Genomic DNA, 189,620 nt, shown 5'->3' with positions numbered 1-189,620 from the left:
GATGGGGCCAGTACGAGCAGTGAAGAAATCAGGCCGGGGACATTTCCTGAGCCAACCCCAGAAACGCCGCCGGCAACCGCGCACCCTTGCGCTCCTTGAGGCAATAGAGGTACTCGGGAATCTGCGGCGCATTCTCGATGGTCAGCACGCGCAACTGCGGATCATGCGGCACTTCCTGGCGGGCGATGATGCTGATGCCGATATTGCGCAGCACCGCCTCGCGGATCGACTCACGGCTGCCGATCTCCAGCAACGGGCCAAAACTGACCCCGGCGCTTTCAAGCAACTCTTCGGTCAGGCGCCGGGTGGTCGAACCGGACTCGCGCATCAGCAAGGTATGACCGGCCAAAGCACTCAACGCTACATGCTCCTGCGCCGCCAGCGGATGGTTGCGATGCACCGCCAGCACCAGCGGATCGCTACCCAATACCCGGCGAATCAACCGCGCATCCTCGAGCAACTGCGACGACGCCGCGACATCCACCCGGTAATCCTCCAGCGCTTCGAGCACCTGCTGCGAGTTGCCGATTTCCACCGACACTTCCACCTGCGGCAGGCGCTCGCGGAAGGTCTTCACCAGATCGAGGATGTAATACGGCGCAGTGGCAGCGATGCGCAACGTGCCCTGCACCTGACCGCTGTTGCGCAGGAAGAACTCGATGTCGGCCTCCTGCTGCAACAGCGCCTTGACCATCGGCAGCAGTCGCGCGCCTTCGTCACTGACACTCAGGCGGCGACCGCCACGGTAGAACAGCTCCACCGAATACTGGCTTTCCAGATTGCGGATCTGCGTGGTCACGGTGGGTTGGCTGAGGCCGAGCTTTTTCGCCGCCAGCGTAATGCTGCCCAGGCGGGCGACCATGTAAAACGCTTTCAGCTCGGCACTCAGCACAACCATCCCTCATCGTTTATTTGCGCAGCAGGCGCAAACCGTTGAACACCACCAGCAGGCTCACGCCCATGTCGGCAAACACCGCCATCCACATGGTGGCGAGTCCGGCGAAGGTTACCCCAAGAAAGATAGCCTTGATCACCAAGGCCAAGGCGATGTTCTGTTTCAGTATGCTCGCGGTGTCGCGCGACAGGCCGATGAACGCGGGTATCTTGCGCAGATCGTCGTCCATCAGGGCGACATCAGCGGTTTCAATCGCGGTGTCGGTACCAGCCGCCGCCATGGCGAAACCAATCTCGGCCCGCGCCAGTGCCGGGGCGTCGTTGATGCCGTCGCCAACCATACCCACCCGATGACCCTGTGCATAAAGCGCTTCGATGGCTTGCAGCTTGTCGGTTGGCAGCAAGTCGCCTTTGGCCTGATCGATACCCACCTGCGCGGCGATCGCCTGCGCGGTGTGTACGTTGTCGCCAGTGAGCATCAACGTTTTCACGCCCAGGGCATGCAACTGACGGATCGCTTCGCGGCTGGATTCCTTGACCGTGTCGGCCACGGCGAACAGCGCCAGCGGACCAGAACTGTCGAGCAGCAACACCACGGACTTGCCCTGTTTCTCCAGCGCAAACAGCTTCTCTTCCAGTTGCGGCGAGCACAGGCCCAGCTCTTCAACCAGACGGTGGTTGCCCAAGTGATAGGTCTGGCCGTTGACTTGGCCCTTCACACCACGCCCGGCCAGCGCTTCGAAGTTATCCACAGTCAGCACGGCGAGGTTTTTATCCACAGCCGCATTGGCGATGGCCAGCGACACCGGATGATCGGAACGCCCCGCCAGTGCGGCAGCGATTGCCGGAGCAGTGGCGTCGGCGGTCGGATCGAGCGACAGGTAATCGGTCTGCACCGGTTTGCCGTGGGTGATGGTGCCGGTCTTGTCCAGCGCCAGATAATCGAGCTTGAAACCGCCCTCCAGATAAACGCCGCCCTTGACCAGAATCCCTTTGCGCGCCGCCGCCGCGAGGCCGCTGACGATGGTCACCGGGGTGGAGATCACCAGTGCGCACGGGCAGGCCACCACCAGCAACACCAGCGCGCGGTAGATCCAGTCGAACCACACCGCGCCCATGAACAGCGGCGCAATGATCGCCACGGCCAGCGCCAGCACGAACACCACCGGGGTGTAGATTTTCGAGAATTGATCGACGAAGCGTTGGGTCGGAGCGCGCGCCCCCTGAGCCTGCTCGACGGCGTGGATGATCCGCGCCAGGGTCGAGTTGTTCGCCGCCGCAGTCACCGTGTATTCCAGCGAACCGGCTTGGTTGATGGTGCCGGCGAAGACTTTGTCGCCCACGGTTTTCTCCACCGGCAGGCTTTCACCGGTGATCGGCGCCTGATCGATGGTCGAACTGCCGCTGACGACCTCGCCGTCCAGCGCAATGCGCTCGCCGGGTTTTACCCGCACCCGGGCGCCGAGTTCGACGCTTTTAACCTCTTGTTCGACCCAATTGCCGTCGGCCTGCTGCACCGTGGCCTGTTCCGGGGTCATCTGCATCAGGCCGCTGATGGCGTTGCGCGCGCGATCCAGCGAGCGCGCCTCAATCAGTTCGGCCACGGTAAACAGGAACATCACCATCGCCGCTTCCGGCCACTGCCCGATCAACACCGCACCGGTCACCGCGATGCTCATCAGCGCATTGATGTTGAGGTTACGGTTCTTCAGGGCGATCCAGCCCTTTTTATAGGTGGTCAGGCCGCCGCTGAGGATCGACACCAGCGCAATGATCGCCACCACCCAGGTCGGCGCGGCGTTGGTGAAGTGGATCACTTCGGCGGCGAGCGCACCGACACCGGACAGCGCCAACGGCCACCAGTGTTTTTTTACTGGTGCCGGGGCCGGGGTTTCGACGCCCGCCTCCAAAGGCTCGGCGTGCATGCCCAGCGAGGTGATCGCCTCGGTAATCGGCGCGGTGTCGGGCAGATTGTGGGTCACGCCGAGCACGCGGTTGATCAGGTTGAATTCCAGTTGCTGCACGCCGGCCAGTTTGCCGAGTTTGTTCTGGATCAGTGTCTGCTCGGTCGGGCAGTCCATCGCTTCGATGCGGAAGCTGCTCAGTCGGGCGTCAGCGCTGGTCTTTTCGCTCAGTTGCACCAACGCAGGCGCAGCCGCTGTCGACGAGCAGCAAGAATCTTCGTGCGAATGAACCGGTGCCGGTGCTGCGGCTTTCGACCCGCAGCAGGAATCGCCGCCATGTTCGTGCTTATGCACAGGCTGCAATTTATGGCTGTGGCTATGATCGTGCCCGTCGCCGGGCTTGTGAGTGTGCTGGGAATCGCTCATTGGTCGCGTCCATGAAGGTGCCTGTTGCCAAGTAAAGACCCTGTAGCCACTATAGGGTCAAGCACCCATTTGGAGATGGCCGTCATGAAGATCGGAGAACTGGCGAAACTCACCGACTGCGCCGTGGAAACCATCCGCTATTACGAGCGCGAAAACCTGCTGCCGGAACCGGCGCGCAGCGATGGCAACTACCGCGTCTACACCCAGGCCCACGCCGAACGCCTGACGTTCATCCGCAACTGTCGCACCCTCGACATGACCCTCGAAGAAATCCGCAGCCTGCTGGCCATGCGTGACAGCCCGCAGGATCAGTGTGCAAGCGTCAATACGCTGATCGACGAGCACATCCAGCATGTGAAAGCGCGGATTGATGGCTTGCTGGCGTTGCAGACACAACTGCTCGACCTGCGCCAACGCTGTGGCGAAGGGCCGGGGGCGGATCAGTGCGGGATTTTGCAGCGGCTGGAGGTGAGTGGTGGCGTCGTCGCAACCGAAGTCGAACATTCCCACGTAGGCCGCAGTCACGGCCACTGACAACACCACAAAATATTGTGGGAGCTGGCTTGCCAGCGATAGCGGTTTTACAGACACATCAATGTTGAATGTGCTGCCGTCATCGCTGGCAAGCCAGCTCCCACAGGTTTAATGGCAGTCTGTCAGACCGCCATCGGCGCGGTCATCGGCGCATGGTGCTCATAACCTTCCAGCGAGAAGTCGCTCGGCTCCACCAACTCCAGCCACTCCGGCTGGTACACACCGGTTTTGGCAAACTCCGGTACGCGGTCGGAGATTTTCAGTTTCGGCATGGCGAACGGCTCGCGCTTGAGCTGTTCGTTGAGCATGTCCAGATGGTTCTCGTAGACGTGCGCATCACCGATGAAATAGGTGAACCAGCGCGGCGTGTAACCGGTCAGGCGCCCGATCAGGCTCAGCAGCGCAGCGCCTTCGGTGAGGTTGAACGGCGTGCCCAGACCCAGGTCATTGGAGCGGATGTACAGGGTCAGGGAGATCTCTCTGGTCTCGACGTTCGGGTGGAACTGGTACAGCAGATGGCACGGCGGCAGGGCCATTTCATCGAGCTGGGCGCAGTTCCAGCCGTGGAACAGGATGCGGCGGCTGCCTGGATCGTTGATGATCGTGTCGACGCACTGGCGCACCTGATCGATGGCTTTGTACAGCACCACGTAGGCCTGACCATCCTCTTCGCCTTGGGCGATCTGCTTGTAGCCGTTGTTCAGGGTTTGTTCGATGGCGGCGGTGTTGCTCAGCGGGATCTGCTTGTACGCCGGCCACTTGCGCCACTGCACGCCGTAGATTTCGCCGAGGTCGTCTTCGCCCTGACGGAACGGGTTGGCCAGCCACTGCGCGTTTTCGTTGGCGTTCTGGTCCCAGACCTTGCAGCCCAGCGCTCGGAATTCAGCGGCATTGTTCACGCCACGCAGAAAACCGCACATCTCGCCGATGGCCGATTTGAAAGCCATCTTGCGGGTGGTGATCGCCGGGAAACCTTCCTGCAGATCGAAACGCAGCATCGCACCCGGGAAACTGATGGTGTTGATGCCGGTGCGGTTGGCCTGTTTGGTGCCGTTCTGGATAACGTGCGAGACCAGTTCGAGATATTGCTTCATGAGTTACCTGTGTCCTTTGAGCCCCGGCGTCGCGCGCCGGGGTTCGTAGTTTAAGCGGTCGGCGCGAGCGGCGCTGCCGGCGCACGACGATAGGCCAGCCAGATCAGGAACAGCCCGCCGACGATCATCGGTACGCACAGCACCTGACCCATGGTCAGCCAGTTCCAGGCCAGGTAGCCCAGTTGCGCGTCCGGTACGCGGACGAACTCGACGATGAAACGGAAGATGCCGTAGAACAGCGCAAACATGCCCGATACCGCCATGGTCGGACGCGGTTTACGCGAGAACAGCCACAGGATCAGGAACAGCGCGACGCCTTCGAGCGCGAACTGATACAACTGCGAGGGGTGACGCGGCAGCTGCGCCGGATCGCTGAACGGCGGGAAGATCATCGCCCACGGCACGTCGGTCGGCTTGCCCCACAGCTCGGCGTTGATGAAGTTGCCGATACGCCCGGCGCCCAGACCGATCGGCACCATCGGCGCAACGAAGTCCATCAGCTGGAAGAAGGTCTTGCCGTTACGCTTGCCGAACCACAGCGCGGCGAGCATCACCCCGATGAAGCCGCCGTGGAACGACATGCCCCCCTTCCACACTTCGAAAATCAGCATCGGGTTGGCGATGTAGGCACTCAGGTCATAGAACAGCACGTAACCCAGACGTCCACCGACAATCACCCCCATCGACAGCCAGAACACCAGATCGGAGAGCTTCTCCTTGGTCCAGGTCGGGTCGAAACGGTTGAGCCGGCTCGACGCCAGCAGCCATGCGCCGCCGATGCCGACGAGGTACATCAGGCCGTACCAGTGGATTTTCAGCGGACCGATGGCCAGGGCCACCGGGTCGATCTGCGGGTAAGGCAGCATTGCGACTCCTCGTTAGAGTTGAAACCAAAATTCCCGGGCGACGCTGCCACCTCAGGATTAAGCCAGGATTGCGGCCTGTTCTGAACCAGAGGCTCAGAGCAGGAAATTCAGACCCACGCAGAACAGCAAAGCGGCGAACAGCCGTTTCAGCAAGCGCGGCGACAACTTGTGCGCCAGACGCGCGCCGAGACGGGCGAACACCATGCTGGTCAGGGCAATGCCCAGCAGCGCCGGCAAATAAACAAAACCGAGACTATGCGGCGGCAACAACGGATCATGCCAGCCCAGAATCATGAAACTTAAGGCACTGGCCAGCGCAATCGGCAGGCCACATGCCGAGGACGTCGCTACGGCTTGCTGCATCGGCACGCTGCGCCAGGTCAGGAACGGCACGGTCAGCGAACCGCCGCCGATTCCGAAAATCGCCGAGGCCCAGCCAATCACACTGCCGGCCACGGTCAGACCGAATTTGCCCGGCACCGTTCGACTGGCCTTGGGTTTGACCTCCAGCGCCAGTTGCACGGCAATCACCAAGGCGAACACGCCGATGATCTTCTGCAGGTTCGGCCCGGAAATCGCCTCGGCGGTCAGCGCCCCAAAACCGGCGCCGAGCAGAATGCCCACGGTCATCCACATGAAGATCGGCCAGCGCACCGCACCACGTCGATGGTGTTCACGCACGGCATTGACCGAAGTGAAGATGATGGTCGCCAGCGATGTCCCTACCGCCAGATGCGTGAGGATCGACTGATCGAATCCCTGCAAGGTAAAACTGAACACCAGCACCGGGACAATAATGATCCCGCCGCCCACCCCGAACAGCCCGGCCAGCACGCCCGCACAGGCGCCCAACGCCAGATAGAGCAGAAATTCCATGACCGTCTCCCAGACGCATCCCCAAAACCGGAGCGGCATGGTAACGGATGCATGCCCTCCGGCTCCACTTGCGATGGATGCACGGACGCCGACTGCGTAGAGTGAGCAAAAAACACACAAGGACCACCTTATGTGCCTGATCGTTTTCGCCTGGCGTCCGGGCCATGCCCAGCCGCTGATCGTCGCGGCCAACCGTGACGAGTTCTACGCCCGCCCGAGCCTGCCGCTGGCGCCATGGACCGACGCGCCGCACGTACATGCCGGGCGCGATCTTGAGGCGGGCGGCACCTGGCTGGGGATCGGCGCCAGCGGGCGCTTTGCCGCGCTGACCAATATCCGCGATCCACACCAGCCTCCGGCGCGTAAATCGAGGGGCGAGCTGGTGGCGCGGTTTCTCGCGGGCGATGCGTCGATTGATGATTATTTAAGCGATGTGGTCGCGCGCTCGCCGGAGTACGCCGGGTTCAACCTGCTGCTGGGCAATGCCCACGAGCTGTGGCACTTCAATGCGCGAACGTCCGAGCCGGTGATGCTCCAACCCGGGGTTTACGGGCTGTCGAATGCCGGGCTGGATACGCCGTGGCCGAAACTGCTCAAGGCCAAGGCTGCCCTGAGCGCGGTGCTGGACGATCCACAACCTGCGCGGTTGCTGGAGTTGCTGGGCGATGCGCAAACCGCACCGTTTGCCGAACTGCCGGACACCGGAGTCGGGCTGGCGACCGAATCACTGCTGTCGAGCGTGTTCATTGCCAGCCAGAGTTACGGGACGCGGGCGAGTACGGCGTTGATTGTGCAGGCGGACGGCACGCGGCGGATGATCGAGCGCAGTTTCGGGCCGTATGGCGGGCATTTGGGGGAGGTGGAGATCAATACCTGAAAGTGAGCAACCATTGTGGCGAGGGAGCTTGCTCCCGCTCGGGTGCGAAGCAGCCGCAACCCAGCCAATGCGATCTCTCAGAAGAATCTCATTGACCGAATTGGGAGCGCTCCGCACTCCAGCGGGAGCAAGCTCCCTCGCCACAGGGCCATCAGCCTTTTAAAGGGCCTTGTTGACCGCCGGCGGATTCATCTTCGACAAGCCGAGATTCTTCAGCGCCAGTTGCAGCGAGCTGTGGATAACCTGCGGATTGTCGATGGTCATCAGCTCGGCCAGCAGGTCCTTGGCCTTGCTCAGGTTGATTTGACGCAGCATCCACTTCACTTTCGGCAGGTTGGTGGCGTTCATCGACAGGCTGTCGAAGCCCATCGCCATCAACAGCACCGCCGCTGCCGGATCACCGGCCATTTCGCCGCAGATGCTCACCGGCTTGCCTTCGGCATGCGCGTCGCGCACCACAGTCTGCAGGGCTTGCAGCACCGCCGGGTGCAGGTAGTCGTAGAGATCGGCTACTCGCGGGTTGTTGCGGTCAACCGCCAGCAGGTACTGAGTCAGGTCGTTGGAGCCGACCGACAGGAAGTCCACCTGGCGCGCCAGTTCCCTGGTCTGATACACCGCCGCCGGAATCTCGATCATCACCCCGATCGGCGGCATCGGCACGTCGGTGCCTTCGTCGCGCACTTCGCCCCAGGCCCGGTGGATCAGGTGCAGGGCTTCTTCGAGTTCGTGGGTGCCGGAGATCATCGGCAGCAGGATCCGCAGGTTGTTGAGGCCTTCGCTGGCCTTGAGCATCGCACGGGTCTGCACCAGGAAGATTTCCGGGTGGTCGAGGGTCACGCGAATCCCGCGCCAGCCGAGGAACGGGTTGTCTTCCTTGATCGGGAAGTACGACAGCGATTTGTCACCGCCGATGTCCAGACTGCGCATGGTCACCGGTTGCGGATGAAACGCGGCGAGCTGCTCGCGATAGATCGCCAGTTGTTCCTTCTCGCTCGGGAAGCGCTGGTTGATCATGAACGGCACTTCGGTGCGGTACAGGCCGACACCCTCGGCGCCGCGCTTCTGCGCCCGCGCCACATCGGCCAGCAGACCGGTGTTGACCCACAACGGCATGCGGTGCCCGTCGAGGGTCACGCACGGCAGGTCACGCAGGGTATCGAGGCCCAGCGCCAGTTGTTTCTCTTCTTCGACCACCTCGGCGAACTGCTTGCGCAGCACGTCGCCAGGGTTGGTGTAGACCTCGCCGCGGGTGCCATCGACGATCACTTCGATACCGTCGACCTTGGCGTACGGCAGATCGACCAGGCCCATCACCGTCGGAATGCCCATGGCCCGGGCCAGGATCGCGACGTGGGAGTTGCCCGAACCGAGGACCGACACCAGACCGACCAGCGTGCCTTCCGGCACCTCGCCGAGCATCGCCGGCGTCAGTTCTTCGCTGACCAGAATGGTTTTTTCCGGGTAGACCAGGTTCTGCTGACGCTCTTCCTGCAGGTAAGCCAGCAGGCGCCGGCCGAGGTCTTTGACGTCCGACGCACGCTCGCGCAGGTAGGCGTCGTCCATCAGTTCGAAACGGTTGACGTGCTCAGTGACCACCTGGCGCAGCGCGCCCTGGGCCCACTGGCCGGTCTTGATCACGGTGGTGATTTCGCTGCCCAGCGAGGCATCGTCGAGCATCATCAGGTAGACGTCGAACAGCGCGCGCTCTTCCGGACGCAACTGGGTCGCCAGTTTGGCGGACAAGGCGCGCATGTCGGCGCGCACGCCTTCGATGGCGGTCTTGAACAGCGCCAGTTCGGCGTCGATGTCGGTGATGTGCTTGTCCGGCACCACGTCCAGATCCGCTGGCGGCAGCATCACCACCGCAGTACCGACGGCAGCACCCGGCGAACCCGGTACGCCGACGAACTTGGCTTCCTGAATACCCTTGCCCTGACGGCCCAGGCCACGGATCGAACCGGTGGCCTCGGCGTGGGCGATCACGCCGGCGAGCTGCGCGCTCATGGTCACGAGGAAGGCTTCTTCACCTTCATCGAACTGGCGGCGTTCTTTCTGCTGGATGACCAACACGCCGACGACGCGGCGGTGGTGAATGATCGGCGCCCCGAGGAAGGAGGCGTAGCGCTCCTCGCCGGTCTCGGCGAAGTAGCGGTAGCGCGGGTGATCCGCGGCGTTTTCGAGGTTCAGGGGTTCTTCACGCGTGCCGACCAGACCCACCAGACCTTCGTTGGGTGCCATGCTGACCTTGCCGATCGAGCGCTTGTTCAAGCCCTCGGTGGCCATCAGGACGAAGCGGTTGGTCTCGGGATCAAGCAGGTAGACCGAGCAGACCTGGCTGCCCATGGCCTCTTTGACGCGCAACACAATAATCCCCAACGCCGCCTTGAGATCCTTGGCGGAGTTAACTTCCTGGACGATCTTGCGCAGCGTATTGAGCATGGCTCGGGGTCGAACTCCGTCGTCAGTCGCGCGCTAAAAGGCGCGGGGCAAGCTCTTTGAGGGCGCGTCGATACACCTCGCGCTTGAATGTCACCACCTGGCCCAACGGATACCAATAACTGACCCAGCGCCAGCCATCGAACTCCGGTTTACCGGTCAAATCCATCCGCACCCGCTGCTCGTTGGAGATCAGGCGCAGGAGAAACCATTTCTGTTTCTGGCCGATGCACAGCGGTTGGCTGTGGGTACGCACCAGACGTTGCGGCAAACGATAGCGCAACCAGCCCCGGGTACAGGCCAGTATTTCAACATCTTCACGTTCCAGGCCAACTTCTTCGTTCAGCTCGCGGTACAAGGCGTCTTCCGGCGTCTCCTCGGGGTTGATTCCCCCTTGCGGAAACTGCCAGGCATCTTGATTGATACGGCGAGCCCATAGCACCTGGCCGGCGTCATTCGTCAGAATGATCCCGACATTGGGGCGGAAACCATCGGGGTCGATCACGGCAACAACCTCGCAAACGCATGTCGCCGCATTGTTCCACAAAGCTTGATAAGGCGGCAACGAAGGTTCCTACCTTATGTGCACTCTTGTGAAAAGACCGTATTCTTGTCGCCTTTTTACTGACTTTTCAGCGGGTAACTGCAATGCGCCTGGCTCTATTCGATTTGGACAACACCCTTCTGGGCGGCGACAGCGATCACGCTTGGGGCGACTATCTGTGCGAGCGCGGCTTCCTCGATCCGGTGGCGTACAAGCAGCGTAACGACGAGTTCTACCAGGATTACCTGGCCGGCCAGCTGGATAACGCCGCGTACCTGAACTTCTGCCTGGAAATCCTCGGTCGCACCGAAATGGCCGTGCTTGAGCAGTGGCATAACGATTACATGCGCGACTGCATTGAGCCGATCATGCTGCCCAAGGCGCTGGAGTTGCTGAAACAGCACCGTGACGCCGGTGACAAACTGGTGATCATCACCGCCACCAACCGCTTCGTCACCGCGCCGATTGCCGTGCGCCTGGGCGTTGAAACCCTGATCGCCACCGAGTGCGAGATGGTCGATGGCCGCTACACCGGGCGCAGCACCGACATTCCGTGCTTCCGCGAAGGCAAGGTGACGCGCCTGAATCGCTGGCTGGAGGAAACCGGGCATTCGCTGGATGACAGCTATTTCTACAGCGACTCGATGAATGACCTGCCGCTGCTGGAGCAGGTGGCGAACCCGGTGGCCGTGGATCCGGATCCGAATCTGCGGGCCGAGGCCGAGAAGCGCGGATGGCCAGTCATTAGTCTGCGCGGCTGATATAGCTATCGCTGGCAAGCCAGCTCCCACAGGTTTTTCAGGTGGTCACACCATTTGTGTTCGCTACAGATCCTGTGGGAGCTGGCTTGCCAGCGATTGAAGCAACGCGGTCTCAAGCCTTAAACAGGCTTGGCGCCCATCAACCCGGCAATCGCGATAAAGCAGACAACACTGAACAACGCCAAGGCAAAAGTGAACCTGCCAACCCCGCCAGGCGCCTTGCGCAAGCGATTCAACCGCACCAGCAACCAGAACCACGCCAGCGCCGCCACGGTATACAGCACGCTGGAGGCCAGCAGCCAGGTCTGCCCCAGCGGCCAGCCGACCAGATGCACCATGCCCCAGCCGGTGAACGGCATGCTCAACAACGCCAGGCCCATCAACAGCCAGATGAACACCCGAGGCCGTTGCAAGGTGCGGCTGCCCGCCGTTGCATCACCTTTGCGTTTTGCCAGAAAAACCCAGACTCCCAACCCCAGCGCACCGGCCAGCAACACTACAGTGGCGACCATGTGCGCGGCTTTCAGGGCAGTTAACGTTTCCATTGTTCGATTTCCTCAGGGCCTGCCCATCAGCGTAGCCGCTCAGCCAAGAAACAACTGATAGGCCGGGTTTTCGCTTTCATCCCAGTACGGATAACCGATTTCCTCAAGCGCCGCCGGCACCAGATGGCGCTCGTCATGCGGTACTTGCAGGCCCGCGACCACCCGGCCGTCAGCTGCGCCGTGGTTGCGGTAGTGGAACATCGAAATGTTCCAGCGCCCGCCGAGCTTGTTGAGGAAGTTGAACAGCGCGCCCGGACGTTCCGGGAATTCGAAGCGGAACACCACTTCGTCGATCACGTGCGCCGCATGGCCGCCCACCATGTGACGAATGTGCAACTTGGCCAGTTCGTTGTCGGTCAGGTCGAGTACCGGGAAACCCTGCTCGGTCAGGCTCGCCAGCAGCGCGCTGCGCGGGTCGTTTTCCGGGTGCGTCTGCACGCCGACGAAGATGTGTGCTTCGCTGCCGGTGTTGTAGCGATAGTTGAATTCGGTGATCTGGCGCTTGCCAATCGCTTCGCAGAAGGCTTTGAAACTGCCGGCCTTCTCAGGAATGGTCACGGCGATGATCGCCTCGCGACCCTCGCCCAGCTCGGCGCGCTCGGCGACGTGGCGCAGGCGGTCGAAATTGACGTTGGCTCCGGAGTCGATGGCGACGAAGGTCTGGCCACTGACGCCGCGCAGTTCGACGTACTTCTTGATCCCGGCCACGCCCAAGGCGCCGGCAGGTTCGGTGATCGAGCGGGTATCGTCGTAGATATCCTTGATTGCCGCGCAGATCTCGTCGGTGCTGACAGTTATTACTTCGTCGACGTAGTCTTTGCAGATGTCGAAGGTGTGCTGGCCGATCTGTGCCACCGCCACGCCGTCGGCGAAGATGCCCACGGTCGGCAGTACCACGCGCTCACCGGCGGCCATGGCCGCTTGCAGGCAGTTGGAGTCGTCCGGCTCGACGCCGATGACCTTGATGTCCGGACGCAGGTATTTCACGTACGCCGCGATACCGGCAATCAGACCGCCGCCGCCGACCGGCACGAAGATCGCGTCCAGCGGTTGCGGGTGCTGGCGCAGAATTTCCATCGCCACGGTGCCCTGCCCGGCAATGGTGTGCGGATCGTCGTACGGGTGGATGTAGACGTAGCCCTTTTCATCGACCAGTTTCAGCGAGTAGGCCAGCGCTTCCGGGAACGAATCGCCGTGCAGCACGACTTTGCCGCCGCGCGAGCGCACGCCTTCGACCTTGATCTCCGGAGTAGTCTTGGGCATGACGATGGTCGCTTTCACGCCCAGCACTTTCGCCGCCAGCGCCAGACCCTGCGCATGGTTGCCCGCCGACGCGGTGACCACGCCACGGGCACGTTCTTCGTCAGTCAGCTGGGTCAACTTGTTGTAGGCGCCGCGAATCTTGAACGAGAACACCGGCTGCAAGTCTTCACGCTTGAGCCAAATGTCATTGCCCAGCCGCTCGGAGAGCTGGCGAGCGTTCTGCAGCGGGGTTTCTACGGCAACGTCATAAACGCGCGAGGTGAGGATCTTTTTGACGTACTGTTCGAGCATCGGAAAGCATCACTGAGCGGTTGGGCAGGGCCAAGGAGTCTAACCCGGCTTTTGCCCGTGCGACCACACTGAACAGGGGGTTTTAGGGTGTGGAGACCTATTGTGGCGAGGGAGCTTGCTCCCGCTCGGCTGCGCAGCAGTCGTAAATCAGAACATACGATTTTTCTGAAAGAATGCAAAAGGACCGCTTCGCGCTCCAGCGGGAGCAAGCTCCCTCGCCACAGGAGTGTTTCCCCCTGCCTTGTCGCGAGGCCTATAATGCCGGCCTTTCCGAACTCACCTTGCCCGCTTCCGGAGCCCGCATGACCCAGGATCAACTCAAACAGGCAGTGGCTCAGGCCGCCGTCGACTTCATCCTCCCGAAACTCGATGACAAGAGCATCGTCGGGGTCGGCACCGGCTCCACCGCCAACTGCTTCATCGATGCGCTGGCCCAGCACAAGGGCGCGTTCGATGGCGCGGTCGCCAGTTCCGAAGCCACTGCCGCACGCCTCAAGGGCCACGGCATTCCGGTGTATGAGCTGAACACTGTCAGCGACCTGGAGTTCTACGTCGACGGCGCCGACGAGAGCGACGCGCACCTGAACCTGATCAAGGGCGGCGGCGCCGCCCTGACCCGCGAGAAGATCGTCGCGGCCGTGGCCAAGACCTTCATCTGCATCGCCGACGCCAGCAAACTGGTGCCAGTGCTGGGCGAATTCCCGCTACCGGTGGAAGTGATCCCGATGGCCCGCAGCCACGTCGCCCGCCAACTGGTGAAACTGGGCGGCGACCCGGTGTACCGCGAAGGCGTGCTGACCGACAACGGCAACATCATCCTCGACGTGCATAACCTGCAGATCACCAACCCGGTGGAGCTGGAAGCGCAGATCAACGCGATCGTCGGCGTGGTCACCAACGGCCTGTTCGCGGCGCGCCCGGCGGATCTGCTGTTGCTGGGCACCAGCGAAGGTGTAAAAACCCTGAAGGCTGAGTAAGTCAGCCGCCCACCAGTTATGGGCAGGCGAGTAAACCTGTGGGAGCTGGCTTGCCAGCGATGAGGCCGTCAGATTCAACAACAATGTTGACTGACAGGCCGCCATCGCTGGCAAGCCAGCTCCCACAGTGTTTTGTGGTGTTAGTCAAGGCTGTGCAGGTTTCCTGAAGACGTAAAACAGGTTCGGCTCACTCACCAGATACAACGTTCCGTCATCATCCATCGCCATGCCTTCGGCTTGCGGCACGCTCTTGTGCAAACCCTGCCGGCCCTTGTTCAGCGACAAGGTGCTCAGCGGACGTCCATCAACATCCAGTTCAAGAATCAGCCCCGACTCGTCGGACAGCGCCAACAAATGGCCGCTGCGCTCGTCGTATTGCAGGCTCGACAGATCGCGCACGAACATCCCCGCATCGCGCTTGGGATTATTGATCACGTGCACCGCGTAGGATTTTTCCGGATTGAAGTGCGGAAATCCGTGCACTTCATAAATCAGCATCGGGTCGCGCTCCTTGGCCACGAACAGGCGTTTGCCCACCGAGTCATACGCCAGGCCCTCGAAGCCCTTGTTGCCGCTCATGTGCACGCCAAGTGTCATCTGTTCGGCATCCGCCGCATCGAGGAAGGTCGTGTCCTGCTCAAGATGCACCTTGATCAGCCGTTGCTCTCGCTCGTCGGTGATCACATAGGTGTCGGCACTGATGAACTCCACCGCTTCGGCATCGCCAAAGCCGATCAGTGCGATGCGCCGCAGGATCTTGCCGTCGAGCGACAACTCGACCAATTCGGCGTGCTTATTGGTCACGGTGAACAGGCTTTTGCGCAGCGGATCGTAGGTCAACGCCGACACATCGTCGTTCAACCCGTCGATGACCCTGGCCTCCACCTCGACCCGGTACTGATCCAGACCGATGGCCTGGCTGCTTAACGGTTGCCACACACTGTGCAGGTTGAACCAGGCGCGCTCGAACAGGCGCAGGTATTGGCCGATCGCGATCAACGCGATCAGGGCAATCACTGACAGGATGGCAAACAGGGGCTTGGGACGGGCAAGTCGACGCATTCAGGCAGGCTCGGGATCAAAACAGGCGGATGAAATATCACGCCTGTCTGAACTGAAGCTTAATGGCCACTTGCCTGCGACCACAAGCCGACCGCGATGGGCTTACTTCTGCTTTTCGAAGCGATAGAACAGGTTCGGCTCACTGACCATGTACAGCGTACCCGCGTCGTCCATGGTCACGCCTTCGGCGCGGGGAATGGTGCTCTTCAAACCGTTGAAGCCGCCCAGCAGGGTCATGAAGCTGACCTGCTCGCCCTTCTCGTCCAGCTCCAGCAGCAGGTGCGAGTCGGCGGACAGCACCAGGGTGTGGCCGGTACGCGGGTCGATGGCCAGTGCCGAGAGGTTGCGGATATCCAGTTCATCATTGGCCAGCTTCTGCTTGTCGCCCTTGAGGATCTGGCTGCCGTCGCTTTTCCAGGTGAACAGCGCTGGCGGCCGCTCTTCGCCCAGCAGCAACTGCTGGTTGCGCGGATCCCAGGTGATTGCCTCAAATGCCTTGTTCTGGTTTTTCGACGGACCGAGGTCGTATTTCGGGAAATCGGCGATATTCAGCTCGCGGGTGCTGGCATCGACCTTGACGATGGTCAGCAGATGCTCGCGCTCATCGACGATCGCCATCAGGCCGTTTTCCAACACGGTCACACCTTCCGGATTGCTCCAGCCCACCAGCGGCATCTTGCGTAGCACATCACCCTGCAGGGTCAGTTCGACCAAAAACGGGTTCTTGCCCATCACTGAAAACAGGGTTTTGGTCTGCGGGTTGTAGGACAGGTCAGAGGCCTCGTCCTTTTCCATGCCCGGCAGCAGTTTGCCGTCGATGACCACACGATAGTCCGGCAACCAGATGCTCGCTTTTTGCTCGGCCTGGCTTTCGAAACGCTCGCGCAACCAGAGCAGGCCACGGTCGTCCCAATGCATGGCAAACGCCAGGCCATACGCGGCGGCAAGCACCAGCAACAGCCAGACATACCAGCGCAGGGCAAAACGTGAGCGACGAGGAGGATTGAGCTGTGTTTGAGCTGACATCAGGGACGCGTTCCGAAAATTCAGGCTATGGGTAATAGCACAAAGAGGCCGGCTCAGACGCCAGAATGAGAGGAATTATCCGGACAGAATGTGAAAAAAACGGCAAATGACGGGATTGCCCCTGCCTTATAAAGCCGGATCAAAAGATCGCAGCCTGCGGCAGCTCTACAGAGACAGGTGTAGGAGCTGCCGAAGGCTGCGATCTTTTGCCCTTAGCGCACGCTGCTGCTGAAGCGGCTCGCGCCAACCAGTTCCAGCACGATGTCGTCGCCGACGTTCAGCGGGCCGACGCCCACTGGCGTGCCGGTGAGGATCACGTCGCCGGCCTGCAGCGAAAAGCAGCCGGCCATGTGCTGGATCATCGGCACGATCGGGTTGAGCATCGCGCTGCTGTTGCCGTCCTGACGCACTTCACCGTTGATGGTCAGGCGAATGCCGATGTCGGTCAGGTCTGGGAACGTGCTGCCGACCACGAACGGCGCGATCACCGCCGCGCCGTCGAACGACTTGGCGATTTCCCATGGCAGGCCCTTGGACTTGAGCTCGGCCTGCTTGTCGCGCAGGGTCAGATCCAGCGCCGGGGCGAAACCGGAGATCGCATCCAGTACTTCTTCGCGGCTCGGTTTGGTCGACAGCGGCTTGCCGATCAACACGGCGATTTCCGCTTCGTAGTGCACCGAACCGCGCTCGGTCGGAATGCTGAACCCACCTTCCAGCGGCACCACGCAACTGCCCGGCTTGATGAACAGCAACGGTTCGGTAGGCACCGGATTGTCCAGTTCCTTGGCGTGCTCGGCGTAATTACGGCCAATGCACACCACTTTCCCGATCGGGAAGTGAATGCGCGTGCCGTCGACGTACTGGTGCTGATAGCTCATTTACCGACTCCTGCCTTCATTGATTCAGGGGATTGCCAATCAAACCGCGAAGATCTTGCCCGGGTTCATGATGCCGTTCGGGTCGAACACCGCTTTGACCGCCTTCATGTACTCGATTTCGACCGGCGAACGGCTGTACGTCAAGTAGTCGCGCTTGGTCATGCCCACGCCATGTTCGGCGGAGATCGAACCGTTGTATTTCTCGACGGTTTCGAACACCCACTTGTTGACGGTCGCACACTTGGCGAAGAACTCGTCCTTGCTCAGGGTATCCGGCTTGAGGATGTTCAGGTGCAGGTTGCCGTCACCGATATGGCCGAACCAGACAATTTCGAAATCCGGGTAATGTTCACCGACGATCGCGTCGATTTCCTGCAGGAATGCCGGCACTTTCGACACAGTGACCGAGATGTCGTTCTTGTACGGTGTCCAGTGCGAGATGGTTTCGGAAATGTACTCGCGCAGCTTCCACAGGTTCTGCAGCTGGGTTTCGCTCTGGCTCATCACGCCGTCCAGCACCCAGCCCTGCTCGACGCAGTGCTCGAAGGTTTCCAGCGCGGTGTTGGCCACTTCTTCGCTGGTGGCCTCGAATTCCAGCAACGCATAGAACGGGCACTCGGTGTCGAACGGCGCCGGTACGTCGCCACGGCCCAGCACTTTGGCCAGGGCCTTGTCGGAGAAGAATTCGAATGCGGTCAGGTCAAGCTTGCCCTGAAAGGCGTGCAGCACCGGCATGATCGAGTCGAAATCAGCGGTGCCGAGGACCATCGCCGTAAGGTTTTTCGGCGCGCGATCCAGACGCATGGTCGCTTCGACCACAAAACCCAAAGTGCCCTCGGCACCAATGAATAACTGGCGCAGGTCGTAACCGGTGGCGTTCTTGATCAGGTCTTTGTTCAGCTCCAGCACATCGCCCTTGCCGGTGACCACTTTCAGGCCGGCGACCCAGTTACGGGTCATGCCGTAGCGAATCACCTTGATCCCGCCGGCATTGGTGCCGATGTTGCCGCCAATCTGACTGGAACCGGCCGACGCGAAGTCCACCGGGTAGTACAGGCCGTTTTCTTCGGCGACGTTTTGCAGGTGTTCGGTGACCACGCCGGGCTGGCACACGGCGGTGCGATCGGTGAGGTTCACGTCGAGAATCTGGTTCATGTAGTCGAACGACACCACCACTTCGCCATTGGCGGCGACGGCGGCGGCGGACAGCCCGGTGCGCCCGCCGGATGGCACCAGCGCCACTTTGTGGGTATTGGCCCAGCGGACGACGGCCTGCACCTGCTCGATAGTCTTGGGAAACACGATGGCGCTTGGCGCGGGAGCAAAGTGCTTGGTCCAATCCTTGCCGTACGCATTCAGGGAGTCGGCGTCGGTCAGGACCTTGCCAGGCTCGACCAGGGTCTTCAGTTCATCAATCAGGGCAGGATTGGTCATCGACAGAACTCTCGAACAATTCATGGTCATCCTGAAGACGCTTCACGTCGCAGGAATGAGTGTTTCGCGGGGTGGCTATGCTAGCATACCGACCCCGCAGGCCAGTGCCCAAGGCCAGTTCTGCGGTGACGGCTTTCTTGCCGTGCGGGTCAGCTCCAGGCTGCTCCCCTCCCTGCCATTTTTCTCCGGGATACAGGTTTACGCAGATGAGCAAGACTTCTCTCGATAAGAGCAAGATCAAGTTCCTTCTTCTCGAAGGCGTCCACCAATCGGCTGTCGACGTCCTCAAGGCGGCGGGCTACACCAGCATCGAATACCTGACAGGCTCCTTGCCGGAAGCCGAGCTCAAGGAAAAGATCGCTGATGCTCACTTCATCGGCATTCGTTCGCGCACCCAACTGACCGAAGAGATCTTCGATCACGCGAAGAAGCTGGTCGCGGTCGGCTGTTTCTGCATCGGCACCAACCAGGTTGACCTGAGTGCTGCCCGCGAGCGCGGTATCGCCGTGTTCAACGCGCCGTACTCCAACACCCGCTCCGTCGCGGAACTGGTGCTGGCCGAAGCGATCCTGCTGCTGCGCGGCATCCCTGAGAAAAACGCTTCCTGCCACCGTGGCGGCTGGATCAAGTCCGCAGCCAACTCCTTCGAGATCCGTGGCAAGAAACTCGGCATCGTCGGCTACGGCTCGATCGGTACGCAGCTGTCGGTTCTGGCGGAAGGCTTAGGGATGCAGGTGTTCTTCTACGACACCGTGACCAAGCTGCCGCTGGGCAACGCCACTCAAGTCGGCAACCTGCACGAGCTGCTGGGCATGTCCGACATCGTCACCCTGCACGTTCCGGAAACCGCTGCGACCCAGTGGATGATCGGCGAGAAGGAAATCCGCGCCATCAAGAAGGGCGGCATCCTGATCAACGCCGCGCGCGGCACCGTGGTCGAGCTGGACGCCCTGGCGGACGCGATCAAGGACAAGCACCTGATCGGCGCGGCCATCGACGTGTTCCCGGTAGAGCCACGCTCCAACGACGAAGAGTTCGAAAGCCCGCTGCGTGGCCTGGACAACGTGATCCTGACCCCGCACATCGGTGGCTCGACTGCCGAAGCCCAGGCCAACATCGGTCTGGAAGTGGCGGAGAAACTGGTCAAGTACAGCGACAACGGTACTTCGGTGTCGTCGGTGAACTTCCCGGAAGTGGCCCTGCCGGCTCACCCTGGCAAGCACCGTCTGCTGCACATCCACGAGAACATTCCGGGTGTAATGAGCGAGATCAACAAGGTCTTCGCCGAAAACGGCATCAACATCTCCGGTCAGTTCCTGCAGACCAACGAGAAAGTCGGTTACGTGGTGATCGACGTCGACGCCGAGTACTCGGAGCTGGCGCAAGAGAAGCTGCAACACGTCAACGGCACCATCCGTAGCCGCGTACTGTTCTGATCGAACGCCGAGCAATGAAAAAGGGAGCCTTCGGGCTCCCTTTTTCATGCACCACCGGAAACTTATTTGACGTTGACGGTGATTTTCTTCGACACGATTGGCGGATCGAACGGCATGTGGCCGCTGTCGCCCAGTTCCAGCTGCAAGGTGTGCTTGCCCGGGGCCAGTTTGATCGTGGCCTCGGTCTGCGCCTTGCCGAAGTGCATGTGATTGGCGTCATTCGGAATCGGTGCGCCCGCCGCCGGCATTTGGTCGACGTCGATCAGCAGGTGATGGTGACCGGTGTTCTTGGTAACGTCACCGGCCGGTGCCAGCGCAACGTCCTTGACCCCGAACTTGACCTTGAACTCCTGAGAAACCGTGGCCCCGTCTTCGGGAGAAACGATGAACACTTCGGCACCTTTAGGCGCCGGGGTCGCTGCACTGGCCAGCACTGAAACACCCATCAACAGGCCAGCCAAGGCTGCTCGTGACATAAACGTTTTCATTCTCTTCTCCAGTTTTTCCGTAAAATCCGCGCGGTCATGACAACTTCATGACCATTCGTTGTCGAAGGCACTCGACAACCATAGCAAAGCGAGCCTGACTCAGAGCATCGCAATAATGATTTCAAAGGAGTGACCATGCGCCTTCTGCCTGGCCTGATCTGCCTGCTACCCCTTCTGAGCCCCTTGGCTCACGCCGAACTGATTGATGACGTCAACGACCGTGGCGAGTTGCGCATTGCCCTTGAGGCTAATACACCGCCCTTCAATTTCAAGGATGGCGACACACTCACGGGGTTCGAGGTCGAGCTTGGGCAACTGCTGGCCAACGAGCTGGATGTACGCGCCGACTTCATCGTCACCGACGAAGCCGACCTGCTCCAGGGCGTTGAAAGCGGCAAGTACGACGTCGCGCTCAACCACATAGCACTGACACCTGAACTCAAGGATCGTTTCGACTTCAGCGAGCCTTACGGCAAGGTCGACTCGCAGCTATGGGCGAAGAAAGATGAGCAGCCACGGCCAATGGTGCTGGTGCAGGCGCTGACCGAAGAGAAGCCGAAAGCGACCCCGGTGGAGCTGGCGATTCCGTTTCAGAAGGGTAATCCGGCATTTCACGCCAGCCTGGAAGGTGCGTTGCAGCGGATCAAGGCCGATGGGCGGTTGGCGGCGCTGTCCGCGAAGTGGTTCACCGAACCATAGGAGCTGCCGCAGGCTGCGAGCTCTTGATCTTGATCTTGTAGATCAAAAGATCGCAGCCTCGTTTCACTCGACAGCTCCTGCAGACGGTCTTTGGTGGGCTTTTAGTCGAGGTGGGCCAGGGCCATGGAGGCTTGAGAAAGTTCGAGTTCACTGAAGACTTGAACCCCATGGCGTTTGAGCAGCGCAGCCGTCACGCCTTCTCCCGAGACCTTCACCCCACTGAACGTCCCGTCATAAGTCAGCAGATTCCCGCAGGAAGGGCTGTTGGCCTTGAGCACCGCGACGCGGATGCCATGCTTTTGCACCAGTGCCAGCGCCTGCCGCGCGCCGTCGAGAAACTGCGCGCTGACGTCCTCGCCCTCGCTGGTGATCACCGCCGCCTGGCCATCGAGCACGTCGGTGCCCTGCCCGCCCGGGATTTCCGCCGCGGCACGCGGGGTCGGCAAACCACCGGCCACTTCCGGACACAGCGGCACCACACGGCCTTCGGCGATCCACTGTTCGAGCACGTCGAACGGCCCGCTGGCCCCGCCGTCGTAACGCACGCGGTGGCCCAACAGGCAACGGCTGACCAGAATCTTCTGCATCTCAGAACGGCTCGTTGCCACGGCGACGAAACCAGCCGGTCAGCGACAGGCGTTCGCGCTGCGCCGGCAACACTTCATGCGGTACTTCGCCAGAGAGGAACACCACCAGGCAGCCGCCGGTGGGTTGCACGTCATGCACCCGGTCTTCGCTCAGGTACATGCGCAACTGACCGCCGTCTTCCGGCAGCCAGGCGTCATTGAGATAGACCACCGCCGAGACCATGCGCCGGTCATCGTCGCGAAAACGGTCGACGTGCTTGCGGTAGAACGCGCCCGGCGGATACAGGGCGAAGTGGCACTCGAAATCCTCAAGCCCGAGGAACAACCCGCGATTGAGCGCCTCGCGCAGACTCTCCATCAGATTCAGATAACGGTCGCTGGCCTCGGCCTGGCCCGGGTCGATCCACTGGATGTGGTCGCCACGAATGCCCTCGCGAATCTCCGAAAACGGCCCACGGCCTACCGCTGCCGGCGCCAGTTCGCCCTCGGCCTCACGTTTGCGGCACTCGGCCGCCAGCTCACGGGTCAAACCCGCGGGCAGGAAAATGTTCTGCTGCGACCAGCCATGCTCGGCCAGGTCGTCGACGATGCGTAACAGCAGCGGGTGTTCAGAGGATATTTGCATGGCGCGCATAGTATGCCGGCGGCAGGAAATCCGACAGAGCCACGCGGCGGCTTGATACGAATTCTCGACAAGTACCGGCACCGCACGGAGAATAGTCCGCTGCTGACAGGAGTCCCTATGCGCCGTTTGCTTTTTTCACTGTTGATGTTCTGCGTTTTGCCCGCCTGGGCGGACGGCCACGATCAGCTGTACAAGATCGCCGGCTGGCCAGATCAACGTGCGCATTTCAACGATGCCCTGAGCGCCGCGCAGCAGCGCTACCAGAACAACCTGCCGCCGGCGGTGTTTCAAGCCCTGGTCAACAACAGCAACCAGCGCTTCGCCCCCCAAGCCATGGATCAGCGTGCCGAAGCGCAGCTGCGCCAGCACCTTGCCGATCCACAACCGGCGCTGACCTTTTTTCAATCGCCGCTGGGCAAGAAAATCGTCGCCGCTGAATTGCTCGCCACCCGTAGCGATCAGCTGGCGAAGAACGCCAAAGGCTTGCCGAAGATGCAGGTCAGCGACAGCCGTCTGCTGGTCATCGGCCATCTGGCGCAAGCGCTGCCGGCGCGCGAGGCCGGCGCCGAAGTCAGCCTGGCGATAGCCGGCGTGGCGGCGGACAGCTTGAGTTCGATGATTCCCGGCCTGCTCGGCGGCGGTCAGGCGCAAGGCATGCTGAACGGCCAGCGCCAGCGCCTGATGGAGCAGATCGGTGCCGATTTGAACAACACGCTGCTCTACGTTTATCGCGATCTGTCGGACGACGAACTGGAGCAGTTCGCGACCTTTGCCGAGTCTGCCGAGGGCAAGGCGTATTACCAGGCGGCGCTCGCAGCGATCCGGGCCGGGTTGGCGGTGGGGCAAAGCTCTTCGAACCTTGGCCAGTAAGCTTTATCACCTTTCAGACCGCCATCGCTGGCAAGCCAGCTCCCACAAGGATTTTCATCGAATACAGAATTTGTGAACGCCGGAAAACCTGTGGGAGCTGGCTTGTCAGCGATGAGGCTAGCAACTCCCCTAGAGATTCCGCCCCCTGATCCGCTTGTTCAGAAACTCGAAATACTCCTCGCGCATCTCCAGCGTCTCGTTCGCCAGATGATGCCGCGCCTGCGGCAGCAACAGAATCTGCGGCCGGTCGAATTTCCACTTCAGCACCTGCAAGTTGTGCTGCCAGTCCACGGTCATGTCCGCCTGCCCCTGAATGATCAGCGGCCGTCGCGGACTTTTTTTCGCGTGCTCGACGCGGATAATCCAGCGCGACAGCGCACCGACCCACGCGGTCGGCAAGCGCTTTGGCTGCAACGGATCGGCCTGCAGAAATGGCAGGAAATCCGGGTCGTTGGAGTTCTCGCTGAAGCGCCGGGCGATGCCTCGCACGAAAGGTCTGAGCAGGTAATAACTGAGCTGCGACCAGCCCCAGGCACGCGGACGTACCAGCGGCGCCAACAGAATCAAATGGCCTTGCGCCGGGCTGCCCTCGCCATGATTGAGTACATGGTCGACGACGATCGCGCCGCCGGTGCTTTGCCCGCACAGGTGCCAGGGTTGCGGCAGGGCAATCGAACCGGCTTCGGCGAACAACGCCTGCAAGGCGTCCTGATATTCAGAGAAATCACGGATGCTCGCCCGCGGCCCACTCGACAAACCATGCCCCGGCAAGTCGCAGGCGATAACAGCAAAATCCTGATCCAGCGCCCACTCGATGACATGCCGATACAGCCCGGTGTGATCGTAAAAACCGTGCAGCAGAAACAGCGTGCCCTTGACCTTCTCCGGCCACCAGCAATGGCTGACCAGCTCATATCCGTCCACTTCGAACCGGCCCATGCCGCGCCAGACATCGCGCTCGGGGAAATCGGTTTTATAAAACCGCTGATACGCCTTCGCCTCGTCCGACAACGGCTGCCACTGGGCCAAAGGCTTGAGGCTGGCGCGTAAATGATCGGCATCGAAAGTGTCAGGCATGCGGGTATTCCAAAGCGGTAAACAGACTTTATCGGCCTGCGATATTCATCTGTTGCGGCAAGCATGGCAAGCTAGCCCCCCTTCGAGGATCGAAAAACCATGCGCTCGCCCTACCGCACCGCACTGTTTGCCAGCCTGCTCGCGCTTGTGTGTGCCGGGGTACTGTGGGCGGCGTACGACTGGTTTCAGGGGCGTTATCTGCGTGCGTTCAGTCAGCACACCGCGGTGTTTTCCGGTGATTCGCTGCGTCTGCCGGATGAACTGGCCGGGCCCGGCAAAATCCGTCTCGTGCACTTCTGGGACCCGGCCTGCCCATGCAACGTCGGCAATCAACAGCACCTGACGGAAATGGTCGAACAGTTCGGCCCGCGCGGCGTGGAATTCTTCGCCGTGCAAAAAGCTGGCAGCCACGGCCAGTTGCCCGCGACCCTGAGCAATCTGAAAAACATCACGGTGTTGCCCGGTTCCGAGCAGGTACCGGCCAGCCCCGCCGTGGCGATCTGGGACCGCAGCGGCAAACTGGCGTACTTCGGCCCCTACAGTGAAGGCCTGACCTGCAACTCCAGCAACAGCTTTATTGAACCGATCCTCAACGCGCTGATGGATGATCGACCGGTCAACGCCACCCACACCCTGGCGGTCGGGTGTTACTGCCCTTGGCCGGTGGTGGTGCAGTAAGGCATTCCGGACTTTTCGAGGACAGCGATGCACGGCACGGAAGGTCTGTGCTAATTGTTTGCAGCCCGACGGGCGGCAATCCCGCATGCACAAGGAGTCACCATGAAACGCGTCTTCACCGTTCTTGCCTTGCTCATCGTTGTCCTGCTCGCCAGCGTCGGCGCCTACCTCTACAGCAAGCAACCGACGCGTCAGGGCCAGGTGGAGCTGCGCAACCTGCAGGGTTCGGTGACCGTGCGTTACGACGAACGCGGGGTACCGCATATTCGTGCCGAGAACGAAATCGATCTGTATCGCGCCCTCGGCTACGTGCACGCTCAAGATCGCCTGTTCCAGATGGAAGCCATGCGCCGCCTCGCGCGTGGCGAACTGGCCGAAGTGCTAGGGCCGAAGCTGCTCGACACCGACAAACTGTTCCGCAGCCTGCGCATCCGCGAACGCGCCGCCCGTTATGTCGCCAGTCTCGATAAGCAGTCACCGGCGTGGAAGGCCCTGCAAGCCTATCTGGACGGCATCAACCAGTATCAGGACAGCCACGCCGCGCCGATCGAGTTCGACGTGCTGGGCATCCCCAAGCGGCCGTTCACCGCCGAAGACAGCATCAGCGTCGCCGGTTACATGGCCTACAGCTTTGCCGCCGCGTTTCGCACCGAGCCGCTGCTGACTTACGTGCGCGATCAACTCGGCACCGATTACCTCAACGTCTTCGACCTCGACTGGCAGCCCAAAGGCGTGCTTGCCAAAGGTCACGCCAACAAGACGCCGGCCCTCGCCGCCAGCGACTGGCAAGACCTCAACGCCCTCGCCCGCCTCAGCGAGCAGGCGCTGATTGAAAACGGCCTGCCGCAATTCGAAGGCAGCAATGCCTGGGTGATTGCCGGCAGTCGCAGCCAGAGCGGCAAACCGCTGCTGGCCGGCGACCCGCACATTCGTTTCTCGGTGCCTTCGGTGTGGTACGAAGCACAACTGTCGGCGCCGGGGTTTGAGCTTTACGGCCATCATCAGGCGCTGGTGCCGTTCGCGTTCCTGGGGCACAACCTGGATTTCGGCTGGAGCCTGACCATGTTCCAGAACGACGATCTGGATCTGATCGCCGAGAAGGTCAACCCGGACAACCCGAATCAAGTCTGGTACCACGGCCAGTGGACCGATCTGCTCAGCTCCGAGCAGCAGATCGCGGTGAAGGGCCAGGCGCCGGTGACGCTGACCCTGCGCCAGTCGCCCCATGGCCCGATCGTCAACGACGCCCTCGGCACTGCCGCCGGCAAGACACCGATCGCCATGTGGTGGGCGTTTCTCGAAACACCGAACCCGATTCTCGAAGGCTTCTACCAGCTCAACCGCGCCGACACCCTGGCCAAGGCCCGCACTGCGGCGGCGAAGGTGCAGGCGCCGGGGCTGAACATCGTTTACGCCAACGCCAAGGGTGACATCGCCTGGTGGGCTTCGGCGCTGTTGCCCAAACGCCCGGCCGGGGTCAAACCGGAGTTCATTCTCGACGGCAGCGGCAATCAGGCGGACAAGGATGGTTACTACCCGTTCAGCGCCAACCCGCAGGAGGAAAATCCGGCGCGCGGCTACATCGTCTCGGCCAACTTTCAGCCGCTGTCGCCGACCGGGATGGAGATTCCCGGTTACTACAACCTCGCCGATCGCGGCCAGCAGCTCAATCGCCAGCTCAGTGACAAGAACGTGAAATGGAGCAACGAGGCCAACCAGCAGCTGCAACTGGGCACCACCACCGGTTACGGCCCGCGCACTCTGGCGCCGCTGCTGCCAGTGCTACGTGAGGTCGTGAGTGATCCGGCGCAACTGAAACTGGTCGAGCAACTGGCGCAGTGGCCGGGCGACTATCCGCTGGATTCGGTGAGCGCCACCGTGTTCAACCAGTTCCTCTACGACCTCGCCGATGCGGCGATGCGCGATGAGTTGGGCAACGACTTCTTCGAAACACTGCTCTCGACCCGGGTGATCGACGCCGCCCTGCCGCGCCTGGCGGCGAACGCCGATTCACCGTGGTGGGACAACCGCACCACGCCGAACAAGGAGACTCGCGCCGACATCGTCAAAGCGGCGTGGCAGGCGAGCATCGCACACCTGAAACAGACCCTCGGCGACAATCCGTCGGGCTGGCAATGGGGCACGGCGCACACCCTGACCCATGGCCATCCGTTGGGTCAGCAGAAGCCGCTGGACCGGATCGTCAATGTCGGGCCGTTCGCTGCGCCGGGCAGCCACGAAGTGCCGAACAACCTCTCGGCCAAGCTTGGCCCGGCGCCATGGCCAGTGACTTACGGGCCTTCGACGCGGCGGCTGGTGGACTTCGCCGACCCGGCACACAGCCTGACCATCAACCCGGTCGGCCAGAGCGGTGTGCCGTTCGACAGCCACTATGACGATCAGGCCGAAGAGTACGTCGAGGGAATGTACGTGCAGGCGCACTTCAGCGAGGAAGAGGTGACGGCCAATACCCGCAGTACGTTGAAGCTGTTGCCGGCGCGGGCTGCGCAATAGATTTGTGCTGGCTGGTCTGGCCCCATCGCTGGCAAGCCAGCTCCCACAGGATTTTCAGTGAAGACAGATTATGTGAACACCCGAGAAACCTGTGGGAGCTGGCTTGCCAGCGATGGGGCCCTTAAGAACACAAGAGACCTTCAGAGCATCAACGCAAAATTCAGCCGAAACTGCTGCGGCGTCACCCCCAACCGGCGATTGAACACACTGCGCATGTGCTGCGCATCGCGAAACCCGCACTGATAGGCCACGGTCTTCAGTGGCGCCGTGGTGCTTTCGAGCAGCACCCGTGCCGCATCCACTCGCGCACTTTCGACGAACTCTGCCGGGGTGACCCGGGCCTCGCGGGCAAACACCCGGGAAAAATTGCGCGCGCTCATGTTCGCCGCATTCGCCAGATCGGCAATCGTCAGGTCGCCGGTGAGATTGGCCAGCACATACAGCTGCACCATCGCCACCGCCGAGGTCGGCTCCGCATGCGGCGTGAGAAACGGACTGAACTGCGACTGTCCGCCCGAGCGCTGGGTGAACACCACCAGCCGTTTGGCCACGCTCAGCGCCACGTCAGCGCCGTGATCGCGGGCCAACAGGTACAGCGACAGATCGATCCCCGCCGTAACCCCGGCCGAGGTATAGAGCGCACCGTCCTCGACATACAGGCGATCGGCTTCGACCCGCGCCGATGGACACAATTGCGCCAGCGCTTGGGCATCGTTCCAGTGAGTGGTCACCGTTCGCCCGTCCAGCAGCCCCGCCCGCGCCAGCATGAACGCGCCGTTGCAGATCGAGCCAAAACGCCGCGCACGGGCACTGGCCTCGCGCAGCCAGGTGTCGAAGCCTTTGCCGAAATCCAGAAACGGTAACTGCGGGCCGCCGGCGACCAGCAGCAAGTCCCAGGCGTCGAGCGCCTCGCTGAAGTGCCGGTGAGCGCTGAGGTTCAGGCCATTGGAGCAAGCCATCGGCCCGCGTTCGACGCCGATCACCTCCAGCCGATAGTGATCCTCGGGGGGCAGAAAACGATTGGCCTCGGCAAACACATCCATCGGCCCGCTGACATCCAGCGCCTGCACGCCGGGGAACACCACGATGGCGATGGTTCTGTTCATAAGCCTCCTTGGGGATCTTTGTGGCGAGGGGATTCATCCCCGATCGGCTGCGCAGCAGTCGTAGATCCTCACTGCGCGGTTTACCTGATTCGCCGAAATAGCAGGTTTTGGAACTGCTGCGCAGTCCATCGGGGATGAATCCCCTCGCCACAGGTTCGGTGTCTGCTGTTTTAAGTGAGTTGGCACGATTTGCAGGTCGATTGGCAAGGATCGCAGCCATGGGTTGATTGTCCGTGCAGTGCCTCGGGGAACAGACTTTGTCCATCAGCGCCACAACGGCGTTTTCGACGAGGAAACACCTTATGAGCACGACCATTGCCGGCATCAAAATCCCCGACAGCGCCCTCGCCCGGGCCACCACCGAGTACATTCGCGACATCGAATCCGACCTGCTCTACCACCACTCGCGCCGGGTGTTTCTGTTCGGTGCGCTGAGCGGCGAACGCCAACAACTGACCTACAACCCGGAGCTGCTGTATGTCGGCGCGATGTTCCACGACCTTGGGCTGGTCGAGGGCTATCGCAGTGCCGACGAGCGTTTCGAAGTGGATGGCGCCAACGCGGCAGCGGCGTTTCTCAAACCGTACGGGCTGAGTGATGACGACATCGAGCAGGTCTGGCTGTCGATTGCCCTGCACACCACGCCGGGCGTGCCCAAACATCTGCGGTCGACCGTGGCACTGGTGACGGCGGGTGTCGAGATGGACGTATTGGGGATGGATTACGCGGCGTTCAGCAGCACCCAGCGCGAGGCGGTGGTGCATGCGCATCCACGCGGGGAAGGTTTCAAGGAGTGCATCATCTGCGCGTTTGCCGACGGCTTGCGCCATCGTCCGCAGACCACGTTCGGCAACGTGAAGACCGATGTGCTGGTGGATCAGGAGCCGGGGTTCAGGCCGATGAACTTTGTCGAGGTCATCCGTACATCCCCTTGGATTTCCTGAGCTCCAAAAGCAAAAGATCGCAGCCTGCGGCAGCTCCTACAGAGATTGCATCCACTGTAGGAGCTGCCGCAGGCTGCGATCTTTTTGCCCGTCAGGCCGCTTCCGGTGCAGGCGCGCGGCGCACGTCCGGTTGTTTCCACGAATCGGCGGCGCCTTCTTCGATGGCTTGCTGGATGGCTTTCTTGCGCGCTTCTTCGGCGCGGCGGCTGAAGAACCACACCAGGAAGGTCACCAGCGATACCGCCAGCAGAATCAGGCTGGCCACGGCATTGATCTCCGGCTTCACGCCCAGACGCACCGCCGAGAACACTTCCATCGGCAGGGTCGTCGAACCCGGGCCGGAGACGAAGCTCGCCAGTACCAGATCGTCCAGCGACAGCGCGAACGACATCATGCCGCCCGCTGCCAACGAAGGCGCGATCATCGGGATGGTGATCAGGAAAAACACCTTCCACGGCCGCGCACCCAGATCCATTGCTGCCTCTTCGATCGACAGGTCCAGCTCACGCAGACGCGCCGACACCACCACCGCCACATACGCCGCACAGAACGTCGTGTGGGCGATCCAGATGGTGACGATGCCACGTTCCTGCGGCCAGCCGATCATCTGCGCCATGGCCACGAACAGCAGCAACAGCGATAGACCGGTGATCACTTCGGGCATCACCAAAGGCGCCGTCACCAGGCCACCGAACAGCGTGCGGCCCTTGAAGTGGGTGATGCGGGTCAGGACGAACGCGGCGAGGGTGCCCAGCGCCACAGCGGCAACCGCGGTGTAGCAGGCGATTTCCAGGGAGCGCACTACCGAGCCCATCAGTTGCGTGTTGTCGAGCAGGCCGACGTACCACTTGATCGACCAGCCGCCCCATACCGTCACCAGTTTCGAGGCGTTGAACGAGTAGATCACCAGGATCAGCATCGGCAGGTAGATGAACAACAGACCCAGAACCAGCATCAGGCTGGAGAAACGGAAGCGCTTCATTCTTTACCCTCCATTTCCTTGGCCTGACTGCGGTTGAACAGGATGATCGGCACAATCAGGATCGCCAGCATCACCACCGCCAGGGCGGACGCCACCGGCCAGTCACGGTTGTTGAAGAACTCTTGCCAGAGCACTTTACCGATCATCAGGGTTTCCGGACCGCCAAGCAGTTCCGGGATCACGAACTCGCCGACCACCGGGATGAACACCAGCATGCAGCCGGCAATGATCCCGTTCTTGGACAGTGGAATGGTGATTTTCCAGAAGCTGTTGAAGGTGCTCGAACCCAGGTCGGCAGCGGCCTCCAGCAAGCTGTGATCGTGCTTCACCAGGTTGGCGTACAGCGGCAGAATCATGAACGGCAGGTACGAGTAGACAACACCGATGTACACCGCGAGGTTGGTGTTGAGGATCTGCAGCGGCTCGTCGATCCAGCCCATGCTCATCAGGAACCCGTTGAGCAGGCCGTTGTTGCTGAGAATGCCCATCCACGCATACACACGGATCAGGATCGCGGTCCAGGTCGGCATCATGATCAGCAGCACCAGCACCGTCTGCAGCTCTTTACGGGCGCTGGCGATGGCGTAGGCCATCGGGTAGCCGATCAGCAGGCACAACAGCGTGCTGAAGAACGCCATCTTCAGCGAGCCAAGGTACGCGGCGATGTACAACTCGTCGTCGCCGAGCATTGCGTAGTTGCCAAGGTTCAGCAGCAGTTGCAGCTTCTGCTCGGCGAAGGTGTAGATCTCGGTGTACGGCGGGATGGCCACATCGGCTTCGGCAAAGCTGATCTTCAGGACGATGAAGAACGGCAGCATGAAGAACAGGAACAGCCAGATGAAGGGAACCCCGATGACCAACTGGCGGCCACCGGGAATTATTCGATTGAGCCGGCGTTTGAATTTGCGCATGTTCATGAGCGAAGTACCACGCCGCTGTCGTCTTCCCACCACACGTAAACCTGATCACCCCAGGTCGGACGCTGGCCGCGACGCTCGGCGTTGGCGACGAACGACTGCACCAGCTTGCCACTCGGCAATTCGACGTAGAACACCGAGTGCCCACCGAGGTAGGCGATGTCATGCACCTTGCCGCTCGACCAGTTGTATTCGCAGGTCGGCATCTCGGCGGTGACCAGCAGCTTCTCCGGACGAATCGCGTAGGTCACGGATTTGTCCTGCACCGAAGTGCTGATGCCGTGGCCGACATAGATCTGCCGGTCGAGGTCCTTGCAGGTGATGGTCGCGTGGCCTTCAGCGTCGTCGATCACTTCGCCTTCGAAGATGTTCACGTTGCCGATGAATTCGCAGACCAGACGGCTGGTCGGGGTTTCGTAGATGTCGATCGGGCTGCCGATCTGGGCGATCCAGCCCAGGTGCATGATCGCGATGCGCTCGGCCATGGTCATGGCCTCTTCCTGGTCGTGGGTCACCATCACGCAGGTCACGCCCACACGCTCGATGATTTCCACCAGCTCCAGCTGCATCTGCGAACGCAGTTTCTTGTCCAGTGCGCCCATGGGTTCGTCGAGCAGCAGCAGTTTCGGCCGCTTGGCCAGCGAACGCGCCAGGGCCACACGCTGCCGCTGACCGCCGGACAGTTGATGCGGCTTGCGCTTGGCGTACTGGCTCATCTGCACCAGTTTGAGCATCTCGGCCACACGCGCATCGATCTCGGCGTTGGGGATCTTGTCCTGCTTGAGGCCGAAGGCGATGTTCTGCGCCACGGTCATGTGCGGGAACAAGGCGTACGACTGGAACATCATGTTGATCGGTCGCTCGTACGGCGGCATGTCGGTGATGTCGACGCCGTCGAGGAAAATGCGCCCCTCCGTGGGCCGTTCGAACCCTGCCAGCATCCGCAGCAGTGTGGATTTGCCCGATCCCGAACCGCCGAGCAGGGCGAAAATTTCGCCCTTCTTGATTTCCAAGGACACATCGTCCACGGCAATCGTCTCGTCGAACTTCTTCGTGACCCGGTCGATTTTGACCAACACCTGCTTAGGTGTCTGGTCGCCCTCGAGGGCTTTCTTATAGGCGCCGGAGGCAACTGCCATTTACGAAACTCCCAGAAAAAAACAGTGCAGTTCGCCCCATGCGGACGAACCCAGGATAGTTTGTGCCTTACTTGCCCGACTTGACCTTGGTCCAGCTACGGGTCATCAAACGCTGAATATTGGGTGGCAACTCGACCGACACGTAAGTCTTGTCGAGGACTGCTTGCGGTGGATAAACCGCTTCATCGGTGCGGATGGACTGCTCCATCAGCTTGTCCGACCCCGGGTTGGGGTTGGCGTAACCGACGTAATCACTGACCTGGGCGATCACCTCAGGTTTCAGCAAATAGTTGATGAAGGCGTGGGCCTCTTTGACGTTGGACGAATCCTTCGGAATCGCCAGCATGTCGAACCACAGCGCGCCGCCCTCTTTCGGAATCGAGTAGGCGATGTTCACGCCCTTCTTGGCTTCCTCGGCACGGTGCTTGGCCTGGAAGATGTCACCGGAGAAACCGATGGCCACGCAGATGTCGCCGTTGGCCAGATCACCGATGTATTTCGAGGAGTGGAAGTAGGTGACGTAAGGACGCACGGCCAGCAGTTTGTCGGTGGCCTTGGCGTAATCCTTCGGATTGGTGCTGTTGGCGTTCAGGCCCATGTAGTTGAGCACGGTCGGCATCATTTCATCGGCCGAGTCGAGGAACGCGACGCCACAGCTGTGCAGCTTCTTGATGTTCTCCGGTTCGAACAGCACGCTCCAGGAGTCGATCTTGTCGATACCGAGCACGGCCTTGACCTTGTCGACGTTGTAGCCGATGCCGTTGGTGCCCCACAGGTACGGCACCGCGTACTGGTTGCCCGGATCGTTCTGCTCCAGGCGCTTGAGCAGCACCGGATCGAGATTCGCATAGTTCGGCAGCTGCGACTTGTCGAGCTTCTGGAACGCGCCTGCCTTGATCTGCTTGCCAAGGAAGTGGTTCGACGGCACGACCACGTCGTAACCGGTACGCCCGGCCAGCAGCTTGCCTTCCAGGGTCTCGTTGGAATCGAACACGTCGTACACCGGTTTGATCCCGGTTTCTTTCTGGAAGTCGGCCAGGGTGGTCTCGCCGATGTAATCCGACCAGTTATAAATATGCACCGTACCGGCGGCCTGGGCTCCGACAGCGATCGTCAGGCCGGCAGTGGCCAGCAGGGCTTTGCGCAAAGAAGAAAAAATAGGCAAGTGGAGGTCCTCTAATTTAGTTGGGCCCAAGTTGCCCCGTGCTGCATGACAGTCACGGTTGCCCGGCAACAAAACCGGCGCGCAACTTACCTTCGAAAAACCGATCCAGCAAAACTTTCTGTCATTTAATTGATCCGCTGACCGCCGTCATGGCGACGACAGCCAGCGGTTGCTGCTTCAAACCGGCTTATTTACCGGATTTGATCTTGGTCCAGCTGCGGGTCATTTCGCGCTGGGTAGCGGCCGGCAAGTCGGCGATCGCATACAGCTTGGCCTGCACGTCGGCTGGCGGGTAAATGCCTGGATCGCTGGTGATGTCTTTTGCCACCAGAGCGGTCGCAGCAGCGTTACCGTTCGGGAAGCGTACAGCGTTGGTGATGCCGGCCATGACTTCAGGCTTCTGCAGGAAGGTCATGAACTTGTAGGCGCCTTCGACGTTTTCGGCATCTTTAGGGATGGCGACCATGTCGAAGAAGCTGCCAGCGCCTTCTTTCGGAATGGCGTAGCTGACTTTCACCTTGTCACCGGCCTCGGCGGCACGGGACTTGGCCTGCTGCACGTCACCCGAGTAACCGACCGCTACGCAGATGTTGCCGTTGGCCAGGTCCGAGATGTACTTGGAGGAGTGGAAGTAGGTGATCGAAGGACGAATCTTGAGGAACAGGTCCTCGGCTTTCTTGATGTCTTCTTTCTTCTGGGTGTCGGTAGGCAGGCCCAGGTAGTGCAGCGCGACCGGGAGCATTTCGGTCGGCGAATCGAGGAAGCTCACACCGCAGCCCTTGAGCTTGGCAATGTTTTCCGGCTTGAGCAGCACGTCCCAAGAGTCGATGGTGTCGACGCCCAGCGCAGCCTTGACCTTCTCCGGGTTGTAACCGATACCGATCGAACCCCACATGTACGGGAAGGCGTGCTTGTTGCCCGGATCGCTCACCGACACGGCCTTGAGCAGGTCCTGGTTCAGGTTTTTCCAGTTTGGCAGCTTGGACTGGTCCAGCTCCTGATAAACACCGGCCTTGATCTGCTTGGCCAGGAAGTTGTTCGACGGCACAACGACGTCGTAACCGGATTTGCCCGCCAGCAGTTTGGCTTCCAGGGTTTCGTTACTGTCGAATACGTCGTAAACGACTTTGATCCCGGACTCTTTCTCGAAGTTGGCAATGGTGTCCGGAGCGATGTAGTCGGACCAGTTGTAAACGTGCAGTACCTTGTCGTCCGCGTGAACCGCACCCGCCATCATGCCCGCGACGGACAGCGCGAGAAGAGTCTTGCCAGCAAGCTTTTTACCTAATGCCTTCATGCGTCATGCTCCAAATTTTTCTTTTTTGAACCACTTTGTTCAGCGGCCGAACCCCGACAACTGGAACTGCGGCTAGTCTGGCAAGATCGGAGGCGGTCTTTCAAGAAAAGGCCCACCTTTCTGACACCTTCGAGCGAGAGCGCCGCAGCTCCCCCGCTCGAAGCCTAGCACTTAGGCTTGCAACGCACTGAGGGTCAGGTCCAGGCACTTGCGTGCCTTGGTCACCAGCTCATCGATCTCCGCCTTGCTGATCACCAGCGGCGGCGCAATGATCATGGTGTCGCCCACGGCGCGCATGATCAGGCCGTTATCGAAGCAGAACTGCCGGCAGATCATGCCCACGCCCCGGCCTTCGTAACGCTTGCGAGTGGCCTTGTCCTGCACCAGCTCGATCGCCCCCAGCAAACCGACGCCGCGCACTTCGCCCACCAACGGGTGGTCGTTGAGTTCGCGCAGACGTTTCTGCAAATACGGTGCCGTTTCGTTGTGCGCGTTCTCGATAATTTTCTCGTCGCGCAGAATCCGGATGTTTTCCAGACCCACCGCTGCCGCCACCGGGTGCCCGGAGTAGGTGAAGCCGTGGTTGAAGTCGCCACCTTCGTTGAGCACCTTCACCACATCGTCACGGACGATCAGGCCACCCATCGGGATGTAACCGGAGGTCAGGCCTTTGGCGATGGTCATCATGTCCGGTTTAAGGTCGTAGAAATCCGAACCGAACCACTCGCCGGTACGGCCGAAACCGCAGATCACCTCATCAGCGACGAACAGAATGTCGTACTTGGCGAGGATTTCCTTGATGCGCGGCCAGTAGGTATCAGGCGGAATGATCACGCCGCCGGCGCCCTGGATCGGCTCGGCAATGAACGCACCGACGTTGTCCACGCCGACTTCAAGAATCTTCTCTTCCAGCTGATTGGCGGCCCAGATGCCGAACTCTTCCGGCGACCTGTCGCCGCCCTCGGCGAACCAGTACGGTTGGGCGATGTGGACGATGCCCGGAATCGGCAAGTCGCCCTGTTCGTGCATATAAGTCATGCCGCCCAGGCTCGCGCCGGCCACGGTGGAACCGTGGTAACCGTTCTTGCGGCTGATGATGACTTTCTTGTTCGGCTGGCCCTTGATCGCCCAGTAGTGGCGAACCATGCGCAGCATGGTGTCGTTGCCTTCGGAGCCGGAGCCGGTGAAGAACACATGGTTCATGCCTTCAGGCGCCACGTCGGCGATGGCCTTGGCCAGTTCCAGCGCCGGCGGGTGCGCGGTCTGGAAGAACAGGTTGTAGTAAGGCAGTTCGCGCATCTGCTTCGCGGCTGCGTCAGCCAGCTCATCGCGGCCATAACCGATCGCCACGCACCACAGACCCGCCATGCCATCGAGGATCTTGTTGCCCTCGCTGTCCCACAGGTACACGCCCTTGGCGTTGGTGATGATCCGTGGGCCCTTCTCTTTCAGTTGCTTGAAGTCGCTGAACGGGGCCAGGTGGTGATCGCTGCTCAGGGCTTGCCACTCACGGGTTTGCGGGTTGTTGCTGGTCATGCCAATTCTCCTTGTTATCGGTGAAGGCGCGGCTGCTGCCAGCCGCGCCCGGCGTATCAGACGGCGAAGAGCAGGTACTCACGCTCCCAGGAACTGATCACGCGCTTGAAGTTTTCATGCTCGGCCCGCTTGACCGCGACGTAGCCGGTGATGAAGGTCTTGCCCAGGTATTTCTCGATGGTTGCGCTGTTTTCCATACGCTCCAGCGCGTCTTCGATGGTCAGCGGCAGGCGCAGGTTGCGGCGTTCATAGCCGCGACCGACCACCGGCGCGCTTGGATTGAGGCCTTCGACCATACCGATGTAACCGCAGAGCAGGCTCGCGGCAATCGCCAGGTACGGGTTGGCGTCGGCGCCCGGCAGGCGGTTTTCCACGCGGCGGTTCTGCGGGCCGGCATCCGGGACGCGCAGGCCCACGGTGCGGTTCTCTTCGCCCCACTCCACGTTCACCGGCGCCGAAGTGTCCGGCAGGAAGCGGCGGAACGAGTTGACGTTCGGCGCGAATAGCGGGAGCAATTCCGGGATCAGTTTCTGCAGGCCACCGATGTGGTGCAGGAACAGCTGGCTCATGGTCCCGTCTTCATTGGAGAACACGTTCTTGCCGGTCTCGATGTCGATGATGCTTTGGTGCAGGTGCATCGCACTGCCCGGCTCGCCGGTCATCGGCTTGGCCATGAAGGTGGCGGCCACGTCGTGCTTGAGCGCGGCTTCGCGCATGGTGCGTTTGAACACCAGGATCTGGTCGGCCAGCGACAGTGCATCGCCGTGACGGAAGTTGATTTCCATCTGTGCCGTGCCGTCTTCGTGGATCAGCGTGTCGAGGTCCAGCTCCTGCAGTTCGCACCAGTCGTAGACGTCTTCGAACAGCGGGTCGAATTCGTTCGCCGCTTCGATGGAGAACGACTGACGCCCGATTTCCGGACGGCCCGAGCGGCCGATAGGCGGCTGCAGCGGATAGTCGGGGTCGTCACTGCGCTTGGTCAGGTAGAACTCCATCTCCGGCGCCACGATCGGCTGCCAGCCCTTGTCGGCGTAGAGTTTCAGGACTTTCTTGAGCACGTTGCGCGGCGACAGCTCGATCGGGTTGCCTTGCTTGTCGTAGGTGTCGTGGATCACCTGAGCGGTCGGCTCTATGGCCCACGGCACCAGGTATACGGCGTTCTGATCGGGGCGGCAGATCATGTCGATGTCGGCCGGGTCGAGCAGTTCGTAATAGATGTCGTCTTCGACGTAGTCGCCGGTCACGGTCTGCAACAGCACGCTTTCCGGCAGGCGCATGCCCTTTTCGGCGATGAACTTGTTGGTCGGCGAGATCTTGCCCCGGGTGATACCGGTCAAGTCGCCGATCATGCATTCGACTTCTGTGATCTTGTGGTCTTTCAACCAATCGGTGAGCTGGTCGAGGTTGTTACTCATAAATGCCTCTGGGCTGAGTCTCCTGACATCGTGTCAGGCAAAGTTTGACGCCGTGGCGTCGCGTTAAAGGGGGTTTGCTTGCGCGCAGTGCCGGCTTACGCCTGGCACCGCGCATCGACAATGAAAGAGGAGCTTACCTGCCCTTTACGCTGGCGTTGCATTTCCTGTGCACATTCAAGGCGTGCAGAATCATGAGCACGGCTGGGGAAGCGGCACAGGCTTTGGGACTCAAAGGGATCTATATTGAAGGAAGGCGCCATAAACAGAATGCTTTGCCGTACGTCCAGAATAACGGACGCTGCCGTTTGGCCTGATGCGGACGAGGACATCGTCGACAGCCCGCGAGCCTTGCGGGCTGCACTCCGGACGGATTTGTCGCCACTGATGTGTTGAGCATGCAGACCGGACTGTTGCGAGCAGTCGGTGATGCCGATTAACGGCAGGCGAGACATGAAGCACCCCGGTATTATTGCTGTTATGGGTTTGATCGGAGCTTAGCCTTGTTCATTTTTTTACACAACACCCCCGTAAAAAATACAACACGGCCTGCTCAAGCCCGCGGGTGCCAAGCGTCCCAAGGACAAAAAACTGCCCCAAAGTGCCCCATAAATGCCCTTGCAGCGCTTTTTTAGGGCAAAAAAGGCCTCGCTTGACTTCGGCATGCCGTTCGGGTTGACTGAAACCAGAAAAGATCAATGATTGATATTTTTAACAACAAAGGTGTTGCATCATGTCGGTACCCCCGCGTGCCGTTCAGCTTAACGAAGCGAACGCGTTCCTTAAGGAACATCCTGAGGTTCTGTACGTTGACCTTCTGATTGCGGATATGAATGGTGTGGTGCGCGGCAAGCGCATCGAACGCACCAGCCTCCACAAGGTTTACGAGAAAGGCATCAACCTGCCGGCCTCTCTATTTGCTCTGGATATCAATGGTTCTACGGTGGAAAGCACCGGCCTGGGTCTGGACATCGGCGACGCCGACCGGATCTGCTATCCAATCCCGGATACCCTGTGCAACGAGCCATGGCAGAAGCGCCCGACCGCGCAACTGTTGATGACCATGCACGAACTCGAAGGCGACCCGTTCTTCGCCGATCCGCGCGAAGTGCTCCGTCAAGTTGTTGCAAAGTTTGACGAGCTCGGCTTGACCATCTGCGCAGCCTTCGAGCTGGAGTTCTACCTGATTGACCAGGAAAACGTGAACGGCCGCCCTCAGCCGCCACGCTCGCCGATTTCCGGCAAACGCCCGCACTCGACTCAGGTCTACCTGATCGACGACCTCGACGAATACGTCGACTGCCTCCAGGACATTCTGGAAGGCGCCAAAGAGCAAGGCATCCCGGCCGACGCCATCGTCAAGGAAAGTGCCCCGGCGCAGTTCGAAGTGAACCTGCACCACGTCGCCGACCCGATCAAGGCGTGCGACTACGCGGTACTGCTCAAGCGTCTGATCAAGAACATCGCCTACGACCATGAAATGGACACCACCTTCATGGCCAAGCCGTACCCGGGCCAGGCCGGTAACGGTCTGCATGTCCACATCTCGGTGCTCGACAAAGATGGCAAGAACATCTTTGCAAGCGAGGATCCCGAGCAGAACGCCGCGCTGCGTCACGCGATCGGCGGTGTGCTCGAGACCCTGCCGGCGCAGATGGCTTTCCTCTGCCCGAACGTCAACTCGTACCGTCGCTTCGGCGCGCAGTTCTATGTACCGAACTCGCCGTGCTGGGGCCTGGACAACCGCACCGTGGCGATCCGCGTACCGACCGGCTCTGCCGATGCCGTGCGTATCGAACATCGCGTGGCCGGCGCCGACGCCAACCCGTACCTGCTGATGGCTTCGGTTCTGGCCGGTGTGCATCACGGTCTGGTGAACAAGATCGAACCGGGCGCTCCGGTCGAAGGCAACAGCTACGAGCAGAACGAACAAAGCCTGCCGAACAACTTGCGCGATGCCCTGCGTGAGCTGGACGACAGCGAGGTGATGGCCAAGTACATCGATCCGAAATACATCGATATCTTCGTCGCCTGCAAGGAAAGCGAGCTGGAGGAGTTCGAACACTCCATCTCCGACCTTGAGTACAACTGGTATCTGCATACCGTTTAAGCGGTTTGCAGGAATAAAAAACGCTGCCGGCCATTACAGCCCGCAGCGTTTTTTTATGGCAGAACACAAACCCCTGTGTTTGGTGTGAAGGGCCGCCTGCGGCGGATCGCTGGCAAGCCAGCTCCCACATGCTCTTCGTCGAGCATAGATTCCAAGTACAAAAACATTGCTTGTGGGAGCTGGCTTGCCAGCGATGGCGTCCGGGCAGACAACATCGAACCCGGCTCGTACAATGCCCGCTGCCCCGCAGGAGACTTTCATGACGCGTCCCGCCCCCGTCCGCAAACCCCGTGCCCGCAGCCAGGCGCGCATCGACTCGATACTCGACGCCGCGCGCACGCTGCTGGCTGCCGAGGGTGTGGCCAGCCTGTCGATCTACAGCGTCGCCGAACGCGCGCAGATTCCGCCCTCCTCGGTCTACCACTTCTTCGCCAGCGTCCCGGCGCTGCTCGAAGCCTTGACCGCCGACGTGCACGCGGCGTTTCGCGCCTGCCTGCAAGCGCCGATCGACCACGACGCCCTGCGCGACTGGCGTGACCTGTCACGGCTGGTCGAGGAGCGGATGCTGGAGATCTACGACGAAGACGCTGCGGCCCGCCAGTTGATCCTCGCCCAACATGGCCTGACCGAAGTGACCCAGGCCGACCGGCAACACGACATCGAACTCGGCGACCTGATGCACAAGTTGTTCGACCATCACTTCGAATTGCCGCGACTGCCGAACGATGTCGACGTGTTTGCGCTGGCGATGGAACTGGGCGACCGCGTGTATGCGCGCTCGGTGCAGCAGCACGGACAGATCACGCCGCGCATGGCCGAGGAAGGGATGCGGGTGTTTGATGCCTATCTCGGGTTGTATCTGCCGCCTTATCTGCCCAAGAGACATCTGGTGAGCTGAATGGCCTCATCGCTGGCAAGCCAGCTCCCACAAGGAACTTCTGTGTATGCAGATTTGCTGACCGACAGATAACCTGTGGGAGCTGGCTTGCCAGCGATGGCCACGACACCATCCTCAGCGGATGCAGATAACAAAAAACCCCGAAGGGCTCACGCCTTTCGGGGTTATTTTTTACTCACAGGCTTACAACTTGGCGATCGACACCTCGGTGGATTTCACGAAGGCGATCACTTCGCTGCCTACCGCCAGTTCCAGCTCCTTGACCGAGCGGGTGGTGATCACCGAAGTGACGATGCCGGAGGCGGTCTGCACGTCGATTTCCGACAGCACGTCGCCGAGAACGATCTCCTTGATCGAGCCTTTGAACTGGTTGCGCACGTTGATGGCTTTGATAGTCATGGCTTTGATTCCTGTCGTTGGAGGTAACTTGAGTTATTGAGCCCAGCGCAATTGCGTAGGCAGTGGTGAAACAGGTTCCGGCTCCGGCGGCTCGCCGGGCAGGGACAGAACACGGTTGAGCACTTCGGTTTCCAGCGCCGCCAGTCGATGCGATCCGCGCACTCGCGGACGAGGCAACTCCACTTGCAGGTCGAGGCCAACTTCGCCGTCCTCGATCAGAATCACCCGGTCGGCAATCGCCACCGCTTCGCTGACGTCGTGGGTCACCAACAGCACCGTGAAGCCATGCTGTTGCCAGAGGCGTTCGATCAGTTGCTGCATCTCGATCCGGGTCAGCGCATCCAGCGCACCCAGCGGCTCGTCGAGCAGCAGCAGGCGCGGCTGGTGAATCAGCGCCCGGGCCAGCGCCACACGCTGCTTCTGCCCGCCGGACAAGGCGGCCGGCCATTCGTTGGCACGATCGGCCAGACCCACCGCTTCCAGCGCCTCCAGCGCTTGCGGGCGCCAGTTGCCGTTAAGGCCGAGGCCAACGTTGTCGATGATCTTTTTCCACGGAAGCAACCGTGCTTCCTGAAACATCAGCCGGGTGTCTTCGCGCGCATCGCTCAGCGGTGCGGCACCGGCCAACAGGTCGCCTCCAGTCGGTTGATCGAGGCCGGCGAGCAGACGCAGGAAGGTGCTCTTGCCGCACCCGCTGCGCCCGACCACGGCGACGAATTGCCCCGCTGGAATGTGCAGGTCGATGTCGCGCAGCACCTGCCGCGCACCAAAGGTTTTCTGCAGGTTGCGCACCACCAGCGGAATCCCGCGCAGCAGGCGTGGAGGTTGTTGAGCGGTCATGCCGCACCTCCCTTGGCAACCTGATAAGCCGGGTGCCAGCGCAACCACACACGTTCAAGTCCACGGGCCGCGAGGTCGGCGAGTTTGCCGAGCACCGCGTAAAGCAGGATCGCCAGCACCACCACATCGGTCTGCAAAAACTCCCGGGCATTCATCGCCAGATAGCCGATGCCGGAGCTGGCGGAGATGGTTTCGGCAACGATCAGCGTCAGCCACATGAAGCCCAGCGCAAAGCGCACGCCGACCAGAATCGAAGGCAGCGCGCCCGGCAAAATCACCTGCCAGAACAGGCTGAAACCGCTCAAGCCATAACTGCGCGCCATCTCTACCAACGCCGGATCGACGTTGCGGATGCCGTGATAGGTGTTGAGGTAGATCGGGAACAACGTGCCCAACGCCACCAGGAAAATCTTTGCCGACTCGTCGATGCCGAACCACAGGATCACCAGCGGAATCAGCGCCAGGTGCGGCACGTTGCGAATCATCTGCACCGAGCTGTCGAGCAGGCGTTCGCCCCACTTCGACAGGCCGGTGATGAAGCCCAGCACCAGGCCGATGCTGCCGCCGATGGTGAAACCCAGCGCCGCGCGCCAGCCGCTGATTGCCAGGTGAGTCCAGATTTCGCCGCTGCGCACCAGGCTGACACCGGCCTCGATCACCGCCACCGGTGCCGGCAGAATCCGCGTCGACAACCAACCGGCCGACACCGACAACTGCCACACCGCCAGCAGGAGCACCGGCAACGCCCAGGGCGCGAGGCTGTGGATAAATTTGTTCATGGCGCGCCTCAGCTCTGCGACGCGGCTTTGGGAAGAATGTCGTTGGCCACCATCTCGCCGAACGGGCTGACGTAACCGGCGCTTTTCGGCAGCTCCGGACGCTCGATGTCGAGGTGCGGGAACAGCAGTTCAGCGACGCGATACGACTCTTCGAGGTGTGGATAACCGGAGAAGATGAACGTATCGATGCCCAGATCCGCGTATTCCTTCACACGGGCGGCCACGGTCGGGCCATCGCCGACCAGCGCCGTACCCGCACCGCCCCGCACCAGACCGACGCCGGCCCACAGGTTCGGGCTGACTTCGAGGTTGTCGCGACTGCCGCCGTGCAGCGCGGCCATGCGTTGCTGACCAACCGAATCAAAGCGCGCCAGTGACGCCTGCGCACGCTTGATGGTGTCGTCGTCCAGATGCGAGATCAGCCGGTCGGCTGCTTGCCAGGCTTCGGCGTTGGTTTCGCGCACAATCACATGCAGACGAATGCCGAAGCGCACGGTACGTCCGAGCCTGGCGGCTTTGGCGCGCACCTGCTCGATTTTCTCGGCCACCGCCGCTGGCGGCTCGCCCCAGGTCAGGACCATCTCGACCTGTTCGGCAGCGAGATCCTGCGCCGCCTCCGAAGAGCCACCGAAGTACAGCGGCGGACGCGGTTGCTGGATCGGCGGATAGAGCAGTTTGGCGCCCTTCACGCTGATGTGCTCGCCGTCGTAATCGACGGTTTCGCCTTCCAGCACGCGACGCCAGATGCGGGTGAATTCCACCGAAGCCTGATAACGCGCTTCGTGATCGAGGAACAGACCATCACCGGCCAACTCTTCCGGATCGCCACCGGTCACCAGGTTGAACAGCGCACGGCCGCCGGACAGACGATCCAGGGTCGCTGCCTGCCGCGCCGCGACCGTCGGGGAAATGATCCCGGGGCGCAGGGCGACAAGGAATTTCAGACGCTGAGTTACCGGGATCAGCGACGCGGCCACCAGCCACGAGTCTTCGCACGAACGGCCGGTGGGAATCAGCACGCCGCCAAAACCCAGACGATCCGCCGCTTGCGCGACCTGTTGCAGATAACCGTGGTCAACGGCGCGGGCGCCTTCGGCGGTGCCAAGGTAATGGCCGTCGCCGTGGGTAGGCAGGAACCAGAAGATATTAAGGCTCATGGAGTGGTCTCCTTGGGGATTCGATTTACTGGGCTTGGCTGACCGAGCTTTGGGCCACAGCGGCCGGTGGCGTCCAGATCACGTCCTTGATGCTCAACGGCTTGGGAATCAGCTTGAGCTGGTAGAAGGTGTCGGCGATTTTCTGTTGCGCGGCGACCACGTCCGGGGTCAGGAACAGCGCACCGTAGCCTTGGCGCTTCACCGAGGTCAGGGTGATGTCCGCCGGCAGGCCGAGCAGTGGCGCGACCTGTTGGGTCACGTCTTCAGGATTGGCTTTGGACCACTCGCCCACGGCGCGCACTTCTTCGACGAGGGTCTTGATCACCTCGGGATTTTTCTGCGCGTAGGGTTTGGTCGCGAGGTAGAACTGATGGTTGTCGACGATGCCTTTGCCGTCACGCAGGGTGTGCGCTTGCAGCTGTTGCTCGGCAGCGGCCTGGTACGGGTCCCAGATCACCCAGGCGTCGACGCTGCCGCGTTCGAACGCGGCGCGGGCATCGGCCGGCGGCAGGAATACGGTCTGGATATCGGCGTATTTTAGGCCGGCATCTTCAAGGGCGCGCACCAGCAGGTAGTGCACGTTGGAGCCTTTGTTCAGCGCGACTTTCTTGCCCTTCAGATCGGCGACCGATTTGATCGGCGAGTCTTTCGGTACGAGGATCGCTTCGCTGTTCGGCGCTGGCGGCTCGTAGGCGACATAGAGCAGGTCAGCACCGGCAGCCTGAGCGAATACCGGTGGGGTCTCGCCGGTAACACCGAAGTCGATCGAGCCGACGTTCAGGCCTTCGAGCAGTTGCGGGCCGCCGGGGAATTCAGTCCATTGCACGTCCACGCCTTGCGCGGCCAGACGCTTTTCCAGAGTGCCTTTGGCTTTGAGCAGCACCAGCGTGCCGTATTTTTGATAACCGATCCGTAGAGTCTCGGCCTGAGCTTGAGTAATGGCGCCGAAGGACACAGCCGCAGCAAACAGAGCGACCAGACCACGACGCAAAAATACAGTGCGCATAGCGCTCTCCTTTTTGCTGTTGGGTTTTGGCTGCACCTGCTTGGCCGTTAGCGGCTGAGTAAGGTGAGTGGAGCAAATTCGGGTAAGGCTTAAATGCTCCAGCGAGCACTCAATAAACGTTCATTCAACAGGCCCGGCTCCAGCGGTTTCGGCCGGCGAGCCATGGCACTGACAAACTGCTCCAGTGCTTCGTGCAGACGCTGCTCCAGCGCCGGCGCCAGTTGCGCCTGGGCACTGCCTTCGCCGTAAGCAATCTGGCTGTCCTCGGCAAAAATCCCTTGCAGCATTTCCTGGGCTTTCAATGCCGACAGCACGGGCTTGAGGGCGTAATCGACCACCAGCATGTGGGCGATGCTGCCGCCCGTGGCCATCGGCAGCACAATCTTGTGGTTCAGGGCGCGTTCCGGGAGCAGATCGAGCACGGTCTTCAGTGCGCCGGAAAACGACGCCTTGTACACCGGCGTGGCGATCAGCAGACCGTCGGCGTTTTCAATCTGCGCCAGCAGGTCGAGCACCTTCGGGCTGTCGAAGCGGGCGTGAAGCAAGTCTTCGGCCGGGAAGTCCCGCACCTGATAACTCACCACTTCCACCCCCTGCTCCTGCAACCAGCGTTGCGAGCGCTCCAGCAACACCCCGGAACGGGAGCGCTGGCTGGGACTGCCACCGAGTGAGACGACCAGCATTCAGACAATTCCTTGCGCGTTACAGGCGATTCGCGGGTTGCGATCTCGCTTCAATGGAGTGACCTTACCAGCTGATTTATATATCCATAAATCATATTTATTCATTTGGTTATGCATTTAAGAGATATGAGGTTTGCTTTGTTCCGGGCAAAAAAACAGGCCGTGAAAACGGCCTGAAATCCCCTGCTTTGTGGTTCTGAATTCTGTACTGCCCGGACTGACGCCTTCGCGAGCAGGCTCGCTCCCACAGGGAGACTGCATTTCAAATGTGGGAGCGAGCCTGCTCCGGGCGGCGTTCCGACGAAAGCGCCGGTAGTTACAAGAAATATCTCACTGGATTCACTTATTCGGCTGCGGCGTCAGGCGCAGGTATGGTTTCACCGCACGATAGCCTTTGGGGAAGCGCCGCTTGATCTCTTCCTCATCCTTGAGCGACGGCACGATCACCACCTCCTCACCGTCCTGCCAGTTGGCCGGGGTGGCCACCTTGTAGTTGTCGGTAAGCTGCAGCGAATCGATCACCCGCAGGATCTCGTGGAAGTTGCGTCCGGTGCTCGCCGGGTAGGTGATGGTCAGGCGGATCTTCTTGTTCGGATCGATGACGAACAGCGAACGCACGGTCAGCGTGTCGTTGGCGTTCGGGTGGATCAGATCATAGAGATCGGACACCTTGCGGTCGGCATCGGCCAGGATCGGGAAGTTGACGATGGTGTTCTGGGTTTCGTTGATGTCTTCGATCCACTTGTGGTGCGAGTCCACCGGGTCCACCGACAGCGCAATGGCTTTGACGCCGCGCTTGCTGAACTCATCCTTGAGCTTGGCGGTGAAGCCCAGCTCGGTGGTGCACACCGGGGTGAAGTCGGCCGGGTGGGAGAACAGCACACCCCAGCTATCGCCCAGCCACTCGTGAAAACGAATCTTGCCGGCGCTGGAATCCTGTTCGAAATCGGGGGCGATGTCGCCGAGTCTGAGGCTCATGGTGCTGCTCCTGATGAGTTGTTGGAGAACTCAACTGTAGCTTGGGATTTGCCATCATGAAAAAGAATAAATAACTAGATATCTAGCACCTAAAGGAATATTAAACATCGTTCACTGGACGCTCGCCGCCATCGCGACGAACATCGACCCCAAGGTTCGAGAAGGCCTTGAGTAGCTGCAAAAGAGGGGAATTTCGGGAAGGGCTTACGGGGGTGAGCCTGACCCGAAAATGCAAAAGCCCCGTCCGGCGCGATGCCGGACGGGGCTTTTTTACATCAGCCGCTTGAGCGCGCTATTACAGCAGCGGGATCGAGTAGCTGACGATCAGGCGGTTTTCGTCCTGGGAACGGGTGTTCGCCAGGTCGGTACGCCACATCGCGTTTTTCCAGGCAACGCCGAGGTTCTTCAGCGGACCTTCCGGAATCACGTAACCGATGGTCAGGTCACGTTCCCACTCGGTTTTTTCGCCCAGCGGAGTGTCGATGTTGTTGCCACGCAGGTAGATCACGTTGGCGGTCAGGCCAGGAACGCCGATCTTGGCGAAATCGTAGCCGTAGCGAGCCTGCCAGGTACGCTCGCCAGCACGGGCGAACTTCTGGATCTGCATGTCGGTGATGGTGCTGTTCGACGAGCCGTCACCCTGGTTCAGCCAAGGGAAGTCGCTGTCGCCTTTGGTGTACTGGTAACCGGCACCGAAGGTGTGACCTTCAACCGAGTACAGGGCCAGGTAGCTGTACAGATCGTTGTCGACTTTGCCCTTGACGGTTTTGCCACCGTAGTAGCCGCTGGTGTAGTAGGCAGCGGTATCGCCGTTGGCACCGTTGTCGCGGCTGCGGTAGTAACGCAGGTCGCTTTTCAGTACGCCCGGGCCGATTGCCCAGTTGTGTACCAGACCCAGGAAGTTCTGCGAGTAGAAGTCTTTCAGCTCACCGTAGTAGTACGAAGCGGTCAGGTCTTTGGTGACCTTGTAGTCCGCACCACCGTAGTAGAACTTGTTGCTGAACACGCCTTTGTCATAGTTCGAACCAGCGTTCGCACCGGCAATCGACATGTTCTCGTTGTTGCTGGAGTTACGACCTTTCACGGCCTCGACCTGACCGGCAGTCAGGGTCAGATCCTTGAACTCGTTCGAGGTGATCGCTTCACCCTGGAAAGTTTGCGGCAGCAGACGGCCGTCGTTGTACTTGATGACCGGGTTGTTCGGCATCAGGGTACCGACTTTCAGTTCGGTCTGAGAGATCTTGACCTTGCCGGTCACGCCCAGGCTGGCGAAGTCATGCACGGCACGGTTGCCATCGCTTGGGAACACGGTGCCGCCCGACGCGGTACCGGCGGAGTTGCCACTGGTGGCCGGGCTGGAATCCAGACGCACGCCGTACAGGCCGATCGCGTCAACACCGAACTGCACGGTGCCTTGGGTGTAGCCGGAGATGAAACGCAGATCGAAGCCTTGGCCCCACTCTTCGTTCTTGTTCGCACCAGCGCCATCACGGTTGTCGGTGTTGATGTAGAAGTTACGCAGCCCCAAGGTGGCCTTGCTGTCTTCGATGAAACCGGCGGCGCCTGCCTGCTGCGCCAAAACCCCTACGGCCACAGCCAGGGCCAAGGTGGACTTGTTCATGTAAAGCTCCTCTCGTTTCTAATTCTTGTGTTCCTGGCCCGGGGTCTGATGCCCTGGATCCTAAGATGCGCGATTAGCGCCAGACCGTGACTGACAAGTCAATCGTAACCTTGTGTGTCTACGACCAAGGTCTAATCGCAGTGATTTGGTCCGTGCAGAGTAAAGATTTCCTGATAAACCCAAAAAGAATTTATTCATTCTTTTTCATATCATTTCGAAATATGGCCAGTATCGGCCACCTCCGCCGGGAAACAGCGTATCGGCGACTAAGCTCATTCCTAAATGGTATTTGTTAGCCTTTTTTTATATCGATTAGCTTTGGCGCAACCCCGATTCGTCAAACCCTATCGAAAAGGCGACGCCATGATGGCCAAACGCGCACTATCTAGTCAATTTGTTACAGTTTGTGTATCAGCGCTGATTTCTTTTTCCGTCCATGCCGCCAACCTCACCGTTGGCTATCAAACCGGTATCGACCCGAGCAAAGTCCCTCAGGCCGACGGCGTCTACGAGAAGACCATCGGCGAGAAAATCGACTGGCGTCGCTTCAATAGCGGCCCGGAAGTTGTGACAGCCCTTGCATCGGGCGACGTACAGATCGGCAACCTTGGCTCCAGCCCTTTGGCAGCGGCCGCTTCTCGCAATCTGCCGATCGTCGCTTTCATTGTTTCAGCGCAGATCAACGCCGCCGAGGCGCTGGTGGTGCGCAATGGCAGCGGGATCAATACCCCGCAGGACCTGGTCGGCAAGACCATCGCCACGCCTTTCGTTTCCACCTCCCACTACAGCTTGCTCGGCGCACTCAAGCACTGGGGCCTGGACACCTCGAAAGTCAAAGTGGTGAACCTGCAGCCCGCAGAAATCGCAGCGGCGTGGAAGCGTGGGGACATCGACGGCGCGTTTGTCTGGTCGCCGGCGCTGGGGGAAATCCGCAAGACCGGCAAGACCCTGACCGATGCCGCACAAGTCGGCCAATGGGGCGCACCGACCTTCGAAGTCTGGGTCGCGCGCAAGGACTACGCCGAGAAGCATCCTGAGGTGGTGGCCAAGTTTGCCAAGGTCACTCTAGACGCATTTGCCGATTACGCCAGCCATAAAGACAGCTGGACGGCGGACTCGGCGCCGGTGCAGAAAATCGCCAAATTGACCGGTGCCAATGCCGCCGACGTGCCGGAGCTGCTGGCTGGTTCGGCCTTCCCGGATGCCAAGGCGCAGCAAACCACCGCACTGCTGGATGGCGGCACGGCCAAAGCGATAGGTGAGACGGCGAAGTTTTTGAAGGAACAGGGCAAGGTCGAGACGGTGCTGCCGGATTATTCGCCGTACGTGAGCGCGAAGTTTGTAACCGAATAAAGATACATAGGTGGCGAGGGAGCTTGCTCCCGCTGGAGGCCGAAGGACTCCCAATTCCGGCAAACACCGGTTTGGGGCCGCTTCGCAGCCCAGCGGGAGCAAGCTCCCTCACCACAAGAATCACCCGCTAATCTTCAGAGAGTCTTTTCGAAGATCTTCGAATTGCGCTGATAGTTGTACAGCGACGCCCGCGCCGCCGGCAGGCGCTCGACGCTGCTAGGCTCGAAGCCACGTTCGCGGAACCAGTGCGCGGTGCGGGTGGTGAGGACGAACAGGGTTTTCAACCCTTGCGCCCGGGCACGGGTCTCGATGCGCTCCAACAGTTCATCGCCGCGACCGCCATGACGGTACTCCGGATTCACCGCCAGGCACGCCAGCTCTCCGGCATCCGAATCGGCAATCTGGTACAACGCCGCACAGGCGATGATCATGCCTTCACGCTCGACCACGCTGAACTGCTCGATCTCGCGCTCCAGCACTTCGCGCGAACGACGCACCAGAATCCCCTGCTCTTCCAGCGGGCTGATCAAATCGAGCAAACCACCGACGTCTTCAATCGCCGCCTCGCGCACCAGTTCGAATTGCTCCTGAGCGACCAGCGTACCGCCACCGTCGCGGGTGAACAGTTCGGTCAGCAGCGCGCCGTCTTCGGCGTAGCTAACGATATGGCTGCGCGCGACACCGCCACGGCAAGCCTCGGCGGCGGCATCCAGCAGTTCGGCCTGATAGTTGTTGCCCAGACGCGCCAGATGCGCAGGCACCTGTTGTGGCCGCAGTTCGCGCACCAGTTTGCCGTTTTCGTCGATCAGACCGAGGTCAGCGCCGAACAGCAACAGTTTGTCGGCACCGAGGTCGATGGCGGCGCGGGTGGCGACGTCTTCGCAGGCGAGGTTGAAGATTTCCCCGGTCGGCGAGTAGCCCAGCGGCGACAGCAGCACGATCGAGCGCTCGTCGAGCAGGCGATTAATGCCTTTACGGTCGACCCGGCGCACTTCGCCGGTGTGGTGATAGTCGACGCCTTCGAGCACGCCGATCGGCCGCGCCGTGACCAGGTTGCCGCTGGCCACCCGCAGACGCGAGCCTTGCATCGGCGACGAGGCCATGTCCATCGACAGCCGCGCTTCAATGGCGATGCGCAACTGACCGACTGCATCGATCACGCATTCCAGGGTCGCTGCATCGGTGATGCGCATGCCGTGGTGGTAGTGGGGGGTCAGGCCGCGAGCGGCGAGGCGGGTTTCAATCTGCGGACGCGAACCGTGGACCAGCACCAGACGCACGCCGAGGCTGTGCAACAGCACCAGGTCGTGGACGATGTTGCCGAAGTTCGGATGCTCCACGCCGTCGCCGGGCAGCATGACGACGAACGTGCAGTCGCGGTGGGCATTGATGTAAGGGGACGCGTGACGAAGCCAATTGACGTATTCGGGCATGAACCTGGGCCTGTAATAAATAGCAGCCGAAAAAAGGGCGAAACGGAAAATGCACAGCGGGCTGATGGTTATCGTCGGAACAGGCTTGGCGACACGCGCGCTCTCCTCATGAATACGGGTTCGATTCCCACTAATTTAACGACTTTCCCTGTAGGAGCTGCCGCAGGCTGCGATCTTTTGACTTTGTTTTTAAAAGACAAGATCAAAAGATCGTCCGAACGCGGCCCGAGCCTTCGGCAGCTCCTACAAGGGATGTGTTCAATTCTTCAGGCAGTAATGTTCAATCAACTGCCGCAATAGGTGCACGGTAGGCTGCAAACGTGACATTTCGAGGTATTCGCCGGGCTGGTGGGCACAGGCGATGTCGCCGGGGCCGAGCACGATGGTTTCGCAGCCAAGGCGCTGAAGATAAGGCGCTTCGGTGCCAAACGCCACTGCTTCAGCACGATGGCCGGTGAGCTTTTCGGCGATGCGCACCAATTCGGCGTCTTCGGCCTGTTCGAACGGCGGCACTTCCGGGAACAACGGTTTGTAATCGATCTTCACCTGATGCCGCTCAGCCACCGGGTTGAGCTTGCGCAGGATTTCCGCGCGCAGGACTTTCGGGTCCATGCCCGGCAGCGGGCGCAGGTCGAACTCCAGCGAACACTGGCCGCAGATGCGGTTGGGGTTATCGCCGCCATGAATACAGCCGAAGTTCATGGTCGGCTGCGGCACGCTGAACTGCGGATTGTTGAATTCACGCTGCCACAGCAGGCGCAAACCGCGCAGCTCGCCGATGGCATCGTGCATCGCCTCGAGGGCGCTGTGGCCCAGACGCGGATCCGACGAATGGCCGCTCTGCCCGAGGATATCGATGCGCTCCATCATGATGCCCTTGTGCATGCGGATCGGCTTGAGCCCGGTCGGCTCGCCGATCACCGCCGCACGGCCCAGCGGCTTGCCGGCCTCGGCCAGCGCACGAGCACCGGACATCGAACTTTCTTCATCACAGGTGGCGAGAATCAGCAGCGGTTGCTTGAACGGTTGGTCGAGCAGCGGCTGCACGGCCTCGATGATCAGCGCGAAAAAGCCCTTCATGTCGCAACTGCCCAGCCCGACCCAGCGGCCGTCAACTTCGGTAAGCTTCAGCGGATCGGTCTGCCACAGCGCATCGTCATAAGGCACGGTATCGCTGTGCCCGGCCAGCACCAGACCGCCGGGGCCGCTGCCGTAACTGGCGAGCAGGTTGAATTTGCCGGGGCTGACCTGCTGGATATCGCAGCTGAAGCCCAGATCACCCAGCCATCCGGCGAGCAAATCGATCACCGCCCGGTTGGACTGATCCAGGCCCGGTTGGGTGCAACTGACCGACGGTGCGGCGATCAGTGCAGCGAACTGGTCTTGCATGGACGGCAAAGGCATCGCTGACTCCAACTCCGATTTGAAGTCCATCATAGAGCCATCCGGCGCCAGGAATAAACCGCCGCAGGGCGTAGGAAGTTTGAGTCCTGTACACTGCACGGCCTTGGCAGCCACACATTCCCCCGGCTGCGCTCCCGATCCTGGATTTTCCGGCCATGCAGAAAGAAACCGAAATCAAACTCCGCGTCAGCCGCGAAACCCTCGCTGCCCTGCGCGAGCACCCGCTACTGAAAAAACGCAACAAAAATGGCTGGGAACGCCGTGAGTTGATGAACCAGTACTTCGACACCCCCGAGCGCGACCTGGCCCAAGCCAAAGTCGCCCTGCGCCTGCGCAAGGACGGTGACGAAGTGATTCAGACCCTCAAGACCCGCGGCCAGAGCGTTGCCGGTCTGTCCGAGCGTAACGAGTACGACTGGAAGTTGCCCAAAGCCAAGCTCGACGTGAAGAAACTCGACGGCGAATGCTGGCCCGAGTCGCTGGCCGAGCTGGACAAGAAAACCCTGAAACCGATCTTCACCACCGATTTCGTCCGCGAGCGTGCGGAAATCGCCTGGGGCCGCGGCAAGGCCAAAGTGGTCATCGAAGCTGCGCTGGACCTCGGTCACGTGGTGGTCGGCAAACAGAAAGAAGAAATCTGCGAGCTGGAACTGGAGCTGCGCGAAGGCGAGCCGGCCGCACTGCTGGAACTGGCCGCCGAACTGGCCGAAACCCTGGCCCTGATGCCGTGCGACATCAGCAAGGCCGAGCGCGGCTACCGTCTGTACGACGTCAACAGCTACTCGCTGAGCCTGCCGGCGCCGCAACTGACCCCGGAAACCCAACTCGATGACGCCTTTGCCGCTCTAGCCTGGCACTTGCTCGGCAGCAGCCAGCGTCTGGCCGAACAATATCGCTTCAATGGCCACTGGCGCCTACTTCAGGACTGGGTCGAGAACCTCGCGGAAATGCGCGCCCTGCTCAGCAGCCTCGGCCAGGCGGCACCGCGTCCGGCCACTCACGACCTGCGCGTGGCGCTGGACGCATTGCTCGAAGACTGGCGCCCGCTGGTTCAGGTCGGCATCGAAGACGAAGACGTGCGCAAGGCGGCGCCGGAGCAATTCCTCGAAGAACTGGAAGACCCGCGCTGGGGCCTGTTCTCGCTGACCGCATCACGCTGGCTGCTGGCCCGCGCCTGGACCGCCGAGCGCAACACCCGCGGCAACCGCCAGGGCGCCGCGCAACTGCACAGCTGGCTGCCGCGCCTGCTGGGCGAGGAAGCCACGTCCCTGCAATTGCAGCGCTATCAGCAGCAACCGGAAGATCTGGCCGAGCAACTGCCGCGCATCGAGCGCATCCAGGTCTGGCTGCACCACGCGCGCAACGTGCTGGAGATTGCGGAAATGGATCGCCTGTACGGCGAGCTGAACAAACTGGCGCAACTGGCCAACGAACCGACCATCACTGACGAACTGCTCGATGCGCGCAAGCAGCAGGCGATTGCGGTTTATCAGAATCGTGCGTGGAAAATGCTGCTGCGCATGTGATGCTCAGCAATACCTGAAAACTGTGGCGAGGGAGCTTGCTCCCGCTGGAGGCCGATGGACTCCCAATTCCTGCAATTGCGGATTTTGGGGCCGCTTCGCAGCCCAGCGGGAGCAAGCTCCCTCGCCACAAAGGCCATCCGCGCTAGACCGGCAGGCTGGTGGTGGACTTGATCTCCGACAGCGCCACAATCGAATTCACTTCCTGAATCCCCGGCACCAGCGACAGCTTTTCGAAGAAGAATCGCTCATACGCCTCGATGTCCGCCGCGACAATGCGCAACAGAAAGTCCACCGCGCCCATCAACACATAACACTCCAGCACTTCCGGAAAACCGCGAATCGCCTCGGTGAATTCGGTGAAGTTCGAACGCCCGTGGGCGTTGAGTTTGATCTCGGCGAAGATCTGCGTGTTCAGGCCGATCTTCTTGCGATCAAGCAAGGTCACCTGACCGCGAATGATCCCCTCCTCCTTCATCCGCTGAATGCGCCGCCAGCACGGTGACTGCGACAGGCCCACCTGCTCGGCGATCTGTGCGCTGGACAAGGAAGCGTCCTCTTGCAGCAGGGCGAGAATCCTGCGGTCGTAGCTGTCCAGCTCGCTGTGCATAGAAAAACCTCAAATATGAATTCATGCGAATCAAACCGGTCGATCATTCGCCAATAACATCGATCTTAGCCAAGAAATGCCCGGCACCGAATGTAAAAATTTCTCCAGTGTTTTTTGGAGACTCGCCATGCCGCACCTCGAAGCCGTGAATACCGCTCCAACCCGGGCCGATGTCTGGAACGTCAACAACAGCCATTGCCTGGCGCAGTATCAGATCCTCGCCGAAGCCGAGCCGGATCTGTTGGTGCGGGTGCTGAATTTGTTTGCGCTGCAATTCCTCACGCCGCAACAGGTCCACGTCGAGCGGCTCGACGATCTGCTGTCGATCGATATCGTCATTGATGGTCTGAGCTGGCATCGCGCCCAGGTGATTGCGGAAAAACTTCGTAACCTGATCAGCGTCTGCTCGGTCAACCTGCAAAACGCCGACGCGGCGTGGGATACGCCCGCGCAAGCGGTTGGCTGAAAAATCCGGCAACGGCTTTGTCGGGTAGTGGCCCAACGGTCTGCGGGGCCACGACTATCCTTTGCGCACAGTCGTTCAAAAGGAGCCCGCATGTCCGTTCAACTCGCCACTCAGGACCGCTGGCTGGATCTCAACGATGTGTTGCGTGAGCTGGTCGCCCAAGGCTTTATCAGCCAGGACTCGGCGGAGCAGGCGCTCAACGCCCGGCGCCGCCATGCGACCCACGGCCAGCAACATCCGCTGGAGTTCATCGCCAGCCAGCAACTGGATGACCTCAGCCGTCCGGGTAAACATCTGGATCTGGAAAGCCTGACCCTGTGGCTGGCGCAGCAGGCCGGCCAACCGTACATGCGCATCGACCCGTTGAAGATCAACGTCGCCGCCATCACCCCGCTGATGTCCTACGCCTTTGCCCAGCGGCACAGGATTCTTGCGGTGGCGGTCGACCGCGACGCCGTGGTCGTGGCCAGTGCCCAGCCCTACGTCACCGCTTGGGAAGCCGACCTGACTCACGTGCTGAAGCTGCCGATCAAACGGGTGGTCGCCAACCCGGTGGACATCCAGCGCTTCAGCGTCGAGTTCTTCCGCCTGGCCAAATCGGTCAGCGGCGCCAGCAATGCCGATCAGCAAAGCGGCAACCTCGGCAACTTCGAACAACTGCTCAACCTCGGCGCCAGCGATCAGGAACCGGACGCCAACGATGCGCATATCGTCAACATCGTCGACTGGCTGTTCCAGTACGCCTTCCAGCAACGCGCCAGCGATATCCACATCGAACCGCGCCGCGAACAAGGCACCGTGCGCTTTCGTATCGACGGCGTGTTGCACAACGTCTATCAATTCCCGCCGCAGGTGACCATGGCGATCGTCAGCCGCCTGAAAAGCCTCGGGCGGATGAACGTCGCCGAGAAGCGCAAACCCCAGGACGGCCGGGTCAAAACCAAAACCCCGGACGGCGGCGAGGTGGAGCTGCGGCTCTCGACGCTGCCCACCGCGTTTGGCGAAAAAATGGTCATGCGGATTTTTGACCCGGAAGTGCTGCTCAAGGACTTCGATCAGTTGGGCTTTTCCGCCGATGACCTGCGCCGCTGGCAGGACATGACCCGCCAGCCCAACGGCATCATCCTGGTCACCGGGCCAACCGGTTCGGGCAAGACCACCACGCTCTACACCACGCTGAAGAAACTGGCGACGCCGGAGATCAACCTCTGCACCATCGAAGACCCGATCGAAATGGTCGAGCCGGCGTTCAATCAGATGCAGGTGCAGCACAACATCGAGCTGAGTTTCGCCGCTGGGGTGCGTGCGTTGATGCGACAGGACCCGGACATCATCATGATCGGCGAGATTCGCGACCTGGAAACCGCGGAAATGGCGATTCAGGCGGCGCTCACCGGCCACCTGGTGCTGTCGACCCTGCACACCAACGATGCCCCCAGTGCTATCAGCCGGTTACTCGAACTCGGCGTGCCGCACTACCTGATCAAGGCCACGGTGCTCGGGGTCATGGCCCAGCGTCTGGTGCGTACCTTGTGCCCGCACTGCAAGGCGCCGCTGACGCTGGAAGAGGAGGACTGGCAGACACTAACCCGCCCCTGGCAGGCGCCGCTGCCGGGCAATGCGCAACGGGCGATCGGCTGCCTGGAGTGCCGCGACACCGGTTATCGCGGGCGCGCCGGGGTTTACGAAATCATGCAACTGAGCGACAGCCTCAAAACCCTCATCACCCCGGACACCGACCTTACCGCCATCCGACGGCAAGCCTTCAAGGAAGGCATGCGCAGCCTGCGCCTGTCGGGTGCGCAGAAGGTCGCGGCGGGGCTGACCACCCTCGAAGAAGTGCTGCGGGTGACGCCGCAAAGCGAGCAGAAATAGGCCACTACGGAACCGGATTGGCGAATCGTTATCCAACGCCGTAGTTAACCCCCAGGAGTCACTCAATCATGCGTCTCAAACTTGCTGTCGCCACCCTTGCCTTGCTGTCCCTTCCCGTTGGTTCAGCGATGGCCGACAGCTTTTGGCGTAACGTCATTTCGTCCGGCGCCACCACCGGTTCGACCTACCTGACCTTCAAGGATCACAAGCTGATCGTTGCCGCACAGGACGATGCCGGCAGCTTCGTTGCCAGCGATGGCGGCATCCGTGGGCCGTACCTGGAAGCAGCGATGCAGAAAGTCCGCGCCGACAATCCGGGCCTGCAGGCCACGGACATGGAACTGGCGAATGCGATTCTGGCGAAGAACGCAGTGGCCTCCGAGTAAGCCAGGCGCCAACAAAAATGCCGCTCGATCGAGCGGCATTTTTTAAGCAAAAAGCAAAAGATCGCAGCCTTCGGCAGCTCCTACAGGGATCAGTGTAGGAGCTGCCGAAGGCTGCGATCTTTTGCTCTTCAGCGGTAATCGTCCACCGGGACGCAAGCACAAAACAGATTGCGATCCCCATAAACGTTATCCACCCGATTCACCGCCGGCCAATACTTGTGCGCCTTGGTGTGCGCATCCGGGGTGATGCCCTGCTCGATGCTGTAAGGCCGCTCCCAGACTCCGGTGACATCCGCCAGGGTATGTGGAGCACGCTTGAGCGGGTTGTCTTCCGCCGGCCAGTTGCCGTTCTGCACTTCGGTGATTTCCGCACGGATGCTCAGCATGGCGCCGATAAACCGGTCCAGTTCGGCCTTGGATTCGCTCTCGGTCGGCTCGACCATCAACGTCCCCGGCACCGGAAAAGACATGGTTGGCGCATGGAAACCGTAGTCCATCAGGCGCTTGGCGACGTCTTCTTCGCTGATCCCGGTCTGCGCCTTCAACGGCCGCAGATCGAGAATGCATTCATGGGCCACCCGCCCGTTGCGCCCGGTATACAGCACCGGAAATGCGCCGGATAAATGCTGCGCCAGATAGTTCGCGGCGAGGATCGCCACCTCACTGGCATCCGCCAGTTGCGGCCCCATCATCGCGATGTACATCCAGCTGATCGGCAAAATGCTCGCACTGCCCCACGGCGCCGCGCTGACCGCGCCGTTCTGCGGCAGCGGGCCGTCAATCGGCACGACCGGATGATTGGCGACGAACGGCGCCAGGTGCGCGCGTATGCCGATCGGCCCCATGCCCGGCCCGCCGCCGCCGTGGGGAATGCAGAACGTCTTGTGCAGGTTCATGTGCGACACGTCGGCGCCGATGTCCGCCGGCCGCGCCAGCCCGACCTGCGCATTCAGATTGGCGCCGTCCATGTACACCTGCCCGCCGTGCTGGTGGATAACTTCGCAGATTTCGCTGATGCCCTCCTCGTAAACACCATGGGTCGACGGATAGGTCGCCATCAGGCACGACAATTTGTCCCCCGCCTCGGCCGCCCTGGTTTTCAGGTCGTCCAGATCGACGTTGCCGGCCTCGTCGCATTCGACGATCACCACGCGCATCCCGGCCATCTGCGCCGAGGCCGGGTTGGTGCCGTGGGCCGAGGACGGGATCAGGCAGATATCCCGCGCGCCCTGATGCCGGCTCTCGTGATATTTGCGAATCGCCAGCAGCCCGGCGTACTCGCCCTGAGCCCCGGAGTTGGGCTGCATGCAGATCGCATCGAACCCGGTGATCGCGCACAGCCAGCGCTCCAGTTCTTCAATCATCAAGGTGTAACCGACTGCCTGCTCCCGAGGCGCGAACGGGTGCAGGTTGGCGAACTGCGGCCAGGTGATGGGGATCATCTCGCTGGTGGCGTTGAGCTTCATGGTGCAGGAACCCAACGGGATCATCGACTGGTTGAGCGCCAGATCCTTGTTCTCCAGTTGCTTGAGGTAGCGCAGCATCTCGGTTTCGCTGTGATGCGCGTTGAACACCGGATGGCGCAAGTAAGGCGTCTTGCGCTGGAGGCTGTCGGGGATGCCTGAAACCAACGTTTCTGTATCGAGTTGCTCGACGTTCAAACCATGATCGGCACCGAGCAGCACGTCGAACAGTTTGGCCACCGTGCTTTCATCGCACGTCTCGTCAAGACTCAACCCGACTCGACCACGGCCGAGAATCCGCAGGTTGATCTGCGCAGCCTTGGCGCTGTCGATGATCGCGCTCTGCGCGCCGCCAACCTCCAGCGTGAGGGTGTCGAAAAACTGCCCGTTAACCCGCGCAATACCATGGCGCTCAAGGCCCGCCGCCAGGATGCAGGTCAAGCGGTGCACGCGCTGGGCGATGCGTTTCAAGCCTTGCGGCCCGTGATACACCGCGTAGCAACTGGCGATGTTGGCCAGCAGCACCTGCGCGGTGCAGATGTTCGAATTGGCCTTCTCGCGGCGAATATGTTGCTCGCGGGTTTGCAGGGCCATGCGCAACGCGACATTGCCACGAGCGTCTTTCGACACGCCGATGATCCGCCCCGGAATCGCTCGTTTGTACTCTTCGCGGCTGGCAAAAAACGCCGCATGCGGGCCACCGTAGCCCATCGGTACGCCAAAGCGCTGGGACGAACCGAACACCACATCCGCGCCCAGTTCACCCGGTGGCGTCAGCAGCAACAGGCTCAGCAGATCCGTGGCCACGCAGGCCAGCGCCTGCTGCGCGTGCAGTTGATCGATGACCGGACGCAAATCACGAATCTCGCCGTGGGTGTCGGGATACTGCAGCAATGCGCCGAATACCTGATGCTGGCCGAGGTTATCCACAGCGTCGATGATCAGCTCAAAGCCGAAGCCTTCGGCGCGGGTCTGCACCACGGAAAGAGTCTGTGGATGACAGTTCTCATCGACGAAAAACAGATTGCTCTTCGACTTCGCCACACGTTTGGCCAGCGCCATGGCCTCCGCCGCAGCCGTTGCCTCGTCGAGCAACGAAGCATTGGCCAGCTCCAGTCCGGTGAGGTCGATGGTCAGTTGCTGAAAATTCAGCAGCGCTTCGAGACGGCCCTGAGCGATCTCCGGTTGATACGGGGTGTAGGCGGTGTACCAGCCGGGATTTTCCAGCACATTGCGCAAGATGACCGTGGGCGTCAGCGTGCCGTGGTAACCCATGCCGATCAGGCTGGTCCACACTTGGTTCTGCTCGGCATAACCGCGCAGCTTGGCCAGCGCCGCTTGCTCATCAAGGGCCGGCGGCAAATCCAGCGCCCGGTTCAACCGAATGCCCGGCGGCACCGTCTGCTCGATCAGTTCGACCCGGCTGCCGAGACCGAGGCTGTCGAGCATCGCCTGTTGCTCGGCAGCGTCGGGCCCCAAATGGCGGCGCAGGAAGGCTTCGGGGTCACGTAACTGGCTCAAGGATGGCAACTGGGACATGACGGGCTCTCTCTTGGCTGCTCGGCGTCAATGCAACACGGTCAAACCAGCATAGCAGCCGATACCGACGCGCACGGCTTGGCGGCAGCGGGGTTCCGGGGCATGCTGTAGCACCTGCATCAGGCGTCCCACTTTCGGATGATCGAACCCTCATGAGCCAACTGCCGTTCCTGCCGTTTTCCAAACCTGTCATTGATGAAGCCACGATTGCCGCCGTCGGCGATGTGCTGCGCTCCGGCTGGATCACCAGCGGGCCGAAGGTCCAGGCCTTTGAAGCGCAGTTGTCGGAATATTTCGGCGGGCGCCCGGTGCGCACCTTCAACTCCGGCACCTGCACCATGGAAATCGCCCTGCGCATCGCCGGTATCGGCCCGGGTGACGAAGTGATCACCACGCCGATTTCCTGGGTCGCCACCGCCAACGTGATCCTCGAAGTCGGCGCCACCCCGGTGTTCGCCGACATCGACCCGGTGACCCGCAACATTGATCTGGACAAGCTCGAGGCAGCGATCACCCCACGCACCAAAGCGCTGATTCCGGTGTACCTCGCCGGCCTGCCGGTGGACATGGATCGGCTATATGCCATCGCGCACAAACACAATCTGCGCATCGTCGAAGACGCCGCGCAGGCGTTGGGTTCGAGCTGGAATGGCCAGCGCATCGGCGCCACTGGCGACTTCGTGTCGTTCAGTTTCCAGGCCAACAAGAACGTGACCTGTTCCGAGGGCGGCTGTCTGGTGCTGAATACTGCGGAAGAAGCGCGGCTGGCGGAGAAATATCGCCTGCAAGGCGTGACCCGCAACGGCTTCGACGGTCTCGACGTTGATGTGCTCGGCGGCAAGTTCAACATGACCGACGTCGCCGCGACCATCGGTCTGGGTCAATTCGCCCATATCGAGGCGCTGACCGCCCATCGTCAGGAACTGGCCCGTCATTACTTCAAATGTTTTGGCGATGACTTCGAAGCGATCTATGGCGCGCAATTGCCGCCCGCGGATTTCACTCACAGCAACTGGCACCTGTTTCAGCTGGTCCTGCCGGAGCGCAAGGACGGCTTGCCGGCCCGCGCTACGTTCATGGAACAGATGCAGGCACACGGCATCGGCATCGGCTATCACTACCCGCCGATTCATTTGCTGAGTCTGTACCGCGAGCGCGGTTTCAAGGAAGGGATGTTGCCGGTGGCCGAGCGCGTCGGGCGACTGATTGTGTCGTTGCCGATGTTCAACACCATGACCAAGGAAGATGTCGAGCGGTCGGTGGCGGCGGTGAAAGCGGTATTGAAGCCCTGAAGCGCTCTTAATGTAGGAGCTGCCGCAGGCTGCGATCTTTTGATTTTGTCTTTAAGAACAAAGTCAAAAGATCGCAGCCTGCGGCAGCTCCTACAGGGGCGAAGATTATTCGCCGATTGCAGCCTTGTAGCCGGCGGCGTCCAGCAGCTTGTCCAGATCAGCAGCGTTGGCTGGCTTGAGCTTGAAGATCCACGCCCCGTACGGATCGGAGTTCAGCAGTTCCGGCGAGCCGCTCAGCTCTTCGTTGACGGCGATGACTTCGCCGGCAATCGGCGAGTAGATATCGGAGGCCGCTTTCACCGACTCAACCACGCCAGCTTGATCCTCAGCAGCAAACACCTTGCCCACTTCAGTCAACTCGACAAACACCACATCGCCCAGCGCTTCCTGCGCGTGATCGCTGATGCCCACGGTAACGGTGCCGTCGGCTTCCAGACGCGCCCACTCATGACTTTCGGCAAAACGCAGTTCAGCGGGGATATTGCTCATGCTCGGTGTCCTCAAGAAAATTGTCAGCGGTCAGGCCCGCCGGAAAAGGTCAGATCAAGGTTTTGCCATGGCGCACGAAGGTCGGTTTGACCACTCGTACCGGATACCACTTGCCACGGATTTCCACTTCGGCGCGGTCGGCGGTGGCCATCGGTACACGCGCCAGGGCAATCGATTTGCTTAGCGTAGGAGAGAAACTACCACTGGTGATCTCTCCTTCGCCAACATCGGCGATACGAACCACCTGATGGGCACGTAAAACACCGCGCTCCTCAAGCACCAGCCCCACCAGTTTGTGCGCAACGCCGGCGGCTTTTTCCGCTTCCAGCGCAGCACGCCCGATGAACTGCCGCGAGGTCGGTTCCCAGGCAATGCTCCAGGCCATATTGGATGCCAGCGGCGAGACATCCTGATGAATGTCCTGGCCGTAGAGGTTCATCCCGGCCTCGACCCGCAACGTATCGCGGGCGCCGAGGCCGATCGGCGAAATGCCGGCACCGACCAGATCGTTGAAAAATCCCGGCGCCTGCTCGGCCGGCAAAGCGATTTCCAGACCATCCTCACCGGTGTAGCCGGTGCGCGCAATGAACCAGTCGCCATCGACGTGAGCTTCGAACGGTTTGAGATGTTTGATCAGTTCGGCGCGGGACTGGGTCACCAGTTCGGCAATTTTCTGCCGGGCCTGCGGGCCTTGAATGGCGAGCATCGCCAGATCCTGACGCTCATGCAATTGCACGTCGTAACCGGCGATCTGCGTCTGCATCCACGCCAGATCCTGGTCGCGGGTGGAGGCGTTGAATACCAGACGATAACGGTCTTCGAGGCGATAGACGATCATGTCGTCGACGATGCCGCCACGCTCGTTGAGCATCGTGCTGTAGAGCGCGCGGCCGGGGCGGTGCAGGCGCTCGACGTCATTGGCCAGCAAATGCTGCAGCCAGCCCTTGGCCTGTGGGCCATCGACGTCGATAACGGTCATATGGGAAACATCGAACACCCCGCAATCGCGGCGCACCTCATGGTGTTCCTCGACCTGCGAGCCGTAATGCAGTGGCATGTCCCAACCGCCAAAATCGACCATCTTCGCGCCGAGGGCGAGATGCAGGTCATACAGAGGCGTACGCTGTCCCATGGGTTTCTCCTTCCGGGCGTGGCGAAGGTGCGGACAGCCGCTGCACGGGGTGAAAGCCGCTAAATAGAAGGCTTTCAGCCGATTTCAGCGAACGGGTCTGTCAGACGAACCGCACCGAATGCCGCGCATTGTAGCCGCATGATTCAGCTCTCACTACTAAGTGTTTCGGTGCGCCGAGCGGCGGATCAGGCCGATGACCGGCAACAGACCGACCAATACCAGGGTCAGCGCCGGCAGCGACGCCCGCGCCCACTCGCCCTCACTGGTCATTTCGAAGATCCGCACCGCCAGCGTGTCCCAGCCAAACGGGCGCATCAGCAGGGTCGCGGGCATTTCCTTGAGCACATCGACGAACACCAGCAGCGCCGCACTCAGCGTGCCGGGCAGCAACAGCGGCAGATACACTTTGAAAAACAGTCGCGGCCCACTGACACCGAGGCTACGTGCCGCTTCGGGCAATGAAGGCCGTATACGCGCCAGACTGTTTTCCAGCGGCCCGTAGGCCACCGCGATGAAGCGCACCAGATAGGCCATCAGCAATGCCGCCAGACTGCCCAGCAGCAGCGGCTTGCCGGCGCCGCCGAGCCAGCCTGAGAGCGGAATCACCAGTTCGCGGTCGAGATAACTGAACGCCAGCATGATCGCCACTGCCAGCACCGAGCCCGGCAGTGCATAACCAAGATTGGCCAGACTGACCCCGGAACGGATCGCCGGGGTCGGCGCCAGTCGTCGGGCGAAGGCCAGCAGCAATGCGACGCTGACGGTGATCAACGCCGCCATGCCACCCAGATACAGGGTGTGCAGAATCAGCCCGGCGTAACGTTCATCGAGATCGAAGCGCCCGCGCTGCCAGAACCAGACAATCAGTTGCAGGACTGGAATCACGAATGCGCAAGCAAACACCAGAGCGCACCAGCCGGTCGCCGCGAACGCCTTGATCCCGCGCAGGTGATACAACGCCTTGACCCGTGGCCGCTCGTTACTCGCCCGGTTGGCGCCGCGCGCGCGCCGCTCGCCGTACAGCACCAGCATCACCACCAGCAGCAACAGACTGGCCAGTTGCGCCGCGCTGGGCAGGCTGAAGAAGCCGTACCAGGTCTTGTAGATGGCGGTGGTGAAGGTGTCGAAATTGAACACCGACACCGCGCCGAAATCCGCCAATGTCTCCATCAGCGCCAGCGCCACACCGGCACCAATCGCCGGCCGCGCCATCGGCAACGCCACCCGCCAGAATGCCTGCCAGGGCGATTGCCCGAGTACCCGCGCCGCTTCCATCAGGCCTTTGCCCTGCGCCAGAAACGCGGTGCGCGCCAACAGATAAACGTAGGGATAAAACACCAGCACCAGCACCACGATCACCCCGCCGGTAGAGCGCACACGCGGCAGGCGCAGGCCGCTGCCGAACCACTCACGCAACAGGGTTTGCACCGGGCCGGCGAAGTCCAGCAGACCGACGAAGACGAACGCCAGCACGTAGGCCGGGATGGCGAACGGCAGCATCAGCGCCCAGTCGAGCCAGCGCCGCCCGGGGAATTCGCAGAGGCTGGTGAGCCACGCCAGGCTGACACCGAGCAGTGTCACGCCGACGCCGACGCCCAGCACCAGCGTCAGGGTGTTGCCGAGCAGGCGCGGCATCTGGGTTTGCCACAGGTGCGACCAGATCTGCTGATCAATGGTCTGCCACGACAGCAGCAGGACACTCAGGGGCAACAGCACCAGCGCGGCAATGGCGAGGACGATGGGGTACCAGCGGCGTTGGGCGGGGTGGGCCAAGGGGGTTCTCTGGAAGTGGGCCAACGCCCATTCGACGTCGAGCACATTTTGTGGCGAGGGAGCTTGCTCCCGCTCGGCTGCGAAGCAGTCGCAGGAGGTTACCAGATCAATTCATGCCAGACACAAGGGCGCCATGGGGCCGCTTCGCGCCCCAGCGGGAGCAAGCTCCCTCGCCACTATGGCCTGGAAAATTACAGACTCAGTTCCAGCCCGCCCGATCCATCATGCGGATCGCTTCAGCCTGTCGCTTGCCCGCCACTTCCACCGGCAAGGTGTCAGCGACGAACTTGCCCCACGCTGCCACTTCTTCCGAAGGTGCCACCGCCGGGTTGGCCGGGAACTCCTGGTTCACGTCGGCGAAGATTTTCTGTGCTTCAGGTGTGGTCATCCATTCGACCAGCGCCTTGGCTGCCTCCGGGTGCGGTGCATGTTGGGTCAGGCCGATACCGGACAGGTTGACATGCACGCCGCGATCGGCCTGATTCGGCCAGAACAGTTTCACTGGCAGGTCCGGTTTCTGCTTGTGCAGGCGACCGTAGTAGTAGGTGTTGACGATGCCGACGTCGCACTGCCCGGCGTTGATCGCTTCCAGCACCGCGACGTCGTCGGAGAACACATCGGTGGACAGGTTGTTGACCCAGCCCTTGAGGATCTTCTCGGTCTTCTCGGCGCCGTGCACTTCGATCATGGTCGCGGTCAGCGACTGGTTGTAGACCTTCTTCGCCGTGCGCAGACACAGGCGTCCTTCCCAGTTCTTGTCGGCCAGCGCTTCGTAGGTGGTCAACTCGCCCGGTTTAACCCTTTCGGTGGAATAGGCGATGGTCCGCGCGCGCAGGCTCAGGCCGGTCCAGGCGTGGGTCGAGGAGCGATATTGCGCAGGAATGTTGGCGTCGATGGTCTTCGAGGTGAACGGCTGCAGAATGCCCATCTGCTCGGCCTGCCAGAGGTTGCCGGCATCGACGGTCAGCAGCAGGTCGGCGGTGGCGTTTTCGCCTTCGGCCTTGATCCGCTGCATCAGCGGCGCTTCCTTGTCGGTGATGAACTTGATCTTCACCCCGGTTTTCGCGGTGTAGGCGTCGAACACCGGTTTGATCAGCTCGTCGATACGCGATGAGTAGACCACCACCTCGTCGGCGGCCTGGGCGGTGGTGCTGCCGATCAGGGTCAGGGCCAGTGCGGTCAGAAGACGCTTGGGTGCCAACATGGGAGTGATCTCTTCGGTCGGAAAATGTGGGCCAAATGATAAGGACTCACATTTACCACCTCAATCGAACTCTTTTCCAAGGAGTTACCAGATGTTGCACGACCTCTAAATTGCTGGCATCTGTGGCGAGGGAGCTTGCTCCCGCTGGAGGCCGAAGGACTCCCAATGCTGCCAAAATGGCTTTTGGGGCCGCTTCGCAGCCCAGCGGGAGCAAGCTCCCTCGCCACAAAGAAATAATTGCCTTCAGGGTTTGGCCAAGGCCGGGAGGTCGCCCGTCAGGCCTAGGGCCTCACGCACAAACAATGCCTTGGCCTCCGGCATCTGCTCCACCAGCTTCAACCCAGCGTTACGCAACCAGCGTACCGGCAACGGGTCGGCCTGGAACAAGCGTTCGAAGCCCTCCATCGCCGCCATCAACGCGAGGTTGTGCGGCATGCGTCGACGCTCGTAACGGCTCAGCACCTTCACGTCCGCCAGGCGCTCGCCGCGTTCCGCGGCTTGCAGCAGCACTTCAGCCAGCACCGCCGCATCAAGGAAACCCAGGTTGACGCCCTGCCCGGCCAACGGGTGAATGGTGTGCGCCGCATCGCCAATCAGCGCCAGCCCTTCGGCGACATAGCGCTTGGCGTGACGTTGACGCAGCGGCACGCACAGCCGTGGGTCAGCGCTGAGCACTTCGCCCAGGCAACCTTCAAAGGCTCGCTCCAGCTCACGGCAGAAAGCCGCTTCATCCAGCGCCATCAAGCGTTCGGCTTCACTCGGCGTGGTCGACCAGACGATCGAGCACCAGTCTTGCTGCCCGTCACGCTCCAGCGGCAGAAACGCCAGCGGCCCGTGATCGGTAAAACGCTGCCACGCGGTCATCCGGTGCGGCTTGCTGCTGCGCACACTGGTGACGATGGCATGGTGCAAGTAATCCCACTCGCGGGTGGCAACGCCGGTCAGACGGCGCACCGCCGAATGGGCGCCGTCCGCCGCAATCACCAGCGGCGCACGCAACTGGCGACCGTCGGCCAGGGTCAGCAGCCAGTCGTCACCGGAGCGGCGCATCTGTTCCAGCCGTGCGTTGGCCAGCATGCCCAGATCGCAATCGTGCAAACGATCGAGCAAGGCATCCTGCACCACGCGGTTTTCGACGATATGTCCCAGCACATCGGCGTGCACACTGCTCGCCGAAAAATGAATCTGCCCGGTGCCGCTGCCGTCCCACACATGCATGTCGGTGTAGGGGCTGCTGCGGCGTTTGGCGATGCCGTCCCACACGCCAAGGCGTTCGAGAATTCGCTGGCTGGCCGCCGACAAGGCGCTCACTCGCGGCTCGAACGGCGCGGCGGCATCGAACGGTTTGACGCTCAGCGGGCTGCCATCGAGCAGCAACACTTCCAGGCCACTGTCCTGCAACGCCAGCGCGAGGGCGCTGCCGACCATTCCGGCTCCGACAATCAGCAGATCTGCGCGCATTTCCATGCTTTAAGCCTGTCTCGCTGGCGGCATGCGCCGCCCGTAAAGGGTTTTACCGAACGCGCCAGTGGGCGGCGCGCTGCTGAAAGTGAAGGTGACGATCCGCCGCTCAAGCATCCGGCCGCGTCCCCAGCCCCATGGCCTGACGGGCGAACCAGCGCTTGGCCGGTGGCAGCAGATCGAGACCGAGCAAGCCAATGTTGCGCCCCAGCGACACCAGCGGCTGGGTGCTGCCGAACAGGCGGGTGACCTGATCGGAGAAGCCTACTGTAAGGTCCTGATCCAGCCGCTGGCGCTCGCGATAGGCCTGCAACGTGGCGAAGTCGCCCAGCGGCTGGTCGCTGGCGAGCAGTGCGGCGGCCAAAGCATCGGCATCACGCAGGGACAGGTTGAAACCCTGCCCGGCAATCGGGTGCAGGCTGTGTGCAGCGTTGCCGAGCACCGCCAGATGCGAGCGCACTTGCTCCTCGGCCTCGACCAGCGACAGCGGGTACAGATGCCGCGCACCGACCTGTTTCAAGGTGCCGAGGCGGTAGCCGAACACGCCCTGCAGTTCGCTGAGGAAATCGCGCTCGCTCAAGTCTGCCAAACGCTGCGCGTCCATGCCCAGGCGGGTCCAGACCAGCGCACAGCGGTTGTCCGGAAGCGGCAGCAAGGCCATCGGCCCTTCGTCGGTGAAACGCTCGAAGGCCATGCCGTTGTGCGCTTCGCTCGGGGTGATGTTGGCGATCAGCGCGCTCTGGTTGTACGGACGCTTGCGCACGTTGATGCCCAGTTGTTCGCGCAAACCGGAACGGCCACCATCGGCGAGCACGGCCAGATCGCACTCGATGCTGGTTTCATCGTTGAGGGTCAGGCGATAACCGTCGGGCAGCGGCTCCATGCGCGTAACCTCCGCCGGGCAACGCCAACTGATCACGTCTTTATCCAGATGCTGCCACAGGCACTGGCCGAGCCAGGCGTTCTCCACCACATAACCGAGCGCCGGCACGCCCTCTTCCATCGCCGACAGACGGGCGGTGGAGAAGCGACCCCGATCGGAGACGTGAATCTGTTTGATCGGCTCGGCGCGGCGGGAAATCTCCTGCCACACGCCCAGCCGCTGATAGATCTGCCGTGAACCGAAGGACAGCGCCGATGAACGGGCGTCGTAGCTAGGCTGCCAACTGTCGCCGGGGGCGAACGGTTCGATCAGGACGATTTTCCAGCCGCGCGCCTTGGCCCCGACCTGCAAGGCCAACGCCAGACTGGCGCCGACCAGACCGCCGCCGATGATTGCCAGATTGACTCGACTCATGCCGCGTGGGTCCGTGCTTGCGCCATCAGCGCTTCGATCTCGGCGACGGTTTTCGGTACGCCGCTGGTCAATATTTCACAACCGGTCTTGGTCACTACCACGTCATCCTCGATGCGCACGCCAATGCCGCGCCATTTCTTTGCTACGTTCTGGTTGTCCGGGGCGATGTAGATCCCCGGCTCCACGGTCAGCGCCATGCCGACCTCCAGCACCCGCCATTCGCCGCCGACCTTGTATTCGCCGACGTCGTGTACATCCATGCCCAGCCAGTGCCCGGCACGGTGCATGTAAAACGCTTTGTAAGCTTCGGTCGCGATCAATTCGTCGACCTCGCCTTGCAGCAATCCAAGTTTTACCAGCCCCGTGGTAATCACCCGAACCGTGGCTTCGTGCGCCTGATTCCAGTTTTTGTTCGGGGCGATTTCAGCGAATGCGGCTTCCTGCGAGGCCAGCACCAACTCGTAAATCGCTTTTTGCTCTGGCGAGAACTTGCCGTTGACCGGCCAGGTGCGAGTGATGTCGCTGGCGTAGCAGTCGATTTCGCAACCGGCGTCGATCAATACCAGATCGCCGTCCTTGAGCAGCGCGTCATTCTGCTGGTAATGCAGGATGCAGCTGTTGCGTCCGGCGGCGACAATCGAGCCGTAAGCCGGCATCTTCGCCCCGCCCTTGCGGAATTCGTAATCGAGTTCGGCTTCAAGGCTGTACTCGTACAAACCCGGCCGGCTGGCCTGCATCGCCCGGATGTGGGCCTGAGCGGAGATCCGTGCGGCTTCGCGCATCACCTTCACTTCTGCCGCCGATTTATACAGGCGCATGTCGTGCAGCAGGTGATCCAGGGCAACGAATTCGTTCGGCGGCTGAGCGCCGAGGTGCGCCTTGGAGCGGATCACGTTGATCCAGTCCATCAGGTGCCGGTCGAACTCCGGGTTGCTGCCCATCGCCGAATACACCCGATCGCGGCCTTCGATCAGGCCCGGCAGGATGTCGTCGATGTCGGTAATCGGGAACGCGTCGTCCGCGCCGTAATCACGGATCGCGCCTTCCTGCCCGGCGCGCAGACCGTCCCACAACTCGCGTTCGGCGTTGCGCTCGCGGCAGAACAGCACGTACTCGCCGTGCTCGCGGCCGGGCATCAGGACGATGACCGCCTGCGGTTCGGGGAAACCGCTGAGGTACTGAAAGTCGCTGTCCTGACGATAGACATGCTCGACGTCGCGGTTGCGGATCGCCACCGCGGCGGCGGGCAGGATCGCGATGCTGTTGGGTTCCATCTGCGCCATCAGGGCCTTGCGGCGACGGCTGTATTCCGCTTTGGGGATATGGGTCATGGGCAGATGGCTTTCCCTGGCACGCGATTAATGCAGCGACGGCTTGGCGGCTGGCGGCACGTCGGCTTTTTTGGTTTCCGAGAACAGCAGCAGCGGCGCGACGCGCAGGTACTCCATGACTTCCATGTAGTCGGTTTCGCCGTCTTCGGACTCTTCCAGGGCATCTTGCACCTGGGAAATCGCCGCCAGATCCTGCAGCACTTCGGTAGCTTCGGTGCTGAGCATGCTGCTGTCGCGGCAGTTCAGGCCGAAACCGCTGAGGAAGCCCTGGCACCATTGGCCCAGTGCAGCAGCGCGGTCGGCCAGCGGCGCGTCATCGGTCGGCAGCAGCAGGACGACGGTCACGTCGCTGCCGGTCAACTCACCCTTGACCATTTCTTGCAGGCCGATCAGGGCGTTGCGGACGTTGTCCTGGATATCGCCTTCGAGCAGTTCGGCGGCGTCGATCAACCAGCCTTCGTTATCGAAGCCGGCGCCGGCGCAGCTGCGGCCGAGCAGCAGGCCATGCAGTTCGGCAGGCGAGACGTTGTGGCCGCTGGCAGTCAGCAGGGTGGCAAAGGCTTGGTACGGGGAATTCGCAATGGTCATGGGCAGCTAGGCGCCAGACGGCGCTATGTCTAGAATGAAGGCCTTGTATCCTACATCGACAGACTCGCCAAGACTATTAAAGGCTGTCCGCCAGCTATCCCATCAGACAGACTCCGACTCAGTGGACACAATGGAAGACACCGACCTGCAAGCGCTGATGGCCAGACTCGAACTGCTGATTAGTCGAGTGGAGCAACTTAAGAGTCAAAACGCACTCTTACTAGCTCAGGAAAAGACCTGGCGCGAGGAACGCGCTCACCTCATTGAAAAAAACGAAATCGCCCGGCGTAAGGTCGAATCGATGATTTCGCGCCTCAAGGCCCTGGAGCAAGACTCATGAGTTCAAGCAATAGCGTTACCGTGCAGATCCTCGATAAAGAATATTCGATCATCTGCCCCCAGGAAGAACGCAGCAATCTGGTCAGCGCCGCCCGCTACCTGGACGGCAAGATGCGCGAGATCCGCAGCAGCGGCAAAGTCATCGGCGCCGACCGTATCGCCGTGATGGCCGCGCTGAATATCACCCACGACCTCTTGCACAAAGAAGAGCGCCCGGACATCCAGGCCAGCGGCTCGACCCGTGAACAGGTGCGCGACTTGCTCGATCGTGTCGATCTGGTGCTGGCGACCGATCCGGACGTCACCAAGGGCTGATTCGCCGGGCCGCTTGAGGTATACTCGCGGCACTCCCTGGGGTGCTTGCCAGTTGACGATGTCCCTGAGCCGATTTGCACTACCCTGGAGGTTGCACGTTGGGCTGGTGTGCATGTCCGCCAGACGGAAAGCCTTAAAGTCTACTGCATCCTCCACCTTGAACTTTCGGGTTCAAGGGCTAAGTTGACAGCGGTTCATCCGGGGAGCCTGATTCGAATCCGATGCCGGTTTTTGCCGGCATCGGATTTTTTATGCGTGCGTTTTCGCCCTCACCTGCCGAAGCCGAACCATGACCGAACCTGCGCTGCTGCCCCGCCCGCAACTCCGTCGCCTGCTGCGCAAGGCGCGCCGCGCATTGACCCCGGGCGAACAACGCCAGGCCGCCAAAGGCCTGTTCCGCCAACTGGCGCAAGACCCGCACTTTCGCCGGGCCAGACACATTTCCCTGTACTTGCCCACCGACGGTGAAATCGACCCGCGTTTGCTGCTGCGTGAAGCCCAGCGGCGCGGCAAGGCCACCTACCTGCCGGTGCTCAGTGCCTGGCCGCGAACCAAAATGGTGTTCCAGCGGATTCGCCCCGGAGAAAAGCTCAATCCCAATCGCTTCCGCATTCTCGAACCACGGGCCAATCTGGCTCAGCAACGCAGGATCTGGACCCTGGATCTGGTGCTGTTGCCACTGGTTGGGTTTGACGATGTCGGCGGACGGCTGGGGATGGGCGGCGGATTCTACGACCGCAGTCTGGCCTACCTGGCCCGGCGCAAAAACTGGCGCAAGCCGACGTTGCTGGGGCTGGCCCATGAATGTCAGAAGGTCGAACGCCTGGCACAGGCCAGCTGGGATGTACCGTTGCAGGGCACGGTCACCGATAAGGCGTGGTATTTCGCAGGATAGACGCCGCGCAGGTCAGCGGCGTCGGGAAGGCTGTTTCAGCGCTTGAACGCGGTCGACTGTTGGACCTGTTGCGCGACTTCAATCGGTGCATCGGTCTTGCTCGTCCACAGACTTTGCGCATAACCGGTGGTTACGACGCCGAGGCCGAACAAAATAACCAAAGTCCATAGCAAATCCGGTTTGCGTTTCATCGATTGCCCCCCTCAAGGCACATCATCACGATGACAGCAGCGGTTTCCGTTCGTAGGCCGTGCAGCAGCGTCAAGCTTTAAAGGCCGGCATTTTGCGACAACGTGAACCCGGGCGCAAATGCTGACGTCAACCGACCGTCGGTTTGTCATAAAATTGCCCGACAACCTGTCCAATCACCGCTTGAGGAGCAAAAGACATGGCCTATTGGCTGATGAAATCCGAGCCGGACGAACTCTCGATCAAAGGCCTGGAGACACTCGGAAAAGCGCGCTGGGACGGGGTTCGCAACTATCAGGCGCGCAATTTCCTGCGGGCGATGGCGGTCGGGGATGAGTTCTTTTTCTACCACTCCAGTTGCCCGGAGCCGGGGATTGCCGGGATCGGCAGGATTATTCAGGCAGCGTACCCGGATCCCACCGCACTGGACCCCGAAAGCCATTACTTCGACCCGAAAGCCACGCCCGAGAAAAACGCCTGGAGTGCAATCGATGTGGCACACGTCGAGACCTTTGTCCGGGTGCTGAAACTGGATTATCTGAAGCAGCAGACCGCATTGGCCGAGATGCCGCTGGTGCAAAAAGGCAGCCGTCTTTCGGTCATGCCGGTAACCGCCGAACAGTGGGCCGTCGTGCTCGGTTTGCGCTGAGAACTCTCCGGTCACGGTTTTTTATCCGAAAAAAGGGCTAGGCTTGGCGCTCATTTGACTGACATCAAGCGAGTGAAACGCTTGAACAGTCAGACTGGACGCCACAGCCGCAGGATGCCCCCATGTCGACGCACAGCCGTTCTTCACTTCTATATGCCGGTTCGCTCCTGGTGTTACTCGCCGCCGCGGGTGGCCTCGGTTACTGGATGTCGATCAGCAGCCGGCTGGTCGAGGGGCTGTCGATGGGCAACGGGCGCCTGGAAGCCACCGAAGTGCAGATCGCCAGCAAGACGCCCGGGCGCCTGGCCGAGGTGCTGGTGGATGAAGGCGACAAGGTCAGCAAAGGACAACTGCTGGCGCGCATGGACACCCGCACCCTCGAAGCCCAGCGCAACCAGGCCGAAGCCGAAGTCCTGCGCGCCCGGGAAAATCTCAACGCCGCCCAGGCCAATGTGCAGTTGCGTCAGAGTGAGCTGCTGCTGGCCCAGCAAGAGCTCGGCCGCTCGCAATCACTGTTCAAGCACGGTTACGTCAGCGCGCAGATCATCGATCAACTGCAGTCGCGAATTGGCACCGGCAACGCTGCGGTGACCGCAGCCCGCGCCCAGGTATCTGCCGTCAGCGCAACAATCGGCGCAGCGCAGGCGCAGGTGGCGCAGCTGACCAGCGAAATCGACGACAGCCTTCTGCGCGCGCCGATTGATGGCGTGATCCAGCTACGCATGGCCGAACCCGGCGAAGTGCTGGGTGCCGGCGGCCGGGTCTTGTTGCTGATCGATCCCAACGACCAGTACATGAACCTCTATCTGTCAGCTGCGGTGGCCGGGCGCCTGGCCGTGGGCGACGAGGCGCGCGTGTTGCTTGATGCCTTGCCCGATAAACCGCTGCCGGCAAAAATCAGTTTCGTCGCGGCCAAATCGCAATTCACCCCCAAAGAAGTCGAGACCCGCGACGAGCGACAAAAACTGGTGTTCCGCGTCAAGTTGCGCCTGACCCAGCCCAGCGCCGTGCCACAGGCCAAGCCCGGCATGCCCGGCGCCGGCTATGTGCGGATCGCACCTGTCGAATGGCCGGCCAATCTGCAATGAGCAGCCTTGCGGTTCAAGCGAACGGTATCGCCCACCGCTACGGCAAACAGCAAGCGCTGAAGGAGATCGCCTTCAGCCTGCCCGCCGGAACCCGCTGCGGGTTGATCGGCCCCGATGGCGCGGGCAAGTCCAGCCTGCTGGGGTTGATCGCCGGCGTGAAAACCCTGCAACAAGGGCAACTGCAAGTGCTCGGAGGCGCGATCCAGGATCGCCGGCATCGCGACACACTCTATGCACGCATCGCCTTCATGCCGCAGGGCCTGGGCGGCAACCTGTACCCCGAGCTGTCGATCCGCGAGAACATCCAGTTCTTCTCGACGCTGTTCGGCCTGTCCAGGGCTGAAAGCGAGCAACGCATGCACAGCCTGCTGCTCGCCACGGATCTGCTGAAATTTGCCGAGCGCCCCGCCGGCAAGTTGTCCGGCGGCATGAAGCAGAAACTCGGGCTGTGCTGCGCGCTGATCCATGAGCCCGACCTGTTGATCCTCGATGAGCCGACTACTGGCGTCGACCCGCTCTCGCGCCGGCGTTTCTGGGAGCTGGTCGACGATGTGCGCAGCCAGCGCCCGCAACTGACGCTGCTGGTCGCCACGGCGTATATGGAAGAAGCCGAGCAATTCGAGCATTGCCTGATGCTCGACGCCGGCCAGTTGATCGCCACCGGCCTGAGCCGCGAGCTGGCGGCCGTCACCCCCAGCGGCAAACTCGATGACGCCTTTACCCATTTCCAGGGTGACAGCCAGCACGACGCTCAACCGCTGGTGATTCCACCGCGCACCGGCAACAGCAACGACATCGCCATCCAAGCCCACGACCTGACGCTGCGCTTCGGCGATTTCACCGCCGTGGATCACGTCAGCTTTGCCATCGGCCGTGGCGAGATTTTCGGCTTTCTTGGCTCCAACGGCTGCGGCAAGACCACCACCATGAAAGTCCTGACCGGGCTGATGCCGGCCAGTGAAGGCAGTGCGACGCTGCTCGGTAACCCGGTAAACGCCAAGGATCTGGCCACGCGCAAGCGGGTCGGGTTCATGTCGCAGAGCTTTTCGCTGTATGGCGAACTCAGTGTGCGACAGAACCTCGAACTGCACGCGCGGCTGTTCGACCTGCCCAAAACCGAGAGCGCACAGCGCATCGAGGCATTGATTCAGCGCTTCAATCTGCTCGCGGTCGCCGACCAGCCATCCGGGGCATTGCCATTGGGCCTGCGCCAGCGTCTGTCGCTGGCGGTGGCAGTGCTGCACCGCCCGGAAGTGCTGATCCTCGACGAGCCGACCTCCGGCGTCGATCCGGCAGCCCGCGATGACTTCTGGCGACTGTTGATCGAGTTGTCCCGTGAACAAGGCGTGACGATCTTCCTCTCCACGCACTTCATGAACGAAGCGCAGCGCTGCGACCGCATCTCACTGATGCACGCCGGCAAGGTTCTCGCGTGCGATACCCCGGCGGCACTGCAACGCCAGTTCGCTGGAGAGACGCTGGAAGCGGCCTTCGTCACCTGCCTGGAACAGGCTCAGGGCGCTCAGGCATCGGCGCCTTTAACCGAGCCGCAGATGGCGCCGCCGACCGCAGCGACAACCCCGCTGCCCCGCCACGGTTTCAGCCTCGGTCGCCTGCTGGCGGTGGCCCGTCGCGAAGGCAAGGAACTGCTGCGCGACAAGGTGCGCATGGCGTTCGCACTGGCGGGGGCGATTTTCATGATGGTGATTTTCGGCTACGGGATTTCCCTGGACGTGGAAAACCTCGCGTTCGCCGTGTACGACCAGGATCAGACGCCGCAGAGCCGGGCTTATCTTGAGGCGTTTCGCGGCTCCCGCTACTTCGACGAACAGCCGGCCATTCACGATCCACAGGAGCTGCACCGGCGCCTGCAACGCTCGGAAATCAAACTGGCACTGGAAATCCCCCCCGGATTCGGCCGCGATTTGTACGCCGGGCGCCAACCCGCTGTGGCGGCGTGGCTGGATGGCGGCATGCCGTTTCGCGCCGAAACCAGCCGCAACTATGTTGAAGCCGTGCACCTGGCCAATCTGCAACAACTGGCCGAGCAAAGCAGCCCCGCACTGGCCCACCCGGCGGCCGCCAGTCTGCAAACCCGCTTTCGCTACAACCAGGACGTGGTCAGCGTCAACGCCATCGGCCCCGGGGTCATGGCGCTGATCCTCGCCTTCATTCCAGCGATGCTGACGGCGTTGGGCATCGTGCGCGAAAAGGAGTTGGGCTCGATCACCAATTTCTACGCCACGCCCCTGACCCGTTTGGAGTTTCTGCTGGGCAAGCAGGCGCCGTACCTGCTGGTCAGTCTGGTCAACCTCGCGGTGCTGGTGGCGATGAATCGCTGGTTGTTCGGCGTGCCGTTCAAGGGCAGCCTGCTGACGCTGGCATTCGGCGGCCTGCTGTACGTGCTGGCGACCACCAGCATGGGCCTGCTGATTTCGGCGTTCACCCGCACACAAATCGCCGCGATCCTCGGCACCATGATCATCACCAGCTTGCCGACCATCCAGTTCTCCGGGCTGATCGTGCCGCGCTCGTCGCTGGAGGGTGCGGCTGCGGTGATGGGTATGCTGTTTCCCGCGGGGCACTTCCTCGACATCGCGGTGGGCACGTTCACCAAAGCGCTGGACGTGCGTCAGCTGTGGCCGCAGTGCCTGGCGCTGTTCGGGTTCTTTGTCGGGTTCACCGGGCTGAGCCTGATCATGCTGAAAAAGCAGGAGGCCTGATGCACAAGTTCGCGCACATCCTGCGCCTGGGCCTCAAGGAACTGACCAGCCTGCGCCATGACAGCGTGTTGCTGCTGTTCCTGTTCTACGCCTTCACCGTGGCGATTTACATGCCCGCCGCCGGCTCGGTGATCGGCGTGCACAACGCCAGCGTGGCGATCGTTGACGAAGACCACAGCGCCCTCTCGCGCCAGTTGGCCCAAGCCCTGCAGCCGCCGGAGTTCCAGACGCCGGTGCTGTTGCCTTACCCTCAGCTGGACCAGGTGATGGACAGCGGTCAATACACCTTCGTCATCAACATCCCGGCGGGCTTTCAAACCGATCTGCTGGCGGCGCGGCAACCGGCGATTCAGGTCAATGTCGACGCCACGGCCATGAGCCAGGCATTCATGGGCGCTGGCTACATTGGCCGGATCTTTCAACGCGAGTTACTCGACTATGCAGGTCAGGGTGAAGCAGCGACCAAGGCGCCGCTGCTACTGACTACTCGCGCGCTGTTCAACACCAATCTGGAGGGTGGCTGGTTTCTGGCGGTGATTCAGATCGTCAACAACATCACCATTCTGGCGATCATCCTCACCGGCACGGCGCTGCTGCGCGAACGCGAACACGGCACGCTCGACCATTTGCTGGTGCTGCCGCTGACGGCGCTGGAAATCATGCTGGCGAAAATCTGGAGCAACCTGCTGGTGGTGGTGCTGTGCACCTGGTTGTCGCTGGAAGTGGTGGTCAAAGGCCTGCTGGATGTGCCGTTGGCTGGCTCGATGAGCCTGTTTTTGCTGGTGACCGCGGTTTATCTGTTTGCCAGCACCGCGCTGGGCATCTTTCTGGCGACGCTGGCGCGTTCGACGCCGCAGTTCGGCCTGCTGGCGATTCCAGTGATCATCCCGATGTTGCTGCTGTCGGGCGGCAGCACACCGCTGGACAGCATGCCGCAATGGTTGCAGTGGGTGATGCAGGGCTCGCCGTCCACGCATTTTGTCAGCCTCAGCGCCGCGATTCTGTTTCGCGACGCCGGGCTGAGCGTGGTCTGGCCGGACTTGCTGGCGCTGACGGCCATCGGCCTGCTGTTCTTCCTCATTGCGCTGGCACGCTTTCGCAAGAGCCTGGCGTCCTGAACAGCCGCCAGCGTGGTTACTGAATGATCAGGTTGTTGAACAGCAGATCTTCAACCACCGGCTTGCCGGTCTCGTCATTCATCACTTGCTGGGTCTGCTTCAGGGCTTCCTGACGCAGCTTTTCCTTGCCTTCGATGCTGCCCATCGCCTCGGTGGTCTGCTGAGTGAACAGCGCCACCAGTTGATTGCGGATCAGCGGCTCGTTGGCCTTGACCAGTTTGGTCGCCTCTTCACCGGTCACACGCAGCGCCACGTCGGCCTTGTAGACCTTCAGCTTCGGCGTGCCGTCCAGCCCGTAATTGCCCACGAACGGCGGGCTCAGGGTGATGTAATTGACTTTCGGCGCCTCGCCTTCTTTGGCTTCTTCGGCCAGCGCTGCCACAGGCAGAGACAGGGCCAGCAACAACATGATCCACGCTTTCACAATTCGCTCCTTATCCGGTTTGCGGCCTAGCATAACGACCCGCCGCGCAAGCACAAGCTTATGGCTGACTATCAGGGCCGGGCATGCTCGTTGACCCGTTGACTGACATACCTACACTTATCGGCCATCACTCCCAAAGGAATAGCCCTGATGAAAGCCGTGCTGTGCAAAGCCTTCGGCCCTGCCGAATCGCTGGTGCAGGAAGACGTCGCCAGTCCTGTCGCGAAGAAGAACGAAATCTTGCTGGAGGTGCACGCCGCCGGGGTCAACTTCCCGGACACGCTGATCATCGAGGGCAAGTACCAGTTCAAGCCGCCGTTCCCGTTTTCCCCCGGGGGCGAAGCGGCTGGGGTGGTCAGTGCTGTCGGTGAAAAGGTCAGCCATCTGAAAGTGGGCGACCGGGTCATGGCCCTGACCGGCTGGGGCAGTTTCGCCGAACAGGTCGCGGTGCCGGGCTACAACGTGCTGCCGATCCCGCCGTCGATGGATTTCAACACCGCCGCCGCGTTCAGCATGACCTACGGCACTTCGATGCACGCCCTCAAGCAACGGGGGAACCTGCAACCGGGCGAGACCTTGCTGGTACTCGGCGCTTCGGGCGGCGTCGGCCTGGCGGCAGTGGAGATCGGCAAAGCCATGGGCGCCCGGGTCATTGCCGCCGCCAGCAGCGCGGAAAAACTCGCCGTGGCCAAGGCCGCCGGTGCCGATGAACTGATCAACTACAGCGAAACCAGCCTCAAGGACGAAATCAAACGCCTCACCGACGGCCAGGGCGCCGACGTGATCTACGACCCGGTCGGCGGCGACCTGTTTGACCAGGCCATTCGCGCCATCGCCTGGAACGGCCGCCTGCTGGTGGTCGGCTTCGCCAGCGGACGCATCCCCGAACTGCCGGTCAACCTCGCGCTGCTCAAAGGTGCAGCCGTGCTCGGCGTGTTCTGGGGCTCCTTCGCCCAGCGCCAGCCACAGGACAACGCAGCGAACTTCCAGCAACTGTTCGGCTGGTTCGCCGAAGGCAAGCTGAAACCGCTGGTGTCGCAGGTGTACCCGCTGAGCAACGCGGCACAGGCGATCAACGATCTGGGGCAGCGCAAGGCGGTGGGCAAGGTGGTGGTGCAGGTGCGCTGAGTTTTTCCCGGCCGGCGCCCCTTGGAGCCGGCCCGATTCGCGCCAGGCAGCAACACAGCTTCACTCTCAGCGGCGCTGGTTATCAAAGCAACTCACGAACCTCTCCCGGCAGAAAACTCATGTATCTCCGCATGGGGGCCTCCCGGCAGCCTCTGACGATCATCGGTACGCGCCGATTCATCTTGGCGATGATTGCCAGACGTTGTTCATCGGCCAACTGACTCTTGAGAATCACGTTGGAAACGTAAGCACGGGTGTAATTAAACACTTCTGCGTCGACCCAGGCGTGCTCAGGCATGTTCCTGAAACCGTCATTGATGACGCGACACTTTACTGACCTCAGCCACTGGTTGATGTCGATCGGCTGGTCCCTGGCCAATCGAAAGAGCATCGGCGCCACGACGGGCTGTTCCGCAGGCCGACCGTCTTCAATCGTCCAGGGCCTGAAGCTCCACTGTGTTATAGCGTCTTTGACCGCCTCAGCCAGATCAGGGTGATCACTTTGCACAATGCTGATCGCGCTGACCGAACCATCCGCCTTGACGACAAAACTGACCCTGACTTCGCCTTCGACCCCGGCCCTGTGCAACAGCTTCGGGTAAATCGGCTTGGGATTGTTTTCCGGTATGAGTAACCCTTCCGCTGCCAGCGCAAGACTGAAGATCGTCAATAAAAGCCCAGCAAAGAACCACCGCATGATCTCGCCCCTTCCCGATTGAGATGCCTGTCCGGCAACAACAGAAAGGTTACGGAGCACTGCCTGTTAACTGAATGGCGCAGCTTCGCTATTGAATGCAGGACATTTCCTGATCCTGACAAGAAAACAGGCGAACGCCCTGCGCAACGGGCTTCAGGTACATTTTCTGACGGATGTTTAGCCGCCGCTGGTCGCTGCCGCGTCCCCCGGCAACAGATGTTCCTGAACCTTCAGGCTGCGAGACGGAATCAGCCGTCCCTTGTCATCGAAGCGCAAAACGATCAGCCAGTCGAAGACTTCATCCGGCCATCTTTCCTGGCCCATCAGCGCTGTGGGATCGCCACCAAAGGCCTTGAGCAGTTTATTGATGTGGCCGTGGTGCCAGGCGATCAGCACCGTTTGCGCCTGATTGCTCTTGCGCAACAGTTTGACCAATTGATGCAGATCGCCATTGACGTAGGGCTGCTCGATCGCGAGGTTCAGGCGTTGGGCCAGCGGGGTCAGGGTCAGGCGCGAGCGCGAACTCTCCGGGGTGTCGCCGGCAGCGATCAAACGCTGGGGCGTGAGTGTCTGGCCGTCGAGTTTCAGCGGATTGAAATAGTCGACGTAGGCGGCCGCGCGTTGCTCGCCTCGGGCATTGAGCACCGATCCTGTATCCGGTTTTTCCGCATGACGGATGATCAGCACCGTAGCGTTGCGCAGGCCGGAATGAGAAGGATGATCGGTGACGATCAATGTCAGCAGCACAACGGCGAGCCCCGCCGCCACCAAGAACCTCGGCACCAACATGCGAACCTTCAGGGCCATTTCCTATCTCTGCTGATCAATTGGCTGAACGGGCCGCGAGTCTATGCCACACCCTGTTGATAAGTGGTGAAAACGTCCTGTTTTTACAGCTGAGCGACAGGTTCGTAAAAGAACATGCGACTTCCAACATTTTCCGCTGTTTTGCCGATGCGAACCGGTGCTATTTTCGGTAACGAAACTGTAACATTCGCATCCGCAGTCAAAACAAGAAATCTGGAGCTCTTGAATGTTTGCTTTCTTTCGTCCTGCCGCACATCAGGCTCCATTGCCTGAAGAAAAAATAGACAGTACTTACCGACGCCTGCGCTGGCAGATCTTCGCCGGTATCTTCTTTGGCTACGCGGGTTACTACCTGCTGCGCAAAAACTTCTCGCTGGCCATGCCGTACCTGATCGACGAGGGCTACAGCCGTGGCGATCTGGGTCTGGCGATGTCGGCCATTGCCATCGCCTACGGTCTGTCCAAGTTCCTGATGGGCCTGGTCTCCGACCGTTCCAACCCGCGTTATTTCCTGCCGTTCGGCTTGCTGGTGTCGGCCGGGGTGATGTTCATTTTCGGTTTCGCGCCGTGGGCGACGTCCAGCGTGACCATGATGTTCATCCTGCTGTTCATCAACGGCTGGGCCCAGGGCATGGGCTGGCCGCCGAGCGGGCGCACCATGGTGCACTGGTGGTCGCAGAAGGAACGGGGCGGCGTGGTCTCGGTGTGGAACGTGGCGCATAACGTCGGCGGCGGTCTGATCGGCCCGCTGTTCCTGATCGGCATGGGCCTGTTCAATGACTGGCACGCAGCGTTCTACGTCCCGGCAGCGGTAGCGCTGGGCGTAGCGGTGTTTGCCTTCATCACCATGCGCGACACCCCGCAATCGGTCGGCCTGCCGCCGATCGAGAAGTACAAGAACGATTACCCGGAAGGCTACGACGCCAGCCACGAAGACGAATTCAGCGCCAAGGAAATCTTCGTCAAATACGTGCTGCGCAACAAAATGCTCTGGTACATCGCCATGGCCAACGTTTTCGTCTACCTGCTGCGCTACGGCGTACTGGACTGGGCGCCGACCTACCTGAAAGAAGCCAAGCACTTCGACGTCGACAAGACTTCGTGGGCTTACTTCTTCTACGAGTGGGCGGGCATTCCGGGCACGCTGCTGTGCGGCTGGATGTCGGACAAGATCTTCCGTGGCAACCGTGGCCTGACCGGCATGGTGTTCATGGCACTCGTGACCGTGGCGACGCTGGTGTACTGGCTGAACCCGGCCGGCAACCCGACCGTGGACATGATCGCGCTGTTCTCGATCGGTTTTCTGATCTACGGCCCGGTGATGCTGATCGGTCTGCAGGCGCTGGAGCTGGCACCGAAGAAAGCCGCCGGCACGGCAGCAGGCTTCACCGGTCTGTTCGGCTATCTGGGCGGTTCGGTCGCGGCGAGTGCGGCAATGGGCTATACCGTTGACCACTTCGGCTGGGACGGTGGTTTTGTCCTGCTGGTGGGCGCTTGCCTGCTGTCGATGGCCTTCCTGGCCCCGACGCTATGGCACAAGCAAGTCGCCAGTCAGAGCCGCGAAGCCGTCGCCTGATCGGCTTTTGCCTGACAGCGCTTGAGCCGCGCCTCCAGATTTCGATCCGGCATGGCGTGGCTGCGCAGGGCGTGGGCGGTCTGCTCGACATAATCGCGAGTGGTGCCGTAGCGCCCGCAAGCGCTTTCGAACACCTGACTCAGCACATGATCCGGCAAGTTGCCGGCATAGCTGGGCAGGTGTCGCTCCAGAACAAACCCCAACGCCTGAACCTGACTGCCATCTTCGAGCCGGCAGTTCAGCCAGTGCGGGCGATAGGACGGGAACGGCATCTCGCGTTTCCACAGCGCGTACAGCGCAGCGTCGAGATTCTCTTCCGGCAGCCGATAGGCGAAGCCGCTGCATGAACCGCCACGATCCAGACCGAACACCAGCCCGGGCATTTCCGGCGTTCCACGATGCTCATGCGACCACAGGTACAAGCCGCGATGGTAACCGTGGACTCGCCCGCGCACCCGCTCTACCGCCGTGCACTCCGGGCGCCAGATCAGCGAGCCGTAAGCAAACAGCCACACCGGCCCACCCTTGTGGCGCGCCATGGTCGATTGCATCGAGACGAGAAGTTGTTCGTGGGTCAGCTGCGGCCCCAGATCGAGCCGCGGAGGGTAAGCCAGATTCACAAAAGCAGATTCAATGGCTGTCATGACGGAAGTGTTCGGCCCCGCAAGTATTACAAGATGTAAGCACAATTCGCTTGATAGAACATATAGCAGTAACTGTAAAACGAAAAGTGCTAAAGGATGTATGACCCGCCTGACAACGATAATGCGGGATCATCTGCCCGGTTATCCGGTTTTATATAGCCTAATACCCTTGCAGCAATATCTTAAATACCCGAATGAAATATGCATAAGCCTTCGCTTGTTCAGGTTTCGTTCATGAAGGCGCGGGAAACTTCCTACTAGAATGTCGGACTTTCTTTCTTCTCCGTCGCTGAACGCCTACGTATAACGGCCTTCCTCTGGCGCAAGCCATCCCGTTTAACCGAGGCTGCACAATGAACATCCCAAGACTTCTGACCGTATTGCTGATGACTCAGACCGGCCATGCTTTGGCCGCGGACGATGCGCAGGACACGGGCTTCTGGTATGCCCAGACCAGCGTCTACACCCGACATTATTCGCCTGACCCCGAGCACAATAATCATCAGGACTTGATCGGCATCGAACGCAATCAGGCTTCGGGCTGGGTCTTTGGCGGGGCAACTTTCCGTAACTCGTTCCGCCAGCGCTCGAACTACGCCTATGCCGGCAAGCGCTATGACAGCCCTGAGTATCCGGTGTATTTGAAAGTCACGGGCGGGCTGTTGCAGGGTTATCGCGGTGATTACAAGGACAAGATCCCGTTGAACCGCTATGGCGTTGCGCCAGTGATCATTCCGTCCGTCGGGACTCACTACGGCCCATTGGCTGCCGAGCTGGTGTTTCTCGGCGCCAATGCGGCGATGGTGACTAGCGGTGTACGTTTCTAGGGACGGGGCTCAAGATCGCGGCGCGTAGGCAAATACGTCCGCGCGCATCTGGTGCGCATCCATGCCCGCTTCCACCAGCGCATCCAGCGTGCCGTAGACCATCGCCGGCGAGCCGCTGGCGTAGACGTGCAGGGCCTTCAGATCGGCGAAGTCCTCGCACACGGCCTGGTGCAACATCCCGCAGCGCCCTTCCCAACCGCACTGGTCGCTGACCACTTTGTGCAGGAACAGATTGGGCAGCTTCAGCCATTCGTCCCAATGCTCGATGTCGTAGAAATCTTCCGGGCGGCGCACACCCCAGTACAGATGCACCGGGTGCTTGAAGCCGTTGGCGCGGCAGTGTTCGATCAGGCTGTGAATCTGGCCCATGCCGGTGCCGGCGGCGATCAGCACCAGCGGCCCGTCAGGCAATTCGGCGAGGTGGGTGTCGCCGAACGGCAGTTCGACGCGCACCAGCGGGTTGCGCTGCAGTTGCTCGATCAGGCTCAGCGCACTGGCCTCACGGGCCAGCACGTGGATTTCCAGATCCCGTCCGCCGTGCGGTGCCGAGGCCATGGAGAACGCTGACTTTTCACCGTTCTCGCGCTCGATCATCAGGTACTGCCCGGCGTGATAACGCGGTGGCTTGCCGGCCGGCGCACGCAGGCGCACGCGCCAGGTGTCGCCGCCGACGTCCCGGCATTCGATGACCTGACACGACAGGCTGCGCACCGGCAGTTCTCCCAGCGCGAGCACGCCATCCCACAGCAGGACGCAGTCTTCCAGCGGCTCGGCTATGCAAGTGTAGAACTCGCCGTGGTCCTGCACCTTGCCGGCCTGTTCGACCCGGCCTTCCACCAGCAGCGCCGCACACACGTGGCAATTGCCGTTGCGGCAGCTTTGCGGGCAGTCGTAGCCCAGGCGCCGCGCACCATCGAGAATCCGCTCACCGGGCCGTATCTCAAGCACCGCTCCGGAGGGCTGCAGGGTTACACGCATCAATCTATTCCTAACTGATTCCAGATGGCATCGATCCGCTGGGTGACGGCGTCGTCCTTGACGATTACGCGGCCCCACTCGCGAGTGGTTTCGCCCGGCCACTTGTGGGTGGCATCCAGGCCCATTTTCGAGCCCAGGCCCGAGACCGGCGAGGCGAAGTCGAGGTAGTCGATCGGCGTGTTGTCGATCATCACCGTGTCGCGCTTGGGGTCCATGCGCGTGGTGATGGCCCAGATCACGTCGTTCCAGTCGCGGGCATTGATATCGTCGTCAGTGACGATAACGAACTTGGTGTACATGAACTGTCGCAAAAACGACCAGACACCGAGCATCACGCGCTTGGCATGCCCCGGATACGACTTCTTCATCGTCACCACGGCCATGCGGTACGAGCAGCCTTCCGGCGGCAGGTAGAAGTCGGTGATCTCCGGGAATTGCTTTTGCAGGATCGGCACGAACACTTCATTCAGCGCCACGCCGAGAATTGCCGGTTCATCCGGTGGACGGCCGGTGTAGGTGCTGTGGTAGATCGGTTTGATCCGGTGGGTGATGCGCTCGACGGTGAACACCGGGAAGCTGTCGACTTCGTTGTAGTAACCGGTGTGGTCGCCGTACGGGCCTTCATCGGCCATTTCGCCCGGATGGATCACGCCTTCGAGGATGATTTCGGCAGTGGCCGGCACTTGCAGGTCGTTGCCACGGCACTTGACCAGCTCGGTGCGATTGCCGCGCAACAGGCCGGCGAAAGCGTATTCGGAGAGACTGTCCGGCACCGGCGTCACGGCGCCGAGAATGGTCGCAGGGTCGGCGCCCAGCGCCACGGAGACCGGGAACGGCTGGCCCGGATGCTTCTCGCACCACTCACGGAAGTCCAGCGCACCGCCACGGTGGCTGAGCCAGCGCATGATCACCTTGTTGCGGCCGATCACTTGCTGACGGTAAATACCGAGGTTCTGGCGCTCCTTGTTCGGGCCCTTGGTGACGGTCAGGCCCCAGGTGATCAGCGGACCGACGTCGCCGGGCCAGCAGGTCTGCACCGGCAGCATCGCCAGGTCGACGTCGTCACCTTCGATAACCACTTCCTGGCACACCGCGTCCTTGACGACTTTCGGTGCCATCGAAATGATCTTGCGGAAGATCGGCAGCTTCGACCACGCGTCCTTCAAGCCCTTCGGCGGCTCCGGCTCCTTGAGGAAGGCCAGCAGCTTGCCGATTTCGCGCAGTTCGCTGACCGACTCGGCACCCATGCCCATCGCCACCCGCTCAGGGGTGCCGAACAGGTTGCCGAGCACCGGAATGTCGTAGCCGGTGGGTTTCTCGAACAGCAGGGCCGGGCCCTTGGCCCGCAGTGTGCGGTCGCACACTTCAGTCATTTCCAGCACCGGCGAGACGGGAATCTGGATGCGTTTCAACTCTCCGCGCTGCTCAAGCTGCTGCACGAAATCCCGAAGATCCTTGAATTTCATTGACGATGGCACCCTCAAAATAGGCGTACATCCTACCTGCTATGCAGCCCTGTGGCAGCCTGTCGCTGCTTACTTGGCTGCATTCGTCTGCGCTTTGCCAAGGTTTTCCCGGGCTTGCAGGCCGATAAACAGCGGCTCAAGGATCGGCGCCACAAACCGCGCACCGACTTCGGACAGGTGATTGTCATCGGTGTACAGCGAGTAGCCGCCGAGTTCGGCGTGGCACAGGCCGTTTTCATCACACAGTCGCGGCGCCGGATCGACCACGCGCACCGCCGGATCCTCCTGCGCCAACTGCGCGAACAACTGACTGATGAACACCTGACGCTTGTGGTGCGCCTCGACGGCCAGTCCGACGTCATCCACCGGACGATCGAGCATCGCCAGCCGCGTCAGCCGATACGGCGGGCTGAACGCCTGCAACGGCGCCTCTTTCACCAGCCATACGCGATGCCCGGCCGCCCGCAATTGTGTGACCCGCGCATGCAGCCCCTCGGCAAAGCGCCGCTCGGCATCGGCACGATCATAGCGGCCATCGGGCGTTCGCAGCACATGGCCCAGATCGCCCTTGGCGTCACCGTACAAATACAGACTCCAACGCGCGACCAGCACTACATCGCTGATCGCCTGGGTTTTCAGCCCCTGCTCGACCCGCTTGTTGAAGCGTGCACAAACCCCGTCATGCTCCAGCCCATCGACCGGAATGCAACCCGGAGAACTGGCCAGAATCACGCTGACACCGTGAGCTTTGGCACCGTCATCGAACACCGGGATCAGCGCCGTGGCGTGACTGTCGCCCCAGACCATGGCGCGGCTCGGCAGGTCCGTCATGCCGTAATGGCAGAACAGCTTGTCGTCCGGGGTCTTGTCATCCGCCAGACACGCCATCAGCTCCGGCCGCCACTCGCGCCCCTTGGCGTATTGCAGCGCCTGCTCGGACAGGCGCCATGGCAGGCCATCGGTCCAGCGCAGCGATTGCCCGGCCAGACCGAGCACCAGGATGCCGCAGAAACCGGCGAGCAGAATCTGCCGACGACCGGCGAGCAAACGCCGTTCGCGGAACGGCGTTTCGACGAATTTCCACGACAGATAACCCAGCACCAGGGTCAGCAGGATCAACCCGGCCGTATCGAGCGCGCCCGGCTCATCGACGCTGGCGTAGCTGGAAAACACGAACACCGGCCAGTGCCACAAGTACCAGGAATAGGAAATCAGGCCGAGGCCGACCATCACCCGACTGCTCAACAATTGACCAACCAGCGTTTCGCGATGACCGTTGGCCAGAATCAGCAGCACCACGCCCAGCACCGGCAGCAGCGCGGTCGCTCCCGGGAACGGCGTCGACTTGTCGTAGACGAACACTGCCAGCAGGATCAACCCCATGCCCAGCAGGCTCAAGGCCTGGGCGGCCAGCGGTTTCAAACGCCAGGCGTGTTTCGGCGCAATCGCCAGCATCGCCCCGGCGAGCAACTCCCAGGCACGCATCGGCAACAGGAAGAAAGCCTTTTCCGGATGATGCTGGATCGCCCACACACTCAGCCCGAACGACACCAGCAGCACGCCGAACAGCGCCAGCCGCCAGTGTTTCAACCGGCTCGAGAGCAACGTCAGCAGCAGCGGGAAGAAGATGTAGAACTGCTCTTCCACCGCCAGTGACCAGGTATGGAGCAGCGGTTTCAGGTCAGAGGCGACGTCGAAGTAGCCGTCCTGGCGCATGAACAGGATGTTCGAGACAAACGTCACCTGATAGCGCACCGAACGCCCCAGCTCTTCGTAGTCCTTGGGCGCCAGCAGGAACCAGCCCACCGCCAGCACCGCAATGATCATCGCGAACAGCGCCGGCAGAATCCGCCGCGCACGCCGCGCCCAGAACTCGACGAAACTGAAACGCCCGGCCTGACGCTGGTTCCAGATGATCGAGGTGATGAGGTAACCGGAGATCACGAAGAACACGTCCACGCCGACAAAACCGCCGGTAAACCCCGGAACACCAAAGTGGAACAGCACCACGGCGATCACTGCGACTGCGCGCAGGCCGTCGATATCCCTTCGATAAGCGAGTGTGCTCATAAATCTTTAATGCCAATCAGGTGGTTGTTTTTTGTACAGCGCGAGTTTGAATAAAGAGGCTCGAGAGCGCTGCTGGTTGTATTGCCCGATCACAGACCTTAACAGATCAGGAATCGCTCATTGCCGGGACAAATTTCATGCAAAAAAAAGGCGCCCCCGCGAGGGCGCCTTTTTCCGCTTCAACAGGCGATGTTACTTGCGTTTCATCGACAGGAAGAACTCGTCGTTGGTCTTGGTCGTTTTCAGCTTGTCGACCAGGAACTCGATGGCCGCCACTTCGTCCATCGGGTGCAGCAGCTTGCGCAGGATCCACATGCGCTGCAGTTCGTCATCGGCGGTCAGCAACTCTTCGCGGCGGGTGCCGGAGCGGTTGATGTTGATAGCCGGGAACACACGCTTCTCGGCGATCTTGCGATCCAGAGGCAGCTCCATGTTGCCGGTACCCTTGAACTCTTCGTAGATCACTTCGTCCATCTTCGAACCGGTTTCAACCAGCGCGGTGGCGATAATGGTCAGCGAGCCGCCTTCTTCGATGTTGCGCGCAGCACCGAAGAAACGTTTCGGTTTCTCCAGGGCGTGAGCATCGACACCACCGGTCAGCACCTTGCCGGAGCTCGGGATCACGGTGTTGTAGGCACGGGCCAGACGGGTGATGGAGTCGAGCAGGATCACCACGTCCTTCTTGTGTTCGACCAGGCGCTTGGCCTTCTCGATCACCATTTCGGCAACCTGCACGTGACGGGTCGGCGGTTCGTCGAAGGTCGAGGCAACCACTTCGCCGCGCACGGTGCGCTGCATTTCGGTCACTTCTTCCGGACGCTCGTCGATCAACAGCACGATCAGGTGAACTTCAGGATTGTTACGCGCGATGTTCGCGGCAATGTTCTGCAGCATGATCGTTTTACCGGCCTTCGGCGGTGCAACGATCAGACCACGCTGGCCTTTGCCGATCGGGGCGCACAGGTCGATCACACGACCGGTCAAGTCTTCGGTGGAACCGTTACCGGCCTCCATCTTCATGCGCACGGTCGGGAACAGCGGGGTCAGGTTCTCGAAGAGAATCTTGTTCTTCGCGTTCTCCGGACGATCGAAGTTGATCGTGTCGACCTTGAGCAGAGCGAAGTAACGCTCGCCTTCCTTTGGAGGGCGGATCTTGCCAACGATGGTGTCACCGGTGCGCAAGTTGAAACGACGGATCTGGCTCGGCGAGACGTAGATATCGTCCGGGCCGGCGAGGTAGGAAGCGTCAGCGGAGCGCAGGAAGCCGAAGCCGTCCTGGAGAATCTCCAGCACGCCATCACCGGAGATTTCCTCGCCGCTTTTCGCGTGCTTTTTCAGCAGGGAGAAAATCACGTCCTGCTTGCGCGAACGGGCCATATTTTCTATGCCCATCTGTTCGGCCAATTCGAGCAGTTCGGTAATCGGCTTTTGCTTGAGTTCAGTCAGATTCATATAGGAATGACGTAATCATTTATGGAGGGGGGGAAATTAAGCTTTTGGCTTAATGAGGCCGCGCCGCGGAGAAGGCGACAGGATCGCGAACTTGTTCGAAAAGGAGTGCGTCGGCGACGGCTAGCAGGGGGCAGTGGAGAAACCAGTGCGGGGCCGAATGTACCACCTGAGTTTCGGAGCGTCTAGCCCTGAATACGCAAAAAGCCCCGCAAATTGCGAGGCTTTTTTTCGGCGATTTACAGCGACGCTTAGATGTTGGCGTCGAGGAAAGCAGCCAGTTGCGACTTCGACAGGGCGCCAACTTTGGTCGCTTCAACGTTGCCGTTCTTGAACAGCATCAGCGTCGGGATACCACGCACGCCGTGCTTGGCCGGGGTTTCCTGGTTTTCGTCGATGTTCAGTTTGGCAACGGTCAGCTTGCCTTTGTAGGTCTCGGCAATCTCGTCCAGAACCGGAGCGATCATTTTGCAAGGGCCGCACCATTCAGCCCAGTAGTCGACCAGTACAGCGCCTTCGGCCTTGAGTACGTCGGCTTCGAAGCTGGCGTCGCTAACGTGTTTGATCAGATCGCTGCTCATGGAATTCTCCAGGTTGTAAGCAAAAAAACGTGGCCCATCATATCCGCCCTTCCCTTGTTCAGGAAGCCGCAGTTGATTGAGTCTTGCTATGGCGCCCCATGAGTCTGGGTATAGCCCAAGTCACGCGGCGGCGGGGGCGATGAAGGCGATCCCGGTGCGCAGCGCCGCGTTGCGCACGTGCTCCTGCATGGCTTTCTGGGCTGCTGCGGATGCCCGGCGGGCCAGTGCGCGGAGGATCTTGCGGTGTTCCTGCCAGGTTTCCATCGCCCGTTCGGCGCGGATGAACGGTAGCTTCTGGCTCTCCAGAAAGATCTCGGCGCTGGCGGTGAGGATGCTCAGCATCGCCTGATTGCCGCTGGCCAACAGAATGCGCCGGTGGAATTCGAAGTCGAGTTTCGCCGCAGCCTCGAAGTCCCCCGCCTTCAATTGCTCGCGCATCGCCGCAACGTTGTCCTCCAGCGCATCCAGATCGATCGTGCTCAAGGTCACCGCCGCCAGCCCGGCGGCAAAACCCTCCAGCGCATAGCGCAACTGAAAGATGTCCAGCGGCGAAGCCTGCGCCGCGAACGGCCAGCCCGGCGCATGGTCACCCGGCGCAATGTCCACCGGTGCCTGCACGAACACGCCTTTGCCCGGCTGGATGCTGACCACGCCCAGCGCACTGAGCGATGACAACGCCTCACGCAATGACGCCCGGCTGACCCCCAGTTGCACCGCCAGATCCCGCTGCGACGGCAACGCATCGCCCGCACCGAAACCCTGCTCGGTGATCAGTTTGCGAATGGCTTGTAGCGCCACTTCAGGTACGGCGCGGGAGATCGAGTTCATGGTTTTTTCAGACGAGCCAGACCAAGGTGCGGCTAGTTGTAAAGCTATTCGCCGGATCCGGCAAGTCGTGCCCCAGCGGGGTTCGGCGCCCGCTGCCGGTGCGCCATCGGGGTGCGAAAAACAACCTGACTGTTCAGACCAGTAAGACCGAATAAACCCGGCAAACCCGCGGCCTGCCGGGGATAAATCCGGGTATTGGCACGGCCCGTGCTCTGTCCGATCGCAGAAATCACTTCCCGTCGATCCGGAGATTTGCCATGACCCTGCGTTACCGAGCCCTCCTCGCCGCTCTGTTTTCCAGCCTGATGCTGAGCCAGATCCCCGCCCACGCCGATGGCCTGGAAGACGTGGTCAAACGCGGCACACTGAAAGTCGCCGTGCCTCAGGACTTCCCGCCATTCGGCTCGGTCGGCCCGGACATGAAACCCCGTGGCCTGGATATCGACACGGCGAAGCTGCTGGCTGATCAACTTAAGGTCAAACTCGAACTGACCCCGGTCAACAGCACCAACCGCATCCCGTTCCTCACCACCGGCAAGGTCGATCTGGTGATCTCCAGCCTCGGCAAGAACCCGGAGCGCGAGAAAGTCATCGACTTCTCCCACGCCTACGCGCCGTTCTACCTCGCGGTGTTTGGCCCGCCTGATGCCACCGTCAACACGCTCGACGACCTCAAGGGCAAGACCATCAGTGTCACCCGTGGCGCCATCGAAGACATCGAGCTGACCAAGGTCGCCCCCGAAGGCGTGACCATCAAGCGCTTCGAGGACAACAACTCGACCATCGCCGCTTACCTCGCAGGGCAAGTCGACCTGATCGCCAGCGGCAACGTGGTGATGGTGGCGATCAGCGAGAAGAACCCGAAACGCGTTCCGGCGCTGAAAGTGAAGCTCAAGGATTCGCCGGTCTACGTCGGCGTAAACAAGAACGAGCCCGCGCTGCTGGGCAAGGTCAACGAGATCCTCGCCACCGCCAAGGCCGACGGCGCGCTGGAGAAAAACTCGCAGACCTGGCTCAAAGAGCCGCTGCCGGCCGACCTCTGATCGATCGCGCGGGAGACAATTGATGGCTTATCAGTTCGATTTCATGCCGGTGGTGCAAAACACCGACCTGCTGCTGCGCGGCGCTCTGTTCACCCTGGAACTGACGGCGATTGGCGCAGTGCTCGGCGTCGGCGTGGGCATCGTCGGCGCGCTGGTGCGGGCGTGGAACATTCGCCCGTTCTCGGCACTCTTCGGCGTCTACGTCGAGTTGATCCGCAACACGCCATTTCTGGTGCAGTTATTCTTCATCTTTTTCGGCCTGCCGTCGCTTGGGGTGCAGATTTCCGAGTGGCAGGCAGCGGTGCTGGCGATGGTGATCAACCTCGGCGCGTACTCGACCGAGATCATCCGCGCGGGCATTCAGGCGATTCCGCGCGGGCAACTGGAAGCCGCCGCCGCACTGGCGATGAGCCGTTTCGAAGCGTTCCGCCACGTGGTCCTGCTGCCGGCGCTGGGCAAGGTCTGGCCGGCACTGAGTAGCCAGATCATCATCGTCATGCTCGGCTCGGCGGTGTGTTCGCAGATCGCCACTGAGGAGCTGAGTTTCGCTGCCAACTTCATTCAGTCGCGCAACTTCCGCGCCTTTGAAACCTACGCGCTGACCACGCTGATTTACCTGTGCATGGCGCTGCTGATCCGCCAGTTGCTGAACTGGGTCGGCCGCCGCTATATCGCGAGGAGCAGCCGATGAGCGACTTCACCTTCTGGGACATCCTGCGCAACCTGCTCACCGGCCTGCAGTGGACGCTGGCGCTGTCGCTGGTGGCGTTCATCGGTGGCGGGATCGTCGGGTTGCTGATTCTGGTCATGCGCATCTCGAAAAACCCGTTGCCGAGCAACATTGCCCGCACCTGGATCGAACTGTTCCAGGGCACTCCGCTGCTGATGCAGCTGTTCCTGGTGTTCTTCGGCGTGGCGCTGGCCGGGATCGAAATTTCGCCGTGGATGGCCGCGGCGATTGCCCTGACGCTGTTTACCAGCGCCTATCTGGCGGAGATCTGGCGCGGTTGCGTCGAAGCGATCCCTCACGGTCAGTGGGAAGCGTCATCGAGCCTGGCGCTGAATCCGCTGGAGCAACTGCGCTACGTGATCCTGCCGCAGGCGTTGCGCATCGCGGTGGCGCCGACCGTGGGCTTCTCGGTGCAAGTGGTCAAAGGCACGGCGGTGACCTCGATCATCGGTTTCACCGAGCTGACCAAGACCGGCGGCATGCTCGCCAACGCCACGTTCGAACCGTTCATGGTCTACGGCCTCGTCGCCCTCGGCTACTTCCTGCTCTGCTACCCCTTGTCGCTCAGTGCGCGCTACCTGGAAAGGAGACTGCATGCCTCTGCTTAGAATTTCCGCCCTGCATAAATACTACGGCGATCACCACGTGCTCAAAGGCATCGACCTGAGCGTCGAGGAAGGCCAGGTGGTGGCGATCATCGGCCGCAGCGGCTCGGGCAAATCGACCCTGCTGCGCACCCTCAACGGCCTGGAGTCGATCAATGACGGGGTAATCGAGGTCGACGGCGAGTACCTCGACGCCGCCCGCGCCGACCTGCGCAGCCTGCGGCAGAAAGTCGGCATGGTGTTCCAGCAGTTCAACCTGTTCCCGCACCTGACCGTCGGCGAAAACGTGATGCTCGCCCCGCAAGTGGTGCAGAAAGTACCGAAGGCCAGGGCGGCCGAACTGGCGCGCAAGATGCTCGAACGCGTCGGCCTGGGGGAGAAGTTCGACGCCTTCCCGGATCGGTTGTCTGGCGGGCAGCAACAGCGCGTGGCAATTGCCCGGGCGCTGGCAATGTCGCCGAAAGTGCTGCTGTGCGACGAGATCACCTCGGCGCTGGACCCGGAACTGGTCAATGAAGTGCTGGCCGTGGTGCGCCAACTGGCGAAAGAAGGCATGACGCTGATCATGGTCACCCACGAAATGCGTTTCGCCCGGGAGGTCGGCGACAAACTGGTGTTCATGCACCATGGCAAGGTGCATGAAGTGGGGGATCCGAAGGTGTTGTTTGCCAACCCGCAGACGGCGGAGCTGGCGAATTTCATTGGCACCGTTGAAGCCGCCAACTGAGCCGGCACGCTCCTGTGGCGAGGGAGCTTGCTCCCGCTCGGCTGCGCAGCAGTCGTGAAAGCCGCCGACCGCGATTTACCTGAATCTCGAGGTGAATGGCTTGAGGGCCGCTTCGCAGCCCAGCGGGAGCAAGCTCCCTCGCCACAGAAGCTGTGTTGGATCAAGGGTTTGAACCATGCGCGTTGGCGCCAGCGTTTGATCGTGGCACGATGGCGGGGTTATCGACCGAGACCCCCTGACCATGCCGCAATCCAAAGCCAAGAATCTGTCCCTGATCGCCGCAATCGACCTGGGCTCCAACAGCTTCCACATGGTCGTGGCCAAGGCCCAGAACGGTGAAATCCGCATTCTGGAGCGCCTCGGAGAGAAAGTGCAGCTTGCCGCCGGTATCGACGATGAGCGCCATCTCAACGAAGAATCGATGCAGCGCGGGCTCGATTGCCTCAAGCGTTTTGCCCAACTGATCAACGGCATGCCGCTGGGCGCCGTGCGAATCGTCGGCACCAACGCCCTGCGCGAAGCGCGCAATCGTCTGGAATTCATCCACCGCGCCGAAGAAATCCTCGGTCACCCGGTGGAAGTCATCTCCGGCCGTGAAGAAGCGCGGCTGATTTATCTGGGCGTGTCACACACCCTCGCCGACACCCCGGGCAAGCGTCTGGTGGCCGACATCGGCGGCGGCAGTACCGAATTCATCATCGGGCAGCGGTTTGAACCGCTGCTGCGCGAAAGCCTGCAAATGGGCTGCGTCAGCTTCACCCAGCGCTACTTCAAGGACGGCAAGATCACCCCGGCTCGTTACGCTCAGGCGTACACGGCGGCGCGGCTGGAGATCATGAGCATCGAACACGCCCTGCACCGCCTGACCTGGGATGAAGCCATCGGCTCCTCGGGCACCATCCGCGCCATCGGCCTGGCGCTGAAGGCCGGCGGGCATGGCACCGGCGAAGTGAATGCCGAAGGCCTGGCCTGGCTCAAGCGTCGCCTGTTCAAACTGGGTGACGTCGACAAGATCGATTTCGAAGGCATCAAACCTGACCGCCGGGCGATCTTCCCCGCAGGTCTGGCGATTCTCGAAGCGATCTTCGACGCCCTCGAACTGCAACGCATGGATCACTGCGAAGGCGCACTGCGTGAAGGCGTGCTCTACGACCTGCTCGGCCGCCATCACCACGAAGACGTGCGCGAACGCACCCTGACCTCGTTGATGGAGCGTTATCACGTCGATCTGGAACAAGCGGCACGCGTCGAACGCAAAGCGCTGCACGCCTTTGATCAGGTCGCTGCAGACTGGGAGCTGGATGACGGCATCTGGCGCGAACTGCTCGGTTGGGCGGCGAAAGTCCACGAAGTCGGCCTCGACATCGCGCACTACCACTACCACAAGCACGGAGCCTACCTGATCGAACACTCGGACCTTGCCGGGTTCTCCCGCGAAGACCAGCAAATGCTCGCCCTGCTGGTGCGCGGCCACCGCCGCAACATTCCCAAGGACAAGTTCGCCGAATTCGGAGACGACGGCGACAAGCTGATCCGCCTGTGCGTGCTGCTGCGCTTCGCGATCCTGTTCCACCACATCCGTGGCACCCAGGCGATGCCGCAAGTGGTGCTGCACGCCAAGGGCAACACCCTCGACGTGGAATTCCCGGAGCACTGGCTGGATGAGAATCAGCTGACTCAGGCTGACTTTGGTCTCGAAGCCGAGTGGCTGACCCGGGTGGGCATCGTGCTAACAGTCCACTGATAACCTTGTGGCGAGGGAGCTTGCTCCCGCTGGGGCGCGAAGCGGCCCTTTCTTTAAAAGCATGGGCCTGCTGCGCAGTCCAGCGGGAGCAAGCTCCCTCGCCACAGGTGGGTGAATGACAGGTACAAAAAAGGCGATCCCGAGGGATCGCCTTTTTTATTGCGCTTGCGGCTTAGCTGCTCACCGGCAAAATCGGGCTGCCCAGGCGTTCCAGCAACGTCGCCTGCGCGCTGCGCGGGTTCTGGTTGCCGGTTGGCGTGTTGCGGATGTAACGGCCATCCGACTGCAGGCTCCAGCTGTGGGTGTTGTCGGTCAGGTACAGCTCCAGCTCTTTCTTGACGCGGGTCAGCAGCTTCTTGCCTTCCACCGGGAAGCAAGTCTCGACGCGCTTGTCGAGGTTGCGCTCCATCCAGTCGGCGCTGGAGAGGAACATCTGCTCCTCGCCGCCGTTGAGGAAGTAGAACACTCGGGTGTGTTCAAGGAAGCGACCGATGATCGAGCGCACATGGATGTTGTGCGAAACCCCGGCAATGCCCGGACGCAGACAGCACATGCCACGCACCACCAGATCGATGCGCACGCCGGACTGGCTGGCCTTGTACAGCGCGCGGATGATCTTCGGATCGGTCAGCGAGTTGAACTTGGCGATGATGTGCGCCGGCTTGCCTTCAACGGCGAACTGGGTTTCCCGGGCAATCATGTCGAGCATGCCCTTTTTCAGGGTGAACGGCGCATGCAGCAGCTTCTTCATGCGCAGCGTCTTGCCCATGCCGATCAACTGGCTGAACAGTTTGCCGACATCTTCGCACAGGGCATCGTCGGAGGTCAGCAGGCTGTAGTCGGTGTACAGACGGGCGTTGCCGGCGTGGTAGTTACCGGTGCCGAGGTGCGCGTAACGCACGATCTCGCCGGCCTCACGACGCAGGATCAGCATCATCTTGGCGTGGGTCTTGAAGCCGACTACGCCGTAAATCACCACCGCACCGGCCGCTTGCAGACGGCTGGCCAGTTGCAGGTTGGACTCTTCGTCGAAGCGCGCACGCAGTTCGATGACCGCCGTCACTTCCTTGCCGTTGCGCGCGGCGTCCACCAGCGCATCGACGATTTCCGAGTTGGCGCCGGAGCGGTACAGGGTCTGGCGCACAGCCAATACATGTGGGTCTTTCGCCGCCTGGCGCAGCAGGTCGACCACCGGGGTAAACGACTCGAACGGGTGCAGCAACAGGATGTCCTGCTTGCTGACGACACTGAAAATGTTCTCGCTGTTCTGCAGCAGTTTCGGGATCTGCGGGGTGAACGGCGTGTATTGCAGCTCCGGGTGGCTGTCCAGACCGGTGATGCTGAACAGGCGGGTCAGGTTGACCGGGCCGTTGACCTGATACAGCTCGGTTTCGCTCAGGTTGAACTGCTTGAGCAGGTAGTCCGAGAGGTGTTTCGGGCAGGTGTCGGCGACTTCCAGACGCACCGCATCACCGTAGCGCCGCGAGAACAGCTCACCACGCAGGGCGCGCGCAAGGTCTTCGACATCTTCGGAGTCGAGCGCCAGGTCGGCGTTTCGGGTCAGGCGGAACTGGTAGCAGCCCTTCACCTTCATGCCCTGGAACAGGTCATCGGCGTGGGCGTGGATCATCGACGACAGGAACACATAGTTGTCGCCCGGGCCGCCGACTTCTTCCGGAACCTTGATGATCCGAGGCAGCAGGCGCGGTGCCGGAATGATCGCCAGACCGGAATCGCGACCGAAGGCGTCGATGCCTTCCAGTTCGACGATGAAGTTCAGGCTCTTGTTTACCAGCAACGGGAATGGATGCGTCGGGTCGAGGCCGATCGGGGTGATGATCGGCGCGATCTCGTCGCGGAAGTAGCGGCGCACCCAGGTTTTGATCTTGGTCGTCCAGTGACGGCGACGGATGAAGCGCACCTGATGCTTTTCCAGCTCCGGCAGCAGGATGTCGTTGAGGATTGCGTACTGGCGATCAACATGACCGTGCACCAGCTCGCTGATTCGAGCCAGCGCCTGATGCGGTTGCAGACCATCGGCACCGGCCTGTTCCCGGGCGAAGGTGATCTGCTTCTTCAGCCCGGCGACGCGGATTTCGAAGAACTCGTCGAGGTTGCTGGAGAAAATCAGCAGGAACTTCAGCCGCTCCAGCAACGGATAGGACTCATCCAGCGCCTGTTCCAGCACGCGGATGTTGAACTGCAGTTGCGAAAGCTCGCGGTGGATGTACAGGCTGCTGTCATCCAGCCCCGGGATCGCAATCACTGGCGCCGCCGCAACGGCTTCGGTGACCGGCGCGGGCGGCGCAGGTTCGAGTTCCGGCGGGGTTTCGGTGATTTGCTCCACCACCGGTTGAGCTTCTTTTACTGCAACTTCAGTGAGTCCTTCGGTATTCATCGAATGTTCCTGGGAGGGCTATTTCTGCTCTCGTAACAATTGAGCGGCGCGGACAGCAAAGTAAGTCAGGATGCCATCAGCGCCGGCACGTTTAAAGGCGGTCAGTGACTCGAGAATCACCGCCTCGCTCAACCAGCCATTCTGGATCGCCGCCATGTGCATGGCGTATTCGCCGCTAACCTGATAGACGAAGGTCGGCACTTTGAAGGCATCTTTTACCCGGAAAAGAATGTCCAGGTACGGCATGCCGGGTTTGACCATGACCATGTCCGCGCCTTCAGACAAGTCCGCGCCGACTTCGTGCAACGCTTCATCGCTGTTGGCCGGGTCCATCTGATACGAGGCTTTGTTGGCCTTGCCCAGATTCGCTGCCGAACCCACGGCATCGCGGAACGGCCCGTAATAGGCGCTGGCGTACTTGGCCGAGTAGGCCATGATCCGCACATTGACGTGGCCGGCGATCTCCAGCGCTTCGCGGATCGCCTGAATCCGACCGTCCATCATGTCCGACGGTGCCACGACCTGAGCGCCGGCTTCGGCGTGGGACAGCGCCTGCTTGACCAGCGCGTCGACGGTGATGTCGTTCTGCACGTAGCCTTCTTCGTCGAGAATGCCGTCCTGCCCATGGGTGGTGAACGGATCGAGGGCGACGTCAGTGATCACTCCCAGCTCGGGAAACCGCTCACGCAATGCACGAGTGGCGCGCTGGGCAATGCCCTGCGGGTTCCAGGCTTCGGCGGCGTCGAGGGATTTCAATTCGACAGGCGTAACCGGGAACAGCGCCAGCGCCGGAATGCCCAGTTCGACCCATTTCGCCGCTTCTTCAAGCAGCAGATCGATGGTCAGGCGCTCGACGCCGGGCATCGAGGCCACGGCTTCGCGACGGTTCTCACCGTCAAGCACGAACACCGGCAGGATCAGGTCATCGACCGTCAGCACGTTTTCCCGTACCAGCCGACGCGAAAAATCATCGCGACGGTTGCGGCGCAAACGGGTAGCGGGGAACAAACGGTTGGCAGGGGTAAAGCTCACGGCAGACTCCTGAGCCCGCGCAAACGGGCGAGCGTGACAGTTATAAGCGGCCATTATGACCAACAGATTACAGTTGTGCGTACCCCGTGACATGTAGCCGCATTCCATTGTTAGCGTAGGAATTGTTCACGTCGAGACACATTTCGACACTTTCCTGAATGTGTCCGAAGGGTTAGGCTGCGCGTTCATTTCGCCAGCACCCAGACAATGCTCCAACAATTTCTGCATGACTTCGGCTACTTTGCCCTGTTTCTCGGCACGTTCTTCGAAGGCGAAACCATCCTGGTGCTCGCGGGCTTCCTCGCGTTCCGTGGATACATGGACATCAACCTGGTGGTGGTCGTGGCGTTCTTCGGCAGCTATGCCGGCGATCAGCTGTGGTACTTCCTGGGGCGCAAGCACGGGCGCAAATTGCTCGCGCGCAAACCGCGCTGGCAGATGATGGGCGACCGCGCGCTGGAACACATCCGCAAGCATCCGGACATCTGGGTCCTGAGCTTCCGCTTCGTTTACGGCCTGCGCACGGTGATGCCGGTGGCGATCGGCCTGTCGGGTTATCCGCCGGGACGCTACCTGCTGCTCAACGGCATCGGCGCAGCGATCTGGGCCACCGCTCTGGCGGCCGCCGCCTACCACTTCGGCGCGGTGCTCGAAGGCATGCTCGGCAGCATCAAGAAGTACGAACTGTGGGTGCTCGGCGCCCTGTTGGTACTGGGTGTCGGCCTGTGGCTGCGTCGCCGCTTCAAGAATGCGCGCCTGGCCAAGCAGGTTTACGCCGATGAACAAGCCGCAAAAGCCGCGCGCCTGCTTCAGGCAGAACACACCAAACCCGCCGAGCCTAAGACGCCAGCCGAGTAACACGCTGGCGACAGCCATACAGCCCGATGCCACTGAGCAGGCTGTAACCGAGCAGACCAGCCCAGGCCAACGGGCTGGCTGTCCATAGCCCGAGCAGCGGCGCCAGCCATACCAGGGGCACATTCGACCCCAGCCGCAGCAGCTCGACCTTCAGTGCCCACGGGCGATTCTCCAGCATCACCCCCAGCGCGAACAAACCCCACGCCACTGCGCCCCACCCCAGCAACAGCGCTGTGATCGACAGATGTTGCGCCTGCCCCATCAGGTCACTGCCCAGCGCGATATAGACGCAGAACTGTAGCGCCACATACCACTGGCGACGGCTGTCGAGCGGCACCTCGTACTTGCGGAAGCGGCTCAAGTCGGGTTTGGTCAGCGGGTACTTCGCCGCCACGTCCGCCGGACGCCAGCCGGTGCGCATGAACCAGATCCGCAGCTTGTCCCACTTGCTCTCGGCACGGCGTGCGTCGCCCCACAACTGCACATAGAACTGCACATTGGCCCACAGCGGATTCCAGCTCGCCAGCGGCGTGGTCACACCGAAAATCACCGGCTCGTTGTCGTCCTCTTCCTGAAATGTACCGAACAACCGATCCCAAAGAATGAACACCCCGCCGTAGTTGCGATCCATGTAGAGAGCGTTCTGTGCATGGTGGGCCCGATGATTGGATGGCGTGACGAAGAACCACTCGAACCAGCCGAGCTTGGGAATGTGCCGGGTGTGAACCCAGAACTGATACAGCAGATTCATCGCCGCGACACTGACGAACACCAGCAGCGGCACGCCAAACACGGCCATCGGCAGGTAGAAGATCCAGCCCAGCAGAAATCCGGTACTGGTCTGGCGCAACGCCGTGGAGAGGTTGTATTCCTCGCTCTGGTGATGCACCGAATGCGCGGCCCAAAGAATGTTGCGCTCGTGGCCCAGACGATGCAGCCAGTAATAGCAGAAGTCATAGAAGACAAAGGCCAGCACCCAGACCCAGAGACTGTCTGCCGGCAACCTGAGCAGCGCCAGGTGTTCCAGGGCAAACGCATAGGTCACCAGCCCCAGGCCTTTGGTCAGCAGGCCGGTGGTGGTCGACAACACCCCGGCGCTGAGGCTGTTGACCGAGTCGGCGAGGCGATAGTGTCGGGTCCCGCGCCAGCGATCGGCAAGCAGTTCGGCGGCAATCAGCACGAAGAAAAATGGCACTGCATACAGAATGAAGTCCATGGCGCGCCCCGGTCGGATTCTATGGACAGATCCTAGGTCTAGCCGCCCTTTTCCCCTATGGCAACGTACGACAATTTAGTGGACATTTAGCGCCATGAATCTGGAGAGAAACCCATGAGCAAAAAAGTTGCAGTGATCCTGTCCGGCAGCGGCGTGTACGACGGCGCCGAAATCCATGAAAGCGTCATCACCCTGCTGCGCCTGGATCAACGCGGCGCACAGGTGCAATGCTTCGCGCCGAACATCGCGCAATTGCATGTGATCAATCACCTGACCGGTGAAGAAATGCCCGAAACGCGCAACGTGCTGGTGGAGTCGGCGCGCATTGCCCGCGGCAACATCAAGGACATCCGCGAGGCCGACGTCGATGACTTCGACGCGCTGATCGTACCTGGCGGTTTTGGCGCCGCGAAAAACCTCTCGAACTTTGCCGTCGAAGGTGCCGGCTGCGCAGTACAGCCTGAGGTGCTGGCCTTGGCGGAAGCCTTTGCCGAAGCGGGCAAACCGGTGGGCCTGATGTGCATCTCGCCGGCGCTGGCAGCGAAGATCTACGGCCCGGGCGTGACCTGCACCATCGGCAACGATGCCGACACCGCCACCGCGATGAACAAGATGGGCGCCAGCCACGAAGACTGCGCGGTGACTGACATCATTGAAGACAAGGCACGCAAACTGGTGACGACCCCGGCTTACATGCTGGCGCAGAACATCAGTGAAGCGGCTTCGGGGATCAACAAACTGGTGGATCGCGTTCTGGAACTGACTCACGAGAACGATGCCTGACACGACCTTTCTGAAGGGTTTTTGTGGTGAGGGGATTTATCCCCGATGGCTGCGCAGCAGCCCCTTGCATCTTGAAGCACTGGGCCTGCTGCGCAGGCCATCGGGGATAAATCCCCTCACCACAGGTATACGGTTGAATCAGGGTTTGCGGGTCAGGCGGGTGAGGATGCGGTCCAGCGCATTGGCAAACGCCTGCTTCTCGCGCTCGCCGAACGGTGCCGGGCCGCCGCTGATCTGGCCCTGCTCACGCAGGTCGGTGAACAGGTTGCGCACCGCCAGCCGCTCACCCATGTTCTGCGCATCGAACTCCTTGCCGCGCGGGTCAAGCGCCGCTACACCTTTCTTCACCAGGCGATCGGCCAGCGGAATATCGCTGCAGATCACCAGCTCTCCGGGCACCGCGTGCTCGACCAGATAATCGTCCGCCGCATCCGGGCCGCTGGGCACCACGATCAGCTTGACGATCGCCAGCCCCGGCTTGATCTGCGGTTGCCCCGCCACCAGCACCACTTCGAACCGGCGCTTGAGGGCGAACTTCACCACCAGCTCCTTGGCGGCCCGCGGGCAGGCGTCGGCATCGATCCATACGCGCATCATTTTTTCCTCTTCTAAAAGCATCGCGGGCAAGCCGCGCTCCCACAAGGTTAACGCTAAACCTGTGGGAGCGTGGCTTGCCCGCGAATGTGAGCGCAGCGAATGCTCTTAAGCAATCACCCGCTTCTTCTCAACCATCCGGCTGCGCCCATACAACACGACAATCGCCAGAATCGCCACGGCCTGCGCCAATAGCGAATAAGCGTCGGCATGAATCCCCAGCCAGTCGAAATCGAAGAACGCCACCGGCCGCGTACCGAAGATCCCGGCTTCCTGCAACGCCTTCACGCCATGCCCGGCGAACACCACCGACAACGCGCAGAGCAGACCGGCGTTGATGCTGAAGAACAGCGCCAGCGGCAGTTTCGCCGAGCCACGCAGGATCACCCAGGCCAGACCGATCAGCAGCACCAGCGCCGTCGCACCACCGGCCAGCACCGCATCATGCCCGGCGGGACCGGCCTGCAGCCACAGGGTTTCGTAGAACAGGATCACTTCGAACAACTCGCGGTACACCGAGAAGAACGCGAGGATCGCAAAACCAAAGCGCCCGCCGCCGCCCACCAGACTCTGCTTGATGTAATCCTGCCAGGCCGCGGCGTGGCGCCGGTCGTGCATCCACACGCCGAGCCACAGCACCATGACGCTGGCGAACAGCGCCGTGGCGCCCTCGAGCAGTTCACGCTGCGAGCCGCTGACGTCGATCACGTACGCCGCCAGCGCCCAGGTACCCAGACCGGCGAGCAGCGCCAGGCCCCAGCCGACATTGACGCTGCGCACCGCCGATTGCTGGCCGGTATTGCGCAGGAACGCAAGGATCGCCGCCAGCACCAGAATCGCTTCGAGGCCTTCGCGCAGCAGAATCAGCAGACCGGAGATGTAGCTCAGCGACCAGCTCAGGCCATCGCTGCCAAGCAGTTCGGCAGACGCTTTGAGCTTGCCCTTGGCCGCGTCCAGGCGCTCTTCGGCCTGCGCCACCGGCAGACCATCCTGCAACGACTGACGGTAGGCCATCAGCGATTTTTCGGTGTCCTTGCGTACGTTGGCGTCGACGTTATCCAGCGAACTTTCGACCAGTTCGAAACCTTCCAGATACGCCGCCACCGACAGGTCATAGGCCTGATCACGATCACCGGCGCGGTAAGCCGCCAGGCTTTTGTCCAGCGTCGCGGCGGTGTAGTCGAGCAATTGCGCCGGGCCGCGTTTGACCTGCGGTGGCTGGGCGCGCTGGGCACGGAAGGTCGCGGCGACTGGCGCACCTTCGGCGGCCTGTACTTCGGCCGGCGTCTGGCGTGCCAGATCAGCGATATTGAAAGTCTTGTCGGACTTGGCGGCGGCCGGGTCGGCACTGAAGCCGGCGATGTAGGTCGCCAGGTCCCAGCGCTGACGGTCGTCCAGTTGATCGGCGAACGCCGGCATGTCGGTGCCTTCGACACCTTGGCCGAGGGTGCTGTAGATCGCGTACAGGCTCAGATGATCCATCCGCGCGGCATCGCGCAGGTTGGCCGGTGGCGGCGCCATGCCGAGGCCCGCCGGACCGTCACCGGCTCCGTTGGCACCGTGACAAACCGAGCAGGTTTGCGCATACAGCGGCGCGCCACGGGTCGGATCCGGCGTGATGATCGGCGCCTGGCTGACCTCATACGCCACCGCCAGTTTCGCCCCCAGTTGCCGGGCCTGACGGGCGACGTCGGCACCATCCTGCTTTGCCGTGATAGCCGCATGCAGAGCTTCGACGCCCTGCTCCAGCGCAGCCTTCTCCGGTTTGGCCGGCAGACCGCCGATCAGTCCTTGCAGCACTTGGGTGAATTCCAGCTGCTCGCGGTATTCGCCGTCGTCGACGACCTTGCCCGCTTCAACCGTCGGCGGGTAGTCGGCGCTGATGTAATCGAGCAGGTGCAGCGCTTGCGGGGCGCCTTCCACCGTGTCGGCCAGCAGGTTGAAGCTGCTCAGGGCACACAAGGGGAACACCAGCCAGGCCAGAAATCGGGACGCGGCAGTCATGAATGAGTCTCAAATGGAAATGCGAAGTTACATATTGTTCACTTCGAACGCTTTTCACTCAAGCGTTGTCGATGTACGCCACCTGGGACGGGTGCCATGAACCTGCGAAAACGGACGCATCACTTGGCCACTACCGCACTCTATACTGCGCCACCTCATTGCATTTGCTGCTCAAGGACGAACCCTCTTCATGCGCCATAGCTTGCTGCTACCCCTGTTGATCGCCACCGTTGTGCAGTTGAACGGTTGCGGTGCGTATCGCAATTACGATCTGGAACTGCAACAGACCACCGCCCCGCTCAAAAACGGCAACATCGAAGGTGCCCTTTCGGTGATCGAAGCGAACAATCCGGACCCGGAAAAAGACCTGCTCTACTACTTCGAAAAAGGCGCCGTACTGAGTGCCGGCGGCGATTTTGCGCAAAGCCAGACCACCTGGCGCAGCGCCGAACAGATGATTATCGAACGCCAGGACACAATCCAGACCACTGGTGACAAGTTGCTTGCAGCAATGGGCGATCACTGGGGCAGCATCATCAACGACAAGCTGCGCCGCTACGATGGCTACGACTATGAAAAGGTCATGCTGACCACGCAAATGGCCCTCAATCAGTTGGCGCTAAATGACTTCGATGGCGCTCGCGCCGACATCAAGAAAACCCACGAGCGCGAAGCGCTGATCGCTCGGCAACGGGAGCTGGAATACGAAAAAATCGAGGAAGCAGCCAAGGCCCAGGGCGCACGTGTGCATTACAGGGATCTGCAGGGCTACCCGGTGGTAATGCTCGAATCGCCTGCGGTGATTGCCCTGAAAAACGGTTACCAAAGTGCATTCAGTCACTATCTCGCGGGCTTCACTTATGAAGCGCTGGGTGAAAAGGATCTTGCCGCACCCGGATATCGTCAGGCCATTGAACTGCGCCCGGACGTAGCCTTTTTTCAACAGGCACTGCGCGACCTCGGCAGCCCCGGACTCAAGGCCGATGAAAGTGACGTGCTGATCATTGTGCAAAGCGGGCTGGCACCTGCCCGCAGTTCAGTACGCGTGCCGTACCCGGTGAAGCTGGCAGACGGGCAAGTCATCGTCGCCAACATTTCGTTTCCGGTGATGGTGCCGGACACCTCAACCCCGCCGGTCAGTCAGGTGAGTATCGATGGTCGCCAGAAGAAACTGATCGCGGTCAACAGCATCACCGAAATGTCCTTGCGCACGCTGCGTGACGACATGCCCGGGATTATCCAGCGCACGACCTATCGGGCATTCCTCGCCGCAGATGTTCAAGGCACGGACAATCGACGCAACCCGAGCAAGGCGTCCTACGTGACTCACTGGGACAATTTCGAACACGCTGACACCCGCACCTGGCGCACCCTGCCTGACCTGACGCAGGTTGTGCGCCTGCGCCTGAAAAAGGGCGAGCATCTGATCAGCCTGTCGAATACCACGGCGCCGCTGAAGATCCGTATCGACCAGCACCGGCAGATGATCGGCCTGCGCGTGCTCGGTGGACAGATTTACGCCAATGGCAGCGCTTTTCAGTCCCGCACCTCGCTGGAAAATCGAGTATCCAGCCTGAAATAAGTAATGGCACCAAACTAACAAGTGCGATTAAAAAGCTATTACATGGCCAGCATCGCCCGCTTATAATGCCGCGCCCTCGCTATAGCGACGCGGCATAAAAGCTCCTCTGGTTATGAGGAATTGGCAGGAGGCCAGCGCCACTGTCGATGGGTCACACCAGCCCGACCAGCACCGGCGGCTGATGCAGTTACTAGCTCAGGGAAGAAGTACCCCCATGGCATTGCGCACTCCCACCTTGATCGCGCTCAGCGCTGTCACTCTGCTGTCAGGCTGTTCGGCGTTTCGCAACTACGATTCGGAACTGGCCCAGACCAACCAGCAACTGGCCACCGGCAACGTCGACGCCGCGCTGACCCTGCTGGAAAAGAACAACACCGGCCCCGACAAAGATCTGCTCTATTACTTCGAGAAAGGTGAGTTGCTGCGCGCCAAGGGTGACCTGTCCGGCAGCCAGAACGCCTGGACCAGCGCCGACCAGGTGGTCGGTCAGTGGGAGGATTCGGTCAAGCTCGACTCCGGCAAATACCTGGCCCAGTTCGGCAGCTTCATCGTCAACGACAAGGTCCGTCGCTACGAAGGTTACGACTACGAGAAAGTCATGCTGACCACCCAGATGGCCCTCAACCTGCTGGCCGTCAACGACTTCGATGGCGCCCGCACCGCGATCAAGAAAACCCACGAACGTGAAGCGGTGATCGCCGACCTGCGCGACAAGGAATACCTCAAGAGTGAGGAAGAGGCCGAAAAGGAAGGGATCAAGACTCAGTACAAGGATCTGCAAGGCTACCCGGTCGCCAGCCTCGACGCGCCGGAAGTGGTCAGCCTGAAAAACAGCTACCAGAGTGCGTTCAGCCATTATCTGGCCGGTTTCGTCTACGAAGCCCTGGGCGAGAAAGACCTGGCTGCACCGGGCTACCGCAAGGCGGCCGAACTGCGCCCGAACACCCCACTGCTGGAGCAGGCGCTGGTCAACCTCGACAAGCCGAGCAAGTCCGACGACAGCGACATCCTGATCGTGGTGCAAAGCGGTCTGGCACCTTCGCGCGATTCGATCCGCGTGCCGCTGCCATTGCCGATCTCCAACAATGTGGTGATCACTCCACTGTCGTTCCCGATCATCAAGCCTGACACCTCCACCGCACCGTTCGCGCAGATCGGTGTCGATGGCCAGCAAGTCAACCTGACGGCCCTCAACAGCACCACCGCCATGTCCCGCCGCGCCCTGCGCGATGACATGCCGGGGATCATTGTGCGCACCACCGTGCGCGCAATCACCAAAGGCGTGGCGCAGAAGAAGATCAACGAAACCAATCCGCTGGCCGGTCTGGCCGTGGGTATCTCTTCAGCCGTGCTGGAAGGTGCCGATACCCGTACGTGGCGCACCCTGCCGGACAATACCCAAGTGGTGCGTCTGCGCTTGAAGAAAGGCGAGCATCAAGTCAGCCTGCCGAGCGCCGTCGGCGGTTCGCTGGTCAAGGTCACCGTCGATCAGCGTTATCAAGTGATCAGCCTGCGAGCGGTGGGCAATCAGGTATTTGCCGGCGGCGTCGCCGCCCATGTCATCCCGAGCGTCGGCGCGACCAACGTCGCCAGCCTCAAACAACCTTAAGAACGGAGTCTTTGCATGCGCTTCAAACTCTTCGCCGTTGCCGCCCTCGCCGTCCTGGCCAGCGGCTGCGCCACCCCGCCACCGCCGGAGCCGGGCAGCGCCGCGAGCAAGGTCGTGGCCATGGGCCCGCAGAAACACATCGCGGTCGGCGCCATGCGCGTCGCCCGTGAGAACGGCTTCATGACCGTCAATGTGCAGTTGACCAACACCCTCAACAGCAACAAGACGTTCTACTACCGCTTCGCTTGGCTCGGTGCGGAAGGCTTTCCGGTCGCCGAGGAAGAAGTCTGGAAAAGCCAGATGATGTACGGCGCTCAGACCAGCTTCATCCAAGGCATCGCCCCGACCCCGAAAGCCGTGGACTTCCGTCTCGAACTCAAGACGCCTTAAGCCCGCCAACCTATTCCTGTATTAGAGAGCATTCCCATGTTTGCACGCTTTTCCCTGATCGCTGTCCTCGCCCTGCTGGCCTCCGGTTGCGCCAACACCTCGCCGACCCTGGGCAGCAAGAACATCAGCTACGGCGACACCAAAGCAGTTGAAACCGTGACCAACGAATTCGGTTCGACCGACCTGCAGATGATCGCCGAATCGATGACCCGCTCCCTGGCCCAGTCCGGCATTCTGCAGGGCCGCCCGGTGGTGCAGGTCTACGACGTGAAAAACAAGACCAGCGAGTACATCGATACCCGCGAAATCACCACCAGCATCAAGACTCAGCTGATGAAATCCGGCACTGCCCGCTTCGCCAGCGACAACACCGCGATGCAGAGCCAGGTCGATCAGCTCAAGCTGCAAAACCAGAGCGGCCTGTACAAGAAGAGCACCGTGGCCAAGACCGGCAACATGATCGCCGCCAAATACCGTCTGGAAGGTTCGATCAGCTCGATCGTCAAGCGCAGCAGCGACTACAAGGACGTCTTCTACAAATTCAGCCTGCAACTGATCGACGTCGAAAGCGGTCTGGCCGAGTGGATGGACGAAAAAGAGATCCGCAAAACCACGGAGCGTTAATTGATGCGCGCATGGATTGGCATGATGGCCCTGGCTTGCGCGTTCAGCGTGCAAGCGGCCCCGAAAGTCACGGTAACGGATCTGGCGTATCAGGAACGTGTGGAGCAGTACATCCACATCGTCTCGGCGCAGAACAATTACCGCGAGGGTTACTACAGCTCCAGTGGTTCGTCGAACTACAACGAGCTGGAAGCGACCACCAGCTACATCGAACAGGGTGAACTGCGTAAATTCACCGGCGACATCAAGGGCGAGATCCTGCGCACCGGGATGTTCCAGCTGGTGCAGGGCACGCCGTACACCGCGTCGTCCAAGGGTGACGTCTATGACGTGATCAAGCGCATCAAGGCCGGCAGCTTCAAAGGCGCCGACTACGTGCTGTTCGGCACCGTATCCGACATCGACTTCACCCAGGACATGAACGAGCTGGCGCACACCGACAGCTATTCGGCGGTGCTGGGTCTGACGCTGGTGGCGGATTTCAGCCTGATCAACACCAAAACCTACGAGATCACCTCGGCCTTCACGGCGATGGGTGAAGCGCAGGACACCAAACTGGTGAACGGCCGCGACATCAAGATCTCGCTGAACCGCCCGCGGGTGGTGCGTGAAGTGTCGAAAGCGCTGGGCGAAGACGTCGCCGGGCAACTGAGCATGCAGCTCGGTGGCGGCGGTTACGAGCAGCCGCGTGAGGCGCAGCAGCGCAACAACCTGCCGCGTGATACCGCGCCGGTGATTTTGCACTGACTCTTGGCTGAACGCGTTCTGTGGCGAGGGAGCTTGCTCCCGCTGGGCTGCGAAGCAGACCCAAAAGCTTGTGAGCGCTGCGCACTCAAGCGGGAGCAAGCTCCCTCGCCACAATTGAGCGTCACTCCAAAGTCTTGGCGGATAAAAAAGGCGACCTCATCAGGTCGCCTTTTTTGTGCCCGCGCGCTTTACACCGCCGCTTTACGCAACGTCGCCATGAACGCAGCGGCGCCAATGAACAGCCCGGCAAACGTGCGGTTCATGCGTTTCTGCTGCTTCGGCGTGCGCAACAGGCGTAGCACCTTGGACGCCAAACCCGTGTAGCCAGCCATGACAACCAGATCCACGCAGATCATGGTCACGCCGATCACCAGGTACTGCATCAGCAGCGGTGCATGGGGATTGATGAACTGCGGCAGCACTGCCAGCATGAACACCAGCGCCTTGGGGTTACTGATGTTGACCAGGAAGCCGCGAAACACCAGCGCCAGCGGTTTACCGATCGGCCGGACTGCTGCGTCATCGCTCATGTCCATGGGCAGTGCACGCCATTGCTTGACCGCCAGATAGACCAGATAGGCCACACCGAACCATTTGATCGCATAGAACGCAGTGGCCGAAGCAGTGAGAATCGCGCCGACGCCAGCGCCGACAATCGCAATCTGTACCGCCAGGCCAACTTGCAGGCCCAACGCGTTCCAGTAACCGCGCCAGAAACCGTATTGCAGGCCGCTGGACATCGACGCAATGGCGCCAGCACCCGGGGACAGACTGATCACCCAGCAGGCGGCAAAGAATGCCAGCCATGTTTGAAGCTCCATCGCACACCTCGACTCTGAATCGTGACAGACGTCAAAGCTAATGCGGTTTGGGCCTAAAAGCAAAAGATCGCAGCCTGCGGCAGCGCCTACATTGAAATGCGATCCCTGCAGGAGCTGCCGCAGGCTGCGATCTTTTGATCCTGTCTGGAAAACTACTTCTCGAACCCGCTGGACGGAAACACATCACTCCCGCGCCAACGCCGCACCGAGCGCTGGAAGAACAGGCTGTTCGGCACTTGTACCATGGCGCTGCCAGTGCCCAGTTCCTCTGCCTCGATCAACGTGGTGTAAAGCAGATTGATCGCCACCACCCGGCCTTTGACCCCGGGTTTGTCAGTGGTGTCGACCAGCTCCACCACATCGCCGAGGCGGAACGGGCCGACGGTGAAGATCAGGATCGCGCAGAGCAGGTTCGACAGCACACTCCACATCGCGAAGAACGCCACCGCCGCCACCGCGACGAAACCCGACAGCGCCGTCCACAACACCGTGGCCGACACGCCGAGGCGCTCCAGCACAAAGATCAGCGCACTGCCCATGATCAGCCAGCGCAGACCGCCACGCAGCGGCATCAGCAACTGCGGCGGAAACGGGTAGCGCTCACCCAGACGGGTCAGGCCTTTGGCAACGAAGCGCTGGGCCAGATAGCCGGCCAGCAGGATCAGCAGAATCTGCACGCCGAGCCAGATCGGCTCGACCCACACCGCCGGCAATGGCCACTTGAACGCGTCCATCAGGACAGCGCCTCCAGCTCCGCCTGCATGCTTTCCAGCGTCTCGAGCGCCTCCATCCACGCTTCTTCCAGCTCGGCTTCGCGCACTTTCAGCCTGGCCTGCTCGGCCAGCAGATCACGCAACTCGTTCTTGCGCGCCGGCTCGTAGATGTCGCTGTCACCGAGGCTGGCGTCGACCTTGGCGAGTTTCTCGTGCAGTTTGCCCAGTTCGGCTTCGAGCTTGTCGGCTTCGCGTTTGTGCGGCGCCAGTTGCTGACGCAATGCAGCGGCGGCCTGGCGCTGAGCCTTCTTGTCGGTTTTGTCCGGGTTAACCGGCGTGTTGCTGACCGGCGCGTTGCGCTGACGGTATTCCACCAGCCAGCGCGCGTAGTCTTCAAGGTCGCCATCGAACTCTTCGACCTTGCCGTCAGCGACCAGGTAGAAGTTGTCGGTGGTGCTCTTGAGCAAGTGCCGATCGTGAGACACCACCAGTACCGCGCCGCTGAATTCCTGCAGCGCCATGGTCAGCGCCAGGCGCATTTCCAGGTCGAGGTGGTTGGTCGGTTCGTCGAGCAGCAACAGGTTCGGTCGCTCCCAGGCGATCAACGCCAGGGCCAGACGCGCTTTTTCGCCACCGGAGAAATTCAGTACCGGCTCGTCGATCCGCGCGCCACGGAAGTCGAAACCGCCAAGGAAGTCGCGCAGGGTCTGCTCGCGTTCGGTCGGCGCCAGACGCTGCAGGTGCAGCAACGGGCTGGCCTTGGCATCCAGCGAGTCGAGCTGATGCTGGGCGAAGTAGCCGACCACGGTGTTCTCGCCGCGTGTCAGGCGCCCGGCCAGCGGTTCAAGCTCGCCGGCGAGGTTCTTGATCAGGGTCGACTTGCCGGCACCGTTCGGCCCGAGCAGACCGATCCGCGCACCCGGGGTCAGTTGCAGCTTGACCTTCTCCAGGATGGTTTTTTCGCCGTAACCCAGACGCGCATCGGACAGGTCGATCAGCGGGCTGGAGATCTTGGTCGATTCACGAAAGACGAAGTCGAACGGCGAATCGACGTGGGCCGCCGACAGCTCTTCCATGCGCTCCAGCGCCTTGATCCGGCTTTGCGCCTGACGGGCCTTGGTGGCCTGGGCCTTGAAGCGGGCGATGTAGCTTTCCATGTGCGCACGTTGCGCCTGCTGCTTTTCGTAGGCCTGCTGTTGCTGGGCCAGACGTTCGGCACGGGCACGCTCGAACGCGGTATAGCCGCCCCGGTACAGGGTCAGTTTGCGCTGATCGACATGGGCCACGTGATCGACCACTTCATCGAGGAAGTCGCGGTCGTGGGAAATCAGCAGCAGGGTGCCCGGGTAGCTTTTCAGCCACTCTTCGAGCCAGATGATCGCGTCGAGATCCAGGTGGTTGGTCGGTTCGTCGAGCAGCAGCAAATCCGACGGACACATCAAAGCCTGCGCCAGGTTCAGACGCATCCGCCAGCCACCGGAGAAATCGCCTACCTGACGATCCATCTGCTCGTTGGTGAAACCCAGACCGGCGAGCAACTTGCGCGCCCGCGCGTCGGCGGTATAGCCGTCGGCGCTGTCGAGCTCGGCGTGCAGGCGGGCCAGCGCCGTGCCATCGTGGGCCGCTTCGGCGACGGCGAGGTCACGTTGCACCTCACGTAGACGCAGGTCGCCATCGAGCACATAGTCGACCGCCAGACGCTCGAGGGTGTCGACCTCCTGGCGCATGTGCGCGATCCGCCAGTCGGCCGGCAGCAGGCAATCGCCCGAGTCCGGGTGCAACTCGCCGCGCAGCAAGGCGAACAGGCTGGATTTGCCGGCGCCGTTGGCACCGATGAGGCCGGCTTTGTGGCCGGCGTGCAGGGTCAGCTCGGCGTCTTCTAGCAGACGTTGCGGGCCACGCTGTAAAGTCAGGTTCTGAAGTCGGATCATAATGGCGGCGGAGTCTACCAGCTTCGCTCACAACTGGCGCGAGTAGCACGATGTCCTCTGACCTGTGGAGCTTTTCCCTTGCCACCTACGCCCGACCGGGCGTGGAACCTGCCTGCCTGCAACTGCAAGCGGCGGGGGCCAATGTCTGCCTGCTGCTCTGTGGTCTGTGGCTTGAGCAACGTGGCGCAGCTTGTGACGAACAGCGCCTGGAGCAGCTGAAAAAGCTGGTGGGGCCTTGGGATCAGGAGGTGGTGCAGCCACTGCGTGCGTTGCGCACTCAATGGAAAACCCTGGCCGAGGAAGATTCGGTACTCAAAGGGTTGCGAGAACAAATGAAAGCGCTGGAGCTGGAAGCCGAACGGCATCTGCTGTGGCAACTGGAACAGGTCGCTCAGGACTGGCCGCGCGATGACGTCTCAGCGTCGGGGCAATGGCTCGAGAGTCTGGCGGGATCGACCGCCAGCCCGAACCGCGACGCGCTGCAAGTGCTGCGCGTCGCGGCAACCGGCACTTAGGAAGCGCTGGTCGGGTTACTGCTGACGCTCGACGCAGCGGCTGGCGTTGGCGCCGTCGTGGTGGTCGAGGTAGAAGCGGCTGGAGCAGGTGCAGCGGCCGGCGCCGGAGCGGCTGGCTTGGCAGCCGGTGCAGTCGCCGGTTTGGCGGCAGCGGGTTTGGCAGCGGCCGGTTTTTTCGCGGCGGGTTTGGCAGCCGGTTTAGCGGCTGGCTTGGCGGCGACTGGTTTGGCAGCAGGCTTGGCCGCAGCGGTCGCAGGTTTTGCTGCTGCAGGTTTGGCCGCGGTTTTAACAGCAGGCTTGGCCGCTGGTTTGGCAGCAACCTTGGCAGCAGGTTTTGCTGCTGCAGGTTTGGCCGCAGTTTTTGCTGCCGGTTTCGCAGCGGCGGTTTTCGCGACAGGTTTGGCAGCCGGTTTTACCGCGACTTTGGCAGCTGGTTTAGCAGCAGCGGTTTTTACCGGAGCGGCTTTGCGCGCAGCAGGTTTTGCCGCTGGCTTGGCAGCCGGTTTTGTCGCTGCAGGTTTGGCAGCGGCAGTACGAGCAGCCGGTTTCGCAGCGCTCGCCGCAGCCGGTTTTTTAACTGCGGTTTTGGCAGCAGGTTTGGCGGCAGGTTTGGCGGCGGTTTTAGCCGGTGCCTTGGCCGCTGGTTTTGCCGATGGCTTGGCTGCAGCAGTTTTCGCCGGCGCTTTTGCCGCCGCAGGTTTCGCGGCCGCTTTCTTCGCAGGCACTGCTGCAGGTTTTGCTGCGCGAGATGTCAACGCCTTGCCGGCGGCTTCTTGCACACGACCGACACCCTGGGCCAGTTTCAGGCTTTCCTGGGCGTCGCGCTTGAGTTGCAGAATGTAGCCACGAGTGTCGGACTGACGATCCTTCAGCGCATCGAGCAGGTCTTCGAGTTCTTTGACGGCAGCCTTGGCCTTGTTCTGCGCCTTGGCTTTACCGGCAGCGGCTGCGTCCTGCAATTTGGTGCGGGATTTGTGCAGTTTTTCTTGCGCCTTGCCGCGTTGCTTTTCCAGTTTGGCGAGCAGTTTTTCAGCATCAGCCAAGGCTTGGGAGCAAGCGTTTTCCAAATGCTCGAGCAGGCTGCCCGAGAGTTGTTGGAGTAAGTGCAACGGAGTGTTTACAGGCTTCTTGGTGGCCGACATGGTTTACCTCCTGGCTGACGTGAGTGCGGCTCATACTAGACCTCTGCAGTTACCGCCGCTAGGTCATCTTGACAGTAACGAAACCGTTGCGTTGCAACGAAGCGAAAATGTTCTGCACAAAGACAAAAGCAGTTCACCGTTGCAGACGTTCGCGCTGGCATAATCGCCCGCATCTCAGGACGGAGTGTGCCCATGTCGCGCTACCTTGTTTTATCCCTCTGGATGATTTTTTCTGCCGCCCACGCCGACGAAAAAACCACCGCGAACGATGCTCACGATCTGGCCTACAGCCTCGGCGCCAGCCTCGGTGAGCGCTTGCGCCAAGAGGTCCCGCAATTGCAGATTCAGGCGTTGGTCGACGGATTGCAGCAGGCCTATCAAGGCAAGCCATTGGCACTGAGCGAAGCACGGATCGAGCAGATCCTCGCCGATCACGAGTCGCAAAACGCCGAACACTCTACGCTGCCTTCAAGCGATGCCGCGATGGAAAACGAACAACGTTTTCTCACCGCCGAAAAAGCCAAGCCAGGCGTAAAGGAACTGGCCGACGGCATCCTGTTGACCGAGCTGACCCCGGGTACCGGTGCCAAGGCCGGGCCCGATGGAAAAGTGCAGGTGCTGTACGTCGGTCGGTTGCCGGATGGCACGGTGTTCGACCAGAACACTCAACCGCAATGGTTCAGCCTCGACAGTGTGATTGCCGGCTGGCGTACCGCACTGCAGAACATGCCGGTAGGTGCCAGGTGGCGGCTGGTGATTCCATCGGATCAGGCCTACGGGGCCGACGGTGCGGGCGATCTGATCGCGCCATTTACACCACTGGTGTTTGAAGTCGAGTTGCGCGGCGCAACGAGCTGATCGCACCCGGCGCGCAGGCATAAAAAAACGCGGTGCACTTTCGATGCACCGCGTTTTTTATGCCTGCGAGAAACCTGTCAGGCCTGAACCGGATCTTCCTGCTTGTGTGCCGTGTGCAGCACTTCAATCAGACAGTCTTCCAGCTCGAAGCGCTCGTGCAGCAGGCCACCCAGTTCCTTGAACTTCTCGGCGACGCATTTGCCTGCATCGCAAAGGTCGTTGAACGCGAGGAGTTTTTCGGTGATGACGTCGATACGCGGGTAAAGGGTTTCGGCAAGTTCCAGGCCGCGCTTGTCGTTGAACGCCTTGGCTTCACCGGTCAGTTGTTCGTAGATCTCGAAGTGCCCGGCCGAGACGTAATCGACCAGCACACCGCAGAATTCCAGCAAGGGTTTACGGTTCTCGGACAGAGCCTGTGGCTTGTCGCCCAACTTGTCGTAGGCACCGATCAGATCTTCACGCTCTTGCAACCAGCGGTCGATCAGCAGATGAACTCCACCCCAGCGTTCCTGAGCATTCTGACAACTTTCGAGCATGGCGATCTCTCTTCCCTTGTGGGTCATGCTGCTCTACACCCGCGCCCCTCTTCTGGCTGTTATCGCTTGGAGGCGGACCGGGCAGAGCGTCATCGAGCAACATAAATCCAATGACACGTGCGGGCCAGATTATGCCCGCACGCCTGTGGCTTCAAGGTACGCAGGAGATAAAGTTCATACAAGTGTTTAATCCCTGACCAGCGCGCGGTGCGACGCTTCGCCGCTGGGGGAGCGCTGCAGAGCGCTCCAGACCAGCCGCAGCAATTGGTACACAGACAGGATGAACATTGCCACAAAGAACAGCAGGCTCCACTCGGGGATACTCAAATCGAACAGTGTCCAGGAAATTTCTGCGCAATCTCCACCGCCTCTGAGCATCCGCACCGTGGCACACAACCAGGGCAGGTTGCTGAACAACGCTTCGGAATCAGGCGCGCAGCGGGTCATTTGCATCAGCGGGTCACTCTGCAGCAACACCTGTCGCCAGGCCGCCGTCGTCCCGCCCAGGCTCAGGCCAAGCGCGGCGCCCCAGTACAGCGACAGGCCGACACGCCGTGGGCCATGGACTGCCGCCACCCCGCAACACAACGTCAGCAACGCCATGAAGAACCGTTGCGCCAGGCACAGGCTGCAGGGCGTCAGCCCGACCGCATACTCGAGATAATAGGAAGCTCCCAGGGCCATAGCCCCTGCAGTGAAAGCCGTGAATAACAAGGAGCGTGAACAGGCCAACGACATGGCTTTTCCGTAGCAGTAGAGACAGGCAGTTACGGTAGAGGAAAGCTTGTCAGCCTTTCAAGGCGGAGCTCTGGCGACAGTTCACCAGAAGTGTAGGGAAAACCCGACAGACTCGAGAGGAATAGGCGTAGTCCCCTGTAGGACTTCGCCCAAGACGCCCGCCGGTGGTAATTATTCGCTCACTGAACGTTCACGAGGGAGCATGCTCCCTCGCGAAATCAGGCGTGAACCGGCACTGGCAACGGCGCAGCCAGCAGGCGCTCATCCAGCAATCCGAGACCTTCCTGGAACAGCTGGTTACTGCGCTCGGTGTCACCCAGTTGCGCAAGCAGACGCGCCAGCTCTGCACAGGCTTCCGGATTGCGCTGCAGCCGCAGACTGCTTTCCAGGTAATCCCGTGCCTTGCCCCACAAACTGGTTTGCAGACAGAGACGACCGAGGGTCAGCAACAGGCTCGGATCCGCCGGATGCTCTTTGAGCCAGCCTTCGGCGGTCTGCAACTGACGCGCCGGATCACTGCCGCGCACCAGGCCATACAGCCGAGCAAGATGGCTGTCGTACTTGCGCTTGAGGGCGCTGCGCAGGACTTCTTCCGCTTCAACCTGTGCGCCAAGCTGACGCAGTTGCTCGGCGTAGGCCAGCACCAGCGCCGGTTCCTGACGCTGCGCGGACGTCAATTGCTCCCAGGCACGGGTGAGTGATTGCAGACCCACTTTGCCGTCCTCGTCACGATGCGCCGCCAGCGACAGGTTGTTACCCCAGGCTCGCCGTTCCAGTTCAGCCAGTTCGGCTGGCGGCAGAGCCTTGTCCTTGCGCAGTTCCGGCAACAGGCGAATCACCGCCGACCAGTCGCCGCGCTGCTGATGCAGACGCTGCAACTGCCGCAAAGTCTGCACGTTATGCGGATGCCGCTCGTGCATCGCTTGCAGGGTCACCAGGGCGCCGTCGGTATCACCGCGATCGGTCTGCAATTGCGCATGACTCAAGGCAATCGCCAGTTCGGCCTGCGGCTGGCGCTCCAGCGCACGCTCAAGCAACTGATCGCACTCCTCGTACTTGCCTTGCTCGTTGGCCGCGCGTGCCGCGCCGAGGTAATACAACAACGGCTGGCGCTCGGCCTCGGCGGCGCGAGACAGATGACGTTGCGCGCTGGCCCAGCGACCTTCGGCCAGATCCAGCTGACCGTGTTCGATGGCCACCTGCACTCGCCGGCTGCGATTACGTCGCGACCACGGGTTGACCACACCACTGGAGGCCATGACCAGCTCGACCAGGGCCTTGATGCCCCAGATCAGCAGCCACAACACCGCAATCAGTGCCAGCGTCGCCCACAGACTCGATTCATAACGGAAGCTCTTGTAGGCGATCAGCACGTAACCGGAGTGCTCGGCAATCGCCAGGCCCAGCGCCGCCGTCGCGGCGATCACCAGAAACACGATCACATACAGGCGTTTCATGGCGTGGTCTCCTGCGCGGTGTTGGCGGCAGGTTTGGCGAACGGTTTGACCGATTCTTCAGCGTTGACGTTACGCCGCTCCAGATAAGCCTGCACCGCGCTCAACGTGCCGGTCAGGTCCGGCGTCTTGACGGTGACCGGTTGCTGGCTCAGCTCGGCAACCTGTTCGAGCATGGTTTTGCTCTGCGGATTGTCCGGGTTGAAATTGCCCTTGAGCACGTCCCGCGCTTCGGTCAGCGCCTGGGTGTAGACGGGCGCCTGGCCATTGAGCGCCGCCCATTGTGCCTGCTCCAGCGCCAGGCTCAGGGCCAGACGCACCTGGCTCAGGCTTTGCCCGGCCAGCAGTGGCTTCACGTTCTTGTCGGCATTGAAATCGATGCGGATGTAGCGCGACACCTGATCCCACCACTGCGCCCAGCGACTGGCGCCATCGCCATCAGCGGTCAGGCCCAGCAGTGACTCGCCACGATCCTTGTACTCCGGGGCCAGTTCGGTCAGTTCGATAACCTGGTCACGCAAGGCGCCAATGCGCAGGAACAGGCCGGTGCGATCCGGCTGTTCGGTGCTGCGCAGCGCGACGAGGGTTTTCGCCACTTGCTCGCGGGCGGCGAACGATCCCGGATCATTCTGCTCACGAAGAATTTCGTCAGCGCCCTGCACCAGCGCCTGAGCGCTGCTGATGTCCTGCAAGGCCGAAAGGCGCAGGCTGGCCAGTCGCAGCAGATGCTCGGCCTCGGCCAGACGCCAGTCCTTGCGGCTGGCACCGAGGACGGTTTCCAGACGCTGATTGAGGCGTTGCTGATCACCCTGCAGTTGCGTCACCAGACGCTGGCGCTCGGCGAGCTCATCGGCACCGGGCAGTTGCGCGAGACGCTCGGTCAGGCGCTGTTCGTTGAGCTTGAGGCTCTGCGCCTGATCGTTCAACGCCTGCACCTGGCCAGACTGTTGCGCAGTGTTGGTCTGCAGGTGACGCACCTGCCAGACACCCCAGCCACCGATCGCCACGCCGGCAGCGCCGAGCAACAGGGCGACAATGGCCAGGCCGTTGCCTCGGCGCGGCGCTTGGGCCGGCGGTGGCGTTTCAACCTGGGCATCGATCACAGGCTGGACATCATCTTTAGGCAAGGCTGTTTCGCTCACGTATCCATCCTTTGCATTAGAGAACGGGCACGGGATGCTCCCGTAACGCCGTCAGCAAAGCCGCAGCACTCGCGCCACGGCAATCCACAACTGTTTGGGCCCCGGCGGCACGTGCCAGCTCGGCGACCCTTGGGCTTGGCACAAACAACGGCAACTGCGCAATCGCCGGCCAGGCAGCGCCGGCCAGTTGGCACAGGTGCTCGAAACCCTGTCCACTGCTGACCACCAGCCCGTTCAAGCGTTCCGCTTCGATCCGTCGTGGCAGTTCATCCGGGGCATAGGCTGGCAGGTCACGCCTGTACAACTCCAGATACTCGACACTAGCACCTAGCGCACGCAGGCGCTCGGCGAGCAGCTCGCGACCTCCCTCCCCGCGCAGGATCAGCACCTGCGCGTCGGACCCGCTGACCGCTTCGCGCAGACGCGGCAATTGCAGCAGGGCTTCACTGTCATCGCCGTCGGCGGGAAAGTGTACGTCGAGACCGTGATCGCGAAGAATCTGCGCGGTCGCCGCGCCGACGCTGAACCACGGCATCGACAACGACTCAGGCCCATGAGCGTCCAGCAGATCAAGCGCAATCCGCGCCGCCGGTTTGCTGACCACAATGACCGCGCTGCAACCCGACAGTTGCGCCAGAACCCGACGTATCTTGTCAGAGACCGGCAGCGGCACGATGTCCAGAAGCGGCAGGCAACTGCTGAAAAAACCTTCTGCGGCCAACACCCCGGCCAGCGCCGCGCAGTCATCCGCAGGACGCGTCAGCAGCAGGCGCCAGGCAGTCACTCGTGACCTGCCTCGCCATACACCGCTTTGAGAATGTCGTCGGCCCCCTGACTGAGCAAGGCTTCAGCGACCTGCACGCCCAATGCTTCGGCATCGGCGCGCGGCGCGCGGGCCTCGGCGCTGAGCAGCTTGCCACCGCTCGGCTCGCCCACCAGGCCACGCAGCCACAACTGCTCACCTTCAAGCACGGCGTAGCAGGCGATCGGCACTTGGCAACCGCCATTCAGATGTTTGTTCAGAGCACGTTCAGCGGTCACGCGCGAAGCGGTGTCGGCATGGTGCAAAGGCGCGAGCAAGGCGTGGATTTGCGTATCGGCGCTACGACATTCGATGCCGACCGCGCCCTGGCCACCGGCCGGCAGACTGTCGTCGACACTGATCGCCGAGGTGATGCGGTCTTCGAAACCGAGACGAATCAGGCCGGCTGCCGCAAGAATGATCGCGTCGTACTCACCGGCATCGAGCTTGGCCAGACGGGTGTTGACGTTGCCGCGCAGGAAGCGGATTTCCAGATCCGGGCGACGGGTCAACAGTTGTGCCTGACGACGCAGGCTGGAGGTGCCGACGATGGCGCCGGCGGGCAGCGCGTCCAGACTTTGATAGGTATTGGAAACGAAAGCATCACGCGGATCTTCACGTTCGCAGATGCAGAACAGGCCCAGGCCTTCAGGGAAGTCCATCGGCACGTCTTTCATCGAGTGCACGGCGATGTCGGCTTCGTTTTCCAGCAGCGCGGTTTCCAGTTCCTTGACGAACAGGCCCTTGCCGCCGATTTTCGACAGCGGTGAGTCGAGCAGCTTGTCGCCGCGACTGACCATGGGCACCAGCGTCACCAGCAGACCCGGATGGGCCTCCTCAAGACGGGCTTTGACGTATTCGGCCTGCCAGAGGGCCAGCGCACTTTTACGGGTGGCGATGCGGATTTCGCGAGAGGACATGGATCAATCCGTACTGAATAGATACGACGGATAATAACAGCTCAGCCAAATCCACTTTGACTTGAATCAGAAACGGCGTGGCCTCCCTGGCCTGCAATGCCCGGCAGAAGAACGTGCAACCGCGCGCGAAGGCTGGGTCAGAGGCCCTGCATCATCTTGCGCACACCGGCCACATGCCGCCGGCTGACGATCAGCGCATCACCATTGAGGCCTTTGAGAAATAGCTGGAAATGCCCCAGCGGCGTGCGTTGCAGACGCTCGATACGGTCGCGGGCGACCAGCGCGTTACGGTGGATGCGCACGAAACGCTCGCCGAATTCGTCTTCGAGGGCCTTGAGCGGCTCGTCCAGCAGCACCTCGCCACTTTCATGGCGCAGGGTCACGTACTTGTGATCAGCAATGAAATAGACCACCTGATCCAGCGGGATCAGTTCGATGCCTTTTCGGGTTCGGGCGCTGATATGACTGCGCGGGCCGTTGCCGCTTTCGGCGGCAGGCCGGGTCAGGGCCGAAAGTTGCGCCCGGTTGGGACGTTCAGCCCGCTTCAGGGCGTCATGCAGATGTTCGGTTCGCACGGGTTTCACCACATAGCCCACGGCGCTGGCCTGCAGGGCTTCCACGGCAAATTCATCGGGGCTGGTGCAAAACACCACGGCCGGCGGCGTTTCACGCTCGCACAGACGGGCAGCCACCTGCAGGCCATCGAGGCCCGGCATGCGGATATCGAGCAGCACGATATCCGGCTTGTGGCTGTCGATCAGCGCCAACGCCTCTTCGCCATTCGTGGCGCTGGGCTCCAGAACTGTATAACCCTCGAGCTCGCTCACCATTCGGCTGAGGCGCTCGCGAGCCAGTGGTTCGTCATCAACGATCAGGACATTCATATTGCGCTGGATTCCTGCGTGAGTCTCGCACAAGGATAGCGTAGACAGGTGAAGTGACGTCCGTCACCGCGATCCACGCTAAGACTAGCCCGAGCGCCAAAAAGTGCCGTACGTCGGCCAGCAATATTTGCCAGTGTCCGGGTCGTACTGCTCAAAGCCCGCTGTTTTCTGCGTTTTTCACGGGGTATGCCAAAGGACAAATCCACCCACCCCCTCTTCTTATAGTCGGCGTCCAGACCTTAGCGCGATCTGCAGTCGCGCCGACCCTTATGTCCAACTGTAGACGCTTGCCGGGCCGATATTGCTCAATCGAAAAATATCCTTGCGCAAATCCCCTGCAGACAGCGCCGACTATGAACGAGCAGATGAGAAAAAAACGTATCGACCGGTGTCAGCGACAGGATTGGCAACCCTGTTATTATCCGCGCCAGCGTTTCACGCCTTCTTTCTCCAAGCCGATACGAGCGAATTCATGAGCACTGACAAGACCAATCAGTCCTGGGGCGGCCGCTTCAGTGAACCCGTCGACGCCTTCGTCGCCCGCTTCACCGCCTCCGTCACTTTCGACCAGCGCCTGTATCGCCACGACATCATGGGCTCGATCGCCCACGCCACCATGCTGGCCAAGGTCGGCGTGCTGACGGATGCCGAGCGCGACAGCATCATCGATGGCCTGCAGACCATCCAGGGCGAAATCGAGGCCGGCCAGTTCGACTGGCGCGTCGACCTCGAAGACGTGCACATGAACATCGAAGCGCGCCTGACTGACCGCATCGGCATCACCGGCAAGAAACTGCACACCGGGCGCAGCCGTAACGACCAGGTCGCCACCGACATCCGCCTGTGGCTGCGTGACGAAATCGACCTGATCCTGGCCGAAATCACTCGCCTGCAAAAAGGCCTGCTGGAGCAGGCCGACCGTGAAGCGGCGAGCATCATGCCCGGCTTCACTCACCTGCAGACCGCACAACCGGTGACCTTCGGCCACCACATGCTGGCCTGGTTCGAAATGCTCAGCCGCGACTACGAGCGTCTGGTCGACTGCCGCAAGCGCACCAACCGCATGCCGCTGGGCAGCGCTGCGCTGGCCGGCACCACCTACCCGATCGACCGCGAATACACCGCGCAACTGCTGGGTTTCGATGCCGTCGGCGGTAACTCGCTGGACAACGTTTCCGATCGCGACTTCGCCATCGAATTCTGCTCGGCCGCGAGCATTGCGATGATGCACCTGTCGCGCTTCTCAGAAGAGCTGGTGCTCTGGACCAGCGCGCAATTTCAGTTCATCGATCTGCCGGATCGTTTCTGCACCGGCAGCTCGATCATGCCGCAAAAGAAAAACCCGGACGTGCCGGAGCTGGTACGCGGCAAGACCGGCCGTGTATTCGGCGCGCTGATGGGCCTGCTGACCCTGATGAAAGGCCAGCCATTGGCCTACAACAAGGACAATCAGGAAGACAAGGAACCGCTGTTCGACGCGGCCGACACCTTGCGCGATTCGCTGCGCGCCTTTGCCGACATGATCCCGGCGATCAAGCCGAAACACGCGATCATGCGTGAAGCGGCCCTGCGCGGTTTCTCCACCGCCACCGACCTGGCGGACTACCTGGTACGCCGTGGCCTGCCGTTCCGTGACTGCCACGAAATCGTCGGTCACGCGGTGAAATACGGCGTGGACACTGGCAAGGATCTGGCCGAGATGAGCCTGGAAGAATTGCGCCAGTTCAGCGACCAGATCGAGCAGGACGTGTTTGCCGTACTGACGCTGGAAGGCTCGGTGAATGCCCGTGACCACATCGGCGGGACAGCGCCGGCGCAGGTCAAGGCAGCGGTGGTTCGCGGTCAGGCGTTGATCGCAAGCCGCTAAAAGCATCGCGGGCAAGCCCGCTCCCACAGGGTTCTTTGTTGGAACACAATTTTGTGTTCGACCCAAAGACCTGTGGGAGCTGGCTTGCCAGCGATTACCTATTTACAAACGCCGCAATACTCACTTCTTGGCAGCGATCATCGCCAAAAACGCCGGCATCGCCGCCTCTTTGTCCGCCGCAATCTTCTGCACATGCGGATTCTGCTCAAGCCGCTCCAGCAGCGCCTTGGCTTTCGGCATCTCCGCCAGCAAATCGATCCCGAACAACTTTTGCCCGACCGCACAGGCCAGCGGCACGCTGTACAGGAAGTACAGATCCGCGATGCTCAAACTGTCGCCCGCCACGTACGGGGCGAATTTGCCGTGTCGGCCCAGTGCCGCAAAACCCAGCAACAGCTCGGCTTTGGTTTTCTCCTTGATCGCGTCCGGCACCGTCGCGCCGAAGAACGCCTCGCCATAACAGGCGCGCCCCGGCAGCTCGATGTACAGCTCGATTTCCTTGGCAATCGCCAACACCTGCGCTCGCTCGAATGGATCGCTCGGTAACAGCGGCGTACCTTTCTGGGTCTGCTCAAGGTATTCGAGGATGATCGCGGTTTCGTTAATAAATCCGGCATCGACACCGAGTACCGGTACTTTGCCGCGCGGGCTGATCGCCAGCGATTCCGGGGTCTGCGTCGGGTAGAACGTCACCTCTTCGAACGCCAGGCCTTTTTCCAGCAGCGCCAGTTTGACCATGTTGTAGTAGTTGCTGACAGCGAATCCATAGAGCTTGAACATCACATAGCCTCCAGGCCGTGCGGGGTGGGCAGGCACTGTTTATAGATCGCCCGTCACGATCCTGCCAGCAGCATCACGCCGCTGAATGCGGGTAAACTGGCGCCTTTCCTTGAGGAGCCTGCCATGAGCGAGCCGACAGACATCGACAACGACGAAGAAGAGTTCACCGAGGCGACGCTGATCGAAGCCATCGAGAACCAGATCGAAAGCGACAACCCGCCAGCCGCCAAGGCGACCTTCAACAAGCTGACCCTCGTGGGTGGCGAGCGCGAAGAGATCCTCAACCTGATGGCGCACGTACTGGCCTATGAGATTGACGCGATGCTCGACGAAGACCGCGCGTTCGATACCGAGTGGTATGAAACCGCACTGCGTGCGCTGCCAGAGCTGCCACCGGAAAAGCAGTAAGCAAAACACATCCCCTTGTGGGAGCGAGCCTGCTCGCGAATGCCGTGTATCAGCAAAAACAACGCTATATGACACACCGCTTTCGCGAGCAGGCTCGCTCCCACACAATTTGTCACCCATCCATCCAGCCATCTCTCCGGCCCCGACTACACTGGAATCCGCCTCAAGACAAAATCCCTGATCTGAGCACTGGACATGCCGCAAAAGCGGGTTCACCTTAGGGACGCTGTCGTCCAATTCCTAGAAAGTCTGGAGTCCTTATGTCGCTTACCCCTGAGTTGGTTGCCGAACTGGAAGTCCTCGCACTCTTCAACCTGGACAGTTCCCAGGAAGGTTTGAAAATTCATCAGACCGCTGCCCCGAAACACATTGCCGCCGCCAAACGCCTCTTCGAAAAAGAACTCACCGACCAGCCCGATGGCGGGTATCTGACCAGCCTGGGTCGCGATGCCGCGCAAAATGTGCAAACCGTGCTGACCATTCTGAGAGAGCAGGAAACCGCCTGATTCCCCCTTCTTTTGCCCACGGGAACTCCTGCCACGGGATTTCCGCGGGCCTGCCTGGCCCTCGCGCTAAAAATCTGACGTCAAAAAACAAATTCAGCTTAAAAGTCCCGCCGTGCAAAGGCTAAACTGCCTCCCATTCCGAGACCCTCTTCGTCCGAGCCCACGAGCCGGTTTGAGCTGACATGACGCGCACCCACGAAATCCGCCCCGATCTGGACGAAGGCATCGACCGCAAGGTACTCAGCCAGCTGCGCGCGCGTTTTCTCAAGCTCAATGAAGGTCGCCTTGGCCGGGCACTCGAAGGTCTGTCGACCCGCCAGCAAGGCGTGCTGACCCTGCTGCCGCTGTTCTTCCACGTCAATCACCCGCTGTTGCCGGGCTATGTTTCCGGCAGCACGCCAGCCGGGCTGTCCAACTATGAACCGGACGCTACCGCCCTCGCCGAAGCACAACGCCTGACTCGCTCGTTCTCCTACAAACCACGCCACGGCAGCAACCCGCCACGGCCAATTCACGGGCTGTTCCTGATGGGCAGCCTCGGCACCCTGGCCCAGGCCGATCAGAGCGACATGGACGTGTGGGTCTGCCATGCGCCGGATCGGGGCGAAAGCGAGATCGCCGAGCTGCGCAAAAAATGCCAGCTGCTCGAAGCCTGGGCCACGACCCAGGGCGCCGAGGCGCACTTCTTTCTGATCGACCCGGTGCGTTTCGTCACAGGCGAACGCGACAGCCAACTCAGCTCCGAAAATTGCGGCAGCACTCAGCACTATCTGCTGCTGGACGAGTTTTATCGCACCGCGATCTGGCTGGGCGGACGCACGCCGATCTGGTGGCTGGTGCCGGTCTACGAAGAAAGTGCGTACGACCTGTACACCCACACTTTGCTGTCCAAGCGCTTCATTCGCGCCGACGAGACGCTGGATCTCGGGCATTTGGCGAGGATTCCGCCGGGCGAGTTCATCGGCGCCGGCCTGTGGCAACTGTTCAAGGGCATTGAGTCGCCCTACAAATCGGTACTCAAGTTGTTGCTGACCGAGGTCTACGCCAGCGAACACCCGAACGTGCAGTGCCTGAGTCTGCGTTACAAGCAGGCCGTGTTTGCCAATCAACTGGATCTGGATGAGCTGGATCCGTACATGGTCGTGTACCGACGCATCGAAGAGTACCTGACCGCCCGCAACGAGCCGGAGCGGCTGGAGCTGGTACGACGCGCGTTGTACCTCAAGGTCAACCGCAAGCTCACTGGCAGCAGCCGCACCCAGAGCTGGCAGCGCTCGCTGCTGGAACGCCTGGCGCACGAATGGCATTGGGATCAGCGCCAACTGGCCCTGCTCGACAGCCGCAGCCAGTGGAAAGTCCGCCAGGTCAGCGCTGAACGCCGCGCCCTGGTCAATGAGCTGAATTACAGCTACCGCTTCCTGACCCAGTTCGCCCGCAGCGAACAGACCGTCAGCCTGATCAACAAGCGTGATCTCAACGTGCTCGGGCGCCGCCTGTACGCGGCGTTCGAGCGCAAGGCCGACAAGGTCGAATTCATCAATCCCGGCATCGCCCCGGACCTGGCCGAAGACACCCTGACCCTGGTGCAGTCGCCGAACAAGAAAGAACCCGGGCAAACCCAGTGGGGCTTGTACAACGGCAGTCTGAACGCTTTGGAATGGGAGCACTTTGCGCCGATCAAGCGCAGCCGCGAGTTGCTCGAGCTGCTGACCTGGTGCCATCGCAACGGCGTGATCGACAGCAGCACGCGCCTGGCCCTTCATCCCGGCACCAGCGACATGAGCGAGTTCGAGTTGTTCAACTTGCTCGGCAGCCTGCAGCAGTGCATCGCCCTGCCCCTGCCAACCGTTGCAGAAGAGCCGCTGCTGCGCGCCGCGATGCCGAGCGAGGTGCTGATACTGGTCAACGTCGGTGTCGACCCGCTCAAGCATCATCGCGACCTGAATATCCTGATGACCACCGAGCGCACCGATTCGTTGAGTTACGCCGGGGTGCGCGAAAACCTTGTATTGACCCTCGATCAAGTCACGCTCAACAGCTGGAATGAAGTGCTGGTCAACCGCTTCGACGGTCCCCACGCATTGCTCGATTGCCTGCGCGACTACCTCAACAACCTGCCGCGCGGCCCGCAGCAGCCGTCATTGAAAGTGCGCTGCTTCTGCCACAACCGCGCACAGTTCATTGCCCGGCGCGTCGAAGAAGTCATCGACACCGCGCAGACCCTGTTGCTCAGCGAGCTCAATCACCGCTACCTGATTCAGGTGCAACAGCACTATCACGTGCTGGAACTGGTGCCGGGCCAGGTCAATCACGTAGCCCTCGCGACATTGCCGGCGCTGCTGGATTATCTGGGCGAAGAACAGCCGCGCTACAGCCCGCTGCACCTGGATCCGATGGCGCTGGAGGATCATGACCTCGCGCTGATTCTGCCCATGGGTCAGCCGGAGGCGATTCAGGTGTTCTACCGGATCACCGAACAACAGGCCGAGTTGTATGTGCTGGATGAGTTCAACGCGCTGTGGCAACAACATCTGCCGTATCACGACGAACAGAGCCTGCTGGTGCCGCTGCAGCGTTTCCTGCAATCGATCCAGTACCGGCGAGAAGCACTGTTGCCGATGGACGGCAGCCCGGCGATCAGCCTCGAAACCTTGTATTACCAGTTATTGCCTTCAGGCCCGGGGCGCGCGCGCCGGGTCGAAGCACGGCCGGCGCCGCAAACCCCGGTGAACAAACCGTTCTACGATGTGCAGGCAATCATTGGCAAAGCCGCACCGGGCGAAGTGCAGGTCACCCTGTATTGCAATCAACGAGAATTCAGCGAGCTCGAACATGGCGACCAGCTGTTTCGCGTGGTCGCCCGGGAGATCGTCGAACAGCGCCGCGAGACCGAGCGCTATCGCTGCTATATCACCGACCTGGACCTCTCGGGCCTGCTTGGTGACGGGCAGAGTTCAAGCAATCTGTATTTGCGCTACAAGGCCGACCTGGAGCGCGCCCTGAACGAGGCGCTCGAACAGATCTGAGGCGGGGTCACTCGCGGAAATCACCGCCGTTGGCTGGTTGTGACTCGACTTCCAGCAAGGTCAGTTTCAGGGTCTTGCCACCCGGCGCGGGCCAGTCGATGTGCTGACCGACCTTCAGGCCCAGCAGCGCGCTGCCGACCGGTGCGAGGATCGAGATCTTGCCTTCGTCGGCGTTGGCATCCTTGGGGTAGACCAGCGTCAGGTGATAATCCTTGCCGCTGCCTTCTTCGCGGCAGTGCACGCGGGAATTCATCGTCACGACATCAGCGGGCACTTCATCGTGGCCGACCAGTGTATCGGCGCGGTCCAGTTCGGTTTGCAGCGCGATCACGCCCGGCGCAGCCTGGTCTTTCTCGTTCAGGTTGTCGATCAGGCGCTCCAGACGTTGTACGTCCAGACGGGTAAGGGTGATGGAAGGTGCGGTCATGATCCGGGCAGACTCCTTTCTTCTGCACACAAAAAAAGCAAAACCCCGCCAAAAAAGACGGGGTTTTCACCGGGCCTCGATGGGTTGAGGCGTGTTCGGACACTATCACAGCTCAAAAAATATACAAGCCACCTTCCAGACCGGAGGAGACCCTTGTGGCGAGGGAGCTTGCTCCCGCTGGGGCGCGTAGCGGCCCTGAAATTCCTACGACTGCTGCGCAGCCGAGCGGGAGCAAGCTCCCTCGCCACAGATCGGATCAGGCATGTGATTTTCGTGCGGCAGCCTGCTGGCAGATGACCCGGCGGCGTTGATCGTCCGCCGAGCGCCATTCGCGAATATCCTCGACATGGCGGAAGCAGCCAAGGCAAACCTTCTGCTCATCCAGCCGGCAAACGCCAGTGCACGGTGACGGCACCGCTGGGCTGACGTTGCTGTAGAGCGGCTTGGGTGGGCGCGGGGCAACCTCGGTCACGATCAGATCTCTTCGAAATCCAGCTCAAGGCCGGTCTGGTCCTGAACGCAACGAGCCAGGACTTCACCGAGCAGTTCTTCAGACTTCTCGCAGCTCCATTTGCCCGACTCTTCGTCGTAGTCGAAGTGGAAACCACCGGAACGCGCCGCCAGCCACAGCTGACGCAGCGGCTCCTGGCGGCTGATGATCAGCTGGCTGCCGTTGTCGAACTTGATGGTCATCATGCCGGCCGTGATCTCGATATCGTCGGCATGATCCTCCAGCAACTCTTCCAACGCCTGCTGGGTGGCATCGACCAGATCGTGGAAACGCGCTTCGGACAAACTCATTGTGGCAACCTCAAAAAATGTCGGGTCAGGCTCAAGCGCCGCAAGATACGGGCGCTGCCGGCCGATTGCAAAGATTAACGACCAAGCACCGTTTCCCATCCAGCACTGGCGCCTGTGGGAGCGAGCCGGCTCCGGGCGGCGATCCGACGAAAGCGGTGTGTCAGCCAGCAAACATATCGGATGTGCCGGCCTCTTCGCGAGCAGGCTCGCTCCCACAAGGCTCCAGGTGTATCCAGAGAGCCCCGCCGGACGGGAACCCCCTCGCATAGGCAAGCTGCCGGGTGGCCGGTATACTCCGGCGCAATTAACGCATTTTCAAGGATTTCGCCATGAAGCGCCTGATCTCTTCCCTTGCTGCGCTCGTCGCGGTTGCCTGCCTCGTTTCGGCCTGTGGTCAAAAAGGCCCGCTGTACCTGCCGGATGACGATCAGGACCCGGCCGAGCAAGCCCAGTCTTCGCAAAAGCAGCCGTCCAAAGCACACAAGCACGACGTTTACCAATAAGGGATCGCCATGGACGCTTTTAACTACCGTGGCGGGGAGCTGTTCGCGGAAGGTGTGGCGCTGTCCGCCATCGCCGATCGCTTCGGCACGCCCACCTATGTCTACTCGCGTGCGCACATCGAAGCCCAGTATCTGGCCTACGCCGATGCCTTGGCGGGCGTGCCGCACCTGGTCTGCTACGCCGTAAAGGCTAACTCCAACCTCGGCGTGCTGAATGTTCTGGCCCGTCTCGGCGCCGGTTTCGACATCGTTTCCCGTGGCGAACTGGAGCGTGTACTGGCCGCTGGCGGCAGCGCCGACAAGATCGTCTTCTCCGGTGTCGGCAAGACCCGTGATGACATGCGTCGCGCGCTGGAAGTCGGCGTGCACTGCTTCAACGTCGAATCCACCGACGAACTGGAGCGCCTGCAAGTGGTGGCCGCCGAGCTGGGCGTTCGCGCGCCGATCTCGTTGCGCGTCAACCCGGACGTCGATGCCGGCACCCATCCGTACATTTCCACCGGTCTCAAAGAGAACAAGTTCGGCATCGCCATTGCCGACGCCGAAGACGTGTACGTGCGTGCCGCGCACCTGCCGAACCTGGAAGTGATCGGTGTCGATTGCCACATCGGCTCGCAACTGACCACCTTGCCGCCGTTCCTCGACGCTCTCGACCGTCTGCTGGACCTGGTCGACCGCCTCGGCGATTGCGGCATTCACCTGCGCCACATCGATCTCGGCGGTGGCCTGGGCGTGCGTTATCGCGATGAAGAGCCGCCACTGGCCGGCGATTACATCAAGGCTGTGCGTGAGCGTCTGAACGGTCGTGACCTGGCACTGGTGTTCGAGCCAGGCCGCTTTATCGTCGCCAACGCCGGCGTGCTGCTGACCCAGGTCGAATACCTCAAGCACACCGAACACAAGGATTTCGCCATCGTCGACGCGGCGATGAACGATCTGATCCGCCCGGCGCTGTATCAGGCCTGGATGGACGTCACCGCCGTCAAGCCGCGTGACAGCGCCGCGCGCCAGTACGACGTGGTTGGCCCGATCTGCGAAACCGGCGATTTCCTCGCCAAGGATCGTGAGCTGGCGCTGGAAGAAGGCGACCTGCTGGCCGTGCATTCGGCCGGTGCCTATGGCTTTGTGATGAGTTCCAACTACAACACCCGCGGCCGTGCCGCTGAAGTGCTGGTAGACGGTGATCAGGTTTTTGAAGTGCGCCGCCGCGAAACCGTGGCCGAGCTGTTTGCCGGCGAAAGCCTGCTGCCGGAGTAACCCATGCTGCTGCGTTTTACCAAAATGCACGGCCTGGGCAATGACTTCATGGTTCTCGACCTGGTCAGCCAGCACGCGCATATTCAGCCCAAGCACGCCAAGCAATGGGGCGACCGGCACACCGGTATCGGTTTCGACCAGTTGCTGATTGTCGAAGCGCCAAGCAACCCGGACGTGGATTTCCGTTACCGGATCTTCAACTCCGATGGCTCGGAAGTGGAACAGTGCGGCAACGGTGCGCGCTGCTTCGCGCGCTTCGTGCTCGACAAACGCCTGACCGCCAAACGGCAGATTCGCGTCGAGACCAAGGGCGGCATCATCGAGCTGGACGTGCGTAACGACGGCCAGATCGGAGTGAACATGGGCGCACCACGCCTGGTCCCGGCGGACATTCCGTTCGACGCACCGGCGCAGGCGTCCAGCTATCAGCTGGAAGTCGACGGCACCACGGTCGAACTGGCCGCCGTGTCGATGGGTAACCCCCATGCGGTGCTGCGCGTGCAGGACATCAATACCGCACCGGTGCATGAACTGGGACCGAAAATCGAACACCATCCGCGCTTTCCGGCGCGGGTCAACGTCGGTTTCATCCAGGTCATCGACCGCCACCGCGCGCAATTGCGCGTCTGGGAACGCGGCGCCGGGGAGACCCAAGCCTGCGGCACCGGCGCTTGCGCCGCGGCTGTCGCGGCTATCAGCCAGGGGTGGATGGATTCGCCGCTGTTGATCGACTTGCCCGGCGGGCGTCTGTCCATTGAATGGGCAGGCCCCGGCCATCCGGTGCTGATGACCGGCCCGGCAGTGCGTGTATACGAAGGACAAGTGCGTCTTTGAGTGAGCAGAAACCATGACCGATAAGCCTCAGGTACCCGCCCGACAGTCCGACGAATCAGCGTCCGAGAGCCTGGAGGCGGCAGCGGTTGCCGCATACCTGGAGGCTCATCCGGACTTCTTCGTCGAGCACGAAGAACTGCTGCCCGCCCTGCGCATTCCCCACCAGCGCGGTGACACCGTATCGCTGGTCGAACGGCAGATGAGCATTTTGCGCGACCGCAACATCGAGATGCGTCATCGCCTCTCGCATTTGATGGACGTCGCCCGCGACAACGACCGGCTGTTCGACAAGACCCGTCGCCTGATCCTGTCGCTGATGGACGCCGCCAGCCTCGAAGACGTGGTGATCAGTGTCGAAGACAGTCTGCGTCAGGATTTCCAGGTGCCTTTTGTCAGCCTGATCCTGCTCGGCGACAATCCGGCCTCGGTCGGCCGCTGGGTGACCCACGCCGACGCGCAAACCGCCATCGGCGGCCTGCTCACCGAAGGCAAAAGCGTCAGCGGCAGCCTGCGTGAGCATGAGCTGGACTTCCTGTTCGGCGAAGAACAGCGCAAGCAGATCGGCTCCACCGCCGTGGTCGCCGTCAGCCACCAAGGCATCCACGGTATTCTGGCCATCGCCAGCCGCGATCCGCAGCACTACAAGAGTTCGGTCGGCACGCTGTTTCTCAGCTACATCGCCGAAGTCATGGGCCGCGTGCTGCCACGGGTCAACAGCTCACTGCGCTCGGTACGCTGAGCATGGAACGACAACTGGACGCTTACTGCGAACACCTGCGCAGTGAGCGACAGGTGTCGCCGCACACCCTGTCGGCCTACCGCCGCGACCTCGATAAAGTCCTCGGCTGGTGCATCAAGCAGAACATCGGCAGCTGGGCGGCGCTGGATATTCAGCGTCTGCGCAGCCTGATCGCCCGGCTGCATGCTCAGGGACAATCGTCACGCAGTCTCGCCCGATTGCTTTCGGCGGTGCGCGGGCTCTATCACTACCTCAATCGCGAAGGTCTGTGCGACCACGACCCGGCGACCGGTCTGGCGCCGCCGAAAGGCGAACGGCGCCTGCCGAAAACCCTCGACACCGACCGTGCGTTGCAACTGCTGGAAGGTGCCGTCGAGGATGATTTTCTGGCGCGGCGCGATCAGGCGATTCTCGAACTCTTCTATTCCTCGGGCCTTCGCCTGTCCGAGCTGACCGGGCTCAACCTCGATCAGCTGGATCTGGCCGACGGCATGGTTCAGGTGCTCGGCAAGGGCAGCAAGACCCGCCTGCTGCCGGTGGGCAAAAAGGCCCGCGAAGCACTGGAGCAATGGCTGCCGCTGCGGGCCATGACCAACCCGGCCGACGACGCTGTGTTCGTCAGCCAGCAAGGCCGACGACTCGGCCCACGGGCGATTCAGGTGCGGGTGAAACTGGCCGGCGAGCGCGAACTGGGGCAGAACCTGCACCCGCATATGCTGCGGCACTCCTTCGCCAGCCACTTGCTGGAATCCTCGCAGGATCTGCGCGCGGTGCAGGAACTGCTCGGCCACTCGGACATCAAGACCACGCAAATCTACACCCACCTGGACTTCCAGCACCTGGCGGCGGTCTACGACAGCGCCCACCCACGGGCCAAACGCAGCAAAGGCGACGATTCATGAACATCCAGTTGATCACCTTCGACCTCGACGACACCCTGTGGGACACCGCGCCGGTGATCGTCAGCGCCGAAGCGGTATTGCGCGAATGGCTGAGCGAACACGCACCGAACCTGGGCGCGGTGCCGGTGGAGCATCTGTGGGCAATTCGCGAACGGGTGCTGACCCGCGAACCGGGCCTCAAGCACCGCATCAGCGCGCTGCGCCGACGGGTGCTGTTCCACGCACTGGAAGACGCCGGGTACGCCCACGGCGAAGCTTCGGATCTGGCCGACAAAAGTTTTGAAGTGTTCCTGCAGGCACGGCACCAGATCACGGTATTTCCCGAGGTCGAACCAACCCTGGAAATTCTCGCCAACCACTACGCCCTCGGCGTGGTCACTAATGGCAACGCTGACGTGCGCCGCCTCGGGCTCGCCGATTACTTCAAGTTTGCGTTGTGCGCCGAAGACATCGGTATTGCCAAGCCGGATGCGCGGCTGTTTCACGAGGCGTTGCAGCGTGGTGGTGCCACAGCCGAAACCGCCGTACATATCGGCGATCATCCAGGCGATGACATTGCCGGCGCGCAGCAAGCGGGTATGCGCGCGATCTGGTTCAACCCGGCGGGCAAGGTCTGGGAAGCGGAGCGTCAGCCGGATGCGGAGATCCGCAGCCTGACCGACTTGCCAGCGGTAGTCGCCCGCTGGAATGCCCTTGCCACCTGACACACAACCGTTTTTTTTGTGGCGAGGGAGCTTGCTCCCGCTCGGCTGCGCAGCAGTCGTAAAACCAGCCAACACAATATTCCTGAAAAACTGCGCCTGCAGATTTTGGGGTCGCTTTGCGACCCAGCGGGAGCAAGCTCCCTCGCCACAATGTCCCAGTGAACGAGCGCTTTTGTTCGAGGCATGAAAAAGCCCGCAGCGACGGCGGGCTTTTTCAGCAAGCAAGTGGCACGCCTCAGATAGGGCGGCTGCCGTACTTGTTGTCCGGCTTCTTGGGCGGATCGGCGACCACGTTGGCCTCCACTTCCTGCACCTTGCCGCCGCGCGCAAGGAATTCTTCCATGGCCTTGGCCAGGGCGTCGCGCTCCTTGTTCTTGGCTTCGATGCTCGGCAACTCGTCTACCGACACCGCAGCCTTGGCTTTGCCCTTGGCAGCCGGGGCCGGCGTATCGTCACCGCCATCGTCTTCAGCAACGTCTTCCGCTGCTGCTTCCAGACCGTCCTCGGCCTCGTCTTCGTCGCCTACTTCGAGGTCGTCGTTTTCCAGATCATCGTCGCTCATGTTCTACCTCATGACTTGCGAAAAGCAGATTAGTTATAGACCAGCTTTGGCGACTGTCGAAAGTCGCCGGAAAAAAATCGGTAACCGCTGGTGACCAGCGGTTTACGCCCCTTCACCGTGCAAGGTGGCGAGGACTTTACGGGCACCGCCATGATCACGGTGCTCGCCCAGATAAACGCCTTGCCAGGTTCCCAGAGCCAGACGCCCAGCCGATACCGGCAGACTGATCTGGCAGCCAAGCACGCTGGCCTTGAAGTGCGCCGGGAGGTCGTCCAGGCCTTCGTCGTTATGCTCATAGCCGTCTGTTCCTTGTGGGATCAGACGATTGAAAAATCGTTCGAAGTCGCGACGGACCGCCGGATCGGCGTTCTCGTTGATGGTCAACGACGCCGAGGTATGCTGCAGCCACAAATGCAACAGACCGACCCGGCACGCCTTGAGTTCAGGCAGGCCGGCGAGTAACTCGTCCGTTACCAGATGAAAGCCCCGGGGCCGTGCCCGCAGGGTTATCAGAGTCTGTTGCCACATACAGTTCTCCGCACGTTCGGGGCGCATTCTAGCGCGCTCTGGGAAAAAACAAAGGCCCTAATATTCCTGCAATGATGTAAGCCATTGGCCGCAGAAAAATGCCCATCGTAAACACGACGAAAGCCGTACGAAAAATCCTTTCAGCTGCTCTCTCAATGACAAATCCCGGACAAAAAAATGCCCGGCAAGCCGGGCAAGTTTTTTCGATGCGCGTACTTACAGGTTGTAGCCGCGTTCGTTGTGTTGTGCCAGGTCCAGGCCAACCGATTCTTCTTCCTCGGTCACCCGCAGCCCCATCACGGCGTCCAGCACCTTGAGGATGATGAAGGTGACAATCGCGGTGTAGATCACTGTGAAGCCGACGCCTTTGCATTGAATCCACACTTGCGCCGCGATGTCGGTCACGGTGCCGAAGCCGCCCAGCGACGGTGCAGCGAATACACCGGTCAGGATCGCACCGAGGATACCGCCGATACCGTGCACGCCGAATGCGTCCAGGGAGTCGTCATAACCAAGCTTGCGTTTCAGGGTGGTGGCGCAGAAGAAACACACCACACCCGCCGCCAGACCAATCACCAGTGCGCCCATCGGGCCCACGGTGCCAGCCGCCGGAGTGATTGCAACCAAACCGGCAACCACACCCGAGGCGATGCCCAGTGCACTTGGCTTGCCGTGGGTGATCCACTCGGCAAACATCCAGCCCAGTGCGGCAGCTGCGGTTGCAATCTGAGTGACCAGCATCGCCATACCGGCAGTACCGTTGGCAGCAGCGGCGGAACCGGCGTTGAAACCGAACCAGCCGACCCACAGCATCGCTGCACCCATCAGGGTGTAACCGAGGTTGTGCGGCGCCATCGGGGTGGTCGGGAAACCTTTGCGCTTGCCCAGTACCAGGCACGCTACCAGGCCGGCGATACCCGCGTTGATGTGCACCACGGTGCCGCCCGCGAAGTCGAGTACGCCCCAGTCCCACAACAGGCCGCCGTTACCGGACCAGACCATGTGTGCAATCGGTGCATAGACGAGGGTGAACCACACGCCCATGAAAATCAGCATCGCCGAGAATTTCATCCGCTCGGCGAACGCACCGACGATCAGCGCCGGGGTGATGATCGCGAAGGTCATCTGGAAGGTGACAAACACCGCCTCAGGGAACAACGCCGCCGGGCCGGTCAGGCTCGCCGGAGTGACACCGGCCAGAAAGGCCTTGCCCATGCCGCCGACGAAGGAATTGAAGTTGACGACGCCTTGCTCCATACCGGTAGTGTCAAACGCGATGCTGTAGCCATAAATGACCCACAGGACGCTGATCAGACCGGTAATGGCGAAGCACTGCATCATCACCGAAAGAATGTTTTTGGAGCGAACCATGCCGCCGTAGAACAGCGCGAGGCCGGGAATGGTCATGAACAGCACAAGGGCTGTGGAGGTCAGCATCCAGGCGGTATCGCCGGAATTGAGGACTGGAGGCGCCACCGGATCTGCCGCCATGGCCAGGCCGGGCATTACGATGGACAACAGGGCGCCTAGCCCTGCGAATTTACGCAGAGTCATATTGTTTTCTCCTGGGGCGTTGGGTTTGTGGCGGCGTTTAGATCGCGTCGGTATCGGTTTCGCCGGTACGGATGCGGATCGCCTGTTCCAGATTGACCACGAAGATCTTGCCGTCACCGATCTTGCCGGTGTTGGCCGCCTTGGTTATCGCCTCGATAACCCGATCCAGATCCTTGTCGTCGATGGCCACGTCGATTTTCACCTTGGGCAGAAAATCGACCACATATTCCGCGCCGCGATACAGCTCGGTGTGACCCTTCTGCCGGCCGAAGCCTTTGACTTCCGTAACGGTAATGCCCTGCACGCCGATTTCGGACAGCGACTCGCGCACGTCGTCCAACTTGAACGGCTTGATGATGGCAGTGACTAGCTTCATGAAACTCTCTCCCGAATTGGTGGACTTGCCCCAGGAAAACAAACCCGACTCAAGTCTAAGCGCAGTGCCTGGCTTTGTAACGCATCGTCGGCCTTACCTGCCCGACTGACGCCAGCTAACCGCTGCCGGCGAAACTCCCCGCTCCGCCTGCCGCACTGCATTCGTCACAGCGACTGCATCAGTGCATGGGTCACTACCGACTAAGCAGAAAGCTTGCCATCTCGCCAAATTCCTCTGATTTCAGTCCCTTGGCCGCTGCCGCAGGCGTTTGCACGAAAAACGCCCGACGGTTACGCACAACAACGGTGCGCTGCCGTCCGTCCGCTTGCGCGAAAAGCGTGCATCCGGGCCTGCGTCAATGACTATAGACACTGCGTGATACACTGCGCGCCACTGTTTACAGGACACATTCCATGCTCGCGCCCAAAGACTTCCTCGACGCCCTGAGCGGCACTGCCTCTCGCCTGTTCAGCGGCGACACCCCGCTGCCAAAAGCCGAAATCGAAAGCCAGTTCAAGATGCTGCTGCAAAGTGCTTTCAGCAAACTGGACCTGGTGAGCCGCGAAGAGTTTGATAGTCAGATGGTCGTTCTGGCGCGTACCCGCGCTCGCCTTGAAAGCCTTGAAGCCAAAGTCGCAGAACTGGAAGCCAGGCTGACGCCGCCGGCCGAGTAAGACTGCAGCCCCTGGGCCGAGACGCCTTCAAGTTTGCGAGTAGACATTAAACCGCCCCCGCCGAGGCAGGAGCGGTTTCCGTCAGATCAATCCTCTACAACGAATTATTCCAACGGTCTCGCAGAAACTCGTACAGGCGAAAAGCCCATAACGCGATTCTGACGAGGCGCCACATATGTTTAAGAAACTTAGACATACTTTGGCCCTCCTTGCGTGGGGCCAAACCTCCGATGCACTTTCCGGCGTACGAACATCTTCGGGACTACACACGAGTGTGTCCGCCAAGGCGGCCGGGTGTGGGTTCCCCAAAAACAGCACCGGCACGGGTCTCATACCGTGTCGAGGAACATGAAATCTTTAGCTCCTGGCCACACTTCACGAAAACTCGAGGAGTGGGCATCGTCGCCGGGGATGTTATGCCGGTAGTTCGAAGGGGACTTAAACAAGTTGTATCAAGTGATTAAGCAATGTTTCACACCTTAATGAGTCAATCATTTCAAGGCGATATTGACTTTGGACAAATGATGTCGGTGCTTGCGTCAACGTGAAAACGTGCATAACCTGCACATACACGAGTGTGTCCGCAAAGGATACGCAGGCCTTGGCCTCACCGAAGCCTGCAAACTGAAAACCGTCTACTCAAGGCGGTTTTTTTTCGCCTCGAAATTGGTTGACCTCCTCCCGCAACATCCAGTGAAAGTTCGCGCCCGCCAGCTCCCCTTTCCCCGACTACCCTTCAAAAACCCGCAGGAAGCGGCCCCCGATTCAGCTCAAGGAACGACCATGTCCCTGTCCATCGTCCACAGTCGCGCCCAAATAGGCGTGGATGCACCTGCCGTTACCGTCGAAGTTCATCTGGCCAACGGCCTGCCGTCGCTGACCATGGTCGGCCTGCCCGAGGCGGCGGTGAAGGAGAGCAAGGATCGGGTGCGCAGCGCGATCATCAATTCCGGGCTGCAGTTTCCGGCGCGGCGGATCACCCTGAATCTGGCGCCGGCGGATTTGCCCAAGGACGGCGGGCGGTTTGATCTGGCGATTGCCTTGGGGATTCTGTCGGCAAGTGTGCAGGTGCCGTGTCTCACGCTGGATGAGGTGGAATGCCTTGGTGAACTGGCGCTGTCCGGCGCGGTGCGGCCGGTGCGCGGGGTGTTGCCAGCGGCGCTGGCGGCGCGCAAGGCCGGGCGGGCCCTGGTGGTGCCGCGGGCGAATGCCGAGGAGGCCTGTCTGGCTTCGGGCCTGAAAGTGTTTGCGGTGGATCATCTGCTGGAAGCCGTGGCGCATTTCAACGGGCATACGCCGGTCGAGCCTTATGTCTCGGACGGGCTGATCCACGCGGCGAAACCTTATCCCGACCTCAACGAAGTGCAAGGACAGATGGCCGCCAAACGGGCGCTGCTGATTGCGGCGGCAGGCGCGCACAACCTGTTGTTCAGCGGGCCGCCGGGCACTGGCAAAACGTTGTTGGCGAGTCGCCTGCCAGGCCTGCTGCCGCCCCTGTCCGAATCCGAAGCGCTGGAAGTGGCGGCGATTCAATCGGTCGCCAGCGGCGTGCCGCTGACTCACTGGCCGCAGCGTCCATTCCGTCAACCGCACCATTCTGCATCGGGGCCGGCGCTGGTCGGTGGCAGCTCGAAACCACAACCCGGCGAAATCACCCTCGCCCACCACGGCGTGCTGTTTCTCGACGAGCTTCCGGAATTTGATCGCAAGGTATTGGAGGTACTGCGCGAACCTCTGGAATCCGGATATATCGTGATCGCCAGAGCCAAGGATCGCGTGCGATTCCCCGCGCGTTTCCAGCTGGTGGCAGCGATGAACCCCTGCCCCTGTGGATATCTGGGCGAGCCGAGCGGCAAGTGTTCGTGCACACCAGACATGGTGCAGCGCTACCGTAACAAGCTCTCGGGGCCGTTGCTGGATCGGATCGATCTGCACCTGACGGTGGCGCGGGAGGCAACGGCGTTGAATCCATTGGTCAAACCGGGCGAGGACAGTGCCAGTGCGGCAGCCGTGGTGGCCGAGGCACGAGAACGCCAGCAAAAACGTCAGCGTTGTGCCAACGCCTTTCTTGATCTACCGGCGCTCAAGCGGCACTGCCAGTTATCCACAGCCGATGAGAAATGGCTCGAGTCAGCCTGTGAACGGCTGACACTCTCACTGCGTTCGGCACATCGCTTGCTCAAGGTTGCGCGCACACTGGCGGACCTTGAGCAAGTGGATGCGATCAAGCGTGAGCACTTGGCCGAGGCGCTGCAATACCGCCCGGCAACGCCTTAATGCTCGGTCAAATCCACCAGCGGCGCCTGCCGTACTTCGGTTTCGCGCCCGGCCTGAATCTCGGTCACGCGCTTCAATGCGTTATCCACAGCGCTTTTGTCTGCCAGCAGGCTGTAGCTGATCTGAAACTGTTGGCTGGCCTTTGGCGCAATGGTCGGTACCAGGTTCAGCGGACGCTGATAGCGGCGGTTGTAGGAAAAACTGGTTCCCGGCTCAAGGCCCGTGACATAGCCCTGCCCTTGGGTGTCGGTGTTTTTCCACAGAGAAAATACCGGCAGCTGCCGGGTATTGAAGCCGACGGAGACACCGAGGCTGCCAGCCTTGTCATGCAGCACGGTCAAGGTTTCGCCTTTGGCGTCGGCGTAGGGTATGACGTTGTAGACGGTTTCGTCATAGTCCTTGGTCGGCCCGCGATAGGTCTGCCAGTCGGCCAACTCGGCTTTGGCCTTGTCGTTGAAGGGCGAGACCTGTTTCACCGGTGCCGCGAACCGCGCGCCCTGCTCGAGGAACGGCGTGCTGAAGTTACTGTGGTACAGCGCCTGGTATTCCTTTGGATAATCGCCGTTGTTGGTCAGCGTATCGTTAAGGGCAAAACGGGTGCTGCCGGGCTCAGTGACAAGCTCCGTCATCACCGAAAAGTCGACTTTCTTGAACGCCTGCTCTTTCAGTTCGCCGCGCAGGCTGATGGCATAGGGTGGTTTTTCATCGATGTGCAGCGTGACGCTGCTGGCCGGGATATTGGCAGCGCGGCCATGCAGGGTCAGCAACTCGCCATTGTCCATGCCGGGATGGCCGACCCATTCGTAACCGCAGCGGGTCACCAGTTCATTGAAGCCTTCCAGCCAGCCCAGACCACCGCGCCCATTGAGCTCGATGAAGGCCGGGTTGACCACGTCCTTGACCGGCGAATCCCAACCCATGCGTACATTGCCGACGGAGGCCTGCAGGACATTCATGCCACGGGTTGGCACCACCGAGAGTTTCATCGTGCCGTTATCGATATCGACGATGCTGACACCTTCCTGTCGCCCACCGTGCAGGGTGCGCAGGCTTATGGAGAAAGGTTTTCCGGTTTTCACATCGAGCTGCTCACTGGTGATCGTCCAGTTTTGCGCGGGCTTGTTGGTATCGAGGAGTACGTAATCCCAAGCCATCGCGTGGGAAGCAGCAGAGAGTGCGCCGAGGGCAACGGCGAGTTTGAGCAGGGTCATGGCAGCAGCCTTTATTGGAGTTGTGCCATTTTTATAGCGCTGCGGAAACGTTTCAGCAAGAAAAGATGAGAGACATATAGATTGATTTGCCATGGATCGGCGGCGTTGCATTCGCGAGCAGGCTCGCTCCCACAGACTATTCGGGTGCTCAAACGATTTATGAGCGACCCCGGAAACTGTGGGAGCGAGCCTGCTCGCGAAAGCTATATCAAGGCCGTATCAACGGAAGCGATCAACCTCGGAACGCAGATCCGCCGCCAGCTTTTCAAGCTCTTTGGCGGTGACCGCGAGGTTGGAAACCACTTCCCGCTGCTCGCTGTTGGCCAGCGCAATACTCTGCAGATTGCTGCTGAGCAACGTCGCCGTGCTGCTCTGCTCCTGCGTCGCCGTGGTAATCGCCGCAAACTGCTGCCCTGCCGAACGGCTCTGTTCATCGATCCGCGCCAGCGCCGAAGCCACATTGGCGTTGCGCGACAGGCCTTCCTGCATCAGCACATTGCCCTGCTCCATGGTGCTGATGGCGTTGCCGGTTTCCTGCTGGATGCTGTGAATCATCCCGGAGATTTCATCAGTGGCCTGACGGGTGCGCGAAGCCAGGTTACGCACCTCATCGGCGACCACGGCAAAACCACGACCCTGTTCACCGGCACGGGCCGCTTCGATGGCCGCGTTGAGCGCCAGCAGGTTGGTCTGTTCGGCAATCGAGGTGATCACACTGACAATGCCGCCGATTTCCTGGGAACGCTGGCCAAGGGTGTTGATCACGGTAGCCGTGGTGTTCAGCGCGCCAGCGATTTGCTCCAGCGAGGAAGAGGCCTCGTCCATGGAAGTACGACCGATCTGCGTCTGCTGAGCGTTTTCCTGGGCCAGACGCTGGGTGGCCCCCATGTTGTCGGCGATGTTCAGCGAGGTGGCGCTGAACTCTTCAACTGCGCCGGCCATGCTGGTGATTTCGCCGGACTGCTGCTCCATGCCTTCGTAGGCACCACCGGACAAACCGGACAATGCCTGGGCGCGGCTGTTGACCTCTTCCGAGGAGCGGCGGATGTGTTCGACCATCGTCGACAGCGCCTGGCTCATCTGGTTGAACGCGCGGGACAGCTGACCGATCTCGTCGTTGCTCGACACGTTCAGGCGCACGCTCAGATCACCCGCGCCTAGCGCTTCGGCCTGACGTACCAGATCACTCAGCGGCGCCAGTTTGCTGCGCAGCAACCACACCACCGAACCCACCGCCAACAGCATCGCCAGCAGACTGCCGATGGCCAGTTGCGTGCCGACGCTCCAGGTCACCGCGCGAATTTCGGCTTTCGGCATACTTGCCACCACCGCCCACGGCCCACCGTCAAATGGCACCGAAACGCTGTAGAAATCTTCGTTCTTGTCGCCCCAGAACTGACCTTTGCCAGGGGTTTTGGCCAGAGCGCCAATCACCGTAACCGCCTGATCCAATGCCTGGACGCCCGCCGGCGCCACCAGCCATTTGTTCTGCTCATCCAGCAGCGCCAGCGAACCGGTCTGGCCGATGCGGAAGCGCTTGAGATTGTCGAACTGGGCGTTTTGCGCATCGGTGTAATCAAAACCAACGAACAACACCGCAATCACTTTGCCGCTGCCATCGCGCACCGGGGTGTATTGGGTCATGTAGGAACGATCGAACAGCAGCGCGCGGCCGACGTAACCCTGCCCGGCCATCAACTTCGCGTAGGCCGGATGTGCGTGATCGAGCAGAGTGCCGATAGCGCGCGTGCCGTCCTGTTTGGTCAGCGAGGTGCTGACCCGCACGAAGTCTTCGCCGCTGCGCACGAACAGCGTGGCAACGCCGGCAGTCATTTGCTTGAACTCGTCGACTTCCTTGAAGTTGTTGTTCAACACTTCGCTGCCCAAGTGCAGGCCCGGGGTCTGGGTGCCGGCGACGTTCACCGGTTCATCCGGGTGAATGCTCAGGCCCGCGCTGAAGCGCTTCTCGAACAACCCGCTCAGGCGCTGGGTGCTCTCGCGCAGCGTGCCGTGGAAGGTGCTCAACTGGTCAGCCAGCAGCCGCGCCTCACTGGCGAGGTGTTCCTCACGGGTGGCGAGATTGGCGGAATCCAGCGAACGCAGGGCGAATACCGTACTGCCGCTGATGACGATCGCCAGTATTACAGCGAGCGCGAGGCCCAGCTGCGAAGCGATCCGAGCGCGAGGTTGAGACATGAACAGCTCCTGGCCGAGCCACCGGATCCTCCTTGATCGCAGCACCTGCTCGGAAAATTCTAATAATGGGGGTGGAATCGTGGAGACCGGCACGACGGTCCCACATGCTCATTTTCGGCGGTCAAACCGAATACTTGAGTAAATAGCGGGGTTATGGCGCAAGGCCAGCATTGTGGCGGCTCTAACGTTTCAGCTCAAGCGCTTGACCTGCGGCAGCGACATGGCGCGCACTTCGCCTTGCAGAAAATCACTGAGGCGGCGCAAACGTTCACCCCCCGGACGGGTTTTCGGCCACACCAGGTAGTAATTCAGGCCACTGGCGACGGCAGTCGGCCACGGCAGGCTCAAGCGGCCCTGCGCCACATCTTCGGCGACCATCAGCAGATCCCCCATCGACACCCCATAGCCTCGGGCAGCAGCGATCATGCCCAGTTCGAGGGTATCGAACACCTGCCCGCCCTTGAGCGACACCTGATCGGACAGCCCCATGTGCTCCAGCCAACTGCGCCAGTCACGCCGGTCCGGGGTCGGGTGCAGCAACTCGGTGGAGGCCAGCCGCGCCACGTCCCAGGGTTGATCGTTCAGCAGGTTTGGCGCGCCGACCGGGATCAATTCTTCGGGAAACAGCAGGCTGGCCTCCCAGTCCGGCGGGAAGTGCCCGTCACTGAGCAGTACCGCGCAATCGAATGGCTCATTGTTGAAATCCACCGAATCCACGTCCATCCACGCACTGGTCAGTTGCACTTCGTTGCCCGGTTGCAGGTGGCGGAAACGACTGAGTCGCGCCAGCAGCCAGCGCATGGTCAGGGTCGATGGCGCTTTCATGCGCAGGATGTCGTCCTCGGCGCGCAAGGTATTGCAGGCGCGTTCAAGGGCTGCAAAGCCCTCGCGAATGCCGGGCAACAACATCCGCGCCGATTCCGTCAGTTGCAGGTTGCGTCCGCTGCGGTGAAACAGCTTGCAGGCAAAATGTTCTTCCAGCGTCTTGATGTGCCGGCTGACGGCACTCTGGGTGATCGACAACTCCTCGGCCGCCCGGGTGAACGAGCTGTGCCGCGCCGCCGCTTCGAATGCGCGCAGGGCATACAAGGGTGGAAGACGACGGGACATACACAAAGCTCCTTTGGCGGCATCCGGCCACCCCGGCGAGGTTTATTCATGATGAGTTTTAATCATGCCACCCATCCTTTTTATCCTTTTGTGCAAACCCTGCCAAGCGCCGAGAATCGACGGTCTCTTGTTCCCTTTGATTGATGGGTGGTGATGACCATGCAGCATCCTGTGCGTACCGAACTCTGGGCCATCCTGCGGCTGGCGGGGCCGTTGATTGCTTCACAGTTGGCGCACATGCTGATGGTGCTGACCGACACGCTGATGATGGCGCGCCTGAGTCCCGAGGCGCTGGCCGGTGGCGGACTGGGCGCGGCAAGTTATTCGTTCGTGTCGATTTTCTGCATCGGCGTGATCGCGGCGGTCGGCACCCTGGTGGCGATCCGTCAGGGCGCCGGCGACATCATCGGCGCGGCCCGCCTGACTCAGGCCGGATTATGGCTGGCATGGCTGATGGCGCTGGGCGCCGGTCTGCTGCTGTGGAATCTGAAACCGGTGTTACTGCTGTTCGGCCAAACCGAAACCAACGTCCAGGCCGCCGGGCAATTCCTCATCGCCCTGCCCTTTGCCCTGCCCGGCTATCTGAGCTTCATGGCCCTGCGCGGCTTTACCAGTGCGATCGGCCGGGCGACGCCGGTGATGGTCATCAGCCTGGGCGGCACCGTGGCCAACTTCCTGCTCAATTACGCGCTGATCACCGGCCTGTTCGGCCTGCCGAAACTGGGGCTGACCGGCATCGGACTGGTCACGGCAATCGTTGCCAACTGCATGGCGCTCGCGCTGGCCTGGCACATCCGCCGGCACCCGGCCTACGACGCTTACCCGCTGCGCGCCGGCCTGTCGCGGCCAAATCGTCAGTATCTGAAAGAACTGTGGCGACTCGGCCTGCCGATTGGCGGCACCTATGCCGTGGAGGTCGGTTTGTTCGCCTTCGCCGCGCTGTGCATGGGGACCATGGGCAGCACGCAACTGGGCGCACACCAGATTGCCCTGCAGATCGTTTCGGTAGCGTTCATGGTGCCGGCGGGGATGTCCTACGCGATCACCATGCGCGTCGGCCAGCACTACGGCGCCGGGCAACTGAGCGATGCACGCATGTCCGGCCGGGTCGGGATCGTCTTCGGTGCAGTGGTAATGCTGGGTTTCGCCATGGTGTTCTGGCTGTTGCCGAATCAACTGGTCGGTTTGTTCCTCGATCACCACGACCCGGCGTTTGCCGAGGTGATCCGCCTGGCGGTGAGCCTGCTGGCGGTGGCGGCATGGTTTGAACTGTTTGACGGTACGCAGACGATTGCCATGGGCTGTATCCGTGGACTCAAGGACGCAAAAACCACGTTTCTGGTCGGCCTCGGTTGCTATTGGCTGATCGGCGCGCCGGCGGCGTGGTGGATGGCGTTCCACCTGCATTGGGGGCCGACGGGTGTCTGGTGGGGTCTGGCGCTGGGTCTGGCGTGTGCGGCGGTGAGCCTGACGCTGGCGTTTGAATGGAAGATGAAGCGGATGATCCGGCTGGAGCCTGTGTCACAGAGGTTTGAGGCCGTTCGCGCAGATTAGGATCAAAAGATCGCAGCCTTCGGCAGCTCCTACAGGGAATTGTGTAGGAGCTGCCGCAGGCTGCGATCTTTTAAACGGCCTCCACAGAAACCTGCTGACTTGAGCCAAACGTCAGGTACTCAACCAACTCCGCCAACGGCAACGGCCGGCTGATCAGATACCCCTGCACCTGGTCGCAGCCAAAGCCGCGCAACAACTCCAGCTGTTCCGGTGTTTCCACGCCTTCGGCCACCACTTCCAGATGCAGGTTGTGCGCGAGGTTGATCATCGCGTGCACCAGTTTGCGGTTCTCTTCGCGCTGTTCCATGCCGCCGACGAAGCTCTTGTCGATCTTCAGCAAGGTGATCGGCAGGCTGTTGAGGTGCACGAACGACGAGAACCCGGTGCCGAAGTCATCCAGCGAGAAACGCACGCCGAGGCGGCCGAGGGCGTCCATGGTCTGTTTGACCAGATCGCTGCGGCGCATCACGGCGGTTTCGGTGAGTTCGAATTCCAGCCACTGCGCCTCGACCCCACGCTCGGCAATCAGCCGACTGAGCGTCGGCAGCAACTGACTGTCCTGAAACTGGCGGAACGACAGGTTGATTGCCATGTGCAGCGCCGGCAGCCCGCGCTCGCGCAGCGCCTGCATGTCACGCAGGGCGCGGGAAATCACCCAGTAACCCAGCGGCACGATCAAACCGCTTTGTTCAGCGAGCGGCACGAATTCGCTCGGCGGCAGCAGACCACGCTCGCCATGACGCCAGCGCACCAGCGCTTCAAGGCCGACGATTTGCCCGTCCGCCAGATTCAGGCGTGGCTGGTAGTGCAACTCCAGCTCATCACGACGCAAGGCCCGGCGCAGTTCGCTTTCGAGGTCGGCCATGCTCCGCGCGTTGCGGTTGATGCGTTCGTTGAAGATATGGAACGTGCAACCCTGGGTGCTCTTGGCCTGCTGCATGGCAATGTGCGCGTGCCACATCAGCGGATCGGCGCCGCCCTGCGCACGGGCGTGGGCGATGCCGAGGCTGGAGCCGATCAACAGGCTTTCGCCATCGACCCAATACGGTTCGGACAAGGCTTCGGTGATGCGTTCGGCCATCCACTCGGCGCGTTGTGGCGCACGGCGGGTGTCGATCAGCAGGGCAAACTCATCGCTGCCCAGGCGGGCCAGCTGATCACCGGCCTCCAACTGACTTTTCAGCCGCGCAACGACCTGCAGGATCAGCCGGTCGCCGGCCTGATGGCCGAGGGCGTCGTTGGCGTGACGGAAGTTGTCGAGATCCAGATGCCCCAGGGCCAGACCGCGACCGTCGTTTTCCGCCAGGCGCGCCGCGAGCAAGGTCTGGAAACCCTGGCGATTGGCGATGCCGGTCAGCGGATCCTGTTCGGCGAGGCGTTGCAGGGTGTTTTCCAGCACGCCGCGCTCACGCACGTGGCGCAGGCAGCGGCGCAGCATGCCGGCGTCGAGCGCGTCGAACACCAGCCAGTCACTGACACCCACCGGCGCGGTGGCGGGTTCGTGCTCCAGCAGCAACACCGTCGGCAGGCTGCAACGGCCCGGGGCCGGCTGCAGCGCGGGAACGGTCAACAACACCGCGTGGCGATTGTCTTCGAACAGACTGCTGACCGACTCCCAGCTCGGCGCGCTGATCAGCACCGCCGCGCTCCCCATCGGAGCCAGACACTCGCGCAATAACGCTGTCCACGCTGGCTCTTCGGCCAGTAGCAGCAAACGCAAGGGTTCGACAGGCGTAGACAAGCTAGCTCCCTAGACTCTGCAATGATGTGGGCGGGGCATTATGCCGTTGCGATGTTCAATGACAACGATTATCAGAACGTTATTTTGTGTCACGAATGAGAACATTAGCCGCAAAATCACCGTGTATCCTCCGCGAAAGTAACAAAACCGGCAAATTTGAATCGCGTGGTGCGTCACAAGTCGGAGAGAGCAGCACAAATCGCTGAGCCTGTTAAAATGCCGGCCCATTTCGTCAACGACTCCCGAATTTTCGTATGTCCCGACTCAATCCCCGGCAGCAAGAAGCCGTGAACTACGTCGGCGGCCCTCTATTGGTGCTCGCCGGCGCTGGCTCCGGCAAGACCAGCGTGATCACCCGCAAGATCGCGCACCTGATCCAGAACTGTGGCATCCGCGCCCAGTACATCGTCGCCATGACCTTTACCAACAAGGCCGCGCGCGAGATGAAGGAGCGGGTCGGCACCCTGCTGCGTGCCGGCGAAGGTCGCGGCCTGACGGTCTGCACCTTCCACAACCTGGGCCTGAACATCATCCGCAAGGAGCATGCGCGGCTGGGCTACAAACCCGGTTTCTCGATCTTCGACGAGACCGACGTCAAAGCCCTGATGACCGACATCATGCAGAAGGAATACGCAGGCGACGACGGCGTCGACGAGATCAAGAACATGATCGGCGCCTGGAAAAACGACCTGATCCTGCCGGCCCAGGCGCTGGAAAACGCGCGCAATCCCAAGGAACAGACCGCTGCCATCGTTTACACCCACTACCAGCGCACGCTCAAGGCGTTCAACGCGGTGGACTTCGACGACCTGATCCTGCTGCCCGTAAAGCTCTTCGAAGAGCACGCCGACATTCTCGAAAAGTGGCAGAACAAGGTGCGTTACCTGTTGGTCGACGAATATCAGGACACCAACGCCAGCCAGTACCTGCTGGTGAAAATGCTCATCGGCAAGCGCAATCAGTTCACCGTGGTGGGCGACGACGACCAGTCGATCTACGCCTGGCGCGGCGCGCGGCCGGAAAACCTGATGCTGCTCAAGGACGACTATCCGTCGCTGAAAGTGGTGATGCTGGAGCAGAACTACCGCTCCACCAGCCGCATCCTGCGCTGCGCCAACGTGCTGATTTCGAACAACCCGCACGAATTCGAAAAGCAACTGTGGAGTGAGATGGGCCACGGCGACGAGATCCGCGTGATCCGCTGCCGCAACGAGGACGCCGAAGCCGAGCGCGTGGCCATGGAAATCCTCAGCCTGCACTTGCGTACCGACCGCCCGTACAGCGATTTCGCGATTCTCTATCGCGGCAACTACCAGGCCAAGCTGATCGAACTGAAGTTGCAGCACCACCAGGTGCCGTATCGCCTGAGCGGCGGCAACAGTTTCTTCGGGCGTCAGGAAGTGAAGGACCTGATGGCCTACTTCCGCCTGATCGTGAACCCGGATGACGACAACGCCTTCCTGCGGGTGATCAACGTGCCGCGCCGGGAAATCGGCTCCACGACGCTGGAAAAACTCGGCAACTACGCCACCGAACGCAAGATCTCGATGTACGCCGCCACCGACGAAATCGGTCTGGGCGAGCATCTGGACAGCCGCTTCACCGATCGCCTGTCGCGCTTCAAGCGCTTCATGGACAAGGTTCGTGAACAGTGCGCCGGCGAAGACCCGATCTCGGCCCTGCGCAGCATGGTCATGGACATCGACTACGAGAATTGGCTGCGCACCAACAGCTCCAGCGACAAGGCTGCGGACTACCGGATGAGCAACGTCTGGTTCCTGATCGAGGCCTTGAAGAACACCCTGGAAAAAGACGAAGACGGCGAGATGACCGTCGAAGACGCCATCGGCAAACTGGTCCTGCGCGACATGCTCGAACGTCAGCAGGAAGAAGAGGACGGCGCCGAGGGCGTGCAGATGATGACCCTGCATGCGTCCAAGGGCCTGGAATTCCCTTACGTGTTCATCATGGGCATGGAAGAGGAAATCCTCCCGCACCGCTCCAGCATCGAAGCCGACACCATCGAAGAGGAGCGCCGCCTGGCCTACGTGGGCATCACCCGCGCGCGCCAGACCCTGGCCTTCACCTTCGCTGCCAAACGCAAACAGTACGGCGAGATCATCGATTGCGCGCCCAGCCGCTTCCTCGATGAACTGCCGCCGGACGATCTGGCGTGGGAAGGCAACGACGACACACCGACCGAAGTCAAAGCCGTGCGGGGCAACAGCGCACTGGCTGATATACGCGCGATGTTAAAGCGCTAGAATTGACCACTTTTTACTAGACCTTCGGCGCACAAAGCGCCAAATGAGGACAGCTTCATGGAAGCATTGCACCAGAAAATCCGCGAACAAGGCATCGTGCTTTCCGACCAGGTCCTGAAGGTCGACGCCTTCCTGAACCACCAGATCGACCCGGCCCTGATGAAGCTGATCGGCGACGAATTCGCCACGCTGTTCAAGGATTCGGGCATCACCAAGATCGTCACCATCGAAGCCTCGGGCATTGCCCCGGCGATCATGACCGGTCTGAACCTCGGCGTGCCGGTGATCTTCGCCCGCAAGCAACAGTCCCTGACCCTGACCGAAAACCTGCTGTCAGCGACCGTTTACTCGTTCACCAAGAAGACCGAAAGCACCGTGGCCATCTCGCCGCGTCACCTGACCAGCAGCGACCGCGTGCTGATCATCGACGACTTCCTGGCCAACGGTAAGGCTTCGCAGGCGCTGATCTCGATCATCAAACAGGCTGGCGCCACGGTTGCCGGTCTGGGCATAGTGATCGAGAAGTCATTCCAGGGTGGGCGTGCCGAGCTGGACTCGCAGGGCTATCGTGTTGAATCGCTGGCTCGCGTGAAGTCGCTGAAGGATGGCGTCGTGACCTTCATCGAATAACGGCTGAAAGACGCAAGTACACCGCAATTCCTGTGGGAGCTGGCTTGCCAGCGATGGCGACCTATCCTTCAACATCCACGTTGACTGATACACCGCCATCGCGGGCAAGCCCGCTCCCACAGTTTTTTTGTCGTTTTTTATTGCGCGGTGGCCTTCAGGCCGGTGAGCAGCAGGCGCTGGAACAGGTCTTCCTTCAAGCCTTCCGAGTTGGTCAGTTGCATCCGCTCCAGATGCTCGGGATACAACGAAGCGTCTGGCGCATCCAGCGCGGCCTTGCCCAGCTCCAATATCTCGCTCAGCTTGAATTTGCTCTTCAGCCAGTTCAGCGCTCGCAGCAGATCGCGCTCGATCGCGGTGAAATCACAACCCAGCGGATACTCCGGAAACAGGTTCGGATGCTTTGCGGCGATGGCCTGCAAGCGTTGCGGGGTGTTGTCGGCAAATCGCGGATCGAGGCGGAAGTCCTTCGGCAGCTTGCCGACCTTCTGTGCCTGCTCGATCAACCCCGGCTGGAAGCGCGAATCGCTGATATTGAGCAACGACTCGATCACCACCGCATCGGCCTTGCCGCGCAGGTCGGCGATGCCGTACTCGGTGACCACGATGTCACGCAGGTGCCGTGGAATCGTGCAGTGGCCGTACTCCCAGACAATGTTCGAACTGACCTCGCCGCCGGACTCGCGCCAGCTGCGCAGGATCAGAATCGAGCGTGCATCGTGCAGCGCGTGGCCCTGGGCGACGAAGTTGTATTGCCCGCCAACACCGCTGAGCACCCGCCCGTCCTCCAGTTGATCGGCCACGCCCGCGCCCATCAGGGTCATGGTGAACACGGTGTTGATGAACCGTGCATCGAGGCGCTGCAAGCGCTTGAGCTCTTCCTGACCGTACAGCTCGTTGATGTAGCTGATGCGGGTCATGTTGAATTCGAGGCGTTTGCTCAGCGGCAGCTCGCGCAGGCGCTCATAGAAACTGCGCGGGCCGAGGAAAAAACCGCCGTGTACCGCGATGCCATCGGTCTGCGCCGACTCATCGAGGGTGCCGGCGTTGGCCTGCTCCTGAGTCTGCACGTCGGGGTAGACTTTGCGCCGGATGATCCCGGCATCGGCCAGCACCAGCAAACCATTGACGAACATCTCACTGCAGCCATACAGGCCCTTGGCGAATGGCGCGGTACCGCCCTCGCGTTCGATCAACTGCGCCCATTGGCTGAGATTGATGTCATTAAGCAAGGCTTGGTAACCGGCGTTATCTGCCTGCCGCGCCAGCAGTGCGGCGGTCAGTGCATCTCCCATCGAGCCGATGCCGATCTGCAACGTACCGCCGTCGCGCACCAGCGTACTGGCGTGCAAGCCGATGAAGTGATCCTGAAAGCCCACCGGCATGTTCGGCGTGGAAAACAGCGTGCTGCTGTCCTTTGCGTCGATCAGCAGGTCGAAGGTGTCGATATCGACTTCGGCATCGCCGGGCATGTACGGCAGGTCGGTGTGCACCTGACCCACCAGCAAAATGGTCTCCCCGGCATCGCGGCGCTTGGCGATCATCGGCAGCAGGTCAAGGGTGATGTCCGGGTTGCAGCTCAGGCTCAACCGATCGGGATGTTCGCTGCTGCTGGCAAGTAACTGCGCCACCAGATTGAGGCCGGCGGCATTGATGTCGCGGGCGGCGTGGCTGTAGTTGCTGCTGACGTAATCCTGCTGGGCCGGTGCGCTGTTGAGCAGGCTGCCGGGCTGCATGAAGAACTGTTCGATACGGATGTTGGCGGGCAGGCTGTCGCGGCGCAGGTCGGCGAGAAAATCGAATTCGGGGTAATCACCGAATACACGCTCGACGAAGGGTTCGATGAAGCGCTTCTGCAGACCGTCGCCCAGCGTCGGGCGGCCCAGGCACAGCGCGGTGTACATCGTCAGTTGTCGCTCGGGCAGATCCTTGATGCGCCGGTACAGCGCGTTGACGAAATGATTGGGCTTGCCCAGCCCCAGCGGCATGCCCATGTGGATATGCGCCGGCAAGCGTGCGAGCACCTCGTCCACTGCCTGTTCGATCGAACACAACTGCACCATCTGAAGCCTCCTGCCCGTTCCGTGAATAGAGGTAGACCGAGCTTGCCTCGACTTTGCTGCAAAGGACAGCCCACGTCGCGAATCGCAGGCACAAAAAAACCGTCCGAAGACGGTCTTTTTCGTCAGAAGCGCGGCTTATTTCAGGCCGGACATCTTCTGGATCGCGCCTTTCAACTCGTCATCCGAGCAATCGGCGCAAGTGCCTTTCGGCGGCATGGAGTTGATGCCGGTGATGGCCTTGGCCAGGATGCCGTCGAGTCCGCCCTGATGATCGGCGCGGTCTTTCCAGGCGGCGGTGTCACCAATTTTCGGTGCGCCCAACAGGCCAGTGCCGTGGCAAGCGTTGCAATGTTTTGCAATCACTTCATCCGGGGTCTTCGCACCACCGCCGCCGCCCGCAGAGGCAGCAACTTCCATTCCTTTGCATTCCTGCCCCTGAACGCACACCTGGCCGACCGGCTCGAGGCGCTTGGCAATGTCGTCATTCGTCGCAGCTTGAGCGCTGACAGCCCAGAGGGCCAGTACGGTTGCTGGTGCGGCCAGCATTTTCATAATTAGGTTCACGCGTTCACCCTCAATGGTGGCTATTCACGCCTGCGGCCACGGTTCGCAGGCGGGCGCAAGTATAGCGGGTAGCCCGCCACACTGAAACAACCCCATAGTCGAAGGGGTTATACCGCGCAGTGGAAAAACTCTTCGGATGCCTTCGCCGTCATGGCCTGGCGCCTCTGTGTTTAAAAATTTGCCGGCGTGGCTGCGCTGATTAGTCGCGCAGGCGCGTCGAACGGATTACGGAAACGGTGCGGCTTGGTACTTTCAAAATAGTAGCTGTCGCCGGCTTCGAGAATAAAAGTTTCCAGCCCCACCACCAGTTCCAGACGACCTTCCACCAGAATCCCGGTTTCCTCGCCTTCATGGGTGAGCATTTCTTCGCCGGTATCGGCGCCGGGCGGGTAGATTTCGTTGAGGAATGCGATGGCCCGGCTCGGGTGCGCGCGGCCGACCAGTTTCATGGTCACCGCGCCGTCGGAGATGTCGATCAGCTCGTTGGCCTTGTAGACGATCTGGGTCGGGACTTCCTGCAGGATTTCTTCGGAAAAGAACTCGACCATGGACATGGGAATCCCGCCCAGTACCTTCCTCAGCGAACTGATCGAAGGGCTGACGCTGTTCTTTTCGATCATCGAAATGGTGCTGTTGGTGACGCCCGCGCGTTTGGCGAGTTCACGCTGGGAAAGCCCTTTGAGCTTGCGGATCGATTGCAGTCGTTCACCGACGTCCAAGGCGGGAGCCTCCTGATGTTGTAAGAATATTGAGCGTTATCATGGCGACAGCGTTCAGTATTTACAACACTTGGCCCCCGCAGCGGCGTCAACCCTCGGAATAGAGCCTTGGCACCCGACGCAGGTTGCAGAAGATCTGGTACGGAATGGTGTCCGCCCACTGCGCCACTTCGCTGGCGAGGATGTTTTTGCCCCACAGCTCGACGGTCGAACCGAGGTCTGCTTCCGGCACCTCAGTGAGGTCGATGCACAGCATGTCCATCGACACGCGACCGAGAATCCGGCTGCGTTTACCGGCCACCAGCACTGGCGTGCCGGTCGGTGCCTGACGCGGGTAGCCGTCGGCATAGCCCATGGCGACCACGCCGATGCGCATCGGCTTATCGGTAATGAATTTGGCGCCGTAGCCGATTGGCTCGCCGGCGGGCAATTCACGCACGCAGATGACTTTCGATTCGAGCGTCATCACCGGTTGCAGGCGCTCGGCCACGGCGTTGGCTTCTTCGAACGGGGTTGCGCCATAGAGCATGATGCCCGGGCGGACCCAGTCGCTGGGGATCTGCGGCCAACCGAGCACCGCCGGCGAATTGCGCAGGCTGACTTCGGCCGCCAGGCCCTGACGCGCCGCCTCGAACACCGCCACTTGATCGGCGCTGCTCTGCTCGTGCAACTCATCGGCACGGGCGAAGTGACTCATCAGCACGATCTTCGCCACTTTGCCGCTGGCCAGCAGGCGTTGATAGGCCGCCGCGTAATCCTTCGGATGCAGGCCCACACGGTGCATCCCGGAATCGAGCTTCAACCACACGGTGATCGGTTTGCTCAATGCCGCCTGCTCGATGGCTTCGAGCTGCCACAACGAATGCACAACGCACCAAAAATCATGCTCGACGATCAGCGCCAGTTCATCGGCTTCGAAAATGCCCTCGAGCAACAACACCGGGGCCTTGATGCCCGCCGCGCGCAGCTCCAGCGCTTCTTCGATGCAGGCGACGGCGAACCCGTCGGCCTCGGCTTCCAGCGCCTGGGCGCAACGCACCGCGCCGTGACCGTAGGCATCAGCCTTGATCACCGCCAGCGCCTTGGCGCCGGTGACTTCGCGGGCAATTCGGTAGTTGTGGCGCAGGGCTTCTAGGTCGATCAGGGCACGGGCAGGACGCATGGCGGCAGACTTCTAGGCGGTCATGGGAATAAAAACCGGCGCTGGCTGACGGCGTGAACCGCCAACAGCGCCGGGAGAGGGATCTTTGAAACGGTTACGGCAACGCGGCGACGATGGAAATCTCGACGAGGATGCTCGGCTTGGCCATCTTCGCTTCGACAGTGGCGCGGGCCGGCGCGGCGCCTTTGGGCAGCCACTGATCCCACACCGAGTTCATCCCGGCAAAGTGCGCCTCGATGTCGTTCAGGTAGATCGTCGCCGACAGCAGGTGCTGCTTGTCAGTCCCTGCCAGATCCAGCAAACGCTCGATGTTGGCGAGCACGTCGCGGGTCTGCTGTTCGACCCCGGCGTTGAAGTCATCACCGACCTGACCGGCCAGATACACGGTGCCGTTGTGGGTGACGATCTGACTCATGCGCTCATTGGTGAGCTGGCGCTGGATTGCCATGTTTTGCGGACTCCTGAGGCTTGTTGCCGTAACGGGAAATATCGAGGCCTTCGGCGCTGATCTGCGGCTTTTTCTTCGCCATCAGATCGGCCAGCAAACGACCGGAACCGCACGCCATGGTCCAACCCAGCGTGCCGTGACCGGTGTTGAGGAACAGGTTCTTGAACGGCGTGGCACCCACGATTGGCGTGCCGTCCGGCGTGGTCGGACGCAAACCGGTCCAGAAGCTCGCCTCGGTCAGATTGCCGCCCTGAGGATAAAGGTCGTTGACAATCATCTCCAGGGTTTCGCGCCGACGCGGGTTGAGCGACAGGTCAAAACCGGCGATTTCCGCCATGCCGCCGACGCGGATGCGGTTGTCGAAACGGGTGATCGCGACCTTGTAGGTCTCGTCGAGAATGGTCGAAGTCGGCGCCATGTCCGGGTTGGTGATCGGCACGGTCAGCGAGTAGCCCTTGAGCGGATACACCGGGGCCTTGATGCCCAACGGCTTGAGCAGTTGCGGCGAGTAGCTGCCGAGGGCCAGCACGTAGCGGTCGGCGGTTTCCAGCTTGCCGTCGATCCACACGCCGTTGATGCGGTCGCCAGCGTAGTCGAGGCGCTGGATGTCCTGACCGAAGCGGAATTCCACACCGAGTTTCACGGCCATTTCCGCCAGACGCGTGGTGAACATCTGGCAGTCGCCCGTTTGGTCGTTCGGCAGACGCAAGGCGCCGGCGAGGATATCGGTGACATTGGCCAGCGCCGGCTCGACGCGGGCAATGCCGGCGCGGTCGAGGACTTCAAACGGCACGCCGGATTCTTTCAGCACGGCGATGTCTTTGGCGGCGCCATCCAGCTGCGCCTGGGTGCGGAACAGTTGCGTGGTGCCCAGGCTACGGCCTTCGTAGGCGATGCCGGTTTCGGCACGCAGTTCGTCGAGGCAGTCGCGGCTGTACTCGGACAGACGCACCATGCGCTCCTTGTTCACCGCGTAACGGCTGGCGGTGCAGTTGCGCAGCATCTGCGCCATCCACAGGTACTGGTCGATATCGGCAGTGGCCTTGATCGCCAGCGGCGCGTGGCGCTGCAGCAGCCATTTGATGGCCTTGAGCGGCACGCCCGGCGCGGCCCACGGCGAAGCGTAACCCGGCGACACCTGGCCGGCGTTGGCGAAACTGGTCTCCATGGCCACGGCTGGCTGCCGGTCGACCACCACCACTTCAAACCCGGCACGGGCCAGATAGTAAGCACTGGCGGTACCGATGACGCCGCTACCCAAGACCATTACGCGCATTTTTGTATCCCTCATCGCGGCGGGGCCGCGTACGTCTGTTGTTAGAGCAATGATGCGCGCAGTGTAAAAAAGAATGGCCAGTGCATTTCACTATATAAGCGCCTATATTTGGCGACAATTCTCGGCAAAAACCCTTTTCACGGAGGCGCATCCCCTATGCGTACCAACACTCAGACCAAACGTGAGCTGGACAAGATCGACCGCAACATCTTGCGGATCCTGCAGGCAGACGGGCGCATATCGTTTACCGAACTCGGGGAGAAGGTTGGTTTGTCCACCACGCCGTGCACTGAGCGGGTGCGACGGCTGGAGCGTGAGGGGATCATCATGGGCTACAACGCCCGCCTGAATCCGCAGCACTTGAAGGGTAGCCTGCTGGTGTTCGTCGAGATCAGCCTCGACTACAAATCCGGCGACACGTTCGAGGAGTTTCGCCGCGCGGTGCTGAAACTGCCGCACGTGCTGGAATGCCACCTGGTGTCAGGGGATTTCGACTATCTGGTGAAGGCGCGGATTTCCGAGATGGCTTCGTACCGCAAGCTGTTGGGCGACATTCTGTTGAAGCTGCCGCATGTGCGCGAGTCGAAGAGTTATATCGTGATGGAAGAGGTGAAGGAGAGTTTGAGCCTGCCGATTCCGGACTGAGATTTGTGCTGCCTGATCCGGCCCCATCGCTGGCAAGCCAGCTCCCACAGGTTCAGTGGTCAACAGATATTCTGCGAACGACAACGATCACTGTGGGAGCTGGCTTGCCAGCGATTGGGTCGACTCAGTTCCAGCAATTGCGCTAAACCAGCACCTGCCGATTCGAAGCCATGTACTCGAAGATCTGCTTTTCCACCCGTGGATGAATCAGCTCCACCGGCCCCCGCCCGTTCGGGCACGGCAGGGTTTTGGTGGTACCGAACAAGCGGCAAATCAGCGGACGCTCGCCATACACCGTGCAACCATTGGGGCCCAGGTGCACACAGTTCAGCTCTTCCATCGCCGCATCCTGTTCGGCGCGGGTCTTGCGCGGCAGACGTGACATTTCTTCCGGGGAAGTGGTCACCGGTCCACAGCAGTCATGGCAGCCGGGCACGCAGTCGAACGTGGGGATCTGCTGACGCAGGTCGCGAAGGGTCTGGCGATTGCAACTCATCGAAACGGTAACCCACATGAAATAGGCGGCAATTGTGCCGCAAAAGCCGTGATCCATACAGCAACGACCGACTAGTGTTGCCCGTGCTCGGGCGTGCGGCTTATGCTCCGTCAAATTTTCTCGACACTCAGCCGCTGGATGACGCCCATGAACGCCCGCGCCCGAACCTTCGCGAGCCAACCCCACGTTGCCTCTTACTACGCCGCCAGCAGCCTGTCGCAGCCCGATCATCCGCAGCTGCAAGGTGAAGTGATGGCCGACGTGTGCGTGGTCGGCGGCGGGTTTTCCGGGTTGAATACCGCGCTGGAACTGGCCGAACGCGGCCTCAGCGTGGTGTTACTGGAGGCGCACCGGATCGGCTGGGGCGCCAGTGGCCGCAACGGCGGGCAGTTGATTCGCGGGGTCGGCCACGGCCTCGACCAGTTCGCCAATGTCATCGGTGCTGACGGCGTACGCCAGATGAAACTGATGGGCCTGGAAGCGGTGGAAATCGTCCGTCAGCGCGTCGAGCGCTTTCAGATCCCGTGCGATCTGACCTGGGGCTACTGCGACCTCGCCAACAAGCCGGCCGACCTCGAAGGCTTCGCCGAAGACGCCGAAGAGCTGCGCAGCCTCGGCTATCGCTACGAAACCCGTCTGCTGCAAGCCGATGAAATGCACACCGTGGTCGGCTCCAAACGTTACGTCGGGGGCTTGATCGACATGGGCTCCGGGCATTTGCACCCGCTGAACCTGGCGCTGGGCGAAGCCGCTGCCGCACAGCAATTGGGTGTGAAGCTGTTCGAGCAATCGGCGGTGACGCGGATCGATTACGGCACCGAGGTTCGCGTCCACACCGCTCAAGGTTCAGTGCGGGCGAAAACCCTGGTGCTGGGCTGCAACGCTTACCTCAACGACCTCAATCCGCAACTCAGCGGCAAAGTGCTCCCGGCCGGCAGCTACATCATCGCCACCGAGCCGTTGAGCGAAACCCAGGCGCACAGCCTGCTGCCGCAAAACATGGCGGTCTGCGACCAGCGGGTGGCGCTGGATTACTACCGGCTCTCGGCGGATCGGCGTCTGCTGTTCGGCGGTGCCTGCCATTATTCCGGGCGTGATCCGAAGGACATCGGCGCCTACATGCAACCGAAGATGCTCGAAGTGTTTCCACAACTGGCAGGCGTGAAGGTCGACTATCAATGGGGCGAGATGATCGGCATCGGTGCCAACCGATTGCCACAGATTGGCCGACTCAATGACCAGCCGAACGTGTATTACGCCCAGGCCTATTCCGGGCACGGAGTGAATGCCACGCACCTGGCCGGCAAGCTGCTGGCCGAGGCTATCAGCGGGCAGCACAGCGGTGGCTTCGATCTGTTTGCCAAGGTGCCGCACATCACTTTCCCCGGCGGCAAGCATCTGCGCTCGCCGTTGCTGGCGTTGGGGATGTTGTGGCATCGCCTCAAAGAGTTGGTCTGATGTTTTTGCTGCGTCCTTGAAGCCGACATCGCTGGCAAGCCAGCTCCCACAGGTTTTTGCGGCGAATACAAATATTGTGAACACCAAATTACTGTGGGAGCTGGCTTGCCAGCGATGAGGCCCGCCAGAAAAATACAGGTTTCAGATCCGCCAGAACGGCTTCAACCCCTCTTCATTTGCTTGCTCCCGGGTCAACCCGACGTCCTTGAGCTGCTCCGGCGTCAGATTCAAAAGCGCCTTGCGCGTGTGCAGACGATGCCAGAACAGGCCCCAGCGACTCAGGCCGGACGGCGCGTTGCGCATGGCGCTATTCCATGCGCTGTCCTCCTGCCCTGCCGCCAGTTCCTGACTGTGTAACGTCAGCCGCACATCGCTCAAGCCGTTCATTTTTGTCGCTCCTGTTTACTTGGATAGCCAGAGATTCCATGATGCGCGGGTCGGCAAAAGCATTACAGATTCAACACATCTGTATTAATCCCATACAGATTTGCCGCTTCTGCGTCTGAATCACCGATTTTTGCTGCATCTGTACTGGTTTAATGAATCACCTGCATCGAGGCAGTGCCATGACCCTGTATGTGAACCTCGCCGAGCTGCTCGGCACCCGCATCGAACAAGGCTTCTACCGTCCCGGTGATCGCCTGCCTTCGGTGCGCGCCCTGAGCGTAGAACACGGGGTCAGCCTGAGCACCGTGCAGCAGGCCTATCGCATGCTTGAAGACAGCGGCCTGGCAACGCCGAAACCCAAGTCCGGCTACTTTGTTCCGGTGGGCCGCGAGCTGCCGGAGCTGCCCGCCGTCGGGCGTCCGGCGCAGCGGCCGGTGGAGATTTCGCAGTGGGATCAAGTGCTGGAGCTGATTCGCGCAGTACCGCGCAAGGACGTGGTGCAACTGGGTCGCGGCATGCCCGACGTGACCACGCCCACCCTGAAACCACTGCTGCGTGGGCTGGCACGGATCAGCCGACGCCAGGACATGCCCGGGCTGTATTACGACAACATCCACGGCACCCTCGAACTGCGCGAGCAGATCGCCCGGCTGATGCTCGATTCCGGCTGTCAGTTGAGCGCCAGCGATCTGGTGATCACCACCGGTTGCCACGAAGCGCTGTCCACCAGCATCCACGCGATCTGCGAGCAGGGCGATATCGTCGCGGTGGATTCGCCGAGCTTCCACGGCGCCATGCAGACCCTCAAAGGGCTGGGCATGAAAGCCCTGGAAATCCCCACCGATCCACTGACCGGCATCAGCCTCGAAGCGCTGGAACTGGCGCTGGAGCAGTGGCCGATCAAGGTCATCCAGATCACCCCCAACTGCAACAACCCGCTGGGCTACATCATGCCAGAGTCGCGCAAACGCGCGTTGTTGACGCTGGCGCAGCGTTTCGATGTGGCGATCATCGAGGACGACGTGTATGGCGAACTGGCTTACACCTACCCGCGACCGCGCACGATCAAATCCTTCGACGAGGATGGCCGCGTGCTGCTGTGCAGTTCGTTTTCCAAGACCCTGGCGCCGGGGCTGCGCATCGGTTGGGTCGCGCCGGGACGGTATCTGGAACGGGTGCTGCACATGAAATACATCAGCACCGGTTCCACCGCGCCACAGCCGCAGATTGCCATTGCCGAATTTCTCAAAGGTGGCTACTTCGAACCGCACTTGCGGAGAATGCGCACGCAATACCAGCGCAATCGCGACGTAATGATCGATTGGGTGACGCGCTATTTCCCGGCCGGCACTCGCGCCAGTCGTCCGCAAGGCAGCTTCATGCTGTGGGTCGAATTGCCGGAGGCTTTCGATACGCTGAAACTCAATCGTGCATTGCATGACCAAGGTGTGCAGATTGCCGTCGGCAGCATCTTTTCCGCGTCGGGCAAGTATCGCAATTGTTTGCGGATGAATTACGCGGCGAAACCGACACCGCAGATCGAAGAAGCGGTGCGCAAGGTCGGCGCGGCGGCGATCCGGCTGCTGGCCGAGTCCGAATCACTCGAGCTGAAACGTACCGTACCCCTCGAAGCGCTGAAGGTCGGCGACACGGCTTGAGGTATCGCTGACGCGGGCTTCGATCTGCAGTTCCACCTCCAGATGGCGCCCGGTGGCGATGCTGCCCGCGCGCTGGTTCACGATGCGATCGCCAGGCTGCAGCAAATCCGCCGCGCCCGTCCGGCCTCCCTCGCGCTGCCATTGCACCGGCGCGCCATCCAGACGCGCCGCCACTATGCGTAGCTGCAAGCGTCCCGCTGCCCACCGATAATCCAGCGCATCGCTGTTCGGGGCAGAAAACGACCAGGTGAACGAACGCGCGACCGGGCATTGAATCCGTAGGTGAACCGTGCGCACCCCAAAACTGCCGTCATTGCCCGACTGCCGGGCGCGCAGCTCCGGCCGCGTCGAAATGCCATAGTCCACAGCGCTCGGTGAGAGCGTCATCTGACAGGCGTCGCTGGCCATGACCGACGTTGCTGCCAGCGCTCCCAGCGTGATCAGGATAATCCGTCGAAGCATGCGCAATAACTCGCTCATGTGAGATTCAAAGGCTGACAGAGCACGTCGACGGGCTCGATCAACGCGTGCTCGTCCGGCGCTTCAGCCAGATTGAATTGCAGGTCGCAGTGCGCGCTATCCGACAGTTGCACCCGCAGCAGTTGCCCGGGTTTGATATCCGGAAGAAAGATCGTCCCGGCCTCAAGCACCGTGGTCACGAATGCGCCTTGCCGGTCTTGAACAAGCAAACCACTGGGCAGCCATTGCCGATCAACCGTTCTGGCCTTCAACAGCACACGCCGCACGCGAGTGACGGTGAAATCCAGATGCTGAACCGAGCCGCGCCCGGCCTCCACCTCCTGATAACCGTCGAGCACCTCCACATTGCGCGGCAGGCTCAGTGGGTCGACCTCCAGCCTGGCCGTCGCATAGGGCGGCAGACTCGCCGCTACTGCCCGGCCCGCAACGTCCGTCCACACCGGACCTTGCGGCGTGTACAGCTTCAGACCCGCACGGTCACCAGCCTTGAGCACGGCAAAGGTCTCGCGCAGCGGATACGGCGACAGCGTCACACCGTCGCGATGCAGCGCCATGCCGCCACGCAGGCCCACGTCGAACTCACTTGCGCTGTCACGCTGGTTCAGGCCCAGGTCCACACGGCTGTAATGCGTCAGTGCGTTGACCCGCAATCCCAGCGATGGCGCTGCGGCTTCACGCTGTTCGGCGCTGGCGCTATAAGCCAGGGTTTCACTGAGCACCTCGCTCATCGACACGCCACTGCGCACTCCGGATCGCGGATCGCTGCGCACATAGCTACGGGCCCTGCGCTGCTCATCCAATGGCATCCCGACCGTCAGATAAGCCGAGGTGCCCCGACGCCACGCGTCGACATCGCCGATGCTGCGCTCAAGACTCAACGACAGGCTGATCCGCTCGGGCAACGTCTGCGACCAGGACAAACCCAGGCGCATGTGTGGCGGTTCGTCCACGCTGGTGTAGCGCGACCAGGTCATGCCGAATGCCCCCCAGCGCTCGACAGTACCGTTGAGCGAAAATGTCCAGTGATCGCGCCCGGGGGCCTCGGCGCGTCCCCGCTGCTGGTTCCACCCCATGTCCGACAGGGTGCGAAAGCCCTGACCACGGCGCACCGCAACCACGCTGGTGGACAGATTCGGCGACAACACGGCACTGACGGTCATTTGTAATTGATGCCCTGCAATACCTGTCTCTCGATCACTGGACAGCACCTGGCGCACACCGGTGCTCAGATTGCCCGGCCATTGACGCTGCAGCCCCCAGCCTGCCGACAGGTAGTCCGCCCCACCCAGGATCCCGCCGCTCACGCGCAACGCTCGCGACAGACTCCATTCCCGGCCAAAGGTGGCAAACGATGGCGCCTGACGATCATCCGCACCCTGGCGTCGCACCGTGCCCAGCGCCAGATTGAAGCCGTCGGCGCGATCAAATTGTGAATCCTGCAGGCTGGCTGCCGGGACGCGAAAACGCCGCACTTGCCCTTCCTGCTCGTGCACGCTGACTTCGAGGTCGAGTTGGGTGCTCAACAATGGCAGCGCGCGCAGAGTGAATGGCCCACCGGGAACCCGCGTGGTGTAGATCAGCACGCCGTTCTGTCGGACTTCGATTCGCGAGGGTGACCAGGCAATGCCCTCGACCTCGCCACGCGCGCCCTGCTGTGCCGCGCGCAATTGCGCGAACGCATCCTCCGGCAGAATCTGCACACCGCTGAACGCTTCGCCGGCAAACAAGGGCGACTGCAGGTTCAACTGACCGATCTGCACGCTGGTTTCGTAGTCTTCCAGGGTGCGCATGCCATAGGCATACAGATGCTCGAAGCGCGTACTGTCGGGCAATTGCGTATAGGACTGGCGACTGCGCAAAACCCAGTTGCCAGCGTTCAAGCCAATCTCCGAACCCAGGCTGCGAAAATCGCTGCGCTGCCCCCCTGACTGGCCGCCCATGACCAACGCATCGTAATTGAACACGCCGCCGACACCGCCGTTGGTGAAGGTGTGCGGTTGAGGTCCCGGCAACGCCAGCAGGTCGGTCGGTAGCAGCAGGTCGATCTGCTCCTGGCCGGGATGCAGCTCGACGATGGCCGAGGGCAGACCTTCGCGCAGTGTCAGACACGGGTCGACCGGCGCCGGAGCCGCTTGTGCGCGCACGCCGGCAGCCTTGAGCAAGGCCGGTTGCAGGCACGGCTCGCCCTCGGCATCGAACGTCACGAACACCCGACCTCGAGGCTGTCCATTGACCTCCAGCGCGACCAGACGTGTGCCCTGGGAGAAACGCGGTGCCTGGCGAAAGTACGCCGCCAATGCCGGATCGAGTCCGCGCTCGCGCAGCATCTGCGTATCGAACTCCACCACCTCGCCGGCCAGCGCCACGCCGACACCCTGAGCCATCACCAGCGCCAGTCCCCGACGGGCAGAAGCGCGCATCAATGCGTTACCGGAGCATCGAAGTGATCCACCGCGAAGCCATAGGTGGTGGCCGGGAAAATCCGTACGGCCATGGCCCGCACCGTCGAGCTCAACGGTAACCGGACGGCCAGGCGCTCTCCGGGCAGGATCCAGGTACGCGGCAGCTCCACAACCTGCGTGCCCGGCAGCGGAACAATCGCCTTCGCCAGCCGCACAACGTAAGGACTGGGATTACTGACCAGCAGGCCTTCAGCCGTGGCCGACCAGCTCAGCCGCTTCCATGGCTCGCGCTCGACTGGCAGGCCGGCGGGGCGCAGGATCACCGGCAGGTTTTGCCGAACCCCCAGATTGACCCGGGCGCCGTCGACACCTGTGACAGGATTGATCCCCTCAAAGATCACCCGCTTCAGACGCTCGGTCTGCAACGGTTCGGCGCTCTGCAAAATAAACCGTACCTGCTGCACCGCGCCAGCCTCGACCCGGGCCACCGACGGGCTGAACAGCAACAGCGTCTGATCATGCGGCTCGATGTCTACGACCGTGGTATGCAGCAGGGCCGGACGCGTTTCGGTATTGCGCACGTTCATGGTTGCCTCGCCCACGCCCTCATCCACCACCAGCACAGGGGTCTGCGGCACCATGCCCGCAGCGTGGACGACAGGCATCAAAAGCAGGGCGAGCAGGCACAGTGGCAGCGCCCTGAAGACAGGACGACACATCGAAATCGACATCGGTATTGTTCCGCTGGGAATGGCAACGCCCCCGTCAAAGGGCGCGCCGAAAGAGCGAGAAAGAACCCGGCCATGGCCGGGTTCTGACGATCAGAGGTAGTACATATCGAACGTGACCGAGCCATCGAGCGGAATCTCGCTGGTGATCGGCAGTGCGTTACTCGGACCAATGATCGGCAGCAGGCTCATCGGAAACCCGTGGTGGCGCGCCGCGACCGGGCCAGCGGCCACGCCCGTCCCCCAGGAGTACAGCGCCGGGGCATTGCTTACCAGCGGCGAGGAAGGCAGTTGCCACGTCGGCGCCGCCAGGCTTCGGGTGATCAGGGTCTGCTGGATGCCGTCGGCCTCCGGACGCCCGTGGCGCAGCGCAAAGCCACCGATACGGATGCCGTTGATTTCACCCAGGCCATAGAACAAGGCCGCATCGCTGTTACCGGCGCCATCGCTGATACCCGGCAGTTTGGTCGCCGCGCGATTGTCTCTGACCGACACTTCCACCGGTGCTGGCGCATCGCAGTTGATGTGCAGCGATATATCGTGCGTCGGCAGCAGCGTCTGCGTGGTCTTGTTCAGTGTGGCTGCCGATATCTTGCGCAAATCTACCGTGCCGCCACCGGCAAACGCGGGAATGCACGACGTCGGAATGATGGTTCCGATCACGCTCAGGTCCACGCTTTCGGCAACCGCCAGTGTGGGTATTACTGCAGCCGCAACGGCGGCCATCCATGTTGATGTTTTCATCAGTCCCTACCTGTTCGGCTATTTATAAATGGCAGTGGTTCAGTGCATCGCTTTCACGAGGCCGTGAACGCCGGGGCGATGATTTCGTTTTTTGTAGGCTCCGTATGTAGGAATAGGCACCAAGCCAAAACAGAAAAAACGACAAAGCAAATAGTCCAAAGCCACATGCGAACTCATTCCTACTTTCGAACGACTAATGGTTTACCCAATGTGGCGAGGATCTGCCTTGAAGGGTCTTTGAAATCCTCTGCATGCCATACTCCGCCCCCCAGCCTCCAGCCGAGAAAGCAACGTGCGACCCGGAAAAAAATTGCTCGCTGTCTGCGTGTTGTGTTCGTTGGCCAGTGGTTGCGCAACCCTTGATGTACCGCGCGAACCCAGCCAGGTGTTGCCGGCCACCGGCTCGGTATTCGGCCGTTCGATCCACGCCCAGGCCGCGCCCTATCAGGGCCGTTCCGGCTTCCGCTTGCTGTCCAACAGCACTGAAGCGTTCACCGCGCGCGCCGAACTGATCCGCAATGCGCAAACCAGCCTCGACTTGCAGTACTACATCGTTCACGACGGTGTCAGCACGCGGATGCTGGTGGAAGAACTGCTCAAGGCTGCCGACCGCGGCGTGCGCGTACGCATCCTGCTCGATGACACCACCAGCGACGGTCTGGACACGATCATCGCCACGCTGGCGGCGCACCCACAGATTCAGATTCGCCTGTTCAACCCGCTGCACTTGGGTCGCAGCACCGGCGTGACCCGCGCTGCCGGACGCCTGTTCAACCTGTCGCTGCAACACCGGCGCATGCACAACAAACTGTTTCTGGCCGACAACAGCGTGGCCATCGTCGGCGGGCGCAATCTGGGCGACGAGTACTTCGATGCCGAGCCGAACCTGAATTTCACCGACATCGACATGCTCAGCGTGGGCCCGGTGGCCGAACAGCTCGGGCACAGTTTCGACCAGTACTGGAACAGCGCGCTGAGCAAGCCGATCGACGAATTCCTCTCCAGCAAACCGAGCATCAAAGACCTGCAAAACACCCGCACACGCCTGGAAGAATCGCTGGATGAAACTCGCAAACAGAACCACGCGCTGTATCAACAGTTGATGACGTTCAAGACCGCGCCGCGCATGGATATCTGGCGCAAGGAACTGATCTGGGCCTGGAACCAGGCACTGTGGGACGCGCCGAGCAAGGTGCTGGCCAAGGATGAGCCGGATCCGCAACTGCTGCTGACCACGCAACTGGCGCCGGAGCTGCGCGGCGTCAGCAAAGAACTGATCATGATTTCGGCGTACTTCGTGCCCGGCCAGCCGGGGCTGGTGTACCTGACCGGACGCGCCGACGCCGGGGTCTCGGTGAGCCTGCTGACCAATTCGCTGGAAGCCACCGATGTGCCAGCGGTGCACGGCGGGTACGCGCCGTACCGCAAGGCGTTGCTGGAACACGGTGTGAAACTGTATGAACTGCGCCGTCAGCCCGGGGACAACTATGGCAGCGGTCCGCATTTGTTTTACAGCAAGTCGTTCCGCGGCTCGGACTCCAGCCTGCACAGCAAGGCGATGATTTTCGATCGACAGAAAGCATTTATCGGCTCGTTCAACTTCGATCCGCGCTCAGTGCTGTGGAACACCGAAGTCGGGGTTCTGGTGGACAGCCCGGAACTGGCCGAACACGTGCGCGAACTGGCCCTGCAAGGCATGGCGCCGGCCCTGAGTTATCAGGCGAAACTGCAGGATGGCGAGATCGTCTGGGTGACCGAGGACAACGGCCAAATGCACACGCTGAGCAAGGAACCGGGGAGTTGGTGGCGGCGCTTCAACGCGTGGTTCAGCACCACTGTCGGTCTTGAGCGGATGTTGTAATCGCATTTGTAGCGCTCCCACAGGGAAGTATTCAAGCAGTCTGTGGTTCGGTGCCGAATGCACCTTGGCGCATCAGCAGAATCACCAATCCAAACGCCCCCGCCGCCATCAACAACGGCAACGCATGCCCGCTGATCCACTGACTGCCCGCCCCCGCCAGCAACGGCCCGATCAGACAGCCGACACCCCACAGCTGCGCAATGTGCGCATTGGCCCGCACCAGCGCATCGTCGCGATAACGCTCGCCGATCAGAATCAGTGACAAGGTGAACAGGCCACCGGCACTGGCGCCGAACAACACCCACAACGGCCAGATCAGCAGCGTGTCGATCAACAGCGGAATCGCCAGACTCGACAGCATCAGGATCACTGCGCAACCGGCGAACAACGTGCGCCGCGACAGGTAATCCGCCAGCGCGCCGATCGGCAGTTGCAACAGCGCATCGCCGACCACCACCGTGCTGACCATCGCCAACGCAATCTCGGCGGTGAAGCCCTGTTGCAGGCAATACACCGGCAACAGCGTGAGGATCATCGCTTCGAACGCGGCGAACAGTGACACCGCCCAGGCAATCGCCGGCAGCTCCCGGGCAAACCCCCACAGATCGCTGAACGTAACGCTGCTGGATTCACTGCTCGGCGCACCACTGCGACCCATCAACAGCAATGGCGAGACTGTCAGCAGCCCGACACCGACCCAGAAACCATAATCGTGCTCAGTGCCAAGCGCGCCCAGCAGCAGCGGGCCAGACAGTTGGCTCAGCGCATAGCTGCTGCCATACAGAGCGACGAGACGACCGCGCCAGTGTTCGACGACCAGTTGATTGATCCAGCTCTCGCCGAGGATGAATACGATGGTCAGGATCACCCCGATCATCAGGCGCAGCACCAGCCAGACCGGATAACTCGGCAACAGCGCGAGCAAGCCGATCGACAACGCCCCGGCCCACAGGCACAGGCGCATGAGGTTGGCGGTGCCGAAACGTGCCGCCAGATGACTGGAAATCTTCGCCCCCAGCAACACGCCAATGGCCGGCATCGCCGCCATCACACCGATGGCAAAAGAACCGTAACCCCAGCCCTCCAGGCGCAACGACACCAGCGGCATGCTGACCCCCAGGGCCAGACCGACACTCAAGACAGACGCCAACACGGCGAAATACGTCGCCCAACGCATGGTCCACGCTCCTGTGGATATTTTTATAGGCACCACAAAACCCCTGTGGGAGCGAGCCTGCTCGCGAATACGGTTTCACATTCAGCCCATGGCTGACTGATACACCGCTTTCGCGAGCAGGCTCGCTCCCACAGGGGATCGCTGTTTCGTCAGGGAGCCCGGCGTTGCCGGGCTCCCGTGAACGGCTTACAGCTTGATCCACGTCGCCTTCAGCTCGGTGTACTTGTCGAATGCATGCAGCGACTTGTCTCGACCGTTGCCCGACTGCTTGAAGCCGCCGAATGGTGCGGTCATGTCGCCGCCATCGTACTGGTTGACCCACACGCTGCCGGCGCGCAGCGCTTTAGCGGTCAGGTGCGCTTTGGAGATGTCCTGGGTCCACACTGCTGCGGCCAGGCCATACGGCGTATCGTTGGCGATCTGGATCGCCTCTTCGGCGGTGTCGAAAGCGATGACCGACAGCACAGGGCCGAAGATCTCTTCCTGAGCGATCTTCATCGCGTTGCTCACGCCGTCGAAAATCGTCGGCTCGACGTAGGTGCCACCGGTTTCCTGGAGGATGCGCTTGCCGCCAGCGACCAGTTTGGCGCCATCGCTGTGACCGGATTCGATGTACGACAGCACGGTATTCATCTGCTGGGTATCGACCAGCGCACCAACGTTGGTCGCCGGATCCAGTGGATTGCCCGGCTTCCAGGTTTTCAGCGCCTCGATCACCATCGGCAGGAATTTGTCCTTGATCGAACGCTCGACCAGCAGACGCGAACCGGCGGTGCAGACCTCGCCTTGGTTGAAAGCAATGGCACTGGCGGCGGATTCGGCAGCGGCTTGCAGGTCCGGCGCATCGGCGAAGACGATGTTCGGACTCTTGCCGCCGGCTTCCAGCCACACGCGCTTCATGTTCGATTCGCCGGAATAGATCATCAACTGCTTGGCGATCTTGGTCGAACCGGTGAACACCAGCGTGTCGACATCGTTGTGCAACGCCAACGCCTTGCCAACGGTGTGGCCGTAGCCCGGCAGCACGTTGAGCACGCCTTTCGGAATACCGGCCTCAACGGCCAGAGCAGCGATGCGGATGGCAGTCAGCGGGGATTTTTCCGACGGCTTGAGGATCACCGAGTTACCGGTCGACAGCGCCGGGCCGAGTTTCCAGCAGGCCATCATCAGCGGGAAGTTCCACGGCACGATGGCGCCGACCACGCCGACCGGCTCGCGGGTCACCAGACCCAGTTGATCGTGCGGAGTGGCGGCGACTTCGTCGTAGATCTTGTCGATCGCCTCGCCGCTCCAGCTCAGGGCCTGCGCCGCGCCGGGCACGTCGATGTACAGCGAATCGCTGATCGGCTTGCCCATGTCGAGGGTTTCGAGCAGCGCCAGTTCTTCGGCGTGCTGCTTGAGCAGGCCGGCGAAACGAATCATGGTGGCTTTGCGTTTGGTCGGTGCCAGGCGCGACCAGACGCCGGAATTGAAGGTGGCGCGAGCGTTTTCCACGGCGCGCTGAGCGTCGGCGGCGTCACAGCTGGCGATCTTGCCCAGCAGACGGCCATCGACCGGGCTGATGCACTCGAAAGTCTCGCCAGAAACGGCGTCGGTGTATTCACCGTTGAGGTAGGCGCGGCCTTCAATCTTCAGGTCGCGGGCGCGTTGTTCCCAATCGGCACGAGTCAGGGTGGTCATTCGAGTGTCCTCCTCTTGTTGAATAGAGCGCCGCGTTCTTCGCGGTCGTCTTCAGGAATGCTGCCCGGCCAGCCTGCTTTTCGGCCCAAGGCACCCGCCACCCTAAACCAGCGGCCGGGTTTGTTTCAATATATTTGACATAAGCGCGCCATACGACCTTGCGGTGTTCATTTTAATAAACATAGACTCTGGCCCTTTCAAGCCACCGCGCCGTCATCACGGGAGAAAACAACAATGAACATCCAGAACGTCGTCGACATCAGCCTGACCACCAGCGCAGCCGAACGCTATCGCCCGGACCCGGCCAAAGTGCTCAAGGGTGATCCCGAGCAAGCGGTGTTCAATCAATACGACAGCCCTTGCGGGCAAATGGGTGTTGGCGTGTGGGAAGGTGCGGTTGGCCAATGGACGGTCAATTACACCGAACACGAATATTGCGAAATCCTGCAGGGAGTTTCGGTGCTGCGTGACAGCGATGGCAATGCCAAGACCTTGCGCGTGGGTGACCGCTTTGTGATTCCAGCGGGCTTCCGTGGCACCTGGGAAGTGCTGGAGGCTTGCCGCAAGGTCTATGTGATCTTTGAACAGAAGGCTTGAGGACTTTCGCTGACTGATCCGGCCCTATCGCTGGCAAGCCAGCTCCCACAGGTTTTGTGATTAACACCAACATTGTGAACACCGGTAATCACTGTGGGAGCTGGCTTGCCAGCGATGAGGCCCGGCCTGACACCGCAGAAATCCGAGGCAACAAAAAAGGCCCGTGTCGTGAGATACGGGCCTTTTTCGTAAGTCGGGAAAAATCAATTACTTGATTTTGCCTTCCTTGTAGATCACGTGCTTGCGAACAACCGGATCATATTTCTTGATCTCGATTTTGTCCGGGGTAGTACGCTTGTTCTTGTCGGTAGTGTAGAAGTGACCAGTACCGGCGCTCGAAATCAAACGAATCAATTCACGCATGATTAGCTCCCTTAAATCTTGCCGTCGCGACGCAGCTCGGCCAGCACAACGCTGATGCCACGCTTGTCGATGATACGCATGCCTTTGGCGGAAACGCGCAGGCGTACGAAACGTTTCTCTTCTTCAACCCAGAAGCGGTGATGCTGCAGGTTCGGCAGGAAACGACGACGGGTTTTGTTGTTTGCGTGGGAAATGTTATTCCCGGTTACCGGACCCTTACCGGTAACTTGACATACTCTCGACATGCCTCAGCCCTCTAAAACCACATGCCCAACCCGGCATGGGTTGGCCGCTTAATCTCTCAGTCATTTGGCGCCAGGCGCCGCGTTTCTTTAGAGGTCTTACCGGCTACACCTACAGTGAAGGAACCGGGCCCCTAGAAAAGAGCGCTGCTTTATACCAGAAAGACCGGGGTGCAACAACAATGGATGTGCAATCGACCGGTAAAAACGCGCATTTTCCGGCTGCGGACGCTTTGGATAAAGGCTGAGGCGCGCTTTGACCACTCGTCGCAGAAAACCGCTTTAAAAGAGGTTTCCGACTTTTCCTCGCGCAACGTGGTCTGAAAAACACCACTGTCCCGGCCCGAAAAATGCAAAAAGGGGATAGTCATTTGCAATCCAGCCCTCTAGGGTAACCCTTTTCCAGACTGCACCTGCAGATGGGCCTTCGATCTGTAAAGGAAGCCGACCATGCGCCTCGCTGCCCTACCCCTGTTGCTCGCCCCGCTTCTGCTGAGCCCATTGGCCCAGGCTGCCGCCCTGAGCGTGTGCACCGAGGCCAGCCCTGAAGGGTTCGACGTGGTGCAATACAACTCGCTGACCACCACCAATGCCTCGGCCGACGTACTGATGAACCGCCTGGTGGACTTCGACACCGCCAGCGGCAAAGTCGTGTCAAGCCTGGCCGACAGCTGGGAAGTCAGCCCCGACGGCCTGAGTTACGTGTTCAAGCTGCACCCGCAGGTGAAGTTTCACAGCACTGACTATTTCAAGCCGACCCGCACCCTTAGCGCCGAAGACGTCAAGTTCAGCTTCGACCGCATGCTCGACCCGGCCAACCCATGGCACAAAGTGGCGCAAAGCGGCTTCCCGCACGCCCAGTCCATGCAGTTGCCGACGTTGATCAAGAAGATCGACGCACTCGACCCGCTGACCGTTCGCTTTACCCTTGACCACCCGGATTCGACGTTCCTCGCGACACTGAGCATGGGCTTCGCCTCCATCTATTCCGCCGAATATGCGGACAAGCTGCTCAAGGCCGACGCCACCGACAAGCTCAACAGCCAACCGATCGGTACCGGCCCGTTCGTGTTCACGCGCTTCCAGAAAGACGCCTCGGTGCGCTACAAGGCCAACCCGGACTACTTTGGCGGCAAGCCTGCGGTCGATCCGCTGATCTTCGCCATCACCCCTGACGCCAACGTGCGCCTGCAAAAACTGCGGCGCAACGAATGCCAGATCGCCTTGTCGCCAAAACCGCTGGACGTGAAGGCCGCGCAGGAAGAGCCGACGCTGAAAGTGGAAAAGACTGACGCGTTCATGACCGCTTTCGTCGGCATCAACAGCCAGCATCCACCGCTGGACAAGCCGGAAGTACGTCAGGCGATCAACCTCGCCTTTGACAAGGCCAACTACGTCAAAGCCGTATTCGAAGACACCGCCGAACCCGCCAACGGCCCTTACCCGCCGAACACCTGGAGCTACGCGAAGAACCTGCCGGGCTATCCGCACGACGTGGCCAAAGCCAAGGCGTTGCTGGCCAAGGCCGGACTCAAGGACGGCTTCCAGACCACCATCTGGACGCGTCCGTCCGGCAGCCTGCTCAACCCGAACCCGAGTCTGGGCGCGCAGTTGCTGCAATCGGACCTGGCAGAGATCGGCATTCAGGCGGAAATCCGTGTGATTGAGTGGGGCGAATTGATTCGCCGCGCCAAGGCGGGCGAGCATGATCTGCTGTTCATGGGTTGGGCCGGCGACAATGGTGACCCGGACAACTTCCTCACGCCGCAGTTTTCCTGCGCAGCGGTCAAGTCCGGCACCAACTTCGCCCGCTACTGCAATGCCGACCTGGACAAGCTGATCAGCGCCGGCAAAACCACCAGCGAGCAAGGCGTGCGCACCAAATTGTACGAACAGGCGCAGGCGCAGATTCAGCAGCAGGCGCTGTGGCTGCCGCTGGCACACCCGACCGCTTATGCGCTGACCCGAAAGGATGTGCAGGGTTACTCCGTGAGCCCGTTTGGGCGGCAGGACTACTCCAAGGTCAACCTGAAATAACCCACCACAACACAAAACCTGTGGGAGCTGGCTTGCCAGCGATAGCGGAAGGTCAGGCAATGAGAGGCTGAATGTGCCGACGCCATCGCGGGCAAGCCAGCTCCCACAGGGTTTTGCATTCTCCCACCGGATCTACATCCAACCACACTCCGCCATCGACAGCGGCTCGCCGTCGCCGATGATGAAGTGATCCAGCACTCGCACATCAATCAGATCCAGAGCCTTCTGCAGACGCTTGGTCAGTTGCCGATCCGCCTGGCTCGGATCGCTGTTCCCCGATGGATGGTTGTGGCAGAGAATCACCGCTGCCGCGTTGTTGGCCAATGAGCGCTTCACCACTTCCCGGGGATGCACACTGGTATTGTCGATCGAGCCGCGAAATAGCGCCTCGAACGTCAGCACTTGATGCTTGGAATCAAGAAACAGGCAGCCAAACACCTCGTGGGGCTCATGGCGCAGCATGGATTTGAGGTAATCCCGAACAGCCTGTGGATTCTCCAATGCCGGCTCTCTACGTGAGCGCTCGGCCAGATACCGGCGGTTCATTTCTTGGGCAGCCTGCAACTGCGCAAACTTTGCGGGCCCCAGCCCCAACTGTTTGCTGAATGCTTCCTGATCGGCCTCAAGCAACAAACGCAGGCTGCCGAACTGATTCAACAAGTGTCGCGCCAGGTCCACTGCGCTTTTTCCAGCGACTCCCGTACGCAAAAAAATCGCCAGCAACTCGGCGTCTGAAAGGCTCGCAGGGCCCTGTTCCAATAACCTTTCTCGCGGCCGCTCCGCCGCCGGCCAATCGCGAATACTCATACACTTTCCTTGTCTGTGGGCGCCGCTGTTCCGTAGCGGTCGCTGTGATATCGTAGCCCATCTTTTTTGCGGGCGAATTCACCCCTGGGGAGGGGGTTTCGCCACGTATCAACCACGAAATGAAAGGCAGACCTATGCAGCGGCTGTATCGGAAACGCATCGTTCTGGGCGTCGGCGGCGGCATTGCGGCCTACAAGAGCGCCGATCTGGTTCGTCGCCTGATCGACCAGGGCGCCGAAGTGCGCGTGGTCATGACCCATGGCGGCGCCGAGTTCATTACCCCGCTGACCATGCAAGCGCTGTCCGGGCACCCGGTTCACCTCGACTTGCTCGACCCGGCCGCCGAAGCGGCGATGGGCCACATCGAGCTGGCCAAGTGGGCCGATCTGGTATTGATCGCCCCGGCCACCGCCGACCTGATCGCCCGTCTGGCCCAGGGCATCGCCAACGATTTGCTGACCACGCTGGTTCTTGCTACCGACGCCGTAGTGGCCGTCGCGCCAGCAATGAATCAGGCGATGTGGCGCGATCCGGCAACCCAAGCCAACCTGCAACTGCTTGAAAGCCGTGGCCTGAAAACTTTCGGCCCGGCCTCTGGCAGCCAGGCCTGCGGCGACGTAGGCATGGGCCGGATGATGGAAGCCACCGATCTGGCGCAGTGCGCGGCGGACTGCTTCCAGCGTCAGGCACTGACCGGCAAACACGTGGTGATCACCGCCGGCCCGACCCAGGAAAACATCGACCCGGTGCGCTACATCACCAACCACAGCTCCGGGAAAATGGGCTTTGCCCTCGCCGAAGCCGCGGTGGAAGCCGGCGCCCGCGTCACGCTGATCAGCGGCCCGGTGCACCTGCCAACGCCGGATCGCGTCACCCGCATCGACGTGGTCAGTGCCCGCGACATGCTCGCGGCGTGCGAATCCGCCATCCCGTGCGATGTGTTCATCGCCTCGGCAGCGGTGGCGGACTACCGTCCGGAAGTCGTTGCCCCGCAAAAACTCAAGAAAGACCCTACAAGCGGCGACGGCTTCGTCCTGCAAATGGTGCGTAACCCGGACATCCTGGCCACCATCGCGACCCGTCCCGACCGTCCGTTCAGTGTCGGCTTCGCCGCCGAGACCGAACACCTGCTCGACTACGCTGCACGCAAGCTGAAAGACAAGAATCTCGATTTGATCGTCGCCAACGACGTGGCCAATCCGAGCATCGGGTTCAACAGCGAAGAAAACGCCTGCAGCGTGATCGACCGTGAGCTTCACGCTACCGTTTTCGCCCAGACCAGCAAGGGCAAGATCGCTCGCCAACTGGTCACTTTTATCGCCGAACGTCTGAACCAGGTTTAATTTACATGCACGCTTTGCAAGCCAAGATCCTCGACCCACGCATCGGTACCGAATTCCCGCTGCCGCAATACGCCACCCCGGGCTCCGCCGGCCTCGACCTGCGCGCCATGCTGGAGCAGGACATCGTGATCAAGCCGGGTGAAACCGTGCTGATCCCTACTGGTCTGTCGGTCTACATCGGCGACCCGAACCTCGCCGCGCTGATCCTGCCGCGCTCGGGGATGGGCCACAAGCACGGCATCGTGCTGGGCAACCTCGTCGGCCTGATCGACTCGGATTACCAGGGCCCGCTGATGGTGTCCTGCTGGAATCGTGGCCAGAGCGACTTCACCATGACCGTCGGCGAGCGTCTGGCGCAGCTGGTGCTGGTGCCGGTAGTACAGGCGCACTTCGAAATGGTGGAAGAGTTCGTCGAAACCGAGCGCGGCGCGGGCGGCTTCGGTCATACCGGCACTAAATAACCGGATATACATCATTGTGGCGAGGGAGCTTGCTCCCGCTGGGCTGCGCAGCAGACCCAAAATCTTGTGGGCGCTGCGCACCCAAGCGGGAGCAAGCTCCCTCGCCACAAAAAATGCGCTACATCGGCAGCAGGTTTTAACACCGAAAATCAAGGTTTTGCCGGCCGAAAGCCACGCCAGCCGAGGCGTCATGGCCCTTTCACACCACGAACTCTCTGTGGAAAACGCCGTCATACCCTTCAGTTTGAGCCTGCCGCCGAGTGAATCGTCGGTCTGTCCCGCCACTTTCGAGATGGAGCATTTGTGCAGATGAGCACCCCAGCCAAGATCGCCCCGAAGCTACCTGACAGCATCTTCCGCGCCTATGACATTCGCGGCACCGTGCCGGAATTCCTCAATGCCGAAACCGCGTACTGGATTGGCCGCGCCATCGGCTCGCAGAGCCTGGCCCAGGGTGAACCGAACGTGTCGGTCGGCCGCGACGGGCGGCTGTCCGGCCCGGAGCTGGTTGCCGAACTGATCCGCGGTATCGCCGAGAGCGGCTGCCATGTCAGCGACGTTGGCCTGGTTCCGACCCCGGCGCTGTACTACGCGGCCAACGTGCTGGCCGGCAAGTCTGGCGTAATGCTCACCGGTAGCCACAACCCGTCGAACTACAACGGCTTCAAGATCGTGATCGCCGGCGACACCCTCGCCAACGAGCAGATCCAGGTGCTGCACGAGCGCATCAAGACCAATGACCTGACCAGCGGTCAGGGCAGCGTCACTCAAGTCGAAATCCTTGACCGCTACACCACCGAAATCGTCCAGGACGTCAAACTGGCCCGCCGCCTGAAAGTCGTGGTCGACTGCGGCAACGGTGCGGCCGGCGTGATTGCCCCGCAACTGATCGAAGCGTTGAACTGCGAGGTCATCCCGCTGTTCTGCGAAGTCGACGGCAACTTCCCCAACCACCACCCGGACCCGGGCAAGCCCGAGAACCTCGTCGACCTGATCGCCAAGGTCAAGGAAACCAACGCCGATCTCGGCCTGGCCTTCGACGGCGACGGCGACCGTGTCGGCGTGGTGACCAATACCGGCAGCATCGTCTACCCGGATCGCCTGCTGATGCTGTTTGCCCGCGACGTGGTGGCGCGCAATCCCGATGCGGAAATCATCTTCGACGTCAAATGCACCCGCCGCCTGGTGCCACTGATCAAGGAATACGGTGGTCGCCCGCTAATGTGGAAGACCGGTCATTCGTTGATCAAAAAGAAAATGAAACAATCCGGTGCTCTATTGGCCGGTGAAATGAGCGGACACATCTTCTTCAAGGAGCGCTGGTTCGGTTTCGATGACGGCATCTACAGCGCCGCACGCCTGCTGGAGATCCTCAGCAAGGAAAAATCCACCGCCGAAGAGCTGTTTGCGACCTTCCCGAACGATATTTCTACGCCGGAAATCAATATCCATGTGACCGAAGAGAGCAAATTCAGCATCATTGATGCACTGCACGACGCACAGTGGGGCCCAGGCGCTGACCTGACCACCATTGACGGCGTGCGAGTCGATTACGCCAAAGGCTGGGGCCTGGTGCGCGCCTCCAACACCACACCGGTGCTGGTGCTGCGTTTCGAGGCCGATGACGAGGCAGAACTTGCGCGTATCAAGGCGGTGTTCCACACCCAACTGAAACGCGTTGCACCTGATCTCCAACTACCGTTCTGATTCACCCGGAGCCCTGAATGACCCTCGAACGCGAAGCCGCCGCCCACACCGCCCAGGTCCTGTCCGAAGCGTTGCCTTACATCCGACGTTATGTCGGCAAGACCCTGGTGATCAAATACGGCGGCAACGCGATGGAAAGCGAGGAGCTGAAAACCGGCTTCGCCCGCGACATCGTCTTGATGAAAGCCGTGGGCATCAACCCGGTGGTGGTTCACGGCGGCGGCCCGCAGATCGGTGATCTGCTCAAGCGCCTGTCGATCGAAAGCCACTTTGTCGATGGCATGCGCGTCACTGACGCGGCGACCATGGACGTGGTGGAAATGGTCCTCGGCGGCCAGGTCAATAAAAGCATCGTCAACCTGATCAACCGCCACGGTGGCAGCGCCATCGGCCTGACCGGTAAAGACGCCGGACTGATTCGTGCGAAGAAACTGACCGTCACCCGCCAGACTCCGGAGATGACCCAGCCGGAAATCATCGACATCGGTCAGGTCGGTGAAGTGGTCGGGATCAACACTGAACTGCTGAATCTGCTGGTCAAAGGCAACTTCATTCCGGTGATCGCGCCAATCGGCGTCGGTGAGAACGGCGAGTCGTACAACATCAACGCTGACCTGGTGGCCGGCAAGGTCGCTGAGGCGCTGAAAGCCGAGAAACTGATGCTGCTGACCAACATCGCCGGCCTGATGGACAAGTCGGGCACTGTGTTGACTGGCCTGAGCACCCAGCAGGTCGACGACCTGATCGCCGACGGCACCATCTACGGCGGCATGCTGCCAAAGATCCGTTGTGCACTGGAAGCAGTTCAGGGCGGTGTCGGCAGCTCGCTGATCATCGACGGTCGCGTACCGAACGCGATCCTGCTGGAAATCTTCACCGATACCGGTGTGGGTACGCTGATCAGCAATCGCAAGCGTCCGTAAGCCGTCGCGCAAACAAAAAGACCCCGCTCAGCCTGACTGAGCGGGGTCTTTTTTTGCCTGCGGCATTCCATCTCTTTTGTGGCGAGGGAGCTTGCTCCCGCTGGGTTGCGAAGCGGCCCCAAAATATTGTGAGCGCTGCGCACTCAAGCGGGAGCAAGCTCCCTCGCTACAAAAGCACCTACGACATCAGACGCCGAACTGGGCGCGGTACGCTTCCACGGCTGGCAGATGCTGCTTGAGCTGCGGATCGTCAGCGAGGAATTCCAGCACCTGGTTCAGCGAAACGATGCTGATCACCGGAATACCGAAATCACGCTCGACTTCCTGGATTGCCGACAACTCGCCGTTGCCACGCTCCTGACGATTCAGGGCGATCAACACGCCAGCGGCCTTGGCGCCATCCTGGGAAGCGATGATCTGCATCACTTCACGGATCGCGGTGCCGGCGGTGATCACGTCGTCGATGATCAGCACGTCGCCCGTCAGCGGTGCGCCGACCAGACTGCCGCCTTCGCCGTGGGCCTTGGCTTCCTTGCGGTTGAAGCACCAAGGCAGGTCGCGGTCGTGATGCTCGGCCAGCGCGACGGCAGTGGTTGCCGCCAGCGGGATGCCTTTGTAGGCCGGGCCAAACAGGACGTCGAAAGAAATGCCGCTTTCGGCGATGGCTGCCGCGTAGAAACGCCCCAGCTGCGCCAGGGCCGAGCCCGTGTTGAACAGGCCGGCGTTGAAGAAGTAAGGACTGGTGCGCCCGGACTTCAGGGTGAACTCACCGAAGCGCAAAACGCCGCGATCGATGGCAAAACGAATGAAATCGCGCTGATACGCTTGCATGAAAAAAACCCCAAATACCACGGATTTAGCTAATTAGCTTGACGCCGTGTATCATACACGCACGCGATTTTTGGGGCCATTTATGCGGATCATCAGTGTGAACGTCAATGGTATTCAGGCGGCAGTCGAGCGTGGTTTGCTCAGTTGGCTGCAAGCTCAGAATGCCGACGTCATCTGCCTGCAGGACACCCGTGCCTCCGCCTTTGAACTGGATGACCCAGCCTTCCAACTGGATGGCTACTTCCTTTATGCCTGCGATGCTGAAGTCCCTGCCCAAGGTGGCGTGGCTTTGTATTCGCGGTTGCAACCGAAGGCTGTCATCAGCGGTCTCGGTTTCGAGACGGCCGACCGCTACGGGCGCTACCTGCAAGCAGATTTCGACAAAGTCAGTATTGCCACCTTGCTGCTTCCTTCGGGGATGAACGGCGATGAGGACTTGAACCAGAAGTTCAAGCTCATGGACGACTTCGGCAAGTACCTGGACAAGCAGCGGCGCAAACGTCGCGAGTACATTTATTGTGGCTCGCTGTACGTGGCGCAGCAGAAGCTCGACATCAAGAACTGGCGCGACAGCCAGCAATCCCCGGGCTTCCTGGCGCCAGAACGCGCCTGGATGGACGAGATTGTCGGCAACATGGGTTACGTCGATGCCCTGCGCGAAGTCAGTCGCGAAGGCGACCAGTACAGCTGGTGGCCGGACAACGAACAGGCCGAGATGCTGAATCTGGGCTGGCGTTTCGACTACCAGATCCTGACCCCGGGCCTGCGGCGTTTCGTGCGCAGTGCACGCCTGCCGCGGCAGCCACGGTTCTCGCAGCACGCGCCGCTGATCGTCGACTACGACTGGACGCTGACCATCTAAGCGTCGATTCGTGAATGCAAAAAAGCCGACATCACAGTCGGCTTTTTTGTGCGCGCTGATTACAGGTCATTTGTGCTGATCGTTATTTGATCAACCGCCAGGTGAACGGATAACGGTAGGGGAACCCTTCGTTCGCCTTCACCCCGGCAATGATCGTCAACACCAGCGCCCCGATGGCCAGCAGGCCCAGCAAGAAGAAGCCGATGATCAACACCATCAGCAGCAGACAGATCGCGGCAGCAATCGCCACGGTGATCTGGAAATTCAGTGCCTCTTTGCCCTGAGCGTCGATGAACGGATCAGTTTCGCGCTTCATCTGCCACAGAATCAGCGGCCCGATCAGGTTGCCGAACGGGATCCAGATCCCCAGCAAGGCGGACAAGTGACAAAACATCGCCCATTGACGAACCTCCTGGCTCGGTTTGGGCAGCAACTCTTGCTCATCACTCATCGCGTCCTCCTTGCGGGTTACGAACCTGCTCAGTCGGCCAGTGCGGCCTTTTGCAGTTCGAAGATTTCGTTCATGCCTTTCTTCGCCAGTTCCAGCATGGCGTTCAGATCTTCAGGCTGGAACGGCGCGCCTTCGGCGGTGCCCTGGACTTCGATGAAGCCTCCAGTGCTGGTCATCACCACGTTGAGGTCGGTCTCGGCAGCGGAATCTTCAAGATAGTCCAGATCCAGCACCGGCTCGCCCTGATACATGCCGACCGACACAGCGCCGATCATTTGCTTGAGCGGGTCGCCGCCTTTCAGGCCGCCACGCTTCTTGATCACTTTCAGTGCATCAACCAGGGCCACCATGGCACCAGTGATGGAGGCGGTGCGGGTGCCGCCGTCAGCCTGGATCACGTCGCAGTCGACGTACAGGGTCACGTCGCCCAGCTTGGACATGTCCAGCGCAGCGCGCAGGGAACGGCCGATCAGGCGCTGGATTTCCAGGGTGCGACCGCCCTGCTTGCCACGGCTCGCTTCACGCTGGTTACGCTCGCCAGTGGCGCGCGGCAGCATGCCGTACTCGGCGGTCAACCAGCCCTGGCCCTGGCCTTTGAGGAAACGCGGCACGCCGTTTTCGACGCTGACAGTGCAGATGACCTTGGTATCACCGAATTCGACCAGTACGGATCCCTCGGCGTGTTTGGTGTAGTTGCGGGTAATGCGGATCGAGCGGAGCTGATCGGCAGCGCGACCACTTGGACGTTTCATAGGGAATACCTGTACTGGGGACGGAAAACTGCCGAGCATTATAGAGCGCTGCACCGTGCCTGGGCACGGGTTAAAAATTCCGGCCGTCGACACAACGCCCTGAAACGCACATAACCGACGGCCTGCAGCCCTTTGTCACACCGTGTGTTTGGGCGCATCCGCCGCACTGCGCTACAATCCTGCGCCTTTGCTGCCAGTCGGCTTAAATTCATTGATATCGAGCCTGCGGAACATCCCTTCTGCGCCGATCTGCATTGCGAGGTCACCGCCATGGTGCACAGCATGACCGCCTTCGCCCGCGTTGAGAAAGCCGGCGCCCAGGGCACCCTGAGCTGGGAACTGCGCTCGGTCAACAGCCGCTATCTGGAACCGCACCTGCGCCTGCCGGAGTCGTTCCGCGACCTCGAGGGCTCAGTGCGTGAAGCCCTGCGTCAGGGCCTGTCACGGGGCAAACTGGAATGCACCCTGCGCTTCACCGAAGAAAGCACCGGCAAGCCGTTGCAGGTCGACCGCGAGCGCGCCGCGCAATTGGTCGCCGCCGCCGAGACCGTTGCCGGGCTGATCAACAACCCGGCGGCACTGAACCCGCTGGAAGTGCTGGCCTGGCCCGGCGTGCTGGTGGCCGATGCGACTGATCCACAGGCGCTGAATGCCGATGCGCTGGCCCTGTTCAATCAAGGTCTCAAGGAACTCAAGGCCGGCCGCGAGCGCGAAGGCGCGGAGCTGGCACGCCTGATCAACGAGCGCCTGACCTCCATAGAAGAAGACGTCGTGACCCTGCGTGAACTGGTGCCGCAGATGCTCGCGACCCAGCGCCAGAAAGTCCTCGACCGCTTCGCCGACATGAAGGCCGAACTGGATCCGCAGCGTCTGGAACAGGAGATGGTCATTCTCGCGCAAAAGAGCGATGTGGCCGAAGAACTGGATCGTCTGAGCACCCACATCATTGAAGTCCGCCGGGTGCTCAAGTCCGGCGGTGCTGCTGGCCGGCGCCTCGACTTCCTGATGCAGGAACTCAACCGCGAAGCCAACACACTGGGCTCCAAGGCCTTCGACCCGCGCAGCACCCAGGCCGCCGTCAACCTCAAGGTGTTGATCGAGCAGATGCGCGAACAAGTGCAGAATATTGAGTAAGGCTACAGACATGACCCACCACACCGGCACCCTGTACATCATTTCCGCCCCTTCGGGCGCGGGCAAGAGCAGCCTGGTCAAGGCGTTGACCGACACCAACCCGGAGATCCGCGTCTCGATCTCCCACACCACCCGCGCCATGCGTCCGGGTGAGGTGGATGGCGTGAACTATCACTTCGTGACCCGCGAAGAGTTCGTGAAGATGGGCGAGCACGGCGATTTCCTCGAACGCGCCGAAGTCTTCGGCAACTTCTACGGCACCTCGCAAAGCCGTCTGCAGCAGACGCTGGACGAAGGCCACGACCTGATTCTGGAGATCGACTGGCAAGGCGCCGAGCAGGTCCGCAAGTTGATGCCGCAAGCCCGCTCGATCTTCATCCTGCCGCCGTCGCTGCAGGCCCTGCACCAGCGCCTGACCAACCGTGGCCAGGACAGTGACGAGATCATCGACGGCCGGATGCGCGAAGCAGTCAGCGAGATGAGCCACTACGTCGAATACGATTACTTGATCATCAACGATGATTTCGCCCACGCGCTGGACGATCTGAAAGCGATTTTCCGTGCCAATCAGCTGCAGCAGAAGCGCCAGCAAGTGCGTTTCGGCAGATTGCTGGCTGAATTGCTGGGTTAATCAGCACTTCCCAAAACCGCTGCAAGCGCTTTACATTGGTGCCTGCAGCGCGTTGAAGGGTCTGGTCAAAAAATCAGCGCTTCCCTAATCGCTGGTGATTTTTTAAACTGTTGAGTCCGCTCGCCCAACCGGGCAGCGCGCATATTGCATTCGCTCCGAGGAATACCATGGCCCGCGTAACCGTTGAAGACTGCCTAGAACACGTGGAAAACCGCTTTGAGCTGGTCATGCTCTCTACCAAGCGTGCCCGTCAACTGGCCACCGGCGGCAAAGAGCCACTGGTCCAGTGGGAAAACGACAAGCCGACCGTTGTCGCCCTGCGTGAAATCGCTGAAGGCCTGATGAGCTACGAGTTCATCGCCGAGCAGGAAATCGTCCAGGATGAACCGCTCTTCGCTGCTTTCGAGGACGAGTCCAACGAGGCCGTCTAAGCCTATGCCTGGTCGACGTAGCACGGCGCGGGAACACAGCCTACGGCAGGAGTCATCATGCCGAGCATAGACGCCCTCGCCGATCGCTTATCGACCTACCTCGGCAACGACCAGGTCAACCTGGTCCGCCGAGCGTATTTCTACGCCGAACAAGCCCATGACGGTCAGCGCCGTCGCAGCGGCGAGGCGTACGTCACGCATCCGCTTGCGGTGGCGAATATTCTTGCCGACATGCACATGGACCATCAGAGCCTGATGGCGGCGATGCTGCATGACGTGATCGAAGACACCGGTATCGCCAAGGAAGCACTGCAAGCGCAGTTCGGTGAAACCGTGGCCGAACTGGTCGACGGGGTCAGCAAACTGACCCAGATGAACTTCGAGACCAAGGCCGAAGCCCAGGCCGAGAACTTCCAGAAAATGGCCATGGCCATGGCACGCGACATTCGCGTGATCCTGGTCAAACTCGCCGACCGCCTGCACAACATGCGCACGCTGGAAGTGCTGTCCGGGGAAAAACGCCGCCGGATCGCCAAGGAAACCCTCGAAATCTATGCGCCCATTGCCAACCGGCTGGGCATGCACGCGATTCGTATCGAGTTCGAAGACCTCGGCTTCAAGGCGATGCACCCGATGCGTTCCGCGCGGATCTACCAGGCGGTCAAACGCGCCCGGGGCAACCGCAAGGAAATCGTCAACAAGATCGAAGAATCCCTTGGCCATTGCCTCGCCATCGACGGCATCCAGGGCGAAGTCAGCGGACGCCAGAAACACCTCTACGGCATTTACAAGAAAATGCGCGGCAAGCGTCGGGCCTTCAACGAGATCATGGACGTCTATGCGTTCCGGATCATCGTCGACAAGGTCGATACCTGCTACCGCGTGCTGGGTGCCGTGCATAATTTGTACAAGCCGTTGCCGGGGCGCTTCAAGGATTACATCGCGATTCCCAAGGCCAACGGCTATCAGTCGCTGCACACCACGCTGTTTGGCATGCACGGCGTACCGATCGAGATCCAGATCCGTACCCGCGAAATGGAAGAGATGGCCAACAACGGCATTGCCGCCCACTGGCTGTACAAATCCAGCGGTGACGAGCAGCCAAAAGGCACTCACGCCCGCGCCCGTCAGTGGGTCAAAGGCGTGCTGGAAATGCAGCAACGTGCCGGCAACTCGCTGGAATTCATCGAGAGCGTGAAGATCGACCTGTTCCCGGACGAGGTCTACGTGTTCACGCCCAAAGGCCGGATCATGGAGCTGCCCAAAGGCTCCACGGCGGTCGACTTTGCCTACGCGGTGCACACCGATGTCGGCAACAGCTGCATCGCCTGCCGGATCAACCGTCGCCTCGCACCGCTGTCCGAACCGCTGCAAAGCGGCTCCACGGTCGAGATCGTCAGCGCGCCCGGCGCACGGCCGAACCCGGCGTGGCTCAACTTCGTGGTCACCGGCAAGGCACGCACGCACATCCGTCATGCGCTGAAACTGCAGCGCCGCTCCGAGTCGATCAGCCTTGGCGAACGCCTGCTGAACAAAGTGCTCAACGGTTTCGACAGCGCGCTGGAGAAGATCCCGGCCGAGCGCGTCAAGGCAATGCTCGCCGAATATCGTCTGGAACTGATCGAAGATTTGCTCGAAGACATCGGCCTCGGCAACCGCATGGCCTATGTCGTGGCGCGCCGTCTGCTCGGCGAAGGCGAGCAGTTGCCGAGTCCGGAAGGTCCGCTGGCGATTCGCGGCACCGAAGGGCTGGTGCTGAGCTACGCCAAGTGCTGCACGCCGATCCCGGGCGACCCGATTGTCGGCCACCTGTCGGCGGGCAAAGGCATGGTCGTGCACCTGGACAACTGCCGCAACATCAGCGAAATCAGGCACAACCCGGAAAAATGCATCCAGCTCTCGTGGGCCAAGGATGTCACCGGCGAATTCAACGTCGAGCTGCGCGTCGAGCTGGAGCACCAGCGCGGCCTGATCGCCCTGCTGGCCAGCAGTGTCAACGCGGCCGACGGCAATATCGAGAAAATCAGCATGGACGAGCGCGATGGCCGCATCAGCGTCGTCCAACTGGTGGTCAGCGTCCACGACCGTGTGCACCTGGCCCGCGTGATCAAGAAACTGCGCGCCCTGACCGGGGTCATCCGCATCACCCGCATGCGTGCCTAATTCACACCTAACAAGGAGTCATACATGACCAAGACTGTTATCACCAGCGACAAGGCCCCAGCCGCCATCGGCACTTACTCCCAGGCGATCAAGGCCGGCAACACTGTCTACATGTCGGGCCAGATTCCTCTGGACCCAAAGACCATGGAGCTGGTTGAAGGCTTCGAAGCCCAGACCGTCCAGGTGTTCGAGAACCTCAAAGCCGTAGCTGAAGCTGCCGGTGGTTCGTTCAAGGACATCGTCAAGCTGAACATCTTCCTCACCGACCTGAGCCACTTCGCCAAGGTCAACGAAATCATGGGCAAATACTTCGACCAGCCTTATCCGGCCCGCGCCGCCATCGGCGTTGCAGCCCTGCCGAAGGGTTCGCAAGTCGAAATGGATGCCATCCTGGTCATCGAGTAATGCACACGGCGCAGCCTTCAACCGCTGCGCCGACTGCTCTGCGGTAAAGAAAAGGTTTTGAAAGGATTCCACCATGCGCAAAGCGCTTGCTCTCTCGCTGCTCGCCATTTTCCTCGGCGGCTGTGCCAGCGACCCCGCCGACCGTGACATCAGCGGCACCTGGATCAACCAGGTGGCGATCGATGCCGCTGCCAAGGGCGGCCCCCTGCGCGAAGCGCTTCAGGCCTATGGCCCGAACCTGGAGTGGGACGTCAATACCAAGGCCGGTCAGGCCCGCTACACCAACGGTTTCGAGAACGTCGAAGGACGGCTGCAGGGCGAACAGTCCGGCGCCTGGAAAGTCGACTTCTATGGCAGCTCCGGCAGCGAGCTGAAACGCGACGGCGGCCGGATGAAACAAGCCGCCACCGAGAACGAACCCGACCAGTTGTTCGACCGCGCACAAATCCCCGTACCGGAAGGTGCGCCAATCGGTGCCAGCTTCGAACGCGCACTGTATTCGGCTTACCTGGGCGGCAGCTGGAAGATTGCCAGCGGCGACGGCGAAGGCAACACCGTGCAATTCCAGGCCGACGGCCAGGTCTCCGGTCTGCCCGGCGCCGACCGTTATGCGCTGTGCCTGGCAGGCGACTGCGCTTCGATGAACAGCGACCACGACAGCATGTGGCTGCAGCTCAACGGCCAGGGCAACAACTGGATCTTTGCCCGCAAAGGCAAGGCGCTGGAAATCTTCCAGGCAGTGAATACCGCACTGGCGGATGAAATGCCGCAGTTCACCCCGGGTGAGCGCAAGTGGTTGCTTGAGAAGCAGTAACCGCGCCTGAGAGCAACACATAACCCTGTGGGAGCGGGCTTGCCCGCGATGAGGCCATCAGACTCAACACTTTAGTTGACTGCCAAGCCGCCATCGCGGGCAAGCCC

General features: G+C 61.2%; 177 protein-coding genes, 1 other RNA gene and 2 pseudogenes. 75 read left to right on the top strand and 105 right to left on the bottom strand.

Features of this window, described 5'->3' with window-relative positions; all coding sequences use genetic code 11:
• Positions 1-28 precede the first annotated feature (28 nt).
• Both OC71_RS18615 and OC71_RS18610 read right to left on the bottom strand, forming a co-directional pair.
• The gene (locus OC71_RS18615; RefSeq protein ID WP_041072184.1) at positions 29-892 is read right to left on the bottom strand and encodes a LysR family transcriptional regulator; all 864 of its coding nucleotides are present in this window, start codon (positions 890-892) and stop codon (positions 29-31) included.
• A 16-nt stretch (positions 893-908) separates the two neighbouring features.
• The gene (locus OC71_RS18610) at positions 909-3,224 is read right to left on the bottom strand and encodes a heavy metal translocating P-type ATPase (RefSeq protein WP_041072176.1); all 2,316 of its coding nucleotides are present in this window, start codon (positions 3,222-3,224) and stop codon (positions 909-911) included.
• 84 nt (positions 3,225-3,308) lie between these two features.
• Here OC71_RS18610 and cadR point away from each other — a divergent pair, with 84 nt between their 5' ends.
• Positions 3,309-3,758, top strand: a complete 450-nt coding sequence (gene cadR / locus OC71_RS18605; RefSeq protein WP_007964189.1) for a Cd(II)/Pb(II)-responsive transcriptional regulator — start codon at positions 3,309-3,311, stop codon at positions 3,756-3,758.
• 122 nt (positions 3,759-3,880) lie between these two features.
• On the opposite strand, the gene OC71_RS18600 is transcribed toward cadR, so the two are convergent.
• The 3 genes from OC71_RS18600 to OC71_RS18590 form a co-directional block, all read right to left on the bottom strand.
• A complete protein-coding gene (locus tag OC71_RS18600; protein ID WP_041072174.1) occupies positions 3,881-4,852 on the bottom strand; it encodes a thymidylate synthase in 972 nt (323 codons plus the stop codon).
• Between the two features lie 50 nt (positions 4,853-4,902).
• Positions 4,903-5,718 carry a prolipoprotein diacylglyceryl transferase gene (lgt, locus tag OC71_RS18595; RefSeq protein WP_041072172.1) on the bottom strand — a complete coding sequence of 272 codons (816 nt, stop codon included), beginning with the start codon at positions 5,716-5,718 and terminating at the stop codon, positions 4,903-4,905.
• A 93-nt stretch (positions 5,719-5,811) separates the two neighbouring features.
• On the bottom strand, positions 5,812-6,594 hold the full coding sequence (locus OC71_RS18590; protein WP_041072170.1) for a sulfite exporter TauE/SafE family protein: 783 nt from the start codon (positions 6,592-6,594) through the stop codon (positions 5,812-5,814).
• A gap of 130 nt (positions 6,595-6,724) precedes the next feature.
• On the opposite strand from OC71_RS18590, the gene OC71_RS18585 reads away from it, so the two are divergent.
• Entirely contained in the window at positions 6,725-7,471 is a 747-nt protein-coding gene (locus OC71_RS18585) for an NRDE family protein (protein ID WP_041072167.1), read from the top strand.
• Positions 7,472-7,630: 159 nt separating this feature from the next.
• Here the strand turns inward: OC71_RS18585 and ptsP are convergent, their stop codons facing one another.
• Positions 7,631-9,910, bottom strand: coding sequence for a phosphoenolpyruvate--protein phosphotransferase (ptsP, locus tag OC71_RS18580; protein WP_041072165.1), 2,280 nt, complete (start codon positions 9,908-9,910; stop codon positions 7,631-7,633).
• A 22-nt stretch (positions 9,911-9,932) separates the two neighbouring features.
• Positions 9,933-10,412, bottom strand: coding sequence for an RNA pyrophosphohydrolase (locus OC71_RS18575; RefSeq protein ID WP_003229203.1), 480 nt, complete (start codon positions 10,410-10,412; stop codon positions 9,933-9,935).
• A 143-nt stretch (positions 10,413-10,555) separates the two neighbouring features.
• On the opposite strand from OC71_RS18575, the gene OC71_RS18570 reads away from it, so the two are divergent.
• A complete protein-coding gene (locus tag OC71_RS18570) occupies positions 10,556-11,212 on the top strand; it encodes an HAD family phosphatase (protein ID WP_041072163.1) in 657 nt (218 codons plus the stop codon).
• Positions 11,213-11,331: 119 nt separating this feature from the next.
• Here the strand turns inward: OC71_RS18570 and OC71_RS18565 are convergent, their stop codons facing one another.
• Together OC71_RS18565 and ilvA are read right to left on the bottom strand one after the other, a co-directional pair.
• The gene (locus tag OC71_RS18565) at positions 11,332-11,757 is read right to left on the bottom strand and encodes a DUF2269 domain-containing protein (protein WP_041072161.1); all 426 of its coding nucleotides are present in this window, start codon (positions 11,755-11,757) and stop codon (positions 11,332-11,334) included.
• Between the two features lie 39 nt (positions 11,758-11,796).
• Positions 11,797-13,311, bottom strand: coding sequence for a threonine ammonia-lyase, biosynthetic (ilvA, locus tag OC71_RS18560; protein ID WP_041072159.1), 1,515 nt, complete (start codon positions 13,309-13,311; stop codon positions 11,797-11,799).
• A 302-nt stretch (positions 13,312-13,613) separates the two neighbouring features.
• On the opposite strand from ilvA, the gene rpiA reads away from it, so the two are divergent.
• On the top strand, positions 13,614-14,288 hold the full coding sequence (gene rpiA / locus OC71_RS18555) for a ribose-5-phosphate isomerase RpiA (RefSeq protein ID WP_041072157.1): 675 nt from the start codon (positions 13,614-13,616) through the stop codon (positions 14,286-14,288).
• Positions 14,289-14,432: 144 nt separating this feature from the next.
• Here the strand turns inward: rpiA and OC71_RS18550 are convergent, their stop codons facing one another.
• From OC71_RS18550 to OC71_RS18535, 4 genes are all read right to left on the bottom strand, one after another.
• Positions 14,433-15,350: an SdiA-regulated domain-containing protein gene (locus OC71_RS18550; RefSeq protein ID WP_041072155.1), complete on the bottom strand. Its 918-nt coding sequence runs from the start codon at positions 15,348-15,350 to the stop codon at positions 14,433-14,435.
• Between the two features lie 102 nt (positions 15,351-15,452).
• Positions 15,453-16,376 carry an SdiA-regulated domain-containing protein gene (locus tag OC71_RS18545; protein ID WP_041072153.1) on the bottom strand — a complete coding sequence of 308 codons (924 nt, stop codon included), beginning with the start codon at positions 16,374-16,376 and terminating at the stop codon, positions 15,453-15,455.
• Between the two features lie 212 nt (positions 16,377-16,588).
• Positions 16,589-17,254, bottom strand: a complete 666-nt coding sequence (locus tag OC71_RS18540; RefSeq protein ID WP_041072151.1) for a fumarylacetoacetate hydrolase family protein — start codon at positions 17,252-17,254, stop codon at positions 16,589-16,591.
• A gap of 39 nt (positions 17,255-17,293) precedes the next feature.
• Entirely contained in the window at positions 17,294-18,688 is a 1,395-nt protein-coding gene (locus OC71_RS18535; protein ID WP_041072149.1) for an FAD-binding oxidoreductase, read from the bottom strand.
• A 206-nt stretch (positions 18,689-18,894) separates the two neighbouring features.
• Between OC71_RS18535 and serA the strand changes: the two genes are divergently transcribed.
• Positions 18,895-20,124, top strand: coding sequence for a phosphoglycerate dehydrogenase (gene serA, locus OC71_RS18530; RefSeq protein WP_003229219.1), 1,230 nt, complete (start codon positions 18,895-18,897; stop codon positions 20,122-20,124).
• Positions 20,125-20,186: 62 nt separating this feature from the next.
• Here the strand turns inward: serA and OC71_RS18525 are convergent, their stop codons facing one another.
• Positions 20,187-20,612, bottom strand: a complete 426-nt coding sequence (locus OC71_RS18525) for a DUF4399 domain-containing protein (RefSeq protein ID WP_041072147.1) — start codon at positions 20,610-20,612, stop codon at positions 20,187-20,189.
• Positions 20,613-20,747: 135 nt separating this feature from the next.
• Here OC71_RS18525 and OC71_RS18520 point away from each other — a divergent pair, with 135 nt between their 5' ends.
• On the top strand, positions 20,748-21,311 hold the full coding sequence (locus OC71_RS18520; RefSeq protein WP_041072145.1) for a transporter substrate-binding domain-containing protein: 564 nt from the start codon (positions 20,748-20,750) through the stop codon (positions 21,309-21,311).
• Between the two features lie 101 nt (positions 21,312-21,412).
• On the opposite strand, the gene OC71_RS18515 is transcribed toward OC71_RS18520, so the two are convergent.
• Both OC71_RS18515 and OC71_RS18510 read right to left on the bottom strand, forming a co-directional pair.
• Positions 21,413-21,898, bottom strand: a complete 486-nt coding sequence (locus tag OC71_RS18515; protein WP_041072143.1) for a DUF523 domain-containing protein — start codon at positions 21,896-21,898, stop codon at positions 21,413-21,415.
• Position 21,899: 1 nt separating this feature from the next.
• The gene (locus tag OC71_RS18510; RefSeq protein WP_041072141.1) at positions 21,900-22,532 is read right to left on the bottom strand and encodes a 2OG-Fe(II) oxygenase; all 633 of its coding nucleotides are present in this window, start codon (positions 22,530-22,532) and stop codon (positions 21,900-21,902) included.
• 108 nt (positions 22,533-22,640) lie between these two features.
• Here OC71_RS18510 and OC71_RS18505 point away from each other — a divergent pair, with 108 nt between their 5' ends.
• On the top strand, positions 22,641-23,393 hold the full coding sequence (locus OC71_RS18505; protein ID WP_041072139.1) for a DUF2059 domain-containing protein: 753 nt from the start codon (positions 22,641-22,643) through the stop codon (positions 23,391-23,393).
• A gap of 129 nt (positions 23,394-23,522) precedes the next feature.
• On the opposite strand, the gene OC71_RS18500 is transcribed toward OC71_RS18505, so the two are convergent.
• On the bottom strand, positions 23,523-24,470 hold the full coding sequence (locus OC71_RS18500; protein WP_041072137.1) for an alpha/beta hydrolase: 948 nt from the start codon (positions 24,468-24,470) through the stop codon (positions 23,523-23,525).
• 99 nt (positions 24,471-24,569) lie between these two features.
• On the opposite strand from OC71_RS18500, the gene OC71_RS18495 reads away from it, so the two are divergent.
• Both OC71_RS18495 and OC71_RS18490 read left to right on the top strand, forming a co-directional pair.
• Positions 24,570-25,148, top strand: a complete 579-nt coding sequence (locus tag OC71_RS18495; protein ID WP_041072135.1) for a DUF6436 domain-containing protein — start codon at positions 24,570-24,572, stop codon at positions 25,146-25,148.
• A 102-nt stretch (positions 25,149-25,250) separates the two neighbouring features.
• Positions 25,251-27,662: a penicillin acylase family protein gene (locus OC71_RS18490; protein WP_041072133.1), complete on the top strand. Its 2,412-nt coding sequence runs from the start codon at positions 25,251-25,253 to the stop codon at positions 27,660-27,662.
• A gap of 140 nt (positions 27,663-27,802) precedes the next feature.
• On the opposite strand, the gene OC71_RS18485 is transcribed toward OC71_RS18490, so the two are convergent.
• Positions 27,803-28,768, bottom strand: a complete 966-nt coding sequence (locus OC71_RS18485) for a GlxA family transcriptional regulator (RefSeq protein WP_041072131.1) — start codon at positions 28,766-28,768, stop codon at positions 27,803-27,805.
• A 302-nt stretch (positions 28,769-29,070) separates the two neighbouring features.
• Here OC71_RS18485 and OC71_RS18480 point away from each other — a divergent pair, with 302 nt between their 5' ends.
• Positions 29,071-29,712, top strand: coding sequence for an HD domain-containing protein (locus OC71_RS18480; RefSeq protein WP_041072129.1), 642 nt, complete (start codon positions 29,071-29,073; stop codon positions 29,710-29,712).
• Positions 29,713-29,803: 91 nt separating this feature from the next.
• Here the strand turns inward: OC71_RS18480 and OC71_RS18475 are convergent, their stop codons facing one another.
• The 7 genes from OC71_RS18475 to OC71_RS18445 form a co-directional block, all read right to left on the bottom strand.
• The gene (locus OC71_RS18475) at positions 29,804-30,694 is read right to left on the bottom strand and encodes an ABC transporter permease subunit (RefSeq protein WP_041072127.1); all 891 of its coding nucleotides are present in this window, start codon (positions 30,692-30,694) and stop codon (positions 29,804-29,806) included.
• Positions 30,691-31,572 (bottom strand): ABC transporter permease subunit, encoded by an 882-nt coding sequence (locus OC71_RS18470; RefSeq protein ID WP_174377002.1) that lies wholly within the window; start codon positions 31,570-31,572, stop codon positions 30,691-30,693. The genes OC71_RS18475 and OC71_RS18470 overlap by 4 nt, the downstream gene beginning before the upstream one ends.
• Before the next feature lie 35 nt (positions 31,573-31,607).
• Complete coding sequence (locus OC71_RS18465) at positions 31,608-32,750, bottom strand: ABC transporter ATP-binding protein (RefSeq protein ID WP_003229245.1); 1,143 nt, start codon at positions 32,748-32,750, stop codon at positions 31,608-31,610.
• A 67-nt stretch (positions 32,751-32,817) separates the two neighbouring features.
• On the bottom strand, positions 32,818-33,915 hold the full coding sequence (locus tag OC71_RS18460) for a polyamine ABC transporter substrate-binding protein (protein ID WP_041072123.1): 1,098 nt from the start codon (positions 33,913-33,915) through the stop codon (positions 32,818-32,820).
• Between the two features lie 187 nt (positions 33,916-34,102).
• Entirely contained in the window at positions 34,103-35,212 is a 1,110-nt protein-coding gene (locus OC71_RS18455; RefSeq protein WP_041072121.1) for a polyamine ABC transporter substrate-binding protein, read from the bottom strand.
• A 171-nt stretch (positions 35,213-35,383) separates the two neighbouring features.
• Positions 35,384-36,748 (bottom strand): aspartate aminotransferase family protein, encoded by a 1,365-nt coding sequence (locus OC71_RS18450; RefSeq protein ID WP_041072119.1) that lies wholly within the window; start codon positions 36,746-36,748, stop codon positions 35,384-35,386.
• Between the two features lie 56 nt (positions 36,749-36,804).
• Positions 36,805-38,163: a glutamine synthetase family protein gene (locus OC71_RS18445; RefSeq protein WP_007967993.1), complete on the bottom strand. Its 1,359-nt coding sequence runs from the start codon at positions 38,161-38,163 to the stop codon at positions 36,805-36,807.
• 730 nt (positions 38,164-38,893) lie between these two features.
• On the opposite strand from OC71_RS18445, the gene OC71_RS18440 reads away from it, so the two are divergent.
• Both OC71_RS18440 and OC71_RS18435 read left to right on the top strand, forming a co-directional pair.
• Positions 38,894-40,270 carry a glutamine synthetase family protein gene (locus OC71_RS18440; protein ID WP_003229254.1) on the top strand — a complete coding sequence of 459 codons (1,377 nt, stop codon included), beginning with the start codon at positions 38,894-38,896 and terminating at the stop codon, positions 40,268-40,270.
• Positions 40,271-40,529: 259 nt separating this feature from the next.
• Positions 40,530-41,168 carry a TetR/AcrR family transcriptional regulator gene (locus tag OC71_RS18435; RefSeq protein WP_041072117.1) on the top strand — a complete coding sequence of 213 codons (639 nt, stop codon included), beginning with the start codon at positions 40,530-40,532 and terminating at the stop codon, positions 41,166-41,168.
• Positions 41,169-41,351: 183 nt separating this feature from the next.
• Here the strand turns inward: OC71_RS18435 and OC71_RS18430 are convergent, their stop codons facing one another.
• From OC71_RS18430 to OC71_RS18395, 8 genes are all read right to left on the bottom strand, one after another.
• Positions 41,352-41,567, bottom strand: coding sequence for a molybdopterin-binding protein (locus OC71_RS18430; RefSeq protein ID WP_007967989.1), 216 nt, complete (start codon positions 41,565-41,567; stop codon positions 41,352-41,354).
• A gap of 33 nt (positions 41,568-41,600) precedes the next feature.
• Entirely contained in the window at positions 41,601-42,407 is an 807-nt protein-coding gene (ssuB, locus tag OC71_RS18425) for an aliphatic sulfonates ABC transporter ATP-binding protein (RefSeq protein ID WP_041072115.1), read from the bottom strand.
• The gene (gene ssuC, locus OC71_RS18420; protein WP_027610511.1) at positions 42,404-43,186 is read right to left on the bottom strand and encodes an aliphatic sulfonate ABC transporter permease SsuC; all 783 of its coding nucleotides are present in this window, start codon (positions 43,184-43,186) and stop codon (positions 42,404-42,406) included. The genes ssuB and ssuC overlap by 4 nt, the downstream gene beginning before the upstream one ends.
• Before the next feature lie 8 nt (positions 43,187-43,194).
• Positions 43,195-44,343 carry an FMNH2-dependent alkanesulfonate monooxygenase gene (gene ssuD / locus OC71_RS18415; RefSeq protein WP_041072113.1) on the bottom strand — a complete coding sequence of 383 codons (1,149 nt, stop codon included), beginning with the start codon at positions 44,341-44,343 and terminating at the stop codon, positions 43,195-43,197.
• Positions 44,344-44,368: 25 nt separating this feature from the next.
• Complete coding sequence (locus OC71_RS18410) at positions 44,369-45,349, bottom strand: sulfonate ABC transporter substrate-binding protein (RefSeq protein WP_041072111.1); 981 nt, start codon at positions 45,347-45,349, stop codon at positions 44,369-44,371.
• 89 nt (positions 45,350-45,438) lie between these two features.
• Positions 45,439-46,032, bottom strand: coding sequence for an NADPH-dependent FMN reductase (ssuE, locus tag OC71_RS18405; RefSeq protein ID WP_041072109.1), 594 nt, complete (start codon positions 46,030-46,032; stop codon positions 45,439-45,441).
• 339 nt (positions 46,033-46,371) lie between these two features.
• Positions 46,372-47,010 carry a peroxiredoxin gene (locus OC71_RS18400; protein WP_041072107.1) on the bottom strand — a complete coding sequence of 213 codons (639 nt, stop codon included), beginning with the start codon at positions 47,008-47,010 and terminating at the stop codon, positions 46,372-46,374.
• A 295-nt stretch (positions 47,011-47,305) separates the two neighbouring features.
• On the bottom strand, positions 47,306-48,631 hold the full coding sequence (locus tag OC71_RS18395) for an OprD family porin (RefSeq protein WP_041072104.1): 1,326 nt from the start codon (positions 48,629-48,631) through the stop codon (positions 47,306-47,308).
• 363 nt (positions 48,632-48,994) lie between these two features.
• Here OC71_RS18395 and tauA point away from each other — a divergent pair, with 363 nt between their 5' ends.
• Positions 48,995-49,984, top strand: a complete 990-nt coding sequence (gene tauA, locus OC71_RS18390; RefSeq protein ID WP_041072102.1) for a taurine ABC transporter substrate-binding protein — start codon at positions 48,995-48,997, stop codon at positions 49,982-49,984.
• A 134-nt stretch (positions 49,985-50,118) separates the two neighbouring features.
• On the opposite strand, the gene argA is transcribed toward tauA, so the two are convergent.
• Both argA and argE read right to left on the bottom strand, forming a co-directional pair.
• Positions 50,119-51,417 carry an amino-acid N-acetyltransferase gene (gene argA / locus OC71_RS18385; RefSeq protein ID WP_007967974.1) on the bottom strand — a complete coding sequence of 433 codons (1,299 nt, stop codon included), beginning with the start codon at positions 51,415-51,417 and terminating at the stop codon, positions 50,119-50,121.
• A 258-nt stretch (positions 51,418-51,675) separates the two neighbouring features.
• Positions 51,676-52,821, bottom strand: coding sequence for an acetylornithine deacetylase (argE, locus tag OC71_RS18380; protein WP_041072182.1), 1,146 nt, complete (start codon positions 52,819-52,821; stop codon positions 51,676-51,678).
• A 155-nt stretch (positions 52,822-52,976) separates the two neighbouring features.
• On the opposite strand from argE, the gene OC71_RS18375 reads away from it, so the two are divergent.
• Complete coding sequence (locus OC71_RS18375; protein WP_041072101.1) at positions 52,977-54,347, top strand: inorganic triphosphatase; 1,371 nt, start codon at positions 52,977-52,979, stop codon at positions 54,345-54,347.
• A gap of 142 nt (positions 54,348-54,489) precedes the next feature.
• Here the strand turns inward: OC71_RS18375 and OC71_RS18370 are convergent, their stop codons facing one another.
• The gene (locus tag OC71_RS18370) at positions 54,490-54,954 is read right to left on the bottom strand and encodes an Lrp/AsnC family transcriptional regulator (protein WP_027610503.1); all 465 of its coding nucleotides are present in this window, start codon (positions 54,952-54,954) and stop codon (positions 54,490-54,492) included.
• Positions 54,955-55,081: 127 nt separating this feature from the next.
• On the opposite strand from OC71_RS18370, the gene OC71_RS18365 reads away from it, so the two are divergent.
• The 3 genes from OC71_RS18365 to OC71_RS18355 all read left to right on the top strand — a co-directional run bounded on the left by OC71_RS18365 (position 55,082) and on the right by OC71_RS18355 (position 57,681).
• Positions 55,082-55,420 carry a hypothetical protein gene (locus OC71_RS18365; RefSeq protein WP_041072098.1) on the top strand — a complete coding sequence of 113 codons (339 nt, stop codon included), beginning with the start codon at positions 55,082-55,084 and terminating at the stop codon, positions 55,418-55,420.
• A gap of 90 nt (positions 55,421-55,510) precedes the next feature.
• Positions 55,511-57,295 (top strand): GspE/PulE family protein, encoded by a 1,785-nt coding sequence (locus OC71_RS18360; protein WP_041072096.1) that lies wholly within the window; start codon positions 55,511-55,513, stop codon positions 57,293-57,295.
• A gap of 65 nt (positions 57,296-57,360) precedes the next feature.
• Positions 57,361-57,681: a DUF2388 domain-containing protein gene (locus OC71_RS18355; RefSeq protein WP_169843014.1), complete on the top strand. Its 321-nt coding sequence runs from the start codon at positions 57,361-57,363 to the stop codon at positions 57,679-57,681.
• Between the two features lie 128 nt (positions 57,682-57,809).
• Here the strand turns inward: OC71_RS18355 and gcvP are convergent, their stop codons facing one another.
• Complete coding sequence (gene gcvP / locus OC71_RS18350) at positions 57,810-60,683, bottom strand: aminomethyl-transferring glycine dehydrogenase (protein WP_041072094.1); 2,874 nt, start codon at positions 60,681-60,683, stop codon at positions 57,810-57,812.
• Positions 60,684-60,835: 152 nt separating this feature from the next.
• Here gcvP and OC71_RS18345 point away from each other — a divergent pair, with 152 nt between their 5' ends.
• Complete coding sequence (locus OC71_RS18345) at positions 60,836-61,975, top strand: DegT/DnrJ/EryC1/StrS aminotransferase family protein (protein ID WP_041072092.1); 1,140 nt, start codon at positions 60,836-60,838, stop codon at positions 61,973-61,975.
• A gap of 105 nt (positions 61,976-62,080) precedes the next feature.
• On the opposite strand, the gene gcvH is transcribed toward OC71_RS18345, so the two are convergent.
• The 8 genes from gcvH to OC71_RS18305 form a co-directional block, all read right to left on the bottom strand.
• Positions 62,081-62,464, bottom strand: coding sequence for a glycine cleavage system protein GcvH (gene gcvH / locus OC71_RS18340; RefSeq protein ID WP_041072090.1), 384 nt, complete (start codon positions 62,462-62,464; stop codon positions 62,081-62,083).
• Positions 62,465-62,513: 49 nt separating this feature from the next.
• Positions 62,514-63,596 (bottom strand): glycine cleavage system aminomethyltransferase GcvT, encoded by a 1,083-nt coding sequence (gene gcvT, locus OC71_RS18335; protein WP_041072088.1) that lies wholly within the window; start codon positions 63,594-63,596, stop codon positions 62,514-62,516.
• Between the two features lie 156 nt (positions 63,597-63,752).
• Entirely contained in the window at positions 63,753-65,369 is a 1,617-nt protein-coding gene (locus tag OC71_RS18330) for an iron ABC transporter permease (RefSeq protein WP_041072086.1), read from the bottom strand.
• 199 nt (positions 65,370-65,568) lie between these two features.
• A complete protein-coding gene (locus OC71_RS18325) occupies positions 65,569-66,573 on the bottom strand; it encodes an extracellular solute-binding protein (protein WP_041072084.1) in 1,005 nt (334 codons plus the stop codon).
• Between the two features lie 243 nt (positions 66,574-66,816).
• Positions 66,817-68,034 (bottom strand): 2-octaprenyl-3-methyl-6-methoxy-1,4-benzoquinol hydroxylase, encoded by a 1,218-nt coding sequence (locus OC71_RS18320; protein WP_177327922.1) that lies wholly within the window; start codon positions 68,032-68,034, stop codon positions 66,817-66,819.
• 109 nt (positions 68,035-68,143) lie between these two features.
• Positions 68,144-69,331 carry a 2-octaprenyl-6-methoxyphenyl hydroxylase gene (gene ubiH, locus OC71_RS18315; RefSeq protein WP_041072080.1) on the bottom strand — a complete coding sequence of 396 codons (1,188 nt, stop codon included), beginning with the start codon at positions 69,329-69,331 and terminating at the stop codon, positions 68,144-68,146.
• Entirely contained in the window at positions 69,328-70,662 is a 1,335-nt protein-coding gene (gene pepP, locus OC71_RS18310; protein WP_041072078.1) for a Xaa-Pro aminopeptidase, read from the bottom strand. The genes ubiH and pepP overlap by 4 nt, the downstream gene beginning before the upstream one ends.
• 27 nt (positions 70,663-70,689) lie before the next feature.
• A complete protein-coding gene (locus OC71_RS18305; protein ID WP_041072076.1) occupies positions 70,690-71,250 on the bottom strand; it encodes a YecA family protein in 561 nt (186 codons plus the stop codon).
• A gap of 130 nt (positions 71,251-71,380) precedes the next feature.
• On the opposite strand from OC71_RS18305, the gene OC71_RS18300 reads away from it, so the two are divergent.
• From OC71_RS18300 to OC71_RS18290, 4 genes are all read left to right on the top strand, one after another.
• On the top strand, positions 71,381-71,590 hold the full coding sequence (locus tag OC71_RS18300) for a TIGR02449 family protein (protein WP_025112001.1): 210 nt from the start codon (positions 71,381-71,383) through the stop codon (positions 71,588-71,590).
• Positions 71,587-71,904, top strand: coding sequence for a cell division protein ZapA (locus tag OC71_RS18295; RefSeq protein WP_008055229.1), 318 nt, complete (start codon positions 71,587-71,589; stop codon positions 71,902-71,904). Before OC71_RS18300 ends, OC71_RS18295 begins: the two co-directional genes overlap by 4 nt.
• Before the next feature lie 30 nt (positions 71,905-71,934).
• A non-coding RNA gene (gene ssrS / locus OC71_RS26875) (6S RNA) lies at positions 71,935-72,113 on the top strand.
• Between the two features lie 80 nt (positions 72,114-72,193).
• Complete coding sequence (locus OC71_RS18290) at positions 72,194-72,799, top strand: 5-formyltetrahydrofolate cyclo-ligase (protein ID WP_041072073.1); 606 nt, start codon at positions 72,194-72,196, stop codon at positions 72,797-72,799.
• Positions 72,800-72,834: 35 nt separating this feature from the next.
• Here OC71_RS18290 and OC71_RS28390 read toward each other — a convergent pair whose 3' ends face one another.
• Entirely contained in the window at positions 72,835-72,990 is a 156-nt protein-coding gene (locus tag OC71_RS28390) for a hypothetical protein (RefSeq protein WP_086792358.1), read from the bottom strand.
• A 197-nt stretch (positions 72,991-73,187) separates the two neighbouring features.
• On the opposite strand from OC71_RS28390, the gene OC71_RS18285 reads away from it, so the two are divergent.
• The 4 genes from OC71_RS18285 (at position 73,188) to OC71_RS18270 (ending at position 78,566) form a co-directional block, all read left to right on the top strand.
• On the top strand, positions 73,188-73,637 hold the full coding sequence (locus tag OC71_RS18285; protein ID WP_041072071.1) for an EVE domain-containing protein: 450 nt from the start codon (positions 73,188-73,190) through the stop codon (positions 73,635-73,637).
• A gap of 122 nt (positions 73,638-73,759) precedes the next feature.
• Positions 73,760-74,725, top strand: a complete 966-nt coding sequence (locus OC71_RS18280) for an HlyD family secretion protein (protein ID WP_041072069.1) — start codon at positions 73,760-73,762, stop codon at positions 74,723-74,725.
• A complete protein-coding gene (gene rbbA, locus OC71_RS18275; protein ID WP_041072067.1) occupies positions 74,722-77,448 on the top strand; it encodes a ribosome-associated ATPase/putative transporter RbbA in 2,727 nt (908 codons plus the stop codon). Before OC71_RS18280 ends, rbbA begins: the two co-directional genes overlap by 4 nt.
• Positions 77,448-78,566: an ABC transporter permease gene (locus OC71_RS18270; protein ID WP_041072065.1), complete on the top strand. Its 1,119-nt coding sequence runs from the start codon at positions 77,448-77,450 to the stop codon at positions 78,564-78,566. The genes rbbA and OC71_RS18270 overlap by 1 nt, the downstream gene beginning before the upstream one ends.
• A gap of 16 nt (positions 78,567-78,582) precedes the next feature.
• Here OC71_RS18270 and OC71_RS18265 read toward each other — a convergent pair whose 3' ends face one another.
• Positions 78,583-78,990 (bottom strand): flagellar basal body-associated protein FliL, encoded by a 408-nt coding sequence (locus OC71_RS18265; RefSeq protein WP_027610485.1) that lies wholly within the window; start codon positions 78,988-78,990, stop codon positions 78,583-78,585.
• 150 nt (positions 78,991-79,140) lie between these two features.
• On the opposite strand from OC71_RS18265, the gene OC71_RS18260 reads away from it, so the two are divergent.
• On the top strand, positions 79,141-80,118 hold the full coding sequence (locus OC71_RS18260; RefSeq protein WP_041072063.1) for an NADPH:quinone oxidoreductase family protein: 978 nt from the start codon (positions 79,141-79,143) through the stop codon (positions 80,116-80,118).
• 82 nt (positions 80,119-80,200) lie between these two features.
• On the opposite strand, the gene OC71_RS18255 is transcribed toward OC71_RS18260, so the two are convergent.
• A complete protein-coding gene (locus OC71_RS18255; RefSeq protein ID WP_041072061.1) occupies positions 80,201-80,815 on the bottom strand; it encodes an energy transducer TonB in 615 nt (204 codons plus the stop codon).
• Positions 80,816-80,992: 177 nt separating this feature from the next.
• Positions 80,993-81,622 (bottom strand): hypothetical protein, encoded by a 630-nt coding sequence (locus tag OC71_RS18250; protein WP_041072059.1) that lies wholly within the window; start codon positions 81,620-81,622, stop codon positions 80,993-80,995.
• Positions 81,623-81,848: 226 nt separating this feature from the next.
• Between OC71_RS18250 and glpT the strand changes: the two genes are divergently transcribed.
• On the top strand, positions 81,849-83,198 hold the full coding sequence (gene glpT, locus OC71_RS18245; protein ID WP_003229323.1) for a glycerol-3-phosphate transporter: 1,350 nt from the start codon (positions 81,849-81,851) through the stop codon (positions 83,196-83,198).
• On the opposite strand, the gene OC71_RS18240 is transcribed toward glpT, so the two are convergent.
• The gene (locus OC71_RS18240) at positions 83,174-83,842 is read right to left on the bottom strand and encodes a gamma-glutamylcyclotransferase (protein ID WP_041072057.1); all 669 of its coding nucleotides are present in this window, start codon (positions 83,840-83,842) and stop codon (positions 83,174-83,176) included. The two genes, glpT and OC71_RS18240, sit on opposite strands and share 25 nt — an antisense overlap.
• 353 nt (positions 83,843-84,195) lie before the next feature.
• On the opposite strand from OC71_RS18240, the gene OC71_RS18235 reads away from it, so the two are divergent.
• A complete protein-coding gene (locus tag OC71_RS18235; protein WP_041072056.1) occupies positions 84,196-84,669 on the top strand; it encodes a hypothetical protein in 474 nt (157 codons plus the stop codon).
• A gap of 9 nt (positions 84,670-84,678) precedes the next feature.
• Here the strand turns inward: OC71_RS18235 and OC71_RS18230 are convergent, their stop codons facing one another.
• The 6 genes from OC71_RS18230 to OC71_RS18205 form a co-directional block, all read right to left on the bottom strand.
• Positions 84,679-85,647, bottom strand: coding sequence for a CDP-6-deoxy-delta-3,4-glucoseen reductase (locus OC71_RS18230; protein ID WP_041072054.1), 969 nt, complete (start codon positions 85,645-85,647; stop codon positions 84,679-84,681).
• A complete protein-coding gene (gene ubiD / locus OC71_RS18225; RefSeq protein ID WP_007968427.1) occupies positions 85,647-87,113 on the bottom strand; it encodes a 4-hydroxy-3-polyprenylbenzoate decarboxylase in 1,467 nt (488 codons plus the stop codon). The genes OC71_RS18230 and ubiD overlap by 1 nt, the downstream gene beginning before the upstream one ends.
• 69 nt (positions 87,114-87,182) lie before the next feature.
• Complete coding sequence (locus OC71_RS18220; RefSeq protein WP_041072050.1) at positions 87,183-89,183, bottom strand: acyltransferase family protein; 2,001 nt, start codon at positions 89,181-89,183, stop codon at positions 87,183-87,185.
• Between the two features lie 192 nt (positions 89,184-89,375).
• Positions 89,376-90,635, bottom strand: a complete 1,260-nt coding sequence (gene rho / locus OC71_RS18215; protein WP_003229334.1) for a transcription termination factor Rho — start codon at positions 90,633-90,635, stop codon at positions 89,376-89,378.
• A 248-nt stretch (positions 90,636-90,883) separates the two neighbouring features.
• Entirely contained in the window at positions 90,884-91,213 is a 330-nt protein-coding gene (gene trxA / locus OC71_RS18210) for a thioredoxin TrxA (RefSeq protein ID WP_003206727.1), read from the bottom strand.
• A gap of 120 nt (positions 91,214-91,333) precedes the next feature.
• A complete protein-coding gene (locus OC71_RS18205; RefSeq protein WP_041072046.1) occupies positions 91,334-92,041 on the bottom strand; it encodes a FadR/GntR family transcriptional regulator in 708 nt (235 codons plus the stop codon).
• A 257-nt stretch (positions 92,042-92,298) separates the two neighbouring features.
• Here OC71_RS18205 and OC71_RS18200 point away from each other — a divergent pair, with 257 nt between their 5' ends.
• From OC71_RS18200 to ppx, 5 genes are all read left to right on the top strand, one after another.
• The gene (locus OC71_RS18200; protein ID WP_041072044.1) at positions 92,299-93,084 is read left to right on the top strand and encodes a transporter substrate-binding domain-containing protein; all 786 of its coding nucleotides are present in this window, start codon (positions 92,299-92,301) and stop codon (positions 93,082-93,084) included.
• Positions 93,085-93,106: 22 nt separating this feature from the next.
• Positions 93,107-93,775, top strand: a complete 669-nt coding sequence (locus tag OC71_RS18195) for an amino acid ABC transporter permease (protein WP_041072042.1) — start codon at positions 93,107-93,109, stop codon at positions 93,773-93,775.
• On the top strand, positions 93,772-94,422 hold the full coding sequence (locus tag OC71_RS18190) for an amino acid ABC transporter permease (protein ID WP_041072041.1): 651 nt from the start codon (positions 93,772-93,774) through the stop codon (positions 94,420-94,422). Before OC71_RS18195 ends, OC71_RS18190 begins: the two co-directional genes overlap by 4 nt.
• On the top strand, positions 94,409-95,146 hold the full coding sequence (locus tag OC71_RS18185; RefSeq protein ID WP_041072039.1) for an amino acid ABC transporter ATP-binding protein: 738 nt from the start codon (positions 94,409-94,411) through the stop codon (positions 95,144-95,146). Before OC71_RS18190 ends, OC71_RS18185 begins: the two co-directional genes overlap by 14 nt.
• Positions 95,147-95,387: 241 nt before the next feature.
• Positions 95,388-96,890 carry an exopolyphosphatase gene (gene ppx / locus OC71_RS18180; RefSeq protein ID WP_041072037.1) on the top strand — a complete coding sequence of 501 codons (1,503 nt, stop codon included), beginning with the start codon at positions 95,388-95,390 and terminating at the stop codon, positions 96,888-96,890.
• A 172-nt stretch (positions 96,891-97,062) separates the two neighbouring features.
• Here ppx and ppk1 read toward each other — a convergent pair whose 3' ends face one another.
• Positions 97,063-99,288, bottom strand: coding sequence for a polyphosphate kinase 1 (gene ppk1, locus OC71_RS18175; RefSeq protein WP_041072035.1), 2,226 nt, complete (start codon positions 99,286-99,288; stop codon positions 97,063-97,065).
• 18 nt (positions 99,289-99,306) lie between these two features.
• The gene (gene hemB / locus OC71_RS18170; protein WP_041072033.1) at positions 99,307-100,320 is read right to left on the bottom strand and encodes a porphobilinogen synthase; all 1,014 of its coding nucleotides are present in this window, start codon (positions 100,318-100,320) and stop codon (positions 99,307-99,309) included.
• A gap of 207 nt (positions 100,321-100,527) precedes the next feature.
• Here hemB and OC71_RS18165 point away from each other — a divergent pair, with 207 nt between their 5' ends.
• Positions 100,528-101,178, top strand: a complete 651-nt coding sequence (locus tag OC71_RS18165) for a DedA family protein (protein ID WP_041072031.1) — start codon at positions 100,528-100,530, stop codon at positions 101,176-101,178.
• Here OC71_RS18165 and OC71_RS18160 read toward each other — a convergent pair.
• Positions 101,159-102,394 (bottom strand): sterol desaturase family protein, encoded by a 1,236-nt coding sequence (locus tag OC71_RS18160; protein WP_041072029.1) that lies wholly within the window; start codon positions 102,392-102,394, stop codon positions 101,159-101,161. The two genes, OC71_RS18165 and OC71_RS18160, sit on opposite strands and share 20 nt — an antisense overlap.
• Positions 102,395-102,508: 114 nt before the next feature.
• Here OC71_RS18160 and elbB point away from each other — a divergent pair, with 114 nt between their 5' ends.
• Positions 102,509-103,177, top strand: coding sequence for an isoprenoid biosynthesis glyoxalase ElbB (gene elbB / locus OC71_RS18155; protein WP_027610468.1), 669 nt, complete (start codon positions 102,509-102,511; stop codon positions 103,175-103,177).
• A 138-nt stretch (positions 103,178-103,315) separates the two neighbouring features.
• Here the strand turns inward: elbB and OC71_RS18150 are convergent, their stop codons facing one another.
• Both OC71_RS18150 and OC71_RS18145 read right to left on the bottom strand, forming a co-directional pair.
• Complete coding sequence (locus OC71_RS18150; protein WP_041072028.1) at positions 103,316-103,771, bottom strand: YaiI/YqxD family protein; 456 nt, start codon at positions 103,769-103,771, stop codon at positions 103,316-103,318.
• Between the two features lie 108 nt (positions 103,772-103,879).
• Entirely contained in the window at positions 103,880-105,775 is a 1,896-nt protein-coding gene (locus OC71_RS18145; RefSeq protein WP_041072027.1) for an FTR1 family protein, read from the bottom strand.
• Positions 105,776-105,965: 190 nt separating this feature from the next.
• On the opposite strand from OC71_RS18145, the gene OC71_RS18140 reads away from it, so the two are divergent.
• The 5 genes from OC71_RS18140 (at position 105,966) to OC71_RS18120 (ending at position 110,727) form a co-directional block, all read left to right on the top strand.
• Positions 105,966-107,357 carry a COG3014 family protein gene (locus OC71_RS18140; protein WP_041072026.1) on the top strand — a complete coding sequence of 464 codons (1,392 nt, stop codon included), beginning with the start codon at positions 105,966-105,968 and terminating at the stop codon, positions 107,355-107,357.
• Between the two features lie 214 nt (positions 107,358-107,571).
• Positions 107,572-108,966, top strand: a complete 1,395-nt coding sequence (locus OC71_RS18135) for a COG3014 family protein (RefSeq protein WP_041072025.1) — start codon at positions 107,572-107,574, stop codon at positions 108,964-108,966.
• Between the two features lie 15 nt (positions 108,967-108,981).
• The gene (locus OC71_RS18130) at positions 108,982-109,356 is read left to right on the top strand and encodes a YcfL family protein (RefSeq protein WP_041072023.1); all 375 of its coding nucleotides are present in this window, start codon (positions 108,982-108,984) and stop codon (positions 109,354-109,356) included.
• 36 nt (positions 109,357-109,392) lie between these two features.
• Positions 109,393-109,980 carry a penicillin-binding protein activator LpoB gene (gene lpoB / locus OC71_RS18125; RefSeq protein ID WP_003229365.1) on the top strand — a complete coding sequence of 196 codons (588 nt, stop codon included), beginning with the start codon at positions 109,393-109,395 and terminating at the stop codon, positions 109,978-109,980.
• A gap of 3 nt (positions 109,981-109,983) precedes the next feature.
• Entirely contained in the window at positions 109,984-110,727 is a 744-nt protein-coding gene (locus OC71_RS18120) for a hypothetical protein (protein ID WP_041072022.1), read from the top strand.
• 188 nt (positions 110,728-110,915) lie between these two features.
• Here OC71_RS18120 and rhtB read toward each other — a convergent pair whose 3' ends face one another.
• From rhtB to OC71_RS18105, 3 genes are all read right to left on the bottom strand, one after another.
• Positions 110,916-111,548 (bottom strand): homoserine/homoserine lactone efflux protein, encoded by a 633-nt coding sequence (rhtB, locus tag OC71_RS18115; RefSeq protein ID WP_041072021.1) that lies wholly within the window; start codon positions 111,546-111,548, stop codon positions 110,916-110,918.
• Positions 111,549-111,700: 152 nt separating this feature from the next.
• Positions 111,701-112,282 carry a mechanosensitive ion channel family protein gene (locus OC71_RS18110; RefSeq protein WP_003229371.1) on the bottom strand — a complete coding sequence of 194 codons (582 nt, stop codon included), beginning with the start codon at positions 112,280-112,282 and terminating at the stop codon, positions 111,701-111,703.
• On the bottom strand, positions 112,282-114,192 hold the full coding sequence (locus OC71_RS18105) for an ATP-binding cassette domain-containing protein (protein ID WP_041072019.1): 1,911 nt from the start codon (positions 114,190-114,192) through the stop codon (positions 112,282-112,284). The genes OC71_RS18110 and OC71_RS18105 overlap by 1 nt, the downstream gene beginning before the upstream one ends.
• A 50-nt stretch (positions 114,193-114,242) precedes the next feature.
• Here OC71_RS18105 and OC71_RS18100 point away from each other — a divergent pair, with 50 nt between their 5' ends.
• Positions 114,243-114,707: a TIGR02444 family protein gene (locus tag OC71_RS18100; protein ID WP_041072017.1), complete on the top strand. Its 465-nt coding sequence runs from the start codon at positions 114,243-114,245 to the stop codon at positions 114,705-114,707.
• On the opposite strand, the gene OC71_RS18095 is transcribed toward OC71_RS18100, so the two are convergent.
• Positions 114,704-115,849, bottom strand: coding sequence for an AlgP family protein (locus OC71_RS18095; protein ID WP_041072015.1), 1,146 nt, complete (start codon positions 115,847-115,849; stop codon positions 114,704-114,706). The genes OC71_RS18100 and OC71_RS18095 overlap by 4 nt on opposite strands.
• A gap of 192 nt (positions 115,850-116,041) precedes the next feature.
• Here OC71_RS18095 and OC71_RS18090 point away from each other — a divergent pair, with 192 nt between their 5' ends.
• Positions 116,042-116,707, top strand: coding sequence for an FKBP-type peptidyl-prolyl cis-trans isomerase (locus OC71_RS18090; RefSeq protein WP_041072013.1), 666 nt, complete (start codon positions 116,042-116,044; stop codon positions 116,705-116,707).
• Positions 116,708-116,784: 77 nt separating this feature from the next.
• Here OC71_RS18090 and OC71_RS18085 read toward each other — a convergent pair whose 3' ends face one another.
• The 8 genes and pseudogenes from OC71_RS18085 to OC71_RS28795 all read right to left on the bottom strand — a co-directional run.
• Positions 116,785-117,243 carry an Rsd/AlgQ family anti-sigma factor gene (locus tag OC71_RS18085; RefSeq protein WP_041072012.1) on the bottom strand — a complete coding sequence of 153 codons (459 nt, stop codon included), beginning with the start codon at positions 117,241-117,243 and terminating at the stop codon, positions 116,785-116,787.
• A gap of 186 nt (positions 117,244-117,429) precedes the next feature.
• The gene (locus OC71_RS18080; RefSeq protein ID WP_041072011.1) at positions 117,430-117,981 is read right to left on the bottom strand and encodes a disulfide bond formation protein B; all 552 of its coding nucleotides are present in this window, start codon (positions 117,979-117,981) and stop codon (positions 117,430-117,432) included.
• Between the two features lie 218 nt (positions 117,982-118,199).
• Positions 118,200-119,438: a heme biosynthesis protein HemY gene (locus OC71_RS18075; protein WP_041072010.1), complete on the bottom strand. Its 1,239-nt coding sequence runs from the start codon at positions 119,436-119,438 to the stop codon at positions 118,200-118,202.
• Entirely contained in the window at positions 119,435-120,577 is a 1,143-nt protein-coding gene (locus OC71_RS18070; RefSeq protein WP_041072009.1) for a uroporphyrinogen-III C-methyltransferase, read from the bottom strand. The genes OC71_RS18075 and OC71_RS18070 overlap by 4 nt, the downstream gene beginning before the upstream one ends.
• A 16-nt stretch (positions 120,578-120,593) precedes the next feature.
• Positions 120,594-121,361: a uroporphyrinogen-III synthase gene (locus tag OC71_RS18065; RefSeq protein ID WP_041072007.1), complete on the bottom strand. Its 768-nt coding sequence runs from the start codon at positions 121,359-121,361 to the stop codon at positions 120,594-120,596.
• Positions 121,358-122,299 carry a hydroxymethylbilane synthase gene (gene hemC / locus OC71_RS18060; RefSeq protein ID WP_041072005.1) on the bottom strand — a complete coding sequence of 314 codons (942 nt, stop codon included), beginning with the start codon at positions 122,297-122,299 and terminating at the stop codon, positions 121,358-121,360. Before hemC ends, OC71_RS18065 begins: the two co-directional genes overlap by 4 nt.
• A 137-nt stretch (positions 122,300-122,436) precedes the next feature.
• Positions 122,437-123,183, bottom strand: coding sequence for a LytTR family DNA-binding domain-containing protein (locus OC71_RS18055; RefSeq protein WP_041072003.1), 747 nt, complete (start codon positions 123,181-123,183; stop codon positions 122,437-122,439).
• Positions 123,180-123,320, bottom strand: a pseudogene (locus tag OC71_RS28795) (sensor histidine kinase); the annotation flags it as partial. The pseudogene OC71_RS28795 and the gene OC71_RS18055, both read right to left, overlap by 4 nt.
• A gap of 335 nt (positions 123,321-123,655) precedes the next feature.
• Between OC71_RS28795 and argH the strand changes: the two are divergent.
• Positions 123,656-125,050 (top strand): argininosuccinate lyase, encoded by a 1,395-nt coding sequence (argH, locus tag OC71_RS18050; protein WP_041072002.1) that lies wholly within the window; start codon positions 123,656-123,658, stop codon positions 125,048-125,050.
• Between the two features lie 120 nt (positions 125,051-125,170).
• Here argH and OC71_RS18045 read toward each other — a convergent pair whose 3' ends face one another.
• Positions 125,171-125,830, bottom strand: coding sequence for a glutathione S-transferase family protein (locus OC71_RS18045; protein WP_041072000.1), 660 nt, complete (start codon positions 125,828-125,830; stop codon positions 125,171-125,173).
• A 123-nt stretch (positions 125,831-125,953) separates the two neighbouring features.
• On the opposite strand from OC71_RS18045, the gene OC71_RS18040 reads away from it, so the two are divergent.
• The 3 genes from OC71_RS18040 to OC71_RS18030 all read left to right on the top strand — a co-directional run bounded on the left by OC71_RS18040 (position 125,954) and on the right by OC71_RS18030 (position 129,770).
• Entirely contained in the window at positions 125,954-126,238 is a 285-nt protein-coding gene (locus OC71_RS18040; protein WP_041071998.1) for a hypothetical protein, read from the top strand.
• Between the two features lie 260 nt (positions 126,239-126,498).
• Positions 126,499-126,744: a TIGR02647 family protein gene (locus tag OC71_RS18035; RefSeq protein ID WP_003229392.1), complete on the top strand. Its 246-nt coding sequence runs from the start codon at positions 126,499-126,501 to the stop codon at positions 126,742-126,744.
• A gap of 182 nt (positions 126,745-126,926) precedes the next feature.
• Complete coding sequence (locus OC71_RS18030; RefSeq protein ID WP_041071996.1) at positions 126,927-129,770, top strand: class I adenylate cyclase; 2,844 nt, start codon at positions 126,927-126,929, stop codon at positions 129,768-129,770.
• A 7-nt stretch (positions 129,771-129,777) separates the two neighbouring features.
• Here the strand turns inward: OC71_RS18030 and rnk are convergent, their stop codons facing one another.
• The 3 genes from rnk to cyaY all read right to left on the bottom strand — a co-directional run bounded on the left by rnk (position 129,778) and on the right by cyaY (position 130,998).
• Positions 129,778-130,197, bottom strand: coding sequence for a nucleoside diphosphate kinase regulator (gene rnk, locus OC71_RS18025; protein WP_041071993.1), 420 nt, complete (start codon positions 130,195-130,197; stop codon positions 129,778-129,780).
• Positions 130,198-130,453: 256 nt separating this feature from the next.
• The gene (locus tag OC71_RS27120; protein WP_084234229.1) at positions 130,454-130,669 is read right to left on the bottom strand and encodes a DUF1289 domain-containing protein; all 216 of its coding nucleotides are present in this window, start codon (positions 130,667-130,669) and stop codon (positions 130,454-130,456) included.
• Between the two features lie 2 nt (positions 130,670-130,671).
• Positions 130,672-130,998, bottom strand: coding sequence for an iron donor protein CyaY (cyaY, locus tag OC71_RS18020; protein WP_041071991.1), 327 nt, complete (start codon positions 130,996-130,998; stop codon positions 130,672-130,674).
• 329 nt (positions 130,999-131,327) lie between these two features.
• Between cyaY and OC71_RS27115 the strand changes: the two genes are divergently transcribed.
• From OC71_RS27115 to OC71_RS17990, 6 genes are read left to right on the top strand one after another with little or no spacing between them, the layout of a single operon-like run.
• On the top strand, positions 131,328-131,501 hold the full coding sequence (locus OC71_RS27115; RefSeq protein ID WP_007911098.1) for a lipoprotein: 174 nt from the start codon (positions 131,328-131,330) through the stop codon (positions 131,499-131,501).
• Positions 131,502-131,510: 9 nt separating this feature from the next.
• Complete coding sequence (gene lysA, locus OC71_RS18010) at positions 131,511-132,758, top strand: diaminopimelate decarboxylase (protein WP_041071989.1); 1,248 nt, start codon at positions 131,511-131,513, stop codon at positions 132,756-132,758.
• A gap of 3 nt (positions 132,759-132,761) precedes the next feature.
• Positions 132,762-133,592: a diaminopimelate epimerase gene (gene dapF / locus OC71_RS18005; RefSeq protein WP_041071988.1), complete on the top strand. Its 831-nt coding sequence runs from the start codon at positions 132,762-132,764 to the stop codon at positions 133,590-133,592.
• A 13-nt stretch (positions 133,593-133,605) separates the two neighbouring features.
• Positions 133,606-134,331 carry a DUF484 family protein gene (locus OC71_RS18000; RefSeq protein WP_041071987.1) on the top strand — a complete coding sequence of 242 codons (726 nt, stop codon included), beginning with the start codon at positions 133,606-133,608 and terminating at the stop codon, positions 134,329-134,331.
• Between the two features lie 2 nt (positions 134,332-134,333).
• Positions 134,334-135,233: a tyrosine recombinase XerC gene (xerC, locus tag OC71_RS17995; protein ID WP_041071985.1), complete on the top strand. Its 900-nt coding sequence runs from the start codon at positions 134,334-134,336 to the stop codon at positions 135,231-135,233.
• Positions 135,230-135,937 (top strand): HAD family hydrolase, encoded by a 708-nt coding sequence (locus OC71_RS17990; protein WP_041071983.1) that lies wholly within the window; start codon positions 135,230-135,232, stop codon positions 135,935-135,937. The genes xerC and OC71_RS17990 overlap by 4 nt, the downstream gene beginning before the upstream one ends.
• A gap of 235 nt (positions 135,938-136,172) precedes the next feature.
• Here OC71_RS17990 and sutA read toward each other — a convergent pair whose 3' ends face one another.
• The 4 genes from sutA to glnK form a co-directional block, all read right to left on the bottom strand.
• A complete protein-coding gene (sutA, locus tag OC71_RS17985; RefSeq protein WP_007951900.1) occupies positions 136,173-136,499 on the bottom strand; it encodes a transcriptional regulator SutA in 327 nt (108 codons plus the stop codon).
• A 102-nt stretch (positions 136,500-136,601) separates the two neighbouring features.
• Complete coding sequence (locus OC71_RS17980; protein ID WP_003229414.1) at positions 136,602-137,027, bottom strand: secondary thiamine-phosphate synthase enzyme YjbQ; 426 nt, start codon at positions 137,025-137,027, stop codon at positions 136,602-136,604.
• Positions 137,028-137,243: 216 nt separating this feature from the next.
• The gene (locus tag OC71_RS17975) at positions 137,244-138,581 is read right to left on the bottom strand and encodes an ammonium transporter (protein ID WP_041071980.1); all 1,338 of its coding nucleotides are present in this window, start codon (positions 138,579-138,581) and stop codon (positions 137,244-137,246) included.
• 37 nt (positions 138,582-138,618) lie between these two features.
• A complete protein-coding gene (gene glnK, locus OC71_RS17970) occupies positions 138,619-138,957 on the bottom strand; it encodes a P-II family nitrogen regulator (protein WP_002555808.1) in 339 nt (112 codons plus the stop codon).
• A 413-nt stretch (positions 138,958-139,370) separates the two neighbouring features.
• On the opposite strand from glnK, the gene OC71_RS17965 reads away from it, so the two are divergent.
• Both OC71_RS17965 and OC71_RS17960 read left to right on the top strand, forming a co-directional pair.
• Positions 139,371-139,631: an accessory factor UbiK family protein gene (locus OC71_RS17965; RefSeq protein WP_041071977.1), complete on the top strand. Its 261-nt coding sequence runs from the start codon at positions 139,371-139,373 to the stop codon at positions 139,629-139,631.
• Positions 139,632-140,414: 783 nt separating this feature from the next.
• Positions 140,415-141,908, top strand: a complete 1,494-nt coding sequence (locus OC71_RS17960) for a YifB family Mg chelatase-like AAA ATPase (protein ID WP_041071975.1) — start codon at positions 140,415-140,417, stop codon at positions 141,906-141,908.
• On the opposite strand, the gene OC71_RS17955 is transcribed toward OC71_RS17960, so the two are convergent.
• The 3 genes from OC71_RS17955 to OC71_RS17945 all read right to left on the bottom strand — a co-directional run bounded on the left by OC71_RS17955 (position 141,905) and on the right by OC71_RS17945 (position 146,425).
• Positions 141,905-143,119 (bottom strand): aldose 1-epimerase family protein, encoded by a 1,215-nt coding sequence (locus OC71_RS17955; protein WP_041071973.1) that lies wholly within the window; start codon positions 143,117-143,119, stop codon positions 141,905-141,907. The genes OC71_RS17960 and OC71_RS17955 overlap by 4 nt on opposite strands.
• A 219-nt stretch (positions 143,120-143,338) precedes the next feature.
• Entirely contained in the window at positions 143,339-145,315 is a 1,977-nt protein-coding gene (locus OC71_RS17950) for a methyl-accepting chemotaxis protein (RefSeq protein ID WP_041071971.1), read from the bottom strand.
• A gap of 189 nt (positions 145,316-145,504) precedes the next feature.
• Positions 145,505-146,425, bottom strand: a complete 921-nt coding sequence (locus tag OC71_RS17945) for a LysR substrate-binding domain-containing protein (protein WP_041071969.1) — start codon at positions 146,423-146,425, stop codon at positions 145,505-145,507.
• A 159-nt stretch (positions 146,426-146,584) separates the two neighbouring features.
• Between OC71_RS17945 and OC71_RS17940 the strand changes: the two genes are divergently transcribed.
• On the top strand, positions 146,585-147,979 hold the full coding sequence (locus tag OC71_RS17940; RefSeq protein WP_041072180.1) for a NorM family multidrug efflux MATE transporter: 1,395 nt from the start codon (positions 146,585-146,587) through the stop codon (positions 147,977-147,979).
• A gap of 70 nt (positions 147,980-148,049) precedes the next feature.
• Here OC71_RS17940 and OC71_RS17935 read toward each other — a convergent pair whose 3' ends face one another.
• Positions 148,050-149,720 carry a bifunctional diguanylate cyclase/phosphodiesterase gene (locus OC71_RS17935; protein ID WP_041071967.1) on the bottom strand — a complete coding sequence of 557 codons (1,671 nt, stop codon included), beginning with the start codon at positions 149,718-149,720 and terminating at the stop codon, positions 148,050-148,052.
• A gap of 254 nt (positions 149,721-149,974) precedes the next feature.
• On the opposite strand from OC71_RS17935, the gene rep reads away from it, so the two are divergent.
• Together rep and OC71_RS17925 are read left to right on the top strand one after the other, a co-directional pair.
• Positions 149,975-151,984: a DNA helicase Rep gene (gene rep, locus OC71_RS17930; RefSeq protein WP_027610430.1), complete on the top strand. Its 2,010-nt coding sequence runs from the start codon at positions 149,975-149,977 to the stop codon at positions 151,982-151,984.
• A 57-nt stretch (positions 151,985-152,041) separates the two neighbouring features.
• Positions 152,042-152,614 carry a xanthine phosphoribosyltransferase gene (locus tag OC71_RS17925; RefSeq protein WP_003229440.1) on the top strand — a complete coding sequence of 191 codons (573 nt, stop codon included), beginning with the start codon at positions 152,042-152,044 and terminating at the stop codon, positions 152,612-152,614.
• A gap of 137 nt (positions 152,615-152,751) precedes the next feature.
• Here the strand turns inward: OC71_RS17925 and OC71_RS17920 are convergent, their stop codons facing one another.
• The 6 genes from OC71_RS17920 to dadA all read right to left on the bottom strand — a co-directional run bounded on the left by OC71_RS17920 (position 152,752) and on the right by dadA (position 158,843).
• Positions 152,752-154,674, bottom strand: coding sequence for an acetyl-CoA hydrolase/transferase C-terminal domain-containing protein (locus OC71_RS17920; RefSeq protein ID WP_041071965.1), 1,923 nt, complete (start codon positions 154,672-154,674; stop codon positions 152,752-152,754).
• A 135-nt stretch (positions 154,675-154,809) separates the two neighbouring features.
• Complete coding sequence (locus tag OC71_RS17915; RefSeq protein ID WP_041071964.1) at positions 154,810-155,226, bottom strand: cytochrome c5 family protein; 417 nt, start codon at positions 155,224-155,226, stop codon at positions 154,810-154,812.
• Between the two features lie 182 nt (positions 155,227-155,408).
• Positions 155,409-155,957, bottom strand: a complete 549-nt coding sequence (locus OC71_RS17910; protein ID WP_007920393.1) for a cupin domain-containing protein — start codon at positions 155,955-155,957, stop codon at positions 155,409-155,411.
• A gap of 88 nt (positions 155,958-156,045) precedes the next feature.
• The gene (alr, locus tag OC71_RS17905; RefSeq protein WP_041071963.1) at positions 156,046-157,119 is read right to left on the bottom strand and encodes an alanine racemase; all 1,074 of its coding nucleotides are present in this window, start codon (positions 157,117-157,119) and stop codon (positions 156,046-156,048) included.
• Between the two features lie 94 nt (positions 157,120-157,213).
• Positions 157,214-157,567 carry a RidA family protein gene (locus OC71_RS17900; protein ID WP_041071962.1) on the bottom strand — a complete coding sequence of 118 codons (354 nt, stop codon included), beginning with the start codon at positions 157,565-157,567 and terminating at the stop codon, positions 157,214-157,216.
• Positions 157,539-158,843: a D-amino acid dehydrogenase gene (gene dadA / locus OC71_RS17895; protein ID WP_041071961.1), complete on the bottom strand. Its 1,305-nt coding sequence runs from the start codon at positions 158,841-158,843 to the stop codon at positions 157,539-157,541. The genes OC71_RS17900 and dadA overlap by 29 nt, the downstream gene beginning before the upstream one ends.
• 156 nt (positions 158,844-158,999) lie before the next feature.
• On the opposite strand from dadA, the gene OC71_RS17890 reads away from it, so the two are divergent.
• The gene (locus OC71_RS17890) at positions 159,000-159,488 is read left to right on the top strand and encodes an Lrp/AsnC ligand binding domain-containing protein (protein ID WP_003177284.1); all 489 of its coding nucleotides are present in this window, start codon (positions 159,000-159,002) and stop codon (positions 159,486-159,488) included.
• A 142-nt stretch (positions 159,489-159,630) separates the two neighbouring features.
• On the opposite strand, the gene OC71_RS17885 is transcribed toward OC71_RS17890, so the two are convergent.
• A complete protein-coding gene (locus OC71_RS17885) occupies positions 159,631-159,984 on the bottom strand; it encodes a YkgJ family cysteine cluster protein (RefSeq protein WP_041072178.1) in 354 nt (117 codons plus the stop codon).
• 147 nt (positions 159,985-160,131) lie between these two features.
• On the opposite strand from OC71_RS17885, the gene OC71_RS17880 reads away from it, so the two are divergent.
• Positions 160,132-161,442: an FAD-binding oxidoreductase gene (locus tag OC71_RS17880; protein ID WP_041071960.1), complete on the top strand. Its 1,311-nt coding sequence runs from the start codon at positions 160,132-160,134 to the stop codon at positions 161,440-161,442.
• A 141-nt stretch (positions 161,443-161,583) separates the two neighbouring features.
• Here OC71_RS17880 and OC71_RS17875 read toward each other — a convergent pair whose 3' ends face one another.
• Positions 161,584-161,829: a DUF1127 domain-containing protein gene (locus OC71_RS17875; RefSeq protein WP_041071959.1), complete on the bottom strand. Its 246-nt coding sequence runs from the start codon at positions 161,827-161,829 to the stop codon at positions 161,584-161,586.
• 179 nt (positions 161,830-162,008) lie between these two features.
• Between OC71_RS17875 and OC71_RS17870 the strand changes: the two genes are divergently transcribed.
• Positions 162,009-163,487, top strand: a complete 1,479-nt coding sequence (locus tag OC71_RS17870; RefSeq protein ID WP_041071958.1) for a PLP-dependent aminotransferase family protein — start codon at positions 162,009-162,011, stop codon at positions 163,485-163,487.
• Here the strand turns inward: OC71_RS17870 and OC71_RS17865 are convergent.
• The 4 genes from OC71_RS17865 to OC71_RS17850 form a co-directional block, all read right to left on the bottom strand.
• Positions 163,428-163,967 carry a hypothetical protein gene (locus tag OC71_RS17865; RefSeq protein WP_041071957.1) on the bottom strand — a complete coding sequence of 180 codons (540 nt, stop codon included), beginning with the start codon at positions 163,965-163,967 and terminating at the stop codon, positions 163,428-163,430. The genes OC71_RS17870 and OC71_RS17865 overlap by 60 nt on opposite strands.
• The gene (locus OC71_RS17860) at positions 163,964-166,387 is read right to left on the bottom strand and encodes a fimbria/pilus outer membrane usher protein (protein WP_041071956.1); all 2,424 of its coding nucleotides are present in this window, start codon (positions 166,385-166,387) and stop codon (positions 163,964-163,966) included. Before OC71_RS17860 ends, OC71_RS17865 begins: the two co-directional genes overlap by 4 nt.
• Positions 166,387-167,100 (bottom strand): fimbria/pilus chaperone family protein, encoded by a 714-nt coding sequence (locus OC71_RS17855; RefSeq protein ID WP_041071955.1) that lies wholly within the window; start codon positions 167,098-167,100, stop codon positions 166,387-166,389. Before OC71_RS17855 ends, OC71_RS17860 begins: the two co-directional genes overlap by 1 nt.
• Before the next feature lie 90 nt (positions 167,101-167,190).
• The gene (locus OC71_RS17850; protein ID WP_041071953.1) at positions 167,191-167,841 is read right to left on the bottom strand and encodes a DUF1120 domain-containing protein; all 651 of its coding nucleotides are present in this window, start codon (positions 167,839-167,841) and stop codon (positions 167,191-167,193) included.
• Between the two features lie 310 nt (positions 167,842-168,151).
• On the opposite strand from OC71_RS17850, the gene OC71_RS17845 reads away from it, so the two are divergent.
• Entirely contained in the window at positions 168,152-169,702 is a 1,551-nt protein-coding gene (locus OC71_RS17845) for a phospholipase D family protein (protein WP_371260427.1), read from the top strand.
• A gap of 31 nt (positions 169,703-169,733) precedes the next feature.
• Here OC71_RS17845 and OC71_RS17840 read toward each other — a convergent pair whose 3' ends face one another.
• Both OC71_RS17840 and OC71_RS17835 read right to left on the bottom strand, forming a co-directional pair.
• Entirely contained in the window at positions 169,734-170,879 is a 1,146-nt protein-coding gene (locus OC71_RS17840) for an MFS transporter (RefSeq protein ID WP_041071950.1), read from the bottom strand.
• Between the two features lie 186 nt (positions 170,880-171,065).
• The gene (locus tag OC71_RS17835; RefSeq protein ID WP_041071948.1) at positions 171,066-172,559 is read right to left on the bottom strand and encodes an aldehyde dehydrogenase; all 1,494 of its coding nucleotides are present in this window, start codon (positions 172,557-172,559) and stop codon (positions 171,066-171,068) included.
• A gap of 234 nt (positions 172,560-172,793) precedes the next feature.
• Between OC71_RS17835 and OC71_RS17830 the strand changes: the two genes are divergently transcribed.
• Positions 172,794-173,156 (top strand): cupin domain-containing protein, encoded by a 363-nt coding sequence (locus OC71_RS17830; protein ID WP_041071946.1) that lies wholly within the window; start codon positions 172,794-172,796, stop codon positions 173,154-173,156.
• 207 nt (positions 173,157-173,363) lie between these two features.
• On the opposite strand, the gene rpmG is transcribed toward OC71_RS17830, so the two are convergent.
• Both rpmG and rpmB read right to left on the bottom strand, forming a co-directional pair.
• Positions 173,364-173,519, bottom strand: coding sequence for a 50S ribosomal protein L33 (gene rpmG / locus OC71_RS17825; protein WP_003177274.1), 156 nt, complete (start codon positions 173,517-173,519; stop codon positions 173,364-173,366).
• Positions 173,520-173,530: 11 nt separating this feature from the next.
• Entirely contained in the window at positions 173,531-173,764 is a 234-nt protein-coding gene (rpmB, locus tag OC71_RS17820; RefSeq protein WP_003229474.1) for a 50S ribosomal protein L28, read from the bottom strand.
• 447 nt (positions 173,765-174,211) lie between these two features.
• Here rpmB and OC71_RS17815 point away from each other — a divergent pair, with 447 nt between their 5' ends.
• Positions 174,212-175,798, top strand: a complete 1,587-nt coding sequence (locus OC71_RS17815; protein ID WP_041071942.1) for an ABC transporter substrate-binding protein — start codon at positions 174,212-174,214, stop codon at positions 175,796-175,798.
• A 132-nt stretch (positions 175,799-175,930) separates the two neighbouring features.
• On the opposite strand, the gene radC is transcribed toward OC71_RS17815, so the two are convergent.
• On the bottom strand, positions 175,931-176,605 hold the full coding sequence (radC, locus tag OC71_RS17810; protein ID WP_041071940.1) for a DNA repair protein RadC: 675 nt from the start codon (positions 176,603-176,605) through the stop codon (positions 175,931-175,933).
• A gap of 134 nt (positions 176,606-176,739) precedes the next feature.
• On the opposite strand from radC, the gene coaBC reads away from it, so the two are divergent.
• From coaBC to argB, 4 genes and pseudogenes are all read left to right on the top strand, one after another.
• Complete coding sequence (gene coaBC, locus OC71_RS17805; RefSeq protein ID WP_041071937.1) at positions 176,740-177,948, top strand: bifunctional phosphopantothenoylcysteine decarboxylase/phosphopantothenate--cysteine ligase CoaBC; 1,209 nt, start codon at positions 176,740-176,742, stop codon at positions 177,946-177,948.
• A gap of 5 nt (positions 177,949-177,953) precedes the next feature.
• The gene (gene dut, locus OC71_RS17800) at positions 177,954-178,409 is read left to right on the top strand and encodes a dUTP diphosphatase (RefSeq protein ID WP_003229483.1); all 456 of its coding nucleotides are present in this window, start codon (positions 177,954-177,956) and stop codon (positions 178,407-178,409) included.
• 330 nt (positions 178,410-178,739) lie between these two features.
• Positions 178,740-180,116 (top strand): annotated as a pseudogene (locus OC71_RS17795) (phosphomannomutase/phosphoglucomutase); the annotation flags it as partial.
• Positions 180,117-180,133: 17 nt separating this feature from the next.
• Entirely contained in the window at positions 180,134-181,039 is a 906-nt protein-coding gene (gene argB / locus OC71_RS17790; RefSeq protein WP_003229488.1) for an acetylglutamate kinase, read from the top strand.
• 186 nt (positions 181,040-181,225) lie between these two features.
• On the opposite strand, the gene pyrE is transcribed toward argB, so the two are convergent.
• Positions 181,226-181,870, bottom strand: a complete 645-nt coding sequence (gene pyrE / locus OC71_RS17785) for an orotate phosphoribosyltransferase (protein WP_041071932.1) — start codon at positions 181,868-181,870, stop codon at positions 181,226-181,228.
• An 82-nt stretch (positions 181,871-181,952) separates the two neighbouring features.
• Here pyrE and OC71_RS17780 point away from each other — a divergent pair, with 82 nt between their 5' ends.
• Positions 181,953-182,732 (top strand): exodeoxyribonuclease III, encoded by a 780-nt coding sequence (locus tag OC71_RS17780; protein WP_007920349.1) that lies wholly within the window; start codon positions 181,953-181,955, stop codon positions 182,730-182,732.
• A gap of 82 nt (positions 182,733-182,814) precedes the next feature.
• Here the strand turns inward: OC71_RS17780 and OC71_RS17775 are convergent, their stop codons facing one another.
• Positions 182,815-183,183: a DUF4870 domain-containing protein gene (locus OC71_RS17775; protein WP_003229492.1), complete on the bottom strand. Its 369-nt coding sequence runs from the start codon at positions 183,181-183,183 to the stop codon at positions 182,815-182,817.
• Between the two features lie 29 nt (positions 183,184-183,212).
• Positions 183,213-183,935, bottom strand: a complete 723-nt coding sequence (rph, locus tag OC71_RS17770; protein WP_027610407.1) for a ribonuclease PH — start codon at positions 183,933-183,935, stop codon at positions 183,213-183,215.
• 270 nt (positions 183,936-184,205) lie between these two features.
• On the opposite strand from rph, the gene OC71_RS17765 reads away from it, so the two are divergent.
• The 6 genes from OC71_RS17765 (at position 184,206) to OC71_RS17740 (ending at position 189,513) form a co-directional block, all read left to right on the top strand.
• Positions 184,206-185,069 (top strand): YicC/YloC family endoribonuclease, encoded by an 864-nt coding sequence (locus OC71_RS17765; protein ID WP_041071929.1) that lies wholly within the window; start codon positions 184,206-184,208, stop codon positions 185,067-185,069.
• Positions 185,070-185,079: 10 nt separating this feature from the next.
• The gene (gene gmk / locus OC71_RS17760; RefSeq protein WP_041071927.1) at positions 185,080-185,700 is read left to right on the top strand and encodes a guanylate kinase; all 621 of its coding nucleotides are present in this window, start codon (positions 185,080-185,082) and stop codon (positions 185,698-185,700) included.
• Between the two features lie 167 nt (positions 185,701-185,867).
• On the top strand, positions 185,868-186,131 hold the full coding sequence (rpoZ, locus tag OC71_RS17755; RefSeq protein WP_008030604.1) for a DNA-directed RNA polymerase subunit omega: 264 nt from the start codon (positions 185,868-185,870) through the stop codon (positions 186,129-186,131).
• A gap of 57 nt (positions 186,132-186,188) precedes the next feature.
• A complete protein-coding gene (gene spoT / locus OC71_RS17750; RefSeq protein ID WP_041071922.1) occupies positions 186,189-188,294 on the top strand; it encodes a bifunctional GTP diphosphokinase/guanosine-3',5'-bis pyrophosphate 3'-pyrophosphohydrolase in 2,106 nt (701 codons plus the stop codon).
• A gap of 24 nt (positions 188,295-188,318) precedes the next feature.
• On the top strand, positions 188,319-188,699 hold the full coding sequence (locus OC71_RS17745; protein WP_003229509.1) for a RidA family protein: 381 nt from the start codon (positions 188,319-188,321) through the stop codon (positions 188,697-188,699).
• A 73-nt stretch (positions 188,700-188,772) separates the two neighbouring features.
• Entirely contained in the window at positions 188,773-189,513 is a 741-nt protein-coding gene (locus OC71_RS17740; RefSeq protein ID WP_027610405.1) for a hypothetical protein, read from the top strand.
• Positions 189,514-189,620 lie beyond the last annotated feature (107 nt).

The sequence above is a fragment of the Pseudomonas sp. W15Feb9B genome, assembly GCF_000828175.1.
GTDB lineage: Bacteria > Pseudomonadota > Gammaproteobacteria > Pseudomonadales > Pseudomonadaceae > Aquipseudomonas > Aquipseudomonas parakoreensis.
This window is presented reverse-complemented; position numbering and strand designations above follow the sequence as displayed.

Coding starts and splice junctions, on each gene's coding strand:
- OC71_RS18610 (WP_041072176.1), bottom strand. CDS start 3,224: ATGAGCGATTCCCAGCACACTCACAAGCCCGGCGACGGGCACGATCAT.
- cadR (WP_007964189.1), top strand. CDS start 3,309: ATGAAGATCGGAGAACTGGCGAAACTCACCGACTGCGCCGTGGAAACC.
- OC71_RS18600 (WP_041072174.1), bottom strand. CDS start 4,852: ATGAAGCAATATCTCGAACTGGTCTCGCACGTTATCCAGAACGGCACC.
- lgt (WP_041072172.1), bottom strand. CDS start 5,718: ATGCTGCCTTACCCGCAGATCGACCCGGTGGCCCTGGCCATCGGTCCG.
- OC71_RS18590 (WP_041072170.1), bottom strand. CDS start 6,594: ATGGAATTTCTGCTCTATCTGGCGTTGGGCGCCTGTGCGGGCGTGCTG.
- OC71_RS18585 (WP_041072167.1), top strand. CDS start 6,725: ATGTGCCTGATCGTTTTCGCCTGGCGTCCGGGCCATGCCCAGCCGCTG.
- ptsP (WP_041072165.1), bottom strand. CDS start 9,910: ATGCTCAATACGCTGCGCAAGATCGTCCAGGAAGTTAACTCCGCCAAG.
- OC71_RS18570 (WP_041072163.1), top strand. CDS start 10,556: ATGCGCCTGGCTCTATTCGATTTGGACAACACCCTTCTGGGCGGCGAC.
- OC71_RS18565 (WP_041072161.1), bottom strand. CDS start 11,757: ATGGAAACGTTAACTGCCCTGAAAGCCGCGCACATGGTCGCCACTGTA.
- ilvA (WP_041072159.1), bottom strand. CDS start 13,311: ATGCTCGAACAGTACGTCAAAAAGATCCTCACCTCGCGCGTTTATGAC.
- rpiA (WP_041072157.1), top strand. CDS start 13,614: ATGACCCAGGATCAACTCAAACAGGCAGTGGCTCAGGCCGCCGTCGAC.
- OC71_RS18550 (WP_041072155.1), bottom strand. CDS start 15,350: ATGCGTCGACTTGCCCGTCCCAAGCCCCTGTTTGCCATCCTGTCAGTG.
- OC71_RS18545 (WP_041072153.1), bottom strand. CDS start 16,376: ATGTCAGCTCAAACACAGCTCAATCCTCCTCGTCGCTCACGTTTTGCC.
- OC71_RS18540 (WP_041072151.1), bottom strand. CDS start 17,254: ATGAGCTATCAGCACCAGTACGTCGACGGCACGCGCATTCACTTCCCG.
- OC71_RS18535 (WP_041072149.1), bottom strand. CDS start 18,688: ATGACCAATCCTGCCCTGATTGATGAACTGAAGACCCTGGTCGAGCCT.
- serA (WP_003229219.1), top strand. CDS start 18,895: ATGAGCAAGACTTCTCTCGATAAGAGCAAGATCAAGTTCCTTCTTCTC.
- OC71_RS18525 (WP_041072147.1), bottom strand. CDS start 20,612: ATGAAAACGTTTATGTCACGAGCAGCCTTGGCTGGCCTGTTGATGGGT.
- OC71_RS18520 (WP_041072145.1), top strand. CDS start 20,748: ATGCGCCTTCTGCCTGGCCTGATCTGCCTGCTACCCCTTCTGAGCCCC.
- OC71_RS18515 (WP_041072143.1), bottom strand. CDS start 21,898: ATGCAGAAGATTCTGGTCAGCCGTTGCCTGTTGGGCCACCGCGTGCGT.
- OC71_RS18510 (WP_041072141.1), bottom strand. CDS start 22,532: ATGCGCGCCATGCAAATATCCTCTGAACACCCGCTGCTGTTACGCATC.
- OC71_RS18505 (WP_041072139.1), top strand. CDS start 22,641: ATGCGCCGTTTGCTTTTTTCACTGTTGATGTTCTGCGTTTTGCCCGCC.
- OC71_RS18500 (WP_041072137.1), bottom strand. CDS start 24,470: ATGCCTGACACTTTCGATGCCGATCATTTACGCGCCAGCCTCAAGCCT.
- OC71_RS18495 (WP_041072135.1), top strand. CDS start 24,570: ATGCGCTCGCCCTACCGCACCGCACTGTTTGCCAGCCTGCTCGCGCTT.
- OC71_RS18490 (WP_041072133.1), top strand. CDS start 25,251: ATGAAACGCGTCTTCACCGTTCTTGCCTTGCTCATCGTTGTCCTGCTC.
- OC71_RS18485 (WP_041072131.1), bottom strand. CDS start 28,768: ATGAACAGAACCATCGCCATCGTGGTGTTCCCCGGCGTGCAGGCGCTG.
- OC71_RS18480 (WP_041072129.1), top strand. CDS start 29,071: ATGAGCACGACCATTGCCGGCATCAAAATCCCCGACAGCGCCCTCGCC.
- OC71_RS18475 (WP_041072127.1), bottom strand. CDS start 30,694: ATGAAGCGCTTCCGTTTCTCCAGCCTGATGCTGGTTCTGGGTCTGTTG.
- OC71_RS18465 (WP_003229245.1), bottom strand. CDS start 32,750: ATGGCAGTTGCCTCCGGCGCCTATAAGAAAGCCCTCGAGGGCGACCAG.
- OC71_RS18455 (WP_041072121.1), bottom strand. CDS start 35,212: ATGAAGGCATTAGGTAAAAAGCTTGCTGGCAAGACTCTTCTCGCGCTG.
- OC71_RS18450 (WP_041072119.1), bottom strand. CDS start 36,748: ATGACCAGCAACAACCCGCAAACCCGTGAGTGGCAAGCCCTGAGCAGC.
- OC71_RS18445 (WP_007967993.1), bottom strand. CDS start 38,163: ATGAGTAACAACCTCGACCAGCTCACCGATTGGTTGAAAGACCACAAG.
- OC71_RS18440 (WP_003229254.1), top strand. CDS start 38,894: ATGTCGGTACCCCCGCGTGCCGTTCAGCTTAACGAAGCGAACGCGTTC.
- OC71_RS18435 (WP_041072117.1), top strand. CDS start 40,530: ATGACGCGTCCCGCCCCCGTCCGCAAACCCCGTGCCCGCAGCCAGGCG.
- OC71_RS18430 (WP_007967989.1), bottom strand. CDS start 41,567: ATGACTATCAAAGCCATCAACGTGCGCAACCAGTTCAAAGGCTCGATC.
- ssuB (WP_041072115.1), bottom strand. CDS start 42,407: ATGACCGCTCAACAACCTCCACGCCTGCTGCGCGGGATTCCGCTGGTG.
- ssuC (WP_027610511.1), bottom strand. CDS start 43,186: ATGAACAAATTTATCCACAGCCTCGCGCCCTGGGCGTTGCCGGTGCTC.
- ssuD (WP_041072113.1), bottom strand. CDS start 44,343: ATGAGCCTTAATATCTTCTGGTTCCTGCCTACCCACGGCGACGGCCAT.
- OC71_RS18410 (WP_041072111.1), bottom strand. CDS start 45,349: ATGCGCACTGTATTTTTGCGTCGTGGTCTGGTCGCTCTGTTTGCTGCG.
- ssuE (WP_041072109.1), bottom strand. CDS start 46,032: ATGCTGGTCGTCTCACTCGGTGGCAGTCCCAGCCAGCGCTCCCGTTCC.
- OC71_RS18400 (WP_041072107.1), bottom strand. CDS start 47,010: ATGAGCCTCAGACTCGGCGACATCGCCCCCGATTTCGAACAGGATTCC.
- OC71_RS18395 (WP_041072104.1), bottom strand. CDS start 48,631: ATGAACAAGTCCACCTTGGCCCTGGCTGTGGCCGTAGGGGTTTTGGCG.
- tauA (WP_041072102.1), top strand. CDS start 48,995: ATGATGGCCAAACGCGCACTATCTAGTCAATTTGTTACAGTTTGTGTA.
- argA (WP_007967974.1), bottom strand. CDS start 51,417: ATGCCCGAATACGTCAATTGGCTTCGTCACGCGTCCCCTTACATCAAT.
- argE (WP_041072182.1), bottom strand. CDS start 52,821: ATGCCTTTGCCGTCCATGCAAGACCAGTTCGCTGCACTGATCGCCGCA.
- OC71_RS18375 (WP_041072101.1), top strand. CDS start 52,977: ATGCAGAAAGAAACCGAAATCAAACTCCGCGTCAGCCGCGAAACCCTC.
- OC71_RS18370 (WP_027610503.1), bottom strand. CDS start 54,954: ATGCACAGCGAGCTGGACAGCTACGACCGCAGGATTCTCGCCCTGCTG.
- OC71_RS18365 (WP_041072098.1), top strand. CDS start 55,082: ATGCCGCACCTCGAAGCCGTGAATACCGCTCCAACCCGGGCCGATGTC.
- OC71_RS18360 (WP_041072096.1), top strand. CDS start 55,511: ATGTCCGTTCAACTCGCCACTCAGGACCGCTGGCTGGATCTCAACGAT.
- gcvP (WP_041072094.1), bottom strand. CDS start 60,683: ATGTCCCAGTTGCCATCCTTGAGCCAGTTACGTGACCCCGAAGCCTTC.
- OC71_RS18345 (WP_041072092.1), top strand. CDS start 60,836: ATGAGCCAACTGCCGTTCCTGCCGTTTTCCAAACCTGTCATTGATGAA.
- gcvH (WP_041072090.1), bottom strand. CDS start 62,464: ATGAGCAATATCCCCGCTGAACTGCGTTTTGCCGAAAGTCATGAGTGG.
- gcvT (WP_041072088.1), bottom strand. CDS start 63,596: ATGGGACAGCGTACGCCTCTGTATGACCTGCATCTCGCCCTCGGCGCG.
- OC71_RS18325 (WP_041072084.1), bottom strand. CDS start 66,573: ATGTTGGCACCCAAGCGTCTTCTGACCGCACTGGCCCTGACCCTGATC.
- OC71_RS18320 (WP_177327922.1), bottom strand. CDS start 68,034: ATGCGCGCAGATCTGCTGATTGTCGGAGCCGGAATGGTCGGCAGCGCC.
- ubiH (WP_041072080.1), bottom strand. CDS start 69,331: ATGAGTCGAGTCAATCTGGCAATCATCGGCGGCGGTCTGGTCGGCGCC.
- pepP (WP_041072078.1), bottom strand. CDS start 70,662: ATGACCCATATCCCCAAAGCGGAATACAGCCGTCGCCGCAAGGCCCTG.
- OC71_RS18305 (WP_041072076.1), bottom strand. CDS start 71,250: ATGACCATTGCGAATTCCCCGTACCAAGCCTTTGCCACCCTGCTGACT.
- OC71_RS18300 (WP_025112001.1), top strand. CDS start 71,381: ATGGAAGACACCGACCTGCAAGCGCTGATGGCCAGACTCGAACTGCTG.
- OC71_RS18295 (WP_008055229.1), top strand. CDS start 71,587: ATGAGTTCAAGCAATAGCGTTACCGTGCAGATCCTCGATAAAGAATAT.
- OC71_RS18290 (WP_041072073.1), top strand. CDS start 72,194: ATGACCGAACCTGCGCTGCTGCCCCGCCCGCAACTCCGTCGCCTGCTG.
- OC71_RS28390 (WP_086792358.1), bottom strand. CDS start 72,990: ATGAAACGCAAACCGGATTTGCTATGGACTTTGGTTATTTTGTTCGGC.
- OC71_RS18285 (WP_041072071.1), top strand. CDS start 73,188: ATGGCCTATTGGCTGATGAAATCCGAGCCGGACGAACTCTCGATCAAA.
- OC71_RS18280 (WP_041072069.1), top strand. CDS start 73,760: ATGTCGACGCACAGCCGTTCTTCACTTCTATATGCCGGTTCGCTCCTG.
- rbbA (WP_041072067.1), top strand. CDS start 74,722: ATGAGCAGCCTTGCGGTTCAAGCGAACGGTATCGCCCACCGCTACGGC.
- OC71_RS18270 (WP_041072065.1), top strand. CDS start 77,448: ATGCACAAGTTCGCGCACATCCTGCGCCTGGGCCTCAAGGAACTGACC.
- OC71_RS18260 (WP_041072063.1), top strand. CDS start 79,141: ATGAAAGCCGTGCTGTGCAAAGCCTTCGGCCCTGCCGAATCGCTGGTG.
- OC71_RS18255 (WP_041072061.1), bottom strand. CDS start 80,815: ATGCGGTGGTTCTTTGCTGGGCTTTTATTGACGATCTTCAGTCTTGCG.
- OC71_RS18250 (WP_041072059.1), bottom strand. CDS start 81,622: ATGGCCCTGAAGGTTCGCATGTTGGTGCCGAGGTTCTTGGTGGCGGCG.
- glpT (WP_003229323.1), top strand. CDS start 81,849: ATGTTTGCTTTCTTTCGTCCTGCCGCACATCAGGCTCCATTGCCTGAA.
- OC71_RS18240 (WP_041072057.1), bottom strand. CDS start 83,842: ATGACAGCCATTGAATCTGCTTTTGTGAATCTGGCTTACCCTCCGCGG.
- OC71_RS18235 (WP_041072056.1), top strand. CDS start 84,196: ATGAACATCCCAAGACTTCTGACCGTATTGCTGATGACTCAGACCGGC.
- OC71_RS18230 (WP_041072054.1), bottom strand. CDS start 85,647: ATGCGTGTAACCCTGCAGCCCTCCGGAGCGGTGCTTGAGATACGGCCC.
- ubiD (WP_007968427.1), bottom strand. CDS start 87,113: ATGAAATTCAAGGATCTTCGGGATTTCGTGCAGCAGCTTGAGCAGCGC.
- OC71_RS18220 (WP_041072050.1), bottom strand. CDS start 89,183: ATGAGCACACTCGCTTATCGAAGGGATATCGACGGCCTGCGCGCAGTC.
- rho (WP_003229334.1), bottom strand. CDS start 90,635: ATGAATCTGACTGAACTCAAGCAAAAGCCGATTACCGAACTGCTCGAA.
- trxA (WP_003206727.1), bottom strand. CDS start 91,213: ATGAGCAGCGATCTGATCAAACACGTTAGCGACGCCAGCTTCGAAGCC.
- OC71_RS18205 (WP_041072046.1), bottom strand. CDS start 92,041: ATGAACTCGATCTCCCGCGCCGTACCTGAAGTGGCGCTACAAGCCATT.
- OC71_RS18200 (WP_041072044.1), top strand. CDS start 92,299: ATGACCCTGCGTTACCGAGCCCTCCTCGCCGCTCTGTTTTCCAGCCTG.
- OC71_RS18195 (WP_041072042.1), top strand. CDS start 93,107: ATGGCTTATCAGTTCGATTTCATGCCGGTGGTGCAAAACACCGACCTG.
- OC71_RS18190 (WP_041072041.1), top strand. CDS start 93,772: ATGAGCGACTTCACCTTCTGGGACATCCTGCGCAACCTGCTCACCGGC.
- OC71_RS18185 (WP_041072039.1), top strand. CDS start 94,409: ATGCCTCTGCTTAGAATTTCCGCCCTGCATAAATACTACGGCGATCAC.
- ppx (WP_041072037.1), top strand. CDS start 95,388: ATGCCGCAATCCAAAGCCAAGAATCTGTCCCTGATCGCCGCAATCGAC.
- ppk1 (WP_041072035.1), bottom strand. CDS start 99,288: ATGAATACCGAAGGACTCACTGAAGTTGCAGTAAAAGAAGCTCAACCG.
- OC71_RS18165 (WP_041072031.1), top strand. CDS start 100,528: ATGCTCCAACAATTTCTGCATGACTTCGGCTACTTTGCCCTGTTTCTC.
- OC71_RS18160 (WP_041072029.1), bottom strand. CDS start 102,394: ATGGACTTCATTCTGTATGCAGTGCCATTTTTCTTCGTGCTGATTGCC.
- elbB (WP_027610468.1), top strand. CDS start 102,509: ATGAGCAAAAAAGTTGCAGTGATCCTGTCCGGCAGCGGCGTGTACGAC.
- OC71_RS18150 (WP_041072028.1), bottom strand. CDS start 103,771: ATGCGCGTATGGATCGATGCCGACGCCTGCCCGCGGGCCGCCAAGGAG.
- OC71_RS18145 (WP_041072027.1), bottom strand. CDS start 105,775: ATGACTGCCGCGTCCCGATTTCTGGCCTGGCTGGTGTTCCCCTTGTGT.
- OC71_RS18140 (WP_041072026.1), top strand. CDS start 105,966: ATGCGCCATAGCTTGCTGCTACCCCTGTTGATCGCCACCGTTGTGCAG.
- OC71_RS18135 (WP_041072025.1), top strand. CDS start 107,572: ATGGCATTGCGCACTCCCACCTTGATCGCGCTCAGCGCTGTCACTCTG.
- OC71_RS18130 (WP_041072023.1), top strand. CDS start 108,982: ATGCGCTTCAAACTCTTCGCCGTTGCCGCCCTCGCCGTCCTGGCCAGC.
- lpoB (WP_003229365.1), top strand. CDS start 109,393: ATGTTTGCACGCTTTTCCCTGATCGCTGTCCTCGCCCTGCTGGCCTCC.
- OC71_RS18120 (WP_041072022.1), top strand. CDS start 109,984: ATGCGCGCATGGATTGGCATGATGGCCCTGGCTTGCGCGTTCAGCGTG.
- rhtB (WP_041072021.1), bottom strand. CDS start 111,548: ATGGAGCTTCAAACATGGCTGGCATTCTTTGCCGCCTGCTGGGTGATC.
- OC71_RS18110 (WP_003229371.1), bottom strand. CDS start 112,282: ATGGACGCGTTCAAGTGGCCATTGCCGGCGGTGTGGGTCGAGCCGATC.
- OC71_RS18105 (WP_041072019.1), bottom strand. CDS start 114,192: ATGATCCGACTTCAGAACCTGACTTTACAGCGTGGCCCGCAACGTCTG.
- OC71_RS18100 (WP_041072017.1), top strand. CDS start 114,243: ATGTCCTCTGACCTGTGGAGCTTTTCCCTTGCCACCTACGCCCGACCG.
- OC71_RS18095 (WP_041072015.1), bottom strand. CDS start 115,849: ATGTCGGCCACCAAGAAGCCTGTAAACACTCCGTTGCACTTACTCCAA.
- OC71_RS18090 (WP_041072013.1), top strand. CDS start 116,042: ATGTCGCGCTACCTTGTTTTATCCCTCTGGATGATTTTTTCTGCCGCC.
- OC71_RS18085 (WP_041072012.1), bottom strand. CDS start 117,243: ATGCTCGAAAGTTGTCAGAATGCTCAGGAACGCTGGGGTGGAGTTCAT.
- OC71_RS18080 (WP_041072011.1), bottom strand. CDS start 117,981: ATGTCGTTGGCCTGTTCACGCTCCTTGTTATTCACGGCTTTCACTGCA.
- OC71_RS18075 (WP_041072010.1), bottom strand. CDS start 119,438: ATGAAACGCCTGTATGTGATCGTGTTTCTGGTGATCGCCGCGACGGCG.
- hemC (WP_041072005.1), bottom strand. CDS start 122,299: ATGTCCTCTCGCGAAATCCGCATCGCCACCCGTAAAAGTGCGCTGGCC.
- OC71_RS18055 (WP_041072003.1), bottom strand. CDS start 123,183: ATGAATGTCCTGATCGTTGATGACGAACCACTGGCTCGCGAGCGCCTC.
- argH (WP_041072002.1), top strand. CDS start 123,656: ATGAGCACTGACAAGACCAATCAGTCCTGGGGCGGCCGCTTCAGTGAA.
- OC71_RS18045 (WP_041072000.1), bottom strand. CDS start 125,830: ATGTTCAAGCTCTATGGATTCGCTGTCAGCAACTACTACAACATGGTC.
- OC71_RS18040 (WP_041071998.1), top strand. CDS start 125,954: ATGAGCGAGCCGACAGACATCGACAACGACGAAGAAGAGTTCACCGAG.
- OC71_RS18035 (WP_003229392.1), top strand. CDS start 126,499: ATGTCGCTTACCCCTGAGTTGGTTGCCGAACTGGAAGTCCTCGCACTC.
- OC71_RS18030 (WP_041071996.1), top strand. CDS start 126,927: ATGACGCGCACCCACGAAATCCGCCCCGATCTGGACGAAGGCATCGAC.
- rnk (WP_041071993.1), bottom strand. CDS start 130,197: ATGACCGCACCTTCCATCACCCTTACCCGTCTGGACGTACAACGTCTG.
- cyaY (WP_041071991.1), bottom strand. CDS start 130,998: ATGAGTTTGTCCGAAGCGCGTTTCCACGATCTGGTCGATGCCACCCAG.
- OC71_RS27115 (WP_007911098.1), top strand. CDS start 131,328: ATGAAGCGCCTGATCTCTTCCCTTGCTGCGCTCGTCGCGGTTGCCTGC.
- lysA (WP_041071989.1), top strand. CDS start 131,511: ATGGACGCTTTTAACTACCGTGGCGGGGAGCTGTTCGCGGAAGGTGTG.
- dapF (WP_041071988.1), top strand. CDS start 132,762: ATGCTGCTGCGTTTTACCAAAATGCACGGCCTGGGCAATGACTTCATG.
- OC71_RS18000 (WP_041071987.1), top strand. CDS start 133,606: ATGACCGATAAGCCTCAGGTACCCGCCCGACAGTCCGACGAATCAGCG.
- xerC (WP_041071985.1), top strand. CDS start 134,334: ATGGAACGACAACTGGACGCTTACTGCGAACACCTGCGCAGTGAGCGA.
- OC71_RS17990 (WP_041071983.1), top strand. CDS start 135,230: ATGAACATCCAGTTGATCACCTTCGACCTCGACGACACCCTGTGGGAC.
- sutA (WP_007951900.1), bottom strand. CDS start 136,499: ATGAGCGACGATGATCTGGAAAACGACGACCTCGAAGTAGGCGACGAA.
- OC71_RS17980 (WP_003229414.1), bottom strand. CDS start 137,027: ATGTGGCAACAGACTCTGATAACCCTGCGGGCACGGCCCCGGGGCTTT.
- OC71_RS17975 (WP_041071980.1), bottom strand. CDS start 138,581: ATGACTCTGCGTAAATTCGCAGGGCTAGGCGCCCTGTTGTCCATCGTA.
- glnK (WP_002555808.1), bottom strand. CDS start 138,957: ATGAAGCTAGTCACTGCCATCATCAAGCCGTTCAAGTTGGACGACGTG.
- OC71_RS17965 (WP_041071977.1), top strand. CDS start 139,371: ATGCTCGCGCCCAAAGACTTCCTCGACGCCCTGAGCGGCACTGCCTCT.
- OC71_RS17960 (WP_041071975.1), top strand. CDS start 140,415: ATGTCCCTGTCCATCGTCCACAGTCGCGCCCAAATAGGCGTGGATGCA.
- OC71_RS17955 (WP_041071973.1), bottom strand. CDS start 143,119: ATGACCCTGCTCAAACTCGCCGTTGCCCTCGGCGCACTCTCTGCTGCT.
- OC71_RS17950 (WP_041071971.1), bottom strand. CDS start 145,315: ATGTCTCAACCTCGCGCTCGGATCGCTTCGCAGCTGGGCCTCGCGCTC.
- OC71_RS17945 (WP_041071969.1), bottom strand. CDS start 146,425: ATGTCCCGTCGTCTTCCACCCTTGTATGCCCTGCGCGCATTCGAAGCG.
- OC71_RS17940 (WP_041072180.1), top strand. CDS start 146,585: ATGCAGCATCCTGTGCGTACCGAACTCTGGGCCATCCTGCGGCTGGCG.
- rep (WP_027610430.1), top strand. CDS start 149,975: ATGTCCCGACTCAATCCCCGGCAGCAAGAAGCCGTGAACTACGTCGGC.
- OC71_RS17925 (WP_003229440.1), top strand. CDS start 152,042: ATGGAAGCATTGCACCAGAAAATCCGCGAACAAGGCATCGTGCTTTCC.
- OC71_RS17920 (WP_041071965.1), bottom strand. CDS start 154,674: ATGGTGCAGTTGTGTTCGATCGAACAGGCAGTGGACGAGGTGCTCGCA.
- OC71_RS17915 (WP_041071964.1), bottom strand. CDS start 155,226: ATGAAAATGCTGGCCGCACCAGCAACCGTACTGGCCCTCTGGGCTGTC.
- alr (WP_041071963.1), bottom strand. CDS start 157,119: ATGCGTCCTGCCCGTGCCCTGATCGACCTAGAAGCCCTGCGCCACAAC.
- OC71_RS17900 (WP_041071962.1), bottom strand. CDS start 157,567: ATGGCAATCCAGCGCCAGCTCACCAATGAGCGCATGAGTCAGATCGTC.
- dadA (WP_041071961.1), bottom strand. CDS start 158,843: ATGCGCGTAATGGTCTTGGGTAGCGGCGTCATCGGTACCGCCAGTGCT.
- OC71_RS17890 (WP_003177284.1), top strand. CDS start 159,000: ATGCGTACCAACACTCAGACCAAACGTGAGCTGGACAAGATCGACCGC.
- OC71_RS17885 (WP_041072178.1), bottom strand. CDS start 159,984: ATGAGTTGCAATCGCCAGACCCTTCGCGACCTGCGTCAGCAGATCCCC.
- OC71_RS17880 (WP_041071960.1), top strand. CDS start 160,132: ATGAACGCCCGCGCCCGAACCTTCGCGAGCCAACCCCACGTTGCCTCT.
- OC71_RS17875 (WP_041071959.1), bottom strand. CDS start 161,829: ATGAACGGCTTGAGCGATGTGCGGCTGACGTTACACAGTCAGGAACTG.
- OC71_RS17870 (WP_041071958.1), top strand. CDS start 162,009: ATGACCCTGTATGTGAACCTCGCCGAGCTGCTCGGCACCCGCATCGAA.
- OC71_RS17865 (WP_041071957.1), bottom strand. CDS start 163,967: ATGAGCGAGTTATTGCGCATGCTTCGACGGATTATCCTGATCACGCTG.
- OC71_RS17860 (WP_041071956.1), bottom strand. CDS start 166,387: ATGCGCGCTTCTGCCCGTCGGGGACTGGCGCTGGTGATGGCTCAGGGT.
- OC71_RS17855 (WP_041071955.1), bottom strand. CDS start 167,100: ATGTCGATTTCGATGTGTCGTCCTGTCTTCAGGGCGCTGCCACTGTGC.
- OC71_RS17850 (WP_041071953.1), bottom strand. CDS start 167,841: ATGAAAACATCAACATGGATGGCCGCCGTTGCGGCTGCAGTAATACCC.
- OC71_RS17840 (WP_041071950.1), bottom strand. CDS start 170,879: ATGCGTTGGGCGACGTATTTCGCCGTGTTGGCGTCTGTCTTGAGTGTC.
- OC71_RS17835 (WP_041071948.1), bottom strand. CDS start 172,559: ATGACCACCCTGACTCGTGCCGATTGGGAACAACGCGCCCGCGACCTG.
- OC71_RS17830 (WP_041071946.1), top strand. CDS start 172,794: ATGAACATCCAGAACGTCGTCGACATCAGCCTGACCACCAGCGCAGCC.
- rpmG (WP_003177274.1), bottom strand. CDS start 173,519: ATGCGTGAATTGATTCGTTTGATTTCGAGCGCCGGTACTGGTCACTTC.
- rpmB (WP_003229474.1), bottom strand. CDS start 173,764: ATGTCGAGAGTATGTCAAGTTACCGGTAAGGGTCCGGTAACCGGGAAT.
- OC71_RS17815 (WP_041071942.1), top strand. CDS start 174,212: ATGCGCCTCGCTGCCCTACCCCTGTTGCTCGCCCCGCTTCTGCTGAGC.
- radC (WP_041071940.1), bottom strand. CDS start 176,605: ATGAGTATTCGCGATTGGCCGGCGGCGGAGCGGCCGCGAGAAAGGTTA.
- coaBC (WP_041071937.1), top strand. CDS start 176,740: ATGCAGCGGCTGTATCGGAAACGCATCGTTCTGGGCGTCGGCGGCGGC.
- dut (WP_003229483.1), top strand. CDS start 177,954: ATGCACGCTTTGCAAGCCAAGATCCTCGACCCACGCATCGGTACCGAA.
- argB (WP_003229488.1), top strand. CDS start 180,134: ATGACCCTCGAACGCGAAGCCGCCGCCCACACCGCCCAGGTCCTGTCC.
- pyrE (WP_041071932.1), bottom strand. CDS start 181,870: ATGCAAGCGTATCAGCGCGATTTCATTCGTTTTGCCATCGATCGCGGC.
- OC71_RS17780 (WP_007920349.1), top strand. CDS start 181,953: ATGCGGATCATCAGTGTGAACGTCAATGGTATTCAGGCGGCAGTCGAG.
- OC71_RS17775 (WP_003229492.1), bottom strand. CDS start 183,183: ATGAGTGATGAGCAAGAGTTGCTGCCCAAACCGAGCCAGGAGGTTCGT.
- rph (WP_027610407.1), bottom strand. CDS start 183,935: ATGAAACGTCCAAGTGGTCGCGCTGCCGATCAGCTCCGCTCGATCCGC.
- OC71_RS17765 (WP_041071929.1), top strand. CDS start 184,206: ATGGTGCACAGCATGACCGCCTTCGCCCGCGTTGAGAAAGCCGGCGCC.
- gmk (WP_041071927.1), top strand. CDS start 185,080: ATGACCCACCACACCGGCACCCTGTACATCATTTCCGCCCCTTCGGGC.
- rpoZ (WP_008030604.1), top strand. CDS start 185,868: ATGGCCCGCGTAACCGTTGAAGACTGCCTAGAACACGTGGAAAACCGC.
- spoT (WP_041071922.1), top strand. CDS start 186,189: ATGCCGAGCATAGACGCCCTCGCCGATCGCTTATCGACCTACCTCGGC.
- OC71_RS17745 (WP_003229509.1), top strand. CDS start 188,319: ATGACCAAGACTGTTATCACCAGCGACAAGGCCCCAGCCGCCATCGGC.
- OC71_RS17740 (WP_027610405.1), top strand. CDS start 188,773: ATGCGCAAAGCGCTTGCTCTCTCGCTGCTCGCCATTTTCCTCGGCGGC.